Annotated in this window: 138 protein-coding genes and 1 other RNA gene (1 of these 139 running past the window's edge); 73 read left to right on the top strand and 66 right to left on the bottom strand. The window is 46.5% G+C overall.

Translation table 11 applies throughout. The features are described from left to right. From BMZ72_RS08670 to BMZ72_RS08645, 6 genes are all read left to right on the top strand, one after another. On the top strand, positions 1–11,510 hold an 11,510-nt coding region (locus BMZ72_RS08670; protein WP_089807127.1), incomplete at its 5' end, for an Ig-like domain-containing protein. Between the two features lie 2 nt (positions 11,511–11,512). Beyond that, positions 11,513–12,439, top strand: coding sequence for a PorP/SprF family type IX secretion system membrane protein (locus BMZ72_RS08665; RefSeq protein ID WP_089807125.1), 927 nt, complete (start codon positions 11,513–11,515; stop codon positions 12,437–12,439). An 11-nt stretch (positions 12,440–12,450) separates the two neighbouring features. Continuing rightward, the gene (locus tag BMZ72_RS08660; RefSeq protein ID WP_177222728.1) at positions 12,451–13,866 is read left to right on the top strand and encodes a tetratricopeptide repeat protein; all 1,416 of its coding nucleotides are present in this window, start codon (positions 12,451–12,453) and stop codon (positions 13,864–13,866) included. 88 nt (positions 13,867–13,954) lie between these two features. Further along, positions 13,955–15,172, top strand: coding sequence for an acyltransferase family protein (locus tag BMZ72_RS08655; protein WP_089807122.1), 1,218 nt, complete (start codon positions 13,955–13,957; stop codon positions 15,170–15,172). Positions 15,173–15,193: 21 nt separating this feature from the next. After that, the gene (locus tag BMZ72_RS08650) at positions 15,194–16,282 is read left to right on the top strand and encodes a sensor histidine kinase (protein ID WP_089807120.1); all 1,089 of its coding nucleotides are present in this window, start codon (positions 15,194–15,196) and stop codon (positions 16,280–16,282) included. After that, on the top strand, positions 16,254–16,961 hold the full coding sequence (locus BMZ72_RS08645) for a LytR/AlgR family response regulator transcription factor (RefSeq protein ID WP_089807118.1): 708 nt from the start codon (positions 16,254–16,256) through the stop codon (positions 16,959–16,961). The genes BMZ72_RS08650 and BMZ72_RS08645 overlap by 29 nt, the downstream gene beginning before the upstream one ends. Here BMZ72_RS08645 and BMZ72_RS08640 read toward each other — a convergent pair whose 3' ends face one another. Beyond that, positions 16,962–18,416: a S8 family serine peptidase gene (locus tag BMZ72_RS08640; RefSeq protein ID WP_089807116.1), complete on the bottom strand. Its 1,455-nt coding sequence runs from the start codon at positions 18,414–18,416 to the stop codon at positions 16,962–16,964. 536 nt (positions 18,417–18,952) lie between these two features. Here BMZ72_RS08640 and BMZ72_RS08635 point away from each other — a divergent pair. From BMZ72_RS08635 to BMZ72_RS08610, 6 genes are all read left to right on the top strand, one after another. Next, the gene (locus BMZ72_RS08635; RefSeq protein ID WP_255373143.1) at positions 18,953–20,146 is read left to right on the top strand and encodes a GTP-binding protein; all 1,194 of its coding nucleotides are present in this window, start codon (positions 18,953–18,955) and stop codon (positions 20,144–20,146) included. A gap of 136 nt (positions 20,147–20,282) precedes the next feature. Then, the gene (locus BMZ72_RS08630; RefSeq protein ID WP_089807112.1) at positions 20,283–20,888 is read left to right on the top strand and encodes an RNA polymerase sigma factor; all 606 of its coding nucleotides are present in this window, start codon (positions 20,283–20,285) and stop codon (positions 20,886–20,888) included. A gap of 15 nt (positions 20,889–20,903) precedes the next feature. Further along, the gene (locus BMZ72_RS08625) at positions 20,904–21,869 is read left to right on the top strand and encodes a FecR family protein (protein ID WP_089807110.1); all 966 of its coding nucleotides are present in this window, start codon (positions 20,904–20,906) and stop codon (positions 21,867–21,869) included. Positions 21,870–21,886: 17 nt separating this feature from the next. Further along, the gene (locus tag BMZ72_RS08620; protein ID WP_089807107.1) at positions 21,887–25,405 is read left to right on the top strand and encodes a SusC/RagA family TonB-linked outer membrane protein; all 3,519 of its coding nucleotides are present in this window, start codon (positions 21,887–21,889) and stop codon (positions 25,403–25,405) included. Positions 25,406–25,430: 25 nt separating this feature from the next. Then, positions 25,431–26,963 (top strand): RagB/SusD family nutrient uptake outer membrane protein, encoded by a 1,533-nt coding sequence (locus BMZ72_RS08615; RefSeq protein ID WP_089807106.1) that lies wholly within the window; start codon positions 25,431–25,433, stop codon positions 26,961–26,963. A 75-nt stretch (positions 26,964–27,038) separates the two neighbouring features. Then, positions 27,039–28,763 carry a CocE/NonD family hydrolase gene (locus tag BMZ72_RS08610; protein WP_177222727.1) on the top strand — a complete coding sequence of 575 codons (1,725 nt, stop codon included), beginning with the start codon at positions 27,039–27,041 and terminating at the stop codon, positions 28,761–28,763. Between the two features lie 93 nt (positions 28,764–28,856). On the opposite strand, the gene BMZ72_RS08605 is transcribed toward BMZ72_RS08610, so the two are convergent. Beyond that, positions 28,857–28,988, bottom strand: a complete 132-nt coding sequence (locus BMZ72_RS08605; protein ID WP_012791271.1) for a hypothetical protein — start codon at positions 28,986–28,988, stop codon at positions 28,857–28,859. A 141-nt stretch (positions 28,989–29,129) separates the two neighbouring features. Here BMZ72_RS08605 and BMZ72_RS08600 point away from each other — a divergent pair, with 141 nt between their 5' ends. The 4 genes from BMZ72_RS08600 to BMZ72_RS08585 all read left to right on the top strand — a co-directional run bounded on the left by BMZ72_RS08600 (position 29,130) and on the right by BMZ72_RS08585 (position 35,185). Next, positions 29,130–29,732: an LURP-one-related family protein gene (locus BMZ72_RS08600; RefSeq protein ID WP_089807313.1), complete on the top strand. Its 603-nt coding sequence runs from the start codon at positions 29,130–29,132 to the stop codon at positions 29,730–29,732. Between the two features lie 155 nt (positions 29,733–29,887). Beyond that, positions 29,888–30,484, top strand: a complete 597-nt coding sequence (locus BMZ72_RS08595; RefSeq protein ID WP_089807102.1) for a chemotaxis protein CheB — start codon at positions 29,888–29,890, stop codon at positions 30,482–30,484. 85 nt (positions 30,485–30,569) lie between these two features. Beyond that, the gene (locus tag BMZ72_RS08590; protein ID WP_089807101.1) at positions 30,570–34,481 is read left to right on the top strand and encodes a CheR family methyltransferase; all 3,912 of its coding nucleotides are present in this window, start codon (positions 30,570–30,572) and stop codon (positions 34,479–34,481) included. 275 nt (positions 34,482–34,756) lie between these two features. Beyond that, entirely contained in the window at positions 34,757–35,185 is a 429-nt protein-coding gene (locus BMZ72_RS08585; protein ID WP_177222726.1) for a carbohydrate-binding protein, read from the top strand. Positions 35,186–35,352: 167 nt separating this feature from the next. Here the strand turns inward: BMZ72_RS08585 and BMZ72_RS08580 are convergent, their stop codons facing one another. Continuing rightward, entirely contained in the window at positions 35,353–35,919 is a 567-nt protein-coding gene (locus BMZ72_RS08580) for a hypothetical protein (protein ID WP_089807098.1), read from the bottom strand. Positions 35,920–36,347: 428 nt separating this feature from the next. Here BMZ72_RS08580 and BMZ72_RS08575 point away from each other — a divergent pair, with 428 nt between their 5' ends. Together BMZ72_RS08575 and BMZ72_RS08570 are read left to right on the top strand one after the other, a co-directional pair. Next, complete coding sequence (locus tag BMZ72_RS08575) at positions 36,348–39,608, top strand: SusC/RagA family TonB-linked outer membrane protein (RefSeq protein ID WP_089807096.1); 3,261 nt, start codon at positions 36,348–36,350, stop codon at positions 39,606–39,608. 12 nt (positions 39,609–39,620) lie between these two features. Then, the gene (locus BMZ72_RS08570) at positions 39,621–41,468 is read left to right on the top strand and encodes a RagB/SusD family nutrient uptake outer membrane protein (RefSeq protein ID WP_089807094.1); all 1,848 of its coding nucleotides are present in this window, start codon (positions 39,621–39,623) and stop codon (positions 41,466–41,468) included. 59 nt (positions 41,469–41,527) lie between these two features. Here the strand turns inward: BMZ72_RS08570 and BMZ72_RS08565 are convergent, their stop codons facing one another. Together BMZ72_RS08565 and BMZ72_RS08560 are read right to left on the bottom strand one after the other, a co-directional pair. After that, positions 41,528–42,673 carry an oxidoreductase gene (locus BMZ72_RS08565; RefSeq protein WP_089807092.1) on the bottom strand — a complete coding sequence of 382 codons (1,146 nt, stop codon included), beginning with the start codon at positions 42,671–42,673 and terminating at the stop codon, positions 41,528–41,530. Between the two features lie 84 nt (positions 42,674–42,757). After that, positions 42,758–43,360, bottom strand: coding sequence for a Crp/Fnr family transcriptional regulator (locus tag BMZ72_RS08560; protein WP_089807090.1), 603 nt, complete (start codon positions 43,358–43,360; stop codon positions 42,758–42,760). 178 nt (positions 43,361–43,538) lie between these two features. On the opposite strand from BMZ72_RS08560, the gene BMZ72_RS08555 reads away from it, so the two are divergent. The 10 genes from BMZ72_RS08555 to BMZ72_RS08505 all read left to right on the top strand — a co-directional run bounded on the left by BMZ72_RS08555 (position 43,539) and on the right by BMZ72_RS08505 (position 54,970). After that, complete coding sequence (locus BMZ72_RS08555; RefSeq protein WP_255373142.1) at positions 43,539–44,837, top strand: PQQ-dependent sugar dehydrogenase; 1,299 nt, start codon at positions 43,539–43,541, stop codon at positions 44,835–44,837. A gap of 1 nt (position 44,838) precedes the next feature. Continuing rightward, positions 44,839–45,282, top strand: a complete 444-nt coding sequence (locus tag BMZ72_RS08550) for a c-type cytochrome (RefSeq protein WP_089807087.1) — start codon at positions 44,839–44,841, stop codon at positions 45,280–45,282. Between the two features lie 119 nt (positions 45,283–45,401). After that, positions 45,402–46,337, top strand: coding sequence for a bifunctional helix-turn-helix transcriptional regulator/GNAT family N-acetyltransferase (locus tag BMZ72_RS08545; protein ID WP_089807085.1), 936 nt, complete (start codon positions 45,402–45,404; stop codon positions 46,335–46,337). 540 nt (positions 46,338–46,877) lie between these two features. After that, positions 46,878–48,719, top strand: a complete 1,842-nt coding sequence (locus tag BMZ72_RS08535) for a glycoside hydrolase family 76 protein (RefSeq protein WP_089807080.1) — start codon at positions 46,878–46,880, stop codon at positions 48,717–48,719. A gap of 227 nt (positions 48,720–48,946) precedes the next feature. Next, positions 48,947–50,089 carry a CapA family protein gene (locus tag BMZ72_RS08530; RefSeq protein WP_089807079.1) on the top strand — a complete coding sequence of 381 codons (1,143 nt, stop codon included), beginning with the start codon at positions 48,947–48,949 and terminating at the stop codon, positions 50,087–50,089. Between the two features lie 14 nt (positions 50,090–50,103). Further along, on the top strand, positions 50,104–50,802 hold the full coding sequence (locus BMZ72_RS08525; RefSeq protein WP_143087644.1) for a C40 family peptidase: 699 nt from the start codon (positions 50,104–50,106) through the stop codon (positions 50,800–50,802). Between the two features lie 237 nt (positions 50,803–51,039). Further along, positions 51,040–52,677 (top strand): acyl-CoA carboxylase subunit beta, encoded by a 1,638-nt coding sequence (locus BMZ72_RS08520; protein WP_089807074.1) that lies wholly within the window; start codon positions 51,040–51,042, stop codon positions 52,675–52,677. 33 nt (positions 52,678–52,710) lie between these two features. Beyond that, entirely contained in the window at positions 52,711–53,166 is a 456-nt protein-coding gene (gene rnhA, locus BMZ72_RS08515) for a ribonuclease HI (protein ID WP_089807072.1), read from the top strand. Between the two features lie 203 nt (positions 53,167–53,369). Next, positions 53,370–53,912, top strand: coding sequence for a YceI family protein (locus BMZ72_RS08510; RefSeq protein ID WP_012791291.1), 543 nt, complete (start codon positions 53,370–53,372; stop codon positions 53,910–53,912). A gap of 35 nt (positions 53,913–53,947) precedes the next feature. After that, positions 53,948–54,970, top strand: coding sequence for an LLM class flavin-dependent oxidoreductase (locus tag BMZ72_RS08505; RefSeq protein WP_089807070.1), 1,023 nt, complete (start codon positions 53,948–53,950; stop codon positions 54,968–54,970). 49 nt (positions 54,971–55,019) lie between these two features. Here BMZ72_RS08505 and BMZ72_RS08500 read toward each other — a convergent pair whose 3' ends face one another. Then, positions 55,020–57,431 (bottom strand): ABC transporter permease, encoded by a 2,412-nt coding sequence (locus BMZ72_RS08500; RefSeq protein WP_089807069.1) that lies wholly within the window; start codon positions 57,429–57,431, stop codon positions 55,020–55,022. Positions 57,432–57,615: 184 nt separating this feature from the next. On the opposite strand from BMZ72_RS08500, the gene BMZ72_RS08495 reads away from it, so the two are divergent. Next, positions 57,616–58,254, top strand: a complete 639-nt coding sequence (locus BMZ72_RS08495) for an START domain-containing protein (RefSeq protein ID WP_089807067.1) — start codon at positions 57,616–57,618, stop codon at positions 58,252–58,254. 122 nt (positions 58,255–58,376) lie between these two features. On the opposite strand, the gene BMZ72_RS08490 is transcribed toward BMZ72_RS08495, so the two are convergent. From BMZ72_RS08490 to BMZ72_RS08460, 7 genes are all read right to left on the bottom strand, one after another. Beyond that, positions 58,377–58,868: a hypothetical protein gene (locus BMZ72_RS08490; RefSeq protein ID WP_089807065.1), complete on the bottom strand. Its 492-nt coding sequence runs from the start codon at positions 58,866–58,868 to the stop codon at positions 58,377–58,379. 259 nt (positions 58,869–59,127) lie between these two features. Beyond that, entirely contained in the window at positions 59,128–60,264 is a 1,137-nt protein-coding gene (locus tag BMZ72_RS08485) for a tetratricopeptide repeat protein (RefSeq protein ID WP_089807063.1), read from the bottom strand. 18 nt (positions 60,265–60,282) lie between these two features. Continuing rightward, the gene (gene smpB, locus BMZ72_RS08480) at positions 60,283–60,720 is read right to left on the bottom strand and encodes an SsrA-binding protein SmpB (protein WP_012791298.1); all 438 of its coding nucleotides are present in this window, start codon (positions 60,718–60,720) and stop codon (positions 60,283–60,285) included. A gap of 301 nt (positions 60,721–61,021) precedes the next feature. After that, the gene (accD, locus tag BMZ72_RS08475) at positions 61,022–61,870 is read right to left on the bottom strand and encodes an acetyl-CoA carboxylase, carboxyltransferase subunit beta (protein WP_012791299.1); all 849 of its coding nucleotides are present in this window, start codon (positions 61,868–61,870) and stop codon (positions 61,022–61,024) included. Between the two features lie 209 nt (positions 61,871–62,079). Beyond that, a complete protein-coding gene (gene fbaA, locus BMZ72_RS08470) occupies positions 62,080–63,147 on the bottom strand; it encodes a class II fructose-bisphosphate aldolase (protein WP_012791300.1) in 1,068 nt (355 codons plus the stop codon). Between the two features lie 130 nt (positions 63,148–63,277). After that, the gene (locus tag BMZ72_RS08465) at positions 63,278–64,084 is read right to left on the bottom strand and encodes a helical backbone metal receptor (RefSeq protein ID WP_255373141.1); all 807 of its coding nucleotides are present in this window, start codon (positions 64,082–64,084) and stop codon (positions 63,278–63,280) included. 8 nt (positions 64,085–64,092) lie between these two features. After that, entirely contained in the window at positions 64,093–65,451 is a 1,359-nt protein-coding gene (locus BMZ72_RS08460; protein WP_089807060.1) for a pyridoxal-phosphate dependent enzyme, read from the bottom strand. A 481-nt stretch (positions 65,452–65,932) separates the two neighbouring features. Between BMZ72_RS08460 and bioD the strand changes: the two genes are divergently transcribed. The 10 genes from bioD to BMZ72_RS08410 all read left to right on the top strand — a co-directional run bounded on the left by bioD (position 65,933) and on the right by BMZ72_RS08410 (position 76,055). Next, on the top strand, positions 65,933–66,565 hold the full coding sequence (gene bioD, locus BMZ72_RS08455) for a dethiobiotin synthase (protein ID WP_089807058.1): 633 nt from the start codon (positions 65,933–65,935) through the stop codon (positions 66,563–66,565). Between the two features lie 5 nt (positions 66,566–66,570). Then, positions 66,571–67,152: a 5-formyltetrahydrofolate cyclo-ligase gene (locus tag BMZ72_RS08450; protein WP_177222725.1), complete on the top strand. Its 582-nt coding sequence runs from the start codon at positions 66,571–66,573 to the stop codon at positions 67,150–67,152. 1 nt (position 67,153) lies between these two features. Beyond that, the gene (gene lpxK, locus BMZ72_RS08445) at positions 67,154–68,221 is read left to right on the top strand and encodes a tetraacyldisaccharide 4'-kinase (RefSeq protein ID WP_089807054.1); all 1,068 of its coding nucleotides are present in this window, start codon (positions 67,154–67,156) and stop codon (positions 68,219–68,221) included. A gap of 11 nt (positions 68,222–68,232) precedes the next feature. Then, positions 68,233–70,350, top strand: a complete 2,118-nt coding sequence (gene rnr, locus BMZ72_RS08440; protein WP_089807052.1) for a ribonuclease R — start codon at positions 68,233–68,235, stop codon at positions 70,348–70,350. A gap of 36 nt (positions 70,351–70,386) precedes the next feature. Further along, complete coding sequence (locus BMZ72_RS08435) at positions 70,387–71,358, top strand: polyprenyl synthetase family protein (RefSeq protein ID WP_089807051.1); 972 nt, start codon at positions 70,387–70,389, stop codon at positions 71,356–71,358. Positions 71,359–71,561: 203 nt separating this feature from the next. Then, on the top strand, positions 71,562–73,211 hold the full coding sequence (locus BMZ72_RS08430; RefSeq protein WP_089807048.1) for an amino acid permease: 1,650 nt from the start codon (positions 71,562–71,564) through the stop codon (positions 73,209–73,211). Between the two features lie 106 nt (positions 73,212–73,317). After that, positions 73,318–73,755: a DoxX family protein gene (locus tag BMZ72_RS08425; protein WP_089807046.1), complete on the top strand. Its 438-nt coding sequence runs from the start codon at positions 73,318–73,320 to the stop codon at positions 73,753–73,755. Positions 73,756–74,097: 342 nt separating this feature from the next. After that, positions 74,098–75,141: a Smr/MutS family protein gene (locus BMZ72_RS08420; protein WP_089807044.1), complete on the top strand. Its 1,044-nt coding sequence runs from the start codon at positions 74,098–74,100 to the stop codon at positions 75,139–75,141. A gap of 33 nt (positions 75,142–75,174) precedes the next feature. Beyond that, positions 75,175–75,566, top strand: an RNA gene (rnpB, locus tag BMZ72_RS08415) — RNase P RNA component class A. Positions 75,567–75,641: 75 nt separating this feature from the next. Then, a complete protein-coding gene (locus BMZ72_RS08410) occupies positions 75,642–76,055 on the top strand; it encodes a DUF4870 domain-containing protein (RefSeq protein WP_089807042.1) in 414 nt (137 codons plus the stop codon). A 191-nt stretch (positions 76,056–76,246) separates the two neighbouring features. Here the strand turns inward: BMZ72_RS08410 and BMZ72_RS37105 are convergent, their stop codons facing one another. From BMZ72_RS37105 to panC, 9 genes are all read right to left on the bottom strand, one after another. Beyond that, positions 76,247–77,950: a S8 family peptidase gene (locus BMZ72_RS37105; RefSeq protein ID WP_177222724.1), complete on the bottom strand. Its 1,704-nt coding sequence runs from the start codon at positions 77,948–77,950 to the stop codon at positions 76,247–76,249. Positions 77,951–78,754: 804 nt separating this feature from the next. Beyond that, positions 78,755–80,284: an L-piperidine-6-carboxylate dehydrogenase gene (locus tag BMZ72_RS08400; protein WP_089807040.1), complete on the bottom strand. Its 1,530-nt coding sequence runs from the start codon at positions 80,282–80,284 to the stop codon at positions 78,755–78,757. A 115-nt stretch (positions 80,285–80,399) separates the two neighbouring features. Beyond that, a complete protein-coding gene (locus BMZ72_RS08395; RefSeq protein ID WP_089807038.1) occupies positions 80,400–81,284 on the bottom strand; it encodes a DUF1338 domain-containing protein in 885 nt (294 codons plus the stop codon). A 9-nt stretch (positions 81,285–81,293) separates the two neighbouring features. Beyond that, positions 81,294–82,109, bottom strand: coding sequence for a 3-methyl-2-oxobutanoate hydroxymethyltransferase (gene panB, locus BMZ72_RS08390; RefSeq protein ID WP_012791318.1), 816 nt, complete (start codon positions 82,107–82,109; stop codon positions 81,294–81,296). A gap of 56 nt (positions 82,110–82,165) precedes the next feature. Then, entirely contained in the window at positions 82,166–83,047 is an 882-nt protein-coding gene (locus tag BMZ72_RS08385) for a Ppx/GppA phosphatase family protein (protein ID WP_089807036.1), read from the bottom strand. Between the two features lie 211 nt (positions 83,048–83,258). Continuing rightward, positions 83,259–85,364, bottom strand: a complete 2,106-nt coding sequence (ppk1, locus tag BMZ72_RS08380; protein ID WP_177222723.1) for a polyphosphate kinase 1 — start codon at positions 85,362–85,364, stop codon at positions 83,259–83,261. A gap of 1,815 nt (positions 85,365–87,179) precedes the next feature. Then, positions 87,180–88,202 carry a lysylphosphatidylglycerol synthase transmembrane domain-containing protein gene (locus tag BMZ72_RS08375; RefSeq protein ID WP_089807034.1) on the bottom strand — a complete coding sequence of 341 codons (1,023 nt, stop codon included), beginning with the start codon at positions 88,200–88,202 and terminating at the stop codon, positions 87,180–87,182. A gap of 28 nt (positions 88,203–88,230) precedes the next feature. Further along, the gene (panD, locus tag BMZ72_RS08370; RefSeq protein ID WP_012791323.1) at positions 88,231–88,575 is read right to left on the bottom strand and encodes an aspartate 1-decarboxylase; all 345 of its coding nucleotides are present in this window, start codon (positions 88,573–88,575) and stop codon (positions 88,231–88,233) included. Positions 88,576–88,719: 144 nt separating this feature from the next. Beyond that, entirely contained in the window at positions 88,720–89,577 is an 858-nt protein-coding gene (panC, locus tag BMZ72_RS08365) for a pantoate--beta-alanine ligase (RefSeq protein ID WP_089807032.1), read from the bottom strand. 109 nt (positions 89,578–89,686) lie between these two features. Here panC and BMZ72_RS08360 point away from each other — a divergent pair, with 109 nt between their 5' ends. The 4 genes from BMZ72_RS08360 (at position 89,687) to BMZ72_RS08345 (ending at position 93,293) form a co-directional block, all read left to right on the top strand. Then, entirely contained in the window at positions 89,687–90,505 is an 819-nt protein-coding gene (locus tag BMZ72_RS08360) for a glycogen/starch synthase (protein ID WP_012791325.1), read from the top strand. 182 nt (positions 90,506–90,687) lie between these two features. Then, positions 90,688–91,941 carry a methionine adenosyltransferase gene (gene metK / locus BMZ72_RS08355; protein WP_089807030.1) on the top strand — a complete coding sequence of 418 codons (1,254 nt, stop codon included), beginning with the start codon at positions 90,688–90,690 and terminating at the stop codon, positions 91,939–91,941. A 281-nt stretch (positions 91,942–92,222) separates the two neighbouring features. Beyond that, positions 92,223–92,711: a hypothetical protein gene (locus BMZ72_RS08350; RefSeq protein WP_143087643.1), complete on the top strand. Its 489-nt coding sequence runs from the start codon at positions 92,223–92,225 to the stop codon at positions 92,709–92,711. 6 nt (positions 92,712–92,717) lie between these two features. Continuing rightward, the gene (locus tag BMZ72_RS08345; RefSeq protein WP_089807025.1) at positions 92,718–93,293 is read left to right on the top strand and encodes a hypothetical protein; all 576 of its coding nucleotides are present in this window, start codon (positions 92,718–92,720) and stop codon (positions 93,291–93,293) included. An 81-nt stretch (positions 93,294–93,374) separates the two neighbouring features. Here BMZ72_RS08345 and BMZ72_RS08340 read toward each other — a convergent pair whose 3' ends face one another. From BMZ72_RS08340 to BMZ72_RS08290, 11 genes are all read right to left on the bottom strand, one after another. After that, entirely contained in the window at positions 93,375–95,075 is a 1,701-nt protein-coding gene (locus tag BMZ72_RS08340; protein ID WP_089807023.1) for a GMC oxidoreductase, read from the bottom strand. Positions 95,076–95,214: 139 nt separating this feature from the next. Continuing rightward, the gene (locus BMZ72_RS08335) at positions 95,215–95,796 is read right to left on the bottom strand and encodes a gluconate 2-dehydrogenase subunit 3 family protein (protein WP_089807021.1); all 582 of its coding nucleotides are present in this window, start codon (positions 95,794–95,796) and stop codon (positions 95,215–95,217) included. Beyond that, the gene (locus tag BMZ72_RS08330) at positions 95,793–96,575 is read right to left on the bottom strand and encodes a carboxylesterase family protein (protein ID WP_143087642.1); all 783 of its coding nucleotides are present in this window, start codon (positions 96,573–96,575) and stop codon (positions 95,793–95,795) included. The genes BMZ72_RS08335 and BMZ72_RS08330 overlap by 4 nt, the downstream gene beginning before the upstream one ends. A gap of 3 nt (positions 96,576–96,578) precedes the next feature. After that, positions 96,579–97,739 (bottom strand): acyltransferase family protein, encoded by a 1,161-nt coding sequence (locus BMZ72_RS08325; protein WP_089807017.1) that lies wholly within the window; start codon positions 97,737–97,739, stop codon positions 96,579–96,581. Continuing rightward, positions 97,739–99,418, bottom strand: a complete 1,680-nt coding sequence (locus BMZ72_RS08320; RefSeq protein ID WP_089807015.1) for a hypothetical protein — start codon at positions 99,416–99,418, stop codon at positions 97,739–97,741. The genes BMZ72_RS08325 and BMZ72_RS08320 overlap by 1 nt, the downstream gene beginning before the upstream one ends. A 15-nt stretch (positions 99,419–99,433) precedes the next feature. Beyond that, positions 99,434–100,162: a TolC family protein gene (locus BMZ72_RS08315; protein ID WP_089807013.1), complete on the bottom strand. Its 729-nt coding sequence runs from the start codon at positions 100,160–100,162 to the stop codon at positions 99,434–99,436. 6 nt (positions 100,163–100,168) lie between these two features. Further along, the gene (locus tag BMZ72_RS08310) at positions 100,169–101,611 is read right to left on the bottom strand and encodes an O-antigen ligase family protein (RefSeq protein WP_089807011.1); all 1,443 of its coding nucleotides are present in this window, start codon (positions 101,609–101,611) and stop codon (positions 100,169–100,171) included. 108 nt (positions 101,612–101,719) lie between these two features. Then, positions 101,720–102,829: an acyltransferase family protein gene (locus BMZ72_RS08305; protein ID WP_089807009.1), complete on the bottom strand. Its 1,110-nt coding sequence runs from the start codon at positions 102,827–102,829 to the stop codon at positions 101,720–101,722. A gap of 18 nt (positions 102,830–102,847) precedes the next feature. Beyond that, positions 102,848–105,037 carry an exopolysaccharide transport family protein gene (locus tag BMZ72_RS08300; protein WP_089807006.1) on the bottom strand — a complete coding sequence of 730 codons (2,190 nt, stop codon included), beginning with the start codon at positions 105,035–105,037 and terminating at the stop codon, positions 102,848–102,850. 81 nt (positions 105,038–105,118) lie between these two features. Beyond that, positions 105,119–112,117, bottom strand: coding sequence for a fibronectin type III domain-containing protein (locus BMZ72_RS08295; protein ID WP_089807004.1), 6,999 nt, complete (start codon positions 112,115–112,117; stop codon positions 105,119–105,121). A gap of 370 nt (positions 112,118–112,487) precedes the next feature. Beyond that, on the bottom strand, positions 112,488–113,678 hold the full coding sequence (locus tag BMZ72_RS08290) for a glycosyltransferase family 2 protein (RefSeq protein ID WP_089807002.1): 1,191 nt from the start codon (positions 113,676–113,678) through the stop codon (positions 112,488–112,490). A 440-nt stretch (positions 113,679–114,118) separates the two neighbouring features. On the opposite strand from BMZ72_RS08290, the gene BMZ72_RS08285 reads away from it, so the two are divergent. Genes BMZ72_RS08285 through BMZ72_RS08255 form a run of 7 tightly spaced genes read left to right on the top strand, consistent with a single transcriptional unit; the run spans position 114,119 to position 121,655 of the window. Then, positions 114,119–114,550: a response regulator gene (locus BMZ72_RS08285; protein ID WP_012791341.1), complete on the top strand. Its 432-nt coding sequence runs from the start codon at positions 114,119–114,121 to the stop codon at positions 114,548–114,550. Positions 114,551–114,602: 52 nt separating this feature from the next. Further along, on the top strand, positions 114,603–115,760 hold the full coding sequence (locus BMZ72_RS08280; RefSeq protein WP_255373140.1) for a sugar transferase: 1,158 nt from the start codon (positions 114,603–114,605) through the stop codon (positions 115,758–115,760). Beyond that, on the top strand, positions 115,760–116,971 hold the full coding sequence (locus BMZ72_RS08275) for a glycosyltransferase family 2 protein (protein ID WP_089807000.1): 1,212 nt from the start codon (positions 115,760–115,762) through the stop codon (positions 116,969–116,971). Before BMZ72_RS08280 ends, BMZ72_RS08275 begins: the two co-directional genes overlap by 1 nt. Continuing rightward, on the top strand, positions 116,955–117,878 hold the full coding sequence (locus tag BMZ72_RS08270) for a glycosyltransferase family 2 protein (RefSeq protein WP_089806998.1): 924 nt from the start codon (positions 116,955–116,957) through the stop codon (positions 117,876–117,878). Before BMZ72_RS08275 ends, BMZ72_RS08270 begins: the two co-directional genes overlap by 17 nt. Continuing rightward, positions 117,866–119,767, top strand: coding sequence for an asparagine synthase (glutamine-hydrolyzing) (asnB, locus tag BMZ72_RS08265; RefSeq protein ID WP_089806995.1), 1,902 nt, complete (start codon positions 117,866–117,868; stop codon positions 119,765–119,767). Before BMZ72_RS08270 ends, asnB begins: the two co-directional genes overlap by 13 nt. Before the next feature lie 4 nt (positions 119,768–119,771). Then, positions 119,772–120,902, top strand: a complete 1,131-nt coding sequence (locus BMZ72_RS08260) for a glycosyltransferase family 4 protein (protein WP_089806993.1) — start codon at positions 119,772–119,774, stop codon at positions 120,900–120,902. 18 nt (positions 120,903–120,920) lie between these two features. After that, positions 120,921–121,655 (top strand): class I SAM-dependent methyltransferase, encoded by a 735-nt coding sequence (locus tag BMZ72_RS08255; protein WP_089806991.1) that lies wholly within the window; start codon positions 120,921–120,923, stop codon positions 121,653–121,655. Between the two features lie 94 nt (positions 121,656–121,749). On the opposite strand, the gene BMZ72_RS08250 is transcribed toward BMZ72_RS08255, so the two are convergent. Next, positions 121,750–123,087, bottom strand: coding sequence for a lipopolysaccharide biosynthesis protein (locus BMZ72_RS08250; protein WP_089806989.1), 1,338 nt, complete (start codon positions 123,085–123,087; stop codon positions 121,750–121,752). A 510-nt stretch (positions 123,088–123,597) separates the two neighbouring features. Here BMZ72_RS08250 and BMZ72_RS08245 point away from each other — a divergent pair. Further along, on the top strand, positions 123,598–128,913 hold the full coding sequence (locus BMZ72_RS08245) for a PKD domain-containing protein (RefSeq protein WP_089806987.1): 5,316 nt from the start codon (positions 123,598–123,600) through the stop codon (positions 128,911–128,913). A gap of 137 nt (positions 128,914–129,050) precedes the next feature. Here BMZ72_RS08245 and BMZ72_RS08240 read toward each other — a convergent pair whose 3' ends face one another. Together BMZ72_RS08240 and BMZ72_RS08235 are read right to left on the bottom strand one after the other, a co-directional pair. Beyond that, positions 129,051–129,680, bottom strand: a complete 630-nt coding sequence (locus BMZ72_RS08240) for an acyltransferase (protein ID WP_089806985.1) — start codon at positions 129,678–129,680, stop codon at positions 129,051–129,053. A 4-nt stretch (positions 129,681–129,684) separates the two neighbouring features. Further along, positions 129,685–130,776 (bottom strand): glycosyltransferase, encoded by a 1,092-nt coding sequence (locus BMZ72_RS08235; protein ID WP_255373139.1) that lies wholly within the window; start codon positions 130,774–130,776, stop codon positions 129,685–129,687. A gap of 245 nt (positions 130,777–131,021) precedes the next feature. Here BMZ72_RS08235 and BMZ72_RS08230 point away from each other — a divergent pair, with 245 nt between their 5' ends. Continuing rightward, positions 131,022–132,557: a bifunctional GNAT family N-acetyltransferase/carbon-nitrogen hydrolase family protein gene (locus BMZ72_RS08230; protein WP_089806981.1), complete on the top strand. Its 1,536-nt coding sequence runs from the start codon at positions 131,022–131,024 to the stop codon at positions 132,555–132,557. Positions 132,558–132,572: 15 nt separating this feature from the next. Beyond that, the gene (locus BMZ72_RS08225) at positions 132,573–132,866 is read left to right on the top strand and encodes a thiamine-binding protein (protein WP_012791353.1); all 294 of its coding nucleotides are present in this window, start codon (positions 132,573–132,575) and stop codon (positions 132,864–132,866) included. 4 nt (positions 132,867–132,870) lie between these two features. Here the strand turns inward: BMZ72_RS08225 and BMZ72_RS08220 are convergent, their stop codons facing one another. The 3 genes from BMZ72_RS08220 to BMZ72_RS08210 all read right to left on the bottom strand — a co-directional run bounded on the left by BMZ72_RS08220 (position 132,871) and on the right by BMZ72_RS08210 (position 136,770). Beyond that, positions 132,871–134,133 (bottom strand): glycosyltransferase family 39 protein, encoded by a 1,263-nt coding sequence (locus BMZ72_RS08220; RefSeq protein WP_143087641.1) that lies wholly within the window; start codon positions 134,131–134,133, stop codon positions 132,871–132,873. A gap of 75 nt (positions 134,134–134,208) precedes the next feature. Further along, positions 134,209–135,459, bottom strand: a complete 1,251-nt coding sequence (locus BMZ72_RS08215) for a YeiH family protein (RefSeq protein WP_089806978.1) — start codon at positions 135,457–135,459, stop codon at positions 134,209–134,211. A 72-nt stretch (positions 135,460–135,531) separates the two neighbouring features. After that, positions 135,532–136,770, bottom strand: a complete 1,239-nt coding sequence (locus BMZ72_RS08210; RefSeq protein ID WP_089807305.1) for a nucleoside recognition domain-containing protein — start codon at positions 136,768–136,770, stop codon at positions 135,532–135,534. Between the two features lie 143 nt (positions 136,771–136,913). On the opposite strand from BMZ72_RS08210, the gene ychF reads away from it, so the two are divergent. After that, positions 136,914–138,017: a redox-regulated ATPase YchF gene (ychF, locus tag BMZ72_RS08205; protein ID WP_089806976.1), complete on the top strand. Its 1,104-nt coding sequence runs from the start codon at positions 136,914–136,916 to the stop codon at positions 138,015–138,017. A 76-nt stretch (positions 138,018–138,093) separates the two neighbouring features. Here ychF and BMZ72_RS08200 read toward each other — a convergent pair whose 3' ends face one another. Beyond that, a complete protein-coding gene (locus tag BMZ72_RS08200; protein WP_177222722.1) occupies positions 138,094–139,107 on the bottom strand; it encodes a phosphotransferase enzyme family protein in 1,014 nt (337 codons plus the stop codon). Positions 139,108–139,211: 104 nt separating this feature from the next. On the opposite strand from BMZ72_RS08200, the gene BMZ72_RS08195 reads away from it, so the two are divergent. Next, positions 139,212–140,528, top strand: coding sequence for a glucosidase family protein (locus BMZ72_RS08195; protein ID WP_089806972.1), 1,317 nt, complete (start codon positions 139,212–139,214; stop codon positions 140,526–140,528). Between the two features lie 129 nt (positions 140,529–140,657). On the opposite strand, the gene BMZ72_RS08190 is transcribed toward BMZ72_RS08195, so the two are convergent. The 6 genes from BMZ72_RS08190 to metX all read right to left on the bottom strand — a co-directional run bounded on the left by BMZ72_RS08190 (position 140,658) and on the right by metX (position 151,201). Continuing rightward, positions 140,658–143,414: a TonB-dependent receptor gene (locus BMZ72_RS08190; protein WP_089806970.1), complete on the bottom strand. Its 2,757-nt coding sequence runs from the start codon at positions 143,412–143,414 to the stop codon at positions 140,658–140,660. 183 nt (positions 143,415–143,597) lie between these two features. Then, positions 143,598–146,720 (bottom strand): efflux RND transporter permease subunit, encoded by a 3,123-nt coding sequence (locus BMZ72_RS08185; protein ID WP_089806968.1) that lies wholly within the window; start codon positions 146,718–146,720, stop codon positions 143,598–143,600. A 14-nt stretch (positions 146,721–146,734) separates the two neighbouring features. Beyond that, positions 146,735–147,814: an efflux RND transporter periplasmic adaptor subunit gene (locus tag BMZ72_RS08180; RefSeq protein ID WP_089806966.1), complete on the bottom strand. Its 1,080-nt coding sequence runs from the start codon at positions 147,812–147,814 to the stop codon at positions 146,735–146,737. Between the two features lie 15 nt (positions 147,815–147,829). Continuing rightward, positions 147,830–149,131, bottom strand: coding sequence for a TolC family protein (locus tag BMZ72_RS08175; RefSeq protein WP_089806964.1), 1,302 nt, complete (start codon positions 149,129–149,131; stop codon positions 147,830–147,832). Positions 149,132–149,272: 141 nt separating this feature from the next. After that, positions 149,273–149,644, bottom strand: coding sequence for a hypothetical protein (locus tag BMZ72_RS08170; RefSeq protein ID WP_143087640.1), 372 nt, complete (start codon positions 149,642–149,644; stop codon positions 149,273–149,275). A gap of 534 nt (positions 149,645–150,178) precedes the next feature. After that, positions 150,179–151,201: a homoserine O-acetyltransferase MetX gene (gene metX, locus BMZ72_RS08165; RefSeq protein WP_255373138.1), complete on the bottom strand. Its 1,023-nt coding sequence runs from the start codon at positions 151,199–151,201 to the stop codon at positions 150,179–150,181. Between the two features lie 125 nt (positions 151,202–151,326). Here metX and BMZ72_RS08160 point away from each other — a divergent pair, with 125 nt between their 5' ends. The 8 genes from BMZ72_RS08160 to BMZ72_RS08130 all read left to right on the top strand — a co-directional run bounded on the left by BMZ72_RS08160 (position 151,327) and on the right by BMZ72_RS08130 (position 159,369). Continuing rightward, positions 151,327–151,746 (top strand): OsmC family protein, encoded by a 420-nt coding sequence (locus BMZ72_RS08160; protein WP_089806958.1) that lies wholly within the window; start codon positions 151,327–151,329, stop codon positions 151,744–151,746. Positions 151,747–151,781: 35 nt separating this feature from the next. Continuing rightward, on the top strand, positions 151,782–152,963 hold the full coding sequence (locus BMZ72_RS08155) for a trans-sulfuration enzyme family protein (protein ID WP_089806957.1): 1,182 nt from the start codon (positions 151,782–151,784) through the stop codon (positions 152,961–152,963). A gap of 396 nt (positions 152,964–153,359) precedes the next feature. After that, positions 153,360–153,872, top strand: a complete 513-nt coding sequence (locus BMZ72_RS08150; protein ID WP_089806954.1) for a hypothetical protein — start codon at positions 153,360–153,362, stop codon at positions 153,870–153,872. An 87-nt stretch (positions 153,873–153,959) separates the two neighbouring features. After that, positions 153,960–154,277 (top strand): type II toxin-antitoxin system HicA family toxin, encoded by a 318-nt coding sequence (locus tag BMZ72_RS36795; protein WP_089806952.1) that lies wholly within the window; start codon positions 153,960–153,962, stop codon positions 154,275–154,277. Positions 154,278–154,480: 203 nt separating this feature from the next. Further along, positions 154,481–154,846 carry a hypothetical protein gene (locus tag BMZ72_RS08140; RefSeq protein WP_089806950.1) on the top strand — a complete coding sequence of 122 codons (366 nt, stop codon included), beginning with the start codon at positions 154,481–154,483 and terminating at the stop codon, positions 154,844–154,846. Between the two features lie 125 nt (positions 154,847–154,971). After that, positions 154,972–157,521 carry a DUF5686 and carboxypeptidase regulatory-like domain-containing protein gene (locus BMZ72_RS08135; protein WP_089806948.1) on the top strand — a complete coding sequence of 850 codons (2,550 nt, stop codon included), beginning with the start codon at positions 154,972–154,974 and terminating at the stop codon, positions 157,519–157,521. 407 nt (positions 157,522–157,928) lie between these two features. Continuing rightward, positions 157,929–158,135, top strand: coding sequence for a hypothetical protein (locus BMZ72_RS36310; protein WP_012791370.1), 207 nt, complete (start codon positions 157,929–157,931; stop codon positions 158,133–158,135). Positions 158,136–158,328: 193 nt separating this feature from the next. Further along, positions 158,329–159,369: an oxygen-dependent tRNA uridine(34) hydroxylase TrhO gene (locus BMZ72_RS08130; protein WP_089806947.1), complete on the top strand. Its 1,041-nt coding sequence runs from the start codon at positions 158,329–158,331 to the stop codon at positions 159,367–159,369. A 241-nt stretch (positions 159,370–159,610) separates the two neighbouring features. Here BMZ72_RS08130 and BMZ72_RS08125 read toward each other — a convergent pair whose 3' ends face one another. The 4 genes from BMZ72_RS08125 to BMZ72_RS08110 all read right to left on the bottom strand — a co-directional run bounded on the left by BMZ72_RS08125 (position 159,611) and on the right by BMZ72_RS08110 (position 164,680). Beyond that, positions 159,611–160,276 carry an efflux RND transporter periplasmic adaptor subunit gene (locus BMZ72_RS08125; protein WP_089806945.1) on the bottom strand — a complete coding sequence of 222 codons (666 nt, stop codon included), beginning with the start codon at positions 160,274–160,276 and terminating at the stop codon, positions 159,611–159,613. A 97-nt stretch (positions 160,277–160,373) separates the two neighbouring features. Then, positions 160,374–161,777, bottom strand: a complete 1,404-nt coding sequence (locus BMZ72_RS08120; protein WP_089806943.1) for a sensor histidine kinase — start codon at positions 161,775–161,777, stop codon at positions 160,374–160,376. Beyond that, positions 161,774–162,460: a response regulator transcription factor gene (locus BMZ72_RS08115; protein WP_044221892.1), complete on the bottom strand. Its 687-nt coding sequence runs from the start codon at positions 162,458–162,460 to the stop codon at positions 161,774–161,776. The genes BMZ72_RS08120 and BMZ72_RS08115 overlap by 4 nt, the downstream gene beginning before the upstream one ends. 222 nt (positions 162,461–162,682) lie before the next feature. Continuing rightward, positions 162,683–164,680: an ABC-F family ATP-binding cassette domain-containing protein gene (locus BMZ72_RS08110; protein WP_089806941.1), complete on the bottom strand. Its 1,998-nt coding sequence runs from the start codon at positions 164,678–164,680 to the stop codon at positions 162,683–162,685. 114 nt (positions 164,681–164,794) lie between these two features. On the opposite strand from BMZ72_RS08110, the gene BMZ72_RS08105 reads away from it, so the two are divergent. The 5 genes from BMZ72_RS08105 (at position 164,795) to BMZ72_RS08085 (ending at position 172,017) form a co-directional block, all read left to right on the top strand. Continuing rightward, the gene (locus tag BMZ72_RS08105; RefSeq protein WP_089806939.1) at positions 164,795–165,358 is read left to right on the top strand and encodes a DUF3347 domain-containing protein; all 564 of its coding nucleotides are present in this window, start codon (positions 164,795–164,797) and stop codon (positions 165,356–165,358) included. A 155-nt stretch (positions 165,359–165,513) separates the two neighbouring features. After that, a complete protein-coding gene (gene thrS, locus BMZ72_RS08100) occupies positions 165,514–167,454 on the top strand; it encodes a threonine--tRNA ligase (RefSeq protein ID WP_089806938.1) in 1,941 nt (646 codons plus the stop codon). Between the two features lie 207 nt (positions 167,455–167,661). Then, complete coding sequence (infC, locus tag BMZ72_RS08095) at positions 167,662–168,381, top strand: translation initiation factor IF-3 (protein WP_089806936.1); 720 nt, start codon at positions 167,662–167,664, stop codon at positions 168,379–168,381. 191 nt (positions 168,382–168,572) lie between these two features. Next, on the top strand, positions 168,573–168,977 hold the full coding sequence (locus tag BMZ72_RS08090; protein ID WP_089806934.1) for a response regulator: 405 nt from the start codon (positions 168,573–168,575) through the stop codon (positions 168,975–168,977). A gap of 7 nt (positions 168,978–168,984) precedes the next feature. After that, positions 168,985–172,017, top strand: a complete 3,033-nt coding sequence (locus BMZ72_RS08085) for a sensor histidine kinase (protein WP_089806933.1) — start codon at positions 168,985–168,987, stop codon at positions 172,015–172,017. A gap of 79 nt (positions 172,018–172,096) precedes the next feature. Here BMZ72_RS08085 and BMZ72_RS08080 read toward each other — a convergent pair whose 3' ends face one another. From BMZ72_RS08080 to BMZ72_RS08065, 4 genes are read right to left on the bottom strand one after another with little or no spacing between them, the layout of a single operon-like run. Beyond that, entirely contained in the window at positions 172,097–173,407 is a 1,311-nt protein-coding gene (locus tag BMZ72_RS08080) for a DUF4302 domain-containing protein (protein WP_177222721.1), read from the bottom strand. A 10-nt stretch (positions 173,408–173,417) separates the two neighbouring features. After that, on the bottom strand, positions 173,418–174,266 hold the full coding sequence (locus tag BMZ72_RS08075) for a zinc-binding metallopeptidase (protein ID WP_089806929.1): 849 nt from the start codon (positions 174,264–174,266) through the stop codon (positions 173,418–173,420). A 21-nt stretch (positions 174,267–174,287) separates the two neighbouring features. Beyond that, positions 174,288–175,742: a RagB/SusD family nutrient uptake outer membrane protein gene (locus tag BMZ72_RS08070; RefSeq protein ID WP_089806927.1), complete on the bottom strand. Its 1,455-nt coding sequence runs from the start codon at positions 175,740–175,742 to the stop codon at positions 174,288–174,290. Between the two features lie 18 nt (positions 175,743–175,760). After that, entirely contained in the window at positions 175,761–179,168 is a 3,408-nt protein-coding gene (locus BMZ72_RS08065) for a SusC/RagA family TonB-linked outer membrane protein (protein WP_089806925.1), read from the bottom strand. 153 nt (positions 179,169–179,321) lie between these two features. Between BMZ72_RS08065 and BMZ72_RS08060 the strand changes: the two genes are divergently transcribed. Beyond that, positions 179,322–180,302, top strand: a complete 981-nt coding sequence (locus tag BMZ72_RS08060) for a cation diffusion facilitator family transporter (RefSeq protein WP_089806923.1) — start codon at positions 179,322–179,324, stop codon at positions 180,300–180,302. Here BMZ72_RS08060 and BMZ72_RS08055 read toward each other — a convergent pair whose 3' ends face one another. Continuing rightward, positions 180,303–181,490, bottom strand: coding sequence for a serine hydrolase domain-containing protein (locus BMZ72_RS08055; protein ID WP_089806921.1), 1,188 nt, complete (start codon positions 181,488–181,490; stop codon positions 180,303–180,305). It abuts the gene before it with no gap. A 306-nt stretch (positions 181,491–181,796) separates the two neighbouring features. Here BMZ72_RS08055 and serA point away from each other — a divergent pair, with 306 nt between their 5' ends. After that, the gene (gene serA / locus BMZ72_RS08050; protein ID WP_089806919.1) at positions 181,797–183,035 is read left to right on the top strand and encodes a phosphoglycerate dehydrogenase; all 1,239 of its coding nucleotides are present in this window, start codon (positions 181,797–181,799) and stop codon (positions 183,033–183,035) included. Positions 183,036–183,321: 286 nt separating this feature from the next. On the opposite strand, the gene BMZ72_RS08045 is transcribed toward serA, so the two are convergent. The 3 genes from BMZ72_RS08045 to rpmI all read right to left on the bottom strand — a co-directional run bounded on the left by BMZ72_RS08045 (position 183,322) and on the right by rpmI (position 186,175). After that, positions 183,322–185,247: a carbohydrate-binding protein gene (locus BMZ72_RS08045; protein WP_089806917.1), complete on the bottom strand. Its 1,926-nt coding sequence runs from the start codon at positions 185,245–185,247 to the stop codon at positions 183,322–183,324. Positions 185,248–185,577: 330 nt separating this feature from the next. Beyond that, entirely contained in the window at positions 185,578–185,922 is a 345-nt protein-coding gene (gene rplT / locus BMZ72_RS08040; protein WP_012791389.1) for a 50S ribosomal protein L20, read from the bottom strand. A 55-nt stretch (positions 185,923–185,977) separates the two neighbouring features. After that, positions 185,978–186,175 (bottom strand): 50S ribosomal protein L35, encoded by a 198-nt coding sequence (rpmI, locus tag BMZ72_RS08035; RefSeq protein ID WP_089806915.1) that lies wholly within the window; start codon positions 186,173–186,175, stop codon positions 185,978–185,980. Positions 186,176–186,613: 438 nt separating this feature from the next. On the opposite strand from rpmI, the gene BMZ72_RS08030 reads away from it, so the two are divergent. Next, on the top strand, positions 186,614–198,838 hold the full coding sequence (locus BMZ72_RS08030) for an HYR-like domain-containing protein (RefSeq protein WP_143087639.1): 12,225 nt from the start codon (positions 186,614–186,616) through the stop codon (positions 198,836–198,838). Positions 198,839–199,261: 423 nt separating this feature from the next. On the opposite strand, the gene ispE is transcribed toward BMZ72_RS08030, so the two are convergent. The 4 genes from ispE to BMZ72_RS08010 form a co-directional block, all read right to left on the bottom strand. After that, entirely contained in the window at positions 199,262–200,083 is an 822-nt protein-coding gene (ispE, locus tag BMZ72_RS08025) for a 4-(cytidine 5'-diphospho)-2-C-methyl-D-erythritol kinase (protein ID WP_089806911.1), read from the bottom strand. 66 nt (positions 200,084–200,149) lie between these two features. Continuing rightward, a complete protein-coding gene (locus BMZ72_RS08020) occupies positions 200,150–200,752 on the bottom strand; it encodes a bifunctional nuclease family protein (RefSeq protein WP_012791393.1) in 603 nt (200 codons plus the stop codon). 104 nt (positions 200,753–200,856) lie between these two features. Continuing rightward, the gene (locus BMZ72_RS08015) at positions 200,857–201,822 is read right to left on the bottom strand and encodes an electron transfer flavoprotein subunit alpha/FixB family protein (protein WP_089806909.1); all 966 of its coding nucleotides are present in this window, start codon (positions 201,820–201,822) and stop codon (positions 200,857–200,859) included. Between the two features lie 52 nt (positions 201,823–201,874). Continuing rightward, the gene (locus BMZ72_RS08010; RefSeq protein ID WP_089806907.1) at positions 201,875–202,615 is read right to left on the bottom strand and encodes an electron transfer flavoprotein subunit beta/FixA family protein; all 741 of its coding nucleotides are present in this window, start codon (positions 202,613–202,615) and stop codon (positions 201,875–201,877) included. A gap of 51 nt (positions 202,616–202,666) precedes the next feature. Between BMZ72_RS08010 and BMZ72_RS08005 the strand changes: the two genes are divergently transcribed. Together BMZ72_RS08005 and tilS are read left to right on the top strand one after the other, a co-directional pair. After that, a complete protein-coding gene (locus BMZ72_RS08005; RefSeq protein WP_089806905.1) occupies positions 202,667–202,975 on the top strand; it encodes a tetratricopeptide repeat protein in 309 nt (102 codons plus the stop codon). Positions 202,976–202,990: 15 nt separating this feature from the next. Then, entirely contained in the window at positions 202,991–204,328 is a 1,338-nt protein-coding gene (gene tilS, locus BMZ72_RS08000; RefSeq protein ID WP_089806903.1) for a tRNA lysidine(34) synthetase TilS, read from the top strand. Between the two features lie 10 nt (positions 204,329–204,338). Here tilS and BMZ72_RS07995 read toward each other — a convergent pair whose 3' ends face one another. The 4 genes in view from BMZ72_RS07995 to BMZ72_RS07980 are tightly spaced (at most 48 nt apart) and all read right to left on the bottom strand, a layout consistent with a single transcriptional unit that may run on beyond the window. Continuing rightward, on the bottom strand, positions 204,339–204,791 hold the full coding sequence (locus BMZ72_RS07995) for a response regulator (RefSeq protein ID WP_089806901.1): 453 nt from the start codon (positions 204,789–204,791) through the stop codon (positions 204,339–204,341). 48 nt (positions 204,792–204,839) lie between these two features. After that, positions 204,840–206,456: a sensor histidine kinase gene (locus tag BMZ72_RS07990; protein WP_089806899.1), complete on the bottom strand. Its 1,617-nt coding sequence runs from the start codon at positions 206,454–206,456 to the stop codon at positions 204,840–204,842. Positions 206,457–206,461: 5 nt separating this feature from the next. Next, positions 206,462–207,487, bottom strand: coding sequence for an ATP-binding SpoIIE family protein phosphatase (locus BMZ72_RS07985; RefSeq protein ID WP_089806897.1), 1,026 nt, complete (start codon positions 207,485–207,487; stop codon positions 206,462–206,464). After that, positions 207,472–207,568, bottom strand: the final stretch of a protein-coding gene (locus BMZ72_RS07980) for an anti-sigma regulatory factor (protein ID WP_089806895.1). 317 nt of this gene lie beyond the right edge of the window; only the last 97 of its 414 coding nucleotides appear in the window; its start codon lies off the right edge, out of view; its stop codon occupies positions 207,472–207,474. The genes BMZ72_RS07985 and BMZ72_RS07980 overlap by 16 nt, the downstream gene beginning before the upstream one ends.

Genomic DNA, 207,568 nt, shown 5'->3' with positions numbered 1-207,568 from the left:
CTAACGATACGGATCCAGAAGGTAACAGTCTGACTACAAGTCTGGTAACCGCCCCAGTAAATGGAACAATAGTACTGAACGCCGACGGTAGCTTCTCGTATACACCAAATGTAAACTATAACGGTCTGGATAGTCTGGTATACCGCGTATGTGATAATGGTACGCCAAGTCTGTGTGATACCGCGATCCTGCGTATCACAGTAACTGCTGCTAATGACGCACCAATAGCAGTAGATGATCAGCTGACAGTGATAGAAGACCAGAGTGGCACCGGTAATGTATTGACCAATGACACTGATCCAGAAGGAGATGCATTGACAGCTTCACTAGTAACTGCTCCAATAAATGGAACAATCGTGCTGAACGCTGATGGTAGCTTCACATACACACCAAACGCTAACTACAGCGGCCTTGATAGTCTGGTTTACCAGGTGTGTGATAATGGTACGCCAAGCCTGTGTGATACCGCGATCTTGCGTATCACAGTAACTGCTGCTAATGACGCACCAATAGTTGTAGATGATCAGCTGACAGTTATAGAAGACCAAGCCGGCACCGGTAATGTATTGACTAACGATAGCGATCCGGAAGGAGATGCGTTGACCGCAAGTCTGGTAACTGCCCCCGTGAATGGAACGGTAGTGCTGAACGCTGACGGCAGCTTCACATATACACCGAATGCAAACTACAATGGTTTGGATAGCCTTGTTTACCAGGTATGTGATAATGGTGTACCAAGTCTTTGTGATACAGCTGTTGTAAGGTTTACTGTGAATGCGGTAAATGATGCACCGGTAGCGGTAGACGACAATGTAACTGTAACAGAGGATGTACCAGCGACTGGCAATGTTTTGACCAACGATACGGATGTAGAAGGTAATACGCTGACTGCAAGCTTGGTAACAGGCCCTGTGAACGGTACAATAGTACTGAATGCTGATGGTAGCTTCACTTATACACCAAATGTGAACTACAACGGCTTGGATAGCCTTGTTTATCAGGTATGTGATAACGGTGTGCCAAGCCTGTGTGACACAGCAGTAGTGAGATTTACTATTAATGTGGTTAACGATGCGCCAGTGGCCGCAGATGATCAGCTGACAGTAGTAGAAGATCAGACCGGTACCGGTAATGTGTTAACTAACGATACGGATCCAGAAGGTAACAGTCTGACTGCGAGTCTGGTAACCGCCCCAGTAAATGGAACAATCGTGTTGAACGCCGACGGTAGCTTCACATACACACCGAACGCGAACTACAGCGGTCTGGATAGTCTGGTTTACCAGGTATGTGATAATGGTACACCAAGTCTGTGTGACACAGCGATCCTGCGCATCACCGTAACAGCCGCTAATGACGCACCAATAGCAGTAGATGATCAACTGACAGTGATAGAAGACCAGACCGGCAAGGGTAATGTGTTGACCAATGACACGGATCCGGAAGGAGATGCATTAACAGCTTCACTAGTAACTGCTCCAATAAATGGAACAATCGTGCTGAACGCTGATGGTAGCTTCACATACACGCCAAACGCTAACTACAATGGTCTGGATAGCCTCATCTACCAAATCTGTGACAATGGTACACCAAGCCTCTGTGATACAGCGGTTATAAGATTCACTATTACCGCGGCTAACGATGCACCAGTGGCCGTAGATGATCAATTGACAGTGATAGAAGACCAGATCGGTACCGGTAATGTCCTGACTAACGATACCGATCCGGAAGGAGATGCGTTGACCGCAAGCCTGGTAACAGCCCCAGTAAATGGAACAATCGTGCTGAACGCCGACGGTAGCTTCACATACACACCAAACGCGAACTATAGCGGTCTGGATAGCCTGGTTTACCAGGTATGTGATAACGGCACACTAAGCCTGTGTGACACAGCGATCCTGCGCATCACCGTAACAGCTGCTAACGACGCACCAATAGCTGTAGATGATCAGCTGACAGTGACAGAAGACCAGAGCGGCACCGGTAATGTATTGACTAACGACACCGATCCGGAAGGAGATGCGTTGACCGCAAGCCTGGTAACCGCCCCAGTAAATGGAACAGTAGTCTTGAACGCTGACGGTAGCTTCACATACACACCGAATGCGAACTACAGCGGTCTAGATAGTCTTGTATATCAAGTATGTGATAATGGCACACCAAGTCTGTGCGACACAGCGATCCTTCGCATCACAGTAACGGCCGCTAATGACGCACCAATAGCTGTAGACGATCAGCTGACAGTTATAGAAGACCAGACTGGCACCGGTAATGTCTTGACTAATGACACCGATCCAGAAGGCGATGCGTTGACCGCTTCACTGGTAACCGCTCCAGTAAATGGAACAATAGTACTGAACGCAGACGGCAGCTTCACATACACACCAAACGCAAACTATAGTGGTCTGGATAGCGTAATCTACCGCGTATGTGATAACGGTATACCAAGCCTGTGTGACACAGCGATCTTACGCATTAATGTAACATCTGCTAATGACGCACCAGTAGCCGTAGATGATCAGCTGACAGTGATAGAAGACCAGACCGGCACCGGTAATGTCCTGACTAACGACACCGATCCGGAAGTAGACGCGCTGACTGCCAGCCTGGTAACGGCCCCAGTAAATGGAACAATAGTGCTGAACACCGATGGTAGCTTCACATACACAGCGAATGCGAACTACAGCGGTCTTGATAGTCTGGTTTACCAGGTATGTGACAATGGCACACCAAGTCTGTGTGACACCGCGATCTTACGCATCACCGTAACAGCTACTAACGACGCACCAATAGCTGCAGATGATCAGCTGACAGTGACAGAAGACCAGAGCGGCACCGGTAATGTATTGACCAATGATACCGATCCGGAAGGAGACGCTCTGACAGCCAGCCTGGTAACTGCTCCAGTAAATGGAACAATCGTGCTGAACGCCGACGGTAGCTTCACATACACACCAAATGCAAACTACAGTGGTCTGGATAGCGTAATCTACCGCGTATGTGACAACGGCACACCAAGCCTGTGTGACACAGCGATCCTGCGCATCACGGTAACTGCGGCTAACGACGCACCAATAGCTGTAGATGATCAGCTGACAGTGATAGAAGACCAGAGCGGCACCGGTAATGTCTTGACCAACGACAGTGACCCAGAAGGAGACGCATTGAGTGCAAGTGTGGTAACAGGTCCTGCTAATGGAACAATAGTGCTGAACGCCGACGGTAGCTTCACATACACACCAAACGCGAACTATAGCGGTCTGGATAGCGTAATCTACCGCGTATGTGATAACGGCACGCCAAGTCTGTGTGACACAGCGATCCTGCGTATCACCGTAACAGCTGCTAACGACGCACCGGTAGCCGTAGATGATCAGCTGACAGTCATAGAAGACCAGATCGGCACCGGTAATGTATTGACTAACGACACCGATCCGGAAGGAGATGCGTTGACCGCAAGCCTGGTAACCGCCCCTGTAAATGGAACAGTAGTCTTGAACGCCGACGGTAGCTTCACATACACACCGAATGCGAACTACAGCGGTCTAGATAGTCTTGTATATCAAGTATGTGATAATGGCACACCAAGTCTATGCGACACAGCGATCCTGCGCATCACAGTAACGGCCGCTAATGACGCACCAATAGCTGTAGACGATCAGCTGACAGTTATAGAAGACCAGACTGGCACCGGTAATGTCTTGACTAATGACACCGATCCAGAAGGCGATGCGTTGACCGCAAGCTTGGTAACAGCCCCTGTAAATGGAACAATCGTGCTGAACGCCGACGGCAGCTTCACATACACACCAAACGCAAACTACAGTGGTCTGGATAGCGTAATCTACCGCGTATGTGATAACGGTACGCCAAGTCTGTGTGACACTGCGATCTTACGCATCACTGTAACAGCCGCTAATGACGCACCAATAGCCGTAGATGATCAACTGACAGTGATAGAAGACCAGACCGGTACAGGTAACGTCCTGACCAACGACAGTGACCCAGAAGGAGACGCTCTGAGTGCAAGTGTAGTGACAGGTCCTGCTAATGGAACAATAGTGATGAACGCCGACGGTAGCTTCACATACGCACCAAATGCGAACTACAGCGGTTTGGATAGTCTGGTTTACCAGGTATGTGATAATGGTACACCAAGTCTGTGTGACACAGCGATTCTGCGCATCACAGTAACTGCCGCTAATGACGTGCCAGTAGCCGTAGACGACCAGCTGACAGTGATAGAAGATCAGACCGGCACAGGCAATGTCCTGAACAATGATACGGATCCAGAAGGAGATGCGTTAACCGCAAGCCTTGTAATCGCTCCAGTAAATGGAACAGTAGTATTGAACGCCGACGGTAGCTTCACCTACACGCCGAATGCGAACTATAGCGGCCTTGATAGTCTTGTATATCAAGTATGCGACAACGGCACACCAAGCCTGTGTGACACCGCGATCTTGCGCATCACAGTTACGGCTGCTAATGACGCACCAATAGCAGTAGACGATCAGCTGACATTGATAGAAGACCAGACCGGCACCGGTAATGTCCTGACTAACGACACAGATCCAGAAGGCAACAGCCTGACTGCAAGTCTGGTGACCGCTCCAGTAAATGGTACAGTGGTGCTGAATGCTGACGGCAGCTTCACATACACACCAAATGCGAATTACAGCGGCCTTGATAGTCTTGTATATCAAGTATGTGACAATGGCACACCAAGTCTGTGTGATACGGCCATCCTGCGCATCACAGTAACAGCTGCTAATGACGTACCAGCAGCTATAGATGATCAGTTGACATTGATAGAAGACCAGACCGGCAGTGGTAATGTATTGACCAACGACACCGATCCGGAAGGAGATGCGTTGACAGCTTCACTGGTAACTGCTCCGGTGAATGGTACTGTAGTCCTGAACGCTGACGGTAGCTTCACATACACACCAAACACGAACTACAGCGGTCTGGATAGTCTGGTTTACCAGGTATGTGATAATGGTACACCAAGTCTGTGTGACACAGCGATTCTGCGCATCACAGTAACTGCCGCTAATGACGTGCCAGTAGCGGTAGACGACCAGCTGACAGTGATAGAAGATCAGACCGGCACAGGCAATGTCCTGACCAATGATACGGATCCAGAAGGAGATGCGTTAACCGCAAGCCTTGTAATCGCTCCAGTAAATGGAACAGTGGTATTGAATGCCGATGGTAGCTTCACCTACACGCCGAATGCGAACTATAGCGGCCTTGATAGTCTTGTATATCAAGTATGCGACAACGACACACCAAGCCTGTGTGACACCGCGATCTTGCGCATCACAGTTACGGCTGCTAATGACGCACCAATAGCAGTAGACGATCAGCTGACATTGATAGAAGACCAAGCCGGCACCGGTAATGTATTGACCAATGACACTGATCCGGAAGGAGATGCATTGACAGCTTCACTAGTAACTGCTCCAGTAAATGGAACAATAGTGCTGAACGCCGACGGTAGCTTCACATACACTCCAAACGCTAACTACAATGGTCCGGATAGCCTCATCTACCAAATCTGTGACAATGGTACACCAAGCCTCTGTGATAAAGCGGTTGTAAGATTCACTATTACCGCGGCTAACGATGCACCAGTAGCCGTAGATGATCAATTGACGGTAATAGAAGACCAGACCGGTACCGGTAATGTATTGACCAACGACAGCGATCCAGAAGGAGATGCGTTGACCGCAAGCCTGGTAATAGCTCCAGTAAATGGTACAGTGGTATTGAACGCTGACGGCAGCTTCACCTACACACCAAATGCGAACTACAACGGCCTTGATAGTCTTGTATATCAAGTATGTGACAACGGCACGCCAAGCCTGTGTGATACCGCGATCCTGAGAATCAATGTAACAGCGGCTAATGACGCACCAATAGCTGTAGATGATCAGCTGACAGTGATAGAAGACCAAACTGGCACCGGTAATGTATTGACCAATGACAGCGATCCGGAAGGAGACGCTCTTACTGCAAGCCTGGTAACAGCCCCAGTAAATGGAACAATCGTGCTTAACGCCGACGGTAGCTTCACATACACACCGAATGCGAACTACAGCGGTCTTGATAGTCTGGTATACCGCGTATGTGATAATGGTACGCCAAGCCTGTGTGATACCGCGATCCTGCGCATCACAGTAACTGCCGCTAATGACGCACCAGTAGCCGTAGATGATCAATTGACAGTGATAGAAGACCAGACCGGTACCGGTAATGTGTTAACTAACGATACGGATCCAGAAGGTAACAGTCTGACTGCAAGTCTGGTAACCGCCCCAGTAAATGGAACAATAGTACTGAACGCCGACGGTAGCTTCACATACACACCAAACGCGAACTATAGCGGTCTTGATAGCCTGGTTTACCAGGTATGTGATAACGGCACACCAAGCCTGTGTGACACCGCGATCCTGCGCATCACCGTAACAGCTGCTAACGACGCACCAATAGCTGTAGATGATCAGCTGACAGTGACAGAAGACCAGAGCGGCACCGGTAATGTATTGACTAACGACACCGATCCGGAAGGAGATGCGTTGACCGCAAGCCTGGTAACCGCCCCAGTAAATGGAACAATAGTGTTGAACGCCGACGGTAGCTTCACATACACACCAAACGCGAACTATAGCGGTCTGGATAGTGTAATCTACCGCGTATGTGACGACGGCACGCCAAGTCTGTGTGACACCGCCATCCTGCGCATCACCGTAACAGCCGCTAATGATGCACCAATAGCCGTAGACGATCAACTGACAGTAATAGAAGATCAGACCGGCACAGGCAATGTCCTGACCAATGACACGGATCCAGAAGGAGATGCGTTAACCGCAAGCTTGGTAACAGCCCCTATAAATGGTACAGTTGTCCTCAATGCCGACGGTAGCTTCACATACACACCAAATGCGAACTACAGCGGTCTTGATAGTCTGGTTTACCAGGTATGTGACAATGGCACACCAAGTCTATGTGACACAGCGATTCTGAGAATCAATGTAACACCAGCTAATGACGCACCAGTAGCCGTAGATGATCAGCTGACATTGATAGAAGACCAGACCGGCACCGGCAATGTATTGACCAATGACACCGATCCGGAAGGAGACGCTCTGACTGCAAGCCTTGTAACCGCCCCAGTAAATGGTACAGTGGTATTGAATGCTGACGGTAGTTTCACGTACACACCAAACACGAACTACAGCGGTCTGGATAGCCTGGTATATAGCGTATGTGATAATGGCACACCAAGCCTGTGTGACACAGCAATCCTGCGCATCACCGTAACGGCCGCTAATGACGCACCAATAGCTGTAGATGATCAGCTGACAGTGATAGAAGACCAGAGCGGCGCCGGTAATGTATTGACCAACGACAGTGACCCAGAAGGAGACGCATTGAGTGCAAGTGTGGTAACAGGTCCTGCTAATGGAACAATCGTGCTAAACACCGACGGTAGCTTCACATACACACCGAATGCGAACTATAGCGGTCTGGATAGTGTAATCTACCGCGTATGTGATAACGGCATACCAAGCCTGTGTGACACAGCAGTAGTGAGATTTACTATTACCGCGGCTAATGACGCACCAATAGCCGTAGATGATCAGCTGACAGTGATAGAAGACCAGAGCGGCACCGGTAATGTCCTGACTAACGACACCGATCCGGAAGGAGATGCATTGACAGCTTCACTAGTAACTGCTCCAACAAATGGAACAATCGTGCTGAACGCCGACGGTAGCTTCACTTATACACCAAACGCGAACTATAGCGGTCTGGATAGCGTAATCTACCGCGTATGTGATAACGGTGTGCCAAGTCTGTGTGACACAGCGATCCTGCGCATCACGGTAACTGCGGCTAACGACGCACCAATAGCTGTAGATGATCAGCTGACAGTGATAGAAGACCAGAGCGGCACCGGTAATGTATTGACCAATGATACCGATCCGGAAGGAGACGCTCTGACAGCCAGCCTGGTAACTGCTCCAGTAAATGGAACAATCGTGCTGAACGCCGACGGTAGCTTCACATACACACCAAATGCAAACTACAGTGGTCTGGATAGCGTAATCTACCGCGTATGTGACAACGGCACACCAAGCCTGTGTGACACAGCGATCCTGCGCATCACGGTAACTGCGGCTAACGACGCACCAATAGCTGTAGAAGATCAACTGACAGTAATAGAAGACCAGACCGGCACCGGTAATGTATTGACTAACGACAGTGATCCAGAAGGAGACGCTCTGAGTGCAAGTGTAGTCACAGGTCCTGCTAATGGAACAATAGTGCTGAACGCAGATGGCAGCTTCACCTACACACCAAACGCTAACTATAGCGGTCTGGATAGTCTGGTTTACCAGGTATGTGATAATGGTACACCAAGTCTGTGTGACACAGCGATCCTGCGGATCATAGTAACGGCCACTAACGACGCACCAATAGCCGTAGATGATCAGCTGACAGTCATAGAAGACCAGACCGGCACCGGTAATGTCCTGACGAACGACAGCGATCCGGAAGGAGACGCTCTTACTGCCAGCCTGGTAACAGCCCCAGTAAATGGAACAATCGTGCTGAACGCCGACGGTAGCTTCACATACACACCAAACGCTAACTACAATGGTCTGGATAGCCTCATCTACCAAATCTGTGACAATGGTACACCAAGCCTCTGTGATACAGCGGTTGTAAGATTCACTATTACCGCGGCTAACGATGCACCAGTAGCAGTAGATGATCAATTGACAGTGATAGAAGACCAGACCGGCACCGGCAATGTCCTGACCAACGACAGTGACCCGGATGGTGACGCCCTGACTGCAAGCCTGGTAACAGGTCCTGTAAACGGCTCAGTCGTACTGAACGCCGACGGTAGCTTCACATACACACCAAATGTGAACTACAACGGACTGGATAGCCTGGTATACCGTATCTGTGACGATGGCACTCCAGGTCTGTGTGACACAGCGATCCTGCGCATCACCGTTACTCCGGTAAACGATGCACCAATAGCTGTAGATGATCAACTGACAGTGATAGAAGACCAGAGCGGCACCGGTAATGTATTGACAAACGACAGCGATCCGGAAGGAGACGCTCTTACTGCTAGCCTGGTAACTGCACCAGTAAATGGAACAATCGTGCTGAACGCCGACGGCAGCTTCACATACACACCAAATGCAAACTACAGTGGTCTGGATAGCGTAATCTACCGCGTATGTGACAACGGTACACCAGGCCTGTGTGACACAGCGATCCTGAGAATCACCGTAACGCCTGTCAACGATAAACCAATAGCGGTAGATGATGCTGTAGATCTGTTGGAAGATGAACCTGCTACGGGTAATGTCATGATAAACGATAGCGATCCTGATGGTGATCCGCTGACCGCAAGTCTGATAACCGCACCAGTAAATGGTACAGTTGTCCTCAATGCAGACGGTAGCTTTACCTACACGCCAAACGCAAACTTTAATGGCGCCGATAGTATGATCTACAGGATCTGTGATAATGGTACACCTGCACTGTGTGATACGGCTATTGTGAGATTCAATATCATCGCTGTAAATGATGCACCTGTCGCTGTAAATGATGTCATCACAGTAACAGAAGATCAGCCACAAACCGGCAATGTACTGACCAACGACAGCGATCCGGAAAATGCTGATCTGAGTGCAGGTGTGGTGACAGGTCCTGCCCATGGTACGATTGTCCTCAACGCTGATGGTAGCTTCACATATACGCCGAATGCAAACTACAATGGCATGGATACCGTGACCTACAGCGTATGTGACAATGGCACACCAGGTCTCTGTGACACAGCGCTGATTATTATCACGGTTGTACCTGGATACGATGCGCCAATAGCGGAAGCTGATTACCTGACAGTAGTAGAAGATACGCCGACAGATGGTAATGCTCTGGCGAATGACTACGATCCTGATGGTGATAAACTGACTGCAACACTGGTTACACCACCGGTAAATGGTACAGTTGTATTCAATGCAGACGGTACATTCACTTACACGCCAAATCCGGATTACGAAGGTCTCGATAGTATGGTATACAGGATCTGTGATACGGACAACCTCTGTGATACCGCCATTATCAGGATCACCGTGATACCTGGTAATGAAGCACCGATCGCAACGGACGATGCAGTAACCATTAACGAAGATGAGGTAGCAACAGGTAATGTCCTGACAAATGATACCGATCCTGAAGGTGGCGCCCTGACAGCAAGTGTTGTAACAGGTCCGGTAAATGGTACGATCGTCCTTAACGCAGATGGTACATTCTCTTACACGCCAAATACGAACTATAATGGCGCAGACAGTGTGATCTATCAGGTATGTGATAATGGTAATCCATCACGTTGTGACACCGCTGTCCTGAAAATTACCATCATACCTCAGAATGATCCGCCGGTAGCGAACCTGGAAATCATCCGCGTAGAGATCAATACACCGGTTGCTGGTAGCGTGAAACCAGTGATCAGTGATCCGGATGGTGATCCGATGACAGTCAGCCTGATCAAAGCCACCACTCATGGTGTGATCACCCTGAACGCCGACGGTAGCTTCGAATACTCACCAAACACAGACTTCTCCGGAACAGACAGCCTGATCTACAGAGTTTGTGATAATGGTACGCCAAGTCTCTGTGACACCGGTATCGTGATCTTCAATGTGTCCGGTCCGAATGACAGACCAGTGATCGGTATAGCGAAAGCTGCAGCTGAACCTGTACTGGAAATCAATGGTAACTATACAGTGACCTACACATTCGTAGTGACGAACCTGGGTAACGAAGTATTGAACAGTGTACAGGTAGAAGATAACCTGCAGAATACATTCCCATCACCGCATACATTCACAATCTCCGGTGGTGTTGTAACTACAGGTGGTCTGAGACCAAACAACCAATACAATGGTAGCACCATCAGCACATTGCTCGGTGATGGTAGCACCCTGGCAATAGGCGCAAGCGATACGATCAGATTCAGCGTGAACGTAAATGCACATAAACAGTTCGGCACATTCAACAACAGCGCAACGGCAAGTGGAACATCCGCATCAACCAATACAGCGGTGACAGATGTATCGACCAACGGTCTCAATGCAGATCCTGACGGTAACGCTGATCCTTCTGAAAATGAAGCAACACCGGTAACGCTGAATCCAACTAAGATCCGCATACCACAAGGCTTCTCTCCAAATGGCGATGGTAAGAACGACAGGTTTGTGATCGGTAACGCTGGCAATGACAGGATCAGTCTCGAAGTATACAACCGTTGGGGTAATGTGGTCTACAGGAACGCAAACTATAACAACGAGTGGGATGGCCGATGCAACCTCGGTCTGCACTTCGGAGAGAATATACCGGATGGCACTTATTACATCATTGTAATTGTGAATGATTCCGAGCGGTTTGTTAATTATATCACAGTAATACGTTAATTATGAAACAAGTTCTTGCCGTAATAACGTGTCTCATCCTGGGCCTTGCTGATGTCAGGGCCCAACAGGATGCGATGTACTCCCAGTATATGTTCAACATGATGGGGGTCAACCCGGCCTATGCCGGTAGTCGTGGCGTATTAAGTGCTACAGCGCTCTACCGTCGTCAGTGGGTAGGAATTGACGGTGCACCGGAAACTTCCACGTTTGCCTTTGATATGGCTACCCGCGATAACAAGGTCGGTTTAGGTATCCAGGCCTTTAATGACAAAATAGGGATCATGCGTACCACCGGCTTCTATGCCACCTACGCATACCGTATCCGTTTTGAAAATGAAGGCTCCCTGGCCATCGGTCTGCAGGGTGGGCTTAGTAATTTTAAAGCTGATCTGACCAAAGTAGATCTCATCGATGAAGATGATCAGGCCTTCGTGCAGAACATCAATGTCTTACTGCCTTGTTTTGGCGCCGGTATCTATTATAACACGGACAGGTTCTATGCGGGGTTCTCGATTCCCAACCTGGTGAAAAGCTATCTGCGCAAGGATGCCGTTTACTACCGCGCAGATGTGGTGGCCAAGAAGTATATGCACTTCTTTTTCATCGCCGGATATGTGTTTGATCTCAATGAAGACCTCAAACTGAAACCTTCCACACTGGTAAAGGCAGTACGGGGCGCCCCTGTACAGGTGGATATCAATGCAAACCTCTGGATCAGAGATGTGATCTCTGTTGGCGCCTCATATCGCACAGGTGATGCGATCTGCGGGCTGGCAGAAGTACAGATAAATGACCAGTTCAGACTGGGTTATGCATACGATCATACCGTCTCCAAACTGGTAAAGTACAACCAGGGTACACACGAGATCATGTTACGTTATGAATTCGGATGGGAAAAAGGCCGCGTACTTTCTCCCCGCTATTTTTAAAAAACAACAGAATGAGATATATGCGTTTGCTGACAGTTTTGTTTCTCAGCTTGATATTTTCCAAAGGATATGCCCAGTTGAAAAGTGCTGAACGGGCCTATGACGGTATGCGTTACACAGAAGCAATCGGATATTATCAGGAAAGTATGAAGAGAGATTCACTGTCAGCAGCGTCTATTGCTAAACTGGCAGACAGTTATGATAAGACGCAACAATACACCAAAGCACTATTCTGGTATGATAAACTGCTGAGCAGTCACGTTACTGATACAGCCTACCGTTACCGCTATGGTCAGTTACTGGCAATGGATGGTCAGTATAAGGCAGCTGCTACCCAGTTCAAATGGGTGAATAGCGTCAAACCTGACCCTCAGCTGGAAAGTACAGTCGGTCTGTATGAAGGGGGACTAAACGCTTTGCTGGCCGATTCTGTCAACTGGCAGACGGCCCTCCTCAACATCAATAGTGGTTATGCGGATTTTTGTCCGGTAACCTACGGCGCCGGTCTGGTATTCGTATCTGACAGACCCCGTAATAAGGTCTTCCGGGAAACCAATGCCTGGACAGGCGGCGACTTTCTTACCTTATACCGTGTTGTAGATACCGCCAGGGTGAAAGATGCTGGTCTGCGGACCAAAGAACTCGAACAGGTGCTCAGTTACGCCTCCAAAGATCTCCGGAATGTAGACAGCCGTACAGAAAGCAGCTGGGATAGTAAAAAAGTATCTGCTAATCCGCAAGCCACCTTCGTTGCTGTCCCTAACCAGTTGTCAAGAGAAATGATCGCTCCCTTTAATACAAAACTGAATAAACGTTACCATGAAGGACCGGTAAGTTTCAGCCGTAACTGGGACAGTATCATCGTGACCTATAATGAACCTTCAAAAGGGAAGGGGGATGTGTCCAGATTACGTCTGCAGACCTACGTCATGCGTTACGGAGACTGGATACCACAGCCCGCATTTCCCCATAATAATAAAGACTATAACGTCGGACAACCCGCCCTGCATCCCAACGGAGATGTACTTTTCTTCACTTCGGATATGCCCGGTGGCGCCGGAGGTAAGGATATCTATTACTGCCGTAAATCGGGTAACAGCTGGGGACCGCCCATCAATGCCGGCCCATTGGTCAATACCAGTGGCAATGAGATGTTTCCTTACATAGACCCGGCAGGACGTCTCTATTTCTCGTCTGATAAATGGCCGGGATTGGGTGGACTGGATATCTTCAGCGTCAACCTGGATTCTGCATATAAGCCCTTGTCTGCCCCCAGGAACGAAGGAGCGCCCTTTAACAGCACTAAAAACGATTTTGGGGTACTGATAGAGGCAAATGGGAATAAGGGCTATTTTAGCTCTGATAGGCGGGGAAATGACGATATCTATATTTTCTGGAGGATTTACCCCGCTATGGGAAGGCAATAATGCTATTGACCCGTAAATCTGTGCCATAGGTCAAAGAAAATTGAACGCCTCTCCCGGCAGGGATACTTTAGCATAAAAATCCCCTGCTATGCAAACAATCGCTTCCTCCAGACAGGCATATCTCGACTGGCTACGTATTCTGGCCATCTTTGGCGTACTTATCTTCCATTCCTCCATGCCTTTTGGGGCGGAACTGGACTGGCATATCCGTAATAAAGAAACCAGCAATCTCTTCCTGGAGCTGGTCCACTTTATGCATCTTTTCCGCATGCCCCTGTTGTTTTTCATTTCCGGCACGGTCAGCTACTTCATGTTGCAGAACAGATCGGGTGGGGGCTTTGTCGCACTGCGCACCAGGAGACTGCTGATTCCTGTTTTACTGGCCATATTGGTTATTGTGCCACCACAGGTCTACCTGGAAAGAGTGACACAGGGTTATACCGGCAACTTCTGGCAGTTTTATGGCGAAATGTTCACTTCTGGCGCTTATCCCAAAGGAAACCTTAGCTGGCATCACCTCTGGTTTGTCGTTTACCTGCTGATTTATGATATTATCTGCGCCCCGCTGTTCGTCTGGATGGTCTCTCCCAGAGCACAGGGCTTCCGCGACCGGCTGTTATGGCTGGCTAAAGGCAAACGTGTCTATCTGCTCGCCTTACCTGGTATGATCATATATGCCGCATTAACCCTGCAATTCCCTGCAACAAACGACCTGGTGCATGACTGGTGTTATTTCTTCTACTGGCTCTGCTTCTTAATACCAGGGTTTATCTGCATAACGCAACCTGCTTTGATGGATAGTCTGGAGCGAAACAGACGCTTCGCTTTCCTGATGGCTTTCCTTTCTATTGTGACAATCAATTATTTCCGCTGGAATGATATCGAGCCCTGGAACGTTCTCAGTAACTGGAAACAGGACCCGCGTACTTATGCGTTCCTGGCGCTGAGGGCACTCTGTGGATGGGCATGGGTATTCGCGCTGGTTGGTTATGGCAAAAAATACCTGAATAAACCGCATGCATCCCTGAACTATATTAATCAGGCTGTCTATCCTTTTTATATATTGCATCAGACAATCATCGTCATACTGGCATTTTATGTAGTAAAGACAACAGATACCATCGGTGCGAAGTATATATTCATCGTGATTACGACTTTTATATCGTCTATGAGCATTTATCATCTGTTGATCCGCCCATATAATATCACCCGTTTTCTGTTTGGTATGAAACCCGCCAGAAAGAAAACAAAACAAAAGGAAGAGCCGGTGATGCAGGATGAGCAGGTATTATTATCAGCCTCTTAATATCTCAACCGAAATAAACTGATGAATACTTTCCGTAAATATATTTTTCCCGGCCTTTATGGCCTGACCACCTATCTCAGTATCCGGCTATTGCTGGATACTGTGACAGGGATGAAGTTCTGGGAACGTCCGTTTTACTTGAACGGATGGGAATTCTCACTTTCTTTCCTGTCAGGGTATCTGTTACTCGCCATACATCACAGACTGTACAGGTATTTTGATGAACATTGGAGTAATGAAGACAATTACCGAAAGCGAATGCTGAAGGAACTGGCGATCGTTTCACTGGCAACACTCATATTCCAGAATGTTACATTAATGCCCTGGGCGGCGCTGACAGATGATGGCTTGCAATGGTATGACGTGGCTGATATCAATCTGATACCGCTGCTTTACTCCCTGATCTACTATGGTGTAAGCAGGACCAACTATTTCCTGCAGGCGTATGTCAGTAATAAGGTCAAACTACAGGAAGTCATGAATGATCAGCTACAGGCCGAGCTTAAATTCCTCAAGTCACAACTGCATCCGCATTTTATTTTCAATGCACTGAATACGATCTATTTCCAGATGGATGAAGATGTAAGCGCCGCTAAGAAGAGTGTTGAGCAGTTTTCCGAACTGCTGCGTTATCAGTTGTATGATCAGCAGCAGACCGTTTCCATCCGTCATGAAATACAATACCTGCATAGTTTTATCAATCTGCAGAAAGTGAGAGCTTCAGACAAACTGGTGCTAAATGTACAGTTTGATCCGGAGTTATATGACCAGGAGGTGTACCCACTGTTGCTGTTTCCGCTGGTGGAAAATGCCTTCAAATACGTAGGAGGGGAGTACTGGATCAATATCACCGCTACGCTGGATAAAAATACCATCCACTTTATTGTGGAGAATGCCATACCGAAAATAACAATGACCTCCCGCGCCGGTGGGATCGGATTGGAGAATCTGAAAAGACGTTTACAGCTGTTGTATCCAGGGAAACATACCTTTGATATCAGCAAAACGGAACGTACATTTAAAGCTGCATTGTCCATACAACCGGAACCGGTTGCTTATCAAACTGTAACAACGGAAGAAGATGAAGATCAGATGCGTCATCACAGATGATGAGCCCTATGCAAGAAAAGGATTACAAGGCTATATCAGTCAGATAGATTTCCTGGAATTAGTAGCGGTATGCGAAAGCGCCGTCGAACTCAACACCTTCCTAAAGAAGGAACAGGTTGATCTCTTATTCCTGGATATAGAAATGCCTTATCTGTCCGGAATAGACTTATTGAAAACGCTGGCTCATCCACCGAAAGTAATATTCACCACCGCATATGAGAAGTATGCGATGCAGGGATATGAACTGGAAGTACTGGATTATTTACTAAAACCCATTTCGCTGGACCGCTTCCTGCGGGCAGCCAATAAAGCCTTTGATTATTTTAATCTACAGGAACAGGTAAAACCCAGGGAAGACTACTTTTTTATTAAAGTAGACAGCAAGCTGGAAAGGGTCCTGGTAGAAGAGATCCTGTTCGCCGAAGGCATGGAAAATTATATTACCATCCATACGAAGCAGAAGAAGATGATCACACACCTCACGCTGAAAATGCTCCAGGAACATCTGCCGGCAGATAAGTTTATACAGCCGCATAAATCCTACATAGCGGCTATTGACAAAATAGACGCTATAGAAGGGAATGTATTGCTGCTGGGCGGATATCAGGTGCCTGTGTCCCGTTATCAGAAGGAAGAGATCATGGAAAGGATACTGCAGAACAGGATCCTTAAAAGATGATCAGTAACCTACGGCAGCATCTGCATTGATAATACCCCATCCGAATTTACTGCTTCTGCTATTGGCAAATCCGGAGGCTCTCGCCATTCTGGCGATAATGCTATCCCTCGGATAAGCAGGATATTTACTCCATACCAGCGCCGCTATAGCTGCACAGCCGGCAGTAGCTACGGATGAACCGCCAACAGTGGAAGGCGCATCTCCGCTCATCGCAATACTAAGCGGATTCCTGCCGGATGATTTTTGCATTACGATGGCAAAGTCTACTTTGCTGCCGGTATGACAATTATCGCACCTGTCTTTCAGGTTGTCTTTCATACCGGTGACTGCCACTACCTGTGGCTGATTGGCCGGGAAGATAACGCCTACAAAACCGGCAAAGAAAGAAGTAGACGTACCAGCCGCACAGAATAGCAGTTTCTGTTTACTATATGCATATGACAGGGCATCTTTTATCTGCCCGGAACTGAACAGCGTGCCCATGCTCATACTGATGATCTTTACTGCAGGATCATCTGCTCCCTGCACATAGGCATTCGTAACACCGTTAATGGCCGCCGTAGACAACAGTACCACGTTTTCTGCTGCATGTACAATGGCCAGGTCACAGTTGTACGCTATGCCCGCAGTATTGCCGTCCGTGCCTCTTGGACCTGCCAGTACGCCCGCCATACTGGTGCCATGTCCGCAGGGATCATCGGGACTACTGTTGTAAGTGCCTAGTTTCTGAATAGTTCGCCCGGTAGAGAGTCCCTGATTGAAGGCGCTGCCGAGATTTTCCTGCTGCGGACTAACACCTGTATCAATGATCATCACCTTGACGTGCTGTCCGGTTGAGCGCTGCCATGCCTGCTCTATACGATGGTAAACATAATTCCAGGACAGCTTTGCTGCAGGAGAAATGACGGTATAATCCGTACCGGCGACAAGGTCCGTTTTAGCATTATTATAGCCACATCCCGATGCCAGAATATCAGAGGATACTGCTGCATCTTTTGGATTGACATCCCGCATATAATTACCGTATCCGACTGGTTCCGCATAGCGGATTCTGGCAGATGAACGCAGGGCTTTCACCGTGGCATAACTGCTGACATGCAGTTGCAAAAAATGTAATTTATTACTGGTAGCTGTCCGTACAGGCTGTAGTGAAACCGCCTGCTGGCCTGTCAGCTGTAATACTTCTTCAGCGTTACTATTTGTTGTATAACCTACCGATAGGATACTATCCCCATGCAATAATGCACTCCATACCATAGTGTCACTCGCCATTTTCCAGTCAAAATAACCATAGGTTGCTAATTGCTGATGCACAAACGCATTGATAGCTGATTTTGGAATGACCTCCTCCGGGTCTTCTTGTGTAGGGAGCACAGTATAAGAAGTGTCAGTTTTTCGGCAAGACGTAAAAAGCACGAACGCTACGCTCACCATCATAAAATAAAGGGCCTTCATATGTTCGGTTTTTTTAGTGGTTAACAATCCTGACTCTTTAACGTGGTTACTATAATTTACGACTTTTTATTGAGGTCTGCAAATCATTTACGGACTGTTTTTGGTGTTGTTGTATTACCAATTCAGTTATTCGAACTACAACGCTATTACACCGTCACTATAGCGATATCTCTTCGCTCCCGAACGGATGGATATCGGCTTAATAACGGTGTAGTTTCGTTCTGATAGGAAGAAATAAACCCCATTAAACTGGTAATTAGTCAGTTAAGCGCATTTTGAACGGAAGGGCGTTTTAACGCGCTCATTATCAATATGTCAACAGGGGTGATTTTGATTTTTTATGTCCCTTCGATTCCTGATGGTGTTTATGCATCAGCTCAACAAATGATGTAACAAAGGAATTTGGTTTTATAAATAAAAACTCTACATTTGCAACAATGATGCATTTATAAGGATAGTAAAATCACTACTATTTAGCTACTGCCGGATGTCTTCTTCCGGTGAGGAACTTTATTTTAATAACTATACATATGACAATGAACAGATTGCCTGTTACGGTGCTGAGTGGCTTTCTCGGCGCTGGTAAGACTACTTTGCTGAATCACGTCCTGCATAATAAACAGGGAATGAAAGTGGCCGTCATCGTCAACGACATGAGCGAAGTAAATGTAGATGCCCAACTCGTAAGAAATGAGCAGACATTACATAGAACGGAAGAAAAACTGGTGGAGATGAGTAACGGCTGTATCTGTTGTACGTTGCGCGAAGACCTGCTGATAGAAGTAGAAAGACTGGCGAAAGAAGGCCGCTTTGATTATCTTCTTATCGAAAGCTCCGGTATCAGCGAACCATTACCTGTCGCCCAGACATTTACCTACCAGGACGAAGCAACCGGTACTGATCTGAGTAAGTTATCCACGCTGGACACATTGGTAACAGTGGTCGATGCCTTTAATTTCATTCGTGACTTCAGCAGTATTGAAACATTGCAGGACCGCCAGATCACCGATATGGAAGGAGATTACAGGACCATTGTTAATCTGCTCACTGACCAGATTGAGTTCGCCAATGTGATCATCCTGAACAAAACAGATCTTGTCACTCCCGAAGAATTGGGAATGCTGCAGGCGGTGATCAGAAAAATGAATGCAGGTGCGCGTATTGTCACTTCCTCATTTGGAAAGGTAGATCTTCATTGTATCCTGAATACCGGCCTGTTTGATTTTGAAGAAACCAGTCAGCAGGCAGGCTGGATAGAAGAATTAAACAGATCCGTTCATACACCGGAGACAGAAGAATACGGCATCAGCAGTTTTGTATATCGCAGTCGCCGGCCCTTCCATCCGGAACGCTTCTGGACTTACCTGAACCAGGAATGGCATTCCAATATCATTCGCAGCAAAGGGCTATTCTGGCTGGCCTCCCGAAAAGATGATGCCCTGAACTGGAGTCAGGCAGGTGGAAGTCTGCGGGCAGAACGTGCCGGCGTATGGTGGGATAGTATGCCCTATAAAGACAGGATCCGCTATGTTTCTTTCCTCGACAACCAGCAGGAAATTGAAAAAAATTGGGATAAACATTTCGGCGACCGCCAGAATGAACTGGTGATCATCGGACGTACTTTGGACAAAGATACTATCGTAAAAGAGCTCGAAGATTGTCTGTGTGATGACAATGAGATCGCAAATATGGAAACAGGAGGGACTTTCCGGGACGAGTTCCCGCTATAGGCAACCTGACAGAGATGATGAAGGAATGGGCTGGTCTTTTGGCCGGCCCACACTGTGTTTGAGGGTAGTTAACGTAAACATAACATGTAACTAAAGCCCTGCTTTTTAATTTCGCGCTGCACTTCAGCCAACTATTATGATGGAGAATCTGACAGACGCCGAATTATTATCGCTCGCGCAAACCGATGACGAGAAAGCATTTGAGGCGATCATGTATAGATACAATGTACAGCTGTATAAATACATATATACACGCATCCGCAATGAACATGATGCAAAAGATCTTTTGCAGGAGATATTTATTTCCTGCTGGAAGAACCGTCATACTATTAATAATATCGCCGCATATCTGAAACGCTCCGTCCATTATGCGATCATAGACTGGCAGGTCGGCAATAAAAAAGCCATAGCCCGTAACACTACGCTGGAAGAAAAAGACGAACCAACCACATACCCCATAGAGAATCAACTCATATCGCTGGAGATAAAAGAAGAAGTAGAAACAGAGATCTCAAAGATGAACGATACCATGCGTAAGATCTTTGTATCCAGCAGATGGGAAGCCAGGTCAATCCCTGAAATTGCGCAGGAATACGGCCTCTCCGAGCAAACAGTTAAAAATAATCTCTCTATGGCGCTCAAACGTATCCGTCTGCGCCTGGCTGCTTATTTCTTTACCGTTGTTTACATTGTGTTAACATTGAGTTTACAATTCCTTAACGGTACCACTTTTCACTTCTGAGGACTATACTGATGAATGGGAACATCATCAGACAAAGCCGAACTATTAGCGCTTTTAGAAAAATACAGAGCCGGTGAATGCACACCGGAGGAGATTGCTCAGGTAGAAGCATGGCTCGAAAGTTTTGAAGAATTGCCTGATAGTGAGGCAATGACAGCCGCCGCCAATCAAGTCGTAGTGAACGTCATGCATACGCTCTTTCCGGCTAAGGGAAGGATCAGATATATCCTCTATGCCGCAGCCGCAGTGGTGGTACTGGCGCTTACCGGTCTGCTCTTCCTGTTCCGTTTCAATACAAAAGTACCGGCTGTAGTAACCTATGCATCTATCTCTACAGGTAAAGGAGAACGTAAAAAATTAACGCTGCCGGATGGGAGTCAGCTGACACTGAATGCCGCTTCTTCTGTTGTTATTCCTTCCGATTTTGGCGAGGAACGCAGAGAGCTGACCTTGTCAGGTCAGGGTACTTTTGATATCAGACAGAATACAAAACAGCCTTTTATCGTGCACACAGGTAATCTGCGTACAGTTGTGCTGGGTACCGTGTTTGACGTAAAGGCATACCCCGGAGACGCCGCCTTACAGGTAGCTGTACTCAGCGGAAAGGTACGTGTAGAAAAGCAACAACAGCAGCAAACAGAAATACTGGCCCCTGGTATTGAAAAAGATCAGTTACTGACCTATGATGCAGGTACAGGTAGACATGAACTGAAGCCATGTAAGGCCGAAGATATAGCCGGATGGCAGCAGAATAAGCTGTTCTTCGAACAGGCAACCATTGCAGAAATCGCACAGGTACTCGAAAGACAATACAATATACATATCATGCTCACAGGTACGGCTAAGAGACAATGCCGCTACACATTACAGTTAAAGAATGAACCATTAAACAAAGCGCTGCTATTATTAGAGCAGCTTTCAGGAATCTCTTACCAGGTAAACAACAATGAAATTAAAATCAACATTGCGTCATGCGAATAAAATGTAATGCGCCAACAATGAAGAAGCAGTTAAGCTTTCTTGTATTATTTCTTTTCACTCATCTCATCAGTTTCGCCAACGATCTGAATCATGAGTACATCACTGTTACCGTACGTAACGCGCGTATCAGTCTGAATGTAAAAGATCAGCCACTAAAGAATGTATTCGTGCTGATCGAGCAAAAAACAGGTCTCTCCGTAAATTATAACGCCAGTGCAGTGAATGGCATGGAGACTGTCAGCTACAAAGCCGACGATGTAACGCTGGCAACCGTATTTCAGGTATTACTGAAGAATTATCAGGGCTCCGTAAAACAGGTAGATGAAAACCATATCTTCCTGAAACTCGAAAAGAGAAGACTCATTGAAAAGGCAGTAGCGCCTATCATCGCAGCTGCTGCTACGCCTATCACCATTACCGGTACTGTAACCGATGAAAACAATCAACCGGTACCTGGTGTAAGCATTCATGAAAAAACAAGTAAAAAGAATACGACCACTGATGCCAATGGCCGTTATTCTATTACCGTAAATACCGGCGATGTACTCGTGTACAACTTCATCGGTTACGCAGCACAGGAAGTGACAGTAGGTGACAAAGCCCTGATGAACGTACAGCTGAAAGTACAGAACAGCCAGTTAAAAGAGATCGTAGCGATCGGTTACCAGTCCGTTAGAAAAAGCGATGTTACCGGTGCGATCTCCAGTGTGAAAGCTAGTGAACTGAATCTGACCAGCCCTTCCGTAGGACAGGCCCTGGTGGGTAAAGTAGCCGGTGTACAGATCTCTCAGGTAAGTGGCGCTCCTTATGCCAGTACTAAGATCCGTGTACGTGGTGTAGGTTCCATCAACGCGAGCTCCGATCCATTGTATGTAGTGGATGGTTTCCCGATGGACAATGACGTATTCATCAACCCGGAAGATATTGAGTCTATCGACATCCTGAAAGATGCTGCTTCTGCTGCTATCTATGGTTCCCGTGCTTCTGGTGGTGTGGTGCTGATCACTACCAAACGTGGTAAAGAAGGCAAAGGTAAATTCCAGTACGATCTGCAGACAGGTATCAACCAGCTGGGTAAGAAAGTGAAACTGCTGAATTCTGAAGAGTTTGCACAGCTGATGATCGACGGTAGAAATAACTCTTACCACGACTTCGTTGTAAACGGTGGTAAAGAATGGAACGATGCGATGTATTCAGATGATAACGCTACGCGTATCGCTAAAGTAGGTAACGCCAACGCGGTAAGTGTTGATCCAAAGTTCTACGACTTCGCTAACCAGAAAGTGATCAAACCTCAGTATAACACTGACTGGCAGGACCTGCTGTACCGCAATGCGATGTTCAGCCGTCATAACCTGTCCTTCTCCGGTGGTAGTAAAGAAGTTAAATATTATATCAGCGGTGGTTATCAAAACCAGGATGGTATTATCTTAAATACAGGTCTGAAAAAGATCAACTTCCGTGCAAACGTGGATGGACAGATCAATCCTAAACTGAAAGCTGGTATGAACGTTTCTTATACCAACAACCAGAACCGAGAAACAGAAGAAGGCCGTTGGGACCACAACCCGATCATGGCTGCCCTGCTAATGCTGCCTACTTACCGTGCATTCGACGACAATGGTAACATTGTAAAGAATGAAGTAGCTGCACTGTCTTCTACCTATGGCTATAACAGCTTTGAAAACCCGCTGGCTATCGCGAAGGAGATCAACATCCGTCGTAATGGTAACCGCGCTACCTATAATGGTTATGCTGTGTACCAGGTACTGCCTGAACTGTCCCTGAAAGCAAACCTGGGTATGTCCAGCTACGCTGAAAAATATGACTACTATTATCCAACCAGTCTCAGTAGTGGTGTAAGCGCTCCATATTCTGACGCGGCAAAAGCTGCAGCGAATGCAAGAGCAAAAAATACCAGCAAACTGGACCAGTTAGGTGAGTTCACTGCTGCTTATAGCAAACAGTTCAACAAACATAAACTGGATGTACTGGGTGGTTATACCGTACAGAAAACGACCGGTGATATCCTTGAGATCAGAGCGGAAGGTTTCCAGGATGACCGTATCCAGGAAGTAAGTGCGAAAGGTGCTGATGCAGCATTATTCAAACTGACCACTGCTTCTAAATATGTATACACACTGGTATCTTACCTGGGTCGTATCAACTACAACTACGATAACCGTTACTACCTGACTGCCTCTTTCCGTACAGACGCTTCTTCCCGTTTCGGTCCGCAGAACCGTTGGGGTAGTTTCCCTTCAGTAGCTGCCGGCTGGAATATCTCCAATGAATCATTCTACCATGACTGGCTGGGACAGCACTCTACACTGAAACTGCGTGCAAGCTGGGGTCTGAGTGGTAACAACAACATCGGTAACTATAACTCCGCTACCGTAATGGGTACGCCTACTGGTGTGCCGTTCGGTAACGGTACCATTAATACCGGTACTTTCGCAAACGGTATCAAGGACCCGAAAATTGGATGGGAATCTACTTCTCAGTACAATGCTGGTCTGGACCTCGGTTTACTCAACGGCCGTCTGAATGTGATTGCTAACTACTATGTGAGCTATTCCTACAACCTGCTGTTTGACAGACCAGTGTCTGCTATCTCCGGTGCAACTACAGTAACAACCAACCTGCGCGATTCCAAGATCCGTAACAGAGGTATTGACCTGCAGATCGATGGCCGCGTTATTCAGGGTAAAGCATTCAACCTGAACTTAACCGGTAACATCTCCGTAAACCGTAACAAGGTACTGGACATGGGTGGTGCAAATACCATCTTCAAAGCAGGTGCTGAACGTTCTTACCTGACACACATTATCCAGACTGGTCAGCCGGTAGGTATGTTCTATGGTTTCAGAGTACTGGGTGTTGCGACAGAAGCAAACTACAAAACAGTAGCGCCTTCTGCTTCCAGCACTAACCCAATGCATCCTGGCGATCTGTATTTCTATGATAAGAACGGCGACGGTGTAGTAAATGATGCAGATAAAGATGTCATTGGCAGCCCTTATCCTAAGTTCACTTATGGTTTCAACCTGTCAGCTACTTACAAAGATTTCTATTTCTCTTCTTCCTTTAACGGTTCTTATGGCAACCAGGTACTGGATGGCCAGGATTACTACCTGTATAACATGGAAGGATCCGGTAACCAGTATGCTGACGTAGCACAACGTTTCCGCTCCAATGCACAGCCAGGCGCAGGTAGCGTATACCGTGCTTCCCGTGCAGGTACGCAGAGTAACAGTACCCGTCTGTCTACATTCTATCTTCAGGATGGATCTTACTTCAGATGTACGAACATCATGCTGGGATATAATTTCAGATTCCGTGCACTGCAACAGAAACTGGGTGTATCAAAAGCCTCCCTGTTTGCAAGCGTAGACAACGCCTTCACCATCTCTAAATACAAAGGTTACAATCCGGAAGTAGACTACGGTAACGGTAGCAATATCGCTCCGGGTGTAGACTACGGTATGTACCCACTGGTACGTGCTTATAACGCTGGTGTTAAACTGGCCTTTTAATCCGTTTACGATTAAACATTGAAAAATGAAGAATAGATTCGCAATAATACTGGGTTTTGCTACTGTGCTGGCAACATCCTCCTGTAATAAAGATTTCCTGAATCAGATCGATCCTAATAATCAGCCGGTATCAGAATACTTCCAGACTGAAAACGATGTACAGCTGGCAGTAAATGGTATATATCAGTCACTGAGAAGCAGCAATGCGATCGGTGAAAGCAGCGGACTTTTTAATGAAGAACGCTCTGACAATACCGGCCGTAATGATAGCCAGTCCAATGCCGGTGAGCCTTTTCAGTTCGGAGATTTTTCCCTGCTGTCAAGCAATACCTACCTCAAGTCACATTGGGTAGATATGTATAAGTGTATTTCCCGGGCAAACCTGGTACTGACCAATATCGATAAGGTAGCCTTCGTAAACGAGAACACTAAAAAAGGGTTCACTGCTGAAGCAAAATTCCTCCGTGCACTGATCTATTTCCATATGGTGCGCAAATGGGGTGATGTTCCTCTGGTAACAAAACAGCTGACTACCCTGGAAGAAGTAGATGGTGCTACCTTCCGTGCGAAAGATACCGCTGTATACAGCCAGATCGTAAATGACCTGCTGGATGTGGTGAACAGTCCGCTGCCTGATTTCCAGACTGGTGCAAACGTGGGCCGTGTGTCTAAAGCTGCCGGTAACGGATTACTGGGACAGGTTTATCTGACAATGGCCCTGACTATTGACAATGGTAAGAAAACTGAAAATCTGACGAAAGCAAAACAGTACCTGGATGCCTGTTACAATATGCGTAAGTTCGGTCAGCTGAAAGACATCCCTTATTCCGATGTATTCAGCGTTGATAAGAAATCATCCTGCCCTGAGCTGATCTTCCAGATCGTATACAAACAGGGTGACGCAACTTACTCTTCCAGCATCGCTGCCAACAACCAGGCGAAAGGTGAAACCGTAAACTCTCAGAAGGTAGCTACCGGTGTAGGTGGTAACGTAACCGGTGACCTGGTGAATGAGTATGAAGCAAACGATCTCCGTAAAGATTTCTCTATCAAATATGCAAATGCAGACATCGTTAAGGACTGGTTCATTACCAAATTCCGTGACGCCAGCGACGCTGCCGGTAAAAACGGTTATGGTGGTAATGATTGCATCCTGATGCGCTATGCAGATATTATCCTGATGCTGGCAGAAGTGAACATGTATCTGGGCGACAACGCTACCGCTATTCAATACCTGGATATGGTGCGTGCAAGAGCCGGTATGCCTGATTACGCTACTTCTATGCAGAATAACGCGTATAGCAGCAAGTTCTCTTCGCTGAAACTCGCGATCCTGCACGAGCGCCGCATTGAACTGGCTTTCGAAAATCACCGCTGGTACGACCTGTTGCGTACGTTCACAACAGACGAGCTGGTGACTTATTTCCATGCGAAAGACCAGACTTACTTCGGTATTGCCAAGGTGGCAAACTTCTCTAAGAAGGACCGTTATTATCCGATCCCGTTCGATGAATATAAGCTGAATCCCCAAAAGATGTATCAGAATCCGGGATATTAAGAGCAGTAAAAAGGAGAAGTGTAATGCTTCTCCTTTTTTTATTATATTGGGTTGCCCTTCACCCAAATGAATGCCATGCGACTGAAACCTGCACTGCTGATTGTAACCTGTTTCCTGCTATATAGCGGCCTGCTCTCCGCACAACAAAAGCGGTATGTGATAGATAGTACACTGGAAATACCGTTGAAAGACGGGACCGTGCTGAGTTGTATGTTATTGTACCAGGAAGGGGCTAAATTACCTTTGCCTGTCGTCCTGAGGGCTAACTGTTATCCCTCCAGATATGATACCCTGCGGGCCCAGTATGTGGCAGATAGCGGTTATGCGGGCGTCTTTGTCTACAACCGGGGAAAGTCCCGCTCCGGCGGTAGCTTTTATCCCATGGAAAATGATGCAGCAGATAACTATGCAGCGATCGACTGGATCAGTAAACAATCCTGGTGTAACGGAAAAATAGCCATGTATGGTGGTTCCTATCTGGGCTTTGCACAATGGGCAACCGTTAAAAATATTCACCCGGCCCTTAAAACGATCGTTCCGCAGGTAGCGGTAGGCCCCGGTATCGATTATCCCAATCCCGGCGGTATCTTCCTCACTTATATGCTGCAATGGCTGAAATACGTCCGTAATAACCATTACCTCGATGATTCGACTTTCCTTGATGAGAAGAAATGGACACAGCTGAACACTGATTACCTTTTACGGGGCATGCCATTCAGTGCATTGGATCATCTGGAAGGCAGTGGTATGGATACTATTTTCCAGCGCTGGATCCAGCATCCGGGTTATGATGAATACTGGCAGCAAATGACACCCACACAGGAAGAATTCTCCCGCATCAATATCCCGATTCTTACTACGACCGGTTATTTTGATGATGACCAGCGAGGGGCTATCTATTACTATAACATGCATAATAAATACGGTCCCGCGGCTGGTGTGAAAGAACATTATCTGTTTATCGGACCTTTTGATCATGCCGGTGGACAGGGAGGCAGACGCAGAAATCCGATACCACCCTATGCTATCGATACAGTGGCGATGGTCGATCAGAAACAGCTGGTGCTGGACTGGTTCAATTATACGCTGAAGGATGGTCCTAAACCGGCTTTTTTACAGGACAGGATCTCCGTATTTGCCATGGGAGAGAATAAATGGCACTATTTCCCCTCGCTTGAGAAAATGAACAGGGATACGATGACCTACTATCTGCCCGCCAGACAGGAAGAGGCGATGAGCACGCGGAAAAGAGGAGGAAAGAAGCCGCTGGTGTTGTCTTTTGACGCTGCGGATACAGTGGACGATACCCTGACCATTTATGATGGTAGCAGCTCCCTCGTATCAGAAGCGGTCTTTAAAAAGAAATACCTGCTGACACTCAGTACACCGCCACTGGATCATGATATGATACTGAACGGAAGTATTACGGCCGACCTCTGGATGTCGTCAGGTACCCCTGATGCAGACCTGATGTTTAGCTGGTGGGAAGTGGATAGTGAAGGGAAGCGCTGGCCGCTGGCACATACCGCACAACGGCTGTCATTAAGTATAGATAAGACGAAACCGGTATACTGGAAGCAAAATGAAACCTATCATATCAGTCTGCAAAACCCGGCCTGGATGTGTAAGCAGATAAAAAAGGGAAGCCGTATCGTAATGACGATCAGTCCGGCCGCCAATATTTACTGGCAAAAGAACTATGGTGCCGCAAAGGATGTCAGTCAGCAGACCTTACTGGACGCGCTGATGCATGAAATACATTTCTATCCGGAATCGCATATAAGCATTCCCGTGATGTGAGAAGAAATTAAGAATTAAACAATTAAGAATTAAGAATTACCGCGAAGATCTCCGCTGCATTCAAATTCTTAATTGTTAATTCTTAATTGTTAATTATTTTATCAGAAAATATCCTACCGCCAGCCATAACAGGCCTTTGACCAGAAAGAAGATAAATCCCCAGAAGCCTATACGTTTGATCCACTTGATAAAGTCGCTTCTGTCAGGGGCCGGGCGTTTTTCCATAGTTCAATACAGCTTACTGCAATTTAAGGATTGTAACGTTTGTATAAAAATCAGGATACAGCTTGAATAGTTAAATCAGCTGATATTCATCCTTTTTTGTATATATTTGCGGCATTCTATAACCAGAACTTGATAAACCTCATGGGACAAACGAAATTACCCGAATTCTTTCAGTATGATGATTTCTTTATTGATGAAAAAGTTGGTCTGCTGAAATTTGCAAATGCTTATAAAGTATTTAACCAGGATGGACAGCAGATCGGAAATATCCGCCAGGAAGTACCCCTGCTCCACAAATTCCTCCGTCTTTTTCTGAATAAAGCCATGTTTCCCTTTACATTGAATATTGCCGATGCCAATGAACAGGTAGTGGCCTCTATACATCGTGGATGGACTTTCTGGATGTCTAAGATCGAGATCCGTGATATGAATGGCGTACCTGTTGGTGGTATCAAACAGAAATTCAAATTCATGAAGCCCCTGTTTCATATCCTGGATGCTAACGGAGAAGTGCTGGCAGAGATCAAAGGTGACTGGAAAGCCTGGAACTTTAAGATCGTAGACAAAAATGAAAAGGAACTGGGTGCGATCACCAAGAAATGGGCAGGTGCATTTAAGGAAGTATTCACTACTGCGGATAAATACCGTGTGACCATCGCCGAAGAGTGTCCGGAAGATGTCAATAAAATGGCTATCGTAGCGGGTGCTATCACCATTGATATGGTATTGAAAGAGTCCAAATAACAAAAGATATGAGTGAAAGGGATGGCACATACACATGTGTCATCCCTTTTTTATTTACCGAAGCACCCCATATCCGGGGCTTATTCCTCATGGCCTGATATTTGACGAGGTTGCTTTTTAGAGACCATGTTATTGTCCCTTAAAACGCACAACATATGGAAATCATCAGGCAACAACCACATTTTTGCATCGGAATAGGATGTTCGGCGGGAGGTTTAGAATCAGTATGTGACTTTTTTCAACAGGTCGTGGAAAAAACAGGGGCTGCCTTTGTCGTCGTACCTCATCTGACCAGGGAATATCCCAGCCGGTTTAGTAAGATCTTACGCAGGTTTACTGATATGCCGGTACATCGGGTTGAACAGGATACCAGACTTGAGCCTGATCATGTGTATGTATTGACGGAAGATAAGATGATGATCACAGAAGATGGTTTCCTGAAGGTCAGAAGGCGTTATCATAGGGAAATTATCAATAAATCAATCGACATATTCTTTAAATCCATGGCCAGGTCGTTTCAGGAAAATGCAATCGGTGTGATCCTGTCAGGTATGGGAACGGATGGGATAGAAGGAATTAAGACGATAGAGGATCACCACGGACTGGTCGTCGTACAGGATCCGGACACCACAGAATTCAACGTACTGCCACAGACGGCGATCAATAAAGATGATCCGCACGCGATATTGCCCCCGGCAGATATCGCCCGCTTTCTGCTCCGGCATCTGAGTGCATATAATAGTTTGACCTGAGTTGATTTAATTTTTATATATTATCTTTAGCAGTCCTAATAGTATGGGAACATAAAAAAAACCAGAACAAACTAAAGCTGTTTGTATGCCAGATACACATTCTGAAGGGGAGTTGAACAGAAGGCGATCTGGTTCGGTACCCAATGCTGCCTTAAAAAGCATATTAGCGATCCTTTCCGAATTTTCCGGGGTAGATTTTCTGCAATACAAGATATCCACCATCACCCGGAGGCTTCAGCGAAGAATGTCGCTTGTGAATATTCAGCGATTTGAGGAATATCTTACGTTTATAAAGGATAATGAGAACGAGCAGAACATAGTCTACGCAGACCTGCTGATCCACGTGTCATCATTTTTCAGGGACGAGGGGAGTTTCGAGTACCTGCTCAGGTTTATACTTCCCCAGGTAGTCAGGTTGTCCCGTGAAAAAGAAGAACAGGTGCGTATATGGGTCGCCGGTTGCGCGACCGGTGAAGAAGCCTACTCCATTGCCATGTGCCTCTATGAACTGATGGGGGATGAGCATTTTGCCAGCAACGTAAAGATTTTCGCTACAGACCTTTCGGAAACAGTGATCGCCACTGCCCGTAAGGCCTTTTATACCTCATCCCAGGTCGCCGGTGTATCTCCCGAGCGCCTGGAGCGTTTTTTTGTGGAAGTGGAACAGGGATATGAGATATCAGCCATCATCAGGGACGCCTGTGTATTTGCCTGCCATAATATGCTGACAGATCCGCCATTTGCGAAGCTGAACCTTATCAGTTGCCGTAACGTGCTCATTTATATGCAGCCGGTACTGCAAAAGAAAATGCTGAGCATCTTCAACTATGCCCTTAAAGACCGCGGGTTTCTCTGGCTCGGCAAGTCAGAAACAAACCGGTCCCCGGACCTCTTTGAGATGCCTTCCAAGAAAACGAAGATCTATCTTAAAAAGAATGTAGATAAATGGACGCTGAGAAGTGCGTTCCCGACTAATAAAAAAATAAAGCATATGACACCAAGCTTTGATCAGGAGAGGGATGAAAATGTAGATGCTCAGAAAGCGGCCGACAGTATTATACTTTCTATGTATGCACCGTCGGCAGTCCTGCTTAATGAAAAACTGGATATCGTAGAGTTCAGAGGTGTCACCATGCAGTTTTTTGAGCATGGTCCCGGTAAAGCCAGTCTCAATATCCTGAAGCTGGCACACAGAGACCTCACACACAGCCTGCGTAGTGCGCTCAGTCAGGCGCAGTCTACTAAAAGGAATGTCCGCAAGGAAGGTCTGACCATTACCACTGCCTCCGGTACGCTCAATGTTTCCTTTGAGATCGTACCGATCAGTAACCTGCATGAAAACTACTTCCTCGTTATCTTCAATAACCAGCAGAATGATCTTGCCGGTAGCGAAATGGCAGCCAAAAGGGTAGACATTACAGAGACAACAGATGAAAAGAACCTGCGCATCTTCCAGCTGGAAAGAGAAGTGCAGCGTTATAAAGAAGAACTGCGCGCCGTGGCAGAGGCCTATGAGGCGACCAACGAAGAACTGCAGTCCGCCAACGAAGAACTGAAAAGTCTGAATGAAGAACTGGAAGTATCGCAGGAGGAATTACAGGTGATCAATGATGAACTCAGCACCCGTAACAATGATCTCCTGGAGAGAAATAACCAGTTGAATAATGCACGCCTGTATGCCGAGTCTATCGTTAACACCGTACATGAATCCCTCCTGATCCTCGATACCAACATCCGGGTAGTCAGTGCCAACGCCTCCTTCTACCGCGCCTTTAAAATGGAGCGAAAGGAGACCGAAGGCAAACTGCTCTATGAACTGGGAAATAAACAATGGAATACATCGGACCTGCGGTCATTGATGGAAAATCTTATGACTTCCCGGACGCCTTTCGCTAACTACGAACTGACCTATAAATCCACCGGTAACGGCAGCCGTACCATTATGATGAACGGGCAGCTGATTACTTCCCAGGACCTGAAAGAAGAACTGATCCTCATTGCCATAGAAGATATTACAGAAGTAAGAGAGGCCAGGGAACGCATCGCCCGTAAACAGGAAGTCGTTCGGAATAATGAAGAACGCCTGCGGCTGGCACTGGAAGGAACACGTACCGGTACCTGGGACTTCAATCCGCTGTCCAAAGAGCTGCTGCTATCTGACAGAAGCCGGGAGCTTTTCGGTATTGCAGCGTTAACGCCGCTGGATTTTGACAACTTCCTTAAAGTGATCCATCCGGCAGATGCCGCCGCTGCACAGGCCCGTATCTACTCGGCATTGGCAGGAAAAGACAATGGACTGATCAATGTCGATTTCCGTATCAATATCTCTGATGATAAAGTCAACTGGATCTCCTGTAAGGCGCAGGTCTTCTTCGATGACCATAGCACCGCTGTACGCGTGCTGGGAGTAGTAACAGATATCACAGAAAATAAACAGTTTGAAAAACATCTGCAGGAGGTTAATGACCGCCTGAATTTTGCTTTACAGACCGGTCGTCTCGGTTCCTGGGAACTGGATCTTAGCTCTGGTGTGATCCATGGGAATGAGCAGTTTAAAAGTAACTACGGACTGGCCTCACAGGCAGGCTTTACGTATGAAAAGCTGCTGGCGATGATCCTGCCGGAAGATGTACGCCGTGCGGAAGAAGCCCTGCAACATGCACTCAACAACCGTATGCTGTATGTGGAAGAATACCGTATCCGCTGGACGGACAGCTCTGTACACTGGATCGCAGCCACTGGTCAGGGCGTGTATGAAGAGGATGGTTCTGTGAAGAAGATGATCGGTGTGACAATGGATATCACCGAAAGAAAACTGGCGCAGTTGCACCTGCAGCAAAGTGAGGCTTATTTCAGGATGATCGCAGATACCGCTCCGGCGATGATCTGGATCGCCGAAAAAGATGGTTCCTTCTCCTTCTTTAATAAAGCCTGGCAGAAATATACCGGCCGTTCCCTCGATCAGAATAAGGACAATGGCTGGTACGATATCATGCATCCGGAAGATATTGACAAGTGGAAGATCAACTTCAGCCGCTCCTCGCGTGACAGAAAGAACTTCTATTCAGAGTTCCGCCTGAAACGGCATGACGGTACCTATCACTGGCTGGCCTGTTCCGGTATTCCGCGCTTTAACTCGCAGGACGAGTTTGTTGGATTTATCGGCGCCTGCACAGATATCGATGATCAGAAGATGGTAGAAGATGCACTGGAAAGAAAAGTGCGGGAGAGGACCATTGCACTGGAAGACGCCAACGCTAATCTGTCCAAACGGAATCACGAACTGGAACAGTTTGTATTTATCACCTCGCACGATTTACAGGAACCACTCCGCAAGATCCGTCTCTTTGCAGATATGCTGGAGAGCGTAAAACCCGGTACGCCAACTAAAATAGATACTGCTCAGTACCTGAGAAAGGTAAAACAGTCTGCTATCAGAATGTCTGACCTGATCAGGGACCTGATCGCCTATTCCCGTCTGGAACTGGGAGAAAATGCCTTCCTGCCGGTGGATCTGAATCAGATCGTAGTCAATGTGATCGAAGACTTCGAATTGCTGATCCGCGATAAAAATGCAAAAATAGATATCACAGAACTGCCGGTGATCGACGCCGTACCTTTACAGATGAATCAGTTATTTTATAACCTGATCGGTAATGCACTGAAGTTCTCCATTCCGAATGAGGAGTGCCGTATTACGATCACAGCCAATAAAATATCAGATTCGGAACTGAATGACCTGCCCCTGCTGCCGAAAGGGCCAGGCTATTACAGGATCATTGTGGCGGACAATGGTATCGGCTTTAATCAGACCTATGCAGATAAGCTGTTTGTCATCTTCCAGCGACTGAATCAGAAGGAAAAATTCGAAGGAACCGGTATCGGTCTGGCCCTCTGCCGTAAGATCATGGATATTCATAATGGTGATATTCAGGCATTTGGTGTAGAACAACAGGGAGCAGCCTTCCACATTATCATTCCGGAAACACAACAATAACATTGCATGGCCGGCACAATAAAAAGCCGGTATCAGCGTAATATGAGTATAAAATGAATGGCTCTCCACGGGGAGCCATTTACTATTTCCAGTATTATACAAACAGCACCCGGTTAAACCGCTGGGAATCAATCCGTATTATTATTGGAATTTTTAATATAAATTTGCGTAATTTTTCGACCTAATTAGTATTTTGGACACTGGTCAGGTTGCCTAAAAGACACCTGACTGATTGAATCGCTATGAGGCCTATCCTATGTCTTTTTTTCTTAATCGTGCAATTGATTGTCCGGGGACAAACGGCGCCAACGCCACCGTCGGCTACACCACCACCTGCCGGAACAACCGTACCCGCTGCACCATTGAAGAAAGGCAATTTTGAAACAGAATTTAAGATGAAATCGGGCAGTTACCTGGGCTTTGGTCAGGTGAACCTCGGTATGGGTGAAATTGGCTTTAAAGTGGTCGTATTCTGCCAGAATAAGGAAAAGAAGAAGGGTACGCTGGAATTCCGTATAGACCGTCCAAAAGGGAAGAAAAGCAGGCGTATCGGTACCCTGCAGATACCTTATACAGGTGATACGACATATGCTCTGAAACTGGTCGGAAACCCGAAGTATTCAAATGGTATCCATGACCTCTATCTCGTGGCGAAAGGGAATCCATTCAGTATCACCTCTATTACATTCGTACAGGATTATTAAAGAATATCTTTCTCAATATCAGGCCGGGAGGAATACTTCCGGCCTTTTTTATGTTCAGTTATTGGTCAGATATCGCTTAGATAAGGGTCATCCTTCATTAATCCTTCGTTCATAGAACGAAGGATTAATGAAGGATGACCCTTATTCAACTAATATCAGAAAGGAGATCAGATACCAAAGGAAACATTACTGACTGCAGGTATCGCCTCACTGCGTGATATATTTTCCGGTAACATATAATCAGCTATAGACAATTGCGCCTGTAATTTTACCAGGAATGTCTGCACAGGTTGTTTGGTTATTTGCTGCAACTGATCACCTGTTGCCAGCACAAGATATTCACCCGCTATCCCTAATAGTGTAAGCGTACCGGTTGTATAGGTAATAGCCACTTTATGCGCCCGTTTGTCGCTGGTATCGGAGGCGATGAGCTCAAACTGGTGACCGGCAAACAGTACCGGCCTGTCCTGGTTGTCTGTTAGTCCGGGAATACGCTGTTGCAGTGACCGGATAAACAATCCTACGGAGAAACCTACCTTATAATGCAGGGATGCTGCCTTCGGATTAGCCATCCGTACCTCTTCCAGGGTCGTGAACTGCTGGTCCCGGTTGTAAGCCTGTACCTGTAACAGAAATTCATTATAACTCTCATTAAATACCTCTTTTTCGAAAGCTGTCTGCGCCGCAGCGTCGATAACCTGACGGTAGGAGAGTCTGATCAGTGCTTTTTCCATTGTTCCCGTTTTTAAGAAAAACTAATTTAGCGCAATCCCGGCTCCCGGCCGCCATAGGAGCGGAACTTAGCGGTAAAACGGGCGATTTTTGAGGTCAGTCTTACTGCTGAGTATATCTATTTTCACTATAGTACCACCGCAGTATGTTAAAAGAAATATAAAAGTTGATTATTTTTTCTATTTTAGGTGTGAAAATGACACGTTGAGAAATTTATCGTTATGAAAACTAGGCTGCACTCTATGTGATAAAACCTATGTAGTTGTATTGTGCTATTGACCCGCTACCTTGTATTCTTTAACATGCATAAACCGAACTTAATGATGACAACCACTAATAGCGTCTGAAACGAAGATGTTGCCGCATCTCTTTTTACAGCCAAAATCCAGCGATTTGTAATCAGCCTTTATTAACCACACAAATCAAACGTATGAAAAATGTAGACCTGTTGAAGGTCAGGCATCGTTATGCCTGGCAGTCAGCACTATTGCGCGTGAAATTTACCTTGCTGCTTTTTTTACCTGCCCTCTATCCGCTTGTAGCGGCGGCAGATGGTTATCACACCTTATTCTCTGTGCAACAGGATGTCACTTTAAAGGGAAAGATCGTTGATAAAAATAAAGAACCCGTAATTGGTGCTACTGTCAAGGTGGTAGGCACTTCCAAAGGAACAACCACGCTTCCGGACGGGACTTTTACTTTAAATGTCGCTAACGGCGCTCAAATCACCGTTTCTGCAATCGGTTTCCTGCCGCAAACACTCACCGTAAATGGCAATGGACCACTCACCATTACCCTCGATGCAGATACGAAAGGTCTCAGTGAAGTTGTCGTGGTAGGTTATGGTGCGCAGAAAAGGGAAGCTGTATCAGGTTCCATCGCTACCGTAAAAGGTGCTGACCTGGTGAAGTCTCCCGCTACCAACCTCTCTAACTCCATCGCTGGTCGTATGCCGGGTGTAACGGCTATGCAGAATAGTGGTGAACCTGGTGCAGATGGTTCTTCACTGCGTATCCGTGGGTCCAATACACTGGGTAATAACGATCCGCTCGTTGTTATCGATGGTGTGGCTGGTCGTACCGGTGGTCTGGAACGTCTGAATCCACAGGATATCGAAAGTATCTCTGTACTGAAAGATGCCTCTGCCGCCATCTATGGTGCGCGTGCGGCAAATGGTGTTATCCTGGTGACCACCAAACGTGGTAAAAGTGGTAAACCGCAGCTGAACTATTCCTTTAACCAGGGATGGTCGCAGCCAACACATATCCCTGAAATGTCAGACGCAGCTGAATATGCACAGGTGCGTGATGAACTGAGCCTCTACCGTGATGTTCCCGGCAAGGAATGGTCAGATGCCTGGTCCGTATACAGACAGGGTGGTTCCTATACTTCTCCAACTACCAATAAAAAATGGGATGTTGCTTTCGGTCCTTCTGAAATTGATAAGTTCCGCAACAGCACAGACCCATGGTTGTATCCTAATACAGACTGGTACAAGTCCACGTTTAAAACATGGGCGCCTCAGTCGAATCATAGCGTACAGGTCTCCGGCGGCAGCGAGAACATGCGCTATCTGACTTCCTTTGGTTATCAGTCACAGGATGCTTACTATAAAAAATCAGCAACTGGGTATGATCAGTATAGCCTGCGTGTCAATCTGGACGCCAGGATCAATAAATATGTCAACGTCAGCGTAGACATGTTAGGTCGTCAGGAAGAACGTAATTATCCTACCCGCAGCGCCAGCGATATCTTCCGTATGCTCATGCGTGGTAAACCGACAGAACCTGCTTTCTGGCCAAACGGTTTACCTGGTCCGGATATCGAATATGGTAACAACCCGGTGGTCATCACCACCGATCAGACGGGCTACGACAAAGACAAACGTTATTACGTACAGACAAATGCCCGCCTCGATGTACTTGTTCCCGGCGTAGAAGGCCTGAAGCTGAGCGGTAACGTGGCATTTGATAAATACCTCAAACGTACCAAGAGATGGATGACACCATGGTACCTCTATACATGGGATAAGAAAACGTACGAGCAGGACGGTACAACACCGCAGCTTGTCAGAAGTAAACGTGGTACGGATCAGGCAACACTCAATCAGGGTGATGAAGACCAGAGTAACGTACTGCTGCGTGGTTTATTGACCTACGACCGTACTTTTAACAAGAATCATACACTGAACTTCGTATTTGGTATTGAAAGAGAAACTGTACACTCTGATAATTTCAACGCACTCCGCAAATACTTCATTTCTCCATTGATCGACCAGATGTTTGCTGGTGGTGATGCGGAAAAAGACAATGGTGGCTCTGCCTGGGACCGTGCACGTCTGAACTATTTTGGTCGTGTGGCGTACAACTACAAAGAGAAATACCTCGCAGAGTTTGTATGGCGTAATGATGGTTCCTACATGTTCCCGTCTACTTCCCGTTTCGGATTCTTCCCGGGGCTGATGCTCGGCTGGCGCGTATCAGAAGAGAGCTTCTGGAAAGACAACGTGAAGTTCATGAACTATCTGAAACTGCGTGCATCCTGGGGTAAACTGGGTAATGACCAGGTATACTTCGATGATAACAACGATGGTACACTTACCTTACAGGAATACCAGTACTATTCTACCTATGGCTTCAGTAGCTACATCCTGGGTGGCAACGTCCTGAAATCCCTGTATGAAGCACGTATCCCGAATCCATATATCTCCTGGGAGGTGGCGAATAACTACAACGTAGGTCTGGATGGAGCTTTGCTCAATGGTAAGATCTACTTCGAACTGGACGCGTTTATGAATAAACGTTCCGGTATCCTGGTAAGAAGAAATGCCTCTGTTCCACAGACTACAGGTATGACCCTGCCAGCAGAGAATATCGGCAAGGTAGATAACAAGGGTTTTGAATTCCGCATAGGCTACAACAGCACTGTGGGTACTAAATTCCGCTATGATGTCAGCGTGAACGGTGGTTACTCCAAAAACAAGATTGTATTCTGGGATGAAGCACCTGGCGCACCGGTATGGCAACGTTCTACCGGTATGCCAATGAATACGGCGCTGTACTATGAGTATGACGGTGTATTCAAAGACTATGCAGAGATCGACAAGAACACGATTAATTATTCTGCACTCACCAACAATCTCCGTCCAGGTGATATGAAATTCAAAGATATCGATGGTAATGGTAAGATTGATGGGGATGATAAGGTGCGCTATAACAAGAGTTCTCAGCCGACCTTCACCGGCGGTCTGAATGTGAATCTGCAATACAGCAATTTCGACTTCGCCTTACTCGTACAGGGTGCTACCGGCGGTGCATTACATATCAATACAGAATCCGGTGAGATCGGGAACTTCACACAGGATTATTTCGATCATCGCTGGAGTCCGGACAATCCAAGCAGTGTTGATCCGCGTGTAAACGACCGTAACGACACCTATTGGGCTACCGGTAATACTTACTGGGTACGCAGCACCAACTACGTACGTCTGAAAAACCTGGAGATCGGCTACAGCATTCCGGAGTTCCTGAAGAAAAAAGCAGGGATCACTAATCTGAGGATTTACGCCAACTGTTTAAACCTGTTCACGATTGACAACCTGAAGATCCTCGATCCGGAGTCTGTGAACGGAAATGGCCAGTATTATCCGCAATCAAGGGTATTGAATGCCGGTTTCAATTTAACCTTTTAAATCATCTCCATCATGAAGCAGTTATTGAAGAAAATATATATCAGTATTGGTATTGCGGGCGCCTTTACCGTCGCTTCCTGTAATACTGATTTCCTGAATACAAAGCCACTGGGCGAAGCAACAAAAGATGATGTATGGCAGGACCCCGCACTGGCGGAAGCTTTTGTCAATGAAATATACAATGGACTCAGCAGCGGTGGTTTCCTGGAAACAATGTTATCCTCAGCCACAGATGAAACCATGTTCACGCATAACTATGGTATGAAGAATATGGGGGAAGCAACGATCAGTCCGACAGATGCTGAGTATGTCAATACCAGAGGTACTTTCCAGTGGGGCGAGATGTACAAACGTATCCGCGCCTGTAACGTATTCTTCCAGAACATCCAGAAAGTGCCCTTTGATAAAACAGCTACCGGAGAACGTTTGAAAGGAGAGGTCTATTTCCTGCGTGCTTATTATTATCATCAGCTGGTACGCGCCTATGGTGGTGTGCCACTGGTAGATGTGGTATATACACTGGATGATAAAGATTATACGATCGATCGCGCCAGTTTCTCCGATTGTGTGGAGCATATCGTGAAAGACTGTGATTCGGCCGTATTCTATCTGCACGCCAAAGAAGCGAGTATCATTAAAGGCCGTGCTACGGAAGGTGCAGCAATGGCTTTGAAGTCACGGATCCTAATCTATGCGGCAAGCGATCTGCACGATTTTCCTACAGCCAAAGCAAAATCAACCATTGTGGCAGCAGCCCAGAAACCGGAAGTACTGGCTTATACAAGCGGTAGCCGTACGGAACGCTGGCAACGTGCAAAGGCAGCTGCGAAAGCAGTGATGGACCTTGGTCGTTATTCACTGGCATTCCCTTCACCAGCTACACCTGAAGAAGCCAGTGCTAACTATCAGCAACTCTTCCTGGCGGATAATACGGAAAGCATCTTCTCCCGTTATTTCCTGAATACAAAATCAGAAGCCGGTGGACAGATCGGTCTTTACAATGGTCTGAATGGCTATCACAACTGGTCAGGTAATACACCTACGCAGTTGCTCATCGACGATTATGAAATGAGTGATGGCACACTTTTCAACTGGGGAGAAGCAAGCCACAAAGCCAATCCCTACCGTAACCGTGATCCCCGTTTTTATGCGAGTATCCTGTATGATGGGGCAAACTGGCGGCAGCGTCCTACAGACGTTGCGTCAAAGGATCCGGCTAACCAGACGCAGACTGGCGTGTATGAAGTATGGGAGCCTGAACAACAGCGTATCATTAATTCCCCCGGACTGGATACCCGTCAGGGACCTATTGAGAATTGGAACGGTAGCTTCACTGGTTACTACATGAAGAAGTTCATCGATCCGAATGTGGATGCGCAATACTTCCGTCAGGAAGTGCCTTATCCTGTATTCCGTTATACTGAGGTGCTGTTCAACTATGCAGAAGCCTGTATCGAACTGGGTGAAGACGGAGAAGCACGCGATTACCTGAACAGGATCAGAACCCGCGCAGGGATGCCTCCTTTTACAGAATCCGGTGCTGCACTGAAAGCACGTTTTCAGCGGGAAAAAGAAATCGAAATGGTGTTTGAAGAACAACGTTTCTTTGACGTACGTCGCTGGATGGTCGCACCTGCTACAGTAGGCCGTGCATTACGCGGCATCAACGTAGTGGGTAAGCTGAAACCAAATGTAAAAGTGACCTTATATCAGCGTAATGAAACTAATTATGATTACAGCTATACAGCGGTGACCCTGGTAAATGAAAACAGGATCTGGCTGGATAAGATGTATTTCATGCCGCTGCAAAGAGATGAGATGAACAGGAATAATAAGCTGGTACAGAATCCAGGCTACTAGTTGTTACTGGTCAATATAATGATGGCAGGAAGTAATTTAATATTACTTCCTGCTTTTTTTTAGATAGCTGCTGCTGTTTTCACTGCCAGCTGACGTGCTGCGTGCGAAAGCGTCAGACTATCCCTGATCAGGGTTTTAGAGAAGGGGATCAGTGCTTCCCCTCTGGCTATTTTATTGGGCAGATCAGGATTACTGATAGCTGCCTTACCAATAGACACCATATCTGCCTGCGGGGCATTGAGCAGTTCTGTTGCCAGCGTCATATCATGCATACCGCCATTTACGATGACGGGACGGCCCGTTATTTTTCTGGCAATGCCATTGGATGATCGTCCGTCGCTATACAAAGACTCTCTTCCCCAGTTACCACCTTCCGCAGCGATATGTATATAATCTGCTTCCAGTTCTTTTAAGACCTTGAATATCGCTGTAGCGGCGGCTGCGCCTTCCGGCCATCTGTAAGGCAGATCATTCACTTTACTTTCAGAGAGCCGCATGCCTACAATGAAATCAGCCGGTACAACTGCTTTGATCTCCCGGTATACTTCCATGAGAAAACGTAATCTGTTACGATAATTACCCCCGTAATCATCTTCTCTCACGTTGGTATGAGGCGTGATGAACTGATCAAGCAGATAGCCGTTGGCGGCATGTATCTCTACGCCATCAAATCCGGCAGCTACGGCTCTGAGTGCGGTTGCTACGAAACCCGCTTTGGCGGTGGTCAGTGTGTCTGTCGTCATAGCAACAGGCAGTGGGAATGGGCCTTTAAGACCATTGGCTTCTGTATTTCTGACACCAACGGGTAGTACGGCGGAAGGAGCGATGGTGTTGTCAGTATGTTGTACGAGGGCGCCGCCGTGCATGAGTTGCAGGATGATGAGGGCGGTGTTACCAGCCGCATCCTGTCCTTCTTCATGTACTTTGTCTACGACAGCTTTCCATCCTGCCAGTTGTTCTTCATTGACGAGTCCGGGCTGATGAGCATCTGTCTGACTGAATAACGTATCTGTATAGGTACCTTCGGTGATGATCACACCAAAACCACCGGCTGCAAATGCGGCATAGTAGGCGGCCATTTCATCGGTAGGCACACCTGTGGCGGTAGCACTTCTTCTGGTCATAGGCGCGAGGGCAAACCTGTTTCTGCTGTTTCTTTTTCCCAGTGCTAAGGGCTGAAATAATATCTGTTGGTGCTTGGTCATAAACCTTTGTTTTTAGGATACAAAGGTCTGACAGGAGGGGCCAGCCGGACGTATAACTAATTTAATTTCGGTGCTTATAATAGTTTAACGTTTATAGTTTTTCCTGATCTGGCTGAGGAAGACAGGGGTGATACCCAGGAAGGAGGCTATGAATTTCTGGGGAAGTCTTTGTTCCAGATTCGGGTATTTGGTGATCAGGGCTTCATAACGTTCTGCGCCGCTCATAGAGATATTATTCAGGATCCGCTGATCCTGCGAGATCAGGGCCTGCTGATTCAGTATCCGCCAGAACCGTTCAAATGCCGGTACATCATCAAACAATTGGTCCAGCCCTGTTTTATCTATCTGTAAGATCGCACAAGGCTCCAGTGCCACGATATTGATACGGGAGGCTTGCTGCGATATAAAGCTGGTAGAGTTGGAGATCCACCAGTCCTCCATAGCAAAGTGCAGGGTATGATCAACTCCTGCCTCGTCGGTATAGAAAGAGCGAAGGAAGCCGGAGCAGACATAGTTCTCATACCGGCATACTTCTCCCTGTTGCAGGAGGTATTGTCGGGGGAGTAGTCTGCGGAAGTGCAGTAAACCCACAAAACGTTCCTGTTCTGCTGAAGTAAGCCGGATACGCTGTTGTACATGGTCGATGATCTGTTGGTGGAAGTCCGTTAATCCTGGCGTCGCCCGCATAAGCGCTGGTTTCGGACAAATATAGCCGATTCCGCTCAACAGGCCGGACGGTTCAACAGATATCCCGAAAAATAGTAGGCTATGGATCTGCCTTTCCTGCTGTTTCCGGAAGTTTTCCCTTTTAGTTTTCGTAATTTTCCCCCGGCTTTATTCTTAATTAATTCAATACCATATGCCGATGCAAACAACAAGCAAGGTATTACTGATGTCTGTCATTGCGATGACGACTATCACTTCCTCCGTATTCGCAGGCGGTCCTGATAAGCCAGGCGCCTCCGTCGTTAAACCTGATGCAGACAATGCAGGGCTGAAACTGCCTGCAGGCTTTGGTGCACTCAAAGTTGCCGAAGGCCTGGGCCGTACCCGCCACATTGCTGTAACGAATAACGGCAGTATCTATGTTAAACTGGACAGGGCAAAGAACAACAACGGCATCCTGTTCCTGCAGGACACCAATGGTGACGGCAAGGTCGATAAACAGTCCGGTTTCGGTAATTATGGCGGAACAGGTATCTATGTGAAAGGCGATTACCTGTACGCTACTTCCAACGAAAACATCTACCGCTATAAGCTGGACGCACAGCAGCAGGTGACTGATCCGGCGAATCCGGAAACAGTGGTAAGCGGACTGCTGGACCGTCGTCAGCATGAATCCAAATCGATCGTGCTGGATGATGCGGGCAACATTTATGTGAATGTCGGCGCTTATTCCAACTCCTGCCAGACCCAGGACAGAACACAGGGTTCGCTGGGTATGCAGCCTTGTCCGGTACTGGACTCCGCCGGTGGTATCTGGCAGTTCAAAGCAGATAAACTGAACCAGGCCTATGGCGATGGGGTACGTTATGCAACGGGTCTGAGAAACGTGGTAGGACTGGACTGGAACAAGAGCCAGAACCAGCTATTCGTTATGCAGCATGGCCGTGATCAGTTACATGACCTGTTCCCTTCCCTGTATACAGAAAAACAATCGGCCGACTTACCGGCAGAATGTATGTATGCGTTGAAACAGGGATCTGACTGTGGATGGCCTTACATCTACTACGATCCGTTCACCAACAGGAAAATGCTGGCTCCTGAATATGGTGGTGACGGTAAAAAGACAGGTGGTGAGACGGCGGAAAATCCGGTAGTCGCATTCCCGGCACATATGGCGCCTAACGGACTCCTGTTCTATACAGGCACGCAGTTCCCTGAGAAATACCGTAACGGTGCTTTCATCGCTTTCCATGGTTCCTGGAACCGTTCTCCGGAGAACCAGGCAGGCTATTATGTGGTATTTGTACCGTTTAAAGATGGTAAGCCATCCGGTAAATGGGAAGTATTCGCAGATGGATTTGCAGGACCTGGTCCGGTGAAATCACCTGGCGATGCGCAACATCGTCCCTGCGGACTGGCACAGGGTCCTGATGGTTCCCTGTATGTAACAGATGATGCTAAAGGAACAGTTTACAGGATCGTTTATAAGGCAAAATAGTATGGGTAAATGGATACTGGCAGTAATGCCATTGTTGATAGCGGGATTATGTGTGACCGCGCAGGTGAAGAAACCAGCCAAACCTACGGCAAAACCGGTAGCTGCATCCTCCGCTACGATCGCGAGAGGAAAGGCTTTATACCGGCAGTATTGTATCTCCTGTCATCAGGAGAATGGCAGCGGCGTACCACGTATGAATCCTCCGCTGATCAAAACGGAATATGTATTAGGCGATAAAACAAGGCTGATCGGCATACTACTGAACGGGTTCAACGAAGACGTAGAGATTAACGGTGATTACTACTCCAATCCGATGCCTTCACAGGCAGCCCTGAAGGATCAGGAGATCGCCGACATCCTTTCTTATGTCAGAAACAGCTTTGGTAACAAGGCAAGTACAGTTTCGGCAGCGGAAGTAACGACGGTACGGGAAGCCAAAAAGTAATATAACACAAAGAATCTGAATATCTTAACAGCGACATGCACCCAATGTGGGTAAATGTCGCTGTTTTTTAATTGCTTTTGTCAAACAGATTTCTAACATTTGCGAAAAATTTTAGGGACATGTCAGTGAATCCAGAAGTGGTGCGGGAGGTTAGTGAATTCAATAATTATTACAACAGCCTGGCGGAGTTATTAAACAGGCACTTAGCGGACAATAATCTTTCTTTATCAGCATTGCGTGTACTGATAAAGCTGAGGGAAGAGGAAGAGCAATGCACGGCGGGAAAACTGATTGCCAATCTGGGTATTGATGGCGGTTACCTGAGTCGTATCCTTAAATCCTTTGAATCAAATCAGCTGATTGCCAAACGTAAATCCAACCTGGATGGGCGTACCTGGTACCTGCAACTGACACCAAAAGGATCCAGATTGCTCGAAACACTGGAACAGGGTTCGGCAGAACAAATCGGAAAACTCCTGGAGCCGGTACCGGCAGAGCAGCAACAGGCATTGGCAGGCGCTATGAAAACAGTGCGTCATATCCTTTCTGATGACGCAAAGATCTCTCCGGAAGATATCACCTACAGACGTGACCTGCAACCGGGAGACGCTGGTTTTATCATGCACATGCACGGGTCGCTTTATGCGAAAGAAGCAGGGTATAACCTGGAATTCGAAACGCATACCTGTAAGACCTTCTATGAGTTCCTGGAAGCCTATAACTCTTCCAAGGACCAGGTATTCCTGGCGATGCATGGCAATCAGATCATCGGTTCGATCGCTGTACTGGGACATTCCCGCTACGCTACGCAGATGCGCTGGTTCCTGGTTCATCCGGACTACCGTGGTATCGGTATTGGTCAGCGTCTGCTGACAGAAGCGATCAATGCGGCCAAAGAGAAGTTATTCCAGAAGATCTATCTCATTACGACCAGTCAGCAGGTAGCTGCGACCTCACTGTTTAAAAAGAACGGTTTCCGTAAGTCAGGAGAGAAACACATGCCAATGTGGGGCTTACAGCTGACGGAAGAACGTTATGAGATCGACCTGATTTAAGCAAGCGACATTTATTGTTACCCCCCCTTGCTTTATTTAAAATAATTAGATATTTTTATTTCGCTGTAGTTCTATCCAGGGTAAAATGTAGTTATCATACATAAAACCCTTTTGAAATGAAGAATCCATTCATCCTTCATTATCTCTCTTCCATTTACAAGCATTTCGTAGATCACCGTTTTAATACGGTTTGCGTTGTTCTGTCTATTGCTGGTTATATTACCCGCCAGCATCCACATGCCCATTTTCGCGCAGCCCATCGATGGTAAGACAGCTGGTTTGAAGTTAGCCGGCATCATTTCTTTGCCTGCAAACTGACACGTCGGCATAAAGCTGACCGTCCTTATGCGCGTTGCCCATTAGGGATCTGTAAAACAGGGCCGGCATTCCTGGTCTCAACAAACCCATGTAAACCCGTATAAACCCATACAAATGGATACAACTCCGATCTCCGCTGCATTTCAATTCCTGATTCATAATTCCTAATTATTTAATGTTTTATTACTCACTAAATACTGATCCTTCAAAACCGTTCCAAACATGAGATCACTTCTACAAGTGGCCGTACTGCTGCTGTGCATGCAGTTCAGTTCATTCGGCCAGCTCGCTAATTTCAATTCCACGGCAGAGGCCCTGCAAACAAGTATGTACAACACATTTGGCACGCCCAACAACAACTACTGGTGGTGTGCCAATGGTGTACATGCCTTGCTGGACGGCTATACCCGTACCCGTTCCAGTACTTACACGACACGTATGAAAGCCCTTTTACTGAACACAAAGGCATCTAATGGCAACACTTACATCAACTATTTCTATGATGACATGGATTGGATGGGTATTGCTACACTACGCGCATGGGATGAAACCGGCGACGTGGATTATTACAACGTAGCCACTCAGCTGTGGACCGACATCAAGGGCGGTTTCAGCAATGGCGCGATCGACTGGAATAAAGGCTGTGTGGGTTGTAAGAATTCCTGTGCAAATGCACCTGCGATCATTCTCGGGGCAAGGATGTATCGGATCAACAATTCAGCTACCGATCTGCAGTTGATCAAGGACATTTTCACGTTCATGAAGAACAATCTGGTAGACCCGACTACCGGCGCTGTATGGGACAACATCAACCTCAGTACAGGCGTTACCAACAAAGACTGGATCTTCTCTTACAACGTAGGTACTTTCATCGGCGCAGGCTGGGAACTGTACAAGATTACAGGTGATACCTATTATCTGAATGAAGCAGTGAAAACAGCCGATTATGCCATGAATTCCAGACGTACAAATGGTATGTTCTTCGCCAACGAAACCGGTAATGGCGATGGTGGATTATTCAAAGGCATCTTCATTCGTTATCTTACAGAACTGGCCAGAGAAGGCAGCATTTCTGCTACTAAACGTGCGGCATATAATGAGGCGATCCGCTTCAATGCACAAACCCTTAAAACGAATGGTATCAATGCTTCTACAAATCTGGTAGGGGCTAACTGGTCACAGCAGCCTTCAGGTTCTACCGACTATGCGACACAGCTGAGCGGTGTAATGCTGATCGAGGCAGCCGCATTGCTGGATCAGTCTTTCTTCTTCAAAGATATCAACTATGGCGGTAGCTACTGGGGATTGAGCGTTGGTAGTTACAATACGGCTGCATTGGTAGCAAAGGGTATTGCCAACAATGATGTAACCTCATTTGCGATCCCGGCAGGTTATCAGGCTACGCTTTATAAGAATGATAACTTCACCGGCGGCAGTCTGGTGGTAACAGGCAACAGCGCCTGGATCGGTGGGCCCTGGAATGATAGCACATCATCCCTTATCATCAGCTATACAGCAGGGGCGTCTTTCTTTAAAGATTGTAATTATACCGGTGCGGTTGTGAGTCTGCCGGCAGGAGATTACACCCTTGCACAATTACAGGCGAATGGTATTCTGAATGATGATATCTCCTCCCTGCGTGTCAGCAGTGGTTACCAGGTGATCCTCTATGAGAACGATAACTTCGCCGGTACGTCTGTGACAGCTACTACGGACAACAGTTGTCTGGTAGCGCAGAACTTCAACGACAAGGCTACTTCTATCCGTATTACGGCTACAGGAGCAGCACCGGCAGCGGTGACTACAGCAAGGGTGAATACGATCGAAAAAAGCCTGCTGAAAGGCGTGACTTTATATCCTAACCCTGCGGGCAATACGTTGTACCTGAAATCAGGTGCGGACCTGCTGGGTGCAGACGTAACCGTAGTGGATATGTCAGGAAGGGTCGTTCTCCGCAATCGCCTGACAGCCAACAATCTGAACGTATCACGTTTAGGCAGCGGCGTATATTGGATCACGATCGTGAAAGATGGTAAAAAAAGTACAATTTCTTTCGTGAAATAACTGATTGTAACAGAATCCTCTATACTGTTAAAGGCCGGTCTTCCTGCGGGAAGGCCGGCCTTCGTGTTGCAAAATCCCACCGGATTCATGTATATTTGTGCGCATAATACCTCAAAGGGACGGTTCGTGAATGTCAGAGTGATGTTATGATTATCTTATTGTACCCCCGGAATGACGTTTAAACGCTATAATAGTCTGGATATCATTTTAATATATTAGTTTACTGTATGCTGAAAGTTGCCGCAAGGAGCATTCCTTTGTTTTCTTTTAACATTGTTTTTTTATTGTTTTTCTCCCATTCGCTCTCAGGCGTGAAGGGTGACAGATCTCCTGTATATGCTGAGATCAGATATGCGGATAGTCTGGCGCTGCGACAGGATACTACCTTTTATCCCGTAGTGGATACCCTGCCTGATACCATCAGTTTTTCCATTGTGGGCGATCTGATGGTGGGCTCATCTTATCCGGCGAAAGCCTTTTTACCAAAAGAAGAAGAAGGAAATATCCTGCAATATGCGATGCCTTTATTACAGGCGACCGATCTGCGTATCGGCAACCTGGAGAGTGCGGTATCTGACAGCGCAAAGGTGTTTAAGAATTGCGGGAACTCTACCCAGTGTTTCGCTTTCCGCACGCCTTACAAACAGGCAATGTGGTATAAGGAAGCAGGATTTGAGTACCTGAACCTGGCAAATAACCACTCTTATGACTTTGGCCAGAAAGGGGTAACGCATACCCTGGCTTTCCTGGATAGCGTTAATATCAAGACCAGCGGCGTACCAGACCGCGTATTTGATACCCTGACTGTGAGAAATACAAAGATCGGTTTTGTCTCGTTTGCCCCTCATACCGGGTGTCTGGACATGAATGACGACTCCCTGGTAAGGGCGACTATTGCCGAGGTGCGTCCCCTTTGTCAGTTGCTGGTTGTTTTCTTCCATGGTGGAGGCGAAGGCTCCGGCCGTACCCATACACCAAAGGGCAGGGAGTTCTTTTTGGGCCAAAACAGGGGAGATGTTAGACATTTCGCCCATATGTGTATCAATGAAGGAGCTGACCTCGTAATCGGCTCAGGTCCCCATGTAGTAAGGGCTATGGAGCGTTATAAAGGTAAATTAGTGGCTTATAGTTTAGGAAATTTTGCAACTTATCATCAATTCAATTTAAAATATCCCAATAATATTGCACCTTTGCTGCGGGTAAAAATCACCAGCGAGGGAAACCTTGTCGAGCATAAAGTGTTTTCTTTCCTGCAAGAGGGGGAAGGCATACCTAAACCGGATACAACATCGAAAGCATTCAAAATGATCCGAAATTTATCTGTTGAGGACTTTGGTTCTTCGGCAGTCGAAGAAGGGGTCTTTGACTAAAACATCATGTTACTGTGAAGAAGTTATTGCCGATAATCATATCTGTTGCCAGCATAACCACTGTTGGAGCACAAGTAAAGAAAAAGCCAGTTAAACACGCACCAGCGAAGAAGCATACAACTGCTTACCATAAGAAAGCGACTACCCATAAGTCGAAAGCTGTTGTCCATCATAAGGTGGTAGCACCACCACCGATGCCTGATAGTTTGTATTTCCCAAACTCAGATATCACCGTCAATACATACGATACCTCAGGCTTGCGTAACAACATCAAGCAACTGTTCGCCGTACTGGAGTCAGAACTGGGTAAACCATACATCCGTGGCGCTATCGGTCCTATGGCCTTTGATTGCAGCGGATTGATCAAGTTTGGTTTCTCCTTTATCGGTATGACCCTGCCACGTACAGCGGCTGAAATGAGCAACCTGGGTAACCTCATCACCGTATCAGACTTCACCCCGGGCGATCTGCTGTTCTTCACCGGACGTAGTACCAAATCCAAAGTAAAAAGAGTCGCACACGTAGGTTGTGTGTACAAAGTTGACAATGGAAAGGTCCTGATGATCCACTCCAGCAACCAGGGCGTGAACATTGTAGATATCACGAACAGTGAGTACTACAAGAAGCGTTTTATCGCTGCAAAGAGGGTGATTGAAGTAGATTCTACCAATACGGTTATTCCGATGAGGGAAGGGAATCTGACGGATTATTAATTCCCGCTTATTTTAATGTCGTTTTATTATGACCATTCATAGTGGTCATGTATATTGTATTGCCTTTAAAACGGCCTTGCAGAAGGTGTTTTAAAGGCATTGTTTTTTATTGACAACGTCTAATGACCACCTTTAGACGCTTATCCCCAATTCCTGATTCCTAATTCTTACCGTTTTCTCCGTTTTTCCTTATTTTTAGTTGTGGCCATAAAATAGCCCTGAACCAAAAACAATCATATGGATGCACAGCAACTGGACATGAACCGGAACGAAGATGCGATGCGCAAATCTCTCAGCACGCTCAGACAACGCTTCTCTGTCATCGAACAGGGAGGTGGTAAAAAGAACCTCGAAAAAGTGCGGCAGAGAGGTAAGTTGACCCCCAGAGAACGAATTGCTTATCTGCTGGACAAAGACACCCCTTTTACAGAAATCGGCGCCTTTGCTGCTTATGACATGTACGCTGAACATGGCGGTTGTCCCGCGGCAGGTACTGTCGGTGGTATCGGCTATATCAGCGGCCGTCAGTGTATGATCGTCGCCAACGATATGACAGTGAAAGCCGGCGCCTGGTTCCCGCTGACAGGCAAAAAGAACCTGCGCCTGCAGGAGATCGCTATGGAAAACAGACTGCCTGTGATCTACCTGGTAGATAGTGCAGGGGTATACCTGCCGATGCAGGATGAAATATTCCCGGATAAAGAACATTTTGGCCGCATCTTCCGCAACAATGCACGCATGAGCGCAATGGGCATTACCCAGATCGCCGCTGTCATGGGTAGCTGTGTAGCGGGTGGCGCATACCTTCCTATCATGAGTGATGAAGTGCTCATGGTCAATGGCAATGGTTCCATCTTCCTGGCCGGACCTTACCTCGTAAAAGCAGCTATCGGTGAAACTGTAGATGCTGAAACATTAGGCGGCGCCGTTACCCATACCGAGATCTCCGGTATCGCTGATTATAAATTTGACAGCGATGAGGAATGTCTCGATCAGATTAAAAAGATCGTCGGCAAAATAGGAGACCCTGCCAGTGCCGGTTTTAATAGAGCAGTGCCTGCGCTTCCTGAGAAAGATCCTGCGACACTCTACAGTGTTATTCCGGAAGACAGCACCCGTCCCTATGATATGCTGGAGGTGATCCACCGGTTGGTAGACCGTTCTGAATTTGACCAGTATAAAGAAGATTATGGTAAAACGATCCTCTGCGGATATGCCCGCATCGATGGCTGGGCAGTAGGGATTGTTGCCAATCAGCGGAAGATGGTAAAAAGCAAAAAAGGAGAGATGCAGATGGGCGGTGTTATTTACAATGACAGCGCAGACAAAGCAGCCCGTTTTATCATGAACTGTAACCAGAAAAAGATCCCGCTGGTATTCCTGCAGGATGTAACTGGTTTTATGGTCGGTAGCCGCAGCGAACATGCCGGTATCATTAAAGATGGTGCTAAACTGGTGAATGCCGTGGCCAATTCTGTGGTACCTAAATTCACCGTTATCGTAGGTAACTCTTATGGTGCGGGTAACTACGCCATGTGTGGTAAAGCATATGATCCGCGGTTCATCTATGCATGGCCCAATGCGAAGATCGCTGTAATGGGTGGTGAACAGGCGGCTAAAACACTCCTGCAGATACAGGTCGCTTCACTGAAAGCAAAAGGAGAGGAGATCTCTCCGGAAGAAGAAAGCCGTCTGCTGAATGAGATCACAGAACGTTATAACAGTCAGACGACACCGTATTACGCCGCTGCCCGTTTATGGGTAGACGAGATCATCGATCCGCAGGATACACGTAAAATACTGTCCGAAAGCATTGCTGCTGCGAATAATGCACCTGTAGAAGATAGCTTTAGCCTCGGTGTATTCCAGGTGTAAAAGCATAGCGCTTAATCCTTATCTTTGCCCGCTATGTCAGAAGTTATTATTTACACGGACGGTTCTTCCCGCGGTAACCCAGGCCCTGGTGGCTATGGCGTTGTACTGATGTGGAACAGTGTCCGCAAGGAATTATCACAGGGATATCGCCTCACGACCAACAACCGTATGGAACTGATGGCTGTTATCGTAGCCCTCGAAGCATTGAAGAGAGACGGACTCCAGGTCAGGATCTTTACAGATAGCCAGTATGTGGTCAACAGCGTTGAAAAAGGCTGGCTCTGGGGCTGGGTAAAGACCGGTTTTAAAGACAAGAAGAATAAAGACCTCTGGCAGCGTTTTATTCCTGCTTTTAAAAAGCACCACGTGAAGTTCAACTGGGTAAAAGGGCACTCCACCAATCCATTGAACAACCGCTGCGACGAACTGGCCACACAGGCTGCCGATAGTGGCAACTGGCTGGACGACGTCGGTTTTGAAGGAGAATAGATACAGATACCAATATTTTAAAAAGGGCTTTACACCGTAAGGGGTAAAGCCCTTTTTCATGCATCTATCTAAGGCACTTTAACATTTATTTAATGAAAAATTGAAATTTGTCCACCATTATCTATAATTTATCCACTCGTTATAATTAGAATACATATTACATTTACATCATTATTATTTCAACTGTCTAAAAGGAAAAGATTATGACACACTGGAAGATCGATGAATCACACAGCGAAATTGGATTCAAAGTAAAACACCTGATGATCACAAACGTAAGCGGTTACTTTACGGAGTTTACAGGAAGTGTTAAGACTGAAAGCGCGGATTTTCACGATGCAACAATCACTTTTGAAGCAACAACAGCCAGCATCACTACCAACAACAAACAGAGAGATGAACACCTGAAAGGTGGTGAGTTCTTCGATACAGAACATCATCCAAAGATCTCTTTCGTATCTAAAAAGATCAAAAAAGTAACAGAAGAAGAATATAAGCTGATCGGTGATCTGACTATCAAAGGTCATACGCACAGCATCGAACTGGATGTTTTACGCAACGGTGTTGTGACAGACCCATACGGACAGGAAAAAGAAGGCTTTTCCATCAAAGGCCGCCTGCACCGCGCAGACTACGGACTGCGTTGGAATGCAGCTACAGAAGCAGGTAGCATCGTACTGAGCGATGAAGTGAAACTGCTGATGGAAGTGCAGCTGGTAAAAGAATCTGTGCCTGTATTGGCATAAGCAGCTGCCCGGGACAGTAAACCCTTCATTGATATATGGAAATTGGAATTGACAGCTTTGCGGCGAGGTTTAGTGATAATGCGGCCGCCGCATTGAGTGACAGGGATGCTATGCTCCAGTTACTCGAGCGAATGGAACACGCAGACCGATCGGATCTTGACGTATTTGGCATCGGTGAACATCACCGTAAGGGCTTCCTGGATTCGGCGCCTACGCATATTCTTGCGGCAGCAGCTTCCCGGACTAAAAAGATCAAACTGGCCAGTGCTGTAACAGTACTGAGCGCAATGGATCCGGTACGTGCATTTCAGAACTTTGCCACCCTTGACCTGATCTCCGATGGTCGTGCAGAAATGGTTGTAGGTCGTGGCTCATTCACAGATGCTTTCCCGTTATTCGGATTCAACCTGAACGATTACGATGACCTGTTTTCGGAGAAACTGGACCTTTTACTGGAAATTCGTGACAAGGAATTCGTGACCTGGTCAGGTAAGTTCAGACCAGCGATGAAAAATCAACCCGTATACCCACGCCCATTGCAGGAAAAACTCCCTATATGGCTCGGAGTAGGCGGTACGCCACAGTCTTTTGTGCGCGCAGGTGCATTAGGCTTACCACTGATGGTGGCGATCATAGGAGGAGAGACACATCGTTTCCGTCCGCTGATCGATCTCTATCGTGAAGCCGGAAGACGTGCAGGACATGCGCCTGAAACACTCACCGTTGGTTTACACTCGCTTGGATACGTTGCAGAAACAACAGAAAAAGCAATAGAAGATTTTTATCCGGGCTATGCCGCCAGTATGACGAAAGTAGGTAAAGAAAGAGGCTGGCCACCGGTAACAAAACAACATTTCCTCGCCCAGAATGGCCCTACAGGCGCCCTGCTGGTAGGAAGTGCAGAAGAAGTAGCAGAAAAGATAGTGCGTCACGCGAACGCACTGGGAGGTGTCTCAAGACTGACCTTCCAGATGGATTCCGCGGAAGTACCACATGACAAACTGATGAACGCAATTGATCTGATAGGTAACAAAGTCAAGCCTTTGGTAAACGCATAATGCCACAAGAGGCGTTCGCTTACAGCGGACGCCTCTTTTATTTTGATCATTATTCTGCCTTCAGATGTTTCACCGGATTACTCAATGCCGCCCTTATTGCCTGATAACTCACCGTCAGAAATGCAGCGACCAGTGCAAAGCCTCCGGCAACTGCAAACATCCACCCACTCACAGGAATATGATAAGCAAAACCACTTAACCATTTATCCATCGCCCACCAGGCCAGCGGACAGGAAACCAGTACCGCAATCAGCACCAGTTTGATGAAATCGCGTGATAGTAATAACGCCACATACGCAGAAGATGCCCCCAGCACTTTCCGTATACTGATCTCCTTCTTTCTTAATTGCGCACTATAGGCCGACAGACCAAACAATCCCATACAGGAAATGAAGATGGCAAATGCCGCAAATGTCCGGAAGATGCTGCTCATCTGATTCTCGGAAGCATACAGCCGGTTGAGTTTATCGTCAATAAAAGTATAGGTAAATGTACCTCCAGGTGTCAGTGTCGTAATACGTTCCTTCATGTAGGTCAGCGCCGCTGGAATATGTCCTGGCCTGATCTTTAATAACAGATAGTTCGCACGATAAGGGTCATATTTTATCACCAGCGGATCTACAGGCGTATGCAACGATGCAAAATTGAAATTCTTCACCACACCGACTACCGTACCCGTATCTCCGTCTGCCACAAAGAGGTGCCCCACAGGGGATGTAAGATGATATGCCTTTACCGCAGATTCATTAATGATAAACTCCTTCTGTTTGATATCCGGCATCTGATTATAGAAATTCCGGCCTTCTACTAATGGGATCTGAAGGGTAGGTAAAAACCTTTCATCCGACCACATAATACGACTGTTATCAAATTCTTCTTTGTCGGTAGCAGACAATGGCTGAAAGGGCTGGGAGCTGAATCTGTCTCCCGGTAGCGTCGATACAATGGAGAAGTCGGCAATATCAGGGGAGCGTTTGATATCATCGATCAGTGAGCCGAAATGTTTCCACATAGGTCCGTATATGGTAATACCAGCCACCTGTTCCCTGTCAAAACCCAGGTCTTTGTTATGAAAATACCTGATCTGACGATAGATGATCATTGTGCTGATGATCATAAAAACAGATACGACAAACTGGAAAATAACCATCCCTTTTCTGACATTGTCCACCCGTGTACCAGGCATGTTTTTACTCCGCAATGCCTTCACCGGATGGAAATGCGCTACATGCCATGCAGGGTATCCTCCCGCCAGCAAAGCAATAAATATGATCAGTAACAACGTGATGCCTAATCCGGAAGGCGTAAAGGCCTGATGCATATAAAAAGGCCGTTCCGCAATACTGTTATAAAAAGGAATGGCTGCTTTGAACAATAAAAAGGCCAGTACGGTGGCAAATAAGGTAGTAAGCAGTGATTCTCCCAGGAATTGTGCAACCACCTGACGGTAAGTAGCACCGATTACTTTACGCATACCTATTTCCCGCATTCTGCCGAATGCCTGTGCTGTATACAGGTTGATAAAATTGACAGCAGCCACTAACAGGATGAACAATGCAGCCAGCGAGAATATCTTTACATAAGTGATGTCACTGTTGGGATACATTTCTTTCTCCAGGCGGGAGTACAGGTGAATGCTGGTAATAGGCTGAATGTTTATCTCACGGTCGGCTAAGATCTGTTCACGGGTGGTATTGCTCTCTTCATAGAACTTTGCCGTAAAGTCTTTGAGACCGGCTTCCACCTGCTTTGCAGCATTGGGCTTGTCCAGCAGTATATAGGTATAGAAACCATTCCAGGTCTTGTTCGCCAGTGAACGTTCATCCAGGAAATGATGGATGGTAGACATAGACAGGAGATAGTCAAACCGGAGGTGCGTAGGGAAATTGTATTCACGGATCACACCGGTAACCTTGAGAGAGATATTATTTACATCATCCTGTAAGATCTTTCCCAGCGGGTCAGCTTCGCCAAAGTATTTATGGGCCATTTTGTCTGTGAGAATAATGGAGCCCGGTGTGTTTAATGCGGTGTTCCTGTCGCCGGACAGAAAATCAATATCAAATACATCTGTGGCAGTCGGGTCGGCAAAGAAGCCGCCTTTCTCTTCAAATTTTATCAGACTCCCATCTGCACCGGTATAGCTCAGCACCTGGAAAGGATAGGGTCTGTGAAAGCTGACGGTCTTTTCTACCTGTGGGAAGAACTGTTTGAAGGCATCCGCTGTAGTGGGGGCAGTGGCAGCCCAGCTACGGGCATTGTCGCCCTTACCGGTCTGGGTAACACGATAAATACGGTCCGCCTTTGTAAACCCCTTATCATAACTGAGTTCCTGCCTTACATGAAATATGATCAGCAGGGCACAGGCCACACCCAGGGCCAGTCCGGTAATATTAATAACTGAGAAAAGCTTATTCTTCCAAAGGTTTCTCAGTGCTATTTTAAGGTAACTTCTAAACATATGCTACAATGAATATACTATTCCTCAGCTAAGTAAGTGCCGGAATATTAAATAGCTCATAACCAGTAGTTTAATGTTTTCCGGAAGAACCAAAATGTCCGTTTTTAATACAATATCCGTTCACTTTTATATAATCTCGATGTAGTTCGGTAGTTTTGTAACGGATTTCAACCTATAGACGAACATGAAGAACTTATTGATAACCGGACTGGCTCTGTTATTTAGCCTGATGAGCTATAGCCAGAATACCTGGACGCTTAAGCATGATAAAGACGGAATTAAGATCTATACCAAGACGATAGAGAATTCCGATTACAAGGGCATCAAAGTAAAATGTTCATTGCCAGCTACTTTGACCCAGTTTACCGCCGTCATTATGGATGTCAACACCGCAGGAGAGTGGTTGTATGCTACTAAATCAAGTACGCTGCTGAAACAGGTATCTCCGGCGGAAGTATACTATTATTCAGAGGTCAGCCTGCCATGGCCACTCAATAACAGGGATTTCATCTGTCACCTGCATGCCAGTCAGGACCCTCATACCAGGGTTGTGACCATCGACGGACCGGTAGTACCTGATTATATGCCAGCTAAAAACGGGATCGTACGTGTGACGCAGTCCTCCGGTAAATGGATCATTACACCTAATGGCGGTAATGTAGATATTGAGTACACCCTGGAAGCAAACCCCGGTGGTAACCTGCCTGCCTGGCTGGTGAACCTGTTCGTAACGAAAGGCCCAATGGAGTCCTTTAAGAAACTGAAAGAGCAGGTGAACAAACCTCAGTATAAAAAGATACAGTATTCGTTCATGAAGAACTGAGCATGCATAAGACATTGAAAGGCCTTTCGCTGACAGCGGATATTATATAATTGGGTCAGTTAAGCGATAAAAAGCAAAGGGGAAGCAATATTGCTTCCCCTTTGCTTTTTATCGTAAAAATATTATTCATATTTCTTTCCTTCCACACGGCCCACATAAGTGCCCTGTATAGGTCTGCCCGCTACAGTGATATTGAATTTGATCGTATAGATCTCGTTATTTCTGTTTACGTTCAGGGTACCTGCTGAAAGGTTTGTAATCTCTGTTCCTTCGCCGTATACACCGCTGGCAGTATATCTTACATATGATCCGAAGAAATTCTTCTTTTTATCATAGTTGATGTTACTGCGTCCCATGTAGGTAAAGGTATCTGAGAAGTACAGGCTATCCACAGAGATCTGTACAGAATTCTCAATATACTCCGGCGCCTGTGGCTTATTCGTGATCACCAGACCATCCCTGCCCGTCCAGTAGGCATAATCAGCCGCATAGGTTTTACCCTCGATGGTATAGGAACCACCGATCGCCGCAGGGTTGGTATCATTCTTATCATCTTTTTTACAAGCTACCGTGAAGGCGGTAACAGCAAACAGTAATACAGCGAGTTTTTTCATAGGTTATATGGTTTTACGTCTGTTTTGTATGACAGACCAGTTTTGCGGTGCAAATATATCGTTTTATTTAATATAAAGGTAGTAGGTTTTCAAACCATCTGTTGATAGAGGGGCATTTCGGTTTTATAGAAACGGGATGAAATAAAAGAGGCTGTCAAAAGTATTGAGCAGCCTCCTTTCATTTAGGTGCCTGATGGAATCAGGTAGTTATTTAAGCAATTCTGAGAACGTTCATTTATTTTGATACACCCTCTTTTATTTACATATTGTTATACAACTGCTGCATTTCACTCGTCATCTGATCATAGATCGGCTTTGTGAACTGCATAAACAGTTCCTGTGGCGGTGGAGGGGCAATGTCCTCACCACCCATCAGGCTTTTATCCTGGTCGCTGAGTGCGCGTTCATCTCCTTTATAAAATCCCCACTGATTTACCCAGGTAAAGCTACCCGGCAGTCTGTCTGTACGGATGATATTTCCGTTAACCGCGTCCAGCAGCTGGTAGTCCAGCACACCTTTAGAGATCACGGTTGCCTTGTTCACGTATACTTTAGCTTTGACGGTCGCGTAACGTTTGATCGTTTCTTTGCCGGTACTGTCTTTCACGGTAGATACAACAATCTCTTTGGAAACCTCCCTTTCGGAGCGGTCTACATAAGTCTGACCCACCACAAAATCATAGAAACGCATTTCCAGGAACTGGTCAGGCTGTATCCTGTTGGCCTGGGCGATACGCTCGTCAGTGAATTGTACAAAGCGGTTGATATTACGTTGCTGGAGGTTTTTGATCAGTATTTCTCTGAACTGGTCAGCGCTGAACTGATAATAGGGAGAGCGTACATCGATCTGTCTTATTACTACATTGACGGTTCCTCTTGCAAAGGCTTCGTCTCTGAGCTGTGCTGCATTGCGGTAATTCGGGATGAGGCTCAGGGCTGCCTGAAACTCATCAAATGCCTGTCTGGCCGCGGCTTTATCTCCCTGATCGAGGAGGGAAGCGCCCCGGTCATATCTTACCTGCGCCGCATTTTCCTGGGCGCCGGTAATAGCGTTGCGATAATCTTTAGGTTTAACGACAGCCAGTGCAGCAGGGCAGGACTGTATCGCATCATACAACCGCTGGAGGTTACGGTATTCGTTGCGTACATACTCCCATTTCAGCTGGTCGTTGGAGCTCAGGAAACCGGTGACTTTGTCTTCATGAAGACGTTTGGCCTGTGCATAGGCATCCGGAAGCAGTTGTAATGAGGTGGTGTTTGTAGGTTTCTTCTGTAGTTTTTTGACAAATACAAGAACGGCTTCATCATACCGTCCTTTATTGTACAATTTCTCCCCGTTTTTACAGGAGAGGATAAATAGGATAGGTGCTATCAGCCACCAGAAACGGTTTTGCATATAATCGGTAGTGTATTTTTATTTCAGGAATCTTCTGATCTCCCTGTCCGTTTCGCGTTGCTTGATGCTATCCCGTTTGTCGTGCAGCTTTTTACCTTTACCCAGTCCGATTTCGATCTTAGCCAGGCTTTTGTCGGTAATAAAGATGCGCAGGGGGATAATGCTGTAGCCTCTTTCCTTGATCTTGTTCTCAAGTTTTCTAAGTTCCCGCTTGGTCAGCAGTAACTTACGTTCACGAAGGGGATCATGATTAGAATATGTGCCGTGTGTATATTCAGATATATGCAGGCTTTTAACAAACAACTCTCCTTTGGAAAAATAGCAGAATGAATCGTTGAAGCTCACGCGGCTACCACGGATCGATTTGATTTCCGTACCTGTCAACACCATGCCGGCAATATACTTGTCCTCTATTGCGTACTCGAAATATGCCGATCTGTTCTTGAGTTCTGCCATGGAAAAACAATTAGGAATTAGGAGTTAAGAATTAAGAATTGAGCCGAAATAATTGGCTCAAATGATATTCCTGGCATCCTAAATCATTAAAAAAAATTAAGAATTAACAATTAGGGATTAAGAATTGGGCGGTGTGAATTGGCGCAATTGTAAGTCCTTTATCTTTGTAATTCTGTTTTGTGGTTAATAATGAATGAATTTATACTTATAAAATTAGGAATTAAGAACCAAGGGTTAAGAAATTTGCTTTAGCAACAATTCTTAATTCTTAATTCCTAATTCCTAATTGAGATTCTTGTGCTTAGTTCTTAAATAACTCTAACAATACCGCCAGACGTTGTTTCATCTCCTTACGGTCGATGATCAGATCCAGGAAACCGTGTTCCAGCAGGAACTCAGCGCTCTGGAAACCTTCTGGCAGGTCTTTCTTGATAGTTTCTTTAATAACGCGCGGACCGGCGAAACCGATCAGTGCTTTTGGCTCCGCAATGTTCAGATCACCCAGCATTGCAAAGGAAGCTGTTACACCACCTGTGGTTGGATCTGTCATCAGGGAGATATAAGGCAGCTTAGCTTCGGCCAGCTGCGTCAGTTTTGCGGAAGTTTTAGCCATCTGCATCAGGGAAAAGGCGCTTTCCATCATACGGGCGCCACCTGATTTGGAAATAACCATTAGCGGCATCTTGTTCGCGATACAGTAATCAATGGAGCGGGCGATCTTTTCACCTACCACTGAACCCATAGAACCACCGATGAAGGCGAAGTCCATACAAGCCACTACCAGGTTGTTACCTAATACCTGACCTGCACCTACGCGCATGGCATCTTTCAGACCGGATTTCTTCTGAGCCTCAACGAGTCTTGCACCGTAAGGTTTCAGATCCTTGAATCCGAGGAAGTCTTTCGGATAGATATTATCAAACAGCTCTTCGAATTCATTGTTGTCAAATAGAATTTCGAAATACTCTGCCGAATTGATGCGATTGTGGTAATTACACTTGTCGCATACATAAAAGTGCTCTTTCAGATCTTTTACTGTAGAGGTTTTTTTGCAGCTAGGACATTTGTGCCACAACCCATCCGGCGCTTCTTTCTTCTCACTTGTAGACGTTTGAATGCCTTGTTTAATGCGCTTAAACCAGCTTGACATATTGTGCTATTAGGTTACAAAATAGTTGTGCAAGATACAAATTATATTAACTTCCAAAGTATGCGAACTGTAGAATTATAATTAAAGTATCTGGCTACCAATAATTTGATAGGAAAGATATATATATAACTGCTATAATAAAAATACATTTACAAAAAAATCCTCAGGAATGACTTCCTGAGGATTCATAACTTGTCCCGCTTCGGGAATTACGCGTTTCTGTTTACGCAATTCAGGTCAGCGAATGCTTCTTCCAGGCGCTTAACGAAGGTTTCTTCACCTTTACGCAGCCAAACGCGAGGATCGTAGTATTTTTTGTTTGGCTTATCTGCACCCTCTGGGTTACCCAGCTGAGCCTGCAGATAATCTTTCTTCGCTTCGTAGAAATCATGGATACCTTCCCAGAATGCCCACTGCATATCTGTATCCAGGTTCATTTTGATTACACCATAACCCAGAGATTCAGCGATCTGGTGTTTTGGAGAACCGGAACCACCATGGAATACATAGTAGATTGGTTTTGGAGCAGTACCGAGTTTCTGCTGTACAAATTCCTGGCTGTTGTGCAGGATCACAGGACGCAGCTCAACGTTACCCGGGCTATAAACACCGTGTACGTTACCGAAAGCAGCTGCTACAGTGAAACGGCTACCTACTTTAGACAGGTTTTCGTAAGCATAGAACACTTCTTCTGGCTGAGTGTACAGTTTGTCGTTCTCAACACCTGAGTTGTCAACACCATCTTCTTCACCACCAGTTACGCCCAGTTCAATTTCGATGGACATACCCAGTTTGTTCATTCTTTCGAAATATTTAACGGAAGTCTCGATATTCTCGTGAATTGGCTCTTCGGAGAGGTCCAGCATGTGGGAACTGAACAGTGGCTGACCAGTCTGTTTCATGAATACTTCACCCGCATCCAGCAAACCGTCGATCCATGGTAACCATTTTTTAGCAGCGTGGTCAGTGTGCAGCACTACTGGTACGCCGTAGTATTTAGCTACTTCGTGTACGTGTTTTGCACCAGAGATCGCGCCTGCAATATTTGCCTGCAGTTTGTCATTCGGCATTCCCTTACCGGCAAAGAACTGTGCACCGCCATTGGAGAACTGAATAATAACAGGTGAATTTACTTTGGCAGCGGTTTCCAGTACTGCGTTTACGGAATTGGTACCCACTACGTTAACAGCAGGCATTGCGAATGCATTAGTCTTGGCATCATTGTACAGCGCTTCCAGCTCTTCGCCGAATAACACGCCAGCTCTGTATTTTCCCATAGCTTTCGGATTGTTTTACATTTAAGGATGGCAAATATAAGTACTAAAGATTAACTATTATAGCACAATTACGAATTATCAATAACGAATTACGAATTAAAATGCCATTTTTCTCGTAATTTTTTATTATTTACTGACAATTATACAATAGTTTCCATAATTCCTGCATGTATTCCGCGGCTTTTCCCAGCCGGCTGCCATACCAGGAAAACATTTCTCCATCCACCAGCAGGATACGTGCACCCGGAGCTATCGCCGCCAGTTCCGCAATATGTTTCTCTTTAAAAGGATAAGGCTCCGAGGATAATAATATTACCTGACAATCGGATGATAATAGCTGTCCGGCGTCCACTTCCGGATACCTTGAAATTTCCCCAAATACATTTTCCAGTCCGCAATAAACCGTCATCAGGTGATGTATAAAGGTATCGCCTCCGGCAACCATCCAGGGATTGCGCCAGATAAAATAGGCTGTCCGCAGTTTTTTGCCCTGATGTGTACTTTTCTGCAAATCACTGAATCTGAGGATGATATCATTCGTTATTTGCAAAGCCTGTTCATGTCTTCCGGTAATTTTCCCAATATTTGATATCATCGCCAGGGCATCATCCAACGTTTGAATATCGCTGACCCAGACAGGCACCCGCTCCATCAGATAATGGATATCAGCGGCCGTATTCTCCTCCTTATTTGCAATCACCAGGTCTGGTTTCAGGGCCAGGATCTCTTCCAGATGGAGTTGTTTTGTGCCACCTATCCGCTGCTTTTGCCGGAACCATTCCTCCGGGTGTACACAGAATTTTGTGATGCCCACCACCTCTTCATCTAGTCCGAGGTCGTATAATAATTCCGTCTGCGAAGGCACAACCGATATAATACGACGGGGCGGGAAGGGTATTACCACTTCCCGCCCCAGCTGGTCTGTATATGTATTCATCTCCTGCATCAGCTACCCAATGCCTGGATGATGTCGTACTTCGTAACAATATGCGGTTTGCCGCTTTCATCTTTGCTGATCACCGCTCCGTTTTCCTTATTGATATAAGCAGATAGTTTTTCTATCGGCATATCCATACTTACCTCCGGAAAAGCGGTCTGCATCACCTGTTTGATCTGTGCATCCTTCAGGTTCGCATCATCGATCAGGCGGTTGAAAAGACCACCTTCTGAAATGGCGCCAACGATCTCATTATTATGTAACACCGGCAGGTGTTCGATATCAAACTTCTTCATTTTGATGATCGCATCGCTTACCTTCTCTTCCTGGCTGATAGTCACCAGTGGCTGGTTACGGCGGCTGTTCACCACATCCTTTACCGTTTTTACATCCAGGAAACCGCGTTCCATCATCCATTGGTCATTATATACCTTACCTACATAACGGCTGCCGTGGTCATGGAAAATGACCACTACCACATCTGTAGGTTTCAGTCGGCTCTTCAGCTGTATCAGTCCTGACAAGGCAGAACCGGCAGAGTAGCCGACGAAAATGCCTTCTTCTTTTGTAATACGGCGGGCCATTACGGCGCCGTCCTTATCTGTCACCTTTTCGAAATGATCGATCAGGCTCATGTCATAGTTCTGCGGCACGAAATCTTCCCCGATACCCTCCGTGATATAAGGATATACCTCGCTCATATCGAGTTCGCCGGTTTCGTGATATTTCTTCAGCAGAGAACCATAACTATCTATCGCCCAGACCTGTATGTCCGGATTTTTCTCTTTCAGGAACTTGCCCGCACCGGTAATAGTGCCACCTGTACCCGTAGCAACGACCAGGTGAGTGATCTTACCATCTGTCTGATCCCAGATCTCCGGACCGGTCTGCTCATAGTGTGCATCGCGATTGGCCAGGTTGTCATACTGATTCACATAAAATGAATTCGGGATTTCGGTGGACAGTCTGCGGGATACAGAATAATAGGAACGCGGATCATCCGGTTCCACATTCGTCGGACAAACGATCACTTCAGCGCCAACGGCCTTCAGGATGTCTACTTTTTCCTTCGACTGTTTATCTGTTGTTGTAAAAATACATTTGTACCCTTTGATCACGGCTGCCAGTGCGAGGCCCATACCGGTATTGCCGGAAGTACCTTCGATAATGGTGCCGCCGGGTTTCAGCAGACCTTGTTTTTCTGCTTCTTCTACCATTTTTATGGCCATGCGGTCTTTAATAGAGTTGCCGGGGTTAAAGAACTCAACTTTCGCGAATACCGGGCATGGGAGGCCGGCCGTTACGCGGTGCAGTTTCACAAGTGGAGTGTTGCCGATCGTTTCGAGGATGCTGTTGCAAAATTTCATATAGATCTTGTTGGACAGTAGCGAATGTAAGGAATTTCCCTTTTTCAGGATCGGGATGCCCGGGGGGATAAATGGACTGGTTCGCCGGAGATGCGTCGTGTATGCGTCGTATATGCGTCGTGTATGAAGCATGTATGCGTTATGTCTGGGTTTATTTTCCGGGATAGGGGTGATTCCTGACGAATTGCATCCATACTGTTCTTAATATTTGCTGTATATTATTGATTACCAGTATATAAGATGTAGATAACCCGTATATAAGCCGTAGATAATCCGTACCTGTAAGAATGGAGTATATACGGGTTATCTACGAATTATCTACAGCTTATCTATGAATCATCGTAAATACGCAGATATTATTAAGAGGGTTACCTTTTACATATTTCAGGTATTAAGAGTGGAAAGCCCAAAACTGAAACCAATCCCCGAAGGTTTCTGACAGAGGAACAACCTAATACCTATTATACTATCTTTGCATGTCATGAGTCAGCGGATATTTATTACCGGTATAGGGACCGGGGTAGGGAAAACAGTGACCTCCGCCTGTGTAGTGGAAGCACTACAGGCAGATTACTGGAAACCAATACAGAGTGGGTTATCAGAAGGGACGGATACTGATACGGTGAAAAGTCTGATATCCAATCCTGTGACCGTGTGTCACCCGGAAGCTTATCGACTGGAAGCCCCGGCTTCGCCACACCTGGCGGCCAGAATGGAAAACATTCAGATCGACGTGGACAGTGTGGTGGCACAGGCAGGGGGAATGCAGCCTTCCGGCCGACCTTTGGTGATTGAAGGCGCCGGCGGACTGATGGTACCGTTAACAGAGCAGATCTTTACTATCGACTTTATAGCGCAACTAAAAGCCAGCGTCATTATTGTGAGCCAGAATTATCTGGGGAGTATTAACCACGCATTACTGACGGCACAGGTACTAAAACAACGCGGTATCCCTGTTTTGGGGTGGATCTTCAGTGGAGAATATCATACCAATGAGACGGAGGTTGTGGGATGGAGCGGATATCCGCTTTTGGGAAGGATCCCTCACACTGCACTGGTTGACAGGGCATTTGTGAAGGAACAGGCAGAAAAGCTATCTTTGGGGCAATTCTGATCCACTTGTTAACAAAAAAGGATATACGAAAGGAATACCTGGAAAAACGTTTGAATCTTCCGGACGATGTGATTGCCACCCTTAACCGGGAGTTACTGCAACAATGCCGGCTGCTGGATTACAGCAATTTCAGCATGGCACACATTTTTCTTCCCATCACTGAAAAGAAAGAAGCGGACACACACGCACTGGTGGACTGGGCCAGGGAGGCTTATCCTGCTTTGCAATGGGCATTGTCCAGATCGGATATGCGTAATGCAACCATGGAGCACTTCCTCTGGAAACCGGATACGGTGCTGGTAAAGAACGCTTACGGGATACCTGAACCTGCCGGAGGCATTACATTGCTGCCTGCCGAAATGGACCTGGTATTCGTTCCTATGCTCGCTTTCGATAAAAAAGGACAGCGGGTCGGATACGGAAAAGGGATGTACGACCGTTTCCTGAAACAATGTTCGCCAACGGTGACTACTATCGGATTATCATTATTCGAACCAGTGGAGGCCATTGCCGATGCCGGCGAAAACGACGTTCCGCTGGATATGGTCGTGACGCCGCAAACAATTTACTATTTCAAAAAGAGCTAAAATGCTGAAACACCTGAAAGTCTTATTATACCCCTTTTCACTGCTGTATGGACTGGTAATGTGGGTACGTAACCGCTTGTACGACAGTAATATGCTGACGGCGGTGGAGTTTGACCTGCCTGTGATAGCAGTGGGCAACCTGTCCGTAGGCGGTACGGGTAAGACCCCTCATGTGGAGTACCTCATTAAGCTCTTGAAAGATAATCACCAGGTAGCCACCCTCAGCCGGGGATACAACCGGCGTACCAGCGGTTACCTGCTGGCCGATACGACCAGTACCGCCGCTCAGCTGGGAGACGAACCGATGCAGTTCCATCAGAAGTTTCCCGAAATAGCGGTCTGCGTAGGCGAAGAACGCATGCTGGCCATACCCCAGCTGCTGGGTGAACGGCCCGAAACACAGGTTATATTGCTGGACGATGCCTTCCAGCACCGTTCCGTAAAACCAGGTCAGAACATCCTGATCACCGAATACGGCCGCCGTTTCACCAAAGACCATGTAGTACCTTTTGGTCGCCTCCGCGAAGGCCGCAAGGGCTATGAAAGGGCCAATTGTATCATTGTATCCAAGTGCCCGCCGCAACTGTCCGATACCGAGAAAGCCGCCATCCGGCAGGAGATCGCTCCTCTGCCACATCAGCAACTGTTTTTTACTTCTCTGACCTATGGCGACTTATATGATATGTTCAGCGGCACACCGGTAGTAGCACCTGCCGATACCACCATACTGCTCGTTTGCGGTATCGCAAGACCGGAACCCCTTTTACAGCGATTGAAAGAAAGCTATAAAAGCGTGTTTCTGCTCTCTTTCCCGGATCACTATTACTATTCCGTCCCTGATCTGGAGAAAATACACCGGGAACTGGACAACCTGCCCGGTAGCAATAAACTGGTGGTTACAACTGAAAAAGACGCTGTCAGACTACAACTGCTCTCAGAACAGCTGCGTCCTTTGAATTTACCCATCGCCGTTATGCCGGTGGAAATATCTTTCCTCTTCGGGGAAGGAGATTCATTTAATAATTATATTTTTACTTACGTGGATCAGTTTGGAAGTAACCATGATTAAACGTTACGAGAATGACAAAAAAGAAAAAACCTCAAAAACACAGTAGCCAGAAGAAAACCTTCAGGGGTACTGTTCAGATAACCCGCTCCGGGATGTCCTTTGTAATTATCGAAGGACAGGAGAAGGATGTAATGGTCCGCCAGAAAAATCTCAACACCGCGCTTGATGGAGATGAAGTGCTTGTCGATGTGATCAAACAGGGCAAGAACGAAGGCCGTATGGAAGGTGTGATAACGGAGATCATTAAACGTAAAAAGATCGAATTCACCGGTAGTCTGCAGGTCAACAAAGGCTTTGCTTTCCTGATACCGGAAAAAGGGCTGTTCATGCCCGATATATATATTCCGGCCAATTCCCTGAAGGATGCGAAGAACGGTGATAAAGCCGTAGTACGTGTGGTGGCCTGGGGCGAAAAGACCCGCAAGCCGGTAGGGGAAGTCGTGGAAGTGCTGGATGCCAGCAACACCAATGACCTGGCCATGAAGGAGATCCTGATCGAAAGCGGATTCCCGCTGAGCTTCCCGGACGAAGTGCTGAAAGAGCTGAATGAGATCAAAGAGAACATCGATGCGGAAGAAGTGAAGAAACGTAAGGACTTCCGTAAGGTACTCACCTTTACCATTGACCCGGTAGACGCGAAGGACTTTGATGACGCCATCTCTATCCGTAAACTCCGTGGCAACTGGTATGAAGTAGGGGTACACATCGCTGATGTCAGCCATTATGTACAGCCGGATACCGCCCTCGATAAAGAGGCCGATAAACGTGCTACCTCTGTTTACCTGCCAGACCGTGTACTGCCGATGTTGCCTGAAAAGATCTCCAATGAGCTCTGTTCCCTGCGTCCGCATGAAGATAAACTGACTTTCTCTGCTGTCTTCAAGATGAATGAGAAGGGAGAGATCAAGGAACACTGGATTGGCCGTACCGTGATCCATTCCGATCACCGTTTTACATACGAACAGGTACAGGAGGTCATCGAAACAGGAGAGGGACCTTATAAGGATGAGGTACTGTTGCTGAATACGATCTCCCAGACCCTGCGCAAGCTGCGTTTTGAGAATGGCGCGATCAATTTCTCTTCCCAGGAAGTACGTTTCCAGCTGGACGAAAACGCGAAGCCGATAGGCATTGTGATCAAAGAAAGCAAGGAAGCGCACCAGCTGATCGAGGAACTGATGTTGCTTGCTAACAGAACTGTTGCGGAATACGTATATAATATCCGTATCGGTACCAACCAGCACGTACCATTCCCATACCGTGTGCACGATACGCCGGATGAAGAAAAACTGAAAATGTTCTCCGCTTTTGCCCGCAAATTTGGTCACAGGCTGGAAGTCGATAATCTGGAGAAACTGGCCCGCTCCTTCAACGAAATGTTGCAGCTGGCCCATGGTAAACCGGAACAGCATGTACTGGAGACCCTGGGTATCCGTACAATGGCGAAAGCTGCTTATACGACAGATGATATTGGTCACTACGGACTGGGCTTCGAACACTATTGTCACTTTACTTCACCTATCCGCCGTTATCCGGACGTACTGGTACATCGTGTATTGCAGCAATGCCTGTCCCACGATATCCATCCGGACAAGCAGATGGAAAAGAAATGTAAGCACTCCTCCGAAATGGAACGTAAGGCCATGGAAGCGGAAAGAGCGGCTAACAAATACAAACAGGTGGAATACATGCAGCAGTACATCGGAGAGGAGTTCGACGGTGTGGTAAGCGGTGTGGCTCACTTTGGTTTCTGGGTGGAAACGGTAGATACCAAATGTGAAGGACTGGTAAGCATTCACAGTATGACCACTAAAGACGAGTTTGTCTACGATGAGAACGAATATTCTCTGGTAGGTTCCTTTACCGGTAAAAAGATCCGTATAGGTGATAAAGTAAGGATACAGGTAGTAGCCGCCAATCTGGTGAAACGCCAGCTGGACTATGACCTGGTAGAGCCAGAAGGCAGTGCGGATGATATATTCGCTGGTGGAAGAGTAAGGTCTGCCCGTAAACCGGCTACAGACAAGAAATCGTCCAGAGCGCCAAAAGGCAAAAAGAAAGAAACTACTTCGAAGAAGAAACCGGCATCCGGAAAGAAGCCGGGAGCCTCTTCCCGTAAAAAGTCATAATTTATATAACTTAGAGCCGTTTATAGATATCACACCATGCATTCATTCAAAGATCTAACCATACAGTTTGGAGAACATTTCAGCAAGGAACATTTCCCGAAAGAGCCAAAGAAACTCTATGACGCTGCCAGTCATATATTAAATATAGGCGGCAAGCGCATCAGACCAATATTGTCTATTATGGGGAATGAACTGTTTGACGAGATCCACCCGGATGCTTTTCATGTCGGTACTGCCGTTGAACTGTTCCATAACTTTACCCTGGTGCATGACGATATTATGGATAAAGCGCCGTTGCGCCGTAATCAGCCAACTGTACATACCCTGTATGGTGATACGGCTGCTATCCTGGCCGGCGATGTGATGCTGATCAAAGTATATGAGTACCTGAACAAGGTACAACCGCATTACAAGCAGAAGCTCATCACAGCTTTTAACAAAGCCGCTATTGAAGTGTGCGAAGGACAGCAGATCGATATGGACTTCGAAGAAATGGAACCTGAACAGGTGAAATATGATGACTATGTGAAGATGATCGCGCTGAAAACTTCTGTATTGCTGGCTGCGAGTCTGCAAATGGGCGCCATCATCGGTGGTGGTAGTGATTATAATCAGCAGCATATTTACGAGTTTGGTAAGAATATCGGTATAGCTTTCCAGATCCAGGACGACTACCTGGATGCCTTTGGCGATCCGGAGAAATTCGGTAAACAACAGGGGGGAGATATCCTGGTGAATAAGAAAACATTCCTGTTGCTGAAAGCGCTGGAACTGTGTAATCCGGCACAGCATCAGAAATTGAAAGAGTTACTGGCGACCAGTCCGGACGACAAAGTGAACCAGGTCCTGGAATTGTTCCATGACTGTAAGGTGGATGCCTGGGCGGAAAAGGAAAAAGACCGTTTTCAGCAATTAGCGTTTGAACACCTGGAGAGCATAGCAGTGCTGTCTGCGAGGAAGGCGCCGTTGATCGAACTGGCGAATTTCCTGTTGAATCGCGAACACTAAGCAACTAACAACCTATCGTAATATTATTGCAGATAATGGAGGCTGTCCGTCGTAAGCGGATGGCCTTTTGCTTTTTTAGGCGCGTATATACAGGGATTTTTGTCCGCAACAGCGTTTTTTACAATCAAAAGCCGGGTGAGAGTTTGCTTATCGGCTAATTTATATATATTCGCGCATTAGCTAAACCTGAACCTAATTACCTGATGTCCAAATCGCTTTTTCGTAAGAAATCTATTATCAGTATACTCAAAGATGCTCAAGATGGTTTAACGGATGCGCATGGAGGGGGAGAACTCAACAAGGTATTAAAGGTGAAGGACCTTACTGCACTGGGCATTGCCGCCGTTATTGGTGCAGGTATCTTCTCAACGATCGGTGAGGCATCTTTTCATGGTGGCCCCGGTGTTTCCTTATTATTTATTATTACTGCCATTACCTGCGGATTTTCTGCACTCTGTTATGCGGAGTTTGCATCCCGGGTGCCGGTATCGGGCAGTGCATATACTTATTCTTATGTCACATTCGGAGAAATAGCTGCCTGGATTATAGGCTGGTCTTTGATCCTTGAATATGCCATCGGGAATATTGCGGTAGCTATTTCCTGGAGTGGGTATTTTAATAACCTGCTGGCGGGAGTCGGAAAGGGACTGGGCATGAATCTGTCCTTCCCGGAGTGGCTGACGAGCAATTACGATAGCGCGTCACCTGAACTGTATGCTGCTGCGCCGCATATATTTGGTTTACCGGTGATCCTGAATCTGCCTGCATTTATTATTGTGGTGCTGGTGACTTACCTGGCTTTTGTAGGTATCAGGGAGAGCAAGCGTAGTGCTAATTTCATGGTGGGACTGAAGATACTGGTGATACTCTTTGTAATCGTTGTAGGCGCGTTCTTTGTGAATACGGACAACTGGACGCCGTTTATGCCGAATGGTTTTTCGGGCGTACTTAAGGGCGTATCTGCCGTGTTCTTTGCTTATATTGGTTTTGATGCGATCAGTACGACAGCAGAGGAGTGCGCGAATCCGCAGCGGGATTTACCCAAAGGGATGATCTACTCGCTGATCATCTGTACGGTATTATATATTCTGATTGCCTTTGTACTGACGGGTATGGTGTCTTACACGCAGCTGAAAGTAGAAGATCCGCTGGCATTTGTGTTCAATGCAGTGAATCTGCCAAAGGTGAGTTTCCTGATCTCTGTGAGTGCGGTTGTTGCGACGACCAGCGTATTGCTGGTATTCCAGATCGGACAGCCACGTATCTGGATGAGTATGAGCCGTGATGGTTTGTTGCCAAAGCGTTTCAGCACTATCCATCCAAAGTTCAAAACACCTTCTTTTGCAACGATCGTAACAGGGTTCCTGGTAGGGGTACCTGCCTTGTTCCTGAACCTGACGGTGGTGACTGATCTGACCAGTATCGGTACTTTGTTCGCCTTTATCCTGGTATGTGGTGGCGTATTGTTGTTGCCTAAACAGGAGAAGGACCCACATTCAAAACGTTTCAGGCTGCCGTATATCAATGGTCAGTTCATCGTACCGGCGATCATTATCATTTTTGCATACATTTTCCGCAATGAACTGCCGCAGCGTTTCTCATTTGCTGGTGGCTGGGAGGTGTGGAAACATAATATTCCTTTCTTCTTCTTTGTGGTAGCAGCGCTGGTATTTGCGTTCCTTTCCATCCGCCACAAATTGTCACTGATTCCTGTTTTAGGACTGCTGAGTTGTTTCTATCTGATGACTGAGATTGGTTTCAGGAACTGGGTGGTGTTTTCCATCTGGCTGCTGATCGGTCTGGTGATCTACTTTGGTTACAGCTACAGGAGGAGTAAGCTGGCACAAGCATAACGATATCAACATTTTAGGAGATAGTTGCTTCCGTCATACAGACTATTGATTTAGTCAACTTTATTTCGTATATTCGGTTAGCTCTTTGATCCTAAAATCATGTTTTATGAATCTACTACAACGAATAGACCGTTGGGGGGAGACGCATCATCCGCGTTGGCTGGATGTGATACGTGTGCTCCTGGGTGTCTTTTTATTCTACAAAGGGGTGGTTTTCATACAAAATATCGATGTTCTTAAATCTGTGATCAACGAAAATCCGGTCCTCACAGTGATGTCGTTCTGGCTTGCTCACTACATTGTCTTTGCGCATCTGGCTGGTGGAGTACTAATTATTTTCGGCTTACTTACGCGAGTGGCTATCCTTGCCAACATTCCCATCCTTATCGGCGCCATCTTTTTTGTACATACCTCTACGGGGTTATTTAATGTACATGGTGAAGCCGGCCTTTCTATCCTTGTTCTGCTGTTACTTTTATTCTTCCTTGTGGAGGGCAGCGGCCCCATTTCGTTTGACGAATATATGCGCCGTCACCCGGCATGAGTTTAATTAAGAATTAGGAATTAACAGCAGGCAGCTGGTTATACATGTATCTACGGTGAGTGCAACATTACACCGTGATGGTAAGTGTTATGTTTGCTGATATAACAGTACTTTGATAATCATCTGCTTATTCATTCCTTCATTCACCCGGCATACACTGATAAGGTGTTATGTACAGGGGATGGCATTGTCTGTCTTAAAACTGCTTTTCAGCACTTTTCACCCCGGTTCCTAATTCTTAATTCTAATTCCTAATTGATAGTTATCTTTGCTATTCGCGATGTGGACTGCTTTTTCACAACAGTTCCATAAAATTTGTATGACCATCGCGGCATTGCAAGTATGAAGTTTGAGATTGGCGATAAGATATTACTCCTGCATTCCAAAGAGGAGGGGACAGTCGTAGACATTATCAATAATGATATGGTGATGGTAGAAGTGGGAAAGGTGACTTTTCCGGTATACCTGGACCAGATCGATTTCCCGTATTTTCATCGCTTTACAAATCCGAAGCCGGCTCCGCCTCCACCACAACAGCGGATCCAGGGCTATGATATTAAGCCGGAAAAGAAGAAATACGAAGACAATATCCGTATGAGCAGAGGTATGTTCCTTTCCATCCTGCCGGTATTCCGTCTGGATGCATATGAAGAGCATGTACAATCCCTGAAGTTTCACCTGCTCAACGAAACGAGCGAGGCATACCGTTTTAATTTTCAGGTATGGCTGCGCAATAGTATGGAACTGGAGATCCGTAATGAGATCCAGCCCTTCAGTAATTTTTACCTCTCCGATCTGCTATTTGAGTCGCTGAATGATAGTCCGCGGCTTGAATTTGTCTTTTTCCCGAAAGAAAAGAACGATAAACTGGCGCCTTCTTTCCCGAAAACATGGAAGCCGAAGGCGAAACAGCTGTTCTTACAGTTATCCGAGTTACAGGCGAGAAGAGATGCTACACTGACCCAGGTGTTGTTCGAAAAGTATCCGGAAAAGAGTAAGAATGACAAGCCTTACTTCGATCCTGCGAGCGTTGGGGCCTTCGCTGCCGGCAACGGCGGCAGTGTACCAGCCGTACAGGTACAGCCAGAAGCGCCTCAGCAGCCAAAGTATGAACTGGACCTGCATATCGAGATGCTGGTGAAGGAGTGGAAAGGACTGAAGAATATCGAGATCCTTGCGATACAGCTGAACGAATTTGTCCATTACATGGAACTGGCGATTGCACATCACCAGCACAGTATGATTGTCATTCACGGGGTCGGAAAAGGCAAACTGAAGGATGAAATACATGCTATTCTCAGGGAAACACCTGGGGTAGAAAGGTTCGTTAACGAATATCATCCCCGCTATGGCTATGGTGCAACGGAGATATTTTTCCGGCACTAGGCATATGCCAGGTTTTCTATTACATTTGCAGAAACTACAAACCGTGCTATCGCTTCGGCCGAAAGGCAGATGAGGAAAGTCCGGACAACATAGAGTAACGCACCACCTAACGGGTGGGGCTGCTTTGGCCTCCGTCAAAAGAGGGCAAAGCGGTACAGACAGTGCCACAGAAAATTACCGCCTGTTGTTTGCGCAAGCAGCGCAGGTAAGGGTGAAAATGTGGGGTAAGAGCCCACGTTCTGGTATGGCAACATATTGGGAGGGTAAACCTTGCGTGTTGAAATGCCATGTATACGGTCGCTTAGGGCTACTCGTCCGATGACCGAGGGTAGGCAGATACAGGTGTCGTGTGAACGGCATCGAAGATAAATGATAGCGTCTCCTGCAAAGGAGAACAGAATCCGGCTTATAGGTTTGTAGTTTTTGTTTTTTTATACATTGTTGCGCGTATCAACCAAACGAGACAACCCTAAAGACATAACCCGAATTATATACCCTTTATGAAACAACAAGAAGAAAGAAACTGGGCGCTCGCCATGCACCTGGCTGGTATAGCAGGTATGCTGTTCATTCCACCTGCAGGTAATATCATTGCAGCACTGGTATTGTGGCTCATCAAACGCAATGAGTCTGAGTTCCTGAACGAAACCGGCAAGGAAGCACTGAACTTTCAGATCACCCTCAGTATTATTAATGTAGGGCTTAATTTATTAGGTATGATCAACCATTGGGAGTGGAGCTGGGGCAGACCGGGTTTCAACTACTATTATTGGGATCTGAGGCATTTTTCGCTGTTTCATGGGACACGCGGGGTTGTGATGGTGGTGAATATTGTGTTTTCGGCTATTGCAGCGTCAAAGGCGAATAACGGGATATTTTATAAGTATCCGTTGAGTTGGAGATTGGTGAAATAAAGGTTTTTGAAATAACGCAGAAGGGCGATCGTTTAAAAGCGGTCGCCCTTCTGCATTATCATATCATGCTATTTTGATAACGAGTATTCATATAGCCGATGACGATATACACCAGCCATAAGGAGAATCTTCTAAAACAAAAAGACGCCCACCCTCCGGCAGACGTCTTTTCATATCTCATACAAAAATGATTAGCCTTTTTTTATAGACTCCATCTTTGCTTTTTTCTTTTTCTTTGGATTGGTACCTTTTTCGGTATCGATGGTATCCGCCAGTTTCAGTGCTTCGTATGCATTCACCAATCCACCGGAAATGGACAGATCCGCAAAAGGCACTTTGGTATCACCTGCACCTGGTTTGTTCACCTCTGTAGTACCATCCGGTAATGGAGTGGATGATTTCACGAGGATATATTTCAGCTGCTGTGCAGTCAGATTAGGGTGATAAGCGAGTACCAGCGCTGCTACTCCGGCAACAACAGGCGCCGCCATACTTGTTCCGCTGGCGCTACCATATTTATTACCACCAGGAACGGTAGAGTAGATCTGTACGCCTGGCGCGAAAATGTCTACATTCTTTTTACCGTAGTTAGAGAAGCTGGCTACTTTGCTGGAGCCTCTGCCATTGCTGCTGGCGCCAACGGTGATATAATTATTCGCTCTCGGAGAATGATCTGCAAAATCAGGATTCGGGAAGTTGTCGACTACGTCGTTATCACTACCATCATTACCTGCGGCATGGATCAGCAGTACGCCTTTTTCTTCCGCATATTTAACAGCTGCATCTACCCAGTCTTTGTGAGGGGAGAAGCCTTTACCAAAACTCATATTCACAACACGTGCGCCATTGTCAACCGCGTAGCGGATTGCCAGGGCGACGTCTTTATCACGTTCATCACCATCAGGAACGGCTTTCACCATCATGATGCGTACGTTGTCATTGATACCGTCCATACCAACGCCATTGCCTCTTACAGCGGCGATGATACCGGAAACGTGGGTGCCATGGAAACCGAATTGTCCCATTACATCACTGTTACCGTAGTATTTATCATTGATATCGTTGATGTTATCGCCGATGATATCTGCGCGTTTATCAGAAGGACCTTCACTTTCAGCTGCTTCAGCTTTACGTTTCAGGTCAGCGAGGTATTCATCAAACTCAGATTTGAGATCGGAGTAGCTGATATTTTCTTCGCCGGTATTCTGGAAGATACGCTGCATGAATTTCTTGGCTACCATTACATCAGCATCAGCAGTCTGAATGCTGTCCAGCTTTGCGGCAGTGAAGTCGTTTTGTTTGAGGTAACCTGTGAGCAGTGTCTCGCATTTGCGCAGACTTTCCTGGAGTTTCAGCATGGTTTTATAAGTGACTTTCGCTTCATTGGCTGAAGGTTTCACTACTTTACCCTGCAGTTTCTGCCAGTAGAGGTATTCCTTGGATTGTTTGTCCAGTGCGGAATCCGGATTACCATACAGGTTCTTATAACGGTAGTATTCGCGGGTCGCCTCGTCGGAATCTTCCTTTACGCTGCGACCGTCCTTGCCGCCGAGGAAGTTCCAGCCGTGCACATCGTCCACATAACCGTTTTTGTCGTCGTCAATACCATTGCCGGGAATCTCTTTCGGATTTACCCAAAGGATGGGCTTAAGATCTTCATGCAGGGTGTCGATACCAGAATCGATCACCGCTACCAGTACAGGGGTGCTTTTTCTACCTTTTAGTAACTCGTTGTAGGCCTTCTCAACGCCGGTACCGTATACACTGTCCTGTGCATAATTCAGCAAGTGCCAGTTTCTCGGAATCGCTGTGGTTTGGGCATAAGTCGGGTTAGCGGTTAGAGCAGCCATCAACACAACACCAGCCATGACTGCCATAGCTTTTTTAGATTTCATCAGTCTGTTTTTTTCTCAATAAACTTTACAAATCAAAAACCAAATTAGGCTAAAGGTATGCAAAATGTCAGGGATCGGGTTACGTAATATGATGAACGACAGAAACAACGTGCCAACAGCTAATTATCGGGATAGTCGTCTGCGTATGCGTGGTCATAGTATAGAAGTAGCTGTAACTCAATTCAGTCACCTATTTACTGTTAATTTAACAATTAAAGCAATATGAGAGAAATTTTTTAACAGGCAGAGGAAAGTATGTTGTCACGAAAGTCGCTACTGCATTGAAATCAGCAATTCATATTGCCGTTCGTCAAAAAAAATTTGCAAATACCACAAAAGTAGAATATGAATTTCCGGAAAAAAGTGTAATATTTAGAGCTGGAAGAGTACTTGATAACTTTCTATTAGTTACTCAAGACTATTCTCATAAGCATGGTTTCCGTTTAACGAAAAAGCGAGGTTCTCTAACCTCGCTATTCTTTTGATCTACGTTGTCACTCACATGCAATTGTGAATATGCTAAATAATATTAGTTTAAAAGTTATCTGCATATTAAACGGAGGAGTAATGAGGAAATTGTGTAATGAATGAAGAATAAAAAATAAGAATGAAGAATTAGGAGCCAGCGAAGACCTGTATTGAATATTCTTCGATAGATAACAGATTGATTAATTGTTCTTTCATATAAAAAAAGGGAAGGCATCCAAAGATGATGGAAGCCTTCCCTTTTATGATATCTTTAACAAAGAGCTGCACAATTGATCATGTCGAAACATCTGCCTGCTTAATGCTTAATTATCTGATTTACAGGTCAAATTTAATCCCCTGTGCCAGCGGTAAATGCGTCGAATAGTTGATCGTATTTGTCTGTCTGCGCATATAGGCTCTCCAGGCATCAGAACCGCTTTCCCTGCCACCTCCTGTCTCTTTTTCACCACCAAATGCACCGCCTATTTCAGCACCGGATGTACCAATGTTCACGTTAGCGATGCCACAGTCAGAACCGGCCTGGGAAAGGAACAGTTCCGCTTCCCGCAGATTGAGGGTCATGATAGCTGAAGAAAGTCCCTGCGGAACGTCGTTCTGCATCGCAATGGCCTCTTCGATCTTACTGTACTTCATGACATACAGGATAGGAGCGAAGGTCTCATGCTGCACGATCGGGTAGGCGTTCTCAACGGCTGCAATACAAGGTTTTACATAACATCCGGAGCTATACGCATCACCGGATAATACACCGCCTTCTACCAGGAAGCTACCGCCCTGGGCTTTTACTTTTTCGATGGAGTCGAGATAGAGATTAACAGCATCTTTATCGATCAGCGGACCAACATGATTATGCTCATCCAGCGGATTACCAATACGCAGCTGTTGATAGGCTTTAACCAGTTTTTGTGTAAATGTCTCATATACACTTTCATGGATGATGAGTCTGCGGGTGCTGGTGCAACGTTGTCCTGCAGTACCTACAGCGCCGAATACACAACCGATCAGGGACATATCGAGGTCTGCATCTGCAGTAATGATGATAGCGTTGTTACCCCCCAGTTCCAGCAGAGAGCGGCCCAGACGGGCGCCCACAACACTGCCTACAGCCTTACCCATACGGGTAGATCCGGTTGCAGATACCAATGGTACACGGGTGTCTGCAGCGATCCATTCACCGGTATCACGGCCACCTGCTACAAGACAGCAAACGCCTTCGGGTACATTATTGGTTTTGAGTACATCCTGTACAATATGCTGACACGCTATGGCGGACAAAGGCGTCTTTTCAGATGGTTTCCATACGCACACATCGCCGCATATCCAGGCAAGCATCGCATTCCAGCTCCATACTGCAACCGGGAAGTTAAAGGCCGAAATAATGCCTGTAATGCCTAATGGATGCCATTGCTCGTACATCCGGTGACCCGGACGTTCAGAGTGCATGGTCAAACCGTGCAACTGACGGGAGAGACCTACCGCGAAATCACAGATGTCGATCATTTCCTGTACCTCACCGTATCCTTCCTGCAAACTTTTACCCATCTCATAAGAGACGAGTTTGCCCAGTGCTTCTTTGTTCTGACGAAGCGCTTCACCGATCTGGCGGACTACCTCACCTCTGCGGGGAGCCGGCCATAAACGCCATTCTTTAAAAGCTGCCTGTGCGGTAGCAATGACCGTATCATAATCTTCACGGCTGGCTGTGTTTACGGTAGCGATGTGTTGTCCGTCGACAGGAGAAGATGCGTCAATCACGGCGCCTTTCGCATCCAGCCAGTTGGTTCCTGTACTGACGCCACTGTTCACATTGCCGATATGTAACTGTTGCAGAATATCCTGGATCATGCGTATGCTGTTTTTATTGTTTTGATGTGCACCAATAGGCAAGGCTATTGATAATGAGCTATATAAGATTAACAAAATAACAAGGCCGGACATAGCAATGACCGGCCTTATCTGATTATTTATTCGTTTGCGAGCTGTATGTACTTTCAAAAATGCGGTCCGCATTTCCTGCTTCAAATCCTTCCCTGCGTTGTTCGCGGGTGATCTGATCTGCCGGAAGATGAGCAAACTCCGGTAGTACCCTGCGTTCGGCAAATTCCACATAGGAACCTGCGATCTTCTGCACTTCATTATTGGCAAAGGTCGCCGGGATCATTTTAGCCACTGTACTGCTTTGCAGTAACAGGTGATCCGGACTTTCCTTGATCTTGCCACCGGAGTCATTGAGCGTAAATCCTTCTTTCTCCAGGAATTTATTGAAGTCTGCTACGGTGTTATAACCCGGAGGCAGGTTCTGTAAACTGATGGTGAAATGGTTCAGGTAATAACGGTTATAGATCACCCATGCCGCATATTCACTTTCCGCTGCCAGGGTCTGGTAATCTTCCAGGGTTGGCGTGCGCCAGAGGGAACTGTGGAGGAAGGTGTCTACCGCCGGTCCGTCATGCAGGTCCAGGTTGCTGACAGGATCTACCAATACTTCTTTAGTGTAACTGGTGATGATCTGCTGTGCTTCCGGACTGAGGTCCTTCACCCGTAATTCACTGATGAAAATGCGGGGGAAGTGGGGGGCAGGTGGTGCGTACCAGTAGGCGTCCAGCTTCTTTGCTTTAAAGTGATACGCATCTCTTCTGGTGTAACCGTAGTGGAGGAAGATCTTTTCCAGCGACTGTATCCCGAGTTCGGGTACCCCTATTGTACGGAAGGCAATATGGTCATTCTCAATGTCTTCCGGAACCTGGATCAGATCCTCAGTGATCATGGCGGCAATAATAGCGGCAACGTCAGGAACACGCTCCTGATAGCGTTGCATCAGACCGCTAAGAACATAGTCTAACATAAAACGATTTTAGTATTGTTCGTTATCGTTCGGAAAGTCTTTCGCTTTCACGTCGTGGATATATTGCTGTGACGCTTTGTAAATTTCGTCATATAAATTGAGATAACGGCGCAGGAAGCGGGGTTTAAAATCTTTGTTGATACCTAACATATCGTGCATTACCAGTACCTGACCGTCGACGTGTTTGCCGGCGCCGATACCGATAACCGGTATCTGGAGGCTTTCCGCCACCTGTTTAGCCAGCATGGCAGGGATCTTTTCCAGTACCAGGGCAAAACAGCCTGCTTCCTGTAAAAGGAGGGCGTCTTTCAGCAGTTTCTGTGCTTCTGCTTCTTCGGTAGCTCTTACACTGTAGGTACCGAATTTATTGATGGATTGAGGCGTCAGTCCGAGATGGCCCATTACTGGTACACCCGCAGAAATAATACGCTTTACTGATTCGATGATTTCTTCGCCACCTTCGATCTTGATACCGTGTGCACTGGTTTCCTTCATAATGCGAACGGTAGAGGCCAGGGCTTCTTTGGAATTACCCTGGTAGGTACCGAAAGGCAGGTCTACGACAACAAAACTCCGCTTGATTCCTCTTACTACAGATGCTGCATGATAGATCATATGATCCAGTGTGATAGGGAGGGTGGTTTCATAACCGGCCATTACATTGGCCGCAGAATCGCCTACCAGCAGGATGTCCATACCGGCGTCGTCAAAGATGCGCGCCATGGAATAATCATAAGCTGTCAGCATGGAGATTTTCTCTCCATCATTTTTCATTTTCTGTAATATGTGCGTTGTGATCCGTTTAACTTCTTTGTGCGTTGACATCTGAATGACAGATTATTGATGAGAAAATGGGCGGTAAGGTAACCATTATTTATCAATTACTGGCTAATCTCAGCATACAACGACTGGATCAGGCCATCTGCCAGGCCTATCTTCGGCACAAAGATCTCTTCGGCATCCGCCCAGCGCATGATATTGATATAGATCTGCAGCGCAGGGACAATGACATCGGCACGGTCTTCCCGGAGATTGTAGAGATGGATGCGTTCTTCAACGCTGAAACCGTTGAATTCTTTATAATAATCTTTCAGTACTTCCAGCGTAAGCGGCTTACCCTCTTTACGTTTGGACAGAGAGAAGATTTTGTTGATATTACCACCAGAACCAATGGCGGTTATCGGACCAAGCCCCTTAATACGTGATTTGATCGTGTCTTTCATATACTGCCACTGATCATCCTTTACCTGGTGTTGCATCAGGCGGATGGTGCCGATATTGAAAGATTCCTTATAACGGAGACTGTTATTACTGAAGATAGTGACTTCCGTACTACCACCGCCCACATCCACATACATGTAAGAGCGGGTCTTATCCAGGTTCTCTGCGATGTGACTCTCATAGAGGAAAGAAGCTTCCTCCTGACCTGAAATGACTTTGATATCTATACCGGTCTGCTGTCTGACGTTCTGTAAAATTTCTGCTGCATTGGTAGCATCACGCATGGCTGAGGTAGCACATGCTTTCAGGTATTTTACCTCATATACTTCCAGCAAAAGTTTGTAGGCTTTAATGGTATTGAGCAGGTGGGTAGCTCTTTTCTCAGAAATAGCACCTTCGCTGAATACATCAAGACCCAGACGCAACGGTACCCTGATAAGGTTGACTTTAGTAAAATCCATCCGGCCCTGGCTGTTAGGCGATGCTTCTGAAATAAGCAGCCTTGCAGCGTTGGACCCGATATCAATGGCAGCAAGCTTCATGGGCGCAAAAATAAAGATCAATTAGGAATTAAGAATTAAAAATTAAGAATTGGATCAAACTGGCTGACATTTGTACGAAAATGACAAGAAGCTAAATACTGTGTCTGGTATGGCTAAGGATACCCTGATATACACTTTAACCTTACGTTGGCCATTAGCGTCACTTATTAAGGCCAATTCTTAATCCTTAATTTTTAATTCTTAATTCAGATTAGCTATACTGTTTCTCATGTAAATACTTAAAGATCTCTATCTGTGATCTGATCTTTTTCCCGTTATCCCGCTTGTATTCATTCTTCTGCTCATTGTCCAGTATCCTTGCTTTCACATTACCGCTCAGCTGTATAGCGAGAATATCCTTCAGTTCCTGCTGTATTGCCGGATCGAAGATCGGAATGGCCACTTCCACACGGTGATCTAGGTTACGCAGCATCCAGTCACAGGAAGCGATATATACTTTCTCCTGACTGTCTCTACCGAAAGAGAATACGCGGGCATGCTCCAGGTACTCATCCACAATGCTGACAGCAGTAATATCTTTCTTCCATTTTTTATTTTCCGTGTATGCGCAACAGATACCCCTGATGATCATGCTGACATCGACGCCTTCTTTTGCTGCCTCATATAGTTTGCTGATCATCTCCGGATCGGAGAGCGAGTTCATTTTGAGGATCATCGAACCGCCTTTTTTATGACGGGCATTCTTGATCTCTTTATCGATCATGCGCAGGAAGAACGGACGCATACTGTACGGACTCACCGGCAGCGTATTACATGCCTCCAGCAATTTCACATCATGTTTGCTGTTTTCGAGGTAACTGAAGATGCGGTTGATGTCAGCGAGGATATTACGGTTGGCCGTCAGCAGACAGTGGTCGCCATATACCCGGGCTGTTTTTTCATTCATATTACCCGTGCTCACAAAGCCACACTGAACGGTTTTGGTACCGATGCGTTTCTTGATCACACACAGTTTGGCGTGTATTTTTAATCCCGGTATACCAATCAGTACTTTCACACCTTCGTCTTCCAGACGTGTCTTCCACTCCAGGTTATCAGCTTCATTGAAGCGTGCACGCAATTCCAGCGCTACAGTGACCTGTTTACCATTCCGCACCGCATTCACCAGGGCATTCACGATCTTGGAATTTCTGGCAAGACGGTAAGCGGTAAGCTTGATACTTGTCACATTCGGATCGATCGCAGCCTCTCTCAACAGGTCGATAATGGTATCGAAAGAGTGATAAGGGAAATGCAGCATCACATCCTGTAACTGGATCACATGCATCACACTCGACGCATTCGCGAAGAGCGGATGTATAAAGCTTTTTCGCTGCGGATGTGCCTTCTCCTTGAACACGCCGGACGGGAAATCCATAAAGTCCTTAAAATTATGGATACGGGCGCCGGGAATGAGGTTATCCTTCCCGGAAAGGCCCAGGCGGCGCATCAGGTATTCCAGCAGCAGCGGGTCTATATCTTTATCATAAACGAATCGTACAGGCTTGCCTTTACGACGGTCTTTGAGTCCTTTTTCAATCTGGTGAATCAGACTGGTGGATATATCATTGTCGATATCCAGTTCAGCGTCTCTGGTCACCTTGATGATATGTGCAGAGAATTTGTCAAAACCGAAATAGGAGAAGATATGCGGCAGGCTGAAACGGATCACGTCTTCCAGCAGCATAATATCTTCCTCGCCTTCCTTGGATGGCAGGATGATAAAACGGGGCAGGATAGAAGTAGGGATCTCGATCAGGGCAAACTTCTGTCTTACGGAATTATCCTGTCTGGCCAGTACGACTGCCAGATATATAGATTTATCACGCAGGAACGGGAAGTGCTGGATACTTTCTATCATCAGCGGGATGATATTGGTGCGCACTTCTTCGTTGAAGTAATTCAGGACAAATTTCTGCTGTTCTTTGTTCAGGTGTTTTTCCGTGCGGATGAAGATCTTCTGTTCTTTCAGTTCATCTTCGATCCCTTCCCAGATACGGTCAAACTCCCGTTGCTGGTCAATCACTTTGTCCTGAATGCCATCCAGGATCTCGTCAGGGTTCTCTTCCAGGTGCATGCGGGTGGACTTGCCTACCAGCAGCATTCTTTTCAGGGTAGCAACACGTACGCGGAAAAATTCGTCCAGGTTGTTGGAAAAAATACCGAGGAAGCGGATACGCTCGAGGAGGGGCACGCTCTTGTCGGATGCTTCCTGCAAGACCCTTGCATTAAAGGCCAGCCAGCTGATATCTCTGGCAATAATCTTTGGTTTTTTAGCTGCTGGCGCTACTTTTTTGCTATTGCTTTTCTTTTCCATCACAGGATCTTGAAAATTTGTATCTATATGCTCACTATTGGACAATCGCATCTGAAAGCTGATTAACGGTTGTGATTACACTGCTAGTCGCAACAATACATATTTTGAATTACATCGTATGTTAAATTTCTGATGTCTTTTTTTAAAGATAAGGAATTCTAATGCGTGTCTCATCAATTTACACCAGGAAATCTATGCCATATTTCTTTATTATGATGTATAAATCATTGGATTAGGAGGTTAGTGCAGTCGTCAATCCTCATTTGGTGGGAGTTTCATTTTCATTGGTGAGTCTTACGCTGCGGTTTCAGATGGAACCTCTGGCTGACGGTCTTCGAAGTTTCTTATTGGGCTTTGGTAGGTCGTGTTGGGCTTTGGGAATGCTAGTAATCACCGTCAGTCGGATGGGCATACTTCGAATACCTAAGGCCAGGGTCTCCATCTGAAATCCTTCGCTGTGACGGGGCGGTTTACGAATCAATCATGTTTAGCCAGTGGCTGTGTAGTTTCATTTTCAGTAGTTGGGCTTACGCTGCGGTTTCAGATGGAACCTCTGGCTGACGGTCTTCGAAGTTTCTCTTATTGGGCTTTGGTAGGTCGTGTTGGGCTTTGGGAATGCTAGTAATCACTGTCAAACGGATGGGCATACTTCGAATACCTAAGGCCAGGGTCTCCATCTGAAATCCTTCGCTGTAAAGTGACTGTTCATATTCGATAATGTTTCAAGAGATGTAACGATGAGGCACTACCACCGAAAATGAAACCACATAGCGAGGATTTACATAGACATATCCCAAAGACTGAAAAAGTCAAAGACCATAAACCAGAAGTCACATCTGATATCGCGGCGCAACGTAAGGCCCAGACTGAAATACGTAAAAAATAACATGTAAAGAGAATGAACTAAACCCGGAGAGAACATTTTCCATATAGACCGTCTCTTCACAGCGGAGGCTTTCAGATGGAGACCCTAGCCTTAGCTATTTGAAGTACGCCCACCTGCCAACCAGAAGTTAAATAGATATCCCAAAGCTCAACCCTACCTCCCAGGCCCAATAGACAAGAACTTCAAAGAGCGTCAGCCAGAGGTCCCATCTGAAACCGCAGCGTAAGACCCAGACTGAAATATGTAAAGAGAAATATGTCGAAAGAATGAACTAAACCAGGAGAGAACATTTTGCATGTAAACCGTCCCGTCACAGCGGAGGCTTTCAGATGGAGACCCTGGCCTTAGCTATTTGAAGTACGCTCACCCACCAACCAGAAGTTAAATAGATATCCCAAAGCTCACCCCTACCTCCCAGGCCCAATAGACAAGAACTTCAAAGAGCGTCAGCCAGAGGTCCCATCTGAAACCGCAGCGTATGACCCAGACTGAAATACGTAAAGAGAAATATGTCGAAAGAATGAACTAAACCCGGAGAGAACATTTTACATGTAGGCCGTCCCGTCACAGCGGAGGCTTTCAGATGGAGACCCTGGCCTTAGCTATTTGAAGTACGCTCACCCACCAACCAGAAGTTAAATAGATATCCCAAAGCTCAACCCTACCTCCCAGGCCCAATAGATAAGAACTTCAAAGAGCGTCAGCCAGAGGTCCCATCTGAAACCGCAGCGTATGACCCAGACATAAAATATGTAGAGAGAATAAAATCACCAGGGAGAGAACTTTAAACACCATCAAACGGTGACCACGAATACAAAAAAAAGGTGCTGACCATTTGATCAGCACCTTTTGTATAATCTTTGTTGAAGAATAGCTTTAACACTGAATACCCGGTTATAAGACTGATGGAGCTTCAGTGGCGCTAATTCCTAATTATTAACACCTAATTCTTTACTGCCCGTTGCTTCTTGTGGCTTATTCATCAACGGCAGCGCGATCAGACTCCCCAGTCCTACGATCAGTACCAGTAAAGTCTGTGCGGACCATACGATCCAGCCAAATGCATAAGCGGAAGTATCCAGTACGCCATACACCATCAGTGTACGTTGCACCAGGAACTGATAAGCGCCGGTACCGCCAGGGGTAACGATCATTCCTACACTACCGATGATCAGTACTGCAAGAGCAGCTTTTAATCCGAGGTAACGGGTTTCTTCCATACAGTAGAAACCCAGGTACATCATGGCGAAGTACATCGCCCAGATCAATATGGAATAGAAGATAAACCAGCCTTTCTTTTCCATTTTACCGATGGAGCGGATACCGTCCCATACGCCATGAGCCAGTGCACGGATCTTGATACCGATGCTGGAACGGGAGATCAGGCGGTAGCCGATAATGCCTAGCAGGATCACACCCACTGCAATTCCTGCGAGGATCAGCGAGCGGGAGCTGCCGGCAGTGCCCAGTTTGTTTTCGATAGGCAACCATATCTCGTTGAGAAACAGGCCACCTATGACGTCTATCTGGATGACTACGGTGATGACCATCAGGATCAGCAGCAGCAGCATATCGACTGCGCGTTCAGCGATCATGGTACCTACGAGTTTGTCAACCGGTATCTTCTCATACCGCGCTACGATGCCGCAACGGGTCACTTCGCCGAGACGGGGTACCGCCAGATTGGCCAGGTAACCGACCATGACAGCAAAGAAGGTATTCAGGGTACTGGGATGATAACCCAGTGGTTCCATGATCAGTTTCCAGCGTACGGCTCTGTACCAGTGACTGGCAATACCGACAATGATCACAGGGATCAGCAGCCAGTAGTTGGCGCGCTGCAGTGAACTGAAGATATCATCCTTTTCCTTATCAGTAAGATTATGTGTAACGAGCCAAACTAATCCCAGCCCAATGGCTAAAAAGCAGATAAACTTCAAAAATTTGGGCATAGTAATAGTAATTTTTTGGGATCAGCGGTTACAATTTATTATTTTCTTTCGGGAAAATGGCAATAGGAGTATGTTTTTTAGCCTCCTCAAAGTCCATAGATGCGTAAGAGATAATGATCACGATATCGCCAACCGCACAGAGGCGGGCAGCGGGGCCATTCATACAGACAACGCCGGAACCGCGTTTGCCTTTAATGATATAGGTTTCCAGGCGTTCTCCATTGTTCACGTTAACTACCTGTACTTTTTCGTATTCAATAACGTTCGCAGCGTCCATAAGATCTTCATCAATAGTAATGCTGCCTACGTATTGCAGGTTTGCTTCAGTGATAACTGCGCGGTGGATCTTACTTTTCAGTACTTCAATATGCATGTTAAATATATCCCACTCCTGTGGGTTCTAGTGTATCAGCAAAATTAGGGAAAAAATATAATACAGTGCTTAGGGCTCAGCAGACACATGGACTGTGGCTTGTTTTAGGCGGTGTACTGTATTAATTTCGCATGGATCAATGGATCAGTTGACCTGCATGTTATCTATCAGTCTGACACCGCTGCTTGTTTCCTTTGCGGCAACAACTGCATATAAAGGGTCTGTTCCCGGAGTGGAAGGGAAGCTGATGTTGCCATCCGGTTGTATAGATACCATTTCCAGATAGTCCACGTCGAAACCGTTACTTTCCAGTTCGCCGATACCCTGTGCGGAGAGTTCCTGCAATGGAGCATCGTGGATATGCTTCTTTATGCCATTCAGTGCCCGGGAGATATGGAGAGCGTTCTGTCTTTCGGTCGGATTGAGGCGAAGATTACGGCTGCTCATGGCCAGTCCGTCAGCTTCGCGTTTGGTAGGGCAGATGACCAGTTCCACATCCAGCTGGAGTAATTTGATCAAACGGTTGATAATCAGGCATTGCTGAAAATCTTTCTGCCCCATAAAGAGTTTATCGGGCTGTACCAGGCCCAGTAGTTTATGGACTACCTGACCAACGCCCTGGAAGTGCCCCGGACGGTGTGCACCTTCCAATACGGTTTCCAGTGGTCCAAACGCATAGTGCATTTCAGGCGCCAGTCCGTTAGGGTACATTTCCTGCACAGATGGCAGGAACAGCACATCGTTACCTGCGGCAGTCAGCAGGGTAACGTCCTGATCTATAGTAATCGGGTATTTTTCAAAATCGGCCGGATCATTAAACTGTGTAGGATTGACAAATATGCTGCAAACTACCAGATCGCTATTTTCTTTTGCCGCGGCGATAAGGGACAGGTGCCCTTCATGTAATGCCCCCATAGTAGGCACAAAACCAATACGTTTGCCTTCTTTCCTGGCTGTTGATAAAAGCCTTCCGAGATCGTCTTTCCGCTTGAACAGATACATAATTTATTGCTTAAAAGGATGTTAAAAGTGCCAATTTGTCTTTTCTTCCGTTAAAAATCCGTAATTTTGCAAACCAAATTAAAAATTACTGCATTAATATCAGCATTAGATGTCCACAAAGAAACGAATTCTTTTTATTGCTCAGGAAATGTCGCCGTATCTGGAATTAACAGATTATGCGAACATGGTCAATAAAATGGCAATTAAGTCCAATGAGTCCGGTCTGGAAGTGCGGGTGATCATGCCCCGGTTTGGCATTATCAACGAGAGAAGGCACCGGTTACACGAGGTGGTAAGACTGTCTGGCATTAACATTGTGATTGAGGGTGACGATTATCCATTGATTATCAAAGTAGCTTCTTTGCCGAACGCCCGTTTACAGGTCTATTTCCTGGATAACGAGGACTATTTCAAACGTAAGACCTTATTTACGGATGAAAACGAGCAGTTCTACGACGATAATGCAGCCCGTGCAGTATTTTTCTGTAAAGGAGCATTGGAAACGGTGAAGAAGTTCGGCTGGCCGCCTGACATCATTCACTGTAGCGGATGGATGACTTCGTTGATCCCTTTATATCTGAAGACTGCCTACAAGAAAGAACCGGTATTTGCCCACTCTAAAGTGGTTTACTCCATGGAGCCGAACAGCTTTAAGGAGAAACTCGGCGCCGGCTTCGTTAAAAAGGCAACCATCAGCACCCAGATCAAAGAAAAAGACCTGGAACTGTATAAAGAAGGTACCAACAGTGCACTGAACAGAGGCGCAGGTAAATACGCCGACGCAGTCATACTGGCCGGAGAAAAAACTGAAAAGAAAGTTGTAGATGAACTGAAGGCGGAAAAAGGCAAGATCATCCTTCCTTACAAAAAGGATAACGAAGACCTCGCTGACTACCTGCAGTTGTATACACAACTCCTCGGAAAATAACACTTACCATCAAATGATAAAGCCTCGTTAAAAACGAGGCTTTTTTTATTGGCAGAAAACTCATTCTCAAAGTTTTTTCCTATTTTTGGCGCGGTTTACCACTAAGCATACCACCAAAGTGCAAAAAAATGGTAAATTGTACTGAATCAATACTTATCTAAAAGCCGAAATTCAAAAAGTTTATGCCTTATTTATTTACCTCAGAATCAGTTTCCGAAGGCCATCCGGATAAAGTGGCCGATCAGATATCCGACGCATTGATAGATCATTTCCTTGCCTATGACGCAACTTCGAAAGTAGCTTGTGAGACATTGGTAACAACTGGTCAGGTGGTATTGGCCGGTGAAGTTAAATCTGAAGCTTACCTGGATGTGCAGGAAATTGCTCGTGAGGTAATCCGTAAGATCGGCTATACGAAGAGTGAATATATGTTCGAAGCGAACTCCTGTGGTATCTTCTCTGCTATCCATGAGCAGTCTCCGGATATCAACCAGGGCGTTGAACGTAAAAACCCGGAAGAACAGGGTGCTGGCGACCAGGGTATGATGTTCGGTTACGCTACCCGTGAAACTGAAAACTATATGCCGCTGGCACTCGATCTGGCACACAAACTGCTGATCGAACTGGCTGCTGTACGCCGCGAGAACAAAGAGATCGCTTACCTGCGCCCTGATGCTAAATCACAGGTAACTATCGAATATTCTGACGATAACAAACCTGTTCGTATAGATACTATCGTTATCTCTACCCAGCACGATGATTTCGATGCAGAAGGTAAGATGCTGGCGAAGATCAAGGAAGATATGATCAACATCCTGATCCCTCGTGTTAAAGCACAGCTGAAACCAGAATTACAGTCACTCTTCAACGATCAGATCACTTACCATATCAACCCAACCGGTAAATTCGTAATCGGTGGTCCTCACGGTGATACCGGTCTGACTGGCCGTAAGATCATCGTTGATACCTACGGTGGTAAAGGTGCGCACGGTGGTGGTGCATTCTCCGGTAAAGATCCTTCCAAAGTAGACCGCTCTGCAGCTTACGCTACCCGTCACATCGCTAAGAACCTGGTAGCTGCCGGTCTTTGCGATGAAGTACTGGTACAGGTTTCCTACGCAATCGGTGTTGCTAAACCATGTGGTCTGTTCATCGATACCCGCGGTACCGCTAAAGTTAATATGACTGATGGTGAGATCGCAAGAAAAGTAGAAGAGATCTTCGACCTGCGTCCATATGCTATCGAACAGCGTCTGAAACTGCGTAATCCTATCTATAGCGATACAGCAGCTTACGGTCACATGGGCCGCGACAGCAAAGTAGTAAGCAAAGTGTTCAACAAGGGTAAAAAGAACGAAAAGAAAGTAGAAGTAGAGCTGTTTACCTGGGAGAAACTCGACTACGTAGAAAAAGTAAAAGCTGCATTCGGACTGTAATCAGTCATAATGTACAAATTATAGGAAAGGCCGTTCACCATTGGTGTACGGCCTTTCTGTTTTACAGTATCTCTGTATCAGCACTGTTGAGTATAAGTACTTAATGTCTTATACTCATATTTTAGATATGTGATATATATCTGTTATCTTGCGGCTTAGTTAATAAATAAGGCTTACACTATAGTCATTTAACATTCATCCTTCATTACATAACGAAGGATGAACGAAGTAGAACTATAGTAAAACTAATGCCAGACAAAGAGAGGACAATACCCTATATCATGAAATACCTATTCCCCTTAACAGTCCTGTGTGGACTCCTTTCATTGCCATGTACGGCACAATCGGTTGACAAAGAAGCTGTTCCCGGACATTACATTTTCAAATCCCTGACCTTTGACGATCCTGTAGACATTAACAGAGATGGCAGATCATCCAGACAATTCGCTGATGAGGTGGACGCCTGTGCTATAGATATGGTGTACGAACTCAATGCCGATGGTACAGGTAAATACACCGTTGGTCAACAGGAGAAAGACTGTAAAAACAAACAGGAACGGGCGATCAGATGGAAGATCAGAAACGGCAAAGCAGGGGGGCCTGGCGCCGGAAAAACCTACCTGGTGATCAGTGATGCAGATGGCTTTGATCCGACGCCATTTGAGATCGTTAAACAGGCTAAAAACACGCTTGTGATCCGTGGTGAATTCAGAGACGGATCTGACTCTACTGCGTCCGCAGCACTCGAACTAAAGAAGAAAAAACCTTAATACACCATGATCAGACTGAATTTCCCGAAAGCTGCCCTGCTTGTACTTGCAATGGGCGCTGCTACCTGTGGCTTTGCACAGGGTAAATACAAACAGGATACAGACAAGATGGAGAAGATGTACAAACTGCTGGAGGTAAAACCCTCCGCAGAAAAGATGTACAGCTACAAAGAATGTTTTGTCCTGAGCGGAGATACCATTAAGAGCGTCAAAGATGCCGAAGCGGATGCTTACATGGCTTACATTAAATCCATCGATGTCTTTTCTGAAGATTATCTGAACGCTGAGAAAAAATGGTTCAATGGTATCCGTAAAGACATCAGTAAAAATGGCTTCAGCCTGGAGAAGATCGAAGATAAATACTACGGTGAAAATCCGGATGCAGTGAAAGAAGAGTTGAAATTACGCAGGAACGTTGCAGGTTACTACTTTGCCCGTTATTTTGGCGGTATCAAGAGAGGCGGTCACTGTGTGTTTAAGTCTACCTTCACCAAAGCCGGTTATGATATGAAGATCGCTGCTACGCATATTGGGGAGGACTGGTATATTGACTGGATCAGACAAGGTAAAGATCGTAATTAGTATAAAAGCAGAAGGTGTATCAGTATGATACACCTTCATTTTTCGTGCTTGTGGGCGGTTTATCAATAAGTAGTTACGTTCTTAAATATTCCCTGCTTTCAGCGCTTTCACGGCAAAATCACAGGCTCTTGCTGTCAACGCCATATAAGTCAGCGAAGGGTTCTGACATGCAGAAGAGGTCATACAGCTGCCATCTGTGATAAAGACATTCTTTACATCATGCAGCTGGTTATTTCGGTTGAGCACAGATGTTTTCGGATCATATCCCATACGCGCCGTCCCCATTTCGTGCACACATTCACCTCCGACATAGTTATAGTCAAACCCTGAAATATTGGAGAATCCACCTGCTTCCAGCATTTCCATGGCACTTGTCTGCATATCCTTCCGCATCGCTTTTTCATTGTCTCGGATACTGAAAGCGATCTTCGCCTGCGGTAGTCCCCATTTATCTTTCAGTGTCGGATCCAGTGTCACCCGGTTGTCGGCGTAAGGCAGTGTTTCTCCCCAGGCGCCCAGCCAGAAGGCCCATTTACCGGGACGGGTGAATTTTTCTTTGAATGACTTTCCGAACCCATCTTCTGTAAGACCTGTATACATCCAGCCTTCGCGTTCTCCGTATCCCTGGTAACCAAAACCGCGTACGTAATCGCTTTTGGACGATGCTGCGTCCAGATTACGGAAGCGGGGTATATAGATACCTGTCGGCCTTCTTCCTTCATAATAGCGGTCTTCCATTCCATGGTAATCGCCCATAGCGCCTACCTTGAAGTGATGATCCATGAGGTGTCTGCCTACCAGGTCATTGTTGTTGCCTAATCCCTGCGGGAATTCAGCTGAAGTGGATTGCAGCAGTATAGATGCCGATCCGATGGTAGAGGCATTCAGGAAGATGATCTTCGCATAGAAATCGATCACTTCTCTGGTCTCTGCATCGATGACTCTCACACCGCTGGCCCGTCCTTTTTCCTTATCGTACAGTATTTCTGCCACGATAGAAAAGGGGCGGAGCGTCATATTACTTGTGGCAGCAGCTGCCGGCAGTGTAGCCGCATTACTGCTGAAATATCCACCGAAAGGACATCCCCGGTTGCACAGGTTACGGTACTGACAAGGAGTACGTCCATTCCAGCCTCTGGTAAGATTGGCGACGCGTCCGATGGTCACACAACGTCCGTCAAAACGTTGTTTTACCTGTTCCCGGAAATGCTTCTCAAGGATATTCATTTCCATGGGAGGGAGGAAGTCTCCGTCCGGCAACTGAGCAAGCCCTTCGGCTTGTCCGCTGATACCGGCAAACTGCTCCACATAACTGTACCAGGGCGCCAGGTCCTTATAACGGATTGGCCAGTCAACACCGTGACCGTCTTTACCGTTGGCTTCAAAATCAAGGTCACTCAGCCGGTAACTCTGACGTCCCCAGGTAAGGGAACGTCCGCCAACCTGATAGCCCCTGATCCAGTGGAAGGGCTTTTCCTGTACATAAGGATGGTCCTTATCGCGTACAAAAAAATGCCTGTTTCCTTCGTCATACTCCGCGCTCTGGATCGGATCCTCTTCGCGGTCTTTTTCTGTGTTCATGCCGCCATGGGTAAATTCCCAGGGCATTTTCAGGGTAGTCGGGTAGTCCTTTACATGTTCTACGTTGCGACCTCTTTCAAGTACAAGGGTTTTCAGCCCCTGCTGGCATAGTTCTTTAGCCGCCCAGCCGCCGCTGATGCCTGATCCTATGACAATGGCATCATACGTGCGCAGCTGTGCGCTTTTCGTATTCAGATTCATGACCGTGGTGTTTACATGTCCCCGTTTTCGTTGCAATTAATCTTCCCGGCGACTAAGCATAATATTGACCCTGATACCGGTATAGGTTTACAGCTATTCTCTTAGACTTGCAGGGATAATTACAATTTTAAATTCCTTTTTATTCAGTAGCCCAGGCTCTCTGCCCGGGTTTAAGTACGACTGATCCTGTATAATGGCCTGGTACATAATCATAGGCAAGGCCGTGTGTAGCGCCTTCCATAGAGGTACAATAACCGATGACCGTATACTTTTTCATGATAACGAAGAAAGAATCTCCCAGTACTTTGTGAGAGATCTTTCCTGCAATGCCCTTGTAGGGTCTGTCCCTTTTTTCAAAATGGGCGGCTACGGCCTCCCGCTGTTCCGCTGTACAACGTGCAAATGCCTGTTGGTAGTGATTTCTTGCGTAGGTGTCAACTTCTTCCAGTCCTTCGATAAATCTGTTCTGTTCTTTTTTAGGTGTACAGTCTTTTACCATCCTGATAATAAAGGGCGTAATGCCTGCAGCTTTCGCGCCGGGTGTATCCGTTGCAGGGATAATTGTTTCCGCCAGTTCGGTGATCAGTTCGCGGTAAGCATCCAGCTGGAGTTTGTCCAATGCCGGAGTGCCGTATAAACTACGCAGTCTGATACCCGCCCAGGCGGCTGCACCGGCTCCGGAGAGCAGCAGCAGACTACCGATGGCTTTTCTTCTGTTCATTTTTTACGCTTGAATTGCAGCATCCATTCATAGATGCTCATGTTGTCAATACTGTCCCTGTAAGCAGGGTCATAGAACTCATGCCAGCCAGTATGCCCTTTATCGTGTTTTGTGAGCTTTACAAGCCCTTTCTGATAGTGGTTGGTACTATCTATGCATCGCTGGCTGTTTTCGAGAAATTGCGGCTCCGCAGTGCCTGCAAAGTACCATGCATGTACGCCTGCATCAGTTACCAGTTTGAACTTACCGTAATTTTCCGGATACATCGGGGCCGGAGACATAGGTACAGTGGCTGCGATACGGGATGTCAGGTGTTTGGTATCTGTCATGGACATCAGTGTACACCATCCGCCTGCGCTGTACCCTGTCAGGTAAATGCGCGAAGAATCGATGGGATACTTCTTCAGTACATCATTCAGAATAAACTCCAGCTGTGGCGGATTGATACCCCAGCTCTCTGCAAGTGGCGCCAGTACGACAAATTTGTACAGCTTACCATCTGTTTTATTAACCGCCTGAATTTTACGGCCTTCCTTAATCTGACGGGGAATGCCTTCCCGGAAGAGTTTGGAAATGTCGTGACCTGCAATACTTCTGCCATGAAAGCAGATGATCAGTGGATATTTTTCCTTTGCACTTCCCTGCGGAACGTGCAGTAAAGCCGGCACTTTGTGCCATTCATCGGTCGGGACTGTGATCTCCCTGAAATCGCCCAGGGGACCAGGGGCGCCTGCCATTGTCAGGACAATCAACAGGGCCAGGATTAATACTCGTTTCATCATTTAGTGTTTTGTACTCAGTGTGCTTGCCTTTACCGGTGTGTTGCCGGTAGTGAACTTATCTTTAAGTTGAATAAATCGTTGTTCTATCAGGTGAAAGCTGAGTAGCGCAAAAGCATATACGATCGGAATATCCACGAGGAATAACCAGTACTTGTTGCTTTCGCTGACAGGGATCCATCTTTCTACCAGCTGCGTTTGTATGACCCAATGCAAAATGTACATACCGTAGGAGACCTTCCCGATGGAAACCAGGATGTTGTTCTCCAGTATCCTTTTTATAAAATTGCCTGCAAAGCTGCTATAGCTGGAAACCAGCAGCAGGATCAGTGAGGCAGCACAGAGATTCAGCACAGTATAATACCATACATGCTGATAGCTGTTGATATCACCAAAATTGTAACCCATGGAAGTAGGCAGAGAATGACCGTGACTTTCAGTAAAGTAGTTAGTCAGTCCGGCAAACAGGGCAAGGGCACAACCCAGCACAAACAGCCATTCCGGACGTTTGATACGGTCTTTCAGACTTAATAGCGGAATCGCCATTCCGGTGAAGAAGGCATCCAGGTGACTGAAGGGAAACCAGTAAATGACGTCGAAAACCTCAAAAGTGGTCTTACCGATTTGCGCCAGGTAATTACCAAATGACCAGCGGAAAACAGGGCCTGCTATCAGCACCGCTACCAGTAAGGCGCGTAGTGAAGATCGGGACAGCAGGAAGATGACAAATGGGAAGAACAGGTAAAACTGCTCTTCTACACATAGCGACCAGAAATGCGTGTATACAGGGCTTTCATGCCAGCTGTTCGCAATCCTGGTCAGGTTGAAAGTATAGGAATATAAATAGGGCAGGTCGTGGAAATATCCGGGAGGAAAAGCCGTAAAGAGGCAGATAATTACAAATACGGTGAGATAGATGTAATACAGCGGGAAGATGCGCAGGCTTCTCCTGATCCAGAATTTTTTGAGGCGTTGGGGTAATGGGGCCGGTCTTTCTTTCTCTTTCAGTAAGATACTGCTGATAAGAAATCCCGACAGCACAAAGAAAAGCTGTACACCCATCCAGCCAAAGCGGATGATACCGAAATGGAAAGCCATTACCAGTAATATGGCGATGGCACGGATGCCGTCCAGACTTTTAATATAATTTGGCTGTGTTTGCATTATTGCTCAATGGGATAATAGGTGACTGTTACGCTTGGTGGCAGCAATGGTTTATATGCCGCCAGTTTGTTGTATAGCGAAGTGGCCTCCGCAGGATCTACTGCATAAAAGAATACTTCATCTCCTCCACAGATCACATTATTCGTGATCTTCCAGGAGGCTACTTTCTTCCATTGTTGCAGCAGCTTGCTGTCAAACCAGGTATCGTATACGACCGCTATCTTCACTTTTTCCTTTTCGCTGAATTGTTGTAAGAACTCCGGAGAATACTGTCCATGCAGCTTTCCCGCGGCGACTTCATTATTGCCCAGACCCCAGAGGTCCAGTATTTTATTATTGGATAGATAACTGACTGCGCCTACATCATTCGCTGCGATCGCTGTATGCTGATAACTGCTGTGCAGGAATGTACCCATCTGGAACTGCTGCTCATAGATGTTACCTGCTGCTGCCGGTAGATTATGAAAAGCACCCAGCGCCCTGAATGGTAAAGGTGCACAGAGGAATAATAACAGAAATGCACCGACTGCCTTTTCCAGCAGTGAGTAGGTTCTTGCGGCGTTCTTTAGTTGTAATACGAAGTAGTATAACAGGATCGCTACAACTGTCAGGTCCAGTGCCACGAGATACGCCTCATAACGGAACAGCCAGCCAACTGCCGCCAGTGCCATATGCAGGAAAGTGTTCACCAGCGGAATACACGCCAGTTGTTTCACTTTACCGATTGTATTGACATTGTCTGCATTCGGACGGAGTACCAGTATCAACGCAGGGATGATCAGCAACAACCTTACTACAGTCGTACCGGAAAGAGAAGAAGAACCTTCGGGATAATAACGGTTCGTAAAGATGTTAACCATGGTATTATTCCCGTAAAGCAGTTTATAGATCAGGATCTCCTGTATACTGCTCATCAGCTGGGAACCACCGCCTGTCAGTTTACTGGCTTTAAGCAATACTGAGTTGGGCAGGAAATAACCACCATGCTGTACGGAAATATAACCGAAGATGATCAGCGGTACCAGCGATAATACAAGTACAACACCTGTCTGTTGCCAGCGTCTGTTATAGATACCCGCTACCACCACACCTGCCAGCAGGAAGAGGGATTCGAAACGTGCCAGTATGGCCAGTCCGGATATCAGTGAAAGCAGCAATACCTGGTTACGGGTTGTATTATCAGGCTGCAGGAACGGAACGGACAGATACAACATCCAAATAGCCAGAAAGGCATGCAGCATATGTTCCATACCGCTGGCCACCATTACCGGAATGGGTATCAGGATAACGAGGGCGAGCAGGGTAATACATCTTACCGGCGCACTCAGACTGAAGCGCTGTAATAAGCGATCTGTCATATAAACCAGCAGGAATGCAAAACATACGTTGATGTAAAAAGGCATCCAGATGCTGTTGATACCAGCTTTAAAAAAGGCGGCCAGTATCAGGGTATACAAAGGGGAAGAACTGGCTGCACTGAACTCCTGTGCATTGATACCCCATACGCCATGCAATGCAAAATTCTTTGCGATCGCCATGTGAATGAAAGTATCGTCCAGCGGGTAACAGAAATGGCCACCCGTATGCGCCAGTACCTGGCGACAGGCAACTGCCAGCACTACTGTCAGGAACAGTAGTGTGGCAATAACCGGGTAGTGTTTTTGAAAATAATATCTCATTGTCGGGAATTACGCTTATTTACTGAAGGTGCGTGCCTGTGCCTGTAAAACAGCTTCTTCAAAGCTTATACCGATCAGTTTTTCAATTTCGATCTTTGCCTGTCTGATATCTCTCTCCAGCATCACCTTTCTCACCATCTCCTCATTGTAGCTTCTGTAAGCGATGTTCAGTGTTTCTACACTTACATCTTTATCTCCGGCAGAGAATTTTTCCTCTGTTTGTTTGTAGTGATTGTACACATCCTCCAGCAGCGGTACAGAAAGCTCCATCATTTTTTTGTTGGCAGCATACAGTTCGTATGCATTCAGTACATCTGCTTTTAGTTTCAGTTTGTCTTCCTCTTTCATATTGATGATCACTTTCTTCTCAGCCCTGGCGATCTTCACATCATTAGGGATAGAGATCAGACTACCAATAGGTACTGTCAGCGAGAAGTTGTACCTCGGAAAGAACGTAGCGTTGTTACTGTTGTTCTTCAGTGTGTACTCGTTGAGGTTACCGGATGCCTGTAACATATTGAGCCATCCTGCTTTTGCTTTGTTGGTCTCGTACTTATTCACTTTCAGTTTTGCATCATGCACTTTCAGTCCGGGGTTCTGCATGGCAAGCTCCACCAATACTACTTTCAGTTGTGCTACTTCGGGGGAATCGATCAGAGGGATATAAAGGCTTGTTTCTCTTCTCTGCGCGTTGGCGAACAGACAACCAAGCAAGCCAATAATAACGAAAAGTCCCTTTTTCATACTTTGTTATTTAGATTTTGAAAGATTATACTTTACTTTAATTGATATGCCGAGAATGGCATTGAGAAATATTGAGGATTCAACCAGGCCGGCTGCTTCCTGCGCATATTGCGCTACAAGGATAGCATACAGTACCGCAGCGATGCCTATTAATAAAAGCTTATTGACTTCATGTTCTTCCCGGAAGTAATTCTTCACGGCATAGTGGACGCCCATATACGTATAGAGACACACGATGATCAATCCTATCCAGCCCAGTTCGAGTACCGCACGCAGATATCCACTGTCCGGCTGTAATCCTGCAAGACGGTGTCCGGGATTATAGGTCACGCCATCATTACCTACGGTCATCACACCGCCACCAATAGGGTGGGAGTACATATAGGGTTGGATACCGTGTCTGTTCACATCACGGAGGTTCAGGGACTCATCCTGACTACCCATAAAAGCCGTACGAAAACGGATGATGGTCGGGTTGCTATAGAACGGTCCGAACAGCAGCGCCAGCATCCCAAAGGTGAAGATGGCAGCTGCGATCAGGGTATTCCTGTTGTGCAGGTTTACCAGGAAGAAGAGCAATAGTCCGACAGGCAGCATCACATACGCAGTACGCGTACCGGAATATCCCAGTGCCAGGATATGTACAATGATCATGAAGATCAGGATCAGCTTTTTTGGGAAACTGATAACAGCCTGTTTAGCGGTTAGCAGTACAATACAGATGATCGTACTACAAGCCATCAATACACCGAAAGCGGCAGGATCGGCCATGAAGGAAAAGATCCTTGCACGACCCTGGATCATCACCGTCTTGAACTTGTCAGGGTTCATCGCGATATATGCTCTTTCAAATGGCAGCAGTCCGACTGCCTGTTGCAGACAGCCATATAGTGCAGCGGCTGTTGTCAGTGCAAGCCAGAACTTAAAGAACTTATAGATATCATTCCAGCCGGTCAGCACCTTCATGGTGATGAACAGAAAGAGGAAGTTACGGATGTAAACCCTGATAAAGATGAACCAGCCCTGGATAGAGTACATACTAGGGTTAAAGACCTGTATCAGCATATAAGCTGTGTACAGGTATAACACGAGTAAGAGCGGATCCTTAAAAAACTCTACGTTTGATTTCTCTTTGTTCTTCTTGTCGAAGATAGCGCCTGCCAGTACCAGCAGGAGAAAGAGGTCCATTACGACGCCTACCGGCATGGTCGTTTTGGCCATTCTTTCCGGTACGTGTATGATAAAGGAAATGACGATATAGAAATAATAACCCAGACGGAAATTGATCGCGCTGACTACTGCAAAGCCCAAACCAATGATGGCAGCAAACAGCGCAATGCTGAATTTTGCATCGATGGAAGATATATAGGCAATAGCCGGTACGGCGATCACCCATAACAGGATGAACAGGTATATTACGGTATTTCTCTTAGTCTGCTGACTGTACATAATAATCGAATACTTTAAAAAAACATGATCTTCAGGAATAGCATTATCATCGTAAGTGCTACAAAAAGCAGCAACATGCTCTCGTGAAAGGCGCTGCTGATACCCGGTTTATATTTCTTTTTTACGGCCATTGATGAAGGCGTTTTTCGGTGTTGCCACCGTTTGCGGATTATAAGGCGGCGCGGTAAAGGGGCCTGTGAACAGGAATCCCAGTCTGAGCCGCATACATAATCTGTAAACGATGATTGAGAAAAAGATTGCGATAAAGATCAATAGTAACAATGTGATCACTATGTGCTGCCTCATTGGGGTGGCGATCATAAAGTATCTGATCACCGAAACGATCGGCACGTGCAGCAGATAGATATATAGTGAGTAATGCCCGAACGTTTTCAGAATAGGCATTGCCTTATACTTCGCTAGCTGAAAAGACAGCATGATAGTAAATAGGCTGCCTACCAGTGCTATCCCTGTATAAAGAAACAGATTCATTTGCTGATGATGCAGGAAATAATACTGGCACACTGCGAAAACAGGAAGCAATATTAGCAATCCGTATGCCGAAGACAGTTTATCCTGTGTTTTTTCAGAGAAAAAATAGCTTGCTGTGAGGTTACCAATACAGAAAAAGATGTAGTGTAAGGCAATATCATACAGTGTGCTGATACTGTTTACAAGAGGGGCAATGGCAAGCAAGGCCAGGGATACAAGCACCTGGGCAAATTTATCGTAGCGGAAAAGCTTTGCTACCAGCAGATACAGTAAGGTTACATTGAATAATGCGAATAAATACCATAACTGGTCAAGATGGCGGGGTTGTATCAGAATATTCAGGTAATCGGCGCCTGTACGATGGGCGTTAACAACTGACGAGAAAAGTATTTGCAGGGAGATCTGGATGAATGCCCACAGCAGATAGGGATACAACAATGTATTGACACGGGTAATGAAAAAGCCGGTTTCTCCTTTCCGGGCTATGCTTCTTTCGAAGAACAGCCCGGAGAGAAAGAAAAACAGGGGCATACGGAAGCTGTAGAACATGTTGTTGCCGTCAATGAGCCATTGAGGCACGACAACACCGCTGCCCTTCAGTCCGAAGACGACATGCCTGTATACGACCAGGATGATGGCTATGCCCTTGGCATAGTCAATCCACCCCAGCCGGTTGGCTTCGGGAGGTTTAAAGTTGAATAGTTCCTTAAAGGTGAAGCTTTGCATTTTTGGGTAAACTTTTGGTTATAATTCGAGGTATTCTTCCTGTACGTTATTAAGTACGGCTCCCACGAATTTATCACCAAGTGTCTCAAAAAATTGTGTGGATTCACGATCTATCTGGGTTAGGGACAACTTGGACGAAAACACAGCGATTACACCATCCACGTATTGCGCCAGCTCTTTACTGTCGGTATAGTCGTTGAGCGGAGCGCCTTCCAGCAGGATGAAATCATAATGATGTGTGAGGAAGGGGAGGTAGTTTAAGAGATTGTTTTTCGGCAATATTTCTGATGGGGTATAGTCTCCACCCTTACAGCCGATCACTTCAATACCAGATACTGCATAGGTTGTTACAATTTCCTTCACCTTGTCTATACTCAGTTCTGTTGGCGGTACAGAGAATGATTCCAGTGTTGGCGCAGCTTCCATTTGTACAGTGATATCATTGTTACAGAAGTTGGTATCAATAACCAGTACATTCTTGTTACTCAGACTTAGGCTGTATGCCAGCGCCTGCGTCAGCGTCGTTTTACCCTGACGGGATTCGGTACTGGTGATCAGGAATGACTTTTTACCGCTGCTTTCTACTTCATAGCGCAGCTTACGCAGCAGTTCACGGAATGTGTTCTGACGTTGTTTGGTTGTCTTATCAGGCAATGTCGTGCGCTGTAATACTTCCAGGATGCTGTATTTATTGAGGTCAGCATGGTTTACACTGCTGATCAGACGAAGATCCAGGTGTTTTTCGAATACAGAAGGCGACTTCAGGGAACCATCCAGGAATTCCAGCAGCAATACGATAAAGGATGTCAGCAGGAAAACAGAAATACCTGCCATACCCATAATGATCACGCGTTTGGAAGATTCCGGTTTGAAGGCCGGCTGACCTTTTAATACCTGTTTGAAGTTAAGGTCAGGCGTAGTCTGGTTGTCCTGTGCCGCATTCAGTTTTTCCTTGAGTTTATTGTACTCTTCCTGTGCCATGTCCACTTCTGACTGTAAGCTACTTACGGTCGCTTCTTTGTTGGCATAGGAACCTACTGAACCTCTTAGTTTGTATATCTGGCTCTGGAGATTTTTCATGTTCATTCTTGAAGCATTTTGCTGTGCTTCCAGATTAGCTTTCTCCTGAATAAGCGCCTCTTTGGTTGTAGCGCTTTGTGTACCGGAGGAGGAAGCACCCAGTTTCTTTTGCAGTTGTGAGCGCAGGCCTGCCAGTTTGGTACGCATTGCATCATCATTCCCTCCTTTCTGGGTGAGGTCTTCGTTCAGATCATTGATCTGTTTACGCAGATCGATGATCTCGCTGTTGTTGTTGGTATAAACATTTTTACCAGAGTTGGCAGCAAGCAGACGGCTGTTTACACTTTCAAGGGAAGAAGTGATCGTGTTATAGTTTGCCTGTTCATCAGACAATCCTTTTTCAAACTGTTTGATCAGGTCCAGTTCGTTTCCGCTGGCTGTTTCAACGTTCAGTAGTCCTTCAGATGCTTTATAGGCACGCAGCGCTTCTACTTTCTTATCCAGTTCGGCTTTCTTTTGTACTGCCAGCTGATCGAAAGATTCTACGCTTTCCACAGATCTTTCCGAGCGCATACTTCTGTAATAACGTATGAACTCGCGATATACGGTATTGACAGTGAAAGCAGCCTGTTCTGGGTTTTCTGCAGTATAGACGATCTCGAGGAAATCGGTGCGTTGTACACGACCCGCATTCAGATGTTTGCGGATGGCTTCGTAGTCATATCCGTAAAGCTTGAGGTATCCAAGAATATCACGCTCTACGGGATTATAAGAAGAAAGGACCTGCAATGAATCCAGCTTGTTACGCAGGATGGTTACGGCAGCCTGTTTGTCAACCTTCTGATAGGCTTCTGACTTCAGGTCTTTCTCCTCTAGCTGTACGTATGGTTTGGTCGTTGTCAGATCATGAAGTAACAGATTATAAGACAGCATACCGATCACCACCGGTGAGTTGATGGTTTCGATCACGTTGTCAAATTTTACGTCTGCTTCAAATATGTTCACATTCTCGTCACGGAGTTTCACCTGGTCGTTAGTGGTAAATCCGGTAGCTATCTGGGTTACTGAGGCATACATACGGGGTTTGCCGAGGGTAAAAACAAACGCGGCAACAATGGCGATGATGGTACTTACGATGATCCACCATTTCTTTTTCAGCAGGGCTTTAACGAAATATATTATATCCATATTAATTGTAATTATTTAACATCTGTATCGTGCAAAAAAATCCGGTTGACCCGGATCTTTTTGGGAGAAAACTGGTAAAGCTTAATGCTTTACCAGTTTAACCATCTTGGTTTCTCCATTCTTACCGCTGATGCGGAGCAGGTAGAGACCAGGAGCACTAATCCTTGAACCGGTATTAATGCGCAGGGTGCTGTTGCCTGCAGGAACGGAGCCCTTATAATCTGAGTACATCAGTCGGCCAGCCATGTCGAAGATCTCTATTCTTACTGCTGTTTCAGCCTTCAGTACTATATCAACGTTAAATTGATTGTCAAATGGATTCGGATAAACCTTGGTGTCTCCGAAGTCAGCGGTCTTGTTGATCAGGGCTACAGCAGGAGCGGAAACTGCTACTGTGTTGTCGCTGAGTCTTGCACCCTGTGACTGTGGATCAACCGGACCAGCATCATTCTGTGTAGCCGGATCGAGGTGACCTCTGATGGTCAGGGCAGCGATCAGACCGTAGCGGGATGTTGCGGTACCCGGATCAACGTCGATGTGGATCTTACCATTTGCATCAGGAGAGATATCTCTGATGGTTACTACACCGCTCTTGTTCATAGAAGCATTCAGTAATGCCATCTGTGTACCATTTACTGTGTACTTACCAGTGATGTCTTCCCACTCAACAGAGCTACCGAAGAATACCAGGTCATATTTCAGGGTCTGGTTCAGTCCGGTGATGTTGAAGTCTGCGTGGTTACCAGGGAACAGACCATAGTTTTCAACCATTACGTTATCAGGATAAACACCACTGTTGTTGCCAGTGTTCATACCTGCGGAATACATACCATCGAAGTTTTCCAGGATGGTGATGCCGATGCCGGTTGTGTTGCTCAGTCCGTCCTTCATATTGCTGATAACCGTACCAGACTGTGGACGCATACCTGTGTTGTTCCATGGGGTAGGGGCCACCAGCAGTTCGCTGAAGTTCACCTGTACGCTGAAACCAGGGGTAGTTGCTGCTGCCGCGTTACTGTAATCGGAGTTACCGACCAGACTTGTAGCACGCACCTTATAGTAGTATTTCTGGTTTACGCTCAGGTTATTGTCAGTGTAAGTTACGGTATTTGCTGCGAGTGTTGCCACCTGGCTGTAGCTGCCACCGGAAACGGCGCGCCATACCTGATAACCTGTTTCGTTGTTTGCTCTGTCAGCCCAATCCAGTCTGATTGATTTCGCGCCGGTTGCTCCTGCACGGAGGTTCAGCGGATTCACTACCGGTGTCTGAACAGCGTCGTATTCTTCCAGCACCAGTGCGTTCATGTACATGTAGTAGCCTCCCTGGGTTTTGTTCACCAGAATGTTGATCTCGCCATTGGCGTTTGGCGTTACACCATTGATCTGTTTAGTCAGAGAGGTGTTATATGCCGGATCAATTACCACACTGTCAGTGCCGATGGTGAATCTTGCCCTGGCAGCTACACCGAAGTTCAGACTACTAAAGAACACAACATTATAACGTTTCGCATTGTTCAAACCCGACAGTCTTACTGTGTGGGTAATGTTTCTGCTGTCATATACCGCAGAGCGCATTACGTCATCCGGATAGATACCGGAGTTGTCATAAGTGCTCATACCGGCAGCAGTAGCATCATTTTCCCAGTTTTCAACAAATGTCATGTTGATACCGGTAGCAAAACCTGATTCATCCAGTGCGTTGGTAAATCTTGTACCTGCGTATGGGAATCCTGCCACATTGTTCCATGGAGCCGGAGCCGGATTGCTGGAGGAGAAGTCGAAGTAGATGCTCTTTGTATTCTTGTCTGAAACAAGCACATTAAAGGTACTGCTGGACGCTGCGCCCTGGTTGTCTGTCGCTGTCAGGGTGACTGCATAGCTACCCAGGTTGTTGGCGCTTGGGTTGAAGCTGAAGGTACCGGAACCATTGCCATTATCGGTGAAGTTACCAAAGGCAGGCAGGCCGCTTACAGTCAGCGTTACGGTATTACCCAGATCGCCCTGTGCCTGTACATTGAACTGTGCGGATGCATCAGCTTTCAGTTTAATGTCAGCGATATCATTGATATGTGGCGGTTTAACCGGAACATTCACACCTGCGATGTTGCTGTAACCAGTAGATACGCCAGCTGAATTGGAAGCACTGATCTTGTAGTAATAGTGGGTATTACCATGTACGGTGCTGTCTACATAAGCATTGGCAGTTGCACTATTCAGGCTGCCCAGCAGGCTGTATGTGCCAAGACTGTCTGTAGCACGGTGTACTCTGTAGCCGGTAGCATTGTATGCTATATTAGTCCAGTTCAGGGATACATTACCATTTGCTTCTGTAGCGGAAAGGTCTTTAGGAGCAGCCGGTACGGTACCGTCGTCCAGGATGGCGTTCACCTCGATAGCGCCCAGGTAACCTACCTGTGTACCATTGGCAACTGCCATGTTGAAGTTGATCTCACCGGAAGCATTTGGAGAGATATTATCAAAATTGGCGGTAACAGTAGTATTACCCTGTACATTGATCGGCTTGCTTACGCCATTCATGGTGAATATTGTAGTACCGTTGTTCGCCTGTACAGACCATGAGCTACCCGCAAAGAACTTGAAGGAGTATTTTCTGCCGGCGTCGAGGCCAGTCAGTTTACCGTTAATTGAGTTATCGGAATTGAAGATACCAGGGTAAGAACCGAAGAAGTAATATTCTCTCAGCACTACGTCAGGGTAGACACCGCTGTTGTTACCGGTAACAGCGCCTTCGTTCCAGGAGTACCAGTTGCCGGTCAGTAACTGCAGACCAACATTGGTGGTTTCGCCTTTGTCATTTTTCAGGTTGCTGGTTGACACCGTGGTGATGTTGTTCCATGGCGCCGGTGCATCTGTCTGATGTTTGAAGCGAACGAAGAATTTATAGTTTGGATCCTTATCAGCGATGGTAACGGTGAAAGTTTTGTTGTCAGTACCGCCATTACCGTCTACGATTGCCACTTTCACGGTGTACACACCTGCATCTGCATAACCAGGATTGATGTTCAGGGTAGCAGTGCGGTTGTTACCGGAGATAGAAATGAATGAGGGCAGAGATACACCAGACCATGTGAGCGCGTCTGACGCATTCTGATCAGCAGCTGCAAGCGATAGCTGCTGAACGTCGCCCTCATTCAAGGAAACGTTGGCAATTGAGGTTATGATAGGGCTGTAATTGTCATTGATGGTCAGGTTGAACGTAACAGTGTCCTTACCGCCAAATGCGTCTGTCGCGATCACTGCCAGGTTAGGGTAGCTACCCTGCAGACCGGCGTTCGGTGTTACTTTCAGGAAGGAACCCTGTGCATCGGAAGCAAGTGTTACAAAAGAAGGCAGATTAGCGCCGGACAGGGTGATCGCATCTTCATCCGGATCAGTTGCTACAACCGGGATACGTGTTTCCACATCATAGCGGGCTGACTGGTTAGCGATGTCCTGGATCACCGGACGATTATTACCGGTAGTAGCCGTTGCGTTGGAAGAGTAACCTGAGTTACCACCGTCGCCTTTTGCACGTACACGGTATACATACTGCTGATTTGCATACAGCGCTGTATCAATATAAGTGTTGGTGCCGGCGATGACGGTATCAAGGCTCTTCACTGTTACGAAAGTATTGCTGGTACCGAAGGAACGCTGAATATCGAATCCTTTGGTATTTGCGTCATTATTGGTATTGGTCCAGGTCAGTGTGATGCTGGATGCAGATGCTGCATTTGCCGCGATATTTGAAGGCGTAGCAGGAGCTGCAGGCAGTGTTGGTGTTACCACACTGTAGAATGGCAGGTTCTGGGCCGCTAACTGACTGATTTCAGCCTGTGTCAGTGCCTGACCGATAATGGCCACATTATCCATGTTACCTCTGTAGAAGGTACCTGTGGAGTTAAATGCGTTGGTACCATTGTTTGAACCCAGACGGGAGTTGTTGGTAGTTGTACCTACAGAACTGTAGCTGGTGTTCAGGGTGCCTGCCAGGTCACCGTTCAGATACATGCGGAGTACACCGGTGCTGCCGCTGCCGGAGAATACCAGTGCCACATGCGTCCAGTTGGTACTGGTGAAGGCAGTAGAGATCTGTGTACGAACGTTATTATTAGCGATACCAGCTTCCAGTTTATTGACATTGATACGCAGTGCCAGACCGTTGTCGCTGCCACCCATATCCAGGATGATGCGGTTATTGTCTGTTACTGTCGGCTTGATCCACATAGATACTGTACGGCCGCTGAATGCGTCGTGCAGGAAGCCGCTGCTGCTACCACCGATGGTAACATAAGCGCTGGTGCCATTGAACACGGCTGCGTGTGTACCCTCTATCTCATCAGTAGTGGTGTAGGTCAGTGCGTTGGCAGTACCATTATTAGCATTGATACTGATATCGGATGCGGCGTTGTTGAACGGATATACAGCCAGCCATGGATAACCGGTGGACTGTGCAGATTCGCCGAACTGACCAATCGCGCGTACTTTATAGTAATAGCGCGTATTTGCCGCAACATTATTATCAACCAGGGAAGTTGTATTCGCATTTGCTTTTCCTATTACGGAATAAGTACCGGTAGCGGTGTTGCTGCGATACAGCTCGAAGCCTGTTTCATTATTGCTATTGTCGGTCCAGCTCAGATTTACTTTATTGAAGGCAGTAGCGGTAGCACCGAATATTACGGGAGCAGTTGGTGCGCTACCCGCCATAGTCAGGGTATCGCCCAGATACTGGTCAGGAATATTGGTAAGGCTGTTAATGTTCAGCGCTGTTGATCTCCAGCGGATGTTCATTGCCTGACCACCGGTACCCTGGAAGTAAGCGGCAGTGATCGGATATACACCTGCGTTCAGGGTCATGGCATTGCTGCTTACCTGTGTCGTACCGTGTGCACCGTCGTTGTTTACAGTAGAAGCACCACTGAAGCTGTAAGGGATGTTCACCCACAGTTTACTACCGTCATCAGAGTTGGTACCGAAGTAGTAGGTACCGGAAACGGGGATGGTGATGAAACCTGTCCACATGATCGCGTAGTTGGTTTCTCTGTTCCTTACAGTAATATCTGTATTTGCAGATCTGCCCGTTTCAAGCGGTGTCAGGTTGCTGAAGTTAGGCAGGTTGGAATAAGTGCCTTCGTAGTATTTGTACGCCAGACCTTTATTCACGGTAGCAGCAGTTACCTGGTTGCTAGGCGCAGAGAGGTTACCCGCCGCATCTCTTGCTACTACGTAGAAGTTGTACACTTTTCTGTCGGTCAGACCGTAGGTCACCATGGTGAGCTGCGTGCCATCAACCGAATAAGCTTTTGCATTATTTACATAGATATCATATCCGGCAATGCCTACATCGTCAGTAGCAGCAGTCCAGCTGAGTGAAACGGAGCTGGTAGTAGTGGAGGTCACTAACAGGTTTTGCGGAGCAGTTGGTTTCACACCGTCGGTCTGGGTAGTACCAGATGCTTCGGTAGAAACAGGACCTGCGCCGTTCGCATTTACGGGACGGATAACATAATAATATTTCGTGTTAGATGCTAATCCATTGTCATTGAACACCAGTACATCGGCGGCAACTTTTCCTACCAGTTTATAGTTACTGCCAGGAGTAGTAGTGCGGTAGATTTCAAAACCGGTTTCATTGTTCTGTGGATTTGCCTTATCTGTCCAGTTGAGTGTCAGCTGTGTCTGTGAAACAGAAGTCACAGTAGCACCGCCTACTGCATCCGGCAGGTTAGTGCCAGCAGCAGCAATTACTTTATAAGGACTGGAGAAGCTGCTTGCGCAACCAAATTGTTCAGTCACACGTGCGATATACTGACCTACGCCAACAGTCAGGGTGTTGGTATTACCCAGGCTGGTGGTGCCACCTACTGTTCGCCATTCGTAAGAAGCGTAACCAGCAGGGAGTTTCAGTGTAACGGTGGTGCTGCCATCCGGAGCTGGCAATACATTGGTGGCAAGACTGTCTATAGAGATAGGCGGCGTTACAGTAGCCGTCTTTGTCTTAATAACGAGTGGGGTAGGGGAGAACTCTGACCATGCGCCATTAGTTGTCCTTCTTACTCTTACAGCATAACTACCGAGTGAATTAACGGTAATACTGTTGCCGGTAGCGTTAGGGATGGTAGTGCCGTCTTTCTGCCATTCGTATGCGGAGAAACCTGGAGGGATACCAATTACCAGGTTGAAGGTTTCGCCGGGACAGAATTCAGAACGACCAGTGAGTGGCCATGGATTCAATACATTTGCCCTGTTCATGAATGGAACAAAGTCTGGTTCCGCCCAGGCGGTGTTCCAGGTACCATGTCCAAGATTGGGATAAAGGGTATATTTAAGATCAGCGCCTGCGTTCTGATAGGCTGTAATAACTGTATTCGCGGTATAAGGAGCGGGTGCATTGTCCAAACCTCCCTGGAAGTACCATAAGGAGGTAAATTTGAGCTTATTAATGTTGTCAGTTGTGGCGTCGCCATTGGCAATACCGCTCATTGGCATTACACCGGCAAAATATTGTGGATAGCGTTCTGAGAATGCCCAGGAACCGTAACCACCGGCAGAGAGACCATTTACCAGTACTCTGTTGAGGTCACCTTTTACCTGAACTGATAAGCTGTCCAGTAATTCTTTAATGATGTCAAACTGGCCATTACCCCAGTTGCCATCAGCAGTTTGTCCATAAAAGAGGAATCCGTCAAAGTTGCCATTATCCGTTTGGGTTTCGAAGTTCTGGCCACCGTGCAGGAGCTGGTATTCGTTGTCATAAACGCTACCACCTTCACCACGGCCGTGAAGGAAAACGAAGATCGGGTACTTCTTTCCGTCAGCAACATTATGTTGATAGGTCTTAGGAAATTTGAGACGGAAGTTAAGTCCCTTGTAAATGTAACATTTGAAGTCGGAGGTATTCCAACCCATACGGGTGGTTTTAACCCACTTCCCGATGCGGCCGAAAGCGGGCGCTGTAGGAGGTGCGGCTGAGTTGTACACAACAATGGGGTCTGCAGGGTTCAAGGCTTGCTGCGCATGAGCCGTACCTGCAAAGAGCATCAGAATGCCGATAAGTAAGTGTACAGTTCTTTTCATAAAAGAATTATAAATTATTGGACAATCGGGGTTTAACCCGGTAATTAGCCGAACAGAAAATAATAACCCAAAGCACGTAGTGCAGGTCAGATCAGAGGAGATGGTAAAATTAGAATGGAGCAGACGAGAAATCGGTCAACTCTCAAGATTGGCTTTTATGTAGGATGAGGTTAGGAATTATATCACACTATGAAGCTCTCTTACGTCGATAGATAAGGAATAAGCCTAGTGTACTCGGTTCAAGTTCCAAAAGTAAGTGTATATTTTAACAGTTGGATACTTTTTTAGTGAAAATCTGTTTTTTGACGGTGAATGATATAAATACGTTCGTGAAACAAAAAAACTCAACAGTAAGTGTAAAAGTTACACGTTAGCCCACTGTGAGCTGCCGTTGCGAACGGTCCCATACGGCGGACTGTTTTTTTCTCAGAAAACGGCCGAAACCCTGATACACAGCTACATTCATAAAGACAAAATAAAAAGGAATATAGAATAATTTACTCTTTACCTGCTTTTTGGCCAGCACATATCCTACTAAAGCCATGCCATAAAAACCAACTTGTGCTACCAGAAATAACCAATATACGAAAGATCCTCCTACGGCACAGAGGATGATATTAGTTAGCAGTGCTAACAACAGGCATAATGGAGCGGCCGTCCAGCGGGATACCCGGTGCGACACATATTGCCAGGTGATTTTTGGATAACGGAAGAAATTCAGGAGGTCCAGTAAACGGCTCATAGACTGAAAACCGCCAGCTGCGATGCGCACTTTACGTTTATATTCATCTTCCAGGGAGGCGGAAGGCGTTTCCTGTGCATAGGCATCAGGCGCATAGGCAACGCGGTATCCCTTCTTATTAATACCGAAAGAGATCATAAAGTCATCCAGGATCGTATCTGCCGGAATATCTTCATATAAAGCGGTACGTACGGCAAACAGTTCGCCGGCAGCACCCATTACACTATATAACTCGGCATCCCATTTTTTCAGCAGGGACTCATATTTCCAGTACATGCCTTCACCAGCGCCTTCGGCTTCTGCCTGGTCAGCCACGAGTATTTTTTTCTCGCCTGCTACGGCACCGGTCTTTTCATCTTTAAAATGACGCATCAGGCAAAGCGCGACATCTTTATTTAATAAGGTGTTGGCATCAGAGAAAACCACAAATGGGGTCTTTACATGTTTCATGGCGCGGTTCACCGCCATGGTCTTACCTTTACGCTCTGGTTCGTAGAGCAGCGTGATACGCGGGTAACTCCTTATTATATTATTGGTCTCATCGGAAGAACCATCTGTTACAAAGATGATCTGCATTTTTTCTTCCGGATAATTCAATGAAAGTGTGTTCAGGATCTTTTCCCTTATAAAGGCCGCTTCATTATAAGCAGCCACCATAAATGTTACTTCAGGAGTAAAAGGTGTATCGTCTCCAATATGTTGGATTTTTACGAAATAACGACGTATCTTAATTACTATATATAGTAATATTCCATAGCCTACATAGCTATAGCAAACAAGAAAAATACTGCACCAGAAAATCAGTGAGATCACAGTCATAGATCAATGTAGTTAAGGGGTACTCGGAGCGCCTGTAGCGTGTTTACATAACAATCCCATATGGGTATCCGGAGCAAAAGTAGAATAATTGTGCAGTATTTTCTCAGCAGTGCATATAACATTTTAAAAAATAATTCCCTGACCAGCAGGAATATCCGTTTACGATAATTTATAGTGCATTCACCCAATAAAAGCCACCGTTTACGAAAAACATATGGCGAAATGAATAAAGTATTATATTTTTACATCGTTGTTGTATAAACAAACAATTAAGAAAATTTTAGCGCTTGCACTTTATCAATTACTTTTGTACTTTAGTGTAAGTATTTTGAGAAACCATATTTGAGTCATTTCTTTCATATCCCCTGAGAAACTGTTTTTAGTTCCATAAAACCTTATCCAATTTAAAGCCAACGAAGATAAATTTCTGATACCCTGAAATGGTATTGGATAGATTAGTAATATTAAATTGGTTAAAGGTGAAAAAAACAGTTTTAATTATAGATGATAGTTTACCCATCCGATATTTACTTGAGGTAATGCTAAACAGAACATATAACGTCGTATCAGCATGCGACGGTCTGGCTGCAATGGCTTGGCTCAAGAATGGCAACATCCCCGATCTCGTTATCACAGACCTCCAGATGCCAAACATCAACGGATGGGAACTTATAGAGTTCATGACCGAGAGCAATCTGTACCAGCATATACCTTTAATGGTGCTTTCCGGTGTACACGACACTAAAGAATCTTTTGCAAACATCCGCCCCGGAAATATCAAAACGATCATCAAAAAGCCTTTTGATCCGGTTATCTTACTGGATACAATTGATCATGTATTGAAAGCACAGCATGTCCCTGCTTTCTCTTAGCATATAATTATATTGTTATAATCAGTATGTAACCATTAATTCCTTTGTTAGCATGAATACATTTACACCTGAACTGAGCGTATTGAAGAATGCGGCCCCAAAACAGTTTGAAGAACGTGAACAAACACTGCCCCGCCAGATTGTTGCTGACAGTCATATCGTACTGTTCGTAGGGCAACATATTGAAACTCCCGAACTGGAGGATCAGGGGTACAAGTGTTTCTTTGCACAGGATTATGATACCGCCATCGTAACGATCGAACAGCTACAGGCTGTCTTTCGCAGAAAACCTGGCGTGATCATTTACCGGTCTCATACTGACAATCATAAAGGACTGAATGCCTGGAAACAATTTTTCCAGCAGGATAGTTCCTGCTCCAGTATCCCGTTCCTCCTCTATACAGATCATGTAAGCCCCGAGATGAAAGCAGCTGCCAAGCAGTATTCTTTCATCGACGAAATTATCACTGACAAGTGTTTACCGAAATTAGCTTCGAAAATATCGTTTATTAATAAATTCAAGCAACTGAACGCATTCCCTCCGCTGACAGTTGTAGGTGGTACTGCGCAAAGAAAGAATCACAAGCGCACTATCAATGCTGTACTGAAAAGAACTTTTGATATTACTGTTGCGGGCGCCGCGCTCATCGCGATAAGCCCTGTCTTATTCGTTATTGCTGCGATTATTAAGTTTGAATCCAGAGGCCCCATCTTTTATGCTGCACGACGCGCAGGTAAAAATTACCAGGTGTTCAAATTTTATAAATTCAGAACAATGATCGCTGATGCTGACAAGAAATTGCAACAGCTGCAGCACATGAACCAGTACAAAGGCGGTGACGGTCCCGTTTTTTACAAGGTATCCAATGATCCGCGCGTAACGCGTTTCGGCTCCTTTCTGAGAAACTCAAGTCTTGATGAACTCCCGCAACTTTTTAACGTATTAAAAGGAGATATGTCGCTCGTAGGTAACAGACCCTTACCATTATATGAGGCATCAACACTGACTACTGACGAGTGGGCACAAAGATTTCTTGCTCCGGCCGGTATCACCGGACTGTGGCAGATCAGTAAGAGAGGAAAGAAGGAAATGTCAGCTGAAGAAAGGATTGCGCTGGATATAGATTATTCCAATCAGCATAGCTTCGGGTATGACATGTGGATTATGGCCAATACCCCCAAAGCCTTAATACAAAAAGATAATGTGTAATGCTTTTTACGATTGAACTTATTATACTGATATATCTGGGGGCTTGCGTGTTTTATAATTTCCTTTTTGCTGTAGCAGGACGCCTGTTTCCAAAGAAAGACAAAACTGCAGCCGATATACTGTCACACAGCAGGATCGCCATTCTGGTACCTGCTTACAAAGAGGATGAGGTCATCCTTTCCGTTGCTCAGAGTTATGCATCGCTGGATTATCCGGCTGATAAATACGAAGTGATCGTTATTGCAGACTCTCTGCAGCCTGCAACCATCGTTACTTTACGTGCCGAAGGGATTACCGTGATACCGGTGTCATTCAACAAAAGCACAAAGGCAAAGTCACTGAACGCCGCCTTTGCCCAGCTGCATGAAGACAGATATGATATGGCCGTGATCGCTGACGCCGATAATATCCCTGCAAGAGATTTTCTGAAGAGAGTGAACATCGCCTTCCAGCAAGGTCATCACGCTATACAGGCGCAACGTGTGGCAAAAAATCTGGACTCGCCGTTCGCTATACTGGATGCGGCCAATGAAATGATCGCTAATCACATCAACCGCAAAGGGGCTAACGCCCTCGGGCTCTCTGCCTCCATCATCGGTTCTGGTATCGCATTCGAATACCAGCTGATAAAACAGGCGCTGAAGGAGACGGAAGCAACAGGCGGTTTCGATAAAGTGCTGCAGCAATTGCTGGTAGATAAAGGATACAAGATCCACTACCTCGAGTCAGCACTGATGTTTGATGAAAAAGTAGAAAACGCAGCTGCTTTCGAGAATCAGCGTAAACGCTGGTTGTCCAGTCAGCTGGTATACCTGCGTCAGTACTTCCTGAGAGGTTTCCGCGCACTGCTCAAAGGCCGTATAGATTACTTCTACATGGCCGTGGGACAGAACATGCTGCTGCCCCGTATGCTGTTGCTGGCAGGCGTATTCTTTATGACGTTTATTTACCTGATACTGGGACACTATCTGACCGTTCCTTTTTATGCCTGGGCAATTACATCCGGCGCGTTTATTGTCAGTATGCTGTTGCCTTTACCGGGTAAGTTCTATTCAAAATACCTCCTCACCGTTATACTAAATCTGCCGCGTGTGGTAGGTATTATGCTGGCACTAGTGTTTAAACTCAAAGGCGCTAACAAGACCTTCATTCATACAAAACATTCCAAAACAAGTATCGATAACCCCCTGGTCAATGTCGCAGGAAAATAACATAGCACCGCTGGTTTCCATCGTAACGGTCAATTACAATACCACCGCCGTTACCTGTGAATTGTTGCATTCCATCAGCAGCAACAGTTATCGCAATGTGGAAGTGATCGTCGTGGATAATGCATCCGGAGAAGATCCAACTGAAGCACTGCAGGCTGCATATCCCGCTGTTAAAGTGATCAGAAGCGCGACCAATAAAGGATTTGCCGGTGGTAACAACCTCGGTATCGTAGCCGCTACCGGCGAATATATCTTCCTCGTGAATAACGACACCGAGTTTACAGATGGCCTCATAGAAGGTCTGCAGGAAGTATTTCAATCCCATCCTGATGCAGGCATGGTGAGCCCCAAATTTCACTACTACTTTCATAAAGGCACCATCGAATATGCCGGTTATCAGTCGGTAGATGTATTTACCGGCCGTAACAGCATGATTGGCTGTAAAGAAGCCGATCAGGGGCAGTATGACCAGCTTTCCGCTACCAACTACGCACATGGTGGGGGTATGATGACAACCGCTGCCGTACTGAAGGAAGTGGGACTCATGCCGGAAGTATACTTCCTCTACTACGAAGAGTTTGACTGGTGCGAGCAGTTCAAACGCAAAGGCTATAAGATCTACTATCAGTATAAGTCACTTATCTATCATAAAGAATCAATGTCCACCGGTAAGAACAGTCCGTTAAAGACGTATTACCTCACCAGGAACAGAATACTGTTCATGCGTAGAAATGTGGCATTACCGAACCGAATCATCTTTTTACTGTACCTGACCTTGTTTACCATTCCGAAGAATACGTTACAATTCCTGCTCAAACGTGAGAAGGAACACCTAAGGGCTTTCTGGAAAGGCATTATGTGGAACGTAAAACATCGTCAATTAAATCTAATACCATGTGTGGCATAGCAGGGTTTATTGATTTCTCCAAAAAAGCCAGCCTACCCGTACTGAAAGACATGACAGATGCACTGCTGCATCGTGGTCCGGATGACGGTGGTTATGAAGTGTATGAACACCCCAATGCAGTGATCGGACTGGGCCAGCGTCGTCTGTCTATTCTTGACCTCTCCAGTGGTGGTCATCAGCCCATGCACTATAAACAATACACCATGATCTTTAATGGTGAGGTGTATAATTTTAAAGAGATCCGTCATGAACTGGAACAAAACGGTTATCACTTTAATTCCTCCAGCGATACGGAAGTACTGATCAAAGGATACGACTGCTGGAAAGAAAAGATCGTAGACCGTTGTATCGGTATGTTTGCTTTCGTGATCTATGACAAGGAAGAACAACAGGTGATCTTCTGTCGTGACAGAGCGGGTGTAAAACCACTTTACTACTACTGGCATAATAACGTGTTGCTGTTTGCTTCAGAACTGAAAAGCTTCAGCCGCTTCCCTGCTTTCGAAAAGAAGATCGATGTGAATGCGGTGTCGCTGTTCCTGCAATACAGTTACATTCCCGCTCCTTATACGGTTTTCGAACATACGCATAAACTGAAACCGGGACATTTCATGCATTTGTCCCTGACCAATAAAGCACTGACGACTTCCGAATACTGGAGCGTACTGGATGCCTACCGCCAGCCGCTGACAGATATGTACGAAGGCGACATCATCCGTCATACCAAAGAACTGATGGAAAGCGCTTACCGTTACAGAATGGTGGCAGATGTACCTGTTGGTGTATTTCTGAGTGGCGGTTATGACAGCTCCAGTGTGGCGGCTATCTTACAGGCCTCTTCCGGCAGCCGTCTGAAGACCTTCACCATCGGTTACAAAGAAGCCGCATTCGACGAATCTAAAGAGGCACGCAGAATCGCGCAGCATCTGGGAACTGACCATACAGAATGGATCGTAGGTCCTTCTGATGCAAAGAACATCCTGGAACACCTGCCGGAGATCTATGATGAACCATTCGCAGATAACTCCACCGTACCTACCACGCTGGTCAGCAAACTGGCCGCTCAACAGGTGAAAGTGGTGCTTTCCGCTGATGGTGGCGATGAACTCTTTGCAGGCTATAACAAGTTTAACCAATCTCTGCAGTATACAGAACGTTTCCCTAAATCTATACAGGGAATGGTCAGCAAGGTGATGAATATGGTAGACCCTGCCAGCATCCCTTATTTCAATAAACAATACAACTTTGCCAGCCGTTATGAGAAGATGAAGCTCATATGGAAATCCGGCAAATCTCAGCAGGCACTGAAATATATCAGCCAGTATATTACAGAGTCAGAGGCAGCCAGTTATCTGGGTGGAGCGCATTCTACCTATAAGACGAACTTTGATATGAACGGGGAACTGAATAGTATCAATGATCCGTTGAACCGCTTACTGTCTGTAGATTACAAGACATTCCTGGTTGATAATAACCTGGTAAAGGTGGACAGGGCGACCATGTCTGTCAGCATAGAGGGCCGTGAGCCGATGCTGGACCACAGACTGGTAGAATTCCTGGCGAAGGTGCCCGCGCACATCAAAGTGAAGAATAAGATCAATAAGTACATCCTGAAAGAGATCGTACATCAATATATCCCTAAAACATTAATGGACCGTCCCAAACGTCCGTTTATTGCTCCACTGACACACTGGTTTAAGGATGAGCTGAAAGAGCAGATGGAATACTATCTGTCTCCGGCCAAACTGAAACAGACCGGTATCTTTGATCCCTCACATATCGAAACACTGAAGCAGAACTACTTTAACGGCGGAAAGGTGAGTCACCAGAAACTCTGGAACATCCTCGTATTCCAGTTATGGTACAGCAGGTGGATGGAACAATTGTAAGCAGATGGAAGCGACAAAAAAGATCAGGGTTTTACAAACCATCCGCCAGGGTAAGATCGGAGGAGGTGAGAGTCATGTGCTGGACCTCGTACGTTATCTTGATAAAAGTCTGTTTGAGCCGGTAGTACTGTCCTTTACGGATGGTCCGATGATTACTTCCCTTAGCCAGATGGGAGTACCCGCTCATGTTATTCATACAGAACGCGCTTTTGATATCGGCGTCTGGAAAAAAGTAAAACAGTTCCTGAAAGAGCAACGTATGGATATCGTACATGTACACGGTACCCGCGCCAATACAAACGTACTCTGGGCAGCCCGTTCCCTGGGACTGCCAGTGATCTATACCATTCACGGATGGTCTTTTCATGACAGTCTGCCGACCTGGAACAGAAAGGCGCGCATCCTGGCTGAAAAGTTCATCACACAGCGCACCCGCCTTAATATTACGGTATCTGATTCCAATCATCAGACCGGCGTAAAGGAATTTGGTCGTTTTAAGTCCACTGTAGTGAAAAATGGTGTTAACCTGGACAAGTTCAACAGTAACGGCACTTATCCCGATATAAAGGCTGCCTATGGCATTCCTGCACATCATCTGGTAATTGGTTATATTGTGCGTATTACCGAGCAGAAAGACCCCCTTGGTATGCTGAGGGCCTATGCAAAGGTCTGCGCCAACTTTCCGGATGTTACCTTGTTAATGATTGGAGAGGGCGACCTGAAAACCGAAGCAGTGAACCTGGCAAAAGAGCTGGGCATTACTGACAGGGTTGTTTTCGACAATTTCCGCCAGGATGTGCCCGCCGTATTGCATGCCGTAGATATTTACTGTCTGCCTTCGCTATGGGAAGGTTTCCCTATCGGTGTGCTGGAAGCGATGGCCATGTCCAGGGCAGTAGTTGCCTCCGATGTGGATGGCACCCGGGAAGCGGTAGAACACGAAGTGACCGGACTGCTGGTACCGCCTAAAAATGAAACTGCCCTGGCGAATGCACTGGAAAGACTGATACAGGACCAGTCACTGCGTACACAACTGCAGGAAAATGCCGGTAAGTGTGTGAAAGCAAACTTTGATGTACGGGATATGACCCATAAAATTGAAACGGTGTACCAGCAGGTGCTGGCGCCATTGTAATATTCTTAAACTTTACGCATGAAAATCAGAAATCCCCAATCCCGTTTTGACCTGGACATTAAAAAGACGGACAGGGTACTTGAGGTTGGAGGCGGCCACAATCCGCACCCAAGGTCGAATGTTGTGGTAGACAAATATGTAGATGACAATACACATCGTAGTGGAGATATAAAAGTGCTGAAGAACCAGCAGTTCATGAATGCTGATGGTGAAAACCTGCCATTCAGGGACAAAGAGTTTGATTATGTGATCTGTAATCACGTGCTGGAACACGTAGAAAATCCGCATTCATTTCTCAAGGAACAGTTCCGTGTAGCAAAGAGAGGTTATATGGAAACGCCTTCTTTGCTGGGTGAACACCTGTATCCGAAGAAATCGCACAAATGGGTGCTGCTGGAAGTCGATAACAAAGTAGTAATGGTGGACAAGGAAAGGATCTCTTTCCCAACCAGTTTCGACTTCGGAGACCTGTTCCTGGAGTATCTGCCGAAAGCGTCTATCGGTTACAAGATCATGGAAAGAACACATCCTAATCTGCATACGATGCGTGTAGAGTGGGAAGGTAGTTTTGACTTCATCGTCAACCCGGATGATAAGGATATCCTTAAATACTTCGAAGAGCCATGGACACGTGAAATGGTGCTGCATTATTTCCCACAGCGTTCGCTGGGTAAAGAACTGGCAGAAGCCACACGTGCCTTCACAGATATCTGCAGAAGTATTATCCGTTCAAAAGTGCTGAAAAGAGTTTAGTATAAACAGGATTGTTTTAAAGGAGCGAAGCCCCCGGATTATTCCGGGGGCTTCTTTATTTTATAAAATTCGTTCTATTTGTGTGCGGGAAGGATCACTTTACCAGTTTCAGTTTCCCTGTCACTTTCTCCAGCAGGATCTGGCACTCCGCCCATCCCAGTTTCACGATATCATTCAGGGTAAACGGTACGTATTTCTTCAGCATATAATAGCCAACGACCACACAGATGATCATGTTCAGCAGCGAGCCAAAGGCAACCCAGCGTACGTCATGGAACAGCAGGATAAAGACGATATCACCGATGACGTTGAGCACCAGTTTCAGGAAGTTTTTATAGAAGTTGGTCAGCGGACGGTTGATCATATCCAGCGCGACCCCTATAAAGCGGTCAATAGGGTAGAAGATGGCACAAAGCAGGAATATTCTCACTACGTCGGTGGCCGGGAGATATGCTTTATCTGCCAGGATAATGATCAGTGGCCGCGTGAAAATGATCAGTCCTATAATAAAAGGAATGATGACAATACTTACAACCCCGGTATAACGGGAGAATGCCCGGGATACGCCTGCCCAGTCGTTCCTGTTAGCCGCACCTGACAATGTAGGCTGTGCAGTAGCAACGAAGCTGCGGAGGATAATTTCTATTACTTCCATGAACTTCTGCGGAATGCTGTAGATCGCTACGGCAGCAGGACTGATCATCGTACGGATGAGGAAGTTATCAGAATAGTTGAGGAAGCCGGAAGAGATCATACTGCCGACGATCAGCCATCCGTATTTCACGAGTACAATGACCTGTTTTTTGGTGCTGTGTATCACCTGACGGACTTTCGTCCAGCCTTTTATCAACGTAAAGCAGCTGGTAGCAGCTAATCCGGCCATATAGGCGAAAAGTACGTGCGGCAGCGTAACGGTGCTAAAGAAGTGAAAGGCGAGTATCAATACCAGGAAGCCACCGTTCTGCCAGAAACGGACCTGTAATATCTTATCAAAACGATGTTCTGCCTGCAGGAACCAGCTGGCAACGTTGAAGGGTACTGATACGACCATCATAACGCCCAGCCAGCGCATAAAAAAGCGCCATGTTTCATCAAATTGTCCGTATAAAGCGACACCTACGATCAGATTGAGGAGCAGATAAATACCGGTTAAAATAAGCACCAGGTACCAGGCACTTCCGGCCACTTCCTTGCCAGTCTTCTCATCAGAGCCGGTATAGAATTTAATGATACCCGATTGTAATAAAGCGGTACGGATCTGGTCCAGCACAGTATATGTCCCGATGAATAAAACCCATTCCCCAAAAGCAGAAAGAGACAGTAAACGAACGAGAATCGCAAAGGATAATACATTAAGAAAAGCAGAGACGAGGTTACCTAATAAGGAGTGAAAATGCCTGTTGTTAATAACCGATAATAATTTAAATCCCATGTATATGATATAAAACCAGTGAATTGAAATTTTCTGCGGTCTTTTTAACAGGATAAGGTTATTTGGGGAGTATGTTCCTCGGATGCAATATTACCATAATGCAAAAGTTTGACAAAATTTAATTTCCGACAGTCCCATCAATATAATATTTTTTATGGCATTATATATTAGTTTTTTTAATGCTTTATAATTAACTTTAATTACATATTAAAAATATTTTATTTGACAAATAAAAATATTGTACTTTGCCGTCGGATCTTGAAAAATACTAAAGAAGTAGAAGATTATCAGATGATTGGAACTCACCAGTAAAGAAATAATCAGACAGACGCCCTTATGAATTAGATTTCGTGCAGAAAGATACGACTTTGAAGACTACCTTTTTTTCGGGACAACGTACACGATTACATCCAGCGTGCCTTAGCCTCTTTCAACTGATTGCTTTGTCATTTTTTTAGGTACGGGGATAGGCCCCGCAAGCACACCATATAATTTTGAAAAACCTGACTGATGAAACATTTGTACACTATTGCTATGTTCAGAAAGTTAGCTGCCTGCCTTGCAGTTATCCTGATCACAACTCTAACAGTCACCGCACAGCAAACTGCGGTCTCCTTAGCCGGAACAAAGGTTACAAATTCCGGAGGTTATTATGAATACGTTCCACCATCCTATGCTGCCAGTAAGGATTCTTTTCCTTTACTGATCTTTATTCATGGGATAGGAGAACTGGGTAACGGTACAAGCAACCTGCCCGCGGTACTCAGAAACGGGGTACCTAAACTCATTGATAAAGGACTGTTTCCTGCCTCTTTTACAGTAGGTGGTAAATCGTTTTCATTTATCGTTGCTTCTCCTCAGTTTAAGAACATTCCCAGCCCGATGGACGTGCTGAGTCTTGTAAATTATCTGAAAGGCAAATTCAGAATTGATAGTAAACGTATATATGTAACGGGATTGAGTATGGGAGGTGGCGCCACAGAAGATTTCGCGAGCGCCAATGACTCCTATGCACAGATCCCTGCCGCTGTTGTAGCTGTTGCCGGTAATATGAACCCTCAGCAGATCACCAACGCACCAAAAGTAATGGCGAAGAACGATGTGCCGGTTTGGTTCCTGCACAATGAGAATGACCCGGTCGTTCCTTCCCAGTACTCAAAGGACTGGACCTCCATGATGGACTCCTACAAACCCAGTCCCACGCCTCAGCCTAAACTCACTATCTTCGCCGCTTCCGGTCACGACGCCTGGTCTAAAGCCTATGATCCTTCTTATAAAGAAGATGGTCTGAACGTCTATGAATGGATGCTGCAATATGAGAAAGGCGGAAAGGTATCCACTCCTTCGAAACCCAATAACGGCAATAAAAGAGTCAATGCCAAACCAAACATTGGCAATGGTATGTATTACCCCGATGCCATGAAGGCATTTGGTCTGAATCCCGGTGATACGCTCTGTATCCCTGCGGGTGATTATGAGTTCATTCAGCTTGGCAGCCTTGTAGGTACAGCTGCTAAACCGATTGTCATCACCAACTGTGGTGGTGTGGTAAGAACAGGTATCAGAACACTGAAAACAGACGTGTCTTTCAATATCATGGGAGGCAAGTTCCTGCATATTACCGGTTCCGGTACGCCTGGTGTAGAGTATGGTTTTGATATCAACGGCCGCAACCTGCTCGGTATTAAAATGCAGGGTATCTATCTTGGTTCAGGTAGTTCTGACATCGATATACATAACTTCTACGTGCATGATGTAGGCTCCTTCATGGTAGCTAAAACCACACAGGAATGTGATAACCCACAGTTCTGGGAAGGCAGGTACGTCATGAAAAATGTAAAGATCCACCATATCAAAGGCCGTTATTCCGACTATGAAGGTTTCTATATCGGTAACACGCACTATGTGATGGACTATCTGCTTTGTCAGGGTATCAAATCTCACCATATTCAGGACCTGGAAGTATATGACAATGATCTCCAGTACATGGGACAGGATGGTATCCAGATCTCTATGTGTGACCTGGGTGAAAATAAGATCCACCACAATATTGTACGTAACTACGGTACCACCAAACTCGACGCACAGAGCTATGGTATGCTGATGGGCGGCGGTTCCCGCGTGAAACTGTACAACAACGTGGTTGATAATGGTTATCTGCCAGGTATCGCATTGTTTGGTTCAGGTATATCTTATGTATACAATAACGTTATCTCCAACGTTGAAAACGGTGAAGGTATCAACGTATCAGATAAGCTGATCCTGGAGCCTGTAACCGGTTATATTTATAATAACACGATCTACAACACCGGCAATACCGGTATTAAAATATACGCCTACCTCACTAATATCGGTCACAAAGTTTACAACAACCTGGTGATCGAAAAGGCAGCAGGTGGTAGCTATCCAACGGATGGTCTTTACATCAGAGGGGCACAGAATATCAAGTTTGACTACGGTAACAATATGTTCTCCACCAGTGCGAATGCAGGTAAAGTGGTGACCAATATAAATAGTGGTGATTTTCATCTGACCGCCGCATCAACTGCAATAGATGCCGGTAAGAGTGTAGCTGACCTCGGACTGACCACCGACAAGGACGACCAGAAGCGTCCGGTAAATGGTGGTTATGATGTAGGCGCTTATGAATATCAGTTGCCAAAAGCGCCATCAACCGGTAACGTTAAACCAACTTCCAACGCAGGTAAAGACATTACGATCACATTACCTACCAATACAGTTACATTGGATGGTACAGGCTCTACTGATACCGACGGTAAGATCAGTAAATATCTCTGGACAAAACAAAGTGGTCCTGCTGGTGGTACTATCACCAACAACGCTACTGCAAGCACCAGTGTAACCGGCCTCACAGCGGGTACCTACATTTTCACGCTGACTGTGACAGATGATAAGTCCGCAACTGATATAGATAGCGTAACGGTAAAAGTAAACGCAGCTGCGGCGAACAAACCTCCGGTATCTAATCCGGGTAGCGCAGTGATCATCACATTGCCAACCAATACAGTCACACTGGATGGCGCTGGTTCTGCTGATGGTGATGGTAAGATCAACAAATACGAATGGAAGAAAGTTAGCGGCCCTGCTGCTGGTACGATCACAACACCTGCAGCTGTGAAGACCACTATTACCGGTCTGACAGCGGGTGCATATGTGTTCTCACTGACAGTAACAGATGATAAACAGTCTTCTAATACATCAACAATAAGTGTAACTGTAAATCCGGCTGCTAACAAAGCACCTGTAGCAAATGCAGGTAAGGCGGTGAACATTACCTTGCCAACGAATAGCGCTACGCTCGATGGCAGTGCCTCCACTGATGCGGATGGTAAGATCAGTAAATACGAATGGAAGAAGGTAAGCGGTCCTGCAACTGGTGCTATCACAACACCGGCAGCTGTGAAGACCACCATCACTGGTCTGACAGCAGGTACCTATGTATTCTCGCTGACAGTAACAGATGATAAACAGACAGCCAACACAGCAACGGTGACTGTAACGGTAAATAGTGCGACCAACAAATTACCTGTAGCAGTGCCGGGCAATGCGCAGACCATTACCCTGCCAACCAACAGTGTAACGGTAGATGGTCAGGCTTCTTACGATCCTGACGGTAAGATCACCAAATACCTGTGGCAGCGAATGAGCGGTCCGAATGATGTGAAGATCGCTAATGAGGCAGCTGTGAAGACGACCATCTCCGGTATGATAGCAGGTACTTATGTATTCTCACTGAGTGTGGCAGATGATGATGGTGCGGTTGTTGCTGCGAATATTACTATAACTGTGAATCCCGCTGCTAATAAAGCACCGGTAGCGAACGCAGGTAGTACGCAGACCATCACCCTGCCAGTAAGCACTGTTACCCTGGATGGTAAAGCTTCCAGTGATGCAGATGGCTCTATCACCAAATATGAATGGAAGAAAGTAAGTGGTCCTGCAACGGGTACGATCGCCACGCCGGCTGCTGTGAAGACAGCTATTACCGGACTGACAGCAGGCACCTATGTATTCTCACTGACAGTAACAGATAACAGGCAGGCAACCAGCACATCTAATGTGACGGTGACAGTCAAACCTGCACCAAATAAAGCGCCTGTAGCAAATGCAGGCAGCGCACAGACCATTACGCTGCCAACCAATACTGTCACCCTGGATGGTAAAGCTTCCAGCGATGCAGATGGCACTATCAGCAAATATGAATGGAAGAAAGTAAGCGGTCCTGCAACAGGTACGATTGCTACTCCGGCAGCTGTGAAAACAGCCATCAACGGACTGACAGCTGGTACTTATGTATTCTCCCTGACAATAGCTGATAACAGTGGTGCTGCCGCTACGGCAAACGTAACTGTGACAGTCAAACCTGCACCAAATAAAGCGCCTGTAGCGAATGCAGGCAGCGCAGTGACCATTACATTGCCAACCAGCACTGTTACCCTGGATGGTAAAGCTTCCAGCGATGCAGATGGTACTATTTCCAAATATGCATGGAAGAAAGTAAGCGGTCCGAACGGAGGTGCTATTACAACGCCTGCCGCTGTGAAGACAACTATTACCGGTCTGATAGCAGGCACTTATGTATACTCCCTGACGGTAACTGATAATAACGGTGCAGCTGCTACTGCGAATGTGACCGTAACTGTGAAAGCTGCTCCGCCAGCTAATAAGCAACCTATTGCGAATGCAGGTCCGGATGTAACGATCACATTGCCTGAAAACTCCGCACTGCTGGATGGCTCCCTGTCAATGGATCCTGATGGTAAGATCGCGAAATACGAATGGTATAAAGTGAGTGGCCCGAATGGTGGTACGATCAAAGTAAAAGACGCCGCTATCACCACTGCACAGCTGCTGATCGAAGGTACTTATCTGCTGGCCCTGAAGGTAACAGACAACGCCGGTGCGACAGACATCGATACCATGAAACTGGTAGTGAAAGCAGCGCCGCCTGCGGTAAATGCACCGCCGGTTGCAAGAGCAGGAAACGATATCACTGTAAGACTGCCGGTAAATAGTGTCATCCTGAATGGTGCAGCGTCTTCTGATCCTGATGGTATCGTGACCAACTACCAGTGGCTGAAGATTACCGGTAAAGATGTACACTTCTCAAACGCAACTGGTATCATCAACGTAGTATCTGGTCTGACACCAGGCACCTATGTGATCGAATTGCAGGTAACCGATAATAAGAACGCCAAAGCCAGCGACAGACTCACCATTACGGTGCTGCCGGCTGAAAACAGCGATGGTAAACCGCCGGTTGTACTGACACAGGGCGACCTGACGCTCAGACTGCCAAATGCAAGTATGAAGGCTGACGGTAGCAGGTCTTATGCGAACGGCGCCAATATCAGTACTTATGCATGGAAACAGGTATATGGTCCGCTGCAGGCAACAATCGCAGCACCAGCTGCTAAAGCAACAGAGATCTCCGGTATGAACTTCCCGGGTAGCTATGTATTCGAACTGACCGTTACGGATGATAAGAAACAAAGCAGCCGCGCTACATTCGAAGTAACCGTGCTTGAAGCAGGTGGAGATGCCTTCGTCCCTGAGATCACGACTTATCCGAATCCGGTTGTTACTGCGCTGACCTTCAAACAACGTATGAAGAACTCCAGCCAGGGTACTATTACCATCTTCAACATAGCTGGTAAAGCGATGAAGAGCTATAACCTGCCAGCAGGAGAGAACATACAGCAAACCCTGGATGTGTCCACACTGCCGATAGGTACTTACATACTGCAGGTCGTGTACAAAAACAACAATTACAAGTGGAGCACCAAGTTTGTGAAGAGCGAATAAATGGTCATCACCTAAGCCAATTATAGAGCGCAGCAAGCGCTAAAAAACAGAGGCTGGACTTATCAAAAGTCCAGCCTCTTTGCTTTTTGGTAGCTGATAGTGCAACAGTTACCGGGTAGATCATACGCCGCTTTCGCTTAGCGTACCCTTTCCCATAATTTCGTTTCGGTATTGTATTGTTTTAATACTCTGGCCGGATTACCGCCTACTACGCTATAGGCAGGTACGTCTTTCGTGACGATACTTCCGGCGGCAACTACGGCATGTTCCCCGATCCTGACGCCAGCCGTTATAACGGCATTGGCGCCGATCCAGCTATCTGCGCCTATATAGATCTCATTGGTAGAGCAGGGCTGCAAGCCAATAGGGATACTGATATCCTGATAGCCATGGTTCAGACCTGACATGACCACGTTCTGTGCGATGATTACATTGTCGGCAATCGTCACCGGTCCGATGATCACATTACCCATACCCACCTGTACACGATCGCCGATAGTCACAGCGCCCATCCCATTATTGACCGTAGCAAAGTCTTCAATAATAGATCCGGCTCCCAGGGAGAACGGATTGAAAGGGAAAACGTCCAGCCGGGTGTAACGGCGCACAATAGCGCCTTTACCTCTTTTATGTACAAAAGGGTTCACGATCCAGCGGATCCACAGCCGGGGTTTTGCCTGGTTTTTAGGCATGATCATGCGGTGCGCGAACTGTTTGAGGTTAGGATTGCTTTTAATCCTTGTTTTCAGACTTGTAAATGTGCTCATCTGGTCAAGCGGTATTTAATATTGCCTCATAAATAGCAGTTACGGAGTTTTCCCAGCTATGGGACCTGGCAAAGGCGATCCGTTGCTCCTGCAGCGTCGTATTGTCTTCCGCAAGGGCCTTGCTGATCAGCGTAACATACTCGTTTGCATTCCGGGCAAGATAAGTGTGGGAATCAAAGAATTCCATCGTTCTGGTGGCTGTTGCCACAACCGGCTTACCTAAAGCCAGGTATTCGTCTATTTTCAACGGGTAATTACCGACAGTCAGTACATTCACCTGCTGTGGATTGATACATATATCAAACGCCTTGATGTAGGCTGGTAGTTCTTTCAGTTCTTTTCTGCCCAGGAAGTGTACATTGGGCAGCTCGTGTAACACCGATTTTTGGAAAGTCTCATCTTCCGGGCCTACCAGTACCACTGACCAGTCTTTCCTTTCTCTGGCGATATGTTCAATAATACCCGGGTCCAGTCTGTGCGCATTTAAAGCGCCCACATAGCCAATAACCGGCCCATGAATGCCGTTCAGATCACCTGGGGTGGCATAACCCTGTGTGACGTCAAACAGACTAAGGTCACAACCCTGCCCAACGTAATAACTGTTCGGATTATATTTTTTAAGAATATCTGTCAGGTAATTGGAGTTTGCCACCGCTATATCCGCCTTCGCGATATGTAAAGGTTCGATCTTTTCGCCGTGTTTTTTCCAGTAATCCACGCCCAGCAGGTAGTCCCTGCTATAGTAGATATAAGTAGCCGGTTTTAGCAGCTCTTTCATGTAAAAACCACGGAAAATATCGTTATCATTGAAGAGGATAACATCTTTGAACCCCAGTTCATCCATCGCTTCTTTGATGCTTGTTGCAAACTTCCTGTTGTTCCGTTTGTTTAACCAGGAGAAGAGGGGCGAAGCAGGCGCCGGTAGCCAGTTGATAGATTCAAGGACTGCAGAAGGATAATAGCTCCAGAGATTTTCCCTTACAGGTACGATCGAAGGCTCTTTTTTCTGTATAGTCTTAAGGTGATAAGCTACGTTGGGATCATCCTTCTGTTGCAGGATGGTGCTCCTGTCAAGCGGAGAGTTTACATATAACACGCGGTTATGGCGCGCAAATTGTAAAGCTATATTCTTACAATTACTTCCTATTGGGGTATACCACTGTTGTAATCCAATGATAACTATATCCCGATTCCTGATAAGTGACACTGCAGTTAAGAATTATGGTGATATAATTGCTTATCGAGGTCTACATGGGAGAATGGCTAAAAACAAGTCAAATATAGCTACTTTTTTTACATTATAGAAAAGCAGCAGTAAAAGATAAAGAGAACTTTAATGTTATGACTTCAAAACACATCCCCGAAACAATTGACATCAGACAACTGACTCCCGAAGACTATCTCGATCTGAAAGAATCCATGGTATCGGCCTATGCAGATATGGAAGGCAGCTACTGGCGGGAACCAACTATCCGCAGACTGGTAGAGCTTTTCCCCGAAGGACAGATTGCCGTTACCGTGAATGATAAGGTAGTCGGTTGCGCACTTTCTATCATCGTTGATTATGGAAAATTTGGTGACGAACACACCTACGAACAGATCACCGGATATTACACGTTCAGTACACACGACCGCAAAGGTGATGTGTTATATGGTATAGAAGTTTTCGTGCATCCTGACTATCGTGGCCGCAGACTGGCGCGCAGGTTGTATGATGCCCGTAAGACCCTTTGTGAACGCCTTAATCTGCGTGGTATCGTAGCGGGCGGGCGTATTCCGAATTATCTGAAATATGCAGAGGAAATGTCGCCCAGGGACTATATCGAAAAGGTACGCGATAAGGAAATCTATGATCCTACACTGACCTTTCAGTTTTCCAACGACTTCCAGGTAAAAAAGATCCTCAAGAATTACCTTCCGCATGACGAATCTTCCATGGGGTTTGCCACACTGCTGCAATGGTATAATATCTATTATGAGAAAGACCATGATACTATCAGATACAATAAATCTACCGTACGTATAGGACTCGTGCAGTGGCAGATGAGGGATTATGGTAGTTTAGATGGTTTCCTCCAGCAAGTGGAATACTTTATTGATGCCGTAAGCGATTACGGTTCTGATTTCGTCGTATTCCCTGAACTGTTCAATGCGCCTCTGATGGCGGAATTCAATCAGATGGACGGCGCAGCCGCTATCAGGGGCGTAGCCCAATATACGGAGCAGCTGAGGGACCAGTTTATTAAACATGCGGTTTCCTACAACGTGAATATCATTTCTGGCAGCATGCCGATCCTTATCGGAGACTCCCTGTATAATATCTGTTATCTCTGCCGCAGGGATGGTACGCATGACTATTATATCAAAATGCATCCAACGCCGAGCGAGGTATATGCCTGGGGGATCAAAGGTGGTGATCAGCTGAAGATCTTTGATACAGATTGTGGCAAAATTGGTATCCAGATCTGCTATGATGTGGAATTCCCTGAACCCTCACGCATACTGGCAGAGCAGGGAATGCAAATATTGTTTGTACCTTTCCTCACAGATACCCAGCATGCCTTCAATCGGGTACGCTTCTGTGCACAGGCCAGGGCGATTGAAAATGAGTGTTATGTAGCGATGGCCGGTTGTGTGGGCAACCTGCCCAAGGTCAATAATATGGACCTGCAATATGCGCAGAGCGCCGTGCTGACGCCTTCTGATTTTGCCTTTCCGGTAACAGGCGTCAAGGCAGATGCTACGGCCAATACAGAAATGGTGGTCATCGCAGACGTTGATCTGGTACTGCTGAAAGAACTGAGTGCATTCGGCAGCGTACAAACGAAGAAGGACATGAGACGGGATCTTTATGAAGTCAAGTGGAAGAAACGTTAAAACAGTATAAAAATTATGGCACACAAGATCAATTTAGCCTTGCAGATCCTTCCTTCTGTTCCAAGTGACCAGGTATACGCGGTAGTGGATGAAGCGATAGCAGTGATCCAGGCATCCGGCCTGAAATACAGGGTTTGTCCTTTTGAGACAGTGATAGAAGGCACTTACGACGAATGTATGGAAGTGGTCAGAAAAGCACAGGAGGTCTGTTTTAAAGCCGGTGCCTCCCAGTTGCTGGTGTATGTGAAGATGCAGATCAAAAAAGATGCTGACGTCAGCATAGAAGATAAAACAGGTAAATACGACTGAGTATTTACCTGAACTGGAAATAGGTTTCCAGTGACAATAATCCAATGATCATTCCGGCAGCAAAACGTATGTACTGCCCATAACTGATACGGATATATGGAGCGAGCAGGATCATAAATAAAGGGGCTGCCTGTGCCACATAACGCGAACTGAAAAGATGTGTCACCTTGAAACTGGTGGCCAGCATCAGTAGCGTGGCAAACAGGATGAACAGAAAAAATGGTTCCGTACGCCGCTCCATTCCCCGCCAGAAAGCACAATAGAGAAAATAAAGTGCAATGGTCGCCAGCAGTGGCGAGATCAGATATGGGTAGACCTGCATCATGGCTGCCGGAAAGATCTTTTGCAGGGCTTCATGCAAAGGCGCATATTCATAGTGCAGCCAGTAATAGTTAACCGGAAGTAATATGACATATAGTAGTATCAGCGCGAATAAGGTGAGCTGGTTGTAGCGAAACCAGGCTGGTGCAATGATCAAAGCAATCAATGCGCCATAAGCAAATGCCAGTATCCCATGCCAGGGCATTATTCCACCTGCACTGATGATGGCCTGTTTCGGCGGCATCAATCCTCCCCATATAACAAATACCGGTATACAACAGGCGAGTGCCAATCCCATATAAATACACACGATCACCCATTTCCTCCGTTCCCGGGCAGTCTGCAGTAAAAGTAACAATGCAGCAGGAACGATCACTACAAAAGGTGAACGTCCTAATATAGCCAGCCCCAGACTTAACCCTGCCAGTATGCTTAATGTCCAGCCCCGCCACCAGCGTTTGGTTGTACGCTCCAATGCGAGTTGCAATAACCAGATGGAGAGCGTGGCAAATAACATAGGCGGTATTTCGGTCAGGGCCATACCGGCTACCTGCCATACCATCGGGACAGCCATGATGTGCAGGGCGGGTAACCAGGTATTTCGTTTCAGCCTGCGCTGCATTTTACGGATGATCGCTGCCAGTAGCAGGATGATCAGTAATAACATGCCGGTATTGACCAGCCGTATGCCTGGTGTCTGCAGATGTGTGAGCGGTTTTAAGGCGTAATGTATAAACTGATATAGGGGGCCGGGGGCCTGGTTGTCTATATTCAGCAGGAAGGTCCTGCTCAAACCATATTGCTCCAGGAGATAGACGTTGGGAATGAATAAGGGCTCATCAAACAGTGGAGGCTGTTTATGCAACAGCGTGATGATCAGCAACAGGACATATGCGGCAATGCCGGTAATGATCAATATACGTTCCTGTGATCTGGGTTGTCGCATGGTAAACAGATAAAGAAAAAGACCGTTCACAGTGACTGGCGTGTTGCCTGCCGGTATCTGCGAACGGTCTTTACCTTACGATCTTCCGAATACCAGGTAGGCTATCACCAGTGTAAATACGATATTAAAGGCCTGGGCAATGATAAAGGCCATTGCGGGACGACCATTCTCCATTTTAAAGATATCGGTGAATTTAGTCTCCAGTCCTATACAGGTAAACGCAATTGCGAACCAATATGTTTGCAATTCTTTTAAAGGACCTTTCGCCGCAGTCACTGATTCCGCTGGCAACAGGAAGGAAAACAGGAGGGAAGCGCATATAAATCCAAGTACAAATTTCGGGAAACGGTCCCAGATGGTACGCAGGGTCGGCTTTTCATAACCGGCTTCCTTACGGCTGTACGACCAGTACAGGGAAATAAAGAAAGCGGCCAGTCCGAGTAATACGTTCTGCGAGAACTTCACCAGCGTCGCATATTTCAGGGCTTCATCACCCAGCATCGTACCTGCGGCGACTACTGCGCCTGAAGTATCGATCGTGCCTCCCAGCCAGGCACCAGCTACTGCTGGTGGCATATGTGCCCAGGTAGCGATATATGGCATGAACAGCATCATCGGGATGGCTACGATCAGTACCAGGGAAATTACGTGTGAGAGCTTTTTATTGTCGCCTTCAATCGCACCTGCGGTAGCGATGGCGGCTGATACCCCGCAAATAGATACCGCACTGGAGATCATCATTCTGAATTCATCGTCCAGTTTGAGTTTCCGGCAGACCCAGAAACTGAAGTACCAGACGGTAAACACGACTGCTACAGACTGTAAGATCCCTAGTCCGCCGGCTTTAATAATATCGTCAAACAGGACATTGGCGCCCAGCAGCACCAGCCCGATCTTGATATATAATTCTGTCTGAATTGCGGGTTTCAGGATAGCAGGCACACCCACCAGATTGCTGATGAGCAATCCAAGGATAAGGCTGAACAATACAACCTCTATCCCAAAATCTTTCAATGTTTTATAGCTGGCAATGAACTGTGCCAGCAATGTCACAAAGATGATGAACAGGAGAGAGATGAAGAGTTTTGCTACTTCCACTTTGCCTGTAAAAGACTTCGCCAGCAGCAGACTACCCAATACCCACAGGAATAAAATACCGGTCTGTTTCCAGATCTCGACACCCGCAAATTGTGCGGTAACAAATGAAGCGTCGTTCCATACCGCAATTTTTGGAAGGACAGGTTTAAGGCCGAACAGCACCAGGCCAATAGTCAGAAATGCAATAATTACAGCAATCCAATCTTCGTGAAGCGTTTTCTTAGGCATGACAAAAAGTTAAGTTTTCCCCTCGGTGGAAGCAGATTAATTGGTGGTGCCGGCCAAGATAATAAAAAGAATTTAAGCAAGTGGAAAGAATATATAAGCGAGAATGATCGCTGCCACAATACCTACCACGTCGGCTATCAGTCCGCAGGTCAGCGCATACTTCGTCTTTTTGATATTGACAGAACCAAAGTACACTGCCAGTACATAGAACGTTGTTTCAGTAGAACCCTGGATAATACTGGCCAGTCTTCCTACAAATGAATCCGGACCGTGGGTTTTCAGGATATCTACCATCAGTGCACGGGCTGCGCCACCGCTCAGTGGTTTCATCAGACCTACCGGCAATGCATCTACAAAGGCGGTATTGACGCCGAGACCAGCAAATAAAGCCTTCAGGCCATCCAGTACATAATCCATGCAACCGGTGTTCCTGAATGCGCTGATCGCTACCAGCATAGTGACCAGGTAAGGGATGATGGTGATGGACGTCTGGAAACCTTCTTTAGCGCCTTCTATAAATACATCATATACATTGATCTTTTTTATGGCTGCCAGTCCGAGGAAGGCTACCACAACTGCGAATATCACAAATCCGCCTACGAATGCGGTATAAGCAGCAATTTTATCGGGAGGCAATACCTGCATGGCATAATACAGGCCCGCCAGTAAGATACCGAATACAGCAAATGTCAGTATAATCGGCGCTTTCAGCAGATTGATACGCTGATACAGGGCTACTGCCAGCATACCGGAGATAAAGGAGATCAGGGTACCGATCAGTGTCGGGATGAAGATATCGGCGGCATTTGAACTCCCGGCAGCGATGCGTAAAGCGATCACGGAGGTAGGGATCAGGGTGATGCCGGCTGTATTCAGTACCAGGAACATGATCTGGGCATTGGTCGCCACTTCCGGTTCCGGGTTTAGCTCCTGTAACTGTTTCATGGCTTTTAAACCTACAGGGGTAGCCGCATTATCCAGGCCCAGCGCATTGGCGCTGAAATTCATGAGAACAGAGCCCATCGCCGGGTGCTTTTTCGGGATACCCGGGAATAGTTTCGAAAAGAAAGGGTCTACCCAGCGGGCCAGGATACCGATCATTCCACCTTGTTCCCCCACTTTCATGATCCCCAGCCAGAAGGTCATGATACCCGCCAGTCCCAGGGAAATTTCCGCCCCTGTTTTGGCGCTTTCAAACATACCATTCATTACTGTGGAGAATACGGCAGTGTCCTGCAGGAATATGAGGCGGCAAACGGCCACAACAAAAGATATCAGGAAGAAGCCGAGCCAAACATAGTTTAATGCCATATATGTGAAATGATTGAACATCAAATCTAATGGCAAAAATTTAATATTAAAAGTAGAAATCTGTGTTATGTCATCAGGCTCACTCTGAGAGACAGTGGGTTGATAGCTAAAAAAGCGTTATCTTTGCGCAAATTTTTTCTAAAATGGCGTTACAAGTAGGAATTGTTGGATTACCAAATGTGGGAAAGTCGACATTATTTAATGCGGTAAGCAACAGCGCAAAGGCGCAGGCGAGCAATTATCGTTTTTGCACAATTGAACCTAACGTAGGACTTGTGGACGTACCGGACGAGCGTCTGGCAAAGCTGGAAGAACTGGTAAAACCGGAACGCGTGGTTCCTACTACTATTGAATTCGTAGATATCGCGGGCCTTGTAAAAGGTGCGAGCAAGGGTGAAGGTCTTGGTAACAAGTTCCTCGCTAATATCCGTGAGGTAGATGCAATCGTGCACGTGATCCGTTGTTTCGAAGATGAAAACATCCTGAGAGAAGAAGGTGCGATCAATCCTGTTGGAGATAAAGAGATCATCGATACTGAATTACAGCTGAAAGATCTCGAGAGCGTTGAAAAGAAGATCGCGCGTACCGAGAAAATGGCTAAAACAGGTGGTGATCCGAAAGCAAAAGTAGAATTCGAAATCCTGAAGAGATGTCAGGCACACCTGGAGCAGGGTAAAAATGTGCGTGAACTGGGTCTGAGCAAAGAAGAGCGCGTAGCAATCGCGGATCTGTTCCTGCTGACAGAAAAACCAGTGCTGTATGTGGCCAACGTGGATGAAGCATCTATGCTGACCGGCAACAAATTCTCCGTACAGCTGCAGGAATCTGTGAAAGCAGAAAATGCAACTGTAGTGGTGATGAACAACAGTATTGAAGCGCAGATCTCCGAAATGGAAGATGCCGCTGATAAAGAACTGTTCCTCTCCGAATATAATCTGACAGAACCAGGTCTGAACCGCCTGATCCGTTCTGCTTACAGCCTCCTGAACCTGATCACCTACTTCACCGCTGGTGTACAGGAAGTAAGAGCATGGACCATCCACACCGGTTGGAAAGCGCCGCAGGCTGCAAGTGTGATCCACACTGATTTCGAAAAAGGTTTTATCAAAGCTGAGGTGATCGCTTATGCGGACTATGTAAAATATGGTTCAGAAACTGCCTGCCGCGATAACGGCCGTTTACGTATAGAAGGTAAAGAATACGTTGTAAGCGATGGTGATGTAATGCACTTCCGTTTCAACGTTTAAAAGATACTTCTGGGTTTTCCCACGAAGGGTACAACAAATCACAGACGTCCCGGGCCTCCCCGGGACGTCGCCTATTTCAGGACATTACTGCTATCGCTTTTCTCCACTCTTCCTCCAGGAGTTTTTTCAACATCCCCATTCTACCCTGTAAAGCATACAATAAGGTTACCGGATAAAACTGATCATGCGTGAAATGGAAATTCATGTAATAAAACCAGAATCCAAGCCCTAACCAGGGAATAGCCGCCAGTTCCTCTTCATTCAGCTGTCTTTCTGACTGATAAGCATCCAGGAACGTAGTAAAAGCAGCCTCCATCTCTTCATCCGTCAATCTGTTCATCAGCTTATCCAGCAATAACTGCTGGCGGAAAGTCATGATATCATAGATCAGCCATCCCCGGCCAAAGAAGTCAAAATCAAACAGCGTGATCTTGTCATCTTTGTCAAAATGGAAGTTCTTCGGCAGAAAATCGAAATGACAATAACCGGTGATAATCCTGTCCGTATGGATCCCATCCAGCGCCAGCTTTACTCTTTCTGCCGCTGCCAGCATCCATTCATAAGTCACAGGATCTTCTCTGAAATAAGGCTTCGCTGCTGCGAGTGGCTGGAATAAGGTCGTATCCAGGTCAAATGTCCAGCGGGGATCTTCCAGACGGATAGTTGCTGATACATTGTGAAAACGAGCCATTTCCCGGCCTAAATTCCGCAGCTGGTTGTCAGAAAGCAGCACATGCGAACGGCCTTCGGCATAGGAGAATAATACCGCATGCCGGGTACCTTCTGCTGCGGACAGGGCATGAATCTGTTGCCCTTTCCTGTCTGCTATGGCATAGGAGACAGAAATGCCTGCATCTCTTAAGGTATTCAGCAGCGTCACTTCTGACTGAATATGGCCCAGGGTCCGGTGGGAGGCCCGGTAAATGCGCAGGATAAAACGGTCTTTATCTGTCGTAATCAGATAAGTGTCGCCAACGCCACGGACAATGAACTGACATTGAACGTTTTCCAGTACATAATGCTGGCTGACATAAGTGGCAAGGGCGTCTGGGCTAAGGGTCGAATAAGTAGTGGGGAATATGGGTTGCATGTGGCAAATATAATTGAAATCCATTCTGTGCCACTTAAACTATTATGTTTGTACATTTAAATACATGTTCGTACATTTAGCCTGTAAATAGAACAAACCACGATATGCTTTTACGCTCAACTTACCTGATTACAGCCTTATCTGTTTCAATGCTGGCATTACAGTCACCGGTATCCGCACAGCAAACTGATAAAAAGGAACTTTCGCATACTATTCTCAGCGACCATCGTCTTGATACTGTCCAGCGGCGTGCGCTTGCTTTGCTGACAGGCTTCAATGCCGGTACTTCTTATGGGGAAATATGGATACGTGACTTCAATACCTTCATAAAAGGATCACTGAAAACCCATACGAAAGAAGAAGTGAAATCGATGCTATTGCTTTTTTTCAAGATGCAGGGGGAAGAAGGAGATATTGTTGATGGTATGATTGATAGTAAAAAGGCGGCAACGGGGCCGGGATATGAATATCGCTATGCTGCACTGGCGCCTGATTGGGCTGCACATAAGAATACGGTGGAAACTGACCAGGAATCTTCGCTTGTGCAGGCAGTCAGAAAATATATCGATGTGACCGGCGATCATAGCATACTCCAGGAAGAAATAGGAGGGAAGACCGTTATTCAGAGAATGGAAGAATCCCTGCTGTATATTCTAAAAGACAGATGGGCAGAAAAATATGGTCTTGTAAAAGGAGCTACAACAGTTGATTGGGGAGACGTACAACCGGAAACCGGCTGGGGAGTGCGTATTAACGACAAAACAAAATGGTCAGTAGATGTGTACGATAATGCGATGTATGCAATAGCTATCCAGGATTTTCTGGCCATCAAACCGGCTGCCTACAAAACATCCAGGGATTGGAAAGCAACGGAAGCCGGTATTAAGGCGAATGTCAGAAAATATCTCTGGGTGTCCGCTTCCCGGAAATATATTCCGCATTTGTATCTGGATGGAAGTCCATTCCCTGCTACTTTTAATGAAAAGCAACTGTTGTATACCGGTGGTTCTGCCTGTGCCATCATCGCTGGGTTTAATACACCAAAAGAGGTAGCTGCGATCAACAAACAAATGGTAGCCGCGGCATCCAGAGAGAAACATGCGACGATCGGTATCACCGTATATCCGCCTTATCCCGCAGAACTGTTTCCAAACATGCACCCTTATGTATATCAGAATGGCGGTGACTGGACCTGGTTTGGTGGCAGGATGATACAAACTTTGGTGGAGCATGGTTTGGTGAAAGAAGCCGTAGCCGAATTGGACCCGATCATAGAAAGAGTATTGACGAATAAAGGTTTCTATGAATGGTATGATGTACGCACCGGTGCGCCTAAAGGATCAGGTGATTTCAGAGGAGAAGCAGGGGTGTTATTTGATGTGATTGTAACGCTCCGCGAATGGGCAGAAAAGAACAGATAAATGCGTACCCGTAAAAAGTACAGGGCTACTGTATAAAAGGCTGTCCGCCGCAGGCGGAGAACTTTGGGTAAAGAGAAAGGGTGTCCACCAGATATGGCGGACACCCTTCTTATTTTCTGATTGACCGTATTATCTCAGCAGATCATCAAACAGGATCGCTACATAGTAGATACCACCTGCTTTCGGGTTACCGAAGGAAGTCTGGAAGTAGTGATTGGTCACGTTAGAACCACCCACTTTGATCGTTCCTTTGATCTTTGGAATTCTGTAGTTTACCTGTGCATCAATGGTACCGTATGCAGATACATCACCTCTTACGAAGCTGGAGCTCCAGGTGAAGGCATCCTGCCAGCGGTACATTACATTGAAGCCCAGGTTTTTGTAAATGTTCTTATTGGCAACACCAATATTGAAGCGATACTTCGGTGTATTGAAGTTGTTATCAAGATCGCTTTCATTGTTGGTGAGATCATTATAGGAGAAGTTACCGGATAAGGTCCAGGTATTGATCAGATAATCCAGTCCGATAGCACCACCCTGTGCCTTCACTGTTTCAGGATTGTTCACATAAGTCGCAAAGATCCTTGCGCTGTTCAGTGCAGGGTCCTGTGCCAGTGGCTGTGTAGGCTGTATGAGTGCTACGTAGGAAAGGAAGTTTTTGTAAGCGCTGTAGTAATAATAAGCGTCGATCAATAAGCGGTTTTTGATAAGCCCCTTATAACCGATCTCATAGGCGCTTACGCTCTCTGGTCTGAATTTATTGAAAGTATATTGCTGTAACTGACCTGGGTCGCCTGTAGCTGCATAACGTTGTACACTTGCCTGCGTATATCCCTTGTTGTTATATAGGTCGTATTTGGTCAGCAGTTCCGGTAAACCACCTATCAGACGTGTGTTGGCGCGGATGGGCAGATCGATGTACTGATCCTGGTTGGTAGGGTTGCGGTAGGCTGTCTGGAAGGACAGACGGATATTGTGACGTGGCGCTACTGTGAATACGCCTGACAAACGTGGCGTAAAGCGACCGTCAAAATTCTCGTTCTTGTCATAACGGATCGATCCTGTCAGTTTGATCCTGTCATTCACCAGTTTCTTACCGACCTGCAGATAAGCGCCATATTCATCGATCTTGATACGGCCATCTGCATCGTCAAAGATAGTACCGTCGGAGTTCAGGGAATAGCGGCGTAAAGACGCACCTGCCTGTACTTCCAGTACTTTAATATGATCACTGAAGTCATAAAATCCTTCGTAGTGATAGAGGTTTGTTTTATCATTGAATTTAGCACCGTTCCTGCCTGCGCCGAAACCAATATAATTGCTGGTGATCGTTTCTTTTGCCTGATTGAAGGCAGCGGAACCAGGTAGTAAACGGTTTCTGTCAGCGTAAGATCTTGCGATGGCATGCGCCTGTTCATTGGTCTTTACGCCTGGCGCGCCCGGGAAGATACCGGCTCTTGCCTGGTTGTAAACGGTCGCGTATTCTGCAAACCATCCACCGTTGATATTACCGCTGCCATCTCTGGTAACGCTTGGATTGTATGCTTCATTCAGGATCGTACCCAGTGCAGTTGCGTTATAGGCTTCTCCTGAGCGCTCCTGTGTGGTGTAACCACGTACGAAGAAGCGTTTGCCACGTACTTCCAGTTTGTATTGTCCGAGGTTGAATTTACGCAGGGAGTAACGGTCAGAACCAGTATAAACCGTTGTACCTGTTCCCCAGTTACCCTGGAGGATCACCTCTGTATTGTCAGTGATCTTGTAGTGGAATGCAGCGCCTGTTTTTAAACTGTGCGTACCATAATCCACCAGGTCTCTTTCCTTGTAACCGGTGCGGGAAACCGCTTGTCCGTTGAGTAAACCACCTGTTGCACCAAAGGTATTGGTGATCTCATCACCATAAATGTTGACACCGTCATAATTAGGATCCTGTGCATGAGAGAAACCTGGTTTTGTGGTCAGGTTCAGTCTGCTGAAATTGGTAGAATCAATGGCCTGCCAGTCATCCGCCTGCATATAACCGAAGTTCAGTTTAAAGGCAAACTTTCCGAAAGCTTTTGCATAACGGGCAGTAACATCAGGAATGAATCCGATGTAGTTCTGCTGTTTTTTACCGACATGGTTGATACCACCCTGTAATTTCAGGCTTAGTCCCTGGTATTCGAAAGGGCTTTTACTGGTCATCAGCAGGGTACCGTTCATACCACCTGCGCCATAGAGGGCGGAGGATGCACCGGGTAATAATTCTACGCTGGCAACATCCAGTTCGGAAATGCCCACGATGTTACCTACGGAGAAGTTCAGACCGGGAGCCTGGTTGTCCATACCATCCATCAGCTGGTTAAAGCGGGTGTTACCATTGGTATTGAACCCCCTGGTGGTAATGGTGCGGAAAGTGAGACTCTGTACGCTGGATTCCACACCTTTCAGGGATGGGAGGGCGTCATAGAAACTAGGGGTGGGGGACTCGCGTATAGCCGTGGCGTTCAGCTTCTCAATAGATACCGGCGATTCCAGTATGCTTTGAGAAACGCGGCTGGCTGCTACAACGATCTCTTCTCCCAGGATCTCTGTAGATGTGAGTTGTACCGTAATATTACCGGCACTGTTGACCACCACTGAATTATTCGTATAACCAACGGAGGAGAAAATGAGCGTCAGTGGAAACGACTTGCTGGTGTTGTACCGGAAATTGCCGCTTCCGTCAGTGATAGTACCGGCCAGAGAGCCTTTTACACTGACCGTGACGCCTGGTAAGGGATTACCTGTTGTCTTATCTGTTACCGTACCTGAAATGGTCTGCTGTTGTTGTCCATAGACGACAGAAGATAGGTTCATCAGCAACAAAAGGGCGCACAAACAGGCGAGTTGTAAGTAGTTCTTCATACAGTGGCGATTTAGGATGATCTTGGGATTACGGTTCTGTTTTGTTGTTTTAATGAATGTAAGGAAAATAGTTGAATAGTCGGCACGGCCGGTTTTATAGTTAACAACCGGGAAGGGATTAAGTTCTAAATAAAAAAGGGCCTGCCATTGGCAGACCCTTTTGTGGAGGATAAATATAATTGACTAATCCAGTTTCTGTCCCATTTTCCTGTAACCCAGGTAGAAGAACAGAGGGAATACCAGCAGCGTGAGTATAGTGGCAGTGATCAAGCCGCCAATTACTACGATGGCCAATGGTTTGGAAGTCTCAGAACCAATTCCCCTGGACAGTGCTGCTGGTAAGAGTCCGATCGCAGCCATCAATGCCGTCATTACCACCGGACGCACTCTCGTACGTACCCCGTCCCTTATGGCTATTTCCAGTGTATGTTTATTAAATTCATGTCGTTTGACCGACTGCATATTATTCTTGAATACCGATATCAGGATCACCCCATTCTGTATACAGATACCGAACAATGCGATAAAACCGATACCTGCCGATATACTGAAGTTTGTCCCTGATATCAGCAGGGCGGCAATTCCCCCGATAATGGCAAATGGTACGTTGATCAGCACCAGACCTGCGTCTTTTACGTTGCCGAACATGACAAAAAGAATCAGGAAGATGATCATCAGACTGATAGGTACAACCTCTGTCAGACGTTTGGTCGCACGTTGCTGATTTTCAAAGTCGCCTGCCCATTGCATTTCATAACCCTTATCCAGCTTTACCTTTTTATCTACCTTATCTTGTGCCTCTGCTATCACACTACCCATGTCACGGCCACGGATGGAGAACTTAACGGCAGTATAGCGCCTGTTATCGTCGCGGAAAATAATACTCGGGCCGGTCAGTGTACGGATAGTGGCGATGTTTTTGATCGGCACACGTGCACCTCGCAGGGTAGGGACCATCAGATTACTGATTGCTTCTGCTGTGTTGCGGTATTTTTCTTCATAGCGCAGACGTAACTGGAATTTGCGCTCGCCTTCATATATCTGTGTAATGGCCTTGCCCCCGATCGCCATTTCTATGATCGCATTCGCGTCCGCAGTAGTAACGCCATAAAGGGCCATTTTATTTTCATCGAGGTCAATTCTCATTTCCGGTTGACCGATATTTTTGATCACACCGAGGTCTGTTACACCCGGAATGTCTTTCATGATATCATAGACCTCGTTTGCGCGGGCTTCTGTGTACGTCAGACTGTCGCCATAGATCTTTACGCAAAGGGATCCTTTCACCCCGGATACGGCTTCTTCCACGTTATCCATGATCGGCTGGGAGAAGTTCAGGTTCACACCCGGATAGACGGCCAGTTGTTCCTGCATCTTGTCGATCAGTTCCTCTTTTGTTAAACCGCTTTTCCATTCATTCTTCGGATAAATATCTACGTGGAATTCAATGTTATAGAATCCGGTAGCATCTGTTCCATCGTTCGGACGGCCGGTTTGCGACATGACCTGTTTCACTTCCGGGAAGGCCAGGATGATACGGCGCATTTTATTCGCCAGCGTTTTTGATTCATCCAGCGATACGCTCAGCGGACAGGTTGCACGGATATAAATAGCCCCTTCATCCAGTTCCGGCAGGAACTCAGAACCGAGGAATTTAAAACTGAACAATCCAACTACCACCAGTGCGGTTGAAATTAACAGCGTCATACGTTTGTGATGATAGGTACGGGAGAACATTTTCATAACGCCACCGGTGATGGCTTCTACGAATACGTTGTGTTTCTCGCGTACGTTCTTCTTCAGCAGCAGACTACTTAATAAAGGTATCAGCGTCAGGGTCAGCAACAGGGCTCCCAGTAACGCAAAACCCAGTGTCCAGGCCAGCGGAGAGAACATTTTACCTTCTACTTTTTCGAAAGAGAAGATGGGTAATAAACCGGCAATGATGATCAGTTTGGAGAAGAAGATCGCTTTACCCAGTTCTCCGCCTGTCTGTTTGATGAGACCGAGCTTGGACAGTTTATTGAACCGTTCCATACCCATCTGGTGTTGCTTCTGATCGAGCAATACAAAGATCCCCTCGACCATCACAACGGCACCGTCAATGATGATACCGAAGTCTATCGCCCCCATCGACAGCAGGTTGGCTGACATGCCTTTCAGCGTCAGACAGATGAATGCAAACAGGAGCGCCAGCGGTATCACGATCGCTACGATCACCGTGGTACGCCAGTCTGCCATAAAGATGAAAACGATCACCGTTACAAAGATGATACCTTCCAGCATGTTATGCAGTACGGTATGCGTAGCGAATTCGATCAGGTTGTTACGGTTGTAGAACGTGTTGATTTTCACGTCGGCAGGCAATACCTTTTCATTCAGATAATTAATACGGTCTTCCACACGTTTGATCACCTCGCTCGGGTTTTCTCCCTTACGCATGACGATGATCCCTTCAACTACGTCATTCTGTTTATCCCGGCCTACCTGTCCGAGTCTTGGCAGGGCCGATACATCTACCTGTGCGATGTCTTTTACCAGGATAGGTGTGTTATTGATATTATCAACAATGATGTTACCGATTTCTTCTGCGTTGTTCAGCAGGCCGATACCACGTACGACGTAAGCCTGTGAGTTATCGACGATCACATCACCACCGACATTGATATTACTTTTTGAAATAGCACTATATACATCGAGTGGTGTGATATCATAAGACGCCAGTTTCTGCGGATTTACCGTGATCTCATAGGTCTTTACTTCACCACCAAAACTTACTACATCTCCCACACCTGGTACATTCAGCAGGCGGCGTTCGATCACCCAGTCCTGCAATGTTTTCAGTTCTTTTACCGTTTTGGTTTTGCTTTCGAGCGTATAACGGAATATTTCACCTGTCGGACCGGTAGGCGGCTGTACATCTGGTTCTGCGCCATCCGGCAGTTCAATATCACGTAAGAGGTTATTGACCTGCTGACGTGCGAATGCGTCATCAATGTTATCATCAAAGATCACTTTCACAACGGATAGTCCGAACACGGTGGTAGAACGTACGGAAGTCTTCTTCTGTACAGGGTTCATGGCGATCTCGATAGGCGCCGTTACAAATTTTTCCACCTCTTCGGCACTTCTGCCGGGCCATTGGGTGATAATAGTGATCTGTGTATTTGTTACATCCGGGAACGCTTCAATAGGAATATTTCTAAATGCGATCACACCCCATATAATGAGCAGGAGTGTGGCAAAACCTATGAAGAGCCGATTCTTCAGAGAAAAGGCAATGACTGATTTTATTAGCTTCTGCATAAGATTCTGCCTGATTATTTAGTGTTAAGAGCATCGTAGATAAAGACCTGTGCGGAGGTAACCACCTGGTCGCCGTCTTCCAGACCGGAGATGAATGCACGGTCCTCAATTCTGCGCAACAGGCTGATTGGCTTTATCTCCAGCTTGTTGGTTTTCTTTACTACAACATACTGTTTGCTGTTGTCCATCACGATGGCCTTTGCAGGAATGCTAAGTACTGCACCGGTAGATTTGGCGCTTACTTTAACTGTTGCAAACATCTCCGGTTTCAGTTCGCCGTTCGCGTTTGGCATGCTGATACGTACCTGCATGGTACGGTTGGCCGGGTCCAGTACGTTGTATACTTTATCTATTTTACCCAGGTATTCCTTCTCAGGATTGGCGAGGGTTTTTACTCTCACTTCATCGCCTAAACGTATATTGGCAATATCAGATTCATATACATTTGCAATGATCCATACGGTAGACAGATCAGCTACGGTAAAGAGGCTGTTGCTGTTATCCTGACGTACTTCAGAGTTGCCGGTGATGTTCTTCTCGATCACATAACCGCTGATCGGCGCTTTCAGTGCATAAGCAGCACTGTTGCCGCCGCTGATGTTGGCTACCTGACGTGCTCTGTTCAGTTCTGACTGTGCTTTTTTGTATTCTATCTGTGCAGAGAGATAATCCTGTTGCGTAGCCAGATTCCCTTCAAACAGGGATTTCTGTGTTTCGACGTTCTTTTTCGCCATCTCCAGACTGGATTCTGCGATGGACACATCGTTGGTGATGCCAGCTACTTCAGCACTCTGTAATACTGCCAGTACCTGACCCTGTTTTACATAGTCGCCCAGTTCCACCTGTACACTTTTTATTTTACCACTTACGAGTGCAAAGACTTTTGATTGTTTGCTTTCGTCTGGCTGGATCTTCCCATTGAGTTTGATAGACTCTGAAGGTTCTTCCATTTTTGCCGCGGCTGTTTCCACGTTTTTGATCAGACTATCAGATACGGCGGGCTCGTCTTTTTTGCTTTCTGTTTTATGAGCGCCGCAGGAAGCGAGCGTGCCTGCGAAAGCGAGAGGCAGAAGGTATATAGCGAAAGATTTCATGACTGGTTTCAATTATTATTTGTTATTGAACAAGGTTTTGCCCACTGCGAAGTTGAGCGTTTCTATTGCCTGCATCCGGGCGTTCTGCAGCTGATTGAGCTGGAGCATATTTTCCTTATAGGAATCATAGAAGTCTGTCAGTTCAAGCAGACTGATATTCTTTTTCAGGAAATTATCTGTGATGGCCTGCAGCAATTGCTCAAACTGGCTACGGAATGCCGGATCAACGGTTTCCAGCATTTTATCTGTATTGATGGCTTTCGCATATGCCGTCTGCACTTCATTTTCTACAGCCTGTGTCTGCTGTTGTACGAGCAGTTTGGTCTGGTCCATGCTATACCTGGCAGCTTTGATATTGCCCTGGTTGCGGTTAAAGAAGGGAAGGTCGATACCGACGTTCAAAAAGGTTGCATTGTCCACGAAACTACCGCGTTTATCAAAGTTGGCGCCCAGTGTAAGATCGGGTACTGCCATGGCTTTTTGCAGGTTATAGTTCTGCTGGTTATAGCGAAGATTGTTCTGTGCGAGTTGCAGGTCCTGTCTGTTGGCATAAGCACTGTCTACGAGGCTTTGCAGGCTGGTCTGTCTGATCTCCGGAATACCTGTTATCGCATCTTCCGGCATATCTAATACAAACCATGCATGGTTGTTCTGCAGCAGCAGCTGTATTTCCGACTGCAGGTCATTCAGCTGGTTCTGCATACTGGTACGGTCTGCACGCAGGCTATATAATAATGAGCGCAGTCGTACGGCGTCTTTCAGTGTCACGAGTCCTTTCTGTTGCAGGTCTTTATAAGTGGCGTCCATTCTGGCCAGGGAAGAGATCTGTTCTTCATAGGCTTTCATGGAGTTTTGCAGATAATAGGCCTGATAGAAATTACTGCGGAGTGTGAAACGCAGTGTGCGCAGCAGGTCAAAAAAGGCGTTTTCCGCCATGCTGGCATTGGTACGGGCCAGCTGTACCTGTTTATTTCTTTTACCTGCAAGCGATATCAGCTGCTGGATGCCCACTTCATACTGGCCATATTGGTTGCTGACATCAAAGAATTTCTTTCTATCCGGATTGTAAAGGTTACCGCTGAGGGTAAGATTAGGATTGTTATAAAGTTTTGCCTGGATGATTTCCGCCTGTGCGATGGATACATTGTATTTTTCCGCCAGCAGTTGCAGGTTCTTATCAAGAAACTGTTTTTCTGCGTCCTGGAGGGTAATGTGCAGGGTATCCTGGGCCTGTACTGACGATTTTACGGTCAATAACAGGACACAGCAGAGAAGTATCCGGCAGAACATGGCTATGCGCGCGTCCTTACTAGACATTTGATTCGTTTAAATAATATTTTACAAAAAGAGGGTACGTGAAAAGATCAACAATACAGGCACAAAAAGGTTCTGTCAGTCAACCGGTTATAGTTGTCTAACGTGCTCGCATAATGAGAGATCTATAGAATGGTATGTCGGTCAGGCCTCTGGAGGCGGAGTGAGGATATCGTAGGCGATAGTGCTGATCTTCTGCACTTCTGACGGGGGGTAAGCGACTGCAAGATCAGCCGTGGTTGGCTCATCTCTTGTCAATACTATTTCCTGGATATTGGAGACGTAACAGGTTACGCCGGAACTACCGGTGAAATAGTGTGCAAGGTCATCATCTTCGTCCTGCGTAGTGATTTCTGTATTTCCCAGGATGATCTGATCGATCAGTCCGAGGAAGGTATTAATATCATTGATCTGACGGCCGCATGCATCATATACGTCTTTCTCGTCCGTTACCGGAACGAACATCGTCGTGTTGACGTGAATGAAGAGTAATATGTATGCAAAAAACCTTGTCATAGTATTAACAATACAAATATAGATTGGCGTATGTATAATAGTTATTGTCTTAAGGAACTTTAAGCCCATTTTAATGGGATTTTAACGCTTCAGACGGCTATACAATATAAGTGTTACGAATGCATATAATATGCACCTGACGGGCTTTTTGAAGGTTTTTGTGTTAAGTTTTTGTGCGTTGGGGCAGGTCGGTGGAGATTCATTTGGTGTTCCGTATTATAACGTCATTATGCCTTTATTACGCCGTTAGTGCTTCGTTCATGAACGGACCACTAACGGCGTAGATACGGGATTAAGACGGTTTAATCGAAGAGATGATGCCTGAATGCACGCCTGATAAGGATTTTGGATGGCCATTTTCAGAAAAAGATCGTTTTAGGTATAGCAAACTGATCTATGATGTATGAGGTTCATCAAAAGAATGATATGTCTGCCAATCCTCAGCAATCAGTAAGACATTGGAACAGACCGATAAAAGAAAAGGTCATCCCGAACAGAGACGACCTCAATATTTTCATTCCTGATTTTTAAAGCTTAATTGTTCTCACTCCAGGAGATCATCAGTTTATTGATCTTTTCAAATTCGATCAGAAAGCCATCATGACCATACGTAGAGTCTATCTCGTGATAGGTGGCCTGGGGGATGTGTTGTGAGAGGAATAACTGTTCTTCCGGCGGACACAATATATCGCTGGTGATACCGATGATGAGGGCAGGCTGGGAGATGAGTGCCAGCGCACCGGCAAGGTCGGTATTGCGGCCACGGGAGATATTGTGGCTGTCCATCGCTTTACTGAGCAGCCAGTAGGACTGTGCATTAAAACGCTTTACCAGTTTATCGCCCTGGTATTCGATATAGGAAGAAGCCCGGAAATGGTCGGTTTTTTCATTATCAGGGTCTGTCTGTGCCCGTACAAAGGTCTGGTAATTGCGGTAGGTTAGCATGCCAATGGCGCGGGCAGCTTTAAGACCCTGTGCACCAGCGGCATAGGAATCTTCCTGCCAGGTCTGATCAGCCTGTATGGCGAGACGCTGGGCCGTATGGATGGCAATGCTCCAGGCGCTTTCTGACGCACCGGTACAAAGCAGGCAGACACGCTGGATAACGGCTGGCTCCAGTAAAGCCCATTCGAGGGTCTGGTAACCGCCCATAGAACCTCCCACAAGCAGTCTTACCTGGCGGATGCCCAGGTACTCACGCAGTTTTACATGCGCACTGACCATATCCCGGATAGTGATATGAGGGAAGGAGTGAAAGTAAGGCTGACCGCTGACAGGATTATTGGACAGCGGACCGGAAGTACCATAGCAGGAGCCAAGGATATTGGCGCACACGATAAAATCACGGTCCGGATCAATGGCATGCCCTTCAGCAATCAGGCCTTTCCACCAGTCCATCACGTCAGAATTGGCTGTCAGGGCGTGACAGATCCAAACCACGTTATCTCCCGTACTGTTGAGGGTACCATAAGTATGATAAGCAATGTGGAGCTCCGGCAATACTGCACCGGATTCCAAGGTAAACGCCTGGTTGCTATAGAAGTTCTTTGCTGTCAATGCCCCTGAAAAATTTGGGGGCAAAGCTAAGTTAAAAAATGCTTAATGCATAATGACTTTGGTACAAAGGGGCATTTGGGATTTGCCTGCGTACTAGTTATCTTTGGAGATATAATTTAGATACAATGAAGATATCACTCAAGAGATTAGATGATGCGTTCAATATGGAAGCGGTTGATGAAGGCGGACACACAGTGCAGATGGATTCTTCCGTGGAAAATGGAGGCAAAAATAATGGCGTAAGACCTATGCAGATGCTCCTGATGGGCCTCGGAGGTTGTTCAGCTATTGACGTTGCCATGATCCTGAAGAAGCAACGCCAGGAACTTACTGATTTCCGTATCGAGATTGACGGGGAAAGAGAAAAGGGCAAAGAGCCTTCTATCTGGGAAAAAGTGCACATAATATTTCATCTCAGCGGAGACATCGATCCTGATAAAGCTGCACGCGCAGTAGAACTGTCCATGACCAAATACTGTTCTGTAGCGGAAACCCTGCGCAGGGCAGGTGGTGACCTCACCTGGGAAACAAGGGTGAACGGTTAATTTCATTTTACATACCATTATATTAGTATATACCGATGGAGAAAGACCAATACCGGCCGGAAACCAATGCAGTAAGGATTCAGACAGAAAAGACGTGGCAGATGGAGCATTCCACGCCTTTGTTCCTTACTTCCAGCTTTACTTATGACAGCGCGGAAGAGATGCGTGCTACCTTCGCAGATGAAACGGATAATAATATCTATACCCGTTTCAGCAACCCGAACGTAGATGAATTCGTACAGAAAGTATGCGCCCTGGAAGGTGCAGAAGCCGGATTCGCTACTGCTTCTGGTATGAGCGCGGTATTTGCCAGCTTTATGGCGCTGATGAATGCCGGCGATCACCTGGTGTCAGCCAGCTCTATCTTTGGTTCTACGCATACCATTATCACAAAGTTCCTCCCTAAATGGGGTATCGAATACAGCTATTTTGATATCAACAAGCCGGAAACCGTTGAAGCACTGATCAAGCCAAATACAAAGATGATCTTCGTGGAAACACCTTCCAATCCGGGACTGGAGATCGTTGACCTGAGCGTGCTGGCGGCTATCGCCAACAAGCACAATGTCATCCTCAACGTTGATAACTGCTTCGCTACACCGGTACTGCAACGTCCTATCGAAACAGGCGCGCATATCGTGACCCACTCTGCCACCAAATGGATGGACGGACAGGGACGCGTACTGGGAGGTGTTGTAGTAGGCCGTAAAGACCTGATCAAAGAGGTACATACCTTCTGCCGCAGCACTGGTCCGGCGATGTCGCCGTTCAATGCATGGGTACTCAGCAAAAGTCTGGAAACCCTGCATATCCGTATGGCCCGCCATTCTGAAAGCGCACTGGCACTGGCAAAAGCACTGGAAAACAACCCGCATATCAGCTGGGTGAAATACCCGATGCTGGAAAGTCATCCACAGCACGCTATCGCGAAAAAACAGATGAGTGCAGGTGGTGGTATCGTTTGCTTCGAACTGAAAGGCGGTCTGCAAAGCGGTACCCGTTTCCTCGATGCACTGAAGATGCTGACGCTGACCGCCAATCTGGGTGATAGCAGAAGTATCGCTTCCCATCCGGCCAGCACTACGCATGCAAAGCTGACCGATGCAGAACGCGCACAGGTGGGTATTACACCGGGTATGATCCGTATTTCTGTCGGACTGGAAAACGCACAGGATATACTGGAAGATATCCTGCAGGCACTAGAACAAAGTAAATAAAAATAAATACCGGGAGATTTTTTTGTCTCCCGGTGTATTTTGTATGAAATTATGTGTTAACTTGTTGATGTTTATTATAGATTTGTAAAAGGTAACGGAATAACCAACACGTTACTTCCCAAAACAGACACTCTTTCCTAACGAAGTGTTCTTTTCTTTCGGTTTTACGCTCTTTTATGATTTTCTCACAATCAGCATGATTAGAAGAGACGTAAATAGTCTAAATGACTATTAGTTTGCATCGTTATCTCAGCCTTAATGTATTGTTGTTGCTCCAATGTCAGGCAGCTTGCAGAATAAAGTTTTTGCTGCTTCCTGCCACTATAGCATATAAAAAAATTGCATAAAAATTTATAAATGGGATGAAGGTAATCATCCCGGAGAAAAACTATGTTTATGAAAGAACACATCCATGACACCTCAATTGATCTGGAAAAGGAAATCATGTTCAGTACGGAAGGGGAGGCTGGCAGCATCAACCCACCCGGCAATGGCTTAAAGTTAACTGAGCTACATTGTACTGAGGATATTGTACAAACAGGTATTGCAAGAATAGAAAGGAAGAGAGGTAAAAAGGAAACAACGAAAATTGTTGAATTTTACATGAATAAATCCGCTATGTTATCTTATTCACCAGATACTATCGTATCAAGCCAAAGAATTTATTCTCTTTATTCTGTGCTGCCTTCTAAGCTAAGCCAGGAGGACAAGTATGTTATGATAGAAAACGATATGCTGGGGATCGTTGCCACAGGTAAAACAGAAGAGGAGGCGGAACAGGATTTTGCGCATGAATTTGATTTTATCTATCAGCGATACAATCAATTAGCTGATGACCAGATGACGGAACGCATTAAGCGTATCAAAACTTTGATGAACGCTATTGTTAAAGAAGTGACTGAGATATAATCAATTAACTGATGAACAAATGACGGAACGCATTAAGCGTATCAAAACTTTGTTGAACACCATTGTTAAAGCAGTAACCGAGATATAATGGCATCTTTGAAATGTAAAAAGGTAGTAAGAAATCTGACGGGTAAAGGGTTTGTCAGATCTCATGGGGATCATCAATATTTAGAGTTCTGGCATAACGGAAAATATGTATTGCAGACCTTTTGTAGTCATAATGAGCAGGATATTAACGATTTTTTGATCGCTAAAATGAAGAAACAATGTTTTTTGAGTAAAGAAGATTTCTTGGACTTGGCTAATTGCCCTTTATCTCAGGAGCAATATGTACAGAAGTTGGTAGATAGTGGTGTCCTGATAAATGTTGACCTGCCACAGGATATAATACACCGGACAAGTTAAATAAGCGGGCAAAACTGACGTATATCTGTGGCTCCCTTTTGGGGGGATAATATACAGTTTACCGTTAGCCTTATCCTGTGTACTGACTGACCTTATATGCAGGCGGGTAAAGGTATTCCTCTCCGAAATGCATTCGCCTTAATACAGAAAGATTGCGTAGATATACGGACCTTACTTTGCCGCATATTTCGTATCTTACACATATGAAATCCGTTCCTCGTTTTATATTGATCATTGCACTCAGTTACCTGGGTGGTTACTTTTTCACCTGGTGGACAGTAGCAGTAGCCGCATTTCTTGTTGCGGTACTGATCCCTTTGCCGCCATTAAGATCATTCCTAAACGGATTTATTGCTGTATTCCTTTTATGGCTGGCGCTGGCATTTTTTAAAGATATCCAGAATGACCATATCCTCGCCAACCGTATGAGTGAGCTGATCGTAAAGGCCAGAAATCCTATCCTGATAGGTGTGATCAGTGCGTTTATCGGCGGACTCACAGCTGGTTTCGGCGGACTGACCGGCAGTTACCTGCGCTACAAGAAGAAACCTGCGCCTGCTGTCTCATAAACTCCGGCCTGCTTGTTAAATTTCATATAAAAGCACCGCGGCATACCCGCATTTTACCCTTAAACGTTATATTTATTTGATAGAACCTGCTGCACGGATAGCAGGAGATATCATAATTGTCAAATATGCCCAAATTTTTACTAAGCCTTATTCTGCTGACCAGCTTTTATTATGCCCAGGCGGGTATCATAAGGGGCAAGGTAACGAATGACAGGAACGAACCCCTGCCATTTGCATCTGTATTTATCAAAGGTACTACCAATGGTACGACCACCAATGCGGCAGGTCAGTATCACCTGGATGTACCGGCTGGTAATTACATACTGGTGTGTCAGTATATGGGTTATAAAAAAGGAGAGCAGCCGGTTACAGTCACAGCGGCCGAACAGACCCTTAATTTTACCTTGTCGCCATTGAGTTTGCAGATAAAAGAAGTGATCGTAAAATCAGGAGGAGAAGATCCGGCGTATGCCATTATCCGTCAGGCAATAAAGAAACGTGGCTACTATCTTGACCAGGTAAAAGAATATACCTGTAACGACTATATTAAGGGCGTCTTTAAAATGAGGGATATGCCCGGCAGTTTCTTTGGAAAGAAGATAGGGACGGAGGATGTTGAAGATATGGGACTGGACTCGACGAGAAAAGGGGTATTGTTTCTCTCAGAATCTGTCACCAAAGTGGCAGTGAAAAGACCGGATGATATTAAAGTGGAAGTTTTATCTGCCCGTCAGAGCGGCGGTGGATTTGGATTTAGCTTTCCCGCCTTCATTGATTTTTATGAGAATAACGTAACGGCGATGGTCTCGCAATTCAGTAAAAGAGGGTATATCTCACCTATTGCTGAAAATGCATTGCTGTATTATAAATACAGACTGGAAGGCGTGTTCCAGGATGACGGGAAGACGGTCAACAAGATTAAAGTCATTCCCAGACGTAAATACGAACCCCTGTTTTCAGGATACATCTTTATTACAGATAATGACTGGCGCATACACAGCGTAGACCTGATGGTGACACAGGAATACCAGCTGGAGATCATGGACACCCTGCATATCACACAGATCCATGTACCGGTGAATAATGAAGTATGGCGTACGAAGGACCAGGTTATCAACCTGACCATCAAACAGTTTGGTTTTAATGTGGCGGGTAGCTTTGTGAATGTGTACTCCAATTATAACCTACAACCAAATTTTACGAAAAAATACTTCGACCGCACCATTATGCGGTACGATACGGCCTTCGACAGTAAACAACTGGCTTACTGGGATAGTATTCGTCCGGTGCCACTGGAACCTGAAGAAGTGACAGACTTCCGCAAAAAAGACAGTACGGCAAGGGCGAGAAGAGACAGTAGCCGGTCACAATGGCGACTGGATACCCTGAAAGCACACCAGAAACCCATCAAGGTGTCACAGCTCCTGTATAGTATGGGGGGAGCAGAACATAAGTTTTACTTCCGCCGGGATACAGGCATCTACTCTCATGACTTCAGTATGAAGTCCCTACTGACACAGGTTGAATATAATACTGTGGAAGGAATCTCCCTGAATGTGGAGCCGGAACTGGATCTTGACCTGCCGCGTAACCAGCAACTGCGTATTATTCCCCGGATCAGGTATGGATTCAGCAATACCCATCTGAATGCTTACACGTTCGTGTCATGGCGCAAGGAAGCAAAACTGGGTGGCCGTTATGGTTACAATACCTGGACGATAGGAGGAGGCAAACGGGTATCTCAGTTCAACCGGGATAATCCGGTGTCACCGATCGCTAATATCTTCTATACCTTATTATTTAAGGACAATTATATGAAGCTGTATGAGAACTGGTTCGGCGAACTACGTTTCCGGAGAAGGTTCCAGAGCAGTGCCACGATCTCGGCAGGGATCTCCTATGAGGACAGAATTCCGGTGCAGAATACGACGGATTACAGTTTCAGGAAAGACACCGGCAAACACTTCCTGCCTAATCACCCATATGAACTGGCAGGGATACCTTTTGAGAGGAATCAGGCACTGGTACTGAATCTGGCGTTTTCCTTCCAGCCTGGTCAGCGTTTTATCGAGTTGCCCGACAGGAAAGTGGCCATTGGTTCGAAATACCCCATTTTCCGGGTCGCCTATAGTAAAGGTATTCCAGACATTGCGGGGAGTGATGCAAACTTTGACAAATGGAACTTTGAGATCCGGGATAATGTCAACCTCCGCCTTTTCGGGGAATTTCAGTATCGTTTTGGGGCGGGCGGGTTCCTCAATAGCAAAAGTGTAGACATTCCTGACTTCCAGCATTTTAATGGAAATCAGATGTTCTATAATATTAAGTATCTGAATAGTTTCCAGCTGGCGCCTTATTATCGTTATAGTAATACTGCTTCGCTTTTTGGTACTGCGAATGTGGAACATCATTTCAACGGGCTGCTGACAAACAAGATCCCGCTGTTTAACCGGCTGAAATGGAACCTGGTGGCTGGATCGAATGCGTTCTATATCAACCGGGATAATAATTATGTAGAAGTTTTTGCCGGACTGGAAAATATTCTGAAGGTGCTGCGCGTTGATGTGATAGCTGGCTACCAGAGTAAGGATGATACAAGAATAGGCGTGAGAGTCGGCTTTGGGGGACTATTCGGAAGTTTTGTAAGACCACAGCAGGATGAAACCGTGCAATAAAAAAGGGAAAGCCCTTTTATTGACTTTCCCTGCTTGCCTTAAACTCTTTGCTTTCTTGCCTTGTAGCTTTCTTTGGGATCACGATCGTAGAAGTAAGCCAGAAGACGGTATATCCATAAACCGACTATCAGGTAAAAAATGTAGAGAAAAACTGTACTCATAATTAACATTTTTGGGTTAAACTCGAATTTGCTTGTCCGATACCTTAATTTCAAAAAGGATGCCAAGTCTTATACTTTATTTATATACGATAATAATCAAATAGTTACAAAGGTTAGGATATGTTAAACCTACCTGAACAATTTCACGATGTGACCTGTTATTATAGTGAGTAAACACATTTTGAGCCAGTTTACCAGTATATCGTCTAACACTTTCATGTGAATCTTTAACGAAACTATCCCCTTATGAAGAGAATTGCGCTAATCGCTTTCATATTAGGAATTTTAATGGCCACAGTGGCGTATGTAGCGGAATTGAACGAGTGGACGGCTTCTCCTGAATTTATGACCATTGGTTTTGCCGGTTATGTACTGATTATCAGTGCAGCGGCTTATTACATGACGGCTATCCTGTACGACTGGTCCAGGGAGACGGAAGTCTGGCAGGGCTGAGTCAGCTATCTGACTGACGGCAGTCATTTATTCATAGTGCAAGTTTTGCTATCTTTGCGGGGCTAAACCGGGAAAATTAGACAGACTTTTAGACATATGTTTAAAAGCGATCGTCTGAAAATCAATACCGGTGAGGCAAAAAATGAAATTTTGCTCACAAGGCAAGTGTTCTTAAAATTTCTTAACGACAAAAATGGCATTACACAACAGAGTTTCTGCGGCCGAACTGAAGGTTCGGCTGGCGGCTGAAACATTTCGCCGCACTACTATCTCCTTTTATCAGTACGCAAAGATCGAAGATCCCACCGCCTTCCGTAATGAATTGTACGAGCGTCTTTTTACTTTAGGCGTATTCGGTCGTATCTACGTTGCCCATGAGGGTATCAATGCACAGATCAGCGTTCCCGAGTACAATGTTGACGCATTCAGAGATGTGCTTTATTCTTATTCTTTCCTGAATGGTATCCGCCTGAACATCGCTGTTGACGATGACGGGAAGTCTTTCTGGGTACTTAAGATCAAGGTACGTGATAAGATCGTGGCCGATGGAATTGAGGATCCTACCTTCGATATTTCCAACAGAGGTAAATACCTGGATGCTAAAGGCTTTAACGAGCTGACAGAGGATCCGGACACCATTGTTGTGGATATGCGTAATCACTACGAATATGAAGTAGGGCATTTTCAGAATGCCATAGAAGTACCTTCTGATACTTTCCGTGAGCAGCTGCCGATGGCTGTTGATATGCTGAAAGACCAGAAAGACAAGAATATCGTGATGTATTGTACAGGTGGTATCCGCTGTGAGAAAGCATCTGCCTATATGATGCACAACGGTTTCAAGAATGTATTTCACCTCGAAGGAGGTATTATTGAATATACCAACAAGGCCAAAGAACAGGGATTACCGCTGAAGTTCAAAGGAAAGAACTTCGTGTTTGACGACAGGTTGGGAGAACGTATAACCGATGAGGTGATCAGTAAATGTCACCAGTGTGGTAAACCTTCTGATACACACACTAACTGTGCGAATGACGCCTGTCACCTGTTATTTATCCAATGTGAGGAGTGTGCAGCAGCTTACGAAGGTACCTGTAGTTCCGATTGTAAGAGCGTACTGCATTTACCGGAAGATGAGCGTGATGAGCTGAGAAGAGGGGTTGACAAGGGACAGATGATCTTCAACAAATCAAAGCAGCGGCTGCGTCCGAGACTGGAGCGCGAAAACGACTGATCATACATTAATAAGAATATATAAAAGTTGAGGCCACCCAGGAAATCCCGGGCGGCCTCTTTCTATTTAATATAAATCAAACGCCTTAAAAAAAAACCGCCCCGCGTTGTATCTTCTGCGGCGGGGCGGAGTAATTGAGCATGTAGAACAGTCTTATCTAACAAATGTAAACACCTGTAGAGTCCTGTTTGCATGTCCATTCTATCAACCTATATGCGAACTAAAACCTTGATGATCAACTTTAATTGTCGCTTAGCGCGTCAAAGATCTGCCGTTGATGGGCGGATATCACATTCTCACCAGCCTCGAGACCACGGAGGATATATATAATATCTCCTGCTGTCGTATACGTTTCCACTTCTCTGACCTGGATATTGTATTTGTCTTTGAAAACCAGTACAAAATTCTTACTGTGATCGGCAATGACTGCTGTTTCCGGTATTGCGATCATATCATCTCCTTCATCACAATGCACGATCACGGCTGCTTTCATATCCGGTTTAAGGACTGCCTCCGGATCGTTCAGTACAATGTTCAGGCGTCCGGTCGCAGCATCTTTCGGGAGATATACAGTTTCCACTTTTCCATAAAAGACCTTCTCTGGCAGGCTTTCGGAGATGATCTCTGCTTCATAACCTTCTTTCACATTTCTCAGATCTGCCTGTGCCACATCTATCAGTACATCCGTTTTCCGCACATTGCTATTGTTCAGTACAACTTTGCCCGGTAACTGTAATTCCTTTTCGACAGGTTTAAGACTGGCGGTGTCAATTCTGATAGTCTTGAGCATGGTATCGCTCAGTACAAACGTCTTGTTAGTCACTCCTTCTTCCAGCTCGGGATGCTTACAGGCTGACAGGCTAAGACCTGCAGCGAATAAGATGACGAGTAGCGTGTTGCGTTTCATGACGTATTTCAGAATTACAGCAAAGCTCCGCAATCTCACTTAAAGGAGGCTTTAAAGACAATTAAAATGAGCTTAAAATGTAGAGGTGGGTGAGGATCTACTGGTGTTTATGCGGCAATTCCACCGTAAATGTGGTGCCTTCACCTAATATAGAGGTAGCAGCGATCTGTCCTTTGTGTAAAAGCGCGATCCTTTTGCAGATAGAAAGACCCAGGCCATGACCGCGTACCTGGTGGGAATTAGACCCGCGATAGAAAGGTTCGAATACTTTGGCCAGTTCGCCGGCAGGGATACCGATACCATTATCAATCACCTGTATCTGTATGCCGTTGTCATTGAAGTCGATGGTAACAGAGACGGTATTGTCTTTTGAGAATTTAAGGGCGTTGTCCAGCAGGTTCAGGAACAGTACTTTCAGCAGACTTTCATTGCCTTCGCAGGTCAGTTCTGTATCCTGTTCCGGTACTTTCAGGAAGCTGATATCTATACGGGGTGACTTCTGGGGTTCAGCACCGGGAGTAGCTGGTGCATGTTTGAGTTTGATCAGGTTACCCATATCCAGCATCAGTTCGTCGATCCTGACTTCGGAGAATACAAACTGCCTTTCATCCAGTCCGGACTGTGCCAGCTGCAGCAGACCATTACTCAGATCGGAGAGGTGCTGGGCATCTTCCAATACAGAATTTAGGACGTCGACATATATTTCTTTCTCTCTTTCTTTGGATAGGGCCACCTGCAGCTGGCTGATAATAGAAGCCAGGGGTGTTCTGAGTTCGTGGGAAGCATTGCTCACGAAGCTCTTTTGCAGGTCGAAGGCATTGCTGAGGCGGATCAGCATGGTATTAAAATTAGCGCCCAGCTGTGCGATCTCGTCTTTGCCTTTGGCATCGACCGTCATGCCCTGCAGGTTGTTGGCGTTAATGGTCTGTACCTGTTCCACCAGTTTGTCAATCGGCTGTACCATCCGCCCGGCAAAGAAATAGCCAATAAAAAGCAGGAGTATGATGGCGACAACGATCTCGATAATGAGGATCTGGCGGAGGTTCTGCAGGTTCTGAAAACCGTATTTATCAAAGGAGGTGACCAGTACGATGAGGGATACGGAGCCTTCGGTGTAGTACACGCCTACCAGTTCGCCGTTATCACGTTCATGACTATATTCTCCGTTCTTTTTAATGTAATCCAGCAGGCGGCGGGGGGTACGGATAGCCGTATCCTTTACATTAGAATATACGAGGTCGTAAGAAGGATTGTATACCAGGATAGTTTCCTTGTAGAGGTCCTGGAAAGTGGTTTTGTCCAGTTTGCGCAGCAGATCGACCTTGACGCGGTCATCTTCGATGATGACGTTGGCAATGGAGCGGGCACGGTATTCCAGACGTTCCAGGTATTCCGCTTTGCGGGATTGTGCAGAGAAATAATAAGCCAGAATAGCAAAGGTGTTCAGCAGTACGAATGCTGAAACAGAATAGGAGAGCGCTATTTTGTATTTGATCTTCACTCTTCGGCCAGGTAATATCCCATTCCTGTTTTTGTATGCAGGAGCTTATTATCAAAATCTTTGTCGATCTTCTTCCGGAGGAAGTTCATGTATACTTCGATGACGTTGGTACCTGTATCGAAGTCGATATCCCATACCTTTTCGGCAATGACCAGTTTGGAGATCACCTTGCCTTTGTGGAGGGCCAGGAATTCCAGCAGCTGATATTCTTTGGCGGTCAGCGCGATCTTTTTGCCACCACGCGTTACTTCTTTCTTTTCACGGTCTATTTCCAGGTCACCGATAACGATCTTATACTGGTTGTTTTCCTGTACTTCAGAGCCGGCGCGTTTGAGGAATACCCGGATACGGGCCATCAGTTCCCTGAAATCGAAGGGTTTCACCAGGTAGTCGTCGGCGCCCAGTTCGAACGCCTGCATCTTATCATCCATACCCCCCAGGGCGGTGAGCATGATGATGGGGATCGCATTATTTTTACGGCGGATCACTTCGCATACTTCGTATCCGTTAGCATGAGGGAGGTTAAGGTCGAGGATCACCAGGTCGTAGTTATTGCTGGCTGCCAGGCTTTTACCCATGCGGCCGTCATAAGCAACGTCTACTTCAAAGCCATTCTCTTCCAATCCCTTTTTTACGGTATTAGCCACTTTGATTTCGTCTTCAACTACGAGTATGCGCTGCATAATATTATATATGTTTCTCCGGCCTGAAGATACGAGTTTGCTTTCAGTATCGGTTGTCCGGGTTGCGGTTAAAGCTGTCAGTTTTGCTGTTGTACTTTAAAACTGACGCCGGGAAGCAAATATTTATGGTGTAGGACCTTCAATATTTACTTCCCGGCGGGTATGAAGATAATGAATACTTTATGGCTGATAGTTGGCTGTCAGGTATTCAATTAACTATAGTTATTCCAGTTCCATCAGTATTTCGAATACTTTTTCATACTCTTCCGTTGCCTGCTTCAGTTCTTTACCTAACTGATTATATTCAGTTTCCAGCTGCTGGAACTTTTTCCTGTCGGCATATACGTCAGGGTTGTTCATGGCAGTTTCAATTGTCGCTTTTTTCTCATTCAGTTTGGCCAGTTGCTCTTCCAGTTGCTGGAACTGGCGCTTGTACTTCTGTAGTTCCTTTTGTTTATCCTTATCAAAAGGGGCATTTTTCTGCTGAGTGTCGGCTTTGGCGTTGTTCTTATTACCGGAATAGTTGTTGTTATTATTGTTATTCGCTGGTCGCTCTGTCTTTACTTCTTTTTTTTTTGATTCACTGGCATTTTTATCGCCGGCAGCCAGCTTTGCAGCATCTGCCTGACGCTTTTTGAATTCTTCCCACTCGGTGTAGGTGCCTTTGAATTCTTTGATCTCACCGTCAACGATTTCCCAGATCTTGTTGGCAGTCTGGCTCACGAAGTAACGGTCGTGCGATACAAGCACATAGGTACCGTCGTATTGTGCCAGTGCGTCGATCAGCATCTGTACAGAGTTCATATCCAGGTGGTTCGTCGGCTCATCGAGCAGGAGGAAGTTCGCCTGACTGATGATTGTTTTGGCCAGGGCCACACGTGCTTTCTCACCTCCGGATAGGATCTTGATCCTTTTATATACATCGTCGCCGGTAAAGAGGAAGCAACCCAGCAGGGCGCGGAGTTCTACTTCCGTACGACCGCTACCGAAGTTTTTCAGTTCGTCTAGGATTTCGCTGTTCAGGTCAAGGCTTTCCAGCTGGTGCTGTGCGTAGAAGCTTTGTACGACGTTGTGACCGCCGATACGTTCGCCTTCCATTGGTTCAACGCCGGCTATTACACGCAGCAGGGTGGATTTACCTTTACCGTTCGCACCGATCAGCGCGATCTTATCACCACGGTTGATTTCTGCGCTGGCGTTTTCGAGAATCGTCAGATTACCAAAGCGTTTGGTAACGTTATTAAGTGTGGTAATGATCTTACCAGGCATTTTATCAGGGGTGAAGTTGATACGGATCTTGGAAGGACCGTTGTCAACCTGTTCCACTCTTTCGAGTCTGTCGAGGCGTTTGGCAATACTCTGAGCCTGAGCAGCTTTGGAAGCTTTTGCTTTAAAGCGCTCGATAAAACGTTCCTGCTGGCGGATATAATCCTGCTGGTTTTCATAGGCGCGCTGCTGCATTTCGCGGCGGAGGTCTTTTTCCTGTTCGTAGTCTTCATAGTTACCGGCATAGTGGTGTAACTGCTGCTGGTAGAGTTCTACGATCTTATTCACCATTCTGTCCAGGAAGAAACGGTCGTGCGATACGATGATCACGGCGCCGTTGTATCCCAGGAGGTATTTCTCCAGCCATTCGATGGAAGGAAGGTCAAGGTGGTTCGTTGGCTCATCGAGCATGAGTACGTCCGGCTGCTGGAGGATCAGTTTTGCCAGGAGTACACGCATACGCCAACCTCCGGAGAACTGGTTGTAGGGACGTTCCAGATCGGCGGTGGAAAAGCCGAGACCTTCCAGTACCTGGGCGGTTTTGTGCCGCATATTATAACCGTCGAGGGCTTCAAACTCATGGAGTTTGTCGGCATATTCCATGAGCAGGGCTTCTGCCTCATTGGTTTCCAGTTCGAGGGTGATACGCTCAATATCTTTTTCCAGTTTGAGGGCGGCCTCAAAAGCTGTCATGCCCACATTCAGGATAGATTCATCCGATTCAAAACTGAGGAGATCCTGGTTAAAGAATCCGAGTGAGAGGTTTTTGATCTTGTTTACGCTACCTTTTGAAACGGTGTATTCACCATTGATGACACGCAGAATGGTAGATTTTCCGGTCCCGTTCAATCCGATCAGACCTACACGGTCTCCCGGTACAATGTGCCATGAAGCATCTTCAACAATGGCCCTTGCGCCAAACTCAAAAGTGATATCCTGTAGTGCTATCAGCATGTGAAAATTTAATTGAGAGGTGCAAAGTTAGTGCTTTTCAGGGAGAGTCCATAGGGGGGCAGACACTTCTATCGACTGATTCAATTATCTTTGGCGGCAAAAGTGAAATAAAACATGAGGTCAGCTATATTTCTGGTTATCATCGCATTCTTTGCCTGTAACGGATCTGTTAAAAAGGAGCCTGCCGGAGCCGCCCCACAGGAACACCTGAAGGCGCCATATGCAGCACAATTCTATGATTCTCTGCAAGTAACGATGGATGCTTATTATGACCTCACCGACGGTTTTTCCCAGGGGAACGCGACCTATGTTAACAAATGGGCAGGTATTCTGAAACAGCATGTTGACAGTTTGCCGCTGGGCGCATTACAGATGGACTCCGTAAAACTGGAGGCGATCCGGAGTGCAACCGGCAGTATCAGTGCTGAACTGGCGGGCGTACTGGGAGAGCAGGATATTGAAGAGAAAAGAGCTGGTTTCGGGATGGTGTCGGATATGCTGTATGATATTATCCAGGCGACAGGGCTGAAGGGAAGTACGGTTTACAGACAGTACTGTCCGATGGCATTTAATGATCGTGGTGCGTATTGGATGAGTAAAAGCAGTAAATTACAGAATCCCTTTTTCGGTAACGGAATGCTGGGATGTGTGGAGGTTACGGACAGTTTAAGTTATTAAACTTTACACATGAGGTAAGAATGCAGTGAGGGCCATTACATTTGATATACAAAAATGCCGTCATTTTTCTTAACTTCGCAAGCCGATTTTATAGGCTATTTAAAATCAACATAAAAGCAAACAGCAATCAGCTGTAGAATAACAGCTCAAATCGTATGATCAACATTACACTACCGGATGGCGCAGTTCGTCAGTATGAAGCAGGAGTAACTGCTATGGATGTTGCCAAGTCCATCAGCGAAGGATTGGCAAGAAAAGTTTTGGCCGCTAAATTTAATGGCGAGGTGACGGATGCGTCCCGCCCCATTACAACGGATGGCACGCTGCAGCTATTGACATGGAACGACACGGACGGCAAATCTACCATGTGGCACTCTTCTGCCCACCTGATGGCAGAGGCACTGGAAGCGCTGTATCCCGGAGTGAAACTGGGTATCGGACCTGCTATCGAAAACGGGTTCTACTACGATATTGACCTGGGAGGACGCAGCATTTCTGACGAAGATCTGCAAAAGATCGGCGACAAGATGGCTGAACTGGCTAAGAAGAACAGCGTTTACGAGCGCCGTGATGTGAGCAAAGCCGACGCAGAAAAATATTTCACTGAAAAGAACGATGAATACAAGCTGGAACTGATCAGGGACCTGGCGGATGGTACCATCACTTTCTATACACAAGGTAACTTTACGGACCTGTGTCGCGGACCACACATTCCGAACACCGGTTTCATCAAAGCTATCAAGCTGACCAGCATTGCCGGCGCTTACTGGCGTGGTAATGAGAAGAATAAGATGCTGACCCGTATTTACGGTATCACTTTCCCTAGTCAGAAGGAGCTGGATGAATACCTGCACCTGGTAGAAGAGGCGAAAAAACGTGACCATCGTAAACTGGGTAAAGAACTGGAACTGTTCACTTTCTCTGAAAAAGTAGGTCTTGGTCTGCCTTTATGGTTGCCAAAGGGTGCTATGCTGCGTGAACGCCTGCAAAGCTTCCTGCAGAAAGCACAGCTCGAAAGTGGTTATCTGCCGGTAGTAACGCCGCATATCGGTAGCAAGAACCTGTATGTCACTTCCGGTCACTACGAAAAATATGGTAAAGACAGCTTCCAGCCGATTCATACACCGGAAGAAGGTGAGGAGTTCATGCTGAAACCGATGAACTGTCCGCACCACTGTGAAATTTACAAATCCAGTCCGAAGAGCTATAAAGACCTGCCGGTACGTTTTGCAGAATTCGGTACCGTATACCGTTACGAGCAGCATGGTGAACTCCATGGTCTGACCCGTGTACGTGGGTTTACGCAGGATGACGCGCATTTGTTCTGTCGTCCTGACCAGGTAAAAGAAGAGTTCTGTAAAGTGATCGACCTGGTATTACATGTGTTCAAAAGTCTGAATTTCACCGATTATACTGCTCAGATCTCCCTGCGTGATCAGGAAGACAGGGCTAAATATATCGGTAGTGATGAAAACTGGAACCTGGCTGAGCAGGCGATTATTGAATCGGCAGCTGAAAAAGGCCTGAAAACTGTAGTAGAGTATGGCGAAGCAGCGTTTTACGGACCAAAACTGGACTTCATGGTAAAAGACGCCCTCGGCCGTAAATGGCAGCTGGGTACCATCCAGGTGGACTATAACCTGCCCGAGCGTTTCGAACTGGAGTATGTAGGCGCTGACAACCAGAAACACCGCCCTGTGATGATCCACCGTGCACCATTCGGTTCACTGGAGCGTTTCATTGCGGTACTGATCGAACACTGTGGCGGTAAATTCCCGCTGTGGCTGACGCCAACACAGGTGAAGATCCTGCCAATCAGTGACAAGAACCAGGAATATGCGGAAAAAGTAGCAGAATTGCTGAAAAATGTCGAAATTCGCGCAGAAATTGATGACCGTAGCGAGAAGATAGGTAAAAAGATCAGGGAGACTGAACTTGCAAAAGTACCTTATATGCTCGTTCTCGGTGAGAAGGAAGCTGCTGAAGGCAAAGTTGCGGTACGCAGACAAGCTAAAGGCGACCTCGGCGCGATGGACATTGAGCAATTCATTGCACTCGTAAAAGAGGAAGTAGTCAGCAGGAAACCATTCGAATAATTCAATTCTGTACAAAAGATCATAAAATATATTTTTAACTAATTGAACTTTTGTATTTTCGGGTACGTTAATTGCTTTATAGTCCATAGATTACAGATGACTGTCTGCGGATTCAGATCACCCGCCGGGCGACCAATCTCTAAGACGCTGTTCGTGGACTATGGACCACATACTGACAATTATTAATTAGTAACTTTATTTTTTTTAATGCCACAAGGACCCAGACCAAGTTTTAACAGTAACAATCCCAACAGGGGTAGAAATCCTAACTTTCGCAGAGAACAACAGCAAGAGCACCGCACGAACAGAATGATTCGTGTGCCTGAAGTGCGATTGGTAGGTGAAAACATTGAGGTTGGGGTATATCGTACAGAGGAAGCCCTGCGCATGGCAGAAGAGCAGGGGCTGGATCTGGTTGAGATTTCCCCTAATGCCGTACCTCCGGTATGCCGTATCATCGACTATAACAAATTCCTCTACGAAAAGAAGAAGAAGGAAAAGGAGATGAAGGCGAAAGCTCATAAGAGCGAGGTGAAGGAAATTCGTTTCACGCCAAATACAGATGACCATGACTTCGATTTCAAAGCGAAACACGCTGAGAAATTCCTGAAGGATGGTAACAAGGTAAAAACATATGTACAGTTCAAGGGTCGTGCGATCATGTTTAAAGAACGTGGTGAGCTGATTCTGCTAAAGTTCGCTGAAAGGCTGGCTGAAGTAGGCGCCCTGGAAGGTATGCCGACAATGGAAGGTAAACGCATGATCGCGATCTTCGCACCTAAGAGTGCTAAGAAAAAATCTGAGGGTTCTAAAGAAGATCGTCCGAAAGAGGATCGTCCAAAGGATGACCGTCCGAGAGAAGAACGCCCTCAGCAGCCAAGAGAGCCGCGTCCTGCGCCGACTCCATCTGAAGGTAAACCTGAGTAATAGGAACTTAATCCGCTTTATTTACTTGGTGCAATTATATCGAATGAACCCGGGACCTGTGTTCCGGGTTTTTTTGTTTGCAGCTTTCCTTACTATTTCCTCCATATAGTTTCAGATAAGGAATACTTATGTTTTAATTCTAAACACATCAGTTACCCAAATTTATTATATTGGGTAAGTTTTGACACACTATGCAGGAAAAGATCATTTGTTTTTTAATTGACGACGACGACGATGACCAGGAAATTTTTGCCCTGGCACTTGGCTCAATAGATACGGATATACATTGCATCACAGCAAATGATGGAATCGAGGCGCTGAATAAACTCAACATCGACAGCGACTTCATTCCCGACTTTATTTTCCTGGACCTGAACATGGTGCGGATGAACGGGAGGGAATGCCTGACCGAGATCAGGAAACTACCACGCCTGAATGAGACACCTGTCATTATATACTCAACTTCCTCAGAGGAGAAAGATATCACAGAAACAAAGCTGTTAGGGGCCACCGACTACATCGTGAAGCCACCCAGCATCTCCATACTCATTAAAAGATTGGAGCAAGTTTTGAGAGGTAGGATTAAGACGATTTAGATACTTTATGGAACTAACCAAGACCGTAACCCCTGAATTCCTCACCGGCGGCGGTGAAATGGGAGAATTGATTCGCTCCAGGGATTGGTCTAAAACGCCATTAGGACCTGTTGAAGCGTGGCCTCAAAGTTTGAAGACCTGTGTGCGCATTATGCTTACTTCACGGCAACCCATGTTTGTATGGTGGGGTGGCGATTTGATTAACCTGTATAACGATGCATATAGAAGTATTCTCGGCGGAAAACACCCTGCCGTACTTGGAAGTCCTGCCAGTGAGGTATGGACGGAAATATGGCATGAGGTAGGACCCAGAGTAGATGCATGTATGCAGCAGAACATCGGCACTTATGATGAATCATTGTTGCTGCTGATGGAACGGAATGGCTACCCCGAAGAAACATATTATACTTTCTCTTATAGTCCGGTACCGGCCGACGAAGGCGGTACAGGCGGTATTATCTGCGCAAATACCGACGATACCCAGCGTATCCTTGGTGAAAGGCAACTCCGGACGCTGAAAGATCTGGGACGGTATCTGGCAGAGGCAAGTGACGATGCTGACGTATATACCCGCGCAATAGAGATCTTAAAGGACAATCCTGCAGATTTCCCCTTTGCCTGTCTGTACGAACTGAATATAGAAACAGTCACGTTGCAGACAGCCGCAAATACAGACGATCGCTTATCTGCGAACGCGCTGCCACAAATACTTCATCTGGAAAGTGGTATTGCCGGCGAATGGCAGTTCCCATATGTCGTCACCCATAACCGTACGGCGACCATTGAAGGGCTCCGTGAGAAATATGGTAACCTGCCTTCCGGTATCTGGAAGATCAGTCCGGACCAGGCACTCGTGCTCCCTGTAATGCAAAACGGGCAGGATTGTCCATTTGCACTGCTGGTGGTCGGTCTTAATCCGCACCGCCAGCTGGATGAAAAGTACGCCAGTTTTTTCCAGCTTGTAGCCGATCAGATCGCGAATAGCATTGTCAATGTCCATACAGTAGAAGAAGCCCGTAAAAGGGCGGAGGCACTGCTGGAAATTGACCGGGCGAAAACTGCCTTTTTCAGCAATATCAGTCATGAGTTCCGCACGCCGCTGACGCTGATGCTAGGACCACTGGAAGAACTGTTATCTCAACAGGACGGTGTGCTTAGCAGGCAACAGGAAGCGAATGTTGCAGCTACTCATCGTAACGCTATGCGTTTGCTTCGTCTCGTAAATACGCTGCTGGACTTCAGCCGTATTGAAGCGGACAAAGTCAGGGCACAGTATTTCCCGGTAAATCTCAGCAATGTTACTACTGATATTGCGAGTACTTTCCGGGCGGCGGTGGAACACGCAGGATTGCAGTTTAATGTGACCTGTGAGGACCTTTCTATGGCTGCTTATGTGGACCGTGACATGTGGGAGAAGATTATCTTAAATCTCCTATCTAATGCCTTTAAATACACGTTACAGGGGAGCATCAGCGTGATCCTGGAGGAAAGTGATCAACACGCTGTATTGCTCGTACGTGACACCGGCGTAGGTATTCCGGTGTCCGAACTGCCCAATATGTTTGAGCGCTTCCACCGGGTGAAACAAAGTAAAGGACGCTCCTTCGAAGGAACAGGTATCGGTCTTTCACTGGTGCGGGAGCTGGTGCAACTGCACAACGGCGATATCAGTGTGGAGAGTGAGGAAGGGAAAGGCAGTACTTTTGTCGTAAAGATACCCCTGGGGAGAGCGCATCTGCCGGAAGAGCAGGTCATAGAAAATGTGGCCGAAGGGAATGATCATGTATCCGGCCTTAATACTGCATATGTCAATGAGGCGATGTATTTCAGCCGCCAGCAGAATGACAATGGTATCGATATCGATAAGATCGAAGAAGGTGAAGAAAAAGCACGTATCCTGATCGTGGATGACAATGCTGACATGCGCGACTATCTGCAACGCCTGCTCGAAAAACAATATTACATCGAAACAGCCGCCAATGGAAAACTGGCGCTGGATAAAATAGAAACACATCAGCCGGAACTGATCATCAGTGACGTTATGATGCCGGAAATGGATGGGATCGAGCTATTGCATCATGTAAAACATAGCCCCGCAACGCATTCATTACCAGTGATCCTGGTGTCTGCAAGGGCAGGAGAGGAAGCAACCATTGAAGGCTATGACATTGGTGCGGATGATTACCTGACGAAGCCATTTTCTGCAAAAGAACTACTGGCAAGAGTACGTGCACAGATCAGGGTTTCCCGATTGCACCGGCATGCGCTGGATATCTTACAACACAGTGCAGAGGAACTGGAAAAGAAAGTGGAAGCGCGTACTTCTGAGTTGTTACGGAAGAATTCAGAGCTTGAACAATTCGCGTACATCGCCAGCCATGATCTGCAGGAACCACTGCGTAAGATCAGGACCTTCTCGGAGTTACTGCAGAAAAGTCTGCAGAAAGGAAATGCCGTTAATAACTATTTTGACAAGATCCAGTCATCCGCAGAAAGAATGACGCAACTGATCAAAGATGTACTGGATTATTCCCGTCTCTCGAACACGGAAGAACAGTTTATTCCGATCGATCTGAACACGATATTGCAACAGGTAAAAGGCGACTTTGATCTGCTGATAGAACAGAAACAGGCGACCATTAAAAACAATACGCTGCCGGTGGTAAAAGGTATTCCTTTACAGCTGCAGCAGCTCTTTACCAATCTGATAGGTAACTCGCTCAAATTCTGTGAAAACCAGCCACTTATAGTTATTAATGCATCGCCTTTACCGGCGCCGGAAATACCGTTTTATCCCGGCTTACGAGAGGGTGTTGCCTACATAAAACTGGAGTTTTCTGATAACGGGATCGGCTTTGAACAGCAGTTTGCAGAAAGGATATTTGCCATCTTCCAGCGATTGAATGAACGTAAATTATATGCCGGTACGGGTATCGGTCTGGCGCTTTGTAAGAAGATCGTTGAGAATCATCATGGGGTGATCAGGGCGAATGGAAAGCTGAATGAAGGAGCGACATTTACGGTGATACTACCTGCTTAATATACCGGTAAGACATCAAAATAAAAGAGGAACTGATCAGTCAGTTCCTCTTTTATTTTGTAACAGATGATTGCGCATGTTACTGCGGATATCCTGAGAAATAGAAGGTAGGATGTTCTACACTTTTCAACTGGGCCAGTTTACCTTCCTGACTGTCTACCAGGAAATCCATGGTAAACCGGTCATTCCGGATATAGTCCAGCAAAGGTTTCATTTCTGTAGCGATCAGCCCCGCATTACCACCAAAGGTTTGTCCGGTGAACTTGAATACCCCGGCAGCTGTCTTGGTATAAGTGAACGGATACTCAGCCAGATACAGATTGTTGTTCTGGATGACATAAACATCCACATTCATGATACCCTGCGCTACGTCAAAGGCAAACTCGGTATAATACAGGGTCAGACGGTAAGGACCTGTACGGATCGCATTCGCAGCAGTAGAGTAGATCGTTGTGAAGTCCGCAGACCATCCCGGTAATTGCTGTGGCGGAACGATCAGGGAAGAGAAGTCAACTCCCAATAGCCTGTGTGCGGGTACGACAGAGCTGGGAGAGACTTTTACTTCCACCCGTTGACCATTAACTGTAACATAGAAGACTTCCTTTACCGGATCCCAGAAGACCTCATGGAAGGTATTGCCATTATACGTGATCGGGTCTTTCAGATAGAGTCCGTTCAACGTATAATAGTATCCTGTTGATAATAACTGTACCTGTCCGGCATCATCGATGTATATCAGGGTAAAGGTTTTGGTAAAGGAGTTCACACTTACCTGCAGCTTGCGGCCATCGCTGAATTCAAGATACAACCATGGGTTCTGCGCCATGTAGCTTTCTGCGTTGTTGATCAGTGAGGCGAAGTCACCTGCTGCATAGGCATCTGCTTCTGCCTGTGTCGCTTTTACCAGCACCATTTTGGTGTTGTTGGCGATACCGGTCAGCTTGATGGTATCTGCCGAAACTTCGTCTATACTGTATTCAAAATCGACAGCATACCCCTGTCCGGTGGCACCACCATAGACATTGGGATCAGGATCGGAGAGCAGGTGCAGGTAGGAATAGGTATCAAACAGTATGGACGGGCGTTGTACCGCTTTCAGGCGATAAGTGCTTTCCAGTCCATCGGTCGCTGCATCCAGTGTCACATCGCTGTACATGGTTACGCGGTCATTGGTACCGAATTTAAAATAGAAAGCATATCCGCCACCAGCGGCGGGGTACACGGCGGTCTTCCATCCGTAGGCACTTCCTGTTAAAGTGGCCTTGTATTCTTTCATGGCTTCCTCCAAACGCTCTTCCGGTTTCTCTCCGAAGAGCGACGTTGTTTTATCCTTCGAACATGCGGCAAAGAGGAATGCCAGCAGTAAGATATATAGTCTGTTATGAAGCATGTTTCCTGTTTTACAAGTTATCAATTGCATCCTGTACGCGGGTCTGGAGACGATAGAAGTCGATGTTGTAATTCTCCATAAAGTAGCGCACTACGATCTCTTCCTTCTGACGGAATTTAGCCTGCGCATCAGCCGGTGCTTCAGCAATAATGGCTTCATAACCATCTTTACCTTCTACCAGCATGGTGGATATCATTTCAACAAAGTCCTCGTCTGGCGCACTGCGGGCATACTGTGTGATAAATCCTCTTTCCAGCGCTTCTGCCAGTGTATAGTCATTCCAGCTGCCGGTATAGCCGGTGGAGATGCGTTTGTACTCTACAGGATACATAATGGTCTGATGCAGGATATGCGCAAATTCGTGGTGAATGGTGTGCAGCATTTCCTTTACGAAAGGCTTGTCTGTCAGCACAAAATCATTCAGCCAGAACAGCACGATCTTACGGCCGCCTTCTGCGGTACCGAGTGTGATGGTATTGTTGGAGTTGAACTGCGGACTACCCACCAGCACGAACTGTTTCTGACAATAGGTCTTGAAGAAGGTCTCGCCGGCTTCCGCGATATAAGGTGCGATCCAGGTTTTCTGGATAGAGCTCATCACCGGTTTTACCTTGCTTTCCATCACCGGCACCAGCGTTTTATCCAGTGTCAGTTCATAGCGTTCGAAGCGGTATTTGACTTCGATATTATAGGGCTTTGTGAAAACGGAATCCAGCCAGAAGTCCAGCGGTCCTTTTACCCAGGTTTCACCTCCGAGGCCGGGGATGTTCACACTATCTATTTTATCATCCTTAGAACAGGCCATCAGGCTGCCGAGGAAGATAAATACCATGAGCAATTTTATCTGCATCTGTTTCATAGTCAAATTAGTTTTACCGTATTAACGGGGGTTCTGTTGAATGCCTGCCAGTACAACTTCCTGTGGTAGCTGGAAGAGGCGACGGGGATCATTAGCGGTCAGGGTAGCTGATTCCCCTGTTACACTGGTATGGGTGACAGGCAGGTCATAGCGCAAGATGTCAAACCAGCGGGTACCTTCCTGTATAAACTCTGCCCGTTTGAAATCGAGCAGGGCGCTAATCAGCGCTGTTTTCAGGTCGTTGGTACCATAGAAGTTTCTGAGTCTGCTATCTGTGATCCTGAAGTTGCTGGTATAACCCTCGATACGCATGCTTGCGTAATCGTCCAGGTCATTCTTGGCAGCAGTATTATTCCCCAGATAAATATTAGCCTCGGCGCGGTTGAACAGGGCTTCCTCTGCGGTGAAAAGCGGGAAGATGGTATAAGGTACCCCGATATCAGCATTGGCGCTGGAGCGTACGAAATGCTCCCGGAATTTTAATACTACCCAGTTTTCTGTACTACCCCGATAATAAAGTGGTTGCACCCAACTGCCTGTCGTGACATTCGGGTAAATAAACAACTCATATACCAGGTCCGTTCTCAAACCATAGCGATAGCTGGCCACCGAACGCGCCCAGTTGGACGGCGCTTCTACCAGCAGCAAATTGGCTGTTTCGGAAGCTTTGGTATAGATGGCTTCCATTTCGGTACCGGTCAGCTGACTGTATACCGTTACCCATGGGCGGAGATTGGTTTTGAAGTTTCCTCCCGGAAATACATTGTTCGAATAGGTGATCACTTTCTGGTAATCCTTTTTGAACAGGTAAAAACGGGCGGCAAAGGCATTGGCTGCTGCCTTGTTGAAATGGTATTTGGGCACTTTGTAGGAGGTGTTGTCCAGCAGCGGCAAACCTGTTAACAGGTCTTTTTCGATCTGCTCATATACAAAGGCGACGGTCTTCCTTTCATATTTCGCATTGACAACTTTCTCAGGCGTGGTAACATAAGGAATGCCAGGGTCCTGTGCAGCTGTAGATGCATTGTATACTCTGGCGAACAGAGTCACCAGCATAAAGTGGTTGTATGCGCGGGCCACCAGTGCTTCGCCTTTTTGTGCATTATAATCTTCCGGATTATCTGCTTTCGCAATCGCGTCCAGCGCCTGGTTACAGGCGGCGATAGACTGATAACAGGCATTCCAGTAATTGGTAGGAGAGCCTTGTTCGCGTTCTGTCACATCCCGGAAAAAGTAAGGGTTGGTATTGATCTGTTCTGTAAGGAAACCACCGGTACCTTTATCGGCTGCATTATCGGAAGCCGCTTCTGTGAAGGTGGCATAGTCTGCCTGCGGATAGGCAGTGGCTAACAATTCTGCTACTTTCTCCACCGAATTAAGCTGTGTACGCTGGTCAGGCGACTGTTCCAGGTATTTCTTACATCCGGCAGCCGTGATCAGTGTTGCAGCAAGTATATAGTAAGTTATCTTTTTCATCGTTACATGGTTTTTACGTTATAAACCTGCTTTCAGGGAAAGGGTGAACTGTCTTGGGATCGGCAGTGCAACACCTCCGGAATTAAAAAATTCAGGATCCTGTCCGTTGAGACGGTCGTCAGAATAGATCAGCCATACGTTGTTGGCGACGAGGCTGACAGACAGGTTATTAAATCCGGCCCTGCGGATCATCTTCGGAGGAAGATTGTATGCCACGGATACCTGTTTCAGTCTTACGAAATCACCATTGGCTACGCGGGCCGTGGAGTAGTTGTAGTTGTTGTACGGATATGCGCCGTCCAGCAATGAATTGCCCAGTTTATCGAGTACGGAAGGTACGTCGGTACGGGTTTCATCTCCCGGCAGTGTCCAGCGGTTCAGGAAGTCATTGGAACTGGCATCCAGATCGGTGTACTGTTGCTTGAAGCCCGGGTTCAGACGGATCTTATTACCTGTGCTGTAGGTCACCAGGGCAGAGAGGGAGAAGTTGCTGTAACGAAGGGTATTGAACCAGCCGCCGGTCAGGGTTGGGTCTATCGGACCATTGTATACCAGGTTATCTACCTTGTCACTTTGCAGATAAACGTTGCCGCTTTTCTGTCCATCCTGGTTGGTAAATAAAGGAGTACCATCTTTTGGATTCAGCCCTTCAAACGGAATGGAGTACAGTCCGCGTACCGGGTGACCAACAGTAGCGCCACCATCTGCAACTACGAGGTCCCATATGATCGGCAGGTTTTCCAGTTTGGTGATCTTTCCTTTGTTGTAACCAACAGTTAACTGTGTGCGGAGTCCCCATATCTTGTTATCGACAATTTTGTAGGCAGCAGTAGCTTCCACACCGTGGGATTTCATATCGCCGTAGTTGGCAATTTTTACGCTTTCTCCACCTATACCGGAGGTACGGATTGGACCGATCAGGTCAAATCCTTTACGCAGGTAGCCATCGATAGTGAAGGTCAGTCTGTCCTGGAACAGGCCTGCATCGATACCCACGTTGGTCTCGTATTGTTTCTCCCAGGTCAGTTCTGAGTTTTCCAGGCTCTGGATATAAATAACAGACTCTATTTCGGAAAGATAAGGACGTTTGGCGCTACGGTTCTGTAATACGACACTGGAGTTACGGGCATTACCCATACTACCGGTAAGACCGTAAGTGGCACGGAGTGTCAGGCGGTTGATGGTTTGCTGTCTGCGCATGAAGTCTTCCGTATCTACGTTCCAGGAACCGCTGACGTTCCAGGTAGGCAACCAGCGTGCAGTGCGGGATTCACCGAGGAGATTGGAACCATCGTAACGGATGCTGGCGTTGAAGTTATATTTTCCTTTGTAGGAGTAGGCCGCATTGGCAAGGTATGCCAGGTAGCGGTCATAGTTCTGCGAGATGCTATAATAGTTGAAGTTATTCTCAACGTTCTGTTTGATGATATTTGGATCGATGAATGGCACACCGCCTTTATCGAACTGGTAACCATATCCATCAAACTGCCTGTTCTGACGATTCGCGTAGCGTAATTCCTGAGATCCCAGGAAGTTCACCATATGTTTATCATTCCAGGTTTTATTCCATTCGATCATGTTACGGAAATAGTAGCTGACCAGGTAGTCATCTTCCGTTGTATAGATACCGCCATAAGGCAGTACTACCACCGGTTCTGCTTCAGGATCGTCCGGGTTACGGTAAAGGAAGCGGTTACGGGAGCGGATGGTTGCATCACCAGCTGCGCGGTATGCCTGTGGCATATTGGAATTCTCCTTGATCTTGTGATCCTGGCTGGACTTCACATAGCGGAGGTTACCCAGGAAGGTATACTTCAGGTTCTTCAGGATCTTGTAGGAGAAGTCACCCTGCAACTTGATATCGAGCTGGGTCAGGTCGATGTAGTTATTGCTCATTTCATTGACGATGTTAAAAGGAGCGAAGTTGCGGGTGAAGTATTCCAGGTTGCCTTTTTCATCGTAGGCGGTCAGGGCGCGGCTGGTATTGAGCGCGTAACTATACGGGTTAATGTCAAAGTCACGGTCGAACTGTCCGCTTACCGCATTGCTGTTCCTGTTCAGCGTGCCTGGTACGCGTTGGTCACGTACCACACCCTGGGTGATAAAACCGAAGGATACTTTATCGTTGATATTGTAGTTGGCGCGTACGTTGCCTGTAAAGCGCTTTACTTTATCGGCCAGTGTCCAGCCCTGGTCCTGCAGGAAGCTGGTAGAGACATAGAGCTGTGATTTATCTGTACCGGAGGATACGCTGAGTGAGTGTTCCTGCATAAAGGAGTTGCGGAACAGTACATCAAACCAGTCGGTATTAGCTTTGGCGTAACGCTCGAGGAACTGGCGTTTGCTTTCCGGGCTGTTATACAGACCGAAAGTACCATTGGTGGCGTTGTACTTATCGATCAGGTTATACATTTTAGTATAGACACCACCATTTTCGGCGCGGGTTGCATCGGAATGGTTCAGCCATCCTTTCAGGGCCAGTTCGTTATAGAAAGCCATCTGATCGTCCGACTTCATGATGTCGAACTGGCCGTAGGTAGGTTTCAGGTAAGTGGAGAAGTTGCCGGTATAGGAAATTACGGGTTGACCGACCTTACCTTTTTTCGTTGTTACGACTACCACGCCGTTCATCGCACGCGCACCATAAAGCGCGGTGGCGGCAGCATCTTTCAGGATCTGGAAACTTTCGATATCGTCCGGGTTCAGACCAGCCACAGAGGAGCCGAGCAGGGTAGCGGGGTTACCGGTGGAGAGCTGTTCGTTGGATACGTTGATCACGTCTTCGAGTACGACACCATCCACCACCCAGAGGGGTTTGTTATCACCAGTGATGGAGGTAGCGCCACGTACGCGTATTTTAGGCGCAGCACCGAAGGTACCGGACACGTTCTGGACACTGACACCGGCGACCTGGCCTTCCAGCATACGGCTGACATCGGTAATACCATCGCGTTTAATGTCGGATGCTTTTACGTTGGCGGCAGCACCTGTGAAGAGTTTACGGTCGATCGTCTGATAACCCGTCACAACCACTTCTTTCAGTGCGCTGACGTCTTCATCGAGGATGACGTTGAGTGGTTCTGTTGAAGAAGCTTTCATTTCACGGGATTTGTACCCGACCATGGAGAAGGTGAGGGTAGCGCCTTTTTTTACTTTTAACGTATAGGCGCCTGCGGCATCTGTGACGGTTCCATTGACAGTACCTTTTTCTATTACGTTAATACCTGGGATAGCTTCCGGGCGGCCATTTTTTCCATAGATCCTTACAATACCGGTAACTGTTTCAGTAACAGGCTGTTGAAATAATCCATAGGTACCGGGCGAAACGGTTTTCGTCATGACAGGGGCAGCATTTACATGCACCTGACCGAATGCGCTGCACACGAGCAGGCATAGCCACTTTGCTTTTGGGTTTAGAATGTACATACTACAGATTTTGGTTACCCTTCAACGGGTTAAAAGGAAAACATTTATATGATATTAGGATAATTGCAAGGTTTCTACATACAGTGCTCTTACGAACCCCTCTACTAACTTACGCAATATTTTCCTTTTCTTTGTGAATCAATCCGTCACGTTTTGCAGAGAAGAGACTTACGCGTTATATTAATATCACTGATTGTCAGTTTTGTTTTAACGGGGACCAAATTTGCTGCCTGGTTCCTGACCCATTCTGTAGCCATCCTTTCTGATGCACTGGAATCCATTATCAATGTAGTGGCCGGGGCTTTTGCCTGTTACAGTATTTATCTTACCAGGAAACCGAAAGATGAAAATCATCCTTATGGACACGGGAAGGTGGAATTTTTTTCTATCGGTTTTGAGGGAGCGATGATTTTTATTGCCGGTTGTCTTATTCTTTTCAAGGCAGGGCAATATCTCTTTATTCCTACGGAACTGCATAAACTGGATAAGGGCGTCTGGCTGATAGGAGGTACGATGCTGGCCAATCTGTTACTGGGGCTTTTTCTGGTACGGGAAGGAAAGAAGCTGAATTCCATGACGATCACCGGCAACGGGCAGCATATTATGACGGATGTATACAGCAGTCTGGGATTGATCGCGGCCCTGCTGATCATACATTTTACCGGTTGGCAATGGATCGATCCGGCAGCATCTGCGCTGATGGGGGTATTGATCTTACGACAGGGGTATCAGTTGCTGCGGACTTCCATCTCCGGTCTGATGGATGAAACGGATATGCGTGTAGTGGATAGAGTGATCCAGGTATTATCCGCACATCGGGCAGAGCGTTGGATAGATGTACATAATATGCGCGTGCAGCAATACGGTAGTAACTATCATATTGATTGTCATCTGACTTTACCCTATTACCTCGAGCTCAGTGACGCGCATGAAGAACTAAAGACGATCGAGCGACTGGTAAATGATGCTTTCTCCTCCGGGGAGGTGGAATTTTTTATACATACGGACCCTTGTATTCCGTCCTGCTGTCATTATTGTCAGATGGAAAACTGTCCTGTACGCCAGGATGCTTTTACGGGGCTGATTGAATGGAAAAGAGAGAATGTCCTGCCTAACAGGAAGCATGGGGAGTAATTATTCCTCCCCATCCTCGGTGCCATGTCCTAAGATGGCGCTTACCGGTTTTACCGCACGGTAGATATTCCGGTTATATTTATTTCCAAGAATGATAATTGTTGAGGTATCTTTTATGATACGGTTGAACACGGTGTTATTGCCATGCCACCAGCCATTGTGGTAAACGATCTCGCTGCTGTCAGGGTAGACCATGAGTCTCCAGCCGAGGCCATAGTTACGGATACCTGGTTTTTCGTGACTATAAGGGGTGTAGGCCGCTTTAATGGTCTCCGGGGAGAACAGCTGACCGTTGTACAGTGCCTGGTCCCATTTGAGCATGTCTCTGGCGGTGCTGTAGATGCCTTTATCGCCAAATACGCCGTCAAAGTAGGTGTCTGGCTCCAGTTGTCCGTTGTATTTATGACTGGCCGTCTGGTGAGCGCGTACGGCACTTGACGGATCATATACAAAGGTATTGGTCATGCCCAGGGGATTGAAGAAAGTCTGCTGCATGAACTCGGCATACTTCTGTCCGCTTACTTTTTCAATAATAGCGCCCAGCAGCATATAGTTCGTATTACAATACTGGAAATGTGTTCCCGGTGCATGCTGGATACGTGGGCGGTGTTTGATCATCAGCTGGATCACATCTTCATTGGTCAGGAATTTATCCTTATCCGGCCAGATGCTGTCGCAGAAGTAAAGGTAATTTGGCAGTCCGCTACGATGGGAGAGTAGCATCTGCAGGGTGATACCCTTATATGGAAACTGAGGATAATATTTCTGTACGGAGTCCTGGAGTCCAAGTTTTCCTTTTTCCATGAGTGAAAGGACGCCCATAGCGGTAAAGGTCTTGGAAACGGAGGCCAGCTGGAAAGAAGAGCTATCATTGATAGCAGAATTCTTATTCCGGTAGTTTTCCAGGCCATGGTATTGTTCAAAGATGATGACGCCCTTTTTAGCGACGATCATAGATCCGTTAAAGCCACCGCGAACCATGTCTCTGTAAAAACCGTTCAATTCTACCTGCTGTGCTTTGGTGGAGGGCGCGTTAAGGACAGCCATGGCGGTTTCGCTTAACACTTCAGTCGTCGGAGTATCTGCTTTATTTTTGCCTTCTTTATTATTTGCTGCATTGCTCTGACAGGCTGTAATTGCGTACAAGGCCATGCCGGAAATAGTTAATACGATATAAGCTGCTTTCATCTGCTAGTTAGAGTCGGTTCTGTTTCTGCTTACTTAATTATTGTAAAGGCGTCAAAATTAGCCCCGGATGAATTGTTACGCAAAAAAAACAGTCGCCAAAACACGATTTTAAAGGTATTTTAAGATTTAAAGGACAAAAACGCCTAAAAAAGGGCCAAATTCGACTTAAATTTTGACGAAATCAAATTCGGAGGGCAGACTGTTTGATAATTGCTTAACATCTTTTAGGTTTGTGCCTTCGTTTTGGCATATTACAATTATTAAGCCAATTGTTTATTGCAGTTGGTAACGCATAAAATATAATCAATGGATCAGCAAAAGTTGACAAGTTATCCGAAGGAGAAGATCAATATTTTATTGTTGGAAAATATCAGCGATGCCGCAGCAGCGGAATTTTCATCGGCGGGATATGCCAACGTAAAAAGATTGTCGGGCGCATTAGGTGAGGAAGATCTGATCCGTGAAGTGAAAGACGTTCATCTGCTGGGTATCCGTTCAAAGACACAGGTTACGAAGAAGGTACTGGAAGCTGCCACCAAGTTACAGGCGGTGGGTTGTTTTTGTATCGGTACGAATCAGGTAGATCTGAAGAGCGCGCGTGAGATGGGGGTGGCTGTATTTAATGCGCCTTATTCCAATACCCGTTCTGTAGCCGAACTGGTAATTGGTTTGTCTATCATGCTGATCCGCCGTATTCCGGACAAGAATGCAGCAGCACATGAGGGTATCTGGATGAAGGAAGCGAAAGGTAGTTATGAACTGCGTGGCAAATCGCTGGGTATCGTTGGTTATGGTAATATTGGTAGTCAGGTAAGCGTACTGGCGGAAGCCTTAGGTATGAACGTATTCTACTACGATGTGGAAACCAAACTGCCACTGGGAAACGCGGTACAGTTACGCTCTCTGGAAGCGTTGTTCGGTCAGGCTGATATTATCTCTCTGCACGTTCCGTCTACCAAGACCACTGCAAACATGATCAATAAAGAAACGCTGAAACACACGAAGAAAGGGGCTATTTTCATCAACTACGCACGTGGTGAAGTGGTGGAACTGGATGACCTGAAAGATGCGCTGGTAAGTGGTCAGCTGTCAGGAGCCGCAATCGATGTGTTCCCGGTAGAACCTGAAAAAAATGGCGCTGCATTTTCCACTCCTCTGCAGAAATTATCCAACGTGATCCTGACGCCACATATCGGTGGCAGCACTGAAGAAGCGCAGCATAATATCGGTCTGGATGTAAGTGCGAAAATGCTGAACTACCTGGAGAAAGGTGCGAGCTTTGGTTCTCATACTATTCCGGCTATCAGTGTACCGGCTGTAGATCATACACACCGTATTCTGCATATTCATCAGAACGTACCGGGTGTACTTTCTGAGATCAATACAGTATTATCTCAGAATAAGATCAACATTCTCGGTCAGTATCTGAAGACGAATGACGCTATTGGTTATGTTGTGCTGGACGTGGATAGTAAGTTATCCAAAGAAGCATTTGCATTGCTGAAAGATGTGAATCATACTATTAAAACAAGACTGCTTTATTAAGCAAAATATTGAGATAAAAAAAAGGCGATCGCTGTACAGCGATCGCCTTTTTTTTATCTCAATATCTGTAATTAAGAATTGACGTTGATCAGGTGATAAAATATAACTGTATTGAATATACGTTAATGTAAAAATGATGAAATTAATATTTGTTAATTCCTTATTTTGTCTCTGTCATAAAGTATTTCAGACAGGAGTTTTTATTTCATTTTATAATAACTGTATAGGATACACGATTATATAAAATCCTCAACGTTAGACTAAATAATTCCTGATTTTTCAGGTGTTATTCTGCCTTCTGAATTTTAAAACGTTTGTGATAACTACCACTGGAAATATCCAGGATATAAAAGCCACGTGGCAGGCTGGAAGTATTCAGGAAACAGGCAGACTGTTTACCTTTTACAACACTACGTAACACCTGACGACCGTTGAGATCAAAGATGGTTGCTACGTGAGAAGCATAGGCTGCGGGTACAGTGTAATTCAGCTGATTGCCGAATGGATTCGGATATACATTCAGTTGTGCATTTTTCTGCGTTTCTTCTGGTCTGGAAGCTGCGAGTGTTGTAGCGGTAGCGGCAGTTGCTGGTCCGACGATGGTGAAATTAAATTTCTCCCAGCCATCGATCGTAGGGCGTGTACAGGTCATTGCTGCTGCACCATTTTCCGAAGAAACATACAAGCCGTTATTACCTCTCAGGGAGATGGTACCGTCGGCGTTGGAGATCCAGTCGAAAGCCTCGTAAGAAGCTGCGGTGGTACGGTTACAGGTGATTGCCTGCAGGCCGTTTTCAGAGGAAACGTATTTACCCATGCTGCGCAGGTTTACTTTGCCTGTGCCGGCATTCCATACGGAGAACTGTTCCCAGGTCTGCGGAGCTGCTCTTTCGCAGGTCATTGCTTTTGTGCCATTTTCCCCACTTACATAGAGGTTGTTACTACCTCTGAGCGTGATGATCTGACCAACAGGGATGTTGTTACCCGGATTGCTGGTTGTAGAGAACTGTACCCAGTTGAGATTGAAACCACCCGCGGCAATGTGGAGACGTAATGTCTGTTCGCCGGCAGTTAATGTAGCGGTTGTGCTGACAGTGGTCCATGTCTGCCATGCGCCGGTAACAGGTACGGTAGCGGTAGACAATACAGCGCCATCTTTTCTCAGTTCGATGGTACCACCGGCAGTTTCGCTGGCGACCCTGAACTGCACATTGTAGGTGCCTGCTGTCTGTACATTGACTTTGTAATCCAGCCAGTCGCCCGCATCTGTGTAACCGACATTTGAGCCCCCGCCAGCATCTGTTGTAGCCTCGGTCTGGATACCACTCATACTGGTGAAATTCTCCGCCTGTACGGTGCCTGGGATCGGAATGGCAGGAGCGGGGCCGCCTGGCGTAACACCACCGAGCCAGAGTAATCCGTCGATGATAAATCTGTTCTGGATTTCGCTGGCGAAGGTAGAGGACTTCGGTGTGTTGTTGCTGTAGTTCATGTCGTTGTGACCGAAGTTGGCATACAGCATTTTGAAGTTGTTGTTGGTCCACATGATGGGATAGTAACCGCTTGTCCAGGACTGGTTCGGATCGGTACCGAGGGGGAAGCTCACAGGGTCCACAGACGCGAGGATCCTGATATTGCTGTTGTTCCGCAGGTCGTTGGTCCAGCTGTACCATTCGCTGACAGCGGAGGTGAAGGTGGCAGGCAGGCGCAGGGTACTGGCATGCGTACGGTCTTCGACTTTGAGTGTTGCGCTGGTAGGCCCCCAGGTGTTGTTCCGGAAGTTACCGCTACCCAGGAAGGTGTTGTGGTACCAGCTCCAGCCGGAGGCGCTGGTAGTGAAGGCGCAGACGTGGAAGCCCATCCATGCGCCACCGTTCTGCATGTACTGCTGAAAGGCGGCACGCTGTGCGGCGCCGGAAGGCAGATCATCCAGGAAGAGGACTACCTGGTACTGTGACAGAAAGGTCGCATTCAGGTTGTTCCAGTTGTTGGTTGCTTCATAGGAGAAATTGTACTGCGCGGCGATGGTGGGAAACCAGCGGTTGGCTTCCTGTACAAAGCTGATATGCGCGGCGTCCCATGTGCCATTGTAGAATGCAATGACTTTGAAGCGGGGCGTCTGAGCCTGTGAATGGAAAGCTGCGGTCAGCAGCAAAAGGAATAATGCAAATGTCTGCATTATCCGTTTGTAACGGAGAACGTGGATTGTCATGAGGGACAATTTAACAGTTATTAAGAGGGTGGTATAGGTTACCTATCGCATCCAAGATAGGCAAAAATGAGGAATACAAGTAAAAAGCCCTTTTGATAGTACTCATCTTTCGCTAATGCTCCGTTTTAAAGGGAGGATCAACGTAAGAGAACTATTATCAAAACGACCTTAGACGGTCAAAAGAGCTGATTGTTAGAAGGACAATAAAGATAAGGATCAGGACTTTACTGTGACGGCAGGGGGGATTTACATATTGTCCAAAAACAAAACAGCCGGTGTCGAATACAACACCGGCTATCAAGTATTTTATGCTTTCGAAGCTTCACAAGATTACTTAACGGAAGCAACCAGATTTTTGAAAGTTTCTGGTTCATTCATTGCCAGATCAGCTAATACCTTCCTGTTCAGGCCGATATTCTTAACTGACAATTTATGGATAAACTCAGAGTAAGTGATTCCTTCAGCGCGAACTGCTGCGTTGATACGAGCGATCCACAGCTGACGGTAATTTCTTTTCTTGAGTTTGCGACCTACGTAGCTATACGTAAGACCTTTCTCCAATACGTTTTTCGCTACTGTGTAAACATTTTTACGTTTACCGTAGAAGCCTTTGGCCTGCTTTAATATTTTCTTCCTGCGGGCCCTGGAAGCAACAGCATTTACTGAACGAGGCATATAGTGCTTTTTTGATCAGGTTTAATAATTAATTACTCAACAACACCACTTCTCATTATCTGAGAGCAAGCATTCTTTTTACCAGGTTCAGGTTAGCCGAATCCACAAGGCTGCTACCTCTCAGGTGGCGTTTTCTCTTGTTAGACTTCTTGGTCAGCAAGTGACTTTTGAAGGCATTATACCTCTTAATCTGTCCGCTCCCGGTAACCTTGAAGGTCTTCTTCGCCCGGGAATGAGTCTTTACTTTGGGCATCTTACATCAAATTTGGTCTGCAAAGGTAGGTAAATATTTGATACAACAAGCACGTGTTATAAAATATTTATTAACGTATTGTCAGTGTGGATAACTTTTGCCCACAGCGACAAACTTTTTTTCGCCCGACTAAGGTACTGAAAATCAAATTCCCCCCAGCCTCTTATTTCCAATTCTGCTTCCATTTAATGCTTTAGAATATATACACATTTTTTATATTTCCTATATTAGTTATAATTTTAATTTTAAAATAGTCTCATTTCTTAGCCATATCAAGAAAAAAAATGATCAAGCCTATGGAAACACTTTACACTTCTCAAAAAGCCATTCCGGTAAGGGATTGGAGTCATGAACGATCGGTAAGCTATTGTAAATCCGTCAGTTGGTGCGATGTTTAGTCGCCTCTCACCTGATACTTTTTTCACAAAACACCTACTGATGAAAAAGATTCTAATCCTATTATATACTATGATGTGTTGCGTTGTGGCGATGGCCCAAAACAACCCAACACCGTATATTAATGTGCCGAATGAAGTTTGTATCTCGACCGCCAGTAGTACTGCCGGTCAGGCGAAATACCTCAGTATTAACGCCTCGATACCCAACAACCTCAACAGCAATGGCTATCGGCCAACTTCTGAGAAAGCATCATGGACGATATCGGGACCATCCGGAACCGATGCGGACTATGAAATTCTGTACACGGCTAATACCGCTGCGACGACAAAAGCAACCAAGCTACAAAAAACAATGTCGCTGACCCTGCAGTTCATGCAGCCCGGTACTTACACCGTGAACATATCCATTCCCTATACGTACAATAATGGGTCAACGGTAAGAACTTATACCACCACCCGTACGATTGTAGCGCATGACTGTACTATCAATATCTGTGGATCCAACGAGGCCAACGACAAACCAGGTTTCTTTGAAGACTTTGGTACGATGGCCAACGGCGTGACCCGCAGAAAATATCCGATCGATGGCGTAGTAACCTACGACTATCAGGGTTCAGGAGATCTTGCGGATAACTATTATTCGATTTCCAACACGACCCAGCTGAAGGGAGACTGGGTGAACAACACTGACCACACCGGTAACAACCGTGGTGCGATGCTCGTTGCGAACTCCGCTTATCTCCCGAAAAGAATGTATCAGAAAACAGTAACAGGTCTCTGTCGCGGTTCTGTATACAACTTTAGTGCATGGTTGATCAACATCAACCCTATTGGCGTTTTTGAAAGTGGTTGTGTCAGCAAATATCAATATGCTGGTGTGACCTTCCAGGTGGTGAATGCCGCCAACCCAAGCCAGATCCTGGCAAACTTCCCGACCTATAACGTGTCAATGGACCTCAGTAACGCTAAATCGAGCTGGCAAAAATATGGTGGCTCATTTACGGTACCGTCCAATATTGACTCCGTTAAGGTTATTATCATGAACGACATGGATGGTGGTTGTGGTAACGATATCGCGATTGACGATATCGAATTCGCATATTGTAGCCCAAGCATCACCGCATCTATTAAAGGTAAGACAGATAACCTCGCGGAAGTAGTCTGCGAAGGCGCTCCTATTACCCTGACATCCAACTATACCCCTACTGATTACTTTACAAATCCGGCTTACCAATGGGAAATGAGTGATGACGAAGGTCTCACTTATGTAAACGTTCCATTTGGTACCAATACAGCAAAAGAACTGGTTATCGGACCTGGTGAACTGAAAGGTACCAGGAACGTTCCCACTTCCTATCGTTTCCGCGTACGTATTTATGAAGTCGGGAGTAACTCGGTCACGTGTGCCGCCCCCTCGGAATTCGTCCGGCTAACGATACTACCAATGCCTCAGCTGTACCTGACCAAGAGCAAGGTCTGCGCGGGCGCATTTGTTGAATTACAGGCTTCGGGTGGTTTCGACCGCTTTACGTGGAGAGACCTTCCGGGATATGTAGGTGATACCCGTACCATCCAGGTGTTGGGTGATACCACTATTATGGTATACGGTTATGTGGATTATGCGGACGGACATACGTGTATCGACTCAAATACCGCATTTATCAGTTCCGTAGAATCACCAATTGTAGAAGTACTCTCTACTTCACAGAATATCTGTGAAGGTTCCTCTGTTGATATCAAGATCAATGATGCTATTAATAATGGTACTAACATTATTAAATGGTATCAGGGTCCTAATGGAAGTGGTACCCTCACGCCGTTACCGGCATACGATGGTCTGACAACGCTTTCTCAGGTGCAGATAAATAATGCAGCTGAAGGCGTATTCACCGTTATTGTAAGCACGCCTGGTGATATATGTAAGGTACAATCCGCACCATTCGTTGTTAATGTAACACCAATACCCGTAGCCGAAGCTGGTCCGTCACAATACATGTGTGCGAGCACTAACTCTTCCGGTAACTTCACTATGGCAGCAACGCTGAATACTGGTGAAAGCGGTGTATGGACAATTGACTCCATCTGGGGTCCGGCTGCACCTCCTGATACAGTAGGTGTAAACCTGAAAGACTACGCAAACATCCTCCTGCCTACACTTCGTAACACAAGGGTAACGCTGAAAAAGGGTGGTACCAGCGTAAGATTCAGATGGACTGTAAAAAGCACAGTCAACAATTCCTGCGCAAGCACTGACACCGTAACCCTGTCTCTCCTGTACGATCCGTCTTACAGCGATGCAGGTCCGGATACTACACTTTGTGGTAATAATAATGTATTCACCATGCAGGCCAGCCGACCTGATCCAACGCTTACAGGATTGTATGCGGAGACAGGTACCTGGAGACTGGTAAGTGGTAACGCGACCATCGCGAACATACATCAATATAATACCACAGTTACCTCTCTGGTAAATGAGCAGGATATCGTACTGGAATGGTCGATCACCAATGCAGCGGGTTGTACGCCAAACGTAGACCAGGTTGTATTGCACAAAACAACCAAACCAGTTATCAGACTGCAACCAGTACCGGTTCTTTGTAACACAGCGACTACCTTCTCCCTGGACACCATCTCCACAAAAGGTAATCCTAATGTGTATACACTGACCACTGGTACGCCAGCTATGCCAGGCTTCACGGCTATCACCAATGATACCATCAGAGCATGGCCGATGACCTTCAACATCCCTGCAAACACACCAGCTGGTAACTATAGCTTCAACATGAGCTATAAAAACAGCTCGTCTGCGGGTTGTGACTCTACAATCACTTTCACGGTAGGTGTAGCAACGCCTCCAACTGCTCCGACTTCCGTAACTGTAGGTACACCTGGTATCTGCGTAACCGGTTCCACTACACTGACTGTTGTAGGAGGTAGCCTGGGTACTCAGCCAAACGGTACACCAAATGCAGTATGGAGATGGTACGCAGGTGGTTGCGGAACAGGTACTTCAATCGGTACCGGTGCAACTATCACTGTAAATAACATCACTGCTACCACCACTTATTATGTACGTGCTGAAAGCACTGTCGGTGGTTGTGGTAATACTACCTGCGCAAGCGGTACTGTAACTGTTTATCAACAGCCAACTACTGCAAATGCGGGTGCTGACCAGACCAAATGTAATACACCTGGCTTTACAGTGACCGGCAACACGCCGACACTGGGTACAGGCACCTGGACACTGGTTGCGGTAACTGGTACCGGTGCTACCATCACTGGTAGTGCTACCACGCCGACCACTACGATCAACGTTCCTGCTGGCGTTACTGTAAACGCGGTATGGACTATTACTAATGGTACCTGTACCAGCAGCGATTTCGCTGTTCTCAGAAATGATGTACTCCCTACCTCCAATGCTGGTACTGACCAGTCGAAGTGTAACACACCTGGCTTCAATGTAACAGCTAACACGCCTTCAGTAGGATCAGGTACATGGACACTGACACCGGTAACCGGCACAGGTGCTACCATTACCGGTAGCGCTACCACTCCGTCTACTACTATCAACGTTCCTGCCGGTGTAGTTGTAAGAGCTACATGGACAGTAACAAATGGTATCTGTACGGCTACTTCATTTGTAACACTGACCAACTACGCGCAGCCTACTGCTGTTGCTGGTTCAAATCAGTCTAAATGTAACACGCCGACCTTCACCATGGGTGCAACTGCACCAACTGTAGGTACCGGTACATGGACACTGACTCCGGTAACGGGTACTGGTGCTACCATCACTGGCAGCGCAACCAGTCCGACCACTACTATTAACGTTCCTGCTGGTGTAGTTGTAACAGCTACATGGACAGTAACAAATGGTAGCTGTACTGCGTCTTCTTCCGTAACACTGACCAACTTCGCGCCTCCGACCACGTCGAACGCAGGTCCGGATCAGGAAAAATGTAACGTTTCATCCTTCACCCTGGCTGGTAACGCACCAACCATTGGTACCGGTGCATGGAGCGTAGTTTCTTCTGCTCCTGCTGGTTTTACTTTAACTGCCGCTCAGATGAGCAACCGCAACGCTGCTATAACTATCCCTGTGGGTACTACAGTAACACTGCGCTGGACCATCACAAACGGCCTTTGTACATCTACTGATGATGTTGTGCTGATCAACAGACCGCTGCCGACAACTGCAGCTGCCGGTGCTGATCAGGCAAAATGTAACAATACTTCTTTCACACTCGCCGCTAATACGCCAACAGTAGGTACCGGTGCATGGAGCGTAGTTTCTGCTACACCTGCCGGATTCACTTTCCCTGCTGGTAGCGTAAGTAACCCAACCGCTGCTATCACTGTTCCTGTAGGTACAACAGTGACCCTGCGCTGGACCATTACTAATGGTGTGTGTACTTCTACCGACGATGTAGTATTAAGGAACGATGCACCTCCAACTACACCAAACGCTGGTCCTGATCAGTCTAAGTGTAACATCTCTGCTTTCACCCTGGCGGCTAACACCATCACGGTAGGAACAGGGGCATGGAGTGTAGTTTCTTCTACACCTGCCGGATTTACTTTCCCTGCCGGAAGCGTAAACAACCCAACCGCAGCGATCACCGTACCAGCCGGTACAACCGTGACCCTGCGCTGGACTGCTACAAACGGTACGTGCTCTGCTACAGATGATGTTGTGTTGACCAACTTCGCAACACCAACTACTTCTAACGCAGGTCCTGACCAGTCCAATTGTAACAATCCGTCCTTCACGCTGGCTGCTAACGCGCCAACCATAGGAACAGGTGCATGGAGCGTAGTTTCTTCTACACCTGCCGGATTTACTTTCCCTGCTGCCCAGGTAAATAACAGAACAGCTGCTATCAGCGTACCAGCCGGTACAACGGTGACACTGCGCTGGACAATTACCAACGGTGTTTGTTCATCTACAGATGATGTAGTGATCACAAACTTCGCAGCACCAACTGCTGCAAATGCTGGTCCTGACCAGTCTAAATGTAATACGCCTTCCTTCACGACGGCTGCTAACGCTGCTTCTGTAGGTACAGGTACATGGACACTGACTCCAGTGGTTGGTACCGGTGCTACTATCACAGGAAGCGTAAACAATCCGGTTACTACTATCAACGTTCCTGCAGGTGTAACTGTAAACGCGGTATGGACTATCACAAATGGTACATGTACAACCAGCGATATAGTTGTGCTGAGAAACGATGTACTGCCAACTGCAAATGCGGGCGCGAATCAGACGAAATGTAACACTACTACCTTCACCATGGCGGCTAACACCCCAGCGGTAGGTACAGGTACATGGACGCTGCCTACGGGTTCTGCTGCCACTATCACTGCCGGTCAGCAGAATAACCCTGCTGCGGTGATCAATGTTCCTGCCGGTTCTTCAGTAGTTGCAACATGGACCGTTGTGAACGGTACCTGTTCTGTTTCTTCTACTGTTACCCTGACCAACAACGCATTACCAACTTCGGTTGCGGGTCCGAACCAGCAGAAATGTAACACGCCTTCCTTTACTATGGCGGCTAACACGCCGGCAGTAGGTACAGGTACGTGGACACTGACTCCGGTAACGGGTACTGGTGCTACCATTACTGGCAGCGCAACCAGTCCGACCACTACCATTAACGTTCCTGTAGGTGTAGTTGTAACAGCTACATGGACAGTAACAAATGGTACATGTACAGTTTCTTCTTCTTTAACACTGACCAACTTTGCGCCTCCGACTACGTCGAACGCAGGTCCGGACCAGGAACAGTGTAACGTGTCAGCCTTCACGCTGGCTGGTAACGCACCAACCATTGGTACCGGTGCATGGAGCGTAGTTTCTTCTGCTCCAGCTGGTTTCACTTTAACTGCCGCTCAGATGACCAATCGCAACGCTGCTGTAACGATCCCTGTGGGTACTACAGTAACACTGCGCTGGACCATCACAAACGGCGTTTGTACATCAACTGATGATGTTGTCCTGACGAACAGACCACTGCCGACAACAGCAGCTGCCGGTCCTGATCAGGCACAATGTAACAATACATCTTTCACACTCGCCGCTAATACGCCAACAGTAGGAACCGGTGCATGGAGCGTAGTTTCTGCTACACCTGCCGGATTCACTTTCCCTGCCGGAAGCGTAAGTAACCCAACTGCTGCGATCACTGTTCCTGTAGGTACTACAGTGACTCTGCGCTGGACTATTACAAACGGTGTGTGTACTTCTACCGACGATGTAGTATTAAGAAATGATGCACCTCCAACCACACCAAATGCTGGCGCTGATCAGTCTAAGTGTAACACCTCTGCTTTCACCCTGGCGGCTAACACCATCACGGTAGGAACAGGTGCATGGAGTGTGGTTTCTTCTACTCCTGCAGGATTCACTTTCCCTGCCGGAAGCGTGAACAACCCAACCGCAGCGATCACCGTACCAGCCGGTACAACCGTGACCCTGCGCTGGACCGCTACAAACGGTACCTGTTCTGCAACAGATGATGTAGTGCTGACCAACTTCGCGGCACCAACTCCTGCCAATGCAGGTCCTGACCAGCAGGAATGTAACAATACGTCTACATTCACACTGGCGGCAAATGCTCCTTCTGTAGGAACTGGTGTATGGAGTGTAGTTTCTTCTACTCCTGCAGGATTTACTTTCCCTGCTGCTCAGGTGAATAACCGTACAGCAAGTATCACAATCCCTGCCGGTACATCAGTAACCCTGAGATGGACGATCACCAACGGTGTTTGTACCACTTCAGATGATGTAACACTGACCAACTTCCAGGAACCAAATCTGGCGAATGCCGGTCCTGACCAGGAAAAATGTGCTGGTGCTGACTTTGTAACTGCTGCGAATGCGCCGACAGTTACGGGTGCTACCGGTACGTGGTCTGTGGTAAGCGGTAACGCAACGATCGCAGCGGGTGAAGAAAATAACCCTGTAGCGCACATTAATGTGCCGAACGGTGAAACAGCTATCCTGCGCTGGACGCTCACAAATGGTACATGTTCAAACTTTGATGACATTGAACTGACCAACTACCTGACTCCTTCTCCGGCTAACGCGGGTGTGGATCAGCGTGAATGTAATATCTCTACGTTCTATATGGGTGCTAACGCACCGGATGTTCCTGGTGCTACCGGTACCTGGACACTGGCTGCTGGTTCTCCGGGTTCAATCAATGCAGGTGATGACAACAATCCTTCTGCGCTGATCACTGTTCCTGTGGGTACTACAGTAACCGCTATCTGGACGATCACGAACGGTACATGTCCTACTTCAGACACTGTGTTGCTGACTAACGATGTGATGCCAACTGCTGCGGATGCAGGACCTGACCAGGAACATTGTAACATCCCTGCCTTCAGAATGGCTGCTAACACAGCTTCTGTTGGTGTAGGTAAATGGAGCCTGACACCTGGTACTACTGCTTCTTTCGCAGTATCCGACAGTACTAATCCAAATGCGGTAATCACCGTTCCTGCGGGCGTAACCGTAACAGCTACATGGACCATCACGAATGGTTATTGTGTAACATCTGACGATGTTGTACTGACCAACAGAGTGATGCCAGCTGCTGCTGTTGCCGGTCCTGACCAGCAGAAATGTAATACACCTGCCTTCACAATGGCTGCTAACGTTGCCAACGTAGGTGTAGGTAAATGGAGCCTGGTTCCTGGCAACACTGCTTCTTTCGCAGTAGCTGACAGTACCAATCCAACTGCTGTATTTAATGTTCCGGTAGGCGTAACAGCACAGGCTGTGTGGATCATCACCAATGGTGTGTGTGAAACCAGAGACACTGTAGCGCTGACCAACTACGAAATGCCAACTGCCGCTGCTGCTGGTCCTGATCAGGCGCAGTGTAACACACCTGCCTTTACAATGGCTGCTAACGCTGCTTCTGTAGGTACAGGTAAATGGAGCCTTGTGCCAGTAACTGGTACCGGTGCATCCTTCGCAGTAGCTGACAGCACCAGACAGAATGCGGTAATCACCGTACCTGCCGGTGTAACAGTTGACGCGGTGTGGACTATCTCTAACGGTGTCTGCGTAACAAGAGATACTGTAAGACTGACCAACTTTGTAATGCCAACAACCGCTGCTGCCGGTCCTGACCAGGCACAGTGTAATACACCTGCCTTTACAATGGCTGCTAACGCTGCTTCTGTAGGTACAGGTAAATGGAGCCTCGTACCAGTTACTGGTACCGGTGCATCCTTCGCGGTAGCTGACAGCACCAGACAGAATGCGGTAATCAACGTACCTGCCGGTGTAACAGTTGACGCGGTATGGACTATCTCCAACGGTGTCTGCGTGACAAGAGATACAGTTAGACTGACCAACTTTGTGGCTCCTGCTGCTGCTAATGCCGGTGCAGATCAGACACATTGTAATACTCCTGCATTCACAATGGCTGCTCAGGCGCCAACTGTAGGTACAGGTAAATGGAGTCTGCCTGCTGGTTCTCTGGCTTCCTTCGCAGTAGCTGACAGCACCAATCCTAATGCTGTGATCAACGTACCTGCGGGTCTGACGGTAACAGCGACATGGACTATCACAAATGGTGTTTGTACGACTTCTGATAATGTGATCCTGACCAACTACGAAATGCCATCCAACGCGGCTGCTGGTCCTGACCAGGTTCATTGTGACGATCCGATCTTCACAATGTCAGCTAACGTACCTGCTCCTGCTACAGCGAGAGGTATCTGGACAATCGTAAGCGGTACTGCAACGATCACAGATCCGAACAATCCTTCTACTACTGTAAGAGTGGCTCCGGGTCAGACAGTAACCCTGCGCTGGACGATCTCTAACGGAACATGTACATCGACTCCTGATGACGTGGTGCTGACCAACCAGGCAATGATCCTGGGTAACACCATCACCGCTGATCAGCTGCTTTGTGCAAATGAAACTCCTGCAATGCTGCAGGGTGCTACCCTGAGCGGTGGTAACGGTACCTTCACTTATCAGTGGCAGGTAAGTACGACCAGCGCAACAGTCGGTTTCGCAAACGTAACCGTAGGTGGTACCAATGCAACATTCACTCCTCCGATGATCACCCGTAATACCTGGTACAGACGTGTGGTAATGTCCGGTGCATGTACCGGTAACATCAGCAACGCAGTAATGCTGACCCTGATGAACATTCCTCCGGTAGTGATATCCGTTCCTGGTCCGCTGACAGTGGATTGCGAACAGGGTACTGACTACACCCAGAAATTCGGTACACCGGTGTTCAGCCATGCTCCTTATGACAATGAGCCACTGAGCATCACTTACAACGACGTAACAGTAACGGTTGACGCTTGTACATTCACGGTAAGACGTACATGGACAGCTACCGACCGTTGTGGTCTGACTACTCAGGCACAGCAGACAATCACTGTGGTAGACACGAAAGCGCCTGTAATCACAGGTACAGCTCCTGCCAACATCACTGTAGATTGTGATAAAGTACCTGCAGCGGTTACCCTGCCTGCAAACGACGCTTGTAATGGCGCTATGACGATCACTCCGATCGAAGTGAGAATCGACCAGCCAGGTGCCTGTGCCAGCAACTATCAGCTGATCCGTAAATGGGTTGCAGTTGATGCTTGTGGTAACGCGAGCGACACGCTGAGACAGATCATCACTGTAAGAGACATGACGCCTCCTGTATTTGACGGTACGGCTCCGACCAATATCACCGTTGACTGTGATAAGGTTCCTGCCGGTACGCCAATGACAGCGACTGACAACTGTACGCCTGGTGTCCTCACTATCAATCCGGTAGATACCCGTAAGAACATCTCCGGTAGCAAGTGTACTGACAACTACCAGATCATCCGTACCTGGACAGCTACTGATCTTTGCGGTAACAAAACCGTACTGACGCAGACGATCACTGTTCAGGATACTATCAAGCCAAGATTCTCCATGTCAGTACCTCCGGCAGTCACTGTAGATTGCGACAAGGTACCGTCTGTTGAAACTATAACAGCTACAGACAACTGTACTTCAACCGTAGCCGTAAGAGTTACAGAGAGAAGAGATAATCTGTCTTCTTCCTGTGCAAGCAGCTACAAACTGACACGTACCTGGACAGCTACCGATAACTGTGGTAATACGAACGTAATGCAACAGGTGATCACTGTACAGGATACTACAAGGCCGGTGTTCGTTGTAGCACCTCCTGCTGATACAACAGTAAGCTGTGACGCAGTTCCTGCTCCTCCGACCAATCTGAGAGCAACCGACAATTGCAGCACTGTGAAGATCAGTTACACTCAGACACGTGAAACGATCCAGGGTGCCTGTGCAAGCAACTACCGTCTGATCCGTATCTGGACTGCGAAAGACGCATGTAACAACACCGCTATCTTCCGTCAGGTGATCACCGTAACGGATACTACAAGACCAACGATCGATCCTGCTCCGGCAAACGTAACGTTGAATTGTGGTGATGCGATCCCTGCTGCTGCGACACTGTATGCACGTGACAATTGTGATGCAACCTTCCCTAAGAAGGCTATCATGATCCAGGATCCGTTTACAGTAGACCTGTGTGCTGGTTATACCATCACAAGAAGATGGACTATCACTGACGCTTGTGGTAACACAGCTACTGAACGTGTACAGACAATCACGGTGAATCCTTGTCCGAAACCGGCCCTGGTTTCATCCCTGCCTGCTAACTGTTCAGATAATACCAAATTTGCAATCCTGCTGGAGAATAAGGTAAGCAAACCTAAATTCACCCTCACGAGCGTAGTTCCGGCTACTGCGGTTAACACTCCGCTGACACAGAGCAGCAACGTGTTTGACCTGAATGGCGCCACTCAGGCTACCTTCATCGTAACTGACGGTGTAACTGGTTGCGTATCTGATCCTATCACGTACGATCTGCAATATGTAACTAAACCAACGGTTGAACTGGGTAACGATGTAACTATCTGTCAGGGTAGTACAACAACCCTCGATGCCGGTATCGCAAACGACGCTTACACCATCCGCTGGTCAACTGGTGCTACTACCAGAACCATCGATGTAAGCACGGCTGGTACTTATTATGCGACTGTCACCAACGGTATCTGTTCTGCAACAGACTCTGTGAAAGTGATCGTAAATCTGCCGCCGCCGATCAATATCCGTGACACTGCTATCTGTCAGGGCGAATCAGTAACACTGAACGCTTATGTAGAAGGTGGCAGCTATGTATGGTCAACTGGTGAAACCACCGCTTCTATCACTGTAAATACAACAGGTACTTATGGTGTGGATGTGACTGTAAATGGTTGTTCTAATCACGGTGAAGCAGTTGTTCTCGTAGGTACACCGCCAAATATCGTTCTGACCGACGATACTGAACTGTGTCCGAATGAAACAGTCATGCTGAACGTAGAACCTGATGGAGGTTCTGTACTCTGGAATACTGGTGAAAACACCAATTCGATCGTAGTATCAAGACCAGGTGACTACACAGTGACTGTAACCCGCGATGGTTGCGTGGTAACTGATAAAGTGACCGTCACTTTAAGACCTGACCTGGGTATTGACCTCGGACCAGACAGAGAGTTCTGTAACGGTGGACGTGTAGTGATCGACGCTACTCACCCTGATGCGATCTCTTACCTCTGGAATGACGGTGATACGAATCCGGTGAAAGAAATCACTGGCGCTGGTAAATACATCGTGTCTGTAATGGACAGATTCTGTTCAAGAATTACCATGGATAGTGTGAATGTAACTGTGGCAGGTATTCCTGACTTCGATCTGGGCAGAGACACTATGCTGTGTATCGGTGAAGATCTGACACTGAGAGTAAACGCTGGTGCAGGTAACACTATACGTTGGCAGGATGGTTCAACCGCTGCTACTTATAAAGTGACAACTCCTGGCACTTACACAGTGACAATCTCCAATGATTGTGGATCTATGTCTGACCAGATTGTGGTTCGCTATCAGCCTTGTGAAGCTAAACCAGAATTCCCGACAGGCTTTACGCCAAACGGTGACGGACACAACGACATCTTCAGACCTGTCGTTCGCGGTCCGATGTATGACTACGACTTACGTATCTACAACCGTTGGGGTGAACTGATCTTCTTAAGTAAAGATCAGAAGACCGGATGGGATGGCCGATACAAAGGCGCCCTGGTTGAAAACGGAACTTATGTCTGGATGCTGAGCTATAAGAAATCGCTCGGTGGCAACACAAATGTTGTGAAAGGCGAAGTGACCGCTATCAGATAAGAAGTGTAAAGTACAATAGGCAAAGGCGTCCCGGTTATTCCGGGGCGCCTTTCTTTTTACAGGTGGCCGTCGTGTAAGGTGATTGTGATTGCTGAGAGGTAGTAGATGGCTGCTATGAGAGGAGGCTTGTTAGCAGGAACAGCGGGGACGGTATGGATATTATATAATGTGATATGGCTGGTTTCCTTTAGAGGTATTATTGGAAATAACCCTGATAAGGCATAGGACTACAGGGGAGTTCACTCTATTTGACAGAAGTGCAGAAGCATCACTGAAAACAGGCTCCATATTGTAAGGTGATGAAACAGTTACATTTGGGCAGGAGTGGAGGGCCTGCAGGATGTTGCAGAAATTCTTACAAATACGGTATTGCGGCAACTTATAGCTACAAGTTGTTATAATTATTGAAGAAAGAGGTGTGTTTTATAGAACAAATACTTTGTAAGCGGGATTGAAATTAAGCGCTCCGATCTTGTTTTTTGGGAAAATGCCGACAAAGGCGGAACCACTGCCGCTCATGGATGCATATATGGCGCCTGCGGTATATAGATTTTCTTTAATAGTTGCCAGTTCGGGATGTGCACTGAGGACGGCTGCTTCAAAATCATTTGAGATAGTGTCTTTCCAGGTTTCAAGCGGTTGCATGATACTTTCCTGTAAGGAGCGGGCAGGGGCCTGGGGGGTAATTCTTCCAAATGCCCAGCCGGTATTAATATGTACTGCAGGGTATACCAGTACAAAGCTCCGGTTGGAGAGGTCCAGGTCAATGGGCTGCATGATTTCGCCTCTGCCTGTGGCATAGACTGCTTTATTTTCAATAAAGAAGGGGCAGTCACTTCCCAGCACGGCGGCATAGTTGATCAGCTGTTCTTTTGACAGGTCCAGCTGAAACCGGTTATTCAGTAATTGGAGCATGAAGGCTGCGTCGGCAGAGCCGCCGCCAAGGCCAGCGCCAATGGGAATATTTTTATGCAGGTGGATATTTACTTCGGGGAGTTCGGGGAAATCCTGTTTCAGGAGGCGCCAGGCTTTCAGGCAGAGGTTGTCTGTCTGGTCACCCGGAACATCGATACCGGAGGTTGTAAAGGACAATTTTCCCGGACTGAGGACTTCGAGTGCATCGGTCAATGGAAGGGGATAGAAAACGGTTTCCAGTTCGTGAAAGCCGTCTGGTCTTTTGCTGACTACGTGCAGACCGAGGTTTATTTTGCAGTTTGGGAAGACGATCATGGTATAAAAAACCATAAACCATAGCTGTTATACTATGGTTTATGGATCATTTATTGATAATAATTTTTTTTAATATGATTATCAGTGGCTCTTGCGACTATTGATCTCGTCACGGATAGCGATTGCACGGATATAATCTTCCTGTTCCAGTACTTCCTGCAGGAGCTGTGTCAGTTCGTCCAGGTTGAGTACTTTGAGGTCGTCCTCTGCACCTTTCTCGTGTTCAGAGATGGTAGGCGTAACGGGCTTCACACCACTTTTCTTTCCGGCAGGGTCATCCAGGAGGATACCGGCGCTGTTCAGGATGTTTTCGTAGGTGAAGATCGGGCAGCCAAAGCGGACAGCCAGTGCCAAGGCGTCTGACGTACGGGAATCGATCTCTATCGTTTCGTCGTTACTGTAGCAGATCAATTTAGAATAAAAAATTCCTTCCTGCAGGTTGCTGATCACTACTTCATGAAGCTCAATATTAAAAGCATTCATAAAGTTTTTCATCAGATCGTGTGTCAATGGGCGGCTGGGTTGCATTTTTTCTAACGCCACAGCTATCGCCTGCGCTTCAAACCCGCCTATTACAATAGGCAGACGGCGCAAACCGTTCACCTCTCCCAAAACGACGGCGTAAGAATGTGTCTGCGTAATGCTGTGCGATAAAGCAACTATTTCCAGTTCTATTTTTCTCATATCTGTCCTGCGTTGTCGCTGAATATTTTATAAGACCGTGAAGTTAGAAAAAATATTCCTTATCTAAAAAACAGATAATAAGTTAGTTCGCAGGGGCGACTGACCTATTTTATCTGCTTAATGGCCGCTGTTAATTTTGGCACTACTTCGAAGGCGTCTCCGACGATACCGTAGTCGGCTGCTTTGAAGAAAGGGGCCTCCGGATCTTTATTGATCACCACGATGACCTTGCTGCCATTTACGCCGGCCAGGTGCTGGATGGCGCCTGAGATACCGATAGCTATATATAAATTAGGGCGGACAGTCAGGCCTGTCTGACCTACGTGTTCATGATGGGGGCGCCAGCCTGTATCTGCTACAGGGCGGGAGCAGGCGGTTGCTGCTCCGAGCGTTTTGGCCAGATCTTCCACAATTCCCCAGTTTTCGGGTCCTTTGAGGCCTCTGCCACCGCTTACTACGATTTCTGCTTCTGTCAGCGGTACTTCTCCGCTTACCGTTTCTACACTGCTCACTTTCACCCGGAAGTCTGCGTCATTGATAGCAGGTGAGAACGCTGTTACTGCTGCCTTTGCGTCGGTTTGTCCGAGGGCAAAGGTATTGGGCATTATAGCGATCACTTTTTTCGGGGAAGTGATATTTACATTGGCAAATGCTTTGCCGGAAAATACGCTCTTTTTTACCACGAAACCGTTGCTGGTATCGGGGAGGGAAACGGCTCCGGATACAAATCCGGCTTTCAGGCGGGCTGCCACGCGGGGAGCTACTGCCTTACCGTCAAAATTGTGTGGGAATATAACAACCTGTGCTGCTTCCTGATCGGCAGCCGCCGCGATTATTTTGGTGAATACGGTGCCTTCGACCTCATTCAGTCTGGCATCTGCAACATGCAGTACTTTGGTGGCGCCGTAGTTACCCAGGGCTTCCAGTTCGGCACTATCTGCTGCGCCCAATACCAGGGCAGTTGCGCTTACGCCTAATTGCTGCGCCACTTTTGCGCCGTACTGTACTGCTTCGAATGCTACTTTTTTGATTTTGCCGTGGGCCTGATCTGCGAATATTAAAACTGACATGTTTGACGTAGAATTTAATGAAAAAATGGGGGGCTTATCTCTGCAAAAATGATCAGATCACTTTTGCTTCTTCATGCAGCAATTTTACCAGTTCTTCTACATTGTCTGCACTGATAAGCTTTACTCCTGCTTTTGCCGGGGGGAGTTCAAAACTGGTTACGGAGGTCAGGGTGTCAGCTGCAGCTGGTTCTACTACCGCCAATGGTTTGGTACGGGCAGCCATGATACCGCGCATACCAGGAATACGTTGTTCCGCCATTCCTTTCTGACAGGACACGACAACAGGGAGTGTCACTTTTACGATTTCTTCTCCGCCTTCTATTTCACGGTGGATGGTTGCTTCGGTACCATTCAGTTCAAATTTTGCAGCGATAGACACATAGGGAAGATCCAGCAGTTCGGCTACCATGCCGCCTATAGCTGCACCATTGTAATCGATGGTTTCTTTTCCTGTGAAAATCAGGTCATACCCCTGTTTACGGGCATGGTCTGCTATTTGTGAAGCAATGTAAAAACTATCCTGACTATCAGTATTAATACGGAAAGCTTCGTCTCCTCCCAATGCCAGTGCTTTACGGATAACTGGCTCCGTATCTGCGCCGCCTGCGGTGACAAGATGAACGGTTGCGCCCAGCGTTTCTTTCAGTTCAAGCGCACGAACGAGGGCATACCATTCATCGTAGGGGTTGATGATGAATTGTACACCGGCTTCATTGAATTTCGTGTTGTTGTCTGTGAAAGCTATTTTTGCAGTCGTGTCCGGAGTTTTACTGATACAAACTAAAATCTTCATGGCCTAAACTGTTTTATTTTTTAAAGCGGTATGAGCAAATATATTTAAATAATGGATAGAATAGCCAGGATAAAGGAATTTCTTAAAAGCAGTCCGAATGACAGCTTTCTGAAGCATGCGCTTGCACTTGAGTACATCAAACTGGGTGATGATACGGGTGCAAGACAACTGTTTGAAGAGCTGCTGGCATATGAGCCAGGCTATGTTGGTTCTTATTATCACCTGGGACGTCTGCTGGAAAGAGCAGGACTTCCGAAGGAGGCCATCGTCGTATACGAAAAGGGTATGGAGACGGCGAAAGCGGCCAATGACAGGCATGCGTATAATGAGTTACAGGCAGCATTGGACGATCTGATTTAATTTAACTACCAGCAAATGGATTTACTGACAGGGTTTAAAATATTTATAGAAAAGGAGCAACTGTTCACGCCGGATCAGTCTTTACTGCTTGCTGTCAGCGGAGGCGTTGACTCCGTTGTAATGGCCCATCTGTTCAGGGCGGCAGGCTTTCGCTTTGCCATTGCTCACTGTAACTTTCAGCTGAGAGGCGGGGAGTCCGTACGGGATGAATCCTTTGCCGCGGACCTTGCAAAGCAGCTGGAGGTGGATTTTCACCAGGTACGATTCGACACGGAAGCTTATACTGAAAGCAAACGTATATCCATCCAGGTGGCAGCCCGGGAGCTGCGTTACGAATGGCTGGAACAGATCCGCGGACAGGGTGGCTATAGCTATATCGTTACAGCGCATCATATGCAGGACAGTGTGGAGACCTTGCTGATGAATCTCAGCAAGGGTACCGGTATTGCCGGCCTGCATGGTATTCTGCCCAAACAGGGAAAATTGTTACGGCCACTGTTATTCGCAGAAAAAGAAAACCTGCTCGCGTATGCAGCGGAACATCATATTCAATATGTGGAAGACAGTTCCAATCTTACTATCAAATATACACGCAATTTCTTCCGTCATAAGGTGATCCCCGTCATGCAGGAAGCTAATCCTGGTACGGTGACTAATATTGCGTCCAGCATAGCGCGTTTCAGAGAGGCGGAACTGCTTTATAACGAAGCTTTGCAGCGGCATATCAAAAGACTTGTTACACAGAAGGGCAATACCTGGATGATACCTGTGTTGAAGCTGCAGAAGACGGTACCGCTGCAGACCGTGGCCTGGGAGATATTCCGGGAATATGGTTGTACTGCAGGGCAGTTGCCACAGGTACTGGAACTATTAAACAGCGGTCCGGGAAAGATGGTAGAAACGGGTAGTCATCGTATCATCCGGGACCGTCAGTGGTTGCTTGTTACGCCACTGGCAGAGGAACAGGCAGCAACTATTGTGATAGAAAAGGAGAGAGGAGTTATCAGTACGGCAAATGGGGTACTCAGAATAAAGACGACGGAGCGGTCGGTGCATACGCCTATTCCTGCGGCGGCTACTATTGCCTGTCTGGATAAAACGGCGTTGCAGTATCCGTTGTTGCTGCGCAGATGGAAGCAGGGGGATTATTTCTATCCGCTGGGGATGCGAAAAAAGAAGAAACTGAGTCGTTTTTTTATAGATCAGAAGTTGTCTGTTGTACAGAAGGAAAATATCTGGGTGCTTGAATCGGCGAAGCGAATTGTGTGGATCGTTGGGTTAAGAATAGATGACAGATTCAAAATCACACCACAAACAAAAGAATTAGTAACGATAGAGTGGGAGGTTTGTTAAACCTCCCTTTTTATTTAAAATTATTTATGAGACTGTTGAACTCAGGAAAAGAGTGCTTATTCAGGCAGAAGTCATAAAAATGCTGCGCTGACAACAGGTACTCTTCATAGGTAAAAGGTTTCACCATATAAGACAGCGCCCCCAGTTGCTTACATTCATGCATCTCTATCACGTTCAGTGAAGAGGAGAAGATGATGACGGGGATGTCTTTATAGGCGTCGCGGCTTTTTAGTTCGCGTAAGGTTTGGGTACCACTCAGGCGTGGCATATTCAGATCAAGCACCACTAATGAAGGCAATACGCCCGCATTGCGGTGAGTTTCGGAAAGATACTCCAGCACTTTTTCTCCATCTTCCACCAGGAGGGGTACTTCCGGCAGATTTATCGCGTTAAAGGCATCCTGCATGATGAAGCGGTCCTCAACATCATCATCCGCCAGTAATATCTTTACAGTATTATCCATAACTGATAAATTCTTCTTTAAAATGAAAAACCAAATATTCCTGCCAGGTTATGCAACCGAGGGCAGTGTCAATATAAATTTCGCACCATTTCCCGGCTGACTGCTGGCCGTAATGGTGCCATTATGTAAGTCGGCTATCTTCTTACACATGGCGAGTCCTATGCCTGTACCTGCGTATTTTTCCCGCGAGTGCAGGCGTTGAAATAAGCTGAACATTTTATCCAGGTATTTCTCTTCGAAGCCGACACCGTTGTCTTCAAAGATGAGTTGTACAACGTTACCAATTGTTTCTGCATATACTTTCACAGACGGTGCACGTTGATCATCTGAAAACTTAACAGCATTGGAGATAAGGTTCTGAAATAACTGCCGCATCTGCATCGGATAGACGGATATGACAGGCAACTGGCTCACTTCTATCTGTGCATGTTTTGCTTTGATAGCCAGATCCAGATCGTTCATTGCTTCTGTTGCCAGTATATTCAGATCTGTTTTTACCAGATGCAGGTTTTCGCGGTAGATACGTGAGAAATTCAGCAGGTCATGGATCAGCTGTGTCATCCGTTGATTTGCGCTCATCATGTTGCCCAGGTAAAGTTTACCACGTTCATCGATCAGCTCTGCATAATGTTTATTCAGATAGTCGCTGTAGTAAGCGATCTTTCTCAATGGCTCCTGCAGGTCGTGAGAAGCGGCATACGCAAACTGTTCCAGCTCCTGGTTACTACGATTCAGTTCACCTACTTTTTCTTCCAGCAGCAGCTTCATTTCTTTCAGTTCCTTGTTGTCCCGCATTGTTTGTTCCATGACCTTTTGTGCATGGATATCTACCATAGATCCGGTCCAGTATAAAACTTCTCCGATTTCATCTGTTACTGGCGTAACAGAGATGAGGTGCCAGATAAATTCTCCGGTACTATCGTTTTTCAACTCGAGTTCCCTTTTAAAAGGTGTTTTTTCGGCGACGTGTTGCCACCAAAATTCCCAGGCAAAGGCGAATTCTTCTTCCCGTATTACCGGTTTCCACTTGTTCTCATTCAGCTCATGCGCTTCGAAGCCGGTGAAAGCTTTGAGCCAGCTGTTAGCATAGAGCAGTTCGCCTTCTTCGTTTATTGAGAAGATGATCAATGGCAATGCATTTGTCACTTCTCTGTATTGGGTCTCACTGTTTGTCAGTTTTTCTGCGAGTTCCTGCAGTAATCTGTTCTTACGCTTAATCTCATCATACGGTGAGATCGGCTGTTCGACGCTGAAAGATGAGATCCATTGTTCAATGCGGCTACTGATGATCTTATGTGCACCGGGAATTTTAAATCCGAGTGTAATCTCTATTCCTTTATCCGTTTGTTCCAGTGAAAACCGGTCGACCAGTTTTTTGGCGTAGACCATACTTTCATGGATCTTTTCGGTAAGATTGATATTATGGTCAAGTACTCTGGCCATCAGGAATTTCTCCGGATCTTTGATATCCGCCCGGATACCGAGTATAAGGACAGCATTATATCCATACTCGATAACATGTCGTGCCACTTCTGACGCGGCGGTAGCAAAGGTCGTCTGCGAAGCCAGTGAAAGCCCTGCCAGTTCACCCAGTTTCATTGTACGCTTGTGCACCAGCACCAGGTCCATATCAGTTTCGAGCGTTATCCGGGTTATTTCCTGCATTGCCGTTATTTTACTTTAACAATTACTACTGACATATCATCTGTCTTACGTGCGTTGTCCTTGTAGATGGCAGCGGCGAGTATGGACATATCGTATCTGAATATGCCGGGGTAGCGCGTCATTTCCCACCTTGTTTTGATACCATCAGAGCACATAATAAGTATCTGTTCCTTGCCGGGAGCGTGTTCTACTTCCTGTTCATTGATAGTACGGGGCAGATTATGACCGATGATACCATTATACGGGAGATAGGTTTTGGATTCAGCCGCAGTCCACATACGCATGTGTATGTTTCCAACACCACAGAGCCGCCAGTTTCTCAGTCTGTGATTATAAACGGCCATACTACCTACCAGTCCGCGAGTACGTTTCACATCCTCATTAACTTGTCTCATTACTTCGCTTAAATCGCTCAGCATACAATACCTGAAGGAACCGATGGCAGCCGTAACAGCTTTATGAGCTTCCGGTCCGTGACCGAGTCCATCACCGAGGAACAATCGTATGCCAGTTTTGTCTGCATTGATGAAATAACCGTCCCCGCATGCCCTTTCTCCTGGTTTTGGGAGCAGTAATGTTCTGAGCTCGGGGCCAGGTTTGGGAGGGTACTGTTCGGGCGGTTTTATATAGAATCTTGCCAGCAGTACAGTTCCCCAGCCTTTTACCGAATAAACCTGTGAGAAGTCTGAAAGTCTTTTGATAGCGCCCAAACCCTGGCCAAGTGTATTAACAGTGGAGATGCCGTCCTGCATCATTCTCGCAAGGTCATTGATGCCCGGGCCGGCATCGATCCCAATAATTTCAATGGCAGGCTGTGGCTGGTCTGTCAGCATGACAAGCACTTCGCCACCTCCTGCATGTTTGATAATGTTGGAACCGATTTCGGCTACGACGATATCGACCTCCGCCACTTTTTTCTCATTCAGTCCACATTGTATAGAAAGACGGTGCACTTCACGCTTCAGATTGGCCAGATAACTTCTGTCCTCAATATTAAAGCTGATATGCCGTCCAGTTATCCATTCTTCCATTTAATAATTGTAATGGTAGTTCCTTTACCCACCGTACTTTTAATATCAAAATCGCTCACGAGGCGTTTAGCACCCGGCAGT

It is taken from the genome of Chitinophaga sp. YR627 (assembly GCF_900114995.1).
Taxonomy (GTDB): domain Bacteria; phylum Bacteroidota; class Bacteroidia; order Chitinophagales; family Chitinophagaceae; genus Chitinophaga.
The sequence above is the reverse complement of the archived record's forward strand: the minus strand, read 5'-3'. Positions and strand labels throughout refer to the sequence as shown.

Bases quoted from the DNA above. Each gene is read 5' to 3' on its own strand.
- BMZ72_RS36310 (WP_012791370.1), top strand. From the start codon at position 157,929: ATGAAGAGAATTGCGCTAATCGCTTTCATATTAGGAATTTTAATGGCC.
- BMZ72_RS08580 (WP_089807098.1), bottom strand. From the start codon at position 35,919: ATGGAAAAAGCACTGATCAGACTCTCCTACCGTCAGGTTATCGACGCT.
- tilS (WP_089806903.1), top strand. From the start codon at position 202,991: ATGGATTTACTGACAGGGTTTAAAATATTTATAGAAAAGGAGCAACTG.
- BMZ72_RS08195 (WP_089806972.1), top strand. From the start codon at position 139,212: ATGCTTTTACGCTCAACTTACCTGATTACAGCCTTATCTGTTTCAATG.
- BMZ72_RS08555 (WP_255373142.1), top strand. From the start codon at position 43,539: ATGCAAACAACAAGCAAGGTATTACTGATGTCTGTCATTGCGATGACG.
- BMZ72_RS08500 (WP_089807069.1), bottom strand. From the start codon at position 57,431: ATGTTTAGAAGTTACCTTAAAATAGCACTGAGAAACCTTTGGAAGAAT.
- BMZ72_RS08080 (WP_177222721.1), bottom strand. From the start codon at position 173,407: ATGCTTCATAACAGACTATATATCTTACTGCTGGCATTCCTCTTTGCC.
- BMZ72_RS08020 (WP_012791393.1), bottom strand. From the start codon at position 200,752: ATGAGAAAAATAGAACTGGAAATAGTTGCTTTATCGCACAGCATTACG.
- BMZ72_RS08005 (WP_089806905.1), top strand. From the start codon at position 202,667: ATGGATAGAATAGCCAGGATAAAGGAATTTCTTAAAAGCAGTCCGAAT.
- panC (WP_089807032.1), bottom strand. From the start codon at position 89,577: ATGTATCTGTTCAAGCGGAAAGACGATCTCGGAAGGCTTTTATCAACA.
- BMZ72_RS08125 (WP_089806945.1), bottom strand. From the start codon at position 160,276: ATGAAACGCAACACGCTACTCGTCATCTTATTCGCTGCAGGTCTTAGC.
- panD (WP_012791323.1), bottom strand. From the start codon at position 88,575: ATGCATATTGAAGTACTGAAAAGTAAGATCCACCGCGCAGTTATCACT.
- BMZ72_RS08610 (WP_177222727.1), top strand. From the start codon at position 27,039: ATGCGACTGAAACCTGCACTGCTGATTGTAACCTGTTTCCTGCTATAT.
- BMZ72_RS08655 (WP_089807122.1), top strand. From the start codon at position 13,955: ATGCAAACAATCGCTTCCTCCAGACAGGCATATCTCGACTGGCTACGT.
- BMZ72_RS08245 (WP_089806987.1), top strand. From the start codon at position 123,598: ATGAAACATTTGTACACTATTGCTATGTTCAGAAAGTTAGCTGCCTGC.
- BMZ72_RS08620 (WP_089807107.1), top strand. From the start codon at position 21,887: ATGAAGAAGCAGTTAAGCTTTCTTGTATTATTTCTTTTCACTCATCTC.
- BMZ72_RS37105 (WP_177222724.1), bottom strand. From the start codon at position 77,950: ATGAAATCTAAAAAAGCTATGGCAGTCATGGCTGGTGTTGTGTTGATG.
- BMZ72_RS08360 (WP_012791325.1), top strand. From the start codon at position 89,687: ATGTCCACAAAGAAACGAATTCTTTTTATTGCTCAGGAAATGTCGCCG.
- rplT (WP_012791389.1), bottom strand. From the start codon at position 185,922: ATGCCTCGTTCAGTAAATGCTGTTGCTTCCAGGGCCCGCAGGAAGAAA.
- BMZ72_RS08430 (WP_089807048.1), top strand. From the start codon at position 71,562: ATGTCCAAATCGCTTTTTCGTAAGAAATCTATTATCAGTATACTCAAA.
- BMZ72_RS08230 (WP_089806981.1), top strand. From the start codon at position 131,022: ATGACTTCAAAACACATCCCCGAAACAATTGACATCAGACAACTGACT.
- BMZ72_RS08180 (WP_089806966.1), bottom strand. From the start codon at position 147,814: ATGAAATCTTTCGCTATATACCTTCTGCCTCTCGCTTTCGCAGGCACG.
- BMZ72_RS08135 (WP_089806948.1), top strand. From the start codon at position 154,972: ATGCCCAAATTTTTACTAAGCCTTATTCTGCTGACCAGCTTTTATTAT.
- BMZ72_RS08535 (WP_089807080.1), top strand. From the start codon at position 46,878: ATGAGATCACTTCTACAAGTGGCCGTACTGCTGCTGTGCATGCAGTTC.
- ispE (WP_089806911.1), bottom strand. From the start codon at position 200,083: ATGGTTTTTTATACCATGATCGTCTTCCCAAACTGCAAAATAAACCTC.
- BMZ72_RS08105 (WP_089806939.1), top strand. From the start codon at position 164,795: ATGAGGTCAGCTATATTTCTGGTTATCATCGCATTCTTTGCCTGTAAC.
- BMZ72_RS08465 (WP_255373141.1), bottom strand. From the start codon at position 64,084: ATGAATACATATACAGACCAGCTGGGGCGGGAAGTGGTAATACCCTTC.
- BMZ72_RS08600 (WP_089807313.1), top strand. From the start codon at position 29,130: ATGGGACAAACGAAATTACCCGAATTCTTTCAGTATGATGATTTCTTT.
- BMZ72_RS08155 (WP_089806957.1), top strand. From the start codon at position 151,782: ATGGAGAAAGACCAATACCGGCCGGAAACCAATGCAGTAAGGATTCAG.
- lpxK (WP_089807054.1), top strand. From the start codon at position 67,154: ATGCTGAAACACCTGAAAGTCTTATTATACCCCTTTTCACTGCTGTAT.
- BMZ72_RS08310 (WP_089807011.1), bottom strand. From the start codon at position 101,611: ATGTACAGTCAGCAGACTAAGAGAAATACCGTAATATACCTGTTCATC.
- BMZ72_RS08115 (WP_044221892.1), bottom strand. From the start codon at position 162,460: ATGCAGCGCATACTCGTAGTTGAAGACGAAATCAAAGTGGCTAATACC.
- BMZ72_RS08170 (WP_143087640.1), bottom strand. From the start codon at position 149,644: ATGACAAGGTTTTTTGCATACATATTACTCTTCATTCACGTCAACACG.
- BMZ72_RS08225 (WP_012791353.1), top strand. From the start codon at position 132,573: ATGGCACACAAGATCAATTTAGCCTTGCAGATCCTTCCTTCTGTTCCA.
- BMZ72_RS08485 (WP_089807063.1), bottom strand. From the start codon at position 60,264: ATGCAAAACCGTTTCTGGTGGCTGATAGCACCTATCCTATTTATCCTC.
- BMZ72_RS08140 (WP_089806950.1), top strand. From the start codon at position 154,481: ATGAAATCCGTTCCTCGTTTTATATTGATCATTGCACTCAGTTACCTG.
- BMZ72_RS08010 (WP_089806907.1), bottom strand. From the start codon at position 202,615: ATGAAGATTTTAGTTTGTATCAGTAAAACTCCGGACACGACTGCAAAA.
- BMZ72_RS08275 (WP_089807000.1), top strand. From the start codon at position 115,760: ATGCTTTTTACGATTGAACTTATTATACTGATATATCTGGGGGCTTGC.
- bioD (WP_089807058.1), top strand. From the start codon at position 65,933: ATGAGTCAGCGGATATTTATTACCGGTATAGGGACCGGGGTAGGGAAA.
- BMZ72_RS08090 (WP_089806934.1), top strand. From the start codon at position 168,573: ATGCAGGAAAAGATCATTTGTTTTTTAATTGACGACGACGACGATGAC.
- BMZ72_RS08550 (WP_089807087.1), top strand. From the start codon at position 44,839: ATGGGTAAATGGATACTGGCAGTAATGCCATTGTTGATAGCGGGATTA.
- BMZ72_RS08110 (WP_089806941.1), bottom strand. From the start codon at position 164,680: ATGCTGATAGCACTACAGGATATCACTTTTGAGTTTGGCGCAAGGGCC.
- BMZ72_RS08625 (WP_089807110.1), top strand. From the start codon at position 20,904: ATGGGAACATCATCAGACAAAGCCGAACTATTAGCGCTTTTAGAAAAA.
- BMZ72_RS08420 (WP_089807044.1), top strand. From the start codon at position 74,098: ATGAAGTTTGAGATTGGCGATAAGATATTACTCCTGCATTCCAAAGAG.
- BMZ72_RS08350 (WP_143087643.1), top strand. From the start codon at position 92,223: ATGAAATACCTATTCCCCTTAACAGTCCTGTGTGGACTCCTTTCATTG.
- BMZ72_RS08055 (WP_089806921.1), bottom strand. From the start codon at position 181,490: ATGAAAGCAGCTTATATCGTATTAACTATTTCCGGCATGGCCTTGTAC.
- BMZ72_RS08305 (WP_089807009.1), bottom strand. From the start codon at position 102,829: ATGCAAAGCTTCACCTTTAAGGAACTATTCAACTTTAAACCTCCCGAA.
- asnB (WP_089806995.1), top strand. From the start codon at position 117,866: ATGTGTGGCATAGCAGGGTTTATTGATTTCTCCAAAAAAGCCAGCCTA.
- BMZ72_RS08320 (WP_089807015.1), bottom strand. From the start codon at position 99,418: ATGAGATATTATTTTCAAAAACACTACCCGGTTATTGCCACACTACTG.
- BMZ72_RS08175 (WP_089806964.1), bottom strand. From the start codon at position 149,131: ATGTCTAGTAAGGACGCGCGCATAGCCATGTTCTGCCGGATACTTCTC.
- fbaA (WP_012791300.1), bottom strand. From the start codon at position 63,147: ATGGGAAAATACAGAGCTGGCGTGTTATTCGGCGAAGAGCTGGAAGCG.
- BMZ72_RS08240 (WP_089806985.1), bottom strand. From the start codon at position 129,680: ATGAGCACATTTACAAGTCTGAAAACAAGGATTAAAAGCAATCCTAAC.
- BMZ72_RS08185 (WP_089806968.1), bottom strand. From the start codon at position 146,720: ATGCAGAAGCTAATAAAATCAGTCATTGCCTTTTCTCTGAAGAATCGG.
- BMZ72_RS08295 (WP_089807004.1), bottom strand. From the start codon at position 112,117: ATGAAAAGAACTGTACACTTACTTATCGGCATTCTGATGCTCTTTGCA.
- BMZ72_RS08495 (WP_089807067.1), top strand. From the start codon at position 57,616: ATGAAGAACTTATTGATAACCGGACTGGCTCTGTTATTTAGCCTGATG.
- BMZ72_RS08255 (WP_089806991.1), top strand. From the start codon at position 120,921: ATGAAAATCAGAAATCCCCAATCCCGTTTTGACCTGGACATTAAAAAG.
- BMZ72_RS08330 (WP_143087642.1), bottom strand. From the start codon at position 96,575: ATGAAACGAGTATTAATCCTGGCCCTGTTGATTGTCCTGACAATGGCA.
- BMZ72_RS08650 (WP_089807120.1), top strand. From the start codon at position 15,194: ATGAATACTTTCCGTAAATATATTTTTCCCGGCCTTTATGGCCTGACC.
- BMZ72_RS08290 (WP_089807002.1), bottom strand. From the start codon at position 113,678: ATGACTGTGATCTCACTGATTTTCTGGTGCAGTATTTTTCTTGTTTGC.
- rpmI (WP_089806915.1), bottom strand. From the start codon at position 186,175: ATGCCCAAAGTAAAGACTCATTCCCGGGCGAAGAAGACCTTCAAGGTT.
- BMZ72_RS08160 (WP_089806958.1), top strand. From the start codon at position 151,327: ATGAAGATATCACTCAAGAGATTAGATGATGCGTTCAATATGGAAGCG.
- BMZ72_RS08520 (WP_089807074.1), top strand. From the start codon at position 51,040: ATGGATGCACAGCAACTGGACATGAACCGGAACGAAGATGCGATGCGC.
- BMZ72_RS36795 (WP_089806952.1), top strand. From the start codon at position 153,960: ATGGCATCTTTGAAATGTAAAAAGGTAGTAAGAAATCTGACGGGTAAA.
- BMZ72_RS08045 (WP_089806917.1), bottom strand. From the start codon at position 185,247: ATGACAATCCACGTTCTCCGTTACAAACGGATAATGCAGACATTTGCA.
- BMZ72_RS08215 (WP_089806978.1), bottom strand. From the start codon at position 135,459: ATGCCTAAGAAAACGCTTCACGAAGATTGGATTGCTGTAATTATTGCA.
- BMZ72_RS08280 (WP_255373140.1), top strand. From the start codon at position 114,603: ATGAATACATTTACACCTGAACTGAGCGTATTGAAGAATGCGGCCCCA.
- rnr (WP_089807052.1), top strand. From the start codon at position 68,233: ATGACAAAAAAGAAAAAACCTCAAAAACACAGTAGCCAGAAGAAAACC.
- BMZ72_RS08425 (WP_089807046.1), top strand. From the start codon at position 73,318: ATGAATCTACTACAACGAATAGACCGTTGGGGGGAGACGCATCATCCG.
- BMZ72_RS08435 (WP_089807051.1), top strand. From the start codon at position 70,387: ATGCATTCATTCAAAGATCTAACCATACAGTTTGGAGAACATTTCAGC.
- BMZ72_RS08615 (WP_089807106.1), top strand. From the start codon at position 25,431: ATGAAGAATAGATTCGCAATAATACTGGGTTTTGCTACTGTGCTGGCA.
- BMZ72_RS08150 (WP_089806954.1), top strand. From the start codon at position 153,360: ATGAAAGAACACATCCATGACACCTCAATTGATCTGGAAAAGGAAATC.
- metK (WP_089807030.1), top strand. From the start codon at position 90,688: ATGCCTTATTTATTTACCTCAGAATCAGTTTCCGAAGGCCATCCGGAT.
- BMZ72_RS08635 (WP_255373143.1), top strand. From the start codon at position 18,953: ATGAACAGATTGCCTGTTACGGTGCTGAGTGGCTTTCTCGGCGCTGGT.
- rnhA (WP_089807072.1), top strand. From the start codon at position 52,711: ATGTCAGAAGTTATTATTTACACGGACGGTTCTTCCCGCGGTAACCCA.
- BMZ72_RS07990 (WP_089806899.1), bottom strand. From the start codon at position 206,456: ATGCAGGAAATAACCCGGATAACGCTCGAAACTGATATGGACCTGGTG.
- BMZ72_RS08570 (WP_089807094.1), top strand. From the start codon at position 39,621: ATGAAGCAGTTATTGAAGAAAATATATATCAGTATTGGTATTGCGGGC.
- BMZ72_RS08560 (WP_089807090.1), bottom strand. From the start codon at position 43,360: ATGCGGGCGACGCCAGGATTAACGGACTTCCACCAACAGATCATCGAC.
- BMZ72_RS08575 (WP_089807096.1), top strand. From the start codon at position 36,348: ATGAAAAATGTAGACCTGTTGAAGGTCAGGCATCGTTATGCCTGGCAG.
- BMZ72_RS08200 (WP_177222722.1), bottom strand. From the start codon at position 139,107: ATGCAACCCATATTCCCCACTACTTATTCGACCCTTAGCCCAGACGCC.
- BMZ72_RS08645 (WP_089807118.1), top strand. From the start codon at position 16,254: ATGAAGATCAGATGCGTCATCACAGATGATGAGCCCTATGCAAGAAAA.
- ychF (WP_089806976.1), top strand. From the start codon at position 136,914: ATGGCGTTACAAGTAGGAATTGTTGGATTACCAAATGTGGGAAAGTCG.
- serA (WP_089806919.1), top strand. From the start codon at position 181,797: ATGGATCAGCAAAAGTTGACAAGTTATCCGAAGGAGAAGATCAATATT.
- BMZ72_RS08530 (WP_089807079.1), top strand. From the start codon at position 48,947: ATGCTGAAAGTTGCCGCAAGGAGCATTCCTTTGTTTTCTTTTAACATT.
- BMZ72_RS08070 (WP_089806927.1), bottom strand. From the start codon at position 175,742: ATGAAAAAGATAACTTACTATATACTTGCTGCAACACTGATCACGGCT.
- BMZ72_RS08220 (WP_143087641.1), bottom strand. From the start codon at position 134,133: ATGCGACAACCCAGATCACAGGAACGTATATTGATCATTACCGGCATT.
- ppk1 (WP_177222723.1), bottom strand. From the start codon at position 85,364: ATGGAAAAGAAAAGCAATAGCAAAAAAGTAGCGCCAGCAGCTAAAAAA.
- BMZ72_RS08505 (WP_089807070.1), top strand. From the start codon at position 53,948: ATGGAAATTGGAATTGACAGCTTTGCGGCGAGGTTTAGTGATAATGCG.
- BMZ72_RS08335 (WP_089807021.1), bottom strand. From the start codon at position 95,796: ATGAACAGAAGAAAAGCCATCGGTAGTCTGCTGCTGCTCTCCGGAGCC.
- BMZ72_RS08015 (WP_089806909.1), bottom strand. From the start codon at position 201,822: ATGTCAGTTTTAATATTCGCAGATCAGGCCCACGGCAAAATCAAAAAA.
- BMZ72_RS08300 (WP_089807006.1), bottom strand. From the start codon at position 105,037: ATGGATATAATATATTTCGTTAAAGCCCTGCTGAAAAAGAAATGGTGG.
- BMZ72_RS08595 (WP_089807102.1), top strand. From the start codon at position 29,888: ATGGAAATCATCAGGCAACAACCACATTTTTGCATCGGAATAGGATGT.
- BMZ72_RS08065 (WP_089806925.1), bottom strand. From the start codon at position 179,168: ATGTACATTCTAAACCCAAAAGCAAAGTGGCTATGCCTGCTCGTGTGC.
- BMZ72_RS08565 (WP_089807092.1), bottom strand. From the start codon at position 42,673: ATGACCAAGCACCAACAGATATTATTTCAGCCCTTAGCACTGGGAAAA.
- BMZ72_RS08590 (WP_089807101.1), top strand. From the start codon at position 30,570: ATGCCAGATACACATTCTGAAGGGGAGTTGAACAGAAGGCGATCTGGT.
- BMZ72_RS08345 (WP_089807025.1), top strand. From the start codon at position 92,718: ATGATCAGACTGAATTTCCCGAAAGCTGCCCTGCTTGTACTTGCAATG.
- BMZ72_RS08085 (WP_089806933.1), top strand. From the start codon at position 168,985: ATGGAACTAACCAAGACCGTAACCCCTGAATTCCTCACCGGCGGCGGT.
- BMZ72_RS08075 (WP_089806929.1), bottom strand. From the start codon at position 174,266: ATGAAACAGATGCAGATAAAATTGCTCATGGTATTTATCTTCCTCGGC.
- BMZ72_RS08385 (WP_089807036.1), bottom strand. From the start codon at position 83,047: ATGAAGCTTGCTGCCATTGATATCGGGTCCAACGCTGCAAGGCTGCTT.
- BMZ72_RS07995 (WP_089806901.1), bottom strand. From the start codon at position 204,791: ATGGATAATACTGTAAAGATATTACTGGCGGATGATGATGTTGAGGAC.
- smpB (WP_012791298.1), bottom strand. From the start codon at position 60,720: ATGGCAGAACTCAAGAACAGATCGGCATATTTCGAGTACGCAATAGAG.
- BMZ72_RS08030 (WP_143087639.1), top strand. From the start codon at position 186,614: ATGAAAAAGATTCTAATCCTATTATATACTATGATGTGTTGCGTTGTG.
- BMZ72_RS08410 (WP_089807042.1), top strand. From the start codon at position 75,642: ATGAAACAACAAGAAGAAAGAAACTGGGCGCTCGCCATGCACCTGGCT.
- BMZ72_RS08630 (WP_089807112.1), top strand. From the start codon at position 20,283: ATGATGGAGAATCTGACAGACGCCGAATTATTATCGCTCGCGCAAACC.
- BMZ72_RS08395 (WP_089807038.1), bottom strand. From the start codon at position 81,284: ATGTTAGACTATGTTCTTAGCGGTCTGATGCAACGCTATCAGGAGCGT.
- BMZ72_RS07985 (WP_089806897.1), bottom strand. From the start codon at position 207,487: ATGGAAGAATGGATAACTGGACGGCATATCAGCTTTAATATTGAGGAC.
- BMZ72_RS08460 (WP_089807060.1), bottom strand. From the start codon at position 65,451: ATGAAATTTTGCAACAGCATCCTCGAAACGATCGGCAACACTCCACTT.
- BMZ72_RS08400 (WP_089807040.1), bottom strand. From the start codon at position 80,284: ATGATCCAGGATATTCTGCAACAGTTACATATCGGCAATGTGAACAGT.
- BMZ72_RS08510 (WP_012791291.1), top strand. From the start codon at position 53,370: ATGACACACTGGAAGATCGATGAATCACACAGCGAAATTGGATTCAAA.
- panB (WP_012791318.1), bottom strand. From the start codon at position 82,109: ATGTCAACGCACAAAGAAGTTAAACGGATCACAACGCACATATTACAG.
- BMZ72_RS08270 (WP_089806998.1), top strand. From the start codon at position 116,955: ATGTCGCAGGAAAATAACATAGCACCGCTGGTTTCCATCGTAACGGTC.
- accD (WP_012791299.1), bottom strand. From the start codon at position 61,870: ATGTCAAGCTGGTTTAAGCGCATTAAACAAGGCATTCAAACGTCTACA.
- BMZ72_RS08190 (WP_089806970.1), bottom strand. From the start codon at position 143,414: ATGAAGAACTACTTACAACTCGCCTGTTTGTGCGCCCTTTTGTTGCTG.
- BMZ72_RS08210 (WP_089807305.1), bottom strand. From the start codon at position 136,770: ATGGCATTAAACTATGTTTGGCTCGGCTTCTTCCTGATATCTTTTGTT.
- BMZ72_RS08325 (WP_089807017.1), bottom strand. From the start codon at position 97,739: ATGCAAACACAGCCAAATTATATTAAAAGTCTGGACGGCATCCGTGCC.
- thrS (WP_089806938.1), top strand. From the start codon at position 165,514: ATGATCAACATTACACTACCGGATGGCGCAGTTCGTCAGTATGAAGCA.
- BMZ72_RS08315 (WP_089807013.1), bottom strand. From the start codon at position 100,162: ATGAAAAAGGGACTTTTCGTTATTATTGGCTTGCTTGGTTGTCTGTTC.
- BMZ72_RS08605 (WP_012791271.1), bottom strand. From the start codon at position 28,988: ATGGAAAAACGCCCGGCCCCTGACAGAAGCGACTTTATCAAGTGGATC.
- BMZ72_RS08375 (WP_089807034.1), bottom strand. From the start codon at position 88,202: ATGCCCAAATTTTTGAAGTTTATCTGCTTTTTAGCCATTGGGCTGGGA.
- BMZ72_RS08130 (WP_089806947.1), top strand. From the start codon at position 158,329: ATGGCATTACACAACAGAGTTTCTGCGGCCGAACTGAAGGTTCGGCTG.
- BMZ72_RS08490 (WP_089807065.1), bottom strand. From the start codon at position 58,868: ATGAAAAAACTCGCTGTATTACTGTTTGCTGTTACCGCCTTCACGGTA.
- BMZ72_RS08660 (WP_177222728.1), top strand. From the start codon at position 12,451: ATGAGATATATGCGTTTGCTGACAGTTTTGTTTCTCAGCTTGATATTT.
- infC (WP_089806936.1), top strand. From the start codon at position 167,662: ATGCCACAAGGACCCAGACCAAGTTTTAACAGTAACAATCCCAACAGG.
- BMZ72_RS08340 (WP_089807023.1), bottom strand. From the start codon at position 95,075: ATGAATCTGAATACGAAAAGCGCACAGCTGCGCACGTATGATGCCATT.
- BMZ72_RS08545 (WP_089807085.1), top strand. From the start codon at position 45,402: ATGTCAGTGAATCCAGAAGTGGTGCGGGAGGTTAGTGAATTCAATAAT.
- BMZ72_RS08285 (WP_012791341.1), top strand. From the start codon at position 114,119: ATGGTATTGGATAGATTAGTAATATTAAATTGGTTAAAGGTGAAAAAA.
- BMZ72_RS08640 (WP_089807116.1), bottom strand. From the start codon at position 18,416: ATGAAGGCCCTTTATTTTATGATGGTGAGCGTAGCGTTCGTGCTTTTT.
- BMZ72_RS08250 (WP_089806989.1), bottom strand. From the start codon at position 123,087: ATGGGATTTAAATTATTATCGGTTATTAACAACAGGCATTTTCACTCC.
- BMZ72_RS08260 (WP_089806993.1), top strand. From the start codon at position 119,772: ATGGAAGCGACAAAAAAGATCAGGGTTTTACAAACCATCCGCCAGGGT.
- BMZ72_RS08665 (WP_089807125.1), top strand. From the start codon at position 11,513: ATGAAACAAGTTCTTGCCGTAATAACGTGTCTCATCCTGGGCCTTGCT.